At 71.7% G+C, this 230686-nt stretch carries 194 protein-coding genes, 4 pseudogenes and 1 riboswitch (1 of these 199 running past the window's edge); of the genes and pseudogenes, 122 read left to right on the top strand and 76 right to left on the bottom strand.

Annotated features, from left to right (window positions below; genetic code table 11):
* The first annotated feature begins 195 nt into the window (after positions 1–195).
* The 23 genes and pseudogenes from rho (at position 196) to R2D22_RS11810 (ending at position 22228) form a co-directional block, all read left to right on the top strand.
* The gene (rho, locus tag R2D22_RS11920; protein WP_318103072.1) at positions 196–2187 is read left to right on the top strand and encodes a transcription termination factor Rho; all 1992 of its coding nucleotides are present in this window, start codon (positions 196–198) and stop codon (positions 2185–2187) included.
* A gap of 279 nt (positions 2188–2466) precedes the next feature.
* Complete coding sequence (locus R2D22_RS11915) at positions 2467–4209, top strand: trypsin-like serine protease (RefSeq protein ID WP_318103071.1); 1743 nt, start codon at positions 2467–2469, stop codon at positions 4207–4209.
* A gap of 242 nt (positions 4210–4451) precedes the next feature.
* Entirely contained in the window at positions 4452–5543 is a 1092-nt protein-coding gene (locus tag R2D22_RS11910; protein WP_318103070.1) for an LCP family protein, read from the top strand.
* 141 nt (positions 5544–5684) lie between these two features.
* Complete coding sequence (gene rpmE / locus R2D22_RS11905) at positions 5685–5909, top strand: 50S ribosomal protein L31 (protein WP_318103069.1); 225 nt, start codon at positions 5685–5687, stop codon at positions 5907–5909.
* Positions 5910–6007: 98 nt separating this feature from the next.
* Positions 6008–7084 carry a peptide chain release factor 1 gene (gene prfA, locus R2D22_RS11900; protein WP_318103068.1) on the top strand — a complete coding sequence of 359 codons (1077 nt, stop codon included), beginning with the start codon at positions 6008–6010 and terminating at the stop codon, positions 7082–7084.
* A gap of 35 nt (positions 7085–7119) precedes the next feature.
* The gene (gene prmC / locus R2D22_RS11895; RefSeq protein ID WP_318103067.1) at positions 7120–8001 is read left to right on the top strand and encodes a peptide chain release factor N(5)-glutamine methyltransferase; all 882 of its coding nucleotides are present in this window, start codon (positions 7120–7122) and stop codon (positions 7999–8001) included.
* 31 nt (positions 8002–8032) lie between these two features.
* Positions 8033–8680: an L-threonylcarbamoyladenylate synthase gene (locus tag R2D22_RS11890; protein WP_318103066.1), complete on the top strand. Its 648-nt coding sequence runs from the start codon at positions 8033–8035 to the stop codon at positions 8678–8680.
* Entirely contained in the window at positions 8677–9321 is a 645-nt protein-coding gene (locus tag R2D22_RS11885) for an arsenate reductase/protein-tyrosine-phosphatase family protein (RefSeq protein WP_318103065.1), read from the top strand. Before R2D22_RS11890 ends, R2D22_RS11885 begins: the two co-directional genes overlap by 4 nt.
* 91 nt (positions 9322–9412) lie before the next feature.
* A pseudogene (locus R2D22_RS11880) lies at positions 9413–9520 on the top strand (protein-tyrosine-phosphatase); the annotation flags it as partial.
* A 91-nt stretch (positions 9521–9611) separates the two neighbouring features.
* A pseudogene (locus R2D22_RS11875) lies at positions 9612–9719 on the top strand (protein-tyrosine-phosphatase); the annotation flags it as partial.
* A gap of 260 nt (positions 9720–9979) precedes the next feature.
* Entirely contained in the window at positions 9980–11251 is a 1272-nt protein-coding gene (locus R2D22_RS11870; protein WP_318103064.1) for a serine hydroxymethyltransferase, read from the top strand.
* A 117-nt stretch (positions 11252–11368) separates the two neighbouring features.
* Entirely contained in the window at positions 11369–12709 is a 1341-nt protein-coding gene (locus tag R2D22_RS11865; RefSeq protein ID WP_318103063.1) for an MraY family glycosyltransferase, read from the top strand.
* A 261-nt stretch (positions 12710–12970) separates the two neighbouring features.
* Positions 12971–13384 carry a Cg1360 family ATP-synthase-associated protein gene (locus R2D22_RS11860; RefSeq protein WP_318103062.1) on the top strand — a complete coding sequence of 138 codons (414 nt, stop codon included), beginning with the start codon at positions 12971–12973 and terminating at the stop codon, positions 13382–13384.
* A 225-nt stretch (positions 13385–13609) separates the two neighbouring features.
* Positions 13610–14419 (top strand): F0F1 ATP synthase subunit A, encoded by an 810-nt coding sequence (atpB, locus tag R2D22_RS11855; RefSeq protein WP_318103061.1) that lies wholly within the window; start codon positions 13610–13612, stop codon positions 14417–14419.
* 93 nt (positions 14420–14512) lie between these two features.
* Entirely contained in the window at positions 14513–14779 is a 267-nt protein-coding gene (gene atpE, locus R2D22_RS11850) for an ATP synthase F0 subunit C (protein WP_024761915.1), read from the top strand.
* Between the two features lie 42 nt (positions 14780–14821).
* The gene (locus R2D22_RS11845) at positions 14822–15367 is read left to right on the top strand and encodes a F0F1 ATP synthase subunit B (protein WP_318103060.1); all 546 of its coding nucleotides are present in this window, start codon (positions 14822–14824) and stop codon (positions 15365–15367) included.
* Entirely contained in the window at positions 15364–16179 is an 816-nt protein-coding gene (locus tag R2D22_RS11840; protein ID WP_318103059.1) for a F0F1 ATP synthase subunit delta, read from the top strand. Before R2D22_RS11845 ends, R2D22_RS11840 begins: the two co-directional genes overlap by 4 nt.
* Before the next feature lie 134 nt (positions 16180–16313).
* Complete coding sequence (gene atpA, locus R2D22_RS11835) at positions 16314–17909, top strand: F0F1 ATP synthase subunit alpha (protein ID WP_318103058.1); 1596 nt, start codon at positions 16314–16316, stop codon at positions 17907–17909.
* Between the two features lie 20 nt (positions 17910–17929).
* Positions 17930–18847 (top strand): F0F1 ATP synthase subunit gamma, encoded by a 918-nt coding sequence (locus tag R2D22_RS11830; RefSeq protein ID WP_318103057.1) that lies wholly within the window; start codon positions 17930–17932, stop codon positions 18845–18847.
* Positions 18847–20289, top strand: coding sequence for a F0F1 ATP synthase subunit beta (gene atpD, locus R2D22_RS11825; protein WP_318103056.1), 1443 nt, complete (start codon positions 18847–18849; stop codon positions 20287–20289). Before R2D22_RS11830 ends, atpD begins: the two co-directional genes overlap by 1 nt.
* A 173-nt stretch (positions 20290–20462) precedes the next feature.
* The gene (locus tag R2D22_RS11820) at positions 20463–20837 is read left to right on the top strand and encodes a F0F1 ATP synthase subunit epsilon (RefSeq protein WP_318103055.1); all 375 of its coding nucleotides are present in this window, start codon (positions 20463–20465) and stop codon (positions 20835–20837) included.
* Between the two features lie 130 nt (positions 20838–20967).
* Positions 20968–21414, top strand: coding sequence for a DUF2550 domain-containing protein (locus R2D22_RS11815; protein WP_318103054.1), 447 nt, complete (start codon positions 20968–20970; stop codon positions 21412–21414).
* A 49-nt stretch (positions 21415–21463) separates the two neighbouring features.
* Positions 21464–22228: a 4'-phosphopantetheinyl transferase family protein gene (locus R2D22_RS11810; RefSeq protein ID WP_318103053.1), complete on the top strand. Its 765-nt coding sequence runs from the start codon at positions 21464–21466 to the stop codon at positions 22226–22228.
* Here the strand turns inward: R2D22_RS11810 and R2D22_RS11805 are convergent.
* The 3 genes from R2D22_RS11805 to R2D22_RS11795 form a co-directional block, all read right to left on the bottom strand.
* Entirely contained in the window at positions 22225–24075 is a 1851-nt protein-coding gene (locus R2D22_RS11805) for a glycoside hydrolase family 18 chitinase (RefSeq protein WP_411977009.1), read from the bottom strand. The two genes, R2D22_RS11810 and R2D22_RS11805, sit on opposite strands and share 4 nt — an antisense overlap.
* 132 nt (positions 24076–24207) lie before the next feature.
* Complete coding sequence (locus tag R2D22_RS11800) at positions 24208–24858, bottom strand: response regulator transcription factor (protein ID WP_318103052.1); 651 nt, start codon at positions 24856–24858, stop codon at positions 24208–24210.
* On the bottom strand, positions 24855–26051 hold the full coding sequence (locus R2D22_RS11795) for a sensor histidine kinase (RefSeq protein WP_318103051.1): 1197 nt from the start codon (positions 26049–26051) through the stop codon (positions 24855–24857). Before R2D22_RS11795 ends, R2D22_RS11800 begins: the two co-directional genes overlap by 4 nt.
* A 404-nt stretch (positions 26052–26455) precedes the next feature.
* Here R2D22_RS11795 and R2D22_RS11790 point away from each other — a divergent pair.
* Positions 26456–26998 (top strand): annotated as a pseudogene (locus tag R2D22_RS11790) (hypothetical protein); the annotation flags it as partial.
* An 84-nt stretch (positions 26999–27082) separates the two neighbouring features.
* Here R2D22_RS11790 and R2D22_RS11785 read toward each other — a convergent pair.
* From R2D22_RS11785 to R2D22_RS11775, 3 genes are read right to left on the bottom strand one after another with little or no spacing between them, the layout of a single operon-like run.
* Complete coding sequence (locus tag R2D22_RS11785) at positions 27083–27655, bottom strand: cob(I)yrinic acid a,c-diamide adenosyltransferase (protein ID WP_318103050.1); 573 nt, start codon at positions 27653–27655, stop codon at positions 27083–27085.
* A 19-nt stretch (positions 27656–27674) separates the two neighbouring features.
* Positions 27675–28418 carry an ABC transporter permease gene (locus tag R2D22_RS11780; RefSeq protein WP_318103049.1) on the bottom strand — a complete coding sequence of 248 codons (744 nt, stop codon included), beginning with the start codon at positions 28416–28418 and terminating at the stop codon, positions 27675–27677.
* 8 nt (positions 28419–28426) lie between these two features.
* Complete coding sequence (locus R2D22_RS11775) at positions 28427–29200, bottom strand: ATP-binding cassette domain-containing protein (protein WP_318103048.1); 774 nt, start codon at positions 29198–29200, stop codon at positions 28427–28429.
* 71 nt (positions 29201–29271) lie between these two features.
* On the opposite strand from R2D22_RS11775, the gene R2D22_RS11770 reads away from it, so the two are divergent.
* The 4 genes from R2D22_RS11770 (at position 29272) to R2D22_RS11755 (ending at position 34269) form a co-directional block, all read left to right on the top strand.
* Positions 29272–29907, top strand: a complete 636-nt coding sequence (locus R2D22_RS11770) for a TetR/AcrR family transcriptional regulator (RefSeq protein WP_318103047.1) — start codon at positions 29272–29274, stop codon at positions 29905–29907.
* A gap of 139 nt (positions 29908–30046) precedes the next feature.
* The gene (locus tag R2D22_RS11765; protein ID WP_318103046.1) at positions 30047–30895 is read left to right on the top strand and encodes a 3-hydroxyacyl-CoA dehydrogenase family protein; all 849 of its coding nucleotides are present in this window, start codon (positions 30047–30049) and stop codon (positions 30893–30895) included.
* 112 nt (positions 30896–31007) lie between these two features.
* Positions 31008–31331: an STAS domain-containing protein gene (locus R2D22_RS11760; protein WP_318103045.1), complete on the top strand. Its 324-nt coding sequence runs from the start codon at positions 31008–31010 to the stop codon at positions 31329–31331.
* A 253-nt stretch (positions 31332–31584) separates the two neighbouring features.
* Positions 31585–34269: an ATP-binding protein gene (locus tag R2D22_RS11755; protein ID WP_318103044.1), complete on the top strand. Its 2685-nt coding sequence runs from the start codon at positions 31585–31587 to the stop codon at positions 34267–34269.
* A gap of 124 nt (positions 34270–34393) precedes the next feature.
* Here R2D22_RS11755 and nucS read toward each other — a convergent pair whose 3' ends face one another.
* The gene (gene nucS / locus R2D22_RS11750; RefSeq protein WP_318103043.1) at positions 34394–35065 is read right to left on the bottom strand and encodes an endonuclease NucS; all 672 of its coding nucleotides are present in this window, start codon (positions 35063–35065) and stop codon (positions 34394–34396) included.
* A 219-nt stretch (positions 35066–35284) separates the two neighbouring features.
* Between nucS and R2D22_RS11745 the strand changes: the two genes are divergently transcribed.
* Positions 35285–35677 carry an SCO5389 family protein gene (locus R2D22_RS11745; protein WP_318103042.1) on the top strand — a complete coding sequence of 131 codons (393 nt, stop codon included), beginning with the start codon at positions 35285–35287 and terminating at the stop codon, positions 35675–35677.
* A gap of 173 nt (positions 35678–35850) precedes the next feature.
* Here R2D22_RS11745 and R2D22_RS11740 read toward each other — a convergent pair whose 3' ends face one another.
* Positions 35851–36885, bottom strand: a complete 1035-nt coding sequence (locus tag R2D22_RS11740; RefSeq protein ID WP_318103041.1) for an LLM class flavin-dependent oxidoreductase — start codon at positions 36883–36885, stop codon at positions 35851–35853.
* 199 nt (positions 36886–37084) lie between these two features.
* On the opposite strand from R2D22_RS11740, the gene R2D22_RS11735 reads away from it, so the two are divergent.
* Positions 37085–37414, top strand: coding sequence for an ATP/GTP-binding protein (locus tag R2D22_RS11735; RefSeq protein ID WP_318103040.1), 330 nt, complete (start codon positions 37085–37087; stop codon positions 37412–37414).
* Positions 37415–37465: 51 nt separating this feature from the next.
* Here R2D22_RS11735 and R2D22_RS11730 read toward each other — a convergent pair whose 3' ends face one another.
* From R2D22_RS11730 to R2D22_RS11720, 3 genes are all read right to left on the bottom strand, one after another.
* Entirely contained in the window at positions 37466–38293 is an 828-nt protein-coding gene (locus R2D22_RS11730; RefSeq protein WP_318103039.1) for an ABC transporter permease, read from the bottom strand.
* Positions 38290–39387 carry an ABC transporter ATP-binding protein gene (locus R2D22_RS11725; protein WP_318103038.1) on the bottom strand — a complete coding sequence of 366 codons (1098 nt, stop codon included), beginning with the start codon at positions 39385–39387 and terminating at the stop codon, positions 38290–38292. Before R2D22_RS11725 ends, R2D22_RS11730 begins: the two co-directional genes overlap by 4 nt.
* Before the next feature lie 89 nt (positions 39388–39476).
* Complete coding sequence (locus tag R2D22_RS11720; protein ID WP_318103037.1) at positions 39477–40376, bottom strand: hypothetical protein; 900 nt, start codon at positions 40374–40376, stop codon at positions 39477–39479.
* A 268-nt stretch (positions 40377–40644) separates the two neighbouring features.
* Between R2D22_RS11720 and R2D22_RS11715 the strand changes: the two genes are divergently transcribed.
* Entirely contained in the window at positions 40645–41529 is an 885-nt protein-coding gene (locus R2D22_RS11715) for a hypothetical protein (protein ID WP_318103036.1), read from the top strand.
* A gap of 63 nt (positions 41530–41592) precedes the next feature.
* Here the strand turns inward: R2D22_RS11715 and R2D22_RS11710 are convergent, their stop codons facing one another.
* The 5 genes from R2D22_RS11710 to mce form a co-directional block, all read right to left on the bottom strand.
* Entirely contained in the window at positions 41593–42372 is a 780-nt protein-coding gene (locus R2D22_RS11710; RefSeq protein ID WP_318103035.1) for an ABC transporter permease, read from the bottom strand.
* A 3-nt stretch (positions 42373–42375) separates the two neighbouring features.
* Positions 42376–43356: an ABC transporter ATP-binding protein gene (locus tag R2D22_RS11705; RefSeq protein WP_318103034.1), complete on the bottom strand. Its 981-nt coding sequence runs from the start codon at positions 43354–43356 to the stop codon at positions 42376–42378.
* A gap of 83 nt (positions 43357–43439) precedes the next feature.
* Positions 43440–44378 carry a coiled-coil domain-containing protein gene (locus R2D22_RS11700; RefSeq protein ID WP_158990544.1) on the bottom strand — a complete coding sequence of 313 codons (939 nt, stop codon included), beginning with the start codon at positions 44376–44378 and terminating at the stop codon, positions 43440–43442.
* Positions 44379–44492: 114 nt separating this feature from the next.
* Positions 44493–48581, bottom strand: a complete 4089-nt coding sequence (gene scy / locus R2D22_RS11695; protein WP_318103033.1) for a polarized growth protein Scy — start codon at positions 48579–48581, stop codon at positions 44493–44495.
* A gap of 208 nt (positions 48582–48789) precedes the next feature.
* On the bottom strand, positions 48790–49230 hold the full coding sequence (gene mce / locus R2D22_RS11690; protein ID WP_318103032.1) for a methylmalonyl-CoA epimerase: 441 nt from the start codon (positions 49228–49230) through the stop codon (positions 48790–48792).
* A 137-nt stretch (positions 49231–49367) separates the two neighbouring features.
* Between mce and R2D22_RS11685 the strand changes: the two genes are divergently transcribed.
* On the top strand, positions 49368–50570 hold the full coding sequence (locus R2D22_RS11685) for an acetyl-CoA C-acetyltransferase (RefSeq protein WP_318103031.1): 1203 nt from the start codon (positions 49368–49370) through the stop codon (positions 50568–50570).
* A gap of 48 nt (positions 50571–50618) precedes the next feature.
* On the top strand, positions 50619–51575 hold the full coding sequence (gene meaB, locus R2D22_RS11680) for a methylmalonyl Co-A mutase-associated GTPase MeaB (RefSeq protein ID WP_318103030.1): 957 nt from the start codon (positions 50619–50621) through the stop codon (positions 51573–51575).
* 184 nt (positions 51576–51759) lie between these two features.
* On the opposite strand, the gene R2D22_RS11675 is transcribed toward meaB, so the two are convergent.
* The 4 genes from R2D22_RS11675 to R2D22_RS11660 all read right to left on the bottom strand — a co-directional run bounded on the left by R2D22_RS11675 (position 51760) and on the right by R2D22_RS11660 (position 54418).
* The gene (locus R2D22_RS11675) at positions 51760–52236 is read right to left on the bottom strand and encodes a MarR family winged helix-turn-helix transcriptional regulator (RefSeq protein WP_318103029.1); all 477 of its coding nucleotides are present in this window, start codon (positions 52234–52236) and stop codon (positions 51760–51762) included.
* A 120-nt stretch (positions 52237–52356) separates the two neighbouring features.
* Positions 52357–53133 carry an AIM24 family protein gene (locus tag R2D22_RS11670; RefSeq protein WP_318103028.1) on the bottom strand — a complete coding sequence of 259 codons (777 nt, stop codon included), beginning with the start codon at positions 53131–53133 and terminating at the stop codon, positions 52357–52359.
* On the bottom strand, positions 53130–53780 hold the full coding sequence (locus R2D22_RS11665; protein ID WP_318103027.1) for an AIM24 family protein: 651 nt from the start codon (positions 53778–53780) through the stop codon (positions 53130–53132). Before R2D22_RS11665 ends, R2D22_RS11670 begins: the two co-directional genes overlap by 4 nt.
* Positions 53780–54418, bottom strand: coding sequence for an AIM24 family protein (locus R2D22_RS11660; protein ID WP_318103026.1), 639 nt, complete (start codon positions 54416–54418; stop codon positions 53780–53782). Before R2D22_RS11660 ends, R2D22_RS11665 begins: the two co-directional genes overlap by 1 nt.
* Positions 54419–54521: 103 nt before the next feature.
* Here R2D22_RS11660 and R2D22_RS11655 point away from each other — a divergent pair, with 103 nt between their 5' ends.
* The 7 genes from R2D22_RS11655 to glxA all read left to right on the top strand — a co-directional run bounded on the left by R2D22_RS11655 (position 54522) and on the right by glxA (position 61177).
* A complete protein-coding gene (locus R2D22_RS11655) occupies positions 54522–54866 on the top strand; it encodes a DUF3817 domain-containing protein (protein WP_318103025.1) in 345 nt (114 codons plus the stop codon).
* The gene (locus R2D22_RS11650) at positions 54863–55159 is read left to right on the top strand and encodes an MTH1187 family thiamine-binding protein (RefSeq protein ID WP_318103024.1); all 297 of its coding nucleotides are present in this window, start codon (positions 54863–54865) and stop codon (positions 55157–55159) included. Before R2D22_RS11655 ends, R2D22_RS11650 begins: the two co-directional genes overlap by 4 nt.
* 154 nt (positions 55160–55313) lie before the next feature.
* Positions 55314–56000: a hypothetical protein gene (locus tag R2D22_RS11645; protein ID WP_318103023.1), complete on the top strand. Its 687-nt coding sequence runs from the start codon at positions 55314–55316 to the stop codon at positions 55998–56000.
* The gene (locus R2D22_RS11640; protein ID WP_318103022.1) at positions 55997–56680 is read left to right on the top strand and encodes a DUF4166 domain-containing protein; all 684 of its coding nucleotides are present in this window, start codon (positions 55997–55999) and stop codon (positions 56678–56680) included. Before R2D22_RS11645 ends, R2D22_RS11640 begins: the two co-directional genes overlap by 4 nt.
* Positions 56677–57312: a TetR/AcrR family transcriptional regulator gene (locus tag R2D22_RS11635; protein ID WP_318103021.1), complete on the top strand. Its 636-nt coding sequence runs from the start codon at positions 56677–56679 to the stop codon at positions 57310–57312. The genes R2D22_RS11640 and R2D22_RS11635 overlap by 4 nt, the downstream gene beginning before the upstream one ends.
* 88 nt (positions 57313–57400) lie before the next feature.
* Positions 57401–59221: a glycosyltransferase family 2 protein gene (locus R2D22_RS11630; protein ID WP_411977008.1), complete on the top strand. Its 1821-nt coding sequence runs from the start codon at positions 57401–57403 to the stop codon at positions 59219–59221.
* 3 nt (positions 59222–59224) lie between these two features.
* Entirely contained in the window at positions 59225–61177 is a 1953-nt protein-coding gene (gene glxA, locus R2D22_RS11625; protein ID WP_318103020.1) for a radical copper oxidase GlxA, read from the top strand.
* A gap of 37 nt (positions 61178–61214) precedes the next feature.
* Here the strand turns inward: glxA and R2D22_RS11620 are convergent, their stop codons facing one another.
* Together R2D22_RS11620 and R2D22_RS11615 are read right to left on the bottom strand one after the other, a co-directional pair.
* Positions 61215–62240 (bottom strand): glycoside hydrolase family 6 protein, encoded by a 1026-nt coding sequence (locus tag R2D22_RS11620; protein WP_318103019.1) that lies wholly within the window; start codon positions 62238–62240, stop codon positions 61215–61217.
* An 81-nt stretch (positions 62241–62321) separates the two neighbouring features.
* Positions 62322–63326: an ArsR/SmtB family transcription factor gene (locus tag R2D22_RS11615; protein WP_318103018.1), complete on the bottom strand. Its 1005-nt coding sequence runs from the start codon at positions 63324–63326 to the stop codon at positions 62322–62324.
* Positions 63327–63408: 82 nt separating this feature from the next.
* On the opposite strand from R2D22_RS11615, the gene R2D22_RS11610 reads away from it, so the two are divergent.
* From R2D22_RS11610 to R2D22_RS11595, 4 genes are all read left to right on the top strand, one after another.
* On the top strand, positions 63409–64770 hold the full coding sequence (locus tag R2D22_RS11610; protein WP_318103017.1) for an MFS transporter: 1362 nt from the start codon (positions 63409–63411) through the stop codon (positions 64768–64770).
* A 9-nt stretch (positions 64771–64779) separates the two neighbouring features.
* Positions 64780–65289, top strand: a complete 510-nt coding sequence (locus R2D22_RS11605) for a MarR family winged helix-turn-helix transcriptional regulator (protein WP_318103016.1) — start codon at positions 64780–64782, stop codon at positions 65287–65289.
* A gap of 79 nt (positions 65290–65368) precedes the next feature.
* Positions 65369–65701 (top strand): DUF3817 domain-containing protein, encoded by a 333-nt coding sequence (locus R2D22_RS11600; RefSeq protein ID WP_318103015.1) that lies wholly within the window; start codon positions 65369–65371, stop codon positions 65699–65701.
* An 83-nt stretch (positions 65702–65784) separates the two neighbouring features.
* Positions 65785–67485: a coenzyme B12-dependent isobutyryl-CoA mutase large subunit gene (locus R2D22_RS11595; RefSeq protein ID WP_318103014.1), complete on the top strand. Its 1701-nt coding sequence runs from the start codon at positions 65785–65787 to the stop codon at positions 67483–67485.
* 79 nt (positions 67486–67564) lie between these two features.
* Here the strand turns inward: R2D22_RS11595 and R2D22_RS11590 are convergent, their stop codons facing one another.
* Positions 67565–68194, bottom strand: coding sequence for a TetR/AcrR family transcriptional regulator (locus R2D22_RS11590; RefSeq protein ID WP_318103013.1), 630 nt, complete (start codon positions 68192–68194; stop codon positions 67565–67567).
* A 294-nt stretch (positions 68195–68488) separates the two neighbouring features.
* On the opposite strand from R2D22_RS11590, the gene R2D22_RS11585 reads away from it, so the two are divergent.
* The 4 genes from R2D22_RS11585 to R2D22_RS11570 all read left to right on the top strand — a co-directional run bounded on the left by R2D22_RS11585 (position 68489) and on the right by R2D22_RS11570 (position 72670).
* Positions 68489–69454 (top strand): tetratricopeptide repeat protein, encoded by a 966-nt coding sequence (locus R2D22_RS11585; protein WP_318103012.1) that lies wholly within the window; start codon positions 68489–68491, stop codon positions 69452–69454.
* Between the two features lie 608 nt (positions 69455–70062).
* Entirely contained in the window at positions 70063–70701 is a 639-nt protein-coding gene (locus R2D22_RS11580; protein ID WP_318103011.1) for a DUF6230 family protein, read from the top strand.
* Positions 70702–70818: 117 nt separating this feature from the next.
* The gene (locus tag R2D22_RS11575; protein WP_318103010.1) at positions 70819–71412 is read left to right on the top strand and encodes a DUF6114 domain-containing protein; all 594 of its coding nucleotides are present in this window, start codon (positions 70819–70821) and stop codon (positions 71410–71412) included.
* Positions 71402–72670: a hypothetical protein gene (locus R2D22_RS11570; protein WP_318103009.1), complete on the top strand. Its 1269-nt coding sequence runs from the start codon at positions 71402–71404 to the stop codon at positions 72668–72670. Before R2D22_RS11575 ends, R2D22_RS11570 begins: the two co-directional genes overlap by 11 nt.
* Positions 72671–72775: 105 nt before the next feature.
* Here R2D22_RS11570 and pyk read toward each other — a convergent pair whose 3' ends face one another.
* The 3 genes from pyk to pta form a co-directional block, all read right to left on the bottom strand.
* Positions 72776–74206, bottom strand: a complete 1431-nt coding sequence (pyk, locus tag R2D22_RS11565; protein ID WP_318103008.1) for a pyruvate kinase — start codon at positions 74204–74206, stop codon at positions 72776–72778.
* A 74-nt stretch (positions 74207–74280) separates the two neighbouring features.
* On the bottom strand, positions 74281–75498 hold the full coding sequence (locus R2D22_RS11560; RefSeq protein WP_318103007.1) for an acetate kinase: 1218 nt from the start codon (positions 75496–75498) through the stop codon (positions 74281–74283).
* Complete coding sequence (pta, locus tag R2D22_RS11555; RefSeq protein WP_318103006.1) at positions 75495–77582, bottom strand: phosphate acetyltransferase; 2088 nt, start codon at positions 77580–77582, stop codon at positions 75495–75497. The genes R2D22_RS11560 and pta overlap by 4 nt, the downstream gene beginning before the upstream one ends.
* Positions 77583–77811: 229 nt before the next feature.
* Between pta and R2D22_RS11550 the strand changes: the two genes are divergently transcribed.
* Positions 77812–78837 (top strand): ATP-dependent 6-phosphofructokinase, encoded by a 1026-nt coding sequence (locus R2D22_RS11550; protein WP_318103005.1) that lies wholly within the window; start codon positions 77812–77814, stop codon positions 78835–78837.
* Positions 78838–79083: 246 nt separating this feature from the next.
* On the top strand, positions 79084–80148 hold the full coding sequence (locus R2D22_RS11545) for a helix-turn-helix transcriptional regulator (protein ID WP_318103004.1): 1065 nt from the start codon (positions 79084–79086) through the stop codon (positions 80146–80148).
* Positions 80149–80238: 90 nt separating this feature from the next.
* On the opposite strand, the gene R2D22_RS11540 is transcribed toward R2D22_RS11545, so the two are convergent.
* The 3 genes from R2D22_RS11540 to R2D22_RS11530 all read right to left on the bottom strand — a co-directional run bounded on the left by R2D22_RS11540 (position 80239) and on the right by R2D22_RS11530 (position 83528).
* On the bottom strand, positions 80239–80844 hold the full coding sequence (locus tag R2D22_RS11540) for a helix-turn-helix domain-containing protein (RefSeq protein ID WP_318109720.1): 606 nt from the start codon (positions 80842–80844) through the stop codon (positions 80239–80241).
* A 210-nt stretch (positions 80845–81054) separates the two neighbouring features.
* The gene (locus R2D22_RS11535; protein ID WP_318103003.1) at positions 81055–81747 is read right to left on the bottom strand and encodes a response regulator; all 693 of its coding nucleotides are present in this window, start codon (positions 81745–81747) and stop codon (positions 81055–81057) included.
* Positions 81744–83528 (bottom strand): sensor histidine kinase, encoded by a 1785-nt coding sequence (locus tag R2D22_RS11530; RefSeq protein ID WP_318103002.1) that lies wholly within the window; start codon positions 83526–83528, stop codon positions 81744–81746. The genes R2D22_RS11535 and R2D22_RS11530 overlap by 4 nt, the downstream gene beginning before the upstream one ends.
* 93 nt (positions 83529–83621) lie before the next feature.
* Between R2D22_RS11530 and R2D22_RS11525 the strand changes: the two genes are divergently transcribed.
* The gene (locus R2D22_RS11525) at positions 83622–85040 is read left to right on the top strand and encodes a cation:dicarboxylate symporter family transporter (protein ID WP_411977007.1); all 1419 of its coding nucleotides are present in this window, start codon (positions 83622–83624) and stop codon (positions 85038–85040) included.
* A gap of 164 nt (positions 85041–85204) precedes the next feature.
* On the opposite strand, the gene R2D22_RS11520 is transcribed toward R2D22_RS11525, so the two are convergent.
* The 3 genes from R2D22_RS11520 to R2D22_RS11510 all read right to left on the bottom strand — a co-directional run bounded on the left by R2D22_RS11520 (position 85205) and on the right by R2D22_RS11510 (position 88542).
* Entirely contained in the window at positions 85205–86671 is a 1467-nt protein-coding gene (locus R2D22_RS11520; protein ID WP_411977006.1) for a glycoside hydrolase family 16 protein, read from the bottom strand.
* Positions 86672–86776: 105 nt separating this feature from the next.
* Positions 86777–87658: an aldo/keto reductase gene (locus tag R2D22_RS11515; protein ID WP_318103000.1), complete on the bottom strand. Its 882-nt coding sequence runs from the start codon at positions 87656–87658 to the stop codon at positions 86777–86779.
* Entirely contained in the window at positions 87655–88542 is an 888-nt protein-coding gene (locus tag R2D22_RS11510; protein ID WP_318102999.1) for an NAD-dependent epimerase/dehydratase family protein, read from the bottom strand. The genes R2D22_RS11515 and R2D22_RS11510 overlap by 4 nt, the downstream gene beginning before the upstream one ends.
* 44 nt (positions 88543–88586) lie before the next feature.
* Here R2D22_RS11510 and R2D22_RS11505 point away from each other — a divergent pair, with 44 nt between their 5' ends.
* Positions 88587–89117, top strand: a complete 531-nt coding sequence (locus tag R2D22_RS11505) for an Lrp/AsnC family transcriptional regulator (protein ID WP_318102998.1) — start codon at positions 88587–88589, stop codon at positions 89115–89117.
* A gap of 11 nt (positions 89118–89128) precedes the next feature.
* Here the strand turns inward: R2D22_RS11505 and R2D22_RS11500 are convergent, their stop codons facing one another.
* Entirely contained in the window at positions 89129–89542 is a 414-nt protein-coding gene (locus tag R2D22_RS11500; protein WP_318102997.1) for a pyridoxamine 5'-phosphate oxidase family protein, read from the bottom strand.
* Between the two features lie 79 nt (positions 89543–89621).
* On the opposite strand from R2D22_RS11500, the gene R2D22_RS11495 reads away from it, so the two are divergent.
* Both R2D22_RS11495 and trxA read left to right on the top strand, forming a co-directional pair.
* Positions 89622–90014, top strand: coding sequence for a MerR family transcriptional regulator (locus R2D22_RS11495; protein WP_318102996.1), 393 nt, complete (start codon positions 89622–89624; stop codon positions 90012–90014).
* Positions 90015–90017: 3 nt separating this feature from the next.
* Positions 90018–90353 carry a thioredoxin gene (gene trxA, locus R2D22_RS11490; protein ID WP_318102995.1) on the top strand — a complete coding sequence of 112 codons (336 nt, stop codon included), beginning with the start codon at positions 90018–90020 and terminating at the stop codon, positions 90351–90353.
* Between the two features lie 16 nt (positions 90354–90369).
* Here the strand turns inward: trxA and R2D22_RS11485 are convergent, their stop codons facing one another.
* The gene (locus R2D22_RS11485) at positions 90370–92136 is read right to left on the bottom strand and encodes a serine/threonine-protein kinase (RefSeq protein WP_318102994.1); all 1767 of its coding nucleotides are present in this window, start codon (positions 92134–92136) and stop codon (positions 90370–90372) included.
* A gap of 303 nt (positions 92137–92439) precedes the next feature.
* Here R2D22_RS11485 and R2D22_RS11480 point away from each other — a divergent pair, with 303 nt between their 5' ends.
* Positions 92440–94671: a HelD family protein gene (locus R2D22_RS11480; protein ID WP_318102993.1), complete on the top strand. Its 2232-nt coding sequence runs from the start codon at positions 92440–92442 to the stop codon at positions 94669–94671.
* 22 nt (positions 94672–94693) lie between these two features.
* On the opposite strand, the gene glgB is transcribed toward R2D22_RS11480, so the two are convergent.
* From glgB to R2D22_RS11460, 4 genes are all read right to left on the bottom strand, one after another.
* Positions 94694–97003: a 1,4-alpha-glucan branching enzyme gene (gene glgB / locus R2D22_RS11475; RefSeq protein WP_318109718.1), complete on the bottom strand. Its 2310-nt coding sequence runs from the start codon at positions 97001–97003 to the stop codon at positions 94694–94696.
* A 118-nt stretch (positions 97004–97121) separates the two neighbouring features.
* The gene (locus R2D22_RS11470; protein ID WP_318102992.1) at positions 97122–98501 is read right to left on the bottom strand and encodes a maltokinase N-terminal cap-like domain-containing protein; all 1380 of its coding nucleotides are present in this window, start codon (positions 98499–98501) and stop codon (positions 97122–97124) included.
* Between the two features lie 237 nt (positions 98502–98738).
* The gene (gene treS / locus R2D22_RS11465) at positions 98739–100496 is read right to left on the bottom strand and encodes a maltose alpha-D-glucosyltransferase (RefSeq protein WP_318102991.1); all 1758 of its coding nucleotides are present in this window, start codon (positions 100494–100496) and stop codon (positions 98739–98741) included.
* The gene (locus tag R2D22_RS11460; protein ID WP_318109716.1) at positions 100493–102481 is read right to left on the bottom strand and encodes an alpha-1,4-glucan--maltose-1-phosphate maltosyltransferase; all 1989 of its coding nucleotides are present in this window, start codon (positions 102479–102481) and stop codon (positions 100493–100495) included. The genes treS and R2D22_RS11460 overlap by 4 nt, the downstream gene beginning before the upstream one ends.
* Positions 102482–102830: 349 nt before the next feature.
* On the opposite strand from R2D22_RS11460, the gene glgP reads away from it, so the two are divergent.
* Entirely contained in the window at positions 102831–105383 is a 2553-nt protein-coding gene (gene glgP, locus R2D22_RS11455) for an alpha-glucan family phosphorylase (RefSeq protein WP_318102990.1), read from the top strand.
* A gap of 51 nt (positions 105384–105434) precedes the next feature.
* Here the strand turns inward: glgP and R2D22_RS11450 are convergent, their stop codons facing one another.
* The 3 genes from R2D22_RS11450 to R2D22_RS11440 all read right to left on the bottom strand — a co-directional run bounded on the left by R2D22_RS11450 (position 105435) and on the right by R2D22_RS11440 (position 108814).
* On the bottom strand, positions 105435–105596 hold the full coding sequence (locus tag R2D22_RS11450; protein ID WP_318110189.1) for a hypothetical protein: 162 nt from the start codon (positions 105594–105596) through the stop codon (positions 105435–105437).
* A gap of 93 nt (positions 105597–105689) precedes the next feature.
* Positions 105690–107717: a M4 family metallopeptidase gene (locus tag R2D22_RS11445; RefSeq protein ID WP_318102989.1), complete on the bottom strand. Its 2028-nt coding sequence runs from the start codon at positions 107715–107717 to the stop codon at positions 105690–105692.
* Positions 107718–107905: 188 nt separating this feature from the next.
* Positions 107906–108814: a TetR/AcrR family transcriptional regulator C-terminal domain-containing protein gene (locus R2D22_RS11440; RefSeq protein ID WP_318102988.1), complete on the bottom strand. Its 909-nt coding sequence runs from the start codon at positions 108812–108814 to the stop codon at positions 107906–107908.
* Positions 108815–108939: 125 nt separating this feature from the next.
* Here R2D22_RS11440 and R2D22_RS11435 point away from each other — a divergent pair, with 125 nt between their 5' ends.
* Positions 108940–110505, top strand: coding sequence for an MFS transporter (locus R2D22_RS11435; protein WP_318102987.1), 1566 nt, complete (start codon positions 108940–108942; stop codon positions 110503–110505).
* A 45-nt stretch (positions 110506–110550) separates the two neighbouring features.
* Here the strand turns inward: R2D22_RS11435 and R2D22_RS11430 are convergent, their stop codons facing one another.
* On the bottom strand, positions 110551–112356 hold the full coding sequence (locus tag R2D22_RS11430; RefSeq protein WP_318102986.1) for an ABC transporter ATP-binding protein: 1806 nt from the start codon (positions 112354–112356) through the stop codon (positions 110551–110553).
* A complete protein-coding gene (locus R2D22_RS11425; RefSeq protein ID WP_318102985.1) occupies positions 112353–114143 on the bottom strand; it encodes an ABC transporter ATP-binding protein in 1791 nt (596 codons plus the stop codon). Before R2D22_RS11425 ends, R2D22_RS11430 begins: the two co-directional genes overlap by 4 nt.
* A 167-nt stretch (positions 114144–114310) precedes the next feature.
* Here R2D22_RS11425 and R2D22_RS11420 point away from each other — a divergent pair, with 167 nt between their 5' ends.
* From R2D22_RS11420 to R2D22_RS11405, 4 genes are read left to right on the top strand one after another with little or no spacing between them, the layout of a single operon-like run.
* Entirely contained in the window at positions 114311–115213 is a 903-nt protein-coding gene (locus tag R2D22_RS11420; RefSeq protein WP_318102984.1) for an ABC transporter ATP-binding protein, read from the top strand.
* On the top strand, positions 115210–115950 hold the full coding sequence (locus R2D22_RS11415; protein ID WP_318102983.1) for an ABC transporter permease: 741 nt from the start codon (positions 115210–115212) through the stop codon (positions 115948–115950). The genes R2D22_RS11420 and R2D22_RS11415 overlap by 4 nt, the downstream gene beginning before the upstream one ends.
* A 19-nt stretch (positions 115951–115969) precedes the next feature.
* Entirely contained in the window at positions 115970–117202 is a 1233-nt protein-coding gene (locus R2D22_RS11410; protein WP_318102982.1) for a sensor histidine kinase, read from the top strand.
* A complete protein-coding gene (locus R2D22_RS11405; RefSeq protein ID WP_318102981.1) occupies positions 117195–117857 on the top strand; it encodes a response regulator transcription factor in 663 nt (220 codons plus the stop codon). Before R2D22_RS11410 ends, R2D22_RS11405 begins: the two co-directional genes overlap by 8 nt.
* Here R2D22_RS11405 and glgX read toward each other — a convergent pair.
* On the bottom strand, positions 117854–120091 hold the full coding sequence (glgX, locus tag R2D22_RS11400) for a glycogen debranching protein GlgX (RefSeq protein ID WP_411977005.1): 2238 nt from the start codon (positions 120089–120091) through the stop codon (positions 117854–117856). The genes R2D22_RS11405 and glgX overlap by 4 nt on opposite strands.
* A 172-nt stretch (positions 120092–120263) precedes the next feature.
* Between glgX and R2D22_RS11395 the strand changes: the two genes are divergently transcribed.
* The 6 genes from R2D22_RS11395 (at position 120264) to R2D22_RS11370 (ending at position 126962) form a co-directional block, all read left to right on the top strand.
* Positions 120264–121505 (top strand): L,D-transpeptidase, encoded by a 1242-nt coding sequence (locus R2D22_RS11395; RefSeq protein ID WP_318102980.1) that lies wholly within the window; start codon positions 120264–120266, stop codon positions 121503–121505.
* A 199-nt stretch (positions 121506–121704) separates the two neighbouring features.
* The gene (locus tag R2D22_RS11390) at positions 121705–122955 is read left to right on the top strand and encodes a L,D-transpeptidase (RefSeq protein WP_318102979.1); all 1251 of its coding nucleotides are present in this window, start codon (positions 121705–121707) and stop codon (positions 122953–122955) included.
* Between the two features lie 113 nt (positions 122956–123068).
* Positions 123069–123836 carry an enoyl-CoA hydratase/isomerase family protein gene (locus R2D22_RS11385; protein ID WP_318102978.1) on the top strand — a complete coding sequence of 256 codons (768 nt, stop codon included), beginning with the start codon at positions 123069–123071 and terminating at the stop codon, positions 123834–123836.
* A 250-nt stretch (positions 123837–124086) separates the two neighbouring features.
* A complete protein-coding gene (locus R2D22_RS11380) occupies positions 124087–124593 on the top strand; it encodes an ATP-binding protein (RefSeq protein ID WP_318102977.1) in 507 nt (168 codons plus the stop codon).
* Positions 124594–124965: 372 nt separating this feature from the next.
* The gene (locus R2D22_RS11375; protein ID WP_318102976.1) at positions 124966–125730 is read left to right on the top strand and encodes a polysaccharide deacetylase family protein; all 765 of its coding nucleotides are present in this window, start codon (positions 124966–124968) and stop codon (positions 125728–125730) included.
* On the top strand, positions 125730–126962 hold the full coding sequence (locus R2D22_RS11370) for a YncE family protein (RefSeq protein ID WP_318102975.1): 1233 nt from the start codon (positions 125730–125732) through the stop codon (positions 126960–126962). Before R2D22_RS11375 ends, R2D22_RS11370 begins: the two co-directional genes overlap by 1 nt.
* 79 nt (positions 126963–127041) lie before the next feature.
* Here R2D22_RS11370 and R2D22_RS11365 read toward each other — a convergent pair whose 3' ends face one another.
* From R2D22_RS11365 to R2D22_RS11355, 3 genes are all read right to left on the bottom strand, one after another.
* Positions 127042–128232 (bottom strand): cytochrome P450, encoded by a 1191-nt coding sequence (locus R2D22_RS11365; RefSeq protein ID WP_318102974.1) that lies wholly within the window; start codon positions 128230–128232, stop codon positions 127042–127044.
* The gene (locus R2D22_RS11360; RefSeq protein WP_318102973.1) at positions 128213–128941 is read right to left on the bottom strand and encodes a tRNA-dependent cyclodipeptide synthase; all 729 of its coding nucleotides are present in this window, start codon (positions 128939–128941) and stop codon (positions 128213–128215) included. The genes R2D22_RS11365 and R2D22_RS11360 overlap by 20 nt, the downstream gene beginning before the upstream one ends.
* Positions 128942–129125: 184 nt before the next feature.
* The gene (locus R2D22_RS11355) at positions 129126–129764 is read right to left on the bottom strand and encodes a GNAT family N-acetyltransferase (protein ID WP_318102972.1); all 639 of its coding nucleotides are present in this window, start codon (positions 129762–129764) and stop codon (positions 129126–129128) included.
* 93 nt (positions 129765–129857) lie between these two features.
* Here R2D22_RS11355 and R2D22_RS11350 point away from each other — a divergent pair, with 93 nt between their 5' ends.
* Positions 129858–130073 (top strand): EF-hand domain-containing protein, encoded by a 216-nt coding sequence (locus R2D22_RS11350; RefSeq protein WP_318102971.1) that lies wholly within the window; start codon positions 129858–129860, stop codon positions 130071–130073.
* An 85-nt stretch (positions 130074–130158) separates the two neighbouring features.
* Here the strand turns inward: R2D22_RS11350 and R2D22_RS11345 are convergent, their stop codons facing one another.
* From R2D22_RS11345 to gcvT, 5 genes are all read right to left on the bottom strand, one after another.
* A complete protein-coding gene (locus tag R2D22_RS11345; protein ID WP_318102970.1) occupies positions 130159–130842 on the bottom strand; it encodes a hypothetical protein in 684 nt (227 codons plus the stop codon).
* Between the two features lie 142 nt (positions 130843–130984).
* A complete protein-coding gene (locus R2D22_RS11340; RefSeq protein WP_318102969.1) occupies positions 130985–132370 on the bottom strand; it encodes an L-serine ammonia-lyase in 1386 nt (461 codons plus the stop codon).
* A 181-nt stretch (positions 132371–132551) separates the two neighbouring features.
* On the bottom strand, positions 132552–133811 hold the full coding sequence (gene glyA, locus R2D22_RS11335) for a serine hydroxymethyltransferase (RefSeq protein WP_318102968.1): 1260 nt from the start codon (positions 133809–133811) through the stop codon (positions 132552–132554).
* Between the two features lie 12 nt (positions 133812–133823).
* Positions 133824–134210, bottom strand: a complete 387-nt coding sequence (gene gcvH / locus R2D22_RS11330) for a glycine cleavage system protein GcvH (RefSeq protein ID WP_318102967.1) — start codon at positions 134208–134210, stop codon at positions 133824–133826.
* Between the two features lie 73 nt (positions 134211–134283).
* Complete coding sequence (gcvT, locus tag R2D22_RS11325) at positions 134284–135408, bottom strand: glycine cleavage system aminomethyltransferase GcvT (protein WP_318102966.1); 1125 nt, start codon at positions 135406–135408, stop codon at positions 134284–134286.
* Between the two features lie 166 nt (positions 135409–135574).
* A riboswitch (glycine riboswitch) is annotated at positions 135575–135676 on the bottom strand.
* 140 nt (positions 135677–135816) lie between these two features.
* On the opposite strand from gcvT, the gene R2D22_RS11320 reads away from it, so the two are divergent.
* The 11 genes from R2D22_RS11320 (at position 135817) to R2D22_RS11270 (ending at position 147695) form a co-directional block, all read left to right on the top strand.
* Positions 135817–136482 carry an AAA family ATPase gene (locus R2D22_RS11320; RefSeq protein WP_318102965.1) on the top strand — a complete coding sequence of 222 codons (666 nt, stop codon included), beginning with the start codon at positions 135817–135819 and terminating at the stop codon, positions 136480–136482.
* A gap of 148 nt (positions 136483–136630) precedes the next feature.
* Complete coding sequence (locus tag R2D22_RS11315) at positions 136631–137371, top strand: enhanced serine sensitivity protein SseB (protein WP_318102964.1); 741 nt, start codon at positions 136631–136633, stop codon at positions 137369–137371.
* Between the two features lie 41 nt (positions 137372–137412).
* Complete coding sequence (locus R2D22_RS11310) at positions 137413–138204, top strand: enhanced serine sensitivity protein SseB C-terminal domain-containing protein (RefSeq protein WP_411977004.1); 792 nt, start codon at positions 137413–137415, stop codon at positions 138202–138204.
* Positions 138205–138521: 317 nt separating this feature from the next.
* Entirely contained in the window at positions 138522–139520 is a 999-nt protein-coding gene (locus tag R2D22_RS11305; protein WP_318102963.1) for an ABC transporter permease, read from the top strand.
* A 110-nt stretch (positions 139521–139630) separates the two neighbouring features.
* The gene (locus tag R2D22_RS11300; RefSeq protein WP_318102962.1) at positions 139631–141394 is read left to right on the top strand and encodes an ABC transporter substrate-binding protein; all 1764 of its coding nucleotides are present in this window, start codon (positions 139631–139633) and stop codon (positions 141392–141394) included.
* Positions 141395–141507: 113 nt separating this feature from the next.
* On the top strand, positions 141508–142506 hold the full coding sequence (locus tag R2D22_RS11295) for an ABC transporter permease (protein ID WP_318102961.1): 999 nt from the start codon (positions 141508–141510) through the stop codon (positions 142504–142506).
* On the top strand, positions 142503–143615 hold the full coding sequence (locus tag R2D22_RS11290; protein WP_318102960.1) for an ABC transporter ATP-binding protein: 1113 nt from the start codon (positions 142503–142505) through the stop codon (positions 143613–143615). Before R2D22_RS11295 ends, R2D22_RS11290 begins: the two co-directional genes overlap by 4 nt.
* Positions 143612–144775: an ABC transporter ATP-binding protein gene (locus tag R2D22_RS11285; RefSeq protein WP_411977003.1), complete on the top strand. Its 1164-nt coding sequence runs from the start codon at positions 143612–143614 to the stop codon at positions 144773–144775. The genes R2D22_RS11290 and R2D22_RS11285 overlap by 4 nt, the downstream gene beginning before the upstream one ends.
* A gap of 67 nt (positions 144776–144842) precedes the next feature.
* The gene (locus R2D22_RS11280) at positions 144843–145526 is read left to right on the top strand and encodes a trimeric intracellular cation channel family protein (RefSeq protein ID WP_318102958.1); all 684 of its coding nucleotides are present in this window, start codon (positions 144843–144845) and stop codon (positions 145524–145526) included.
* 23 nt (positions 145527–145549) lie between these two features.
* Complete coding sequence (locus tag R2D22_RS11275) at positions 145550–146401, top strand: thioesterase family protein (RefSeq protein ID WP_318102957.1); 852 nt, start codon at positions 145550–145552, stop codon at positions 146399–146401.
* A gap of 130 nt (positions 146402–146531) precedes the next feature.
* Positions 146532–147695, top strand: a complete 1164-nt coding sequence (locus R2D22_RS11270; protein ID WP_318102956.1) for a cysteine desulfurase family protein — start codon at positions 146532–146534, stop codon at positions 147693–147695.
* Here the strand turns inward: R2D22_RS11270 and R2D22_RS11265 are convergent.
* On the bottom strand, positions 147688–148347 hold the full coding sequence (locus tag R2D22_RS11265) for an N-acetylmuramoyl-L-alanine amidase (protein WP_318102955.1): 660 nt from the start codon (positions 148345–148347) through the stop codon (positions 147688–147690). The two genes, R2D22_RS11270 and R2D22_RS11265, sit on opposite strands and share 8 nt — an antisense overlap.
* Before the next feature lie 61 nt (positions 148348–148408).
* Here R2D22_RS11265 and mnmA point away from each other — a divergent pair, with 61 nt between their 5' ends.
* The gene (gene mnmA / locus R2D22_RS11260; RefSeq protein WP_318102954.1) at positions 148409–149554 is read left to right on the top strand and encodes a tRNA 2-thiouridine(34) synthase MnmA; all 1146 of its coding nucleotides are present in this window, start codon (positions 148409–148411) and stop codon (positions 149552–149554) included.
* Between the two features lie 30 nt (positions 149555–149584).
* Here the strand turns inward: mnmA and R2D22_RS11255 are convergent, their stop codons facing one another.
* Positions 149585–150394, bottom strand: a complete 810-nt coding sequence (locus R2D22_RS11255; RefSeq protein ID WP_318102953.1) for an alpha/beta fold hydrolase — start codon at positions 150392–150394, stop codon at positions 149585–149587.
* A 90-nt stretch (positions 150395–150484) separates the two neighbouring features.
* Between R2D22_RS11255 and R2D22_RS11250 the strand changes: the two genes are divergently transcribed.
* The 5 genes from R2D22_RS11250 to R2D22_RS11230 all read left to right on the top strand — a co-directional run bounded on the left by R2D22_RS11250 (position 150485) and on the right by R2D22_RS11230 (position 157314).
* Positions 150485–151024 (top strand): LOG family protein, encoded by a 540-nt coding sequence (locus R2D22_RS11250; RefSeq protein WP_318102952.1) that lies wholly within the window; start codon positions 150485–150487, stop codon positions 151022–151024.
* Positions 151025–151031: 7 nt separating this feature from the next.
* Positions 151032–151730: an SDR family oxidoreductase gene (locus R2D22_RS11245; RefSeq protein ID WP_318102951.1), complete on the top strand. Its 699-nt coding sequence runs from the start codon at positions 151032–151034 to the stop codon at positions 151728–151730.
* Between the two features lie 29 nt (positions 151731–151759).
* A complete protein-coding gene (locus tag R2D22_RS11240; protein WP_318102950.1) occupies positions 151760–152764 on the top strand; it encodes a methionine synthase in 1005 nt (334 codons plus the stop codon).
* A gap of 15 nt (positions 152765–152779) precedes the next feature.
* Entirely contained in the window at positions 152780–154966 is a 2187-nt protein-coding gene (gene ligA, locus R2D22_RS11235; RefSeq protein WP_318102949.1) for an NAD-dependent DNA ligase LigA, read from the top strand.
* A 233-nt stretch (positions 154967–155199) separates the two neighbouring features.
* Positions 155200–157314 (top strand): putative bifunctional diguanylate cyclase/phosphodiesterase, encoded by a 2115-nt coding sequence (locus R2D22_RS11230; RefSeq protein ID WP_318102948.1) that lies wholly within the window; start codon positions 155200–155202, stop codon positions 157312–157314.
* A gap of 36 nt (positions 157315–157350) precedes the next feature.
* Here the strand turns inward: R2D22_RS11230 and R2D22_RS11225 are convergent, their stop codons facing one another.
* Complete coding sequence (locus tag R2D22_RS11225) at positions 157351–157812, bottom strand: nuclear transport factor 2 family protein (protein ID WP_318102947.1); 462 nt, start codon at positions 157810–157812, stop codon at positions 157351–157353.
* 129 nt (positions 157813–157941) lie between these two features.
* Here R2D22_RS11225 and gatC point away from each other — a divergent pair, with 129 nt between their 5' ends.
* From gatC to R2D22_RS11175, 10 genes are all read left to right on the top strand, one after another.
* Positions 157942–158238, top strand: a complete 297-nt coding sequence (gene gatC / locus R2D22_RS11220; protein ID WP_318102946.1) for an Asp-tRNA(Asn)/Glu-tRNA(Gln) amidotransferase subunit GatC — start codon at positions 157942–157944, stop codon at positions 158236–158238.
* A 4-nt stretch (positions 158239–158242) separates the two neighbouring features.
* Complete coding sequence (gene gatA, locus R2D22_RS11215) at positions 158243–159736, top strand: Asp-tRNA(Asn)/Glu-tRNA(Gln) amidotransferase subunit GatA (RefSeq protein WP_318102945.1); 1494 nt, start codon at positions 158243–158245, stop codon at positions 159734–159736.
* Complete coding sequence (locus tag R2D22_RS11210) at positions 159733–159975, top strand: hypothetical protein (protein ID WP_318102944.1); 243 nt, start codon at positions 159733–159735, stop codon at positions 159973–159975. The genes gatA and R2D22_RS11210 overlap by 4 nt, the downstream gene beginning before the upstream one ends.
* A 16-nt stretch (positions 159976–159991) precedes the next feature.
* Positions 159992–161500 (top strand): Asp-tRNA(Asn)/Glu-tRNA(Gln) amidotransferase subunit GatB, encoded by a 1509-nt coding sequence (gatB, locus tag R2D22_RS11205; RefSeq protein WP_318102943.1) that lies wholly within the window; start codon positions 159992–159994, stop codon positions 161498–161500.
* A 150-nt stretch (positions 161501–161650) separates the two neighbouring features.
* Positions 161651–162124, top strand: coding sequence for a GNAT family N-acetyltransferase (locus R2D22_RS11200; RefSeq protein WP_318102942.1), 474 nt, complete (start codon positions 161651–161653; stop codon positions 162122–162124).
* 151 nt (positions 162125–162275) lie between these two features.
* A complete protein-coding gene (locus tag R2D22_RS11195; RefSeq protein ID WP_318102941.1) occupies positions 162276–164366 on the top strand; it encodes a phosphocholine-specific phospholipase C in 2091 nt (696 codons plus the stop codon).
* 132 nt (positions 164367–164498) lie between these two features.
* On the top strand, positions 164499–166781 hold the full coding sequence (locus R2D22_RS11190; RefSeq protein WP_318102940.1) for an MMPL family transporter: 2283 nt from the start codon (positions 164499–164501) through the stop codon (positions 166779–166781).
* Entirely contained in the window at positions 166759–167316 is a 558-nt protein-coding gene (locus R2D22_RS11185; RefSeq protein WP_318102939.1) for a GNAT family N-acetyltransferase, read from the top strand. The genes R2D22_RS11190 and R2D22_RS11185 overlap by 23 nt, the downstream gene beginning before the upstream one ends.
* A 150-nt stretch (positions 167317–167466) precedes the next feature.
* Positions 167467–167640 carry a hypothetical protein gene (locus R2D22_RS11180; RefSeq protein WP_318102938.1) on the top strand — a complete coding sequence of 58 codons (174 nt, stop codon included), beginning with the start codon at positions 167467–167469 and terminating at the stop codon, positions 167638–167640.
* 71 nt (positions 167641–167711) lie between these two features.
* Positions 167712–170717: a helix-turn-helix transcriptional regulator gene (locus tag R2D22_RS11175; RefSeq protein WP_318102937.1), complete on the top strand. Its 3006-nt coding sequence runs from the start codon at positions 167712–167714 to the stop codon at positions 170715–170717.
* Here R2D22_RS11175 and R2D22_RS11170 read toward each other — a convergent pair.
* The 3 genes from R2D22_RS11170 to R2D22_RS11160 form a co-directional block, all read right to left on the bottom strand.
* Positions 170714–170914 (bottom strand): DUF6191 domain-containing protein, encoded by a 201-nt coding sequence (locus R2D22_RS11170; protein ID WP_318102936.1) that lies wholly within the window; start codon positions 170912–170914, stop codon positions 170714–170716. The two genes, R2D22_RS11175 and R2D22_RS11170, sit on opposite strands and share 4 nt — an antisense overlap.
* Before the next feature lie 14 nt (positions 170915–170928).
* Positions 170929–172083, bottom strand: coding sequence for a PQQ-dependent sugar dehydrogenase (locus R2D22_RS11165; protein WP_318102935.1), 1155 nt, complete (start codon positions 172081–172083; stop codon positions 170929–170931).
* 123 nt (positions 172084–172206) lie between these two features.
* The gene (locus R2D22_RS11160) at positions 172207–173217 is read right to left on the bottom strand and encodes an aldo/keto reductase (protein WP_318102934.1); all 1011 of its coding nucleotides are present in this window, start codon (positions 173215–173217) and stop codon (positions 172207–172209) included.
* A 75-nt stretch (positions 173218–173292) separates the two neighbouring features.
* Between R2D22_RS11160 and R2D22_RS11155 the strand changes: the two genes are divergently transcribed.
* The 7 genes from R2D22_RS11155 (at position 173293) to R2D22_RS11125 (ending at position 183668) form a co-directional block, all read left to right on the top strand.
* A complete protein-coding gene (locus tag R2D22_RS11155) occupies positions 173293–174255 on the top strand; it encodes a 2-hydroxyacid dehydrogenase (protein WP_318102933.1) in 963 nt (320 codons plus the stop codon).
* A 300-nt stretch (positions 174256–174555) separates the two neighbouring features.
* Positions 174556–177438 carry a putative bifunctional diguanylate cyclase/phosphodiesterase gene (locus tag R2D22_RS11150; protein WP_318102932.1) on the top strand — a complete coding sequence of 961 codons (2883 nt, stop codon included), beginning with the start codon at positions 174556–174558 and terminating at the stop codon, positions 177436–177438.
* A 227-nt stretch (positions 177439–177665) separates the two neighbouring features.
* Positions 177666–179552: an acetolactate synthase large subunit gene (locus tag R2D22_RS11145; RefSeq protein WP_318102931.1), complete on the top strand. Its 1887-nt coding sequence runs from the start codon at positions 177666–177668 to the stop codon at positions 179550–179552.
* 17 nt (positions 179553–179569) lie between these two features.
* Positions 179570–180094, top strand: a complete 525-nt coding sequence (gene ilvN / locus R2D22_RS11140) for an acetolactate synthase small subunit (protein WP_019889675.1) — start codon at positions 179570–179572, stop codon at positions 180092–180094.
* Positions 180095–180181: 87 nt separating this feature from the next.
* The gene (gene ilvC, locus R2D22_RS11135) at positions 180182–181183 is read left to right on the top strand and encodes a ketol-acid reductoisomerase (protein WP_318102930.1); all 1002 of its coding nucleotides are present in this window, start codon (positions 180182–180184) and stop codon (positions 181181–181183) included.
* A gap of 235 nt (positions 181184–181418) precedes the next feature.
* Entirely contained in the window at positions 181419–183008 is a 1590-nt protein-coding gene (gene serA / locus R2D22_RS11130; protein ID WP_318102929.1) for a phosphoglycerate dehydrogenase, read from the top strand.
* Positions 183009–183092: 84 nt separating this feature from the next.
* Entirely contained in the window at positions 183093–183668 is a 576-nt protein-coding gene (locus R2D22_RS11125) for a TetR/AcrR family transcriptional regulator (RefSeq protein WP_318102928.1), read from the top strand.
* A 52-nt stretch (positions 183669–183720) separates the two neighbouring features.
* Here the strand turns inward: R2D22_RS11125 and R2D22_RS11120 are convergent, their stop codons facing one another.
* Genes R2D22_RS11120 through R2D22_RS11110 form a run of 3 tightly spaced genes read right to left on the bottom strand, consistent with a single transcriptional unit; the run spans position 183721 to position 187350 of the window.
* Positions 183721–184869: a DUF1266 domain-containing protein gene (locus R2D22_RS11120; RefSeq protein WP_318102927.1), complete on the bottom strand. Its 1149-nt coding sequence runs from the start codon at positions 184867–184869 to the stop codon at positions 183721–183723.
* Positions 184866–186014, bottom strand: coding sequence for a DUF1266 domain-containing protein (locus tag R2D22_RS11115; RefSeq protein ID WP_318102926.1), 1149 nt, complete (start codon positions 186012–186014; stop codon positions 184866–184868). The genes R2D22_RS11120 and R2D22_RS11115 overlap by 4 nt, the downstream gene beginning before the upstream one ends.
* A gap of 16 nt (positions 186015–186030) precedes the next feature.
* Positions 186031–187350 carry a helix-turn-helix domain-containing protein gene (locus tag R2D22_RS11110; RefSeq protein ID WP_318102925.1) on the bottom strand — a complete coding sequence of 440 codons (1320 nt, stop codon included), beginning with the start codon at positions 187348–187350 and terminating at the stop codon, positions 186031–186033.
* A gap of 196 nt (positions 187351–187546) precedes the next feature.
* Here R2D22_RS11110 and R2D22_RS11105 point away from each other — a divergent pair, with 196 nt between their 5' ends.
* The 4 genes from R2D22_RS11105 (at position 187547) to R2D22_RS11090 (ending at position 190633) form a co-directional block, all read left to right on the top strand.
* Positions 187547–188473: a proline dehydrogenase family protein gene (locus R2D22_RS11105; RefSeq protein ID WP_318102924.1), complete on the top strand. Its 927-nt coding sequence runs from the start codon at positions 187547–187549 to the stop codon at positions 188471–188473.
* Between the two features lie 3 nt (positions 188474–188476).
* The gene (locus tag R2D22_RS11100; protein ID WP_318102923.1) at positions 188477–188605 is read left to right on the top strand and encodes a hypothetical protein; all 129 of its coding nucleotides are present in this window, start codon (positions 188477–188479) and stop codon (positions 188603–188605) included.
* A gap of 31 nt (positions 188606–188636) precedes the next feature.
* Positions 188637–190268, top strand: coding sequence for an L-glutamate gamma-semialdehyde dehydrogenase (pruA, locus tag R2D22_RS11095; RefSeq protein ID WP_318102922.1), 1632 nt, complete (start codon positions 188637–188639; stop codon positions 190266–190268).
* Between the two features lie 128 nt (positions 190269–190396).
* Positions 190397–190633, top strand: coding sequence for a hypothetical protein (locus R2D22_RS11090; RefSeq protein ID WP_318102921.1), 237 nt, complete (start codon positions 190397–190399; stop codon positions 190631–190633).
* Between the two features lie 7 nt (positions 190634–190640).
* Here the strand turns inward: R2D22_RS11090 and R2D22_RS11085 are convergent, their stop codons facing one another.
* The 3 genes from R2D22_RS11085 to R2D22_RS11075 form a co-directional block, all read right to left on the bottom strand.
* Positions 190641–191528 (bottom strand): alpha/beta fold hydrolase, encoded by an 888-nt coding sequence (locus R2D22_RS11085; RefSeq protein ID WP_318102920.1) that lies wholly within the window; start codon positions 191526–191528, stop codon positions 190641–190643.
* A 127-nt stretch (positions 191529–191655) separates the two neighbouring features.
* Positions 191656–192372: a hypothetical protein gene (locus R2D22_RS11080; RefSeq protein WP_318102919.1), complete on the bottom strand. Its 717-nt coding sequence runs from the start codon at positions 192370–192372 to the stop codon at positions 191656–191658.
* The gene (locus tag R2D22_RS11075; RefSeq protein ID WP_318102918.1) at positions 192369–192710 is read right to left on the bottom strand and encodes a PadR family transcriptional regulator; all 342 of its coding nucleotides are present in this window, start codon (positions 192708–192710) and stop codon (positions 192369–192371) included. Before R2D22_RS11075 ends, R2D22_RS11080 begins: the two co-directional genes overlap by 4 nt.
* Before the next feature lie 281 nt (positions 192711–192991).
* Between R2D22_RS11075 and R2D22_RS11070 the strand changes: the two genes are divergently transcribed.
* The 3 genes from R2D22_RS11070 to R2D22_RS11060 all read left to right on the top strand — a co-directional run bounded on the left by R2D22_RS11070 (position 192992) and on the right by R2D22_RS11060 (position 195581).
* The gene (locus R2D22_RS11070; protein WP_318102917.1) at positions 192992–193123 is read left to right on the top strand and encodes a hypothetical protein; all 132 of its coding nucleotides are present in this window, start codon (positions 192992–192994) and stop codon (positions 193121–193123) included.
* 77 nt (positions 193124–193200) lie between these two features.
* Positions 193201–194241 (top strand): 3-isopropylmalate dehydrogenase, encoded by a 1041-nt coding sequence (locus R2D22_RS11065; protein ID WP_318102916.1) that lies wholly within the window; start codon positions 193201–193203, stop codon positions 194239–194241.
* Between the two features lie 233 nt (positions 194242–194474).
* The gene (locus R2D22_RS11060; protein WP_318102915.1) at positions 194475–195581 is read left to right on the top strand and encodes a branched-chain amino acid aminotransferase; all 1107 of its coding nucleotides are present in this window, start codon (positions 194475–194477) and stop codon (positions 195579–195581) included.
* 80 nt (positions 195582–195661) lie between these two features.
* Here the strand turns inward: R2D22_RS11060 and R2D22_RS11055 are convergent, their stop codons facing one another.
* Complete coding sequence (locus R2D22_RS11055; protein WP_318102914.1) at positions 195662–197098, bottom strand: cytosine permease; 1437 nt, start codon at positions 197096–197098, stop codon at positions 195662–195664.
* 206 nt (positions 197099–197304) lie between these two features.
* Between R2D22_RS11055 and ureA the strand changes: the two genes are divergently transcribed.
* Genes ureA through R2D22_RS11035 form a run of 4 tightly spaced genes read left to right on the top strand, consistent with a single transcriptional unit; the run spans position 197305 to position 201217 of the window.
* Positions 197305–198003, top strand: coding sequence for an urease subunit gamma (ureA, locus tag R2D22_RS11050; protein ID WP_318102913.1), 699 nt, complete (start codon positions 197305–197307; stop codon positions 198001–198003).
* A complete protein-coding gene (locus tag R2D22_RS11045) occupies positions 198003–199685 on the top strand; it encodes an urease subunit alpha (protein ID WP_318102912.1) in 1683 nt (560 codons plus the stop codon). The genes ureA and R2D22_RS11045 overlap by 1 nt, the downstream gene beginning before the upstream one ends.
* Before the next feature lie 18 nt (positions 199686–199703).
* Positions 199704–200735 carry an agmatine deiminase family protein gene (locus R2D22_RS11040; RefSeq protein ID WP_318102911.1) on the top strand — a complete coding sequence of 344 codons (1032 nt, stop codon included), beginning with the start codon at positions 199704–199706 and terminating at the stop codon, positions 200733–200735.
* 41 nt (positions 200736–200776) lie between these two features.
* Complete coding sequence (locus R2D22_RS11035; protein ID WP_318102910.1) at positions 200777–201217, top strand: hypothetical protein; 441 nt, start codon at positions 200777–200779, stop codon at positions 201215–201217.
* A 30-nt stretch (positions 201218–201247) separates the two neighbouring features.
* On the opposite strand, the gene R2D22_RS11030 is transcribed toward R2D22_RS11035, so the two are convergent.
* Positions 201248–202456, bottom strand: coding sequence for an RNA-guided endonuclease InsQ/TnpB family protein (locus tag R2D22_RS11030; RefSeq protein WP_318102909.1), 1209 nt, complete (start codon positions 202454–202456; stop codon positions 201248–201250).
* A gap of 178 nt (positions 202457–202634) precedes the next feature.
* Here R2D22_RS11030 and R2D22_RS11025 point away from each other — a divergent pair, with 178 nt between their 5' ends.
* The 5 genes and pseudogenes from R2D22_RS11025 (at position 202635) to R2D22_RS11005 (ending at position 210347) form a co-directional block, all read left to right on the top strand.
* Positions 202635–203180 carry a TetR/AcrR family transcriptional regulator gene (locus tag R2D22_RS11025; protein WP_318109711.1) on the top strand — a complete coding sequence of 182 codons (546 nt, stop codon included), beginning with the start codon at positions 202635–202637 and terminating at the stop codon, positions 203178–203180.
* A 75-nt stretch (positions 203181–203255) separates the two neighbouring features.
* Positions 203256–204581 (top strand): MFS transporter, encoded by a 1326-nt coding sequence (locus R2D22_RS11020; RefSeq protein ID WP_318102908.1) that lies wholly within the window; start codon positions 203256–203258, stop codon positions 204579–204581.
* Between the two features lie 338 nt (positions 204582–204919).
* Complete coding sequence (cimA, locus tag R2D22_RS11015; protein WP_318102907.1) at positions 204920–206536, top strand: citramalate synthase; 1617 nt, start codon at positions 204920–204922, stop codon at positions 206534–206536.
* A gap of 216 nt (positions 206537–206752) precedes the next feature.
* Positions 206753–208888 (top strand): annotated as a pseudogene (locus tag R2D22_RS11010) (glycoside hydrolase family 3 protein); the annotation flags it as partial.
* Positions 208889–208991: 103 nt separating this feature from the next.
* The gene (locus R2D22_RS11005; RefSeq protein WP_318102906.1) at positions 208992–210347 is read left to right on the top strand and encodes a hypothetical protein; all 1356 of its coding nucleotides are present in this window, start codon (positions 208992–208994) and stop codon (positions 210345–210347) included.
* 13 nt (positions 210348–210360) lie between these two features.
* Here the strand turns inward: R2D22_RS11005 and dnaN are convergent, their stop codons facing one another.
* A complete protein-coding gene (dnaN, locus tag R2D22_RS11000; RefSeq protein ID WP_318102905.1) occupies positions 210361–211461 on the bottom strand; it encodes a DNA polymerase III subunit beta in 1101 nt (366 codons plus the stop codon).
* 34 nt (positions 211462–211495) lie between these two features.
* Positions 211496–212107 (bottom strand): YceI family protein, encoded by a 612-nt coding sequence (locus R2D22_RS10995; RefSeq protein WP_318102904.1) that lies wholly within the window; start codon positions 212105–212107, stop codon positions 211496–211498.
* A gap of 280 nt (positions 212108–212387) precedes the next feature.
* On the opposite strand from R2D22_RS10995, the gene R2D22_RS10990 reads away from it, so the two are divergent.
* The 4 genes from R2D22_RS10990 to R2D22_RS10975 all read left to right on the top strand — a co-directional run bounded on the left by R2D22_RS10990 (position 212388) and on the right by R2D22_RS10975 (position 220604).
* Positions 212388–216221, top strand: a complete 3834-nt coding sequence (locus R2D22_RS10990) for an endo-alpha-N-acetylgalactosaminidase family protein (RefSeq protein ID WP_318102903.1) — start codon at positions 212388–212390, stop codon at positions 216219–216221.
* 103 nt (positions 216222–216324) lie between these two features.
* Entirely contained in the window at positions 216325–218652 is a 2328-nt protein-coding gene (locus R2D22_RS10985) for a polysaccharide lyase 8 family protein (protein WP_318109709.1), read from the top strand.
* Between the two features lie 152 nt (positions 218653–218804).
* Positions 218805–220388, top strand: a complete 1584-nt coding sequence (locus R2D22_RS10980; protein WP_318102902.1) for an acyl-CoA carboxylase subunit beta — start codon at positions 218805–218807, stop codon at positions 220386–220388.
* Between the two features lie 15 nt (positions 220389–220403).
* Entirely contained in the window at positions 220404–220604 is a 201-nt protein-coding gene (locus tag R2D22_RS10975) for an acyl-CoA carboxylase subunit epsilon (protein ID WP_318102901.1), read from the top strand.
* 121 nt (positions 220605–220725) lie between these two features.
* On the opposite strand, the gene R2D22_RS10970 is transcribed toward R2D22_RS10975, so the two are convergent.
* The 8 genes from R2D22_RS10970 to R2D22_RS10935 all read right to left on the bottom strand — a co-directional run.
* Complete coding sequence (locus tag R2D22_RS10970; protein WP_017235983.1) at positions 220726–221307, bottom strand: GTP-binding protein; 582 nt, start codon at positions 221305–221307, stop codon at positions 220726–220728.
* Positions 221288–221842 (bottom strand): DUF742 domain-containing protein, encoded by a 555-nt coding sequence (locus tag R2D22_RS10965; RefSeq protein ID WP_318102900.1) that lies wholly within the window; start codon positions 221840–221842, stop codon positions 221288–221290. Before R2D22_RS10965 ends, R2D22_RS10970 begins: the two co-directional genes overlap by 20 nt.
* Positions 221843–221952: 110 nt before the next feature.
* Positions 221953–222366 carry a roadblock/LC7 domain-containing protein gene (locus tag R2D22_RS10960; protein ID WP_026057603.1) on the bottom strand — a complete coding sequence of 138 codons (414 nt, stop codon included), beginning with the start codon at positions 222364–222366 and terminating at the stop codon, positions 221953–221955.
* A 10-nt stretch (positions 222367–222376) separates the two neighbouring features.
* On the bottom strand, positions 222377–225550 hold the full coding sequence (locus R2D22_RS10955; protein ID WP_318102899.1) for a sensor histidine kinase: 3174 nt from the start codon (positions 225548–225550) through the stop codon (positions 222377–222379).
* A 337-nt stretch (positions 225551–225887) separates the two neighbouring features.
* On the bottom strand, positions 225888–226478 hold the full coding sequence (locus R2D22_RS10950) for a GTP-binding protein (RefSeq protein WP_318102898.1): 591 nt from the start codon (positions 226476–226478) through the stop codon (positions 225888–225890).
* The gene (locus tag R2D22_RS10945; protein WP_318102897.1) at positions 226459–226866 is read right to left on the bottom strand and encodes a DUF742 domain-containing protein; all 408 of its coding nucleotides are present in this window, start codon (positions 226864–226866) and stop codon (positions 226459–226461) included. The genes R2D22_RS10950 and R2D22_RS10945 overlap by 20 nt, the downstream gene beginning before the upstream one ends.
* A 134-nt stretch (positions 226867–227000) precedes the next feature.
* Complete coding sequence (locus tag R2D22_RS10940; protein WP_046905435.1) at positions 227001–227414, bottom strand: roadblock/LC7 domain-containing protein; 414 nt, start codon at positions 227412–227414, stop codon at positions 227001–227003.
* Between the two features lie 5 nt (positions 227415–227419).
* Positions 227420–230686, bottom strand: partial view of a nitrate- and nitrite sensing domain-containing protein gene (locus R2D22_RS10935; RefSeq protein ID WP_318102896.1) — the 3' portion only. Its footprint extends 360 nt past the window's final position; the window shows 3267 of its 3627 coding nt (coding positions 361–3627); its start codon lies beyond the right edge, outside the window; the stop codon is at positions 227420–227422.

The following is a 230686-nucleotide window of genomic DNA, read 5'->3' as shown; positions in this document are numbered from 1 at the left end:
CCGGCACGACACCCCTCGCTCTTTCCGCGTGAGGGCCGAGCAGGGGGCTCGGGCCGGACCCCAGCACGTTTCTTCTTCCGCCGTACCCGGCGGGACCACCGCCCCGGACACGGTCCACAAGCCAGGACCGCTGCCGGACAGCACAACCGGTCGCCGAGCCAGATGGCCGACGTCCGCTCCAGGGAAGGACCCTTCGTGAGCGACACCACCGATCTGATGGGCGTGACTGCCGACAGCAGTGTCGACAACGCCGCGCCCGCCGCAGGTGCTGCCACTGGCACCACCGCACGGCGCCGCCGCTCCGGCACCGGCCTCGAGGGCATGGTCCTGGCCGAGCTGCAGCAGGTCGCGTCCGGCCTCGGCATCAGGGGCACCGCGCGGATGCGCAAGAGCCAGCTGATCGAGGTCATCAAGGAGGCGCAGGCCGGAGGCGGCCAGGCCCCCGCGAAGTCCGCCGACACCGCGGAGACCAAGCCGAAGCGCCGCGCCACCTCCAAGGCCCGTACGGGCGAGGACGCCGCCGAGTCGGCCGCGCCCAAGGCCGAGAAGGCCGCGCAGCAGCAGATCGACATCCCGGGCCAGCCGAAGCCCGCCGCCTCCGCCGAGGCCGCCGGTGACGAGCAGCCCGCGGGTGAGCGCCGTCGCCGCCGCGCCACCGCCCCGGCCGGCAGCCCCGAGGGCGACGTCAAGGCCGAGGTCAAGGCCGAGACCCGTACCGACGCGCAGCCGGAGGCGAAGGCCGAGGCCGCCGTCGAGGGCGCCGAGGGCCGTGGCCGCCGCGACCGCGGGGAGCGGGGCGAGCGCGGTGACCGCCGCGACCGTCAGCGCGACCGCCGCGACCGTGGCAAGGGCGACGACCAGCAGGGCGGTGGCCAGGGTGGCCAGCGCCAGCAGCGTCAGGGCCAGCAGGGCGGTCAGCAGAGCGGACCGCAGGACGACTTCGACGACGAGGGCGGCCGCCGTGGCCGTCGCGGCCGCTACCGCGACCGTCGTGGCCGTCGTGGCCGTGACGAGTTCGCCGCCGGCGAGCCGCAGGTCTCCGACGACGACGTCCTGATCCCCGTCGCGGGCATCCTGGACATCCTCGACAACTACGCGTTCATCCGGACCTCCGGCTACCTGCCCGGCCCGAACGACGTGTACGTCTCCCTCGCCCAGGTCCGCAAGAACGGCCTGCGCAAGGGTGACCACGTCACCGGCGCCGTGCGTCAGCCGAAGGAGGGCGAGCGCCGCGAGAAGTTCAACGCGCTGGTCCGCCTGGACTCCTCGAACGGCATGGCCGCCGATTCCGGCCGTGGCCGCCCGGAGTTCAACAAGCTGACCCCGCTCTACCCGCAGGACCGCCTCCGTCTGGAGACCGACCCGGGTGTGCTGACCACGCGGATCATCGACCTCGTGTCGCCGATCGGCAAGGGCCAGCGAGGCCTGATCGTGGCCCCGCCGAAGACCGGCAAGACCATGATCATGCAGGCGATCGCCAACGCGATCACCCACAACAACCCCGAGTGCCACCTGATGGTCGTCCTGGTCGACGAGCGTCCGGAAGAGGTCACCGACATGCAGCGGTCGGTCAAGGGCGAGGTCATCTCCTCGACCTTCGACCGTCCGGCCGAGGACCACACCACCGTCGCCGAGCTGGCCATCGAGCGCGCCAAGCGCCTCGTGGAGCTGGGTCACGACGTGGTCGTCCTGCTCGACTCGATCACCCGCCTGGGCCGCGCGTACAACCTCGCGGCGCCCGCCTCCGGCCGCATCCTGTCCGGTGGTGTCGACTCGACCGCGCTCTACCCGCCGAAGCGCTTCTTCGGTGCGGCGCGCAACATCGAGGACGGCGGCTCGCTGACCATCCTGGCCACCGCGCTGGTCGACACCGGCTCGCGCATGGACGAGGTGATCTTCGAGGAGTTCAAGGGCACCGGCAACATGGAGCTCAAGCTCGACCGGAAGCTCGCCGACAAGCGCATCTTCCCGGCCGTCGACGTCGACGCCTCGGGTACGCGCAAGGAGGAGATCCTGCTCGGCAGCGAGGAGCTCGCCATCGTCTGGAAGCTGCGCCGGGTGCTGCACGCGCTCGACCAGCAGCAGGCGATCGAGCTGCTGCTCGACAAGATGAAGCAGACGAAGTCGAACGCCGAGTTCCTGCTGCAGATCCAGAAGACGACCCCGTCGGCCGGCAACAACGACTGACGCGTCGCCCGACAGCGCCTCGGACGCCCTTTCGGGCCGTTCTGACGAGGTATGAGACCGCCCCCGTTACTCCGGTGACGGGGGCGGTCCAGCATTGTACGATCGGCGGGTCGCACGTGGGGGGGGAACACATTTCCGGATGTGCCCATTGAGGCATCACGCCGTCATGCCCTGACACCGTCATGCCCCGACGCAGTGGGGTCACTCGATTCTTCTCTCCTGACGTGTGCGACACATCGATAGGAGAACTGCGTGACTTCTGCTCACCGGAGGGCCCGCGTGGCCCTTCCAGCGGCCGCGGCCGCGCTCGCGCTGGGTGGCGCGGGCCTGACGGCCGTACCGGCCCAGGCGGACGAGGCGCCGCGGCACACCGGTGTCGAGCGCCCGGCCCAGGATTCGGCCGCCGAGCTGCAGGCCCGGGTCGACGGCGCGAAGGCCGTCCTCAAGGCCAAGGCCGAGAAGGAGGGCGCCGAGGCCGGCACCCAGGAGTCCCCGAAGGCGGCGGAGTCGTCCGCCCCGGGCTCGTCGACGATCGACCCGAAGATCATCGGGGGCGTCGACGCCACCATCACGGAGGCCCCGTGGATGGTGCAGCTGTACTACTTCGACGACCGTGGCACCGCGGACTCGGCCGATGACATCGGCTTCTTCTGCGGCGGCACGCTCGTCTCGCCGGCCAAGGTCCTGACCGCCGCGCACTGCGTGGACGGCCTCGACTGGAACAAGAACGGCACCGTCACCGGCGGCACCTCGAAGCTCTTCACCAGCGGTGAGGGCACGACCGTCGGCGTCTGGCGCCAGTGGCGCAACCCCGGGTACTCGGACACCACCCTCAAGGGCGATGTCGCGGTGCTCACCCTCGGGTCGCCGCTGCCGTACAAGCCGATCCAGCCGGCCCAGTACGGCGCCTCGTACGCGGCGGGCACGCCCGGCACCGTGTACGGCTGGGGCCGCACCACCTCGCTCAACGAGGACATCTCGCCGACGCTGAAGAAGGCGACCATCCCGGTCCAGTCGGACGCGACGTGCACCGGCGCGTACGGCTCCGAGTTCGTTCCGGGCGCGATGCTCTGCGCGGGCAACGCGGCCACCGGCCAGGACGCCGGCACGGTCTCGCCGTGCAACGGCGACTCGGGCGGCCCGCTCGTCGTCAACGGGCGCATCGCGGGTGTCGTGTCGTGGGGCGTGAAGGACTGCGTCGCCACCGGCGCGCGCAGCGTGTTCGCGAAGACGGCGACGTACGCCGGTCCGATCAACCACCGGATCGACGACGCCAACCTCAACTTCGACGACAAGGCGGACCTGTTCGCCCGCAACTCGCTGGGCGAAGGCTTCGGCTACCACTCGACCGGCACCTCGCTCACCAACCCCGCCTCGTGGGGCGACTGGCGGGACGCCAACCTGGTGCGCCAGTCGGACCTGAACCGGGACGACTTCCAGGACTTCCTCTACCGGAAGACCAACGGAGAGCTCTGGGTCTTCAGCTACGACGTCGCGACCGAGCAGTGGCTCGACCGCCGCGTCGGCACCGGCTGGTCCGGCTACCGCAACCTCGCGGTCGCCGGCGACCTGACCGCCGACGGTCACCCCGACCTGACGGCCAGCGACTCGGGCGGCACGCTCTACCTGTGGCCGGGCCGCGGCAACGGCACCTTCGGCACCAAGGTCAAGATCGGTGTCGGCTGGGGCAGCTACCAGGTCTACGGCAAGGGCGACTTCACCGGCGACGGCCGTCCGGACCTGCTGGCCCGCGACAGCTCGGCCCGGCTCTGGGTCTACAAGGGCACCGGCAACCCGAGCTGGCCGTTCTCGGCCCGCGTCCAGGTCGGCAGCGGCTGGAACTTCACCGCGTACGCCACCACCGGTGACATCACGGGTGACGGTCACGCCGACTTCCTCGTCCGCGACGCGAACGGTTACCTCTGGGCGTACAAGAGCTCCGGCTCGGCGACGACCCCGTTCGTGACGGCCAACCGGGTCCGTGTCGGCACCGGCTGGAAGTCGTACACCCTCTTCGGCTAGATCCGACAGATTCCGGAGATCTTGGTCACAACCGGACGATCACGGTCTTCAATCCCCGTGATCAGCCCGTGACCTGCGGAAAGACCACTGTGCCCACCGTGCATCGCACGGTGGGCACAGTGCGTCTCCGGCGCTTTCACATCGGTCGCTCACCGAAACCTCACAGGGACACATGCAACCCTTTTGGGTGCCTTGCCGTCACAGAAGGTGACGTGCAGGGCTCCATCGTCCCGAGGAAGACCATGACCGAGCAGAGCAAGAGCGGCCGAATATCCGGCTCCGGGCGCCGCCGCAGGCAGCCCACCAAGGGCCGCCGCGCGGTGACCGCCGTCGCCTGGGGCGCGGCCGCGCTCGTCGCGCTCGGCGGCACCGGACTCGGCTACGTCTACTTCAAGCTCAACGGCAACCTGCAGGGCGTCGACATCAACGCCCAGCTCGGCACCGACCGCCCCGAGAACGTCGACAACGGCTCCATGGACATCCTCGTCCTCGGCTCGGACTCCCGCTCCGGCGACAACGGCGACTACGGCCGCGACGAGGGCACCGCCCGCTCGGACACCGCGATGGTCGTCCACGTCTACGAGGGCCACAGGACCGCCTCCGTGGTCTCCGTCCCGCGCGACACCCTCGTCGAGCGCCCCGACTGCACCGACGCCAAAGGGAAGCGCGTGGCCGGTGAGGACCGGGCCATGTTCAACACCGCGTACGAGGTCGGCGGCCCGGCCTGCGCGGTGAAGACCGTCGAGTCGCTGTCCGGCATCCGCATGGACCACTACATCGAGGTCGACTTCACCGGCTTCAAGAAACTGATCGACGAGCTCGGCGGCGTGGAGATCACCACCACCAAGGCCATCAGGGACAGCAAGAGTCACCTCGACCTGGAGCCCGGCACGCACACCCTCGACGGCGAGCAGTCGCTCGGCCTGGTCCGCACCCGCAAGAGCGTCGGCGACGGCAGCGACCTGGGCCGGATCCAGCTCCAGCAGGCGTTCATCAAGGCCTTCATCGACCAGGTCAAGGACGTCGGCGTCCTCACCAACCCGAAGAAGCTCGTCGACCTCGCCGACACCGCCACCAAGGCGATCACGCCGGACTCCGAGCTGGACTCCGTGGACGAGCTCATGGGCTTCGCCAAGGGGCTGAGCAAGCTCGGTGCCGAGGACGTCCAGATGATCACGCTGCCGGTCGAGTACGACAGGACGGACCCGAACCGCGTCGTCCCGCTGGAACAGGCCGGACAGCAGGTCTGGACGGCCCTCAGGGCCGACCTTCCGATCCCCGCCTCCGCGACGAAGGACGCCGCGAAGGGGCAGGCCGACGGCGTGGTGCGGTAGCCGGGTCGGTACGGAATAGATTCGGCCACCCCCCGGTTTTGGGAGATGCGGCCGGTCCTGGCAGACTGGTACGTCGGCCCCGGTTCACGCATGCGCACCCCGCGCCTGCGACCCGGAGCCCTCCCGAAACTAGGAGACACCTTGAAGCGCGACATCCACCCCGAGTACGTCGAGACCCAGGTCAGCTGCACCTGCGGCGCGTCGTTCACCACCCGTAGCACCCTCACCGAGGGCACCATCCGTGCCGAGGTCTGCTCCGAGTGCCACCCGTTCTACACGGGCAAGCAGAAGATCCTCGACACCGGCGGCCGTGTGGCCCGCTTCGAGGCCCGCTTCGGCAAGGCTGCCGGCTCCGCCAAGAAGTAGCGAGCCACTGCGCCGGTCCTCGGCTGCCCCGGCGTGGGGCGGCCGGGACCGGCGCTTTGCCGTCCCCGTAGCAACTTACGAAAACCCAGGAGCCCCCGATGTTCGAGGCGGTCGAGGAACTGGTCGGCGAGCACGCCGACCTCGAGAAGAAGCTCGCCGACCCTTCGGTCCACGCAGATCAGGCCAACGCGCGCAAGCTGAACAAGCGCTACGCCGAGCTGACCCCGATCGTCGGCACCTACCGCTCCTGGAAGCAGACCGGTGACGACATCGAGACCGCCCGCGAGCTGGCGCACGACGACCCCGACTTCGCCGCCGAGGTGAAGGAGCTGGAGAAGCAGCGCGAGGAGCTGACCGACAAGCTGCGGCTGCTCCTGGTCCCGCGCGACCCCAGCGACGACAAGGACGTCATCCTGGAGATCAAGGCGGGCGCGGGCGGCGACGAGTCCGCTCTGTTCGCCGGCGACCTGCTGCGGATGTACCTGCGCTACGCCGAGCGGATCGGCTGGAAGACCGAGATCATCGACTCCACGGAGTCCGAGCTCGGCGGCTACAAGGACGTCCAGGTCGCCGTCAAGACCAAGGGCGGCAACGGCGCGACCGAGCCCGGCCAGGGCGTCTGGGCCCGGCTGAAGTACGAGGGCGGCGTGCACCGCGTGCAGCGCGTGCCGGCCACCGAGTCGCAGGGCCGCATCCACACCTCCGCCGCCGGTGTCCTCGTGACCCCGGAGGCCGAGGAGATCGACGTCGAGATCCACGCCAACGACCTGCGCATCGACGTGTACCGCTCGTCCGGTCCCGGCGGCCAGTCCGTCAACACCACCGACTCCGCGGTCCGCATCACGCACCTGCCGACCGGCATCGTCGCCTCCTGCCAGAACGAGAAGAGCCAGCTCCAGAACAAGGAGCAGGCCATGCGCATCCTCCGCTCCCGGCTGCTCGCCGCGGCGCAGGAGAAGGCCGAGGCCGAGGCCGCGGACGCGCGCCGCAGCCAGGTGCGCACCGTCGACCGCTCCGAGAAGATCCGGACGTACAACTTCCCGGAGAACCGCATCTCGGACCACCGCGTCGGCTTCAAGGCGTACAACTTGGACCAGGTGCTCGACGGAGAGCTGGACGCCGTCATCCAGGCCTGCGTCGACGCCGACTCGGCGGCCAAGCTGGCCGCGGCCTGAGCCCCGCTTCGTACCACCCAGCCCGGAGGACCAGCGTGCAGTCACCTTCTGGGGGGCGACCCCCAGGCCCCCGCAGTCTGCTGCTTGCCGAAGTGGCCCAGGCCACCCAGCGGCTGGCCGACGCCGGCGTCCCCTCGCCGCGTTTCGACGCGGAGGAACTCGCCGCGTTCGTGCACGGCGTCAAGCGGGGGGAGCTGCACACGGTCAAGGACGCCGACTTCGACGCCCGGTACTGGGAGGCGATCGCCCGCCGCGAGGCGCGCGAACCCCTCCAGCACATCACCGGGCGGGCCTTCTTCCGGTACCTGGAGCTCCAGGTCGGGCCCGGCGTCTTCGTGCCCCGTCCCGAGACCGAGTCGGTCGTCGGCTGGGCCATAGACGCCGTACGCGCCATGGACGTCGTCGAACCGCTGATCGTCGACCTGTGCACCGGTTCCGGCGCGATCGCGCTCGCGCTTGCGCAGGAGGTGCCGCGCTCGCGCGTGCACGCCGTGGAGCTGTCCGAGGACGCGCTGGCGTGGACCAGGAAGAACGTCGAGGGCTCCCGCGTCGAGCTGCACGAGGGCGACGCCCTGGCCGCGCTTCCGGAGCTCGACGGCCAGGTCGACCTGGTCGTCTCCAACCCGCCGTACATCCCGCTCACCGAGTGGGAGTACGTCGCGCCCGAGGCCCGCGACCACGACCCGGAGATGGCGCTCTTCTCCGGCGAGGACGGCCTCGACTTCATCCGCGGCCTGGAGCGCACCGCGCACCGGCTGCTGCGGCCCGGGGGACTGGTCGTCGTCGAGCACGCCGACACCCAGGGCGGCCAGGTGCCGTGGATCTTCAACGAGGAGGCCGGCTGGGTCGACGCCGCCGACCACCCCGACCTGAACAACCGGCCGCGCTTCGCGACCGCACGCAAGGCAATGCCATGACCAAGCACGTGTACGAAGGGGCCCACGACTGATGGCACGGCGATACGACTGCAACGAGGCGACCGACCGTGCGACCGGGCTGCGCGAGGCCGCGTCCGCCGTCCGCCGGGGCGAGCTGGTCGTGCTGCCTACCGACACCGTGTACGGCATCGGCGCGGACGCCTTCAGCTCGGAGGCGGTCGCCGACCTGCTCGCGGCGAAGGGGCGCGGCCGCAACATGCCCACGCCCGTGCTCATCGGCTCCCCGAACACGCTCCACGGCCTCGTCACGGACTTCTCCGAGCAGGCCTGGGAGCTCGTCGACGCGTTCTGGCCGGGTGCGCTGACGCTCGTCGCGCGGCACCAGCCGTCGCTCCAGTGGGACCTCGGCGACACCCGCGGCACCGTCGCGATCCGGATGCCGCTGCACCCGGTCGCGATCGAGCTGCTCACCGAGGTCGGCCCGATGGCGGTCTCCTCCGCGAACCTGACGGGGCACCCGTCGCCCGAGGACTGCGACGCGGCCCAGGAGATGCTCGGCGACTCCGTCTCCGTGTACCTGGACGGCGGTCCGACGCCCGGCATCGTGCCGTCGTCGATCGTCGACGTCACCGGCAACGTCCCGGTGCTGCTGCGGGCCGGCGCGCTCGACGCGGACGAGCTGCGCAAGGTCGTACCCGACCTCGAGGTGGCCAGTTGACCGCCCCTGAGGGGCGTGGCATAGCGGGACCCGAGAGCAGTTCCTTCCGCATCCTCCACGTCAGCACCGGCAACGTCTGCCGCTCGCCGATCACCGAGCGGCTGACCCGGCATGCCCTGTGCGACCGGCTCGGCGACCCGCGGGGCGGCGGCCTGATCGTGGAGAGCGCGGGTACCTGGGGCCACGAGGGCGCCCCGATGGAGGCCAACGCGGAGCTGGTCCTCGCCGACTTCGGCGCGGACGCGACGGGCTTCGTGGGCCGCGAGCTCCTCGACGAGCACGTCATCCGCGCGGACCTGGTCCTCACGGCCACCCGCGACCACCGCGCCCAGGTCATCTCCATGGGCCACTCGGCGGGCCTGCGCACCTTCACCCTGAAGGAGTTCACCCGCCTCGTCCGCGCCATAGACCCGGCAACGCTGCCGGACCCGCTGGGCGACGGCATGGTCGAACGCGCACGCGCCCTGGTCCGCGCCGCCGCCGCTCTACGCGGGTGGCTCCTGGCCCCCAACCCCGAGGCCGACGAGGTCAACGACCCGTACGGGGCCCCGATCACGTTCTTCCGCTCGGTGGGTGAGGAGATCAATGACGCTTTGGACCCGGTCGTGACGGCGCTGACGGGCGTTGCGGCGAAGCGCTGAGCCCGACTCGGCGGCCGGAGGCCGGCGCAGCGGCTCGAAGCCTGGGAGGCCCCTCGGGGCCGAGCGGTGCGAGGGGCGCGTCGGGGATCGGGACCCGTACGGGGCCCCGATCACGTTCTTCCGCTCGGTGGGCGAGGAGATCAATGACGCTTTGGACCCGGTCGTGACGGCGCTGACGGGCGTTGCGGCGAAGCGCTGAGCCCGGCTCGGCGGCCGGAGGCCGGCGCAGCGGCTCGAAGCCTGGGAGGCCCCTCGGGGCCGAGCGGTGCGAGGGGCGCGTCGGGGATCGGGACCCGTACGGGGCCCCGATCACGTTCTTCCGCTCGGTGGGCGAGGAGATCAATGACGCCTTGGACCCGGTCGTGACGGCGCTGACGGGCGTTGCGGCGAAGCGCTGAGCCCGGCTCGGCGGCCGGAGGCCGGCGCAGCGGCTCGAAGCCTGGGAGGCCCCTCGGGGCCGAGCGGTGCGAGGGGCGCGTCGGGGATCGGGACCCGGTGGTGACGGCGCTGACCGGGGTGTCCGCCAAGCGGTGAGCCGGGTGGCCCGTGTGGGTCAGGGTGGGCCACGGACGGCGGAGAAATCGGGGGGAACATCGGGCAAACACGTCCGTACGTGCCTACATTGGATCTGAAGCCCAGCCCACGCCTGGAGCCACAGATGCCGGTCACCGCCCTCCCCGCAGACGTGCCTGTTTCCTCGTACGGTCCGGATCTCGACGTCCTGCGCAGGCAGGACCCGGAGATCGCCGACGTGATGCTCGGGGAGGTCCGCCGGCAGCAGGACTCGCTGCAGCTGATCGCCGCCGAGAACTTCACCTCGCCCGCCGTCCTCGCCGCGCTCGGCTCCCCGCTGGCCAACAAGTACGCCGAGGGCTACCCCGGCGCCCGCCACCACGGCGGCTGCGAGTACGTCGACGCCGCCGAGCGGATCGCCGTGGACCGCGCCACCGCGCTCTTCGGCGCCGAGCACGCCAACGTGCAGCCGCACTCCGGCTCCTCCGCCGTGCTCGCCGCGTACGCTGCCCTGCTGCGCCCCGGCGACACCGTGCTCGCCATGGGGCTGCCGTACGGCGGCCACCTCACCCACGGCTCACCGGCGAACTTCTCCGGCCGCTGGTTCGACTTCGTGCCGTACGGCGTCGAACCCGACAGCGGGCTCATCGACTACGAGCAGGTCCGCGAGCTCGCCCGCGGCCGCCGCCCGAAGGCGATCGTCTGCGGCTCGATCTCCTACCCCCGGCACGTCGACTACGCGCTGTTCCGGGAGATCGCCGACGAGGTCGGGGCGTACCTCATCGCCGACGCGGCCCACCCCATGGGCCTGGTCGCCGGGGGCGCGGCGCCGAGCCCCGTGCCGTACGCCGACGTGGTCTGCGCCACCACGCACAAGGTGCTGCGCGGACCGCGCGGCGGGATGATCCTGTGCGGCTCCGAGCTCGCCGAGCGGATCGACCGGGCCGTCTTCCCGTTCACCCAGGGCGGCGCGCAGATGCACACGATCGCGGCCAAGGCCGTCGCCTTCGGGGAGGCGGCAACGCCGGCGTTCACCGCGTACGCCCATCAGGTGGTGGAACACGCCCAGGTGCTCGCCGCCGCGCTCGCCGCGGAGGGCTTCGCGGTCACCACGGGCGGCACCGACACCCACCTCATCACCGCCGACCCGGCGCCGCTGGGCGTCGACGGCCCCACCGCGCGGGCCCGTCTCGCCGCCGCCGGTCTGGTCCTGGACACCTGCGCCCTGCCGTACGGCGACGGCCGCGGCATCCGGCTCGGCACCGCCGCCGTCACCACCCAGGGCATGGGCCCGGCCGAGATGGCGCGGATCGCGATGTTGTTCACGCTCGCCCTCGACGAAGATCCGGAACGTACGGCTCGGGTACGTGCGGAAGTACGCGATCTGGCCGGTCGATTTCCCCCGTATGGCCGGTAGTCGGCCGTCTTCGGCACCCCCCGGGAACCGTTCGCGCGGACCGTATGTCCTCAACCACATGGGTGGCACGGCTAGGGTGTGGGGCTGAGATGGCCAGCGATTCCTGTGGGGCAGCCCGTGCGTGATTACCTGCTGACGCTCTGTGTCACGGCCGCGGTGACCTATCTGCTGACCGGTCCGGTGCGGAAGTTCGCCATCGCGACCGGGGCGATGCCGGAGATCCGCGCACGCGACGTACACCGAGAACCGACACCGCGGCTCGGTGGCATCGCCATGTTCTTCGGCCTGTGCGCGGGCCTGCTGGTCGCGAGCCACCTGGCGAACCTCAGCAGTGTCTTCGAGCTCTCCAACGAGCCCCGCGCGCTGCTCTCCGGCGCCGCCCTGATCTGGCTGATCGGCGTCCTGGACGACAAGTTCGAACTGGACGCGCTGATCAAGCTGGGCGCGCAGATGATCTCCGCCGGCGTGATGGTCATGCAGGGTCTGACGATCCTGTGGCTGCCCATCCCCGGCGTCGGCACGGTCGCCCTCACGCAGTGGCAGGGCACCCTGCTGACCGTCGCCCTGGTGGTGCTCACCATCAACGCGGTGAACTTCGTGGACGGCCTGGACGGCCTCGCCGCCGGCATGGTCTGCATCGCCGCCGCCGCGTTCTTCCTGTACGCGTACCGGATCTGGTACGGCTACACGATCGAGGCCGCCGCCCCCGCGACGCTGTTCGCCGCGATCCTCATGGGCATGTGCCTTGGCTTCCTGCCGCACAACATGCACCCGGCGCGGATCTTCATGGGCGACTCCGGCTCGATGCTGATCGGCCTGATCCTCGCCGCCTCCGCGATCTCCATCACCGGTCAGGTCGACCCGGACGCGCTGAAGATCTTCGAGGGTTCGACCCGGCAGGCCACCCACGCGGCGCTGCCCGTCTTCATCCCGCTGGTGCTGCCGCTGACCATCATCGCGATCCCGATGGCGGACCTGATCCTGGCGATCGTCCGCCGGACCTGGAACGGCCAGTCGCCGTTCGCGGCGGACCGCGGCCACCTGCACCACCGGCTCCTGGAGATCGGGCACTCGCACAGCCGGGCCGTCCTGATCATGTACTTCTGGTCCGGGCTGATCGCCTTCGGGACGCTCGCGTACTCGGTGCACTCGGCGTCGGGGTGGATCGTGATGGTCATCGTCGCGCTCAGCGCGATCGGTCTGGTGCTGCTCCTGCTGCCGCGGTTCACGCCGCGCGCCCCGCGGTGGGCGGAGTCGTTCGTGCCGCCGCGCTACCGCCGCCGCGGCCGTACGGAGGAGGCCGTTCCGGCCGTCGCCGGTGCCGCCGAGGTCCACCCGGTGGAAGCCGAGACTCCGGCGGAGGAGCGCGTTCCGGTGCCGGCCGGGGTCAACGGCGCTACCGCCATCGGCCACCGTTCGCGCTTCACGGATCGGCGTAAGGCCGGAACGCCGAGTTGACGAAAACCGCAGGCGGGGTCAATACCAGACAAAGGGCCCCGCTGTCGCGCACACACGCGCGCGGTCACTCTCATGTGTGACAGTCGGCACACGTGCGGGTAAAGACCTCATCAAATAGTTTGTGATACCGTTCACGAGACCCGGCGACAGTGCCGAAGGACCGTAGTGCGACGGTTCGTTGGCCCCGAGACCCACCTCGGACCGGGCTTACGCTCGTCCCTGACGACACCATCGCCCCCACCAGCAAGCGGAGACACCGCCATGCCGTCCAACGACGCACGCATCCTTCTGTCCGCCGCCATTCCCGCAGCGGCCGCCGGCGCCATCGCCACGGTCATCAGCGGAGTGGTCGCCGGCGGAGAGGGTGCGATCGGCGCCGTCCTGGGCACCGCGCTCGTCATCCTCTTCATGGGAATCGGGATGGTGGTGCTCCAGAAGACGGCCAAGTCGCTGCCGCACCTGTTCCAGGCCATGGGGCTGCTGCTCTACACGGCCCAGCTGCTGCTGCTCTTCGTGGTGATGGCGCTGCTCAAGAACACCACGTGGTTCGACTTCAAGGCTTTCGCCTTCACCCTGCTCGGCGTGACCATCATCTGGATCGCCGCGCAGGCCCGTGCCTACATGAAGGCCAAGATCCTTTACGTCGACCCCAAGAACTCGGGGTCGTCGTCGTGAGGAGTAGGGCCGGGATAAAGCCGTGTTCGGCTTCCTGCTATCGTCCGGTGCCAACTGCGGCACTGCGGGCGCGGGCATCCGAGCTGACGCCTGTCCCAGCGCGAGGCTCGAAGCCGAACCGCCGCCCCCTTATCCGTAAGACCAGTCCAGTGCCGACCCGCGGCTGCGTGCCGCGCCGACACAACGAGGTTGCCGTACCTATGCGCCACGCTGAAGGAGCCCGCGGTGAGTGCTGACCAGACGCTTGCCTTCGACCCGGATTGCCACATCTTCTCTGGATGTGGCTTCCCGGCGCCGGGCCTGCACACGTTCATGTACGAGCCCATCGGCACGGTGGCCGGCATCGAGATCACCAAGCCGATGCTGCTCGCCGTCCTCGGCTCCATCGTGGTCGTCGGGTTCTTCTGGGCCGCTTTCAACAAGCCCAAGCTGATCCCGGGCAAGATGCAGATGGTCGGCGAGGCCGGTTACGACTTCGTGCGCCGCGGCATCGTCTACGACATCATCGGCAAGAAGGACGGCGAGAAGTACGTCCCCTTCATGGTGTCGCTGTTCTTCTTCGTGTGGATCATGAACCTCTGGTCCATCATCCCGCTCGCCCAGTTCCCGGTCACCTCGCTGATCGCCTTCCCGGCCGGTCTCGCCCTGATCGTGTACATCCTCTGGGTCTCGCTCACCTTCCGGAAGCACGGCTTCGTGGGCGGCTGGAAGAACATCACCGGCTACGACAAGTCGCTCGGCCCGATCCTGCCGCTCATCGTGGTTCTCGAGTTCCTCTCGAACATGCTGATCCGGCCCTTCACGCACGCGGTCCGACTGTTCGCGAACATGTTCGCCGGTCACCTGCTCATCGTGATGTTCTCGCTCGCCACGTACTACCTGATGAACGGCCTCGGCTTCGTCTACGCCGGCGCCTCCTTCGCGATGGTCATCATCATGACCGCGTTCGAGCTCTTCATCCAGGCTGTCCAGGCGTACGTCTTCGTCCTCCTGTCCTGCAGCTACATCCAGGGCGCGCTCGCCGAGCACCACTGAGCCGGCCCCGGCCCAGCAGCTTCACCCCCGAAACCAGCAGTCGTCCGGTGGCCAACCCCCATCGGGTCATTGAACAGAGAAGGAAGTAACGGCATGTCCGCTGCTCTCGACATGATCAACCTCGCCGCCGAAGGTGGCAGCGCCAAGACCAACGTCGTCGGCAACGTCGCCTCGATCGGTTACGGCCTCGCCGCGATCGGCCCCGGCGTCGGCGTCGGCATCATCTTCGGTAACGGCACGCAGGCGCTCGCCCGCCAGCCCGAGGCCGCCGGTCTGATCCGCACCAACCAGATCATGGGCTTCGCCTTCTGTGAGGCGCTCGCCCTCATCGGCATCGTCATGGGCTTCGTCTACCAGTAAGCCCGGACCGACAGCCCGAACCTTTTTACGGAAGGCACTGATGTGAACGCCCTGCTTCTTGCGCAGGCGGAGGAGCCCCAGCCTCCTCTGATTCCGCATCTTGACGAGCTCGTCATCGGCCTGATCGCCTTCGTCATCGTCTTCGGCTTCCTCGCCAAGAAGCTCCTCCCGAACATCAACAAGGTTCTGGACGAGCGCCGCGAGGCCATCGAGGGTGGCATCGAGAAGGCCGAGTCGGCCCAGATCGAGGCCCAGAGCGTGCTGGAGCAGTACAAGGCCCAGCTCGCCGAGGCCCGCCACGAGGCTGCGCGTCTTCGCCAGGAGGCGACGGAGCAGGGCACCGCTCTCATCCAGGAGATGAAGGCGGAAGGCCAGCGGCAGCGCGAGGAGATCATCGCGGCCGGTCACGCCCAGATCGAGGCCGACCGCAAGGCGGCGTCCGCGGCGCTGCGTCAGGACGTGGGCAAGCTCGCCACCGACCTGGCCGGCAAGCTGGTCGGCGAGTCCCTCGAGGACACCGCCCGCCAGAGCCGCACGATCGACCGCTTCCTCGACGAGCTCGAGGAGAAGGTCGAGGCCGTCCGATGAATGGAGCGAGCCGCGAGGCACTGGCCGCCGCACGCGAGGCCCTCGACGCGCTGACGGACAACACGTCCGTGAACGCGACGACGCTCGCCGACGAGCTGGCCGCCGTCACCACGCTGCTCCACCGTGAGGTGTCGCTGCGTCGGGTCCTCACCGACCCGGCCCAGGCCGGCGAGGCGAAGGCCGAGCTCGCGCAGCGACTGCTCAACGGTCAGGTGGGCGGCACGACCGTCGACCTGGTGTCCGGCATGGTGCGTTCCCGCTGGTCCCAGTCCCGCGACCTGGTCGACGCCGTGGAGGAGCTGGCGAACATCGCCGACCTCACCGCGGCGCAGCAGGCCGGCGCGCTGGACGACGTCGAGGACGAGCTGTTCCGGTTCGGCCGGATCGTCACCTCCAGCCCCGAGCTCCGCTCGGCGCTGACGGACAAGGCGGCCACCGCCTCCGCCAAGGGCGAGCTGCTGCGCAGCCTGCTCGGCGGCAAGGCGAACGTCACCACCGAGCGACTGATCGTCCGACTCGTGACCCAGCCGCGTGGACGTAGCCTGGAACAGGGACTCGACTCCCTGTCCCACCTGGCCGCGGCGCGCCGGGACCGCATGGTCGCGGTCGTCACCTCCGCGGTGCCGCTGTCCGACCAGCAGAAGCAGCGCCTCGGCGCCGTACTCGCCAAGCTGTACGGCCGCCAGATGCACCTGAACCTGGACGTGGACCCGACGGTCCTCGGCGGGATCTCGGTGCGGGTGGGCGACGAGGTCATCGACGGCACGATCGCGGACCGCCTCGCCGAGGCGACCCGCCGACTGGCCGGCTGACGGCAGCAGCCACCCAACTCAACAAGCATCACCAGCGGCCCGGTTGGGCCGTGCACATTGCAGAAGATTCCTGGGGGTCGGCCCCCAGACCCCCAAGAAAACTTCGGGCCCAACAAGGAGAGCAGGGAACCCAGATGGCGGAGCTCACGATCCGGCCGGAGGAGATCCGGGACGCGCTGGAGAACTTCGTCCAGTCGTACCAGCCGGACGCGGCCTCGCGCGAGGAGGTCGGCACGGTCAGCCTGGCCGGCGACGGTATCGCGAAGATCGAGGGTCTTCCCTCGGCCATGGCGAACGAGCTGCTGAAGTTCGAGGACGGCACCCTCGGTCTCGCCCTCAACCTCGAGGAGCGCGAGATCGGTGCGATCGTCCTCGGCGAGTTCAGCGGCATCGAGGAGGGGCAGTCGGTGCAGCGCACCGGCGAGGTCCTCTCCGTCGGCGTCGGTGAGGGATACCTGGGTCGCGTCGTCGACCCGCTCGGCAACCCGATCGACGGTCTCGGCGAGATCGCGACCGAGGGCCGCCGCGCCCTCGAGCTGCAGGCGCCCGGCGTCATGCAGCGCAAGTCGGTCCACGAGCCGATGGAGACGGGCTACAAGGCCGTCGACGCCATGACCCCGGTCGGCCGTGGTCAGCGTCAGCTGATCATCGGTGACCGTCAGACCGGCAAGACCGCGCTGTGCATCGACACGATCATCAACCAGCGTGACAACTGGCGCTCGGGCGACCCGGAGAAGCAGGTCCGCTGCATCTACGTCGCCGTCGGCCAGAAGGGCTCCACCATCGCGTCCGTGCGCGGCGCCCTGGAGGAGGCCGGTGCGCTCGAGTACACGACGATCGTCGCCGCCCCGGCGTCCGACCCGGCCGGCTTCAAGTACCTGGCGCCGTACACCGGTTCCGCCATCGGTCAGCACTGGATGTACCAGGGCAAGCACGTCCTGATCGTCTTCGACGACCTGTCGAAGCAGGCCGACGCCTACCGCGCCGTGTCGCTGCTGCTGCGCCGCCCGCCGGGCCGTGAGGCCTACCCGGGTGACGTCTTCTACCTGCACTCGCGTCTCCTCGAGCGTTGCGCGAAGCTGTCGGACGACCTCGGTGCCGGCTCGATGACCGGTCTGCCGATCGTCGAGACCAAGGCCAACGACGTCTCGGCGTTCATCCCGACCAACGTCATCTCCATCACCGACGGCCAGTGCTTCCTGGAGTCCGACCTGTTCAACGCCGGCCAGCGCCCGGCCCTGAACGTCGGTATCTCCGTCTCCCGTGTCGGTGGCTCCGCCCAGCACAAGGCGATGAAGCAGATCTCCGGTCGCCTCCGTGTGGACCTCGCCCAGTTCCGTGAGCTGGAGGCCTTCGCCGCCTTCGGTTCCGACCTGGACGCGGCCTCGAAGGCGCAGCTGGAGCGCGGTCAGCGCATGGTCGAGCTGCTGAAGCAGGCTCAGTACCAGCCGATGCCGACCGAGAACCAGGTCGTCTCCATCTGGGCCGGCACCACCGGCAAGATGGACGACGTCCCGGTCGTCGACATCCGTCGCTTCGAGGCCGAGCTGCTGGCGTACCTCCGCCAGAACAACTCGGGTCTCATGACCTCCATCCGTGAGGGCGGCAAGATGTCGGACGACACGCTGCAGGCCGTCGGCGACGCCATCGCGGAGTTCAAGAAGCAGTTCGAGACGTCTGACGGCAAGCTGCTCGGCGAGGACGCTGCCGCCGTCAACGTCTCGAAGTGACGACGGAAGGGACCTGACTCATGGGAGCGCAGCTCCGGGTCTACAAGCGTCGCATCAAATCCGTCACCGCGACGAAGAAGATCACCAAGGCGATGGAGATGATCGCCGCCTCGCGTGTCGTCAAGGCGCAGCGCAAGGTACAGGCGTCGACTCCGTACGCGACCGAGCTCACCCGTGCGGTGACGGCGGTGGCCACGGGTGCGAGCGACAAGCACCCGCTGACCAACGAGGCTGAGAACCCGACCCGCGCCGCGGTCCTGCTCCTCTCGAGCGACCGCGGTCTGGCCGGCGCCTTCAACTCCAACGCCATCAAGGCGGCGGAGCAGCTGACGAGGAAGCTGGAGAGCGAGGGACGCGAGGTCGACATCTACGTCGTCGGCCGCCGCGGCATCGCGCACTACAACTTCCGTGAGCGCAAGCTCGCCGACTCGTGGACCGGTTTCACGGACCAGCCGGAGTACGCGGACGCCAAGAAGGTCGCGGCGCCGCTGATCGAGGCGATCGAGAAGGACTCGGCCGAGGGCGGCGTGGACGAACTCCACATCGTCTACACCGAGTTCGTCTCGATGATGACGCAGACGGCGGTCGAGGCCCGGCTGCTGCCCCTCAGCCTCGACGAGGTGGCGAAGGAGGCGGGCGACGCCGACGCGCTGCGTCCGCTGTACGACTTCGAGCCGTCGGCGGAGGACGTCCTCGACGCCCTTCTGCCGCGCTACGTCGAGAGCCGGATCTACAACGCGCTGCTCCAGTCGGCTGCTTCCAAGCACGCCGCCACGCGCCGCGCGATGAAGTCGGCCACCGACAACGCGGGAGAGCTCATCACGAACCTCTCCCGACTTGCCAACGCGGCCCGACAGGCCGAAATCACCCAGGAAATCAGCGAGATCGTCGGTGGCACCGCAGCCCTGGCCGACGCGACCGCGGGGAGTGACAAGTAATGACGACCACTGTTGAGACGGCCGCCGCCACGGGCCGCGTCGCCCGGGTCATCGGCCCGGTCGTCGACGTGGAGTTCCCCGTCGACGCGATGCCGGAGATCTACAACGCGCTGAACGTCGACGTGCCGGACCCGACCGAGGAGGGCGCGACGAAGACGCTGACCCTCGAGGTCGCGCAGCACCTCGGTGACGGCATCGTCCGCGCCATCTCGATGCAGCCCACCGACGGTCTGGTCCGCCAGGCCCCGGTGACCGACACGGGTTCCTCGATCTCGGTCCCGGTCGGCGACGTCACCAAGGGCAAGGTGTTCAACACCCTGGGCGAGGTCCTCAACGAGGACCCGGCCACGGTCGCGGACGCCGAGCGCTGGGGCATCCACCGCAAGGCCCCGGCCTTCGACCAGCTCGAGTCCAAGACCGAGATGTTCGAGACCGGCCTGAAGGTCGTCGACCTTCTCACCCCGTACGTCAAGGGTGGAAAGATCGGTCTGTTCGGTGGTGCCGGTGTCGGCAAGACCGTTCTGATCCAGGAAATGATCATGCGTGTGGCGAAGCTGCACGAGGGTGTGTCGGTCTTCGCGGGCGTCGGTGAGCGTACCCGTGAGGGCAACGACCTCATGGTCGAGATGGAGGAGGCCGGCGTTCTCGACAAGACCGCGCTGGTCTTCGGCCAGATGGACGAGCCCCCGGGCACCCGTCTGCGCGTCGCCCTGGCCGGTCTGACCATGGCGGAGTACTTCCGCGATGTGCAGAAGCAGGACGTGCTGTTCTTCATCGACAACATCTTCCGCTTCACCCAGGCCGGTTCCGAGGTCTCCACGCTGCTGGGCCGCATGCCCTCCGCCGTGGGTTACCAGCCGAACCTCGCGGACGAGATGGGCATCCTGCAGGAGCGCATCACCTCGACCCGTGGTCACTCGATCACCTCGATGCAGGCGATCTACGTCCCCGCCGACGACCTCACCGACCCGGCGCCGGCGACCACCTTCGCCCACCTCGACGCGACGACGGTTCTCTCCCGTCCGATCTCCGAGAAGGGCATCTACCCGGCCGTGGACCCGCTGGACTCCACGTCCCGGATCCTGGACCCGCGCTACATCGCGCAGGACCACTACGACGCCGCCATGCGCGTCAAGGGCATCCTGCAGAAGTACAAGGACCTCCAGGACATCATCGCGATCCTCGGTATCGACGAGCTCAGCGAGGAAGACAAGCTCGTCGTGCACCGCGCGCGTCGTGTCGAGCGCTTCCTGTCCCAGAACACCCACGCGGCGAAGCAGTTCACCGGTGTGGACGGTTCGGACGTTCCGCTGGACGAGTCGATCGCCGCGTTCAACGCGATCTGCGACGGCGAGTTCGACCACTTCCCGGAGCAGGCCTTCTTCATGTGTGGTGGTCTCGAGGACCTCAAGAAGAACGCCAAGGAGCTCGGCGTCTCCTGAGCCTCGTGCTCGTCCGAGGGGGCGGGTCCGCCCCGCCCCCTCGGAACGCCACCTGCGGTACCCCCGGGTTCACCCCCGGGGTTGCGGGCTCCCGCGCCTCGGCGCGGGACGCCCGACTAGACTTTGACCCAACACCCGGCGCCACAGCCGGGTGGTGACCCGAGGAGCCACCCTTGGCTGCTGAGCTGCACGTCGAGCTGGTCGCCGCGGACCGGAGTGTCTGGTCCGGCGAGGCCACCCTGGTCATCGCGCGTACCACCTCCGGCGACATCGGCGTCATGCCCGGCCACCAGCCGCTGCTCGGTGTGCTGGAGTCGGGCCCGGTGACCATCCGTACGAGCGAGGGCGCGACCGTCGTCGCGGCCGTGCACGGCGGATTCATCTCGTTCGCCGACGACAAGCTGTCTCTGCTCGCGGAGATCGCCGAGCTGGCGGACGAGATCGACGCCCAGCGCGCCGAGCGCGCGCTGGAGCGTGCCAAGTCGGACGAGGACGCGGCCGCCGAGCGTCGCGCCGACGTCCGGCTGCGCGCGGTGAGTGTCCGCTAGCGGACCGCACCGAGAGTTGTGCCCTCAGCCGCGGTACGCCTGGGAATGATCCGGGCCGTACCGCGGCTGAGGCGATGCAGATACAGGTTGTTGTATTCGCTTACGGGACGATGCGAGGAGGTCGGTGGAGATGTTCCTCGCTCTGCTTGTGGGCGGCCTGGTCGTCGCACTGGTGGTGATCGGGCTCTTTGTCTTCGGCTTGCGCCGGAGACTGATCCAGCGCTCGGGCGGCACCTTCGACTGTTCGCTGCGCTGGAACGTTCCCGAGGAGCCGGACCTGTCCGGCAAGGGCTGGGTGTACGGCGTCGCGCGTTACAGCGGTGACCGGATCGCCTGGTTCCGTGTCTTCTCGTACGCGCCCCGGCCGCGCCGGATCCTGGAGCGCTCGGCCATCGAGGTGCTGGCCCGCCGGATGCCGGAGGGCGAGGAGGAGCTGGCGCTGCTGTCCGACGCCGTCGTGCTCGGCTGTCTCCATCAGGGGACCCGCCTGGAGCTGGCGATGAGCGAGGACGCGCTGACCGGATTCCTGGCCTGGCTGGAGGCCGCGCCGCCCGGACAGCGAGTCAATGTCGCTTGAAAAGGGGGTCTCTCCCCCTGCACGAAGTCTGGGGGAGGGTGAACGTCGCGTGAGTGCAGCGTTAGCCGTCGTACGGCCCGGTGAGTGCCATGTGTGGACCGCCCGGGCCGTTTCCGTGCGCTCCGCCGCCGCGCCGGCGTTGCTGAAGCTGCTCGACGCGGGGGAGCGGGCCCGGTACGAGGCCTTCCTGCGGGACGACCCGCGGGCCCTCTACCTCACCGCGCACGCGCTGCTGCGCGAGCTGGTCGGTGCCGAGCTGGACCGCGACCCGGCGGAACTGGCCTTCACCGCCGTGTGCCGGCACTGCACCTCCGGCGGCCACGGCAAGCCCCGGCTGCCGGACTCCCCGCTCCATCTGTCGCTGTCGCACTCGGGGGACCGGGTGGCGGTGGCGTTGACGTACACGGGACCGGTCGGCGTGGACGTCGAGCAGCTCACCCGGCCCGGCGAGGCCCCGCTCATGGTGCTCTCGGCCGAGGAGCGGGCCGCGTACGACCTGCTGCCGGAGGGCGAGCGGACGCGCGGCTTCACCCGGTACTGGACGCGGAAGGAAGCGGTGCTCAAGGCGACCGGGGACGGACTGAGCGTCGACCCGGCCCTGCTCACGGTGAGCGCTCCGGACGCGCCCGCCGCGTTGCTCGGCTGGGCGGAACGCGAACAGCCGCACCCGCCGGTGCGGCTGTACGACGTCCCGGTGTCCGGGGACTGCCTGGTGTCCGTGGCCGTGCTCGGCGACGACTGCCGGGTGGTCATGCACGAGGTGGCGTACGACGGGGACGGCGTGCTGCGCCGCCCCCGCCGCACCGGGGCCTAGTTCAGGCCCGTGTTGATGGCGCCGACCAGCTCGCCGTTGGCGGTGTCGCCGCTGAACTCCCAGAAGAACGCGCCGCCCAGGCCCTGGTTCTTCGCCCAGCCCATCTTGGACGTGACGGTGGCCGGGGTGTCGTAGCTCCACCAGTTGCTGCCGCACTTCGCGTACGCGGTGCCCGCGACGGTGCCGGTGGCCGGGCAGGTGTTCTTGAGGACCTTGTAGTCCTCGATGCCCTGCTCGTACGTGCCGGCCGCCGGGCCGGTCGCCGTGCCGCCGGGCGCGGCCTGGGTGACGCCGGTCCAGCCGCGGCCGTAGAAGCCGATGCCGAGCAGCAGCTTGTTCGACGGGACGCCCTTCGCCTTGTACTTGGCGATCGCCTCGGCGGAGTTGAAGCCCGCCTGCGGGATGCCGGTGTACGAGGTCAGCGGGGAGTGCGGGGCCGTCGGGCCCTGCGCCGCCCAGGCGCCGAAGAAGTCGTACGTCATGACGTTGAACCAGTTCATGTACTGCGCGGCGCCTGCGTAGTCGGTGGCGTCGATCTTGCCGCCGGAGGAGGCGTCGGCGGTGACGGCCGCGGTGACCAGGGCGCTGCTGCCGAACTTGGCGCGCATCGCCGACATCATGTTCTTGAACGCGGCCGGGCCGCTGGTGTCGCAGGACAGACCGCAGGCGTTGGGGTACTCCCAGTCCAGGTCGATGCCGTCGAAGACGTCGGCCCAGCGCGGGTCCTCCACGAGGTCGTAGCAGGACTGCGCGAACGCGGCCGGGTTCGCCACGGCCTGGCCGAAGCCGCCGGACCAGGTCCAGCCGCCGAAGGACCAGATCACCTTGATGTTCGGGTACGCCTTCTTCAGCTTGCGCAGCTGGTTGAAGTTGCCGCGCAGCGGCTGGTCCCAGGTGTCGGCGACGCCGTCGACGGACTGGTCGGCGGTGTACGCCTTGTCGTAGTCGGCGTAGGAGTCGCCGATGGTGCACTTGCCGCCGGAGACGTTGCCGAAGGCGTAGTTGATGTGCGTGATCTTCGCGGCGGAACCGGAGGTGACCAGGTTCTTCACGTGGTAGTTGCGGCCGTAGACGCCCCAGTTGGTGAAGTAGCCCATCTTGACCGTGCCGCCGGGGTTCGGATTGCCCCCGCCGCCGCCGGTGGTGCGGACGGGGGTGGCGCCGCTGGCCGGGCCGGTCTGGTCGGCGGTGTCACGGGCGACGACCGTGTAGCTGTAGTCGGTGCCGGCGGTCAGTCCGGTGTTGGTGTACGTGAGTCCGGTGACCGTGGCGATCGTGGCGCCGTCCCGCTTGACGTCGTAGTTCTTGATGCCCTTGTCGTCGGTGGCGGCGGTCCAGGTCAGCTTGACCGAGGTGTCGGTGACATTGGAGGCGGCCGGGGCGCCGGGGGCCGACGGCGGGGCGTCGCCGGGCTGCGAACCGCCGTCGCAGGAGCCTCCGTTGACCTTGCAGCCGCTGGGGGCGCCGGAGCCGGTGCCGTTGAAGCCGAAGGAGACGGACGCGCCGGGGGCGAGGGTGCCGTTCCAGCCGACGTTCTTGGCGGTCCAGTGGGTGCCGGAGCTGGTGACGGTGGCGTCCCAGGCGGAGGTGACGGCGGTGCCGGAGGGGTAGTCCCACTCGACGGTCCAGGACGAGAGCGTGGTGGTGCCGGTGTTCTTCACCGTCCACTTGCCCTCGAAGCCGGTGCCCCAGTCGGAGACCTTGGTGTACGTGGCGGTGGCGGAGGTGGCCGCCTCGGCGGGGGAGGCGAGGCCGACCATGGCGGCCAGAGGCAGGATCAGGGCGGTCAGACCGGCGGCGGCACGGTGTCTGAACCCTGTTCTGCGCGGCGGTGCTTGAGTGCTCAACGGTGCTCCTCAAGTTGCGGACGGACAAGGTGGGGGTGGTCCGTAGAACTGCGCGCGCCGCGAGCGTAGGAAGGTCTGGACCAATCGTCAAGAGGTCCAGACCAACGTCGGAGTGGGAGATTCAGGATCCGGTCAGACTCCCAACTCCTGTGCGAGCACCGCCGCTTGGACCCGGCTGCGCAGCTCCAGCTTCCCCAGCACCTTGCTGACGTGCGTCTTCACCGTCGCCTCCGCCATCCGCAGGGACTCGGCGATCTGCGCGTTCGACAGCCCCTGGCCGAGGCAGGACAACACCTCACGCTCCCGCGGGGTCAGCACGTCGAGCACCGAAGGATCCGGCCCACCGGCCGCCCGTACGGGGGTCGGTGCGGCGAACTCCGCGATGAGCCGGCGGGTCACCGCCGGCGCGATCAGGCCCTCGCCGCGGGCCACCGTCCGTACCGCCTCGATCAGGTCCTTCGCGTCGGTGTTCTTCAGCAGGAAGCCCGCCGCGCCGGCCCGCAGCGCCCCGAAGACGTACTCGTCCAGGTCGAAGGTGGTCAGGACCAGGACGTCGGCGAGCCCCTCGGAGACCACGTGCCGGGTCGCCGTCACCCCGTCCATCCGCGGCATCTGGACGTCCATCAGGACCAGGTCCGGTCGCAGTTCACGGGCCAGCGCGACGGCCCGCTCGCCGTCCGCTGCCTCGCCGACCACCTCGATGTCCGGCGTGCTCCCCAGGATCAGTACCAGGCCCGCCCGTACCGCGCTCTGGTCCTCCGCGACCAGCACCCGGATCGTCATCCGTCCGACATCCTCTCCTCGGCGGGCAGCCCGGCCCGCACCTGCCAGATCTTCGTGCCGTCCGCCGCGGTGACCGGCCCGGCCTCGAACTCCCCGCCGAGCAGCGCGACCCGCTCCCGCATGCCGACCAGTCCGGCCCCCGAGCCGGGCGCGCGCGGGCCCGGCCGGTCCCCGAACGGGCTGGCGACCCGGACGGTCAGCGTGCGCGCGTCACGCGCCAGGAAGACCGTGACCGGGCCGGCCGGGGCGTGCTTGAGCGCGTTCGTCAGCGACTCCTGCACGATCCGGTACGCGGCGAGCTCGACCGGGGCCGGCAGCGGCTCGTCGTCCTCGCCCCGGGTGTCGTCGATCGTGAACGTCAGCCCGCTGGAGGCCCCGTTCGTCCTGGCCTGCTCGACCAGCGCGTCGAGGCCGGCCAGGGTGGGCGCCGCGGCGGGCTCGGCGTCGCCGCTGCTGTCCCGCAGCAGCCCGATCAGCCGGCGCATCTCCGCAAGACCCGCCACGCTGTTCTCCCGGATCACGGTCAGCGCCTGGTTCGTGGTGGCCGCGTCGTCCAGGGAGAGCGCGGCGGTGGAGTGGATGGCGATCGCGGACAGGTGGTTGGCGACCATGTCGTGCAGCTCCCGGGCCATCCGGGCCCGCTCGGCCACCACGGCCTGGCTGCGGTCCATCTCCGCGAGCAGCGCGGTCTGCTCGGCGCGCAGCCGGGCGGCCTCGGCGGCCTCCCGGTGGTTGCGCACGACTGCGCCGGTCATGGCGGGCAGGAACGCGACCATGCCCGTGACCACGCCGATCAGCAGGGCGACGGCGTTCTGCCACCAGACGAGAAGGCCGATCGTGACGCCGACGCTGATCAGGCCGGTCGAGTACGGGATGCGGCGGGCGGACGCGGGGGACCCGTACACCACGGCGGCGTAGACGACGTCCGTGAACATCAGGACGGTCGCGAGGGTGCCGTGGGTGAACTCGTTCGCCACGATGGCGAGGGTGCCGGCGACCAGGGCGGTCTGCGGCAGGACGCGACGCACCGTCTCCGCCGCGGTGATCACCAAGAGGGGGACCAGGGGCGCCCAGCGCGTCTCGATCAGCGCGTCGGTCCGGTTGACGATGCCGAAACCCCACAGCACCAACCCGCAGGCCAGGCCGCCGGCGGCGATGAGCAGGTCGACGCGGTGCGGTCGGGGGATTGTCACAGCCCCATCCAACACGCTGCGCCCCGCGCCGGCGTCCCCGTCAGGACCGATCCCCGCCGGTGCGCGCCTCCGTCGAAGGATGTAGCCGAGGTTCGTCACCGCCGACGACGAGACGGGCCCGATGGCACGGGAGGCTGAGAACTGTGCCTTCCCGGGGGACAACCCCCGGACCCCCGGCCGGGGCCTGACCCGCGTCGGGGTCGGCGCCCTCCACGGGGCGCGCGGGCACGGGGGAACCGAAAGGGGTGTACCGCCGTGATCTTCCGGCTGATCGTGATCTGCGAAGTGGACCGTGCCTTCCCGGGAGACAACCCCCGGACCGCCGGCCGGGGCGTGGCCGACGTCCGGGTCGGCGCCCTCCGCGGGGCGCGCGGGCCTTGGGGCAGTGAGAGGGGTGTTCGGCCGTGATCTTCTGGCTGATCGTGATCTGTGAGGTGGGGTTCTGGGTGCTGCTGGCCGCCGGGCTGGCGAGCCGCTACCTGTTGAAGATGCCGCGCCTCGGCATGGCCCTGCTGCTGTGCGAGCCGCTCCTGGAGGTCGTGCTGCTCGTGGTGACGGCCATCGACCTGAAGAACGGCGCGGCCCCGGACTGGAAGCACGGGCTCGCCGCGCTGTACATCGGCTACACCGTCGGCCACGGCCACCGCACCGTGAAGTGGCTCGACGGCCACGCCGCCCATCGCCTCGCGGGCGGCCCGCCGCCGCCGAAGCCCCCGAAGTACGGCATGGCCCGCGCCCGCCACGAGGGCCGGATCTGGCTGGGCACCCTGATCGGCGGCGCCGTCGCGACCGCGCTCCTGCTGTGCGCGATGTGGTACGTCGGGGACGACGGCGACACGTCCTCGCTGAAGATGTGGATGTACGGGGCCTGGCGGGCCGTCGGCATCCACGGCCTGATCGCCCTCAGCTACGCGCTCTGGCCCAAGAAGGCCCCGACGCCCGAGCAGCCGTCAGCGCTCCCCGCCCGGGACCCACAGGACGTCCCCGACCTCCTTGTTCGACCCCCGGCAGGGGCCTGTCCGGCCTCCGGTCTAGCGCTCCCCGCCCGGGACCCACAGGACGTCCCCGACCTCCTTGTTCGCCGTCCTGGCCAGGATGAAGAGAAGGTCTGAGAGGCGGTTCAGGTAGGTGGCGGTCAGGGTGTTCATGGTCTCGCCGTGCGCCTCGATCGCCGCCCACGTGGAGCGCTCCGCCCGGCGGACCACCGTGCAGGCCTGGTGCAGCAGGGCCGCGCCGGGGGTGCCGCCGGGGAGGATGAAGGAGCGGAGCTTGTCCAGCTGCTCCAGGAAGGCGTCGCAGTCCGCCTCCAGCTTGTCGATGTACGACTGCTCGACCCGCAGCGGCGGGTACTTCGGGTCTTCCACCACCGGGGTGCAGAGGTCCGCGCCCACGTCGAACAGGTCGTTCTGCACGCGGACGAGGACCTTCACGACCTCCTCGTCGAGCTGCCCGAGGGCGATGGCCGTACCGATGACGGCGTTGGCCTCGTTGGCGTCGGCGTAGGCCGAGATCCGCAGATCGGTCTTGGCGGTCCGGCTCATGTCCCCCAGGGCGGTGGTGCCCTGGTCGCCGGTGCGGGTGTAGATGCGCGTCAGATTGACCATGCGACCAGCGTAGTTACGGTCAGGCCTTCTGGAACGTCCGTGTGCCGATGGTCACCGACAGAGCCGTCAGGCCGACGGCGACCAGCACCCCGTACAGCATGCCGCTCGACGTGTACTGCCCGACGTACGCGTCCCGGACCGCGTCCACCAGGTAGCGGAACGGCATCAGGTGCGAGAGCACGTCCAGCCAGCCCGGCGCGAGCGCCATCGGCAGCATCAGCCCGGACAGCAGCATCGCGGGCATCGCCAGCGTGTTGATCGCCGGCCCGAACTCCTGCGGGGTGCGCAGCTTCAGCGCCAGCGCGTAGGAGAGCGAGGCCAGCGAGAAGGTGAGCAGCGCGACGAACGCGAAGCCGATCAGGATGCCGCCGAGCGGCGCCCGCAGGCCCATCGCGAGGGCCGCGAGGACCAGCAGGACGGCCTGGAAGACGAAGAGCGAGGCGTCGCGCAGGAGCCGGCCGAGCAGCAGGCCGAGCCGGCTGACCGGGGTGACCCGCATCCGCTCCAGGACGCCCCAGTTCTTCTCCATGATGATCGAGAAGCCGGCGAACGAGGCCCCGAAGAGGCCGAGTTGGAGCAGCAGCCCGGGCACGAGGATCTGCCAGGAGTCGCCGCTGCGGCCGAGCGGCAGCCCGGTGAGCAGCGGTCCGAAGAGGAACAGGTACAGCAGCGGCATCAGCGTGCCGAAGAAGATCTGGAACGGGGAGCGCAGGGTCTGGCGGGCATAGCGCCCGAAGACGATCGCGGTGTCGTGGAGAAGCACGGTGAGTCCTAAACGGCTACGGGGGTCGTGTCGACGGGGGCCGGGCCGCGCCCGGTGATGGTGAGGAAGGCGTCCTGGAGGGTGTCCGCCCCGTGCGCGGCCTTGAGGCCGGCCGGGGTGCCCTCCGCGACGACGACGCCCCGGTCCACGACCGCCAGCCGGTCGGAGAGCGCGTCGGCCTCGTCGAGGTAGTGGGTGGTGAGGAAGACGGTGGTGCCGTGCTCGTCGCGCAGCTGCCGCACCAGCGCCCACAGGTCGGCCCGGCTGCCGGGATCGAGTCCGGTCGTCGGCTCGTCGAGGAAGAGGATCTCCGGCCGGTGGACGAGTCCCAGCGCGAGGTCGAGCCGGCGCCGCTGGCCGCCGGAGAGCGCGGCGGTGCCGCGGTCGAGGAGGTCCGTGAGGTCGAGCTCGCGGGCGAGCTCCTCGGCGCGCGCCGCAGCCCCGGCCGCGGTCAGCCGGTAGAGCCGGCCCTGCAGGACGAGTTCGGAGCGCACCGTCTCCTGCGGGTCGACCCCGCCGGACTGGGCGACGTAGCCGATCCGCCGGCGCACTCCCGCCGGGTCGCGGACCAGGTCGTGCCCGGCGACGGTCGCGGCGCCGCCGGTGGGCGGCAGCAGCGTGGTCAGCATGCGCAGCGTGGTGGTCTTGCCCGCTCCGTTGGGGCCGAGGAAGCCGAGGATCTCGCCCGGCTGGACGGTCAGGTCGATGCCGCGAACGGCCTCCACCTCGCCGTTCTTCGTGCGGAAGGTCCGGGCGAGCCCGGCCGTGCTGATGATTGCCATGACGACCACAAAAACAGAGTCACTGAAATTTTGCAACGTCACCAAAATTTCAGGGGCTCTAGGATGAGGGCATGGCCGAGGGACTCAGGGAGCGCAAGAAGCGCGAGACGAAGCAGCGGATCTCCGACATCGCCACCGGGCTCTTCCTGGAGCGCGGCTTCGCGGCGGTGACCATCGCGGAGATCGCCGAGGCGGCGGACGTCTCCGTCAACACCGTCTACAACTACTTCCCGGCCAAGGAGGACCTCTTCCTCGACCGGATGGACGGCGTGACCCAGCGCCTCGCCCGGATGATCCGCGGCCGCGACAAGGGCGAGTCCGCGGCCGACGCGGTGCTGCGCGAACTGCGCCAGGACATCGGTGCCGTCTCGCCCGCGTACGGACTCATGGACGGCTTCGACGCCTTCATGCGGGTCATCGACGACGCGCCCACCCTCAAGGCCCGGCTCTTCCACGTCCAGCACCAGGTCCACGACGCCGTCGTCGCCGTCCTGCGCGAGGAGACCGGGGCGTCCGACGACGACCCGCTGCCGCTGCTCGTGGGCGGGCAGCTCGCCTGGATCGAGAACGCCGTCGTCGGCTACATCACCCGCGAGATGACCGCCGGGCGCAAGGCCACCACCGTCTCCCGCGAGGCGCTCGCGCTCCTCGACGAGATCGAGGAACTGCTCGGCGAGAAGGTCCTCGGCTACGCCGTGCGCGACTGACCGCCGCCCGTACGGGGTGTCGTCGGTGTGACGTCCGTCAAACCGGGCGTGACGCGCATTACTTCCGGGTCACATGGCGCTCCGCGACCGCTAATGTCCGCCGAGGAGTCATCGGTGAACAGTCGTTAAGGGGAAACACGTGGCCAGGAAGCTCGCCGTCATCGGGGCCGGACTCATGGGGTCCGGAATCGCGCAGGTCTCCGCCCAGGCGGGCTGGGACGTCGTGCTGCGTGACGTCACCGACGCGGCCCTGACCCGCGGCACCGACGGCATCAAGGCCTCGTACGACAAGTTCGTCGCCAAGGGGAAGCTCGACGCGGACGCCGCCGAGGCCGCGTTCGCCCGGATCACCCCGACGACGGACCTCGACGCGGTCGCCGACGCGGACATCGTGGTCGAGGCAGTCTTCGAGAAGCTCGAGGTCAAGCACGAGATCTTCCGCTCGCTCGACAAGATCGCCAAGGACGGCGCGGTCCTCGCCTCCAACACCTCCGCCATCCCGATCACCAAGATCGCCGCGGTCACGGAGCGCCCGGAGGCCGTCGTCGGCGTCCACTTCTTCTCGCCGGTCCCGATGATGCAGCTCGTCGAGCTGGTCCGCGGCTACAAGACCAGCGACGAAACCCTCGCCACCGCCCGCGAGTTCGCCGAGTCGGTCGGCAAGACCTGCATCGTCGTCAACCGCGACGTGGCCGGCTTCGTCACCACCCGCCTCATCTCGGCGCTCGTCGTCGAGGCCGCCAAGCTGTACGAGTCGGGCGTGGCCACCGCCGAGGACATCGACATCGCCTGCAAGCTCGGCTTCGGGCACGCGATGGGCCCCCTGGCCACCGCCGACCTGACGGGCGTCGACATCCTCGTCAACGCCACCGGCAACATCTACACCGAGTGCCAGGACGAGAAGTTCGCCCCGCCGGAGCTGATGCGCCGGATGGTGGACGCCGGTGACATCGGCCGCAAGAGCGGGCAGGGGTTCTACACGTACTGATCCGCCATCACCCCGACGGGTGAATTCGGTCTCGGTTCGCTTACAAGGCGCAACGCTTCTGCCCGTACGGCAGTCAGTTGTTGCATAGACGGAGCACTCTCGGGGAGCGCATATGCACATCAGGGGCGACCACGTCGAGCTGGTCGTCGGGGGCCGCCTCGACGTCCGCAGCGCGGCGGACGCCCGTACGGTCCTCCACTCGGCCGTCGACGACGGAGACGGGGATCTGGTCCTGGACCTGACCGGTCTCGACTCCTGGGACGCCACCGGGCTCGGAGTCATCATGGGCGCGCACCGGCGGGCCGGCCGCTGCGGCCGCCGGCTGGTGCTGCGCGGGGTGCCACCCCAGATGCAGCGCCTGCTGGTGGCGACGCGGCTGCACCGCATCCTCGCCATCGAGGGCGGGCTCGCGGCGGAGTCCCTGCCGCGCGTCTGAGACACCTCGGGTGCCGAGCACGCGTACGTGTGAAGCACCTGTGTGAACCAGGCGTCCCGCTCAATCCTCACCGGACCGTGACGTGACGGGCGGGGTGGTACCCCGGGCGTGCGTGGATACTGTCCCAAGGTCTAGGGTTCGGTCGCCTGCCGAATGACATACCCACCCGGCCGGCACCGGACCCGAAGCGACAGCGAGCGTGCAGATCGGCCGGGAGGGGCTCGGCGCGCACCGCTTTTTGGGGGCTTTCGACATGGACCCGATGAACCGGGGACCGGAGGAGTACGGCAAGGACGACGACCGCACCGGTGCGGGTACCGGCGGTCGGCGGGGCTCGCGCGAGCCCCTGACGTCCGATTTCGGGCAGTCCGCACCCGCGGTCTCCCGCACCGTCCGGCTCGTCGCCGGTGACCTCCTGCTGACCGTCAACCCGGTCGACGGCAGCGAGATCGTGGCCTGCCCGCCCGGAGAGATACCCGGGCGGCCCCGCCGCCGCACCGCCGACGAGCGCGCCGACCGCGCCCGCGCCGCCGCCCCGCCCGTACCGCCCGGCCCCGCCGTGCCGCGCATGCCGCTCCTGGAACGCCAGGAGGAGCGCGAACAGCTCGTCCAGCTGCTCTCCCGGGGCCGCTCCGTCCGCGTCACCGGCCCGTCCGGATCCGGCCGCACCCGGCTGCTCGACGAGGTCGCCGCGGACTGCGCCGACCTCGCCCCCGACGGAGTCGTCCGCCTCTCCGGCCACCACCGCACCGCCGCCGAGCTGCTGCACGAGCTCCATGCCACGGTGCTGCACGCCCCCGCGCACCGCCCCGACCGGGCCGACATGCTCGACCTCGTCCGCGACATCGGCGCGGTCGTGGTCGTCGACGACCTCGAACTCGGCGGCGCCGCGCTCGACGAGCTGCTCACCGCCACCCCCGAGTGCGCCTACCTGTTCGCCGCCGGTCCCGAAGTCGCCGCGCCCTCCGCCGAGTCCCACGTCGAGGAGGTCCTCCTCGCCGGCCTCGGCCGCGCCGCCGCGCTCGATCTGCTGGAGACCGCGGTCGGCCGCCCGCTCACCGACGAAGAGGCGAACTGGGCCGGCGACCTGTGGTTCGAGTCCGAGGGCCTGCCGCTGCGCTTCGTCCAGGCCGGCGCGCTGCTGCGGCAGCGCGACCGGCTGCGGGGCGGGACCGAGCAGGACGAGGCCTTCGACGAGTTCGACGCCTTCGGCGCGCTCGACGAGGCCTTCGGCGGGCCCGGCCAGGACGGCGGCCAGGACGCCGGCCAGGGCCGGGGCCCCGGCCACGGGAGCCGGATCCACGGCGGCATATCCGGCGCGGCCGACGCGCCCGATGTCCCGCTGCCGACCCTCGGCGAGGGCGCCGCGCCGGCCGCCCTGCTCGCCTCCCGGCTCAGCGAGTCCGCCCAGAACACCCTGCGGTTCGCGGTCTCCCTCGGCGGTGAGGTCCCGCACCCCGCCCACCTGCCCGCGCTCGTCGGCGACACGCACGCCGACGCCGCGCTCGGCGAGCTCACCGGCTGCGGTCTGCTCAGCCCCGTCGGCTCCCGGTACCGGCTCGCCACCGGCGTCCTCACGCAGCTCGTCGCCACCGGGTACGCCGAGGACACCGCGGCCCGCGCCCACACCGTCGCCCAGCACTACGCCTGGTGGGCCGGACACCCCTCCGTCACCCCCGAGCGCGCCGCCGCCGAGTCGGACGCGCTGATCGCCGCGCTGTCCGCGCTGGTCCCCAGCGAGGAGGCCGGGCACGCGAGCGCAGCCGTGCTGCTCGCCCGCAGCGCCGCGCCGGTGTTCGCCGCCGGCCTGCACTGGGCCGCCTGGGAGCGGGCCCTGCGGGCCGGCCAGGAGGCCGCCCGGATCGCGGGCGAGGTCGCGGAGGAGGCGTACTTCCACCACGAGCTGGGCGTGCTCGCGCTCTGCGCGGGCAACCCGGACCGTGCCCGCGCCGAGCTGGAGGCGTCCATCGCGCTGCGCGGCGCGCTCGCCGACAAGCGCGGCACCCTGGCCGGCCGTCGGGCGCTCGCCCTGGCCGCCGACCTCGCGGGCACCCCGCTGGAGGTCTCCGGCGCGCTCTTCGACGAACCGTTCACTCCCGCCGCCGGGACCCCGGGCGTCGGTGACGCCGCGCCGGCGTCCACGGCGAAGGAGCGCTCGCCGTTCCCGGCCGTCGCGCACTTCCCGGACGACGGCCCGACGATCATCACCCGCCCGGACGCCCTCGCCGGCGCCGCGAAGTCCGAGCCGTCCGACGGCTCCCGCCGCGGCGGCTTCCTGGGCACCCGCCGCAACCTGGTCGCCGCGGGCGCGGGCGCGCTGCTCGTGGCCGTCCTCGGCACGGTGGTCACTCTGGGCGCGACCTCCGGCAACGGCGACGAGAACCCCGGCTCGAACCAGGTCACCTCGGACCGGACGGCGAGCGAGGACGGCGACGGCGGCCTGAACGCGGACGAGCCGGACGCGACGGACGACCCGGAGAGCCCCGGCGCCTCCGGCGAGGCGACCCCGGGCGAGAGCGGCTCCCCGACGGGCGACGGCAAGACCGGCACCGCGACCGGCGGCTCCGCCTCGACGAAGCCGAGCAGCCCCTCGTCGACGGCCGGTACCTCGACCAAGCCCGGCTCCCCGACGACCGGTGGCTCCACCACGGGCGGTTCCACGACCGGTGGCTCGTCCACCGGGGGCACTGCGACGGGCAGCCCGTCCGGCGGCACACCGTCTGGCGGCGCCGACGGCGGTACGGCCGACGGTGGCACGGCGGACGGCGGCACCACGGACGGTGGTACGGCGGACGGTGGTACCGCCGACGGCGGTACGACGACGGACGGCGGTACGACGACGGACGGCGGCACCACGACGGACGGCGGTACGACCACCGACGGCGGCACCACGACCGGCAGCACCGATTCCACCGCTGGTGGCCCCACCGGCGTCTGACGACCCGGCCCGCCGCGGGGAGCCCGTTGCTCCGCCCACGGGCGGCGGGCACATGCCCGCGACGCACGACGGCCCCCGTCCGGCTCTCGCCGGACGGGGGCCGTCCCCGTTGTGGAACCGCGGCTCAGAACAGCCGCAGCTTGTCGTCCTCGATGCCGCGCAGGGCGTCGTAGTCCAGGACCACGCAGCCGATGCCGCGGTCCGTCGCCAGGACGCGGGCCTGGGGCTTGATCTCCTGGGCCGCGAAGATCCCCTTGACCGGCGCGAGGTGCGGATCGCGGTTGAGCAGCTCCAGGTACCGGGTCAGCTGCTCGACGCCGTCGATCTCGCCCCGTCGCTTGATCTCGACGGCGACCGTCGCCCCGTCCGCGTCCCGGCACAGGATGTCCACCGGGCCGATCGCCGTCGGATACTCGCGGCGGATCAGCGCGTAGCCCTCGCCGAGCGTCTCGATCCGGTCGGCGAGGAGCTCCTGGAGGTGCGCTTCCACGCCGTCCTTGATGAGGCCGGGATCGACCCCGAGCTCGTGGGAGGAGTCGTGCAGGATCTCCTCCATCGTGATGATCAGTTTCTCGCCTGCCTTGTTCACCACGGTCCAGACGCCCTCCTCGCCGTCGACGCCCTCCTTGAGGGTGCACGGCGGAGACATCCAGTTGAGCGGTTTGTACGCGCGGTCGTCCGCGTGGATGGAGACGCTGCCGTCGGCCTTGACCAGGATCAGGCGGGGGGCGGAGGGCAGATGGGCGGTGAGCCGGCCCGCGTAGTCCACGGAACAACGGGCAATGACGAGACGCATGGTGCGCAACGCTACAAGACAGCCGCTCTTCCGCGCGATTCGGCCCTAAACTCCCGTTCGTTATTGGCCGGTTGTGGTCCCAATCTCCTGGTGCGGTCAGGACACCACGCTTACCGTGGATGCAGGAGGTCGCCGCCCGTGCACTCTGCGTTGCGTACGGGGGTCCTCCGTCCCTGCCCGTAAGACCCCGCTCCGGGCGGGGTCGCGAGAGGAGAACCCATGTCGCTCGACGTCTCACCGGCGCTGTTGGAACAGGCCGAGCGAGGCGAGGTCGACGAAGCCGACTTCGTCGACTGCGTCCGGACCTCCCTGCCCTACGCGTGGGAGATGATCAGCTCTCTGGTGGCACAGCTGAAGGTCGACGGCGGAGAGTTCGCCGACAACCAGACGCCGCCGCCGAGCGAGCAGGCACGTGGCCAGCTGCTGCGTGCGCTGGCGAGTGACGCGATCCGTGGTGCGCTCCAGCGGCACTTCGGGGTGCGTCTCGCCTTCCAGAACTGCCACCGCGTGGCGGTCTTCCCGCTGGACGCCTCGGCGGACGAGCGGCTCGCCCGCTTCACTTCCGTACGGGGGCAGCTGCTCAACCAGTCGCCGGAACTGCGCGACTGCTGATGTCTTGTGCTGCCGCTCCCTCACCGGGGGAGGTCCCGACGGGGGAGATCCGTCCGGTGTCGGAGCGGCGGCATTCGTCTTCCCGCACGGGAGAGCGGTCCTCGGGTCGGCTGCGGCGCTCAGGTCGGCTGTGGTGCTCAGGCCGGCTGCGGTGCTCAGGCCGGCCGGGGCTCTCAGGTCAGCTGGGGCAGGACCTCCGCGCCCAGCCGCCGTACGTTCTCCTCCGTCGCCGCCAGGTCGCCGGAGCCCTCCGCGAGCAGCGCGAACCGGGTGATGCCGGTCCGCTCGGCGGTCGCCGCGAGACGGTCGGCCGCGAGGCGGGGCGTGCCCACCGGGTGCAGTCCGCACAGCAGCTCCGTGTACGCCACCGGGTCCCGCATCGACCGGTACCGGCCGTCCACGGTCACATGCGCGTCGAGCCCCTGCTTCAGCCAGCCGGGCATCGCCTTCAGCAGCGTCTCCGCGGCGTCAGCCGTGCGTTCCGCGAGCTGCACGACCCCGGCCGAGACATGGCCGCGCCCGATCCGTTCGACCTCCCCGGCACTGCGGCCGGCGTCCCGCGCGAAGCGGCGCCAAGCGGCGACCATCTCCGCCTTGTCCTCGTCCCCGCAGTGCATCCCGAGCAGCATCGGCAGCCCGCGCTCGGCGGCCAGCCGCACGCTGTTCGGCGAGGTGCAGGCGACGACGACCTCCGGCCCGTCCTCGCCGCCGACCGCCTCGTCCGCCCGCGGCACGACCGCCACCTCGCGGAACGCGTACCGCTCGCCGTCCGCCCCGACCCGGGGCTCGCTCAGCCAGCGGAGCAGCAGGTCCAGCGACTCCGGGAAGCCCCGGTCGTACGCCGCGAGCCCCGCGCCGAAGACCTCCAGGTCCACCCACGGCCCGCCCCGGCCCACGCCCAGCGTGAACCGGCCGCCGGAGGTGAGATGGAGCAGCGCCGCCTGCTCGCCGAGGGCCACAGGATGGGCCGTCGGCAGCACGCTCACCGCCGTGCCGACCCGGATCCGCCGGGTCCGCCCGAGCAGCAGCGCGGCAAGTGTGACGGCGGACGGGCACACGCCGTACGGGACGAAGTGGTGCTCGGCCAGCCAGACCGAGTCCAGCCCGGACTCCTCGGCCGTCTCGGCCGTGCGCACCGCCCGGTGCAACGCCTCCCCGGGACCCTGCCCCGGGAACTGGGCGGCCAGAACAAACGTACCCACGCGCATCGCCTTATGCCTCCTCGCGGCCGACGCGGTTCTCCCCCTCGTAACTGCATCAACGTCTGACACGTGCCAAAGGCAACGGCCGCGCGGGAAGTTGTTGCGATTTTCCGGTAACCCGGCCGTCCGGGTGGGCCGGAGCGGCCGGCGGCGGCCCGTACGCTGGAGGGAATCGTCCGCCGTCCCCTGCCCTGTGAGGTGTTCCGTGTCCCCGCGTCGCAACCGCTCCAAAGGCGGCGAGAATCCGGCAGCTCAGCAGGGCGAGGCGGGCGACCGGTACGGCGGTGCGCAGCGCACCGAGTCGTGGCAGGGCGAGGAGTGGAACGTCCGGCACGTGGCGGGCGCGAGTGCGCCGGGCAAGCGGTACCGCTGCCCCGGCTGCGACCAGGAGATCCCGCCCGGCGCGCCGCACGTGGTGGCGTGGCCGGAGTACGGGGGAGTGGACGACCGGCGGCACTGGCACAAGGCCTGCTGGAACGCGAAGGACCGCCGCACCACGAGGGTGCAGCGGTCCCGCAGCGCACCGCGCCACTGAGCCCGGGGGGCGTACGTCCCGGGTCAGACGCCCCGCGCCGGACGCGCCGGGTCAGACGTCCCGGCTCTGCAGCGCCGCGTACGCCCCGCCGAACGCGAGCGCCGTGACGGCGACGAGGATCCCGACCGGCTCCCAGCCCGCCGGGCCGTCGGTGCCGAGCGGCGGGACGTCGGCGTACAGCGCGAGCATCTGCGAGGGGATCGCGTAGGTGAAGAGCGCTTCCTGAACGTCCTTCAGGGGCTCCGAGAACATGAACAGCGCCGCCACCAGCGGGAGCAGCAGCAGTCCGATCATGATGGTGATGGCGCCGGCCGAGTGCCGGATCACCGCGCCCACCGCGAGCGCGAGCAGGCCCAGCGTGGCGACGTAGAAGCCGGCCCCGACGGTGGCGCGCAGCCACGCCGAGGCGCTCGGCTCGGGGCCGCCGATCATCGCGTACTGCGCCACGGCGACCAGGGTCGCGGTGACGGTGGTGATCGCGAAGACCAGCAGGAAGAAGACGATCGCCTTGGCGATCAGCACCCGGCCGCGGCTCGGGCAGGCGGTCAGCGTGGTGCGGATCATGCCGGTGCCGTACTCGGAGGCGATGGTCAGCACGCCGAGCGTGATCACGCAGATCGAACCGGGCAGCATGCCGAAGAAGCCGAGCCCGAGGGCGGGCTCGTTCTCCGGGTCGACGCCGGAGGCGGCGACGATCGCGCCGACGCCGAGGCCGATCGAGAGCATCAGCAGCACGAGCACGCCCAGCGTCCACAGGGTGGAGCGGACGGACCGGATCTTGGTCCACTCGGAGGCCAGCGCGTCGCCGAGGTGGGCCCGGCGGACCGGGATGGGGGAGACGTACGAGGCGCTGCCCTGCTGCGCGTACGGGGTGGTCATCGGGCGTCCTCGGGGTGGTCGTCGGTCCGCTTCGCGCTCGGGTCGGTCGCGTACGGGTTCTGTCCGGGCGGGGGCGGGGCGTACCAGCCCTGCTGCGGCACGTCGGGGACGACCGGGGCCGGCGGCGGGGTGTGCCCGTACGCGGGCTGCGGCGGCTGGAGGCCGGCCAGCTGGTCCTCGGTGGACCGGTAGTCGACGGCGCCCTGGGTCAGCCGCATGTACGCCTCCTCCAGGGACGCCTGGTGCGGCGAGAGCTCCCAGAGGCGTACGTCCGCGCCGTGCGCCAGGTCGCTGATCCGCGGCAGCGGCAGGCCGGTCACCCGCAGCGCGCCGTCCCGCTCGGACAGCACCTGCCCGCCGGCCTCGGTCAGCGCGGCGGTCAGCTTCTCGCGCTGCTCGGGGGCGTCCTGGGGGGTGCGCACCCGGGCGAAGTCCGCGGAGTTGGCCGAGATGAAGGCCGGGACGGTCATGTCCGCGAGGAGCTGGCCGCGGCCGATCACGATCAGATGGTCGGCGGTCAGCGCCATCTCGCTCATCAGGTGACTGGACACGAACACCGTCCGCCCCTCGGCGGCGAGCTTCTTCATGAGGTTGCGCACCCAGAGGATCCCCTCGGGGTCGAGCCCGTTGACCGGCTCGTCGAACAGCAGCACCTGCGGGTCCCCGAGCAGCGCGGCCGCGATGCCGAGCCGCTGCCCCATGCCGAGCGAGAACCCCTTGGACCGCCGCCGCGCCACGTCCTGCAGCCCGACGACCCCGAGCACCTCGTCCACCCGCTGCGCCGGGATACCGGCCAGCTGCGCGAGCGACAGCAGGTGATTGCGCGCACTCCGCCCGCCGTGCACGGCCTTCGCGTCGAGCAGCGCCCCGACCTGCCGCGGCGCGTTGGGCAGCTGCCGGTAGGGGTGCCCGCCGATGGTTACCGAGCCGGAGGTGGGGTTGTCGAGCCCGAGGATCATGCGCATCGTCGTCGACTTCCCGGACCCGTTGGGCCCCAGAAAGCCGGTGACGGCCCCCGGCCGCACCTGGAAGGAAAGGTTGTACACGGCCGTCTTGTCGCCGTAGCGCTTCGTCAGGCCGACTGCCTCGATCATTCTCCAGCCCCATCGACAGGTCAGGTCGGTATCGGGGCAGTGGCCCTCGGCCCAAGGCCCCCGTACGAGTGAGGAGCCTATCGGTGCCTTTACGGTTCCGCGGAAGCCCGAACCGGCAGGGATCCGGACAGCGGCGGCAGATCGTCGTACAGCCGGACCGTCGGCGAGCCGTCCACGTAGGGCAGGAAATCGGTCTGCGGCAGCACCCAGCCCTCCTTGCCGAAGATCCTGGTGCCCTGTTCCCGGACCTCCCGATCGGCGCCGGCGCGCGCGACCCAGGAGACGGGGTCCGGCCCCAGCAGCTCGCGCAGTCGCGCGGAGCCGGCGAGCAGCTCGGCGAGCAGCTCCGACTGGTCGCCCCCGCCGGGGTGGGGCCGCCCGTCGGGCCGGGCGAGCACACCGTGTGCGCTGAAGTAGATGTACGCGCCGCCCAGCCGCTCCCCGGAAGGCATGGTCATGTCGAACGCGTCGCCGGGCAGGATGGCCCGCTGGTAGTCGGGGAACTCGGTGTCGTCGACGGCCTTCAGCTGCTGTGCGTCCAGCCAGGCCACCACCAGCGTCGACTCGGCCTGCGGGTCGATGTACGGCGTGCCCGCGACGTAGCCCGCCGGGCTGATGTGGCCGGAGCAGCCGACTCCGATGCCGCGGACCCGTACCGGGACCATCGGCACGGTAGTCGGGAGGTTCATCCGGGACAGCTTGTGACTGACCTGGCCGGGGGAGGCGTTGGACCCGACCGCGATCACCGGGTGACGGCGGCCGGTGGGCGCCTGCCCCAGCCGCGACAGGGTCTCGTCGAGCCGGCGGCGCTCCCGCTCCTGGGCCTCCTCGACGTACCAGTCGCCCAGCCTCATCGGGCGCACGCCCAGCTGCAGCAGAACGTCCCCGTTGAGGAGAGAGGGCTCGGTGGCGGGTCGGCCGGGATAGGTGAGCGGCTGGACGGCCGGCACACCGTCCAGGCCGAGCGCTCGGAGACTGCGGTCCTTCACGATGGGCCCCTCGGGTTGGTCGTGCGGCGGCAGAACCTTCCCTGGCAGATCTACCCCCGTCGAGCCTACGGGACCCTCTCCCCGGTTCTGCCGTCACGCCGCGGAGTCGGGCAGAATACTGCTGAGTACGACTCAATTTCTTTGGGGGAGAAGAAAGTTGATGTGGGTGCCAGGGTGGTTCGGGAGAACTCGGCCGCACCCGAGATACCGGACCTCAGTTCGATGGTGGATCGCCGAGCGACCCGTTCACGTGCTGATGCTGATGGCCTTGGGCGCCCTGCTGACCCTGGCCCTGGTGATCACCGTCGTCTGGACGCTGACGGAGCGGTCCCCACGCAGTGTCAGGGACCGGTTCGCCGACGTCGAAGGCCTGCTCAACGGCACCCTCACGGCCCTGCGGGCCTGCGTCGGCACCGACAACCTCGCTCCGCACCCGGACAGCATCGTGCAGCAGCTGCTGGCCACGCTCGCCTCGGTAACCGGGGCGATGGTCCCCGCCGTGGTGCTCGGCATCGTCCTGATCAAGTTGTTCGCCCTTCGGCCGTTCATCTGGCGCAAGCGGGCCAGCATCTCGCACGCCTGGTCCGCCGACTTCCCCGGCTACGCACGCGAGCACGTCGACAGCGACGACGCGATCATCGCCGTGCGCTTCTACAACCACCTCGACAACCTCTCGGTCGTCGACCTGCGGGCCCGCGTCCATCTGCGCTACCTGGAGCTGTCGCCCCACGACGGCAGCCTGGTCGTCTACAAGAAGTGGCTGAAGGTCCTCGACGAGAAGGGCGAGCCGGCCGACGAGCGGTCCTGGCTGGCCGTGGAGCGCGGCGCCCCGTTCACCGTATGGATCCCGGTGGACGCCCCGGTGGCCGCCCTGCCGGTCAAGGAGATCCAGGGCAAGGACCTGAGCCGGTCGGTCGGCGCGAAGCTGCTCGTGCGGCTCACCGCCCGGACGGTGGGTCTGGGCACCGAGGTGGTCGACGAGCGCTGGTTCGACCTCGACGGGGACGACTTCGAGCGCGGTCGGTTCGTGCCGCTGGAGCCGGACATGAACACCGATGTCTGGGCCTGGCACGGCTGGGCGCGGTTCGACGAGCTCCTCGACGAGGGGGCGCCGCCGCTGCCGGCGCCCCGGACGTCCGAGCCCAGTCCGTAAGGGACGAACAGGCGTCGCGCCGCGTCGCTCGGGCGTCTTCGTTCCGCCCCCGGGCGGCTTCCCTCAGGCGTCGCGTTTCTTCATGACCAGGTAGCCGCCCAGGAGGGCCGCCGCGACCCAGAGGAGCATGATGCCGAGGCCGCCCCAGGGGCCGTAGGGGGCTTCCTCCTGGTTCATGGCGTCGGGGAGGACCTGCATGATCTTGGAGCCGGCCTGGTCGGGGAAGTACAGGGCCACCTCTTTGGCCTTCGGGACCGCGGAGAGGATCTGGGAGACCAGGAAGAAGAAGGGGACCAGGATCCCGAGGGAGAGCATCGAGGAGCGGAGCATCGTGGCCACGCCCATCGAGAACAGCGCGATCAGGCCCATGTAGAGGCCGCCGCCGACCACCGCGCGCAGCACGTTGTCCGCGCCGAGGGTCGTGCGGTGTTCGCCGAGAAGGGCCTGGCCGAGGAAGAAGGACAGGAAGCTGGTCAGCATGCCGACGACCAGCGCCAGCGTGCCCGCCACCGCGATCTTGCTGAACAGGAACGTGGCCCGTTGCGGAACCGCCGCGAGGGAGGTGCGGATCATGCCGGAGGAGTACTCCGTGCCGACCACCAGGACGCCGAAGACCACCATCGCCAGCTGCCCGAGCACCATCCCGGAGAAGCTGACGAAGGTCGGGTCGAAGGTGGCCCGTTCCGCCTCGGAGAGGTCGTCGAAGGTGGACCTCAGCAGCGCGCACAGCGCCGCGCTCATCGCCACCGTCACCAGCAGCGCGCTCGCCAGCGTCCAGGTCGTGGAGGAGACCGTACGGATCTTGGTCCACTCGGACTGCAGGACCGCGGGTACCGATGCCATCGTTCAGGCCCCCTTGCCCTGGTAGCTCTCGCCCCAGCGGGGACTCTGCCGCGCGCTGCCGGTGTCGCCGTGCACGTCCGTGCCGTGCGCGTGGTACTCCACCGCGCTCGCCGTCATCTGCATGAACGCCTCCTCCAGGGAGGCGCGCTGGGCGCTCAGTTCATGGAGGACCAGATGGTGCTGGGCGGCCAGCTCGCCCAGCTGCTCCGTGCTCGCGCCGTCCACCTCCAGGGTGCCGCTGCCGGCCTCGACCGGACGGAATCCGTTCTCGTGCAGCACATCCCGCAGACGTTCCCGTTGCGGGGAGCGCAAGCGCACATAACTTCGGGAATTCTGATGGATGAAATCGGCCATCGACGTGTCGGCGAGCAGCTTCCCCTGCCCGATCACGATCAAGTGATCCGCGGTCAGCGCCATTTCGCTCATCAGATGGCTGGATACGAAGATCGTCCGGCCTTCCGCGGCCAGCGCCTTCATCAGATTGCGGATCCAGTGAATTCCCTCGGGGTCCAGACCATTGACGGGTTCGTCGAACATCAGGATCTCGGGATCCCCGAGCAACGCCGACGCGATGCCGAGCCGCTGGCCCATACCGAGCGAGAACCCCTTCACCTTCTTTTTCGCCACCGCCGTCAGACCGACCAGATCCAGCACCTCGCCGACCCGGGCGGCCGGAATACGATTCGACTGGGCGAGGCAGAGAAGGTTGTTGTACGCGCTCCGGCCGCCGTGCATCGCCTTGGCGTCCAGCAGCGCACCGATGTACTTCAGGGGCTCCTCGAGCTCCCGGTAGTGCCGTCCGTCGATCCGGACCGTCCCGCTCGTCGGGTTGTCCAGATCGAGCATCATCCGCATCGTCGTCGACTTGCCCGCCCCGTTCGGCCCCAGGAAACCGGTGACCACACCGGGCCGCACCTGGAAGGAGAGCTGGTCGACCGCCGTCTTCGTCCCGAACCTCTTCGTCAGCCCCTCGAGCTCGATCATGCGTACCAAGCTAAGGGCGCGAAAAACCCCCCGCCACCGGAGTGACGGAGGGCTTTCGGCGCCGTACTTGCTACCGCGACAGGTCAGCGGGTCTGCTGTGCCGGGACGCCGCGGGTCGCCGGCTCGTCGTCGATCGGCGAACCCGCCGCGGCGACGGCCGCGCCGGTCAGCGTGGCCAGCATCTCGCGGACGTTCGTCAGCTGGGCGTTGATGGAGTCGCGGCGGTTCGTCAGCGCGGCGAGCTCGCGCTCCGATTCGCTGCGGATCCGGTCGGCCTTGGCGTTCGCGTCGGCCACGATGTCCTCGGCCTGGCGCTGCGCGGTCTCCACCGTCTGGCGGGCCCGGCGCTCCGCGTCCGTGCGCAGCTTCTCGGCCTCGAGGCGAAGCTGCTCGGCGCGGTGCTCGATCTCGGCGAGGCGCTTCTCGGCCTTGGCCTGACGGGAGGCCAGGTCGCGCTCCGACTGCTCGCGGCGCTTGGCCAGGTTCGTCTCGAAGTCCGCGGCCGCCTGGGCGGCCTTGGCGCGGGTCTCCTCGAAGAGGGCGTCCGCCTCCTCACGCTTCGACTGCGCGTCCTTCTGCGCCTCGGCACGCAGCGAGTTGGCCTCGCCCTGCGCCTTCTCGACGATCCGGACGCCCTCGTCCTCGGCCTTCGCCTTCCGCTCGGCGGCGAACGACTCGGCGTCGTTGCGCACCTGCTGGGCGGCCGACTCGGCCAGCTCGCGGTGCTGCTCGGCGGCGCGACGGGCCTCCTCGCGCAGGTCCTTCGCCTCCTCCTCGGCGAGACGGAGGATCTTCTCGACGCGGGCGCCGAGGCCGGCGTACGACGGCTCGGCGTCGGTCACCTGCGCCTGGGCGTTCTGCGTCTCGAGGTGCAGCTCCTCGATGCGCTTCTCGAGAGAGGTGATCCGGGCCAGAGCACTGTCACGGTCGGCGACGAGCTTGGTAATGCGGTCGTCCACCTGACCGCGGTCGTAACCACGCCGCACGAGCTCGAAGCCGAAGGGGGAGGATGTGTCGCTCATGGGGTTCCTGTCGAATGAGACCGGTGAGGTGTTAGGGGGAATCCTAGGGGTCCGAGCGGCGTGTCATCGAGCGTATGCCCGTTTGATCTGGAGAATGTCCAGCCTTTTGAGTGGCTAGCCCTCCGAGGACTTGCCACTCGAACGGGTGGCCCCTGCCGAAGCGGCCGCCTTGACGTCATCCTTCGCGCCGGCGTTCCTCGAGCCGCCCGCCGGAGCCTCGAAAGACTCCAACGCCTCCAGAACGTCCTGGACACGGGAGATCTCGGCATTGATGTCCTCGCGCCTGCGCACCAGCACATCCAGCTCACGCTGACCGTCGGAGATCATCTTCTCCGATTCGCGCTCCGCTTCCGCCTTGATCCTTTCCGCCTCGCCGACCAGCGAGGCCTTCTTCTGCTCGGCCTCCTTGAGCAGCGCCTCGGCCTTGCGCACCGCCGCGATGCGGACCTTGCTCGCCTCCGAACTCGCGTCGGACAGCAGCTCCTTGGCCTTCTCCTCGGCCTCGGCGCGCTGCTCGGTCGCGGCCTTCACCAGCTTGTCGACACGCTCGCCGGCCGTCTTCATCTGCTCGGCCGTCTCGCGCCGCGCCCGCTCGTGCAGCTCCTCGATCTCGCCCTCGACCCGGGCCCGCAGCTCCTCGCCGCGTTCCCTTATGGCCGTCGCGTCGCTGCGCGCCCCGACCAGCAGCTCGTCCGCGTCCGTACGGGCCTTCTCCACCAGCGAGTTGCCCTCGACGGTCGCCTCGGCGACGATCCGCTCGGCCTCCTTGCGGGCCGCCCCGACCATCGTGTCCGCCTGCGTCTCCGCCTCGGTGGTGGCGCGCAGCGCCTCCTCTTGGGCCTTGGCGATGAGCTGGTCGGCCTGCTCGGCCGCGTCCGAACGCTTCTTGGCGCCGGCCTCGCGGGCCTCGTCCAGCGTCCGGTCCGCCTCGGACCGCGCCTCCGAGCGCATCTGCTCGGCGGCCGCCTCCGCGTCCGCCTTGGCCCGCTCCGCCTCGGCGCGGATCCGCTCCGCCGCCTGCTGAGCCTGGCCCACCGTCTCGGCGGCCTCGGCCCGCAGCCGCTCCGCCTCGTCGGTCGCCTCGGTCGCGATCCGCTCGGCCTCCGCGGTCGCCTCGCCGATGAGCTGGTCGGCCTGCTCGGCGGCGTCCGCACGGCGCTTGTCCGCGGTCTGCCGGGCCTCGTCGAGGACCTGCTCGGCATCGGCCAGGGCCGCCGCCCGCAGCGCCTCGGCGTGCGCCTCGCCGTCCGCCCTGACCTGCTCCGCCTCGGCCCGCAGCCGCTGTGCGTCCTGCTCCGCCGCCGCCCGCAGCTCCGCCGCCTCGGCGGCGATCCGCTCGGCCTCGGCGGTCGCCTCGCCGATGAGCTGGTCTGCCTGCTCCGCCGCGTCCGAGCGGCGCTTGTCCGCCGCCTGGCGCGCCTCGTCGAGGGTCTGCTCGCCCTCCGCACGCGCCGCCGTCAGCAGCTCGCCCGCCTCGGAACGGATCCGGTTCGCGTCCTCCCGGGCCTCCGCCTTCGTGCGCGCCGCGTCCTGCTCGGCCTGCGCCAGCGACTCCGTCGCCTCGGTACGGATCCGCTGCGCGTACTCCGCGGTGTCCGACTTCAGCTTCTCCGACTCGGAGATCGCGTCCGCGACCGTCCGCTCGGCCAGCGACGCGGCGGCCTCCGCCTCCTCCGTCGCCCGGGCCCGGATCCGGTTCGCGTCCTCGGTGGCCCGCTCCCGCTCCTCGTACGCGTCGGCGCGGACCCGGTCCGCCTCCTCCTGCGCCTCGGTCCGGGTGCGCTCCGCCGCGTGCTCGGCCGCGCTGCGCAGCCCGGAGACCTCCTCCTCGGCCTGCTCCCGCAGCCCCGAGACGGAGTCCCGCACCTCCTGCGCGGTCTGCTCGGCGGCCGTGACCATGTCGGTCGCGCGCGCGTCGGCCTCCTCGACCAGCCGCTGCGCCTCGGCCTGCGCCTCCTCCACCCGCTTGCGGGCGGAGGCCAGCAGTTCCTCGCTCTGCTCACGGGCCTGCGCCCGCTCGCCGTCGGCCTCGGTACGGGCCGACGCCAGCGTCTCCTCGGCCTCCCGGCGCCGCCGGTTGGCCTCCTCCTGCGCCGCGGACAGCGCCTCGGCGGCCTCCGCCGCGACCCGCTCGGCCGCGGCCGCCGCCTCGGCCCGTACCCGGTCCGCGGTCTCCTGGGCCTCCGACTTCAGCCGCTCGGCCTCCGCGGACGCCTCGGTGCGCAGCCGTGCCGCCGCGTTCTCGGCCTCGGCGCGCGCCGTCGACGCGTCCGACGACGCCTCCGCGCGCAGCCGTTCGGCCTCCTGCTCCGCCTGCGCCTGGAGCGTACGGATCCGCTCCGCCGCCTCGGTGCGCAGCCGCTCCGTCTCCTCCGCGGCCTCGCGGCGGAGACGCTCGCCCTCCACACGGGCCTCGCCGAGCTCCCGCTCGGTGTTCTCCACCCGGGTCTCGGCCTCGGCGTGCAGCCGGGTCAGCTCCTCGGCCGCCTCGGCCCGCCGCGCTGCCGCCGCCCGCGCGGCCTCCTCGCGGGTCTCCGCCGCGTCCCGGTCGGCCGCCGCCTTGACCGACTCGGCCTGCTCCTCGGCCTCGGCACGCAGCCGCTCGGCCTCGGCACGGGTCCGCTCCAGCGTCTCCTCGGCCTGCGTGCGCAGCGTCTGGGCGCGCTCGACCGCCTCGGCCTTGACCCGCTCGCTCTCCGCGCTCGCCCCGGCCCGCAGCTCCGCCGCGTCGGCCTTCGTCTTGGTCAGCAGTTCCTCGGCGCTCTTCGCCGACTCCTCGATCTGCTGGACCGCCTCGCGCCGGGCCTCACCACGGATCTTCTCGCCCTCGGCGATCGCCTCGGCCCGCAGCTGCTCGGCCTCGCCGCGCAGCCGGCGCGCCTCCTCCTGCAGCTCGACCGTCTTGGCGCGGTACTCCTTGGTGTCGTCCTTCGCCGAACCGAGCAGCTCGTCCGCCTGCTCCTCGGCCTGCGAACGCAGCCTGTCCGCCTCGGTCTCGGCCTCGCGGCGGATCCGCTCGGCCTCCTCGGACGCCTTGCGGGTGGTCTCCCGGGCGTCGTCGGACGCCTTGGTCAGCACCTCCTCGGCGCTGCGCGCGGCCTTCGCCAGGGCCGCCGCGGAATCCTCGGCGGCGGTGCTCCGGGCCTTCTCCGAGGCCTCCGCGACCAGCTTCTCGGCCTCCGCGCGGGCCTCGCGGAGCTTGTCCTCGGCATCCGCCTTGAGAGTCTCCGCCTCCTTGGTCGCCTCGCCGACGAGCCGGGCCACCTGCTCCTTGGCCGTACGGGTGCGCTGCTCGTTGGCCGCCTCGGCCGACGACAGCTGCTTGGCCGCCGCCTCCTTGGCCTCGGCCAGGGCCTTCTCGGCCTCCACCCGCGCCTCGCGGAGCCTGAGGTCCGCCTCCTGCGCACGTGCCTCGGCGGCCCGGGACATCTCCGTGGCCTGCTGGCGGGCCTGCTCCGCCTCCGCGGCCGTCGACGAGCGCAGCTGCTCGGCGTGGCTGGTGGCCTCCTGGGCCTGCGTGGACGCCGCGTTGAGCAGCCGCTCCGCGTCCTTGCGGGCGCGCAGCAGCAGCGCCTCGGCCTCGGCGCGGGCGTTCTCCGCGTCGGCGGTGAGCCGCTGACGGGCCTCCTCGGCGAGCCGGGCGGCCTCCGCGCGGGCGGCGGCGAGCGACTGCTCGGCCTCCGCGCGGGACTCCTCCATCAGCCGGCGGGCCTGGGACTCCGTACGGGCACGCAGCTGCTCGGCCCAGGCGACGTTCTCGTTGACGTGCGACTCGACGGTCTGCCGGCGCTCGGCCAGCTCCTGGTCGAGCCGCTGCCGGCGCTGCACCGCCTCGGCGTGCAGCTCCGCCTGGAGCCGCGCCTGGTGCTCGGCGTGCTCCTGGAGGATCCGCTGCGTCTGGGCCCGGGCGTCACGCAGCTCGCGCTCCGCGTCCGAGCGCATCTGATCGGCCTGGATCTGCGCGTTCCGCAGCAGCTGCTCGGCCTGATAGCCGATGTCGGCGTTGTCGTACGCGGGCCGGGAGGCGATCGCGCGACGCGCCTCGTGCAGCTTGGCACGCAAGACCTCGACCTGGTAACCGAGGTCCTCGGCGTGCTGGACGGCCTTCTCCCGCTCGGTCTTCAGCCGCTCCATCTCGGCTTCGAACCGCGAGAGATGGTCGTCTTCAGCTCGGTGGCTCTCCTGGCGTTCGTAGCCCCGCACTGCGCGGTCCCATCCTTCCCCGAGCTCTTCGAGCAGGGGAGACCCCAACCCTGGTCGCGATATCACCTGCGTGAACCGTTCCCCGGCGAACGGCCCCCCGGGAAATGGTGGCAGATCGGATACCCCGACTTCGACGGCCGCGCAGGACGCGGCCCCCGACCGGCCCCGGCCCGGAGCCGCCCACTCTACCGGGCCAGGAATCCGGAGGTCAGTGCTCCGCTGAGGCGGGGTCAGCCGACGTGACCAGTTCCGTCAGCACACCGTGGCAGTCCTTCGGGTGCAGGAAGGTGATCCTGGACCCCATCGAGCCGATCCGGGGCTCGTCGTACAGAACCCGCACACCCTTTTCACGGATGGCCGCCGCGTCCCCGTCGACGTCCGCCGTGCCGAAGGCGATGTGGTGCACACCCTCGCCGTTCTTGGCCAGCCACTTGCCCACCGCGGAGTCCTCGCGGGTGGGCTCCAGGAGCTGGAGGTACGAGGCCCCGCCGTCAGAGGTGTCATTGATCTTGAGCATGGCCTCGCGGACGCCCTGCTCCTCGTTGACCTCGGAGTGGAAGACCTCGAAACCGTACGTGGCACGGTAGAACTCGACGGTCTTGTCGAGGTCGAAACAGGCGATCCCGATGTGGTCGATACGCGTCAGCATTCCTCCAGTGCAGCGCCTGCACCCTGGTTACGCAACGTGCGCGCCGTCACACCGGATGGCCGGTGACCTCGTGCACCGGCGCTCAGTACATTGGCGGTAAACCCTCGTTCACCTCTCATCCCAAGGGGCTGTGCCTCATGTCTGGAACGACCGGTACCACGTCAGTGATCGTCGCGGGCGCGCGTACGCCCATGGGACGGCTGCTCGGCTCTCTCAAGTCCTTCTCGGGCGCCGACCTCGGCGGCTTCGCCATCAAGGCCGCCCTGGACCGCGCCGGCATCGGCGGCGACCAGGTGCAGTACGTGATCATGGGCCAGGTGCTGCAGGCCGGCGCGGGCCAGATCCCGGCCCGCCAGGCCGCCGTCAAGGCGGGCATCCCCATGAACGTCCCGGCGCTCACCATCAACAAGGTGTGTCTCTCCGGCCTGGACGCCATCGCGCTGGCCGACCAGCTGATCCGCGCCGGCGAGTTCGACATCGTCGTGGCCGGCGGCCAGGAGTCCATGACCAACGCCCCGCACCTGCTGCCGAAGTCCCGCGAGGGCTTCAAGTACGGCGCGATCGAGATGCTCGACGCGATGGCGTACGACGGTCTCACCGACGCCTTCGAGAACGTCGCCATGGGCGAGTCCACGGAGAAGCACAACACCCGCCTCGGCATCCAGCGCCCGGAGCAGGACGAGATCGCCGCGCTGTCGCACCAGCGCGCCGCCGCCGCGCAGAAGAACGGCATCTTCGAGGCCGAGATCACCCCGATCGAGATCCCGCAGCGCAAGGGCGACCCGGTCGTCTTCGCGAAGGACGAGGGCGTCCGCGCCGAGACGACCGTCGAGTCCCTCGGCAAGCTCCGCCCGGCGTTCGCCAAGGACGGCACCATCACCGCCGGCACGTCCTCGCAGATCTCCGACGGCGCCGCCGCCGTCGTCGTGATGAGCAAGGCGAAGGCCGAGGAGCTCGGCCTGGAGTGGATCGCCGAGATCGGCGCCCACGGCAACGTCGCCGGCCCGGACAACTCGCTGCAGTCGCAGCCGTCCAACGCGATCCAGCACGCCCTCAAGAAGGAGGGCCTGGCCGTCGAGGACCTCGACCTCATCGAGATCAACGAGGCCTTCGCGGCCGTCGCCGTCCAGTCCATGAAGGACCTCGGCGTCACCCCGGAAAAGGTGAACGTCAACGGCGGCGCCATCGCGCTCGGCCACCCGATCGGCATGTCCGGCGCCCGCGTGGTGCTGCACCTGGCCCTCGAGCTCAAGCGGCGCGGCGGCGGCGTCGGCGCGGCCGCGCTGTGCGGCGGCGGCGGCCAGGGCGACGCGCTGATCGTCCGCGTCCCCGGCAAGTAAGTCCCGGCGAGAATTCGTCACGCGCGTCACGTAAGGAGCAGCGAGCACATGGTGGACGTCCCCGCACTGGTCGCCCAGGCACGGGAGGGCCGGCCGCGCGCCGTGGCCCGGCTGATCTCGCTCGTGGAGGGGGCGTCCCCGCAGCTGCGCGAGGTGATGGCCACGCTGGCCCCGCTCACGGGCAGGGCGTACGTGGTCGGCCTGACCGGCTCGCCCGGCGTCGGCAAGTCCACGTCGACCTCGGCGCTGGTCACCGCCTACCGCAAGGCCGGCAAGCGGGTCGGCGTCCTGGCCGTCGACCCGTCGTCGCCGTTCAGCGGCGGCGCGCTGCTCGGCGACCGGGTCCGGATGTCGGAGCACGCCTCCGACCCCGGCGTCTACATCCGCTCCATGGCCACCCGCGGCCACCTGGGCGGGCTCGCCTGGTCCGCGCCGCAGGCGATTCGCGTCCTCGACGCGGCCGGCTGCGACGTGATCCTGGTCGAGACCGTCGGCGTCGGACAGTCGGAGGTGGAGATCGCCTCCCAGGCCGACACCAGCGTGGTCCTGCTGGCCCCGGGCATGGGCGACGGCATCCAGGCCGCCAAGGCGGGCATCCTGGAGATCGGCGACGTGTACGTGGTCAACAAGGCGGACCGGGACGGCGCGGACGCGACGGCCCGCGAGCTCAACCACATGCTCGGCCTGGGCGAGTCCCGCGGCCCGGGCGACTGGCGGCCGCCGATCGTGAAGACGGTCGCGGCGCGCGCCGAGGGCGTGGACGAGCTGGTCGAGGCGCTGGAGAAGCACCGCGCCTGGATGGAGGAGCACGGCGTGCTCGCCGAGCGGCGCGCCCGGCGGGCGGCGAACGAGGTCGAGACGATCGCGGTGACCCGGCTGCGGGAGCGGATCGGCGACCTGCACGGCGACCGCCGTCTCGACACGCTCGCGCAGCGCATCGTCGCGGGCGAGCTGGACCCGTACGCGGCGGCCGACGAGCTCGTGGCGGGCCTGACGGGCAACTGAAGCCCGATACGGACGCCCACGGGACCGCCTACGGACGCCCACGGGACCGCCTACGGACGCCCACGGGGACCCGCCTACGGACGCCCACAGCTCCCGTAGACCCCCAAGGCGCCCACGGACGCGGAAGGCCCCTGTGCACCGCACAGGGGCCCTTCCGCACGTACGACGTGCTCGCGACAGTCCGCTACGGCTTGCCGCGTACTCCGCGCAGCTGCTCGGCCACCGGCTTCAGGGACTCGTGCAGGTCCGTGAGCGCCTCGCCGGTCAGCAGGTCGACGAAGTGCTTGCGCACCGATTCCACGTGGTGCGGCGCGACCTTGCGCATGGTGTCCATGCCGTGGTCGGTCAGCACCGCGTACAGCCCGCGCCGGTCCGACTCGCAGTTCTCCCGGCGCACCAGCCCGGCGTTCTCCATGCGGGTGATCTGGTGCGAGAGCCTGCTCTTGGACTGCAGGGTCGCGGCGGCGAGATCGCTCATGCGCAGGCGCTGGTCGGGCGCCTCGGAGAGATTGACGAGGATCTCGTAGTCGTTCATCGTCAGCCCGAAGGGCTGCAGATCCCTCTCCATCTGGTACGTCAGCATTCTGTTGACGTCCAGGTACGTGCGCCAGGCGCACTGTTCGGCGTCGGTGAGCCAGCGGGTGGCCGTCTCGGTCTCCATATGTGGATTCTACCTAAGAAGTTGAATACTGGACGAACTGTGGGAGTGTGACGCCGCGCACCCGGCCCCCCGGCCTTCGGGCGCAGACGTTCGAGAGCGTCACACTCCGCAGACTACCGCTCACAGGCCGAAGCGACGCTGGAGGTCCCCCAGCTGTCCGGGAAGGCGCGGTACGCCCGCGGCCGGGCCCTGGCCGGAACCGTGCCCCCCGGGGACGCCGGCCTGGTGCGGGACCTCGCCCGTCGCCCGCTCCGGCATCAGCATCTCGGTCGACTGGAGCAGGACCGTGCCCGCGCCCACGAACTCGAACTGGTGCTCCTCGCCGGAGGCGCCGCCGAGGCCCGTCAGGGCCCGTACGCCGCCCATCACCCCGGTCATGTAGCCGTGGTCGTAGTGGTGGCAGGGGGACGGGCAGTCCGCCCAGCCGACCAGGGCCTGCGGGTCCACCCGCAGCGGCGGCTCCATGAAGACCACCGGGCCGTTGGAGGCCGCGACGAACTTGCCGGTGCCGATCAGCGTGACGAAGCCCGGCACGATCGACTGCTTCATTGCCAGCGACGGCTGGAACGCGAGCAGGTTGCCCGAACGGATCGTCAGGTTGCCGTTGTCCAGGTCGAACGAGTTGACGTCGAAGGCGCGGTCCGCGAGCAGCATCTTGCCGCTGCCCTCCGCGACCACCCAGTCGCTGGCGTGCAGGGGCGAGTGGAAGGACGTACGGACCAGCCGGTCCAGCCGGCCGTGCCCGATGCCGTTGAAGTCCATCCGCCCGTAGTAGGCGATCATCTTGCCCTTCTGCAGGAACCACTGGGAGCCCTTGAGCTCCACGCAGAAGGTGTACGGGTTGACGTTGTCGTCCGACGGCAGGGTCGCCGGGTCGAAGACCACAGGGCCGGTCACAGCTTCTCCTCCGAGGCCTGGACGTACACCGCTCCGGTGCCGGTCAGCTCCAGTTGGAAGGCCTCGCCGGAGCCGCGGCCCACCATGTCGCGCCAGCCGAGGGCGGTGGACAGCTTGTTCCGTACGTCGCCGTGGTGGGCGACGTACGCCTGAGGGTCCACGTGGACCGGGCGGCCGGGGCTGATCGGCAGTTCGATCACGCCACCGTGGGCCATCACGGCGACCTCGCCGCGGCCCTTCAGGGTCGTGGTGAACAGGCCCTGGCCGGTGACCTGGCCGCGGACCATGCCCATGACCCCGCCCTGCGAGCCCATGAACATCGTGCCCTGCTCCAGGGAGCCGTCGAAGGCGAGCAGGCGGTCGGCCTCGACGTACAGGGTGTCGCCGGTCAGCCGGATCACCTGGATGTGGTGGCCGCCGTGCCCGAACATCACGGTGCCGCTGCCCTCCACGGTCATCAGCGGCGTCGCCTCGTTCGCCACCCGGCGGCCGATCATCGACATCACGCCGCCCTGGCCGCCGACGATGTTCGGCGTGAAAGCGACCTCGCCGCGGTAGGCCAGCATCGCTCCGCGCTGGCTGAACATGCGCTGTCCGGGGACCACCTGGGCCTCGACCATCTTCGAGTTGACCTCACGGAACGGCATTACACGTCACCCCCGATCGTGTTCCGCTCGCTCGGCTGGACGTACACCAGGCCGTCGCCCTCGAAGCGGATCTGGAACGCCTCGCCGCCTCCCTCGCCCAGGAAGGTGCGGAAGGTCACCCCGGACTGGAAGCTCTGCTGGAGGTTGCCCTGGTGAGCGACGTACGCGCCCGGGTCGACCGACAGCGGGTAGTCGCGGCTCACGCGGAGCACCACCGCCGGCCCGTCGGACATGATCGCGGCCTGGCCGGTGCCCTCCACCGTGGTGGTGAAGAGTCCGTTGCCGGTCGCGCCGCCGCGCAGGCCGGTGAAGGAGGTGCCGGTGCGCAGCCCGGCGTCGGTGCAGAGCAGGTTGCTCGCCTCGACCCAGAGCTTGTCGCCGTGCAGGTTCACCAGGTTGATCTCGGAGGCCCGGTCGGCGAACCAGCAGGTGCCCTGCCCGCGCACCTCCATGACCTCCATCTGCTCGCCGGTGAGTCGGCGGGTCACCATGCCGCGCAGGCCCTCACCGCCGCCGGACATCTTCTTGAACGCCATCTGGCCGTCGTAGGCGACCATCGAGCCGTTCTTCGCCTTGACGGCGTCGCCGGACATGTCGACGGCGAGCACCTTGCTGCCTTGGAGTCGGAACGTAGCCACCCCGAGAAGGTACTGGGCCCCCGGACAAAGAGACAGCAAAGTCGGCTGTCACAATGGACACGCCCTTGTGCATCCATTCACAAGATCAAACGAAGGTGCCCCCGTGGACATCAAGACCGCCGCCTCCCTCCACCGTCTCCGACTCGTCTCCGCGCCGGAGGCCGTCTCGTTCCTCCTGCTGCTGGTCTGCTCGGTGCTCAAGCGCACCACGGACTTCAACGCGGTGCCGGTGATGGGTGCGATCCACGGCATCCTCTTCGTTCTCTACGTGCTGTTCTGGCTGGACGCCTGGAACCGCACCAAGTGGAGCTTCAAGACCGCCGCCGTCTACTTCGTCCTCTCGGTGCTGCCGTTCGGTGGCTTCTTCGCCGAGCGCAAGCTCAAGCGCGAGGCCGAGGACGCCGTGATCGCCACCCGCGCCCGCAAGGAGGGCGTGGTCAACGCATGATCGTCGCCTTCTCCGTGACCCCGCTCGGCGTGGGCGAGGAGGTCGGCGAGTACGTCGCCGACGCCGTGCGCGTCGTCCGGGAGTCGGGGCTGCCGAACCGCACCGATGCGATGTTCACCTCGATCGAGGGGGAGTGGGACGAGGTGATGGACGTCGTGAAGCGCGCCGTCGCCGCCGTCGAGGCGCGCGCGCCGCGGGTCTCCGTCGTCCTCAAGGCCGACATCCGGCCCGGCGTCACGGGCGGTCTCACCTCCAAGGTGGCGACGATGGAGCGGCATCTCGCCGACGGCTGAGCACCGGAGCGCCGAAGCACCGAAGCACGTACGAGCCCCCGGTCCTGATGGGCCGGGGGCTTTGTCGTGCCCGCTGGTTGAGCGACTGCTCAAAATCCGCTACCTTCCCGTTGAGCGGTCGCTCAAAAGGGGCGCCGAGCTGGGGGGACAGGGCATGGGCCTCTACATAGAGACGCACGTCCGCGCGGACCTGGAGACGCTCTGGGAGCGCACCCAGGAACCGGCGGAGCATCAGCGGTGGGACCTTCGGTTCACCGAGATCGACTATCTGCCGCGCACCGAGGGCGAACCCCAGCGGTTCCGGTACGCCACCCGCGTGCTGCCCTTCCTGACCGTCGCCGGCACCGGTGTCTCCGCGGGGGAGCGCCACCGGGCCGGCGGCGACCGGGTCTCCGCACTGCGGTTCGCCTCGCCGCATCCGCTGTCGCTGCTCGCGGAGGGCAGCGGGTACTGGCGTTACGTCCCCGGCCCCGAGGGCGTGCGGTTCCTCACCGGGTACGACTACCGGCCGCGCTGGGGCCGCCTCGGCCGCGCCGCCGACCGGCTCGTCTTCCGCCCCCTGATGGGCTGGGCGACGGCCTGGTCCTTCGACCGGCTGCGCCTGTGGTGCGAGCACGGCATCACCCCGGAACGCTCCCGCACCCACTGGCAGCTCGAACTCGCCGCCCGCGCCCTGCTCGTGGCCGCCGCGGCGGTCTGGGGCCCGGTGGCGCTGATCGTCGTGGCCGCCGCCCTCCTCGTACCGCCCTCGTCCCGGACGCCCGCCGCGCGGCGCTGTCTGCGGACCCCGCCCGCCCGTACCGCCGCGCCGCGGCTTCTCGCCACCCTGGAGCAGGCATGACCTCGATCTTCCGTGCCGCCATGGGGGACGCCGCGTTCGGGCGGCTGCACCCGCAGCTCCAGCGGCGGTTCACCGTCGGGCTCGACAGTGGCGAGGCCTGCACCGGGCGGGGCGTCATGGACCGGATCTGGCACGGACCGGCGTTCGTGAAGCCGTTCCTGGCGCTCGGCGGGCTGCGGCACATCCTCGTGCCGCGCACCGGTCGCGACGTGCCCTTCACCATCGAGAACGTGCCGTACACCGACTCGTACGGCCGCGAGACCGTCACCTTCGTACGGACCTTCGCGCTGCCCGGCGGCCCGCGCCGCTTCGACGCCACCATGGTGTTCAGCCCGGAGCGCGACTGCGTCCTCGACTACCTCGGGACCCACCAGCACCTCGCCACCGATCTGCACATGTCCGCGGAGCCGGACGGCTCGCTGCTGATCCGGTCCGGCGAACACCGTTTCCGTGAGGGCCGGCTGGACGCCCGGGTGCCCGAACTCCTCGGCGGCGAGGCGGAGGTGAGGGAGTCGTACGACGAGGCCGCCGGCCGCTTCCGGATCCGGGTCCGGGTCGTGAACCGGTACGTCGGGCCGCTGTTCGGCTACGAGGGCTCGTTCACCGCCGAGTACCACGACGTACGCTCCCACGGGGTGCGCGCCGGGCTGCGCCCCGTGCGCGAGGAGGTGCGGGCGTGAGCCAGGAGACCAAGGACAAGCTGCTCGAAGGGGCCCTGCGGACCCTGACCGAGCAGGGCATCGCCAAGACGTCCGCGCGGTCCGTCGCCGCGGCCGCCGGCGTCAACCAGGCCTTGGTCTTCTACCACTTCGGCTCCGTCGACGAGCTGCTCGCCGCGGCCTGCCGGTACGGCTCCGAGCAGCGGGTCGCCCTGTACCGCGACCGGCTCCGCAGCGTCGACAGCCTCACCGGGCTGCTCGCCGTCGGCCGCGAGATCCACGCCGAGGAGCGTGCCGCCGGCCATGTCGCGGTGCTCGGCCAGCTGCTCGCCGGGGCGCAGACCCAGCCGCGGCTCGCCCCGGCCACCGCCGCCGGGCTCGACCTGTGGATCGCCGAGATCGAGCAGGTCCTCAGGCGGGTGCTCGACGCCAGCCCGGTCGGCGAGTTCGCCGACCCCGCCGGGCTGGCCCGCGCCGTCGCCGCGTCCTTCGTCGGCATGGAGCTGTACGAGGGGGTGGACCCGGCCGGCGCGGAGGCGGCCCTCGTCGCGCTCGAACAGCTCGGTGCGCTGATGGCGGCGGTCGACGAGCTGGGGCCCGTCGCCCAGAAGGCGGTCCGCTACACCTTGCGCCGGCGAAACCCCGTGGGCTGAAAACCCCTCACTCGGACGCCTCCAGTCGACACATTGCCGAAACTCCCTTTCTGTGGGGATATCGACACGTTCGACCGCTGGAGGCACCGTGCGGCCGCAAGGCTACGACTACGACACCTACAGCCGGCTGGCCGGGCCGCTCACCCAGCCCGCGACGACGCCCTACACGGTGCAGTACCGAAGCTTGCTGTCGAAGGAGTCCCACCGAATACGAGCCGTCCTCCTCATGAGCCTCGCGCCGGTCCTCTCGGCGCTCCTGCTGGTCTACCTCGTCTGGCCCAGCCACTGGACCGTCCGGGAGGGCGGCGCCCGGTGGCTCGTCCGGTTCGACGCGGTGATGCTCGTGTCGATCGGCGTGATCTGCCTGTTCATGCTGGTCAACGTCACCTCGATCGCGCACGCCACGATGGTCGCCCGCGACCCCGTGCCCGTGTACCCGAAGAAGGGCACCCGGGTCGCCTTCCTCACCACCTACGTGCCCGGCAAGGAACCCCTCGCCATGGCCCGCGCGACCCTGGAGGGCGCCGTCCGGCTCCGGCACGACGGCGTCCTGGACGTCTGGCTGCTCGACGAGGGCGACGACGAGCAGGCCAGGGCGCTCTGCGCGGAGCTCGGGGTACGGCACTTCACCCGGGCCGGCGTCCCCGAGTGGAACCGGAAGAAGGGCGTTCACAAGGCCCGCACCAAGCACGGCAACTACAACGCCTGGCTGGCCATGCACGGGGACGCGTACGAATTCTTCGCCTCCGTCGACACCGACCACGTCCCGCTGCCGAACTTCCTGGAGCGGATGCTCGGTTTCTTCCGCGACCCCGACGTCGCCTTCGTCGTCGGCCCCCAGGTGTACGGCAACTACACCTCGCCCGTCACCAAGGCCGCCGAGTCGCAGCAGTTCCTCTTCCACGCGCTGATCCAGCGGGCCGGCAACCGCTACCACGCGCCCATGTTCGTCGGCACCAACAACATCGTCCGGGTCGCCGCCCTCAAGCAGATCGGCGGGCTGTACGACTCGATCACCGAGGACATGGCCACCGGCTTCGAACTGCACCGCCGCAAGAACCCGCTGACCGGGCACTTCTGGCGCTCGGTCTACACCCCGGACGTGCTCGCCGTCGGCGAGGGCCCGGCGTCCTGGACCGACTTCTTCACCCAACAGCTGCGCTGGTCCCGGGGCACCTACGAGACCCTCTTCAAGCAGTACTGGAAGGCGCCCTTCCGGGTTCCGCCGGGCCGGCTGCTCAACTACACGCTGATGCTCGTCTACTACCCGATGACGGCCGTCAACTGGTTCCTCGGCATCCTCAGCTGCGTCCTGTTCCTGTGGCTCGGCGCGTCCGGGACGCAGGTCTCCTCGTCGGTCTGGCTGATGATCTACAGCGACGCGCTCGCCCTGCAGATCGGGCTCTACCTGTGGAACCGGCGGCACAACGTCTCACCGCACGAACCCGAGGGCTCCGGCGGCCTGGCCGGCATGGTGATGTCCGCGCTGTCCGCGCCGATCTACCTCAAGTCGCTCTGCTCCGCGGTGCTGCGCACCCGGGGCCGCTTCGTCGTCACCCCCAAGGGGGGCGAGGCCAGCCCGGACCGGCTGCTCACCTTCCGGATCCACCTCTACTGGGCCGCCGTCCTGATCGCCTCGCTGGTCGCCTCGGTGCACTTCGGCCACACCCACGCGGCCATGCGCACCTGGGCCGTACTCGCGCTGGTCATCGCGCTCGCCCCGGTCGCGGTCTGGCTCTGGACCGAGGTGCGCCGGCGGCGCACGCAGCGGCTGCGCGCCGAGGCCCGGGTCCGTACCCGTACCCGCGCCCGCGCCCGTGCCGACGCCCGCGACGGCCTCGGGGCGCGGCCCGCCGCCGGCCCGCCCGCGTCCCCGGCACCCGCCCCCACGACGACCGGAGGGAACTGAGACATGGCCTACCGGCCGTCGAACAAGTTCAGGAAACAGCTTCTGGCCGGCGGGGCGGTGCTGCTGCTCGCCGGGCTCAACGCCCCCGCCGCGGTCACCTTCGCCACCGAGAAGTACCACGCCTACAAGATCGCCCAGCCCGGCTACAAGGCCCGGTACGGCTCCTGGCAGGAGCTCGACGTCCCGGCCGAGTTCCGGATCAACGCCATCCACGCCGCCCTGCTGCACACCGGCAAGGTGCTGCTCATCGCCGGATCCGGCAACGATCAGAAGAAGTTCGACTCCGGCACCTTCGAGACCGTCCTCTGGGACCCGCGGAACGACACCTTCAAGAAGATCCCCACCCCCGAGGACTTCTTCTGCGCCGGACACTCCCAACTCCCCGACGGAAAGCTGCTGGTCGCCGGAGGCACCGCCCGCTACGAGGTGCTCGACGGCGAGGTCGAGAAGGCCGGCGGCGGCATGCGGGTCAAGAACGAGAGCCCCGACCGGGCGATCACCCTGAAGAAGGGCACCGTCTTCCGCTCGCCCTCGGGCGTCGAGTACGTCTCCCGGTTCGACGTCACCGTGCCCAAGGCCAAGCGCGCGTTCGAGGTCTCGTACTTCAAGAGCGGCCAGATGAAGCCCTGGAAGACGAAGATCACCGCCGCCGAGTCCCGGGTCTTCGTCGAGGCGCGCAAGGCCGGGCCGCAGGCCCTGACCACCGAGGCCGCGCAGTACGAGGTCGTCGGCCTCAAGGGCAAGGACGCCGACAACGTCTACGGCATCGCCCAGAAGATCACCACCGAGAAGCAGGACTTCCAGGGCATCAAGGCCGCCTACGAGTTCGACCCCAAGGCCGAACGCTACGTACCGGTCGCCCCGATGAAGGACGCGCGCTGGTACCCCACCCTGGTCACCCTGCAGGACGGCAAGGTGCTCGCCGTCTCCGGACTCAACGACGTCGGCGACGTCGTCCCCGGCGACAACGAGATCTACGACCCGGCGACGAAGAAGTGGACCAAGGGCCCCTTCCGCTACTTCCCGACCTACCCGGCGCTCTTCCTCACCCAGGGCGGCAAGCTGCTCTACACCGGCTCCAACGCCGGGTACGGGCCGGCCGGCAAGGGCCGGGAGCCCGGGCTGTGGGACCTGAAGAAGAACGTCTTCACCAAGCTCGGCGGACTCTCCGACACCGACCAGCTGGAGACCTCCGCCTCCCTGATGCTGCCGCCCGTGCAGGACCAGAAGGTGATGGTGCTCGGCGGCGGCGGGGTCGGCGAGTCCCAGAAGTCCACCGCCCGCACCTCGATCGTCGACCTGTCGAAGGACGAGCCGAGCTTCACCGACGGGCCGAAGCTGCCCCAGGGCACCCGCTACCTCAGCGGTGTCCTGATGCCCGACGACACCGTGTTCACCACCGGCGGGTCCGAGCAGTACCGCGGCCGCAGCGGCAGCGACATCCTCAAGGCGCAGTTCTACGACCCGAGGACCAACGCCTTCACCGCCGCCGCGGACCCGACGGTCGGCCGCAACTACCACTCGGAGGCGCTGCTGCTGCCCGACGGACGAGTCGCCACCTTCGGCTCCGACCCGCTCTTCGACGACGCCGACAACACCAAGCTCGGCACCTTCGAGCAGCGCGTCGAGATCTTCACCCCGCCGTACATGCAGGCCGGCGCCGACCGGCCGGTCCTGGGGGAGGGGCCGCAGGAACTCGACCAGAACGCGCGCGCCACCTTCCGCAGCGCGGACGCGGCCCGGATCACCACGGCGCGGCTGATGCGCCCCAGCGCCGTCACGCACACCACGGACGTGGAACAGCGGTCGGTGGCCCTCGGCCTGACGAAGACCCGGGACACCGTCACCGTGGAGGCGCCGCTGGACCGCACCCTCGTGCCGCCCGGCTGGTACATGCTCTTCGTGACCGACGACAAGGGGACGCCTTCGGAGGCGAGGTGGGTGCAGGTGGAGTGAGGCGGCGGGTCTCGGCTCCCGGGCGCGGCCGAGAGCCTCAGCCCTTCGCGCGGCGCGCCAGGCCGAGGGCGTAGTCCGGCCACCACGTCCCGGCGGCCGGGCCGCCCCGGCAGGTGCCGTCCGACTCCCCGGGGCGCTTGATCCACAGGTACGCGTCGACGAGCGGATCGCCGGTCCGGGTCGTCGGCGGTGTGCCGAGCGCCCGCCCCGGCGGGTTGCACCACGCCTGGTCCCGGTTCCCGGGCAGCGGGCCGTCGCCGTTGCGGCTGGTGTCCACGGTGTAGTGCGCGCCGCCGAGGAGCCCGGAGAGCTTGGCGCCGAAGTCCTTGACGGCGTTGTTCGTCTGGAAGTTGGAGACGTTGAGCGCGAAGCCGTCGGCGTGGGCGATGCCCGCCCGGCGCAGCGGCTCGACCAGCTTGGCCGGGTCCTCGATCCACGCCGGGTTGCCCGCGTCCAGGTAGACCCGGGTGTGCGGCTGCCGCTTCAGCCGGTCGATCGCCCCGGAGAGCAGCTGGTAGCGCTCGTCCTGGTGCTGGGCGGGGGTGCAGCCGTCGACGAGGTGCGGCACCGCGTCCGGTTCGAGGACGACGACCGCGGGCGCGTCGCCGATCGCGCCGGCGAACGCGTCGATCCAGTTCCGGTAGGCACCGGCGTCGGGCGCGCCGCCCGCGGAGTACAGGCCGCAGTCGCGGTGCGGGATGTTGTACGCGACGAGGACCGCGGTCCGGCCGGCCGCCCCAGCGCCCTTCACGACCTTCGCGATGTCCGGCACCGGGTCCTCGTGGGCCGGCCAGTCGGCGACGGGGCGCTCCGAGATCCGCCGCAGCACCTTCGCGTCCTCGGTACGGCCCTGCGCCTCGTACCGCTTCACCTCGCGCGCCGCGTCGCTGTCCGGGTCGACCCAGAACGCTGAACCGGCGGTGGGCGCCACTGAACCCGTCTCGCCGACCGGGGGCCCGACGGGCGTCCGTCCCGCCGGCTCGTCCGGTCCGCCGCAGCCGGTGAGGGCGAGCAGTACCACGCCCGCCAGGGACAGAGAGGTGACGGCGGAACGGCGGGACATCCGGCCCCCAGAGTCGAGGCGAGGGGAGGCGAATCGAGACGATTCAAGATCGGGACAAGCCGGGCCATCCTCGCACAGCGGTCATTCGGCGGCCGGGTGCGACACCGGCGCCGCGAGGGCGATCCCCAGCGGCGTCCGCTCGTACAGCACCTGGTGGCCGTAGCGGCGCGAGGTGAGCAGCCCGGCCTCGCGCAGCACCGCCAGATGCGCGGAGACGGACGACGGCGCCAGGCCGAGGCGGTGCGCGAGCGCGCTGGTCCCGGCCGGCTCGTCGAGCGCGCACAGCACGTCCGCCCGGTGCCGGCCGAGCAGCCGGGCGAGCGCGTCGGGGGTCCGGTCGCGCGGCGCCGTCCACAGCCCGCCGATGCCGCGCACGGGATAGACCACCGTCGGCTGCCACGGCGGGTCGAAGCCGCTGACCACGTGCGGCCAGGTGAACACCGACGGCATGAGGACGAGGCCCTGCCCGTCCAGCGTCCGGACGTGCTCGCCGCGGTAGTCGACGACGAGCGTGGCGGTCTCGGCGACCCAGGCGAACGCCGGATGCAGCTCCGTCAGCAGCCGCTCCGTCCCGCCCTCGGCGAGCCGCCGCGAGTGGTACGCGACGTCCGCCTCAAGGAGCGCGCGCAGCCGTGGCCAGTCCGGGGCGACGAGCACCTCCCAGGCGGCCTCCAGCAGGTCGGCGAGCCGTGCGATCGACGCGGCGGGATCGGCCAGCAGTCGGCGCCCCTCCTCGGACCGGGCCGCCCCCGGCGTCCCGGCCAGCGCCCGCGCGACGTCCTCGCGCACGAGCTCCGGGTCGGTCCGGCGCACCGCCGCGATCTCCTCCTCGAACGTGGCGGCCGGGCCGAGCGGCGGCGGATAGAGGAAGTCCGGACTGTGCCCACGCCACGGCATCAGCAGATGCAGCGGCCCCAGATCCAGCCCGCCCGCCGAACGTCTGATCCGCCGCAGCCACGGCAGGTGGTAGCCCTGCTGCTCCGGCCGGGCGAGCACCCGCACCGCGGAGTGCGTCTCCCAGAGCGGCGACACCGCGAACCGGATCCGCAGCGGGTCGGCCTCCCCGAAGTGGAGGTGATACGGCATGGGAGGCCTCGTGGTGGGGGCGAAGATTCGTCTGGAGCCGAAAGACTACGGCCGCGGCTCGGCCTCCGCCAGGCTCCCGGTCATGCCGAACAACGCCCTGCCGCCGCAGGGGTCCCCACCGCTGCCCGCGCCGCCCTCAGCCGCGGCGCCGACGCCCGCCGGCCCGCAGCCCCCGGCGCCGCAGGACGTGGCCGCTGCCCCCGCCCCGGCCCCCGCCGCGCCGACCCCCGGCCCCGCCGGATACGCCGCCGTCTTCCGGGTGCGGGAGTTCCGGTTCGTCTTCGTGGCACACCTGTTCTCGCTGCTCGGTGTCGTCGTCAGCGAGCTGGCGCTCACCGTGCTCGTGTACCAGACGACCCGCTCGCCGCTGCTGTCAGCGCTCACCTTCGCGCTCGGCTTCCTGCCCTACCTCGTCGGCGGCACCCTGCTCGCCGGACTCGCCGACCGGATCCCGCCCCGCCGGATCCTCGTCGTCTGCGACCTGGTCTGCGCAGGCTGCGTCGCGCTCATGGTCGTGCCCGCCACCCCCGTCGCCGTCCTCCTCGCGCTGCGCTGCGCGATCGCCGTCGTCTCGCCCGTCTTCAACGGCACCCGCATGGCGACCCTCGCCGACATCCTCGGCGACGGCGACCTCTTCGTCCTCGGCCGCTCGCTCCTGCGGATCGTCTCGCAGAGCGCCCTGCTCGCCGGCTTCGCCGTCGGCGGCGTCCTGCTCACCGTCGTACCCCCGCGCGGCGCCCTCGTCATCACCACCGCCACCTTCCTCGTGTCGGCCCTCCTGCTCCGCCTTGGCACCGCCCGCCGCCCCGCCCGCGCCGCGGACGGCCCGCGCGAAGGGATTCGCGCCACCTGGGGGATCCTGCGCGACCGCCGCGTCCGCGCCCTCATGCTCGCCTTCTGGGTGCCGCCCCTGTTCGCCGTCGTCCCCGAGGCCCTCGCCGCCCCGTACGCCGACCACATCGACGTCTCCACCGCCGCCCTCGGCCTGCTGATGTGCGCGCTGCCGGTCGGCACGATCGCCGCCGAACTCCTCGCCGGCTCCGTCCTCGGCACCGCCGCCCGCGCCCGGATCGTGCTCCCGCTCGTCGCCGCCGGCGTGCTGCCGTACCTCCTGTACGCGCTCACCCCCGGCGTCGCGCTCGCCGCTCTCGCGCTCTTCCTGGCCGGCGCGACCGGCGCGTACACCCTCGGCCTCGACGCCTGGTTCGTCGCCGCCGTCCCCGAGGAGCAGCGCGGTCGGGCGATGACCCTGATGACCGCGGGCATGATGACCGTCCAGGGCGTCGGCATGGCCGCCGCCGGCGTCGCCGCCGAGTTCGTCCCGGTGCCCGCCGTCGTCGCCGGCACCGGCGTCCTCGGCACCCTGTGCCTGGTCGCGCTCGCCCTGGAGCTCCGGGCGACCGAAGGACGAGACAGGGCTGACCACCATATGACCAGTAGGTAAGGTCGTGCCGTGCCGAAGCCGCTCAGTCTCCCGTTCGACCCCATCGCCCGCGCCGACGAGCTCTGGCAGAACCGCTGGGGACCGGTCCCCTCGATGGCCGCGATCACCTCGATCATGCGGGCCCACCAGATCCTCCTCGCCGAGGTCGACGCGGTGGTGAAGCCGTACGGGCTGACCTTCGCCCGGTACGAGGCGCTGGTGCTGCTCACCTTCTCCAAGGCCGGTGAGCTGCCGATGTCCAAGATCGGCGAGCGACTGATGGTCCACCCGACGTCCGTGACGAACACGGTGGACCGCCTGGTGAGGTCCGGCCTGGTCGACAAGCGGCCCAACCCCAACGACGGCCGCGGCACCCTCGCCTCCATCACGGAGAAGGGCCGCGAGGTCGTCGAGGCGGCCACCCGGGACCTGATGGGGATGGAATTCGGCCTGGGCGCGTACGACGCCGAGGAGTGCGCCGAGATCTTCGCGCTGCTGCGCCCCCTGCGGGTGGCGGCGCACGACTTCGACGAGGGCTGATCCGGAAGCGGGCGGGGGCCCGGAAGCGGGCAGGGACCCGGCGGAAGATCGCCCGGAACGTGCCGTTACGCTCGACGGCATGAAATCCAGCGTGCTGACCCGCTACCGCGTCATGGCGTACGTGACCGCCGTCATGCTGCTCGTGCTGTGCACCTGCATGGTCTTCAAGTACGGGTTCGACATGGGCGAGGACGTGACCTTCGCGGTCTCCCAGGCCCACGGCGTCCTCTACATCATCTACCTGATCTTCGCGTTCGACCTGGGCTCCAAGGCGAAGTGGCCGTTCGGCAAGCTCCTGTGGGTGCTGCTGTCCGGGACGATTCCCTTCGCCGCCTTCTTCGTCGAGCGCAAGGTCGTCCGCGAGACGCTTCCGCTGGTCAGCGGCGCGGAGCCGATTCCGGCCAAGGTCTGACGCAGGCCCTCACCCTCACCCCCGCACAAACGTGCGGGGGTTTGCCGTCGACATTTACTAGGACGTCCTAGTAAATTTGAAGCATGGACGCTGACGCGATCGAGGAAGGCCGCCGTCGCTGGCAGGCCCGCTACGACAAGGCCCGCAAGCGCGACGCCGACTTCACGACGCTCTCCGGTGACCCGGTCGAGCCCGTCTACGGGCCGCGGCCCGGGGACACCTACGAGGGCTTCGAGCGCATCGGGTGGCCGGGCGAGTACCCGTTCACCCGTGGCCTGCACCCCACCGGCTACCGCGGCCGGACGTGGACCATCCGCCAGTTCGCGGGCTTCGGCAACGCCGAGCAGACGAACGAGCGCTACAAGATGATCCTGGCCGCCGGCGGCGGCGGGCTCTCCGTCGCGTTCGACATGCCCACGCTCATGGGCCGCGACTCCGACGACCCGCGCTCGCTCGGCGAGGTCGGCCACTGCGGTGTGGCCATCGACTCCGCCGCCGACATGGAGGTCCTGTTCAAGGACATCCCGCTCGGCGACGTCACCACCTCCATGACGATCAGCGGCCCCGCCGTTCCCGTCTTCTGCATGTACCTGGTCGCCGCCGAGCGCCAGGGCGTCGACCCGGCGGTGCTCAACGGCACGCTGCAGACGGACATCTTCAAGGAGTACATCGCGCAGAAGGAGTGGCTCTTCCAGCCCGAGCCGCACCTGCGCCTGATCGGCGACCTGATGGAGCACTGCGCGCAGGGCATCCCCGCGTACAAGCCGCTCTCGGTCTCCGGCTACCACATCCGCGAGGCCGGGGCGACGGCCGCGCAGGAGCTGGCGTACACCCTCGCCGACGGCTTCGGCTACGTCGAGCTCGGCCTCTCCCGCGGCCTTGACGTGGACGTCTTCGCGCCCGGCCTGTCCTTCTTCTTCGACGCGCACCTCGACTTCTTCGAGGAGATCGCCAAGTTCCGCGCCGCCCGCCGGATCTGGGCCCGCTGGATGAAGGAGGTCTACGGCGCCAAGACCGACAAGGCGCAGTGGCTCCGCTTCCACACCCAGACCGCCGGTGTCTCGCTCACCGCCCAGCAGCCGTACAACAACGTCGTGCGCACCGCGGTCGAGGCCCTGTCGGCGGTCCTCGGCGGCACCAACTCGCTGCACACCAACGCCCTCGACGAGACCCTCGCGCTCCCCAGCGAGCAGGCCGCCGAGATCGCCCTGCGCACCCAGCAGGTGCTGATGGAGGAGACCGGCGTCGCCAACGTCGCGGACCCGCTGGGCGGTTCCTGGTACGTGGAGCAGCTCACCGACCGCATCGAGGCGGACGCCGAGAAGATCTTCGACCAGATCAAGGAGCGGGGCCGCCGGGCGCACCCGGACGGTCAGCACCCGATCGGTCCGATCACCTCCGGCATCCTGCGCGGCATCGAGGACGGCTGGTTCACCGGCGAGATCGCCGAGTCCGCCTTCCGCTACCAGCAGTCCCTGGAGAAGGGCGACAAGCGCGTGGTCGGCGTCAACGTCCACCACGGCTCGGTCACCGGTGACCTGGAGATCCTGCGGGTCAGCCACGAGGTCGAGTGGGAGCAGGTCCGGGTGCTCGGCGAGCGCAAGGGCCGGCGGGACGACGCGAAGGTGCGCGCCTCGCTCGACGCCATGCTGGCGGCCGCGCGGGACGGCTCCAACATGATCGTGCCGATGCTGGAGGCGGTCCGCGCCGAGGCCACGCTCGGCGAGATCTGCGGCGTGCTGCGCGACGAGTGGGGCGTCTACACGGAGCCCCCGGGCTTCTAGCGGCCGGGGCCGAAGGCCCGGGTACGGCGGCGGGGGCGGTACGGGACATCCCGTACCGCCCCCGCCCGTGTCCGAACCGTCAGCCGCGGTCAGCCGCCGCGCCGAGGCCGCCGACGAGGAGCGCGGAGAGCCGTTCCGCCCACCGCCGGTCGACGGGTTCGGCGCTGACCAGGGCGCGGTGCACGACCGCCCCGGCGATGACGTCGAAGATCAGGTCGTCGACGGCCGCCACGGTCTCCGGGTCGCGGTCCGTGGCGAGTTCGCCGCGCTCCTGCGCGCGCCGCCGGCCGTCCAGGACGAGGCGCTTCTGACGCTCGACGATCGAGGTGCGGATGCGCTCGCGCAGCGGCTCGTCACGGGTCGACTCGGCGACCACGGCCATCAGGGCCGTCTTGGTCTCCGGGCGTTCCAGGAGGGCGGCGAACTGGAGCACCACGTGCTCGACATCGGCCTGCAGGGAACCCAGGTCGGGCAGTTCGAGTTCGTCGAAGAGGACGGCGACGGCGTCGACGACGAGTTCGTTCTTGTTGCCCCAGCGCCGGTACAGGGTGGTCTTGGCGACCCCGGCCCGGGTCGCCACGTCGCCCATCGTCAGCTTGGACCAGCCGAGGTCGACCAGGGCCGCCCGCGTCGCGTCCAGGATGGCGGTGTCGGCCTCGGCGGACCGGGGACGTCCGGTACGGCCGCTGCGGGTGGTGCGAGAACACATGCAGGCGACCATACCCGTCGGTAAGTAACGCGCCAGAGGCTCGTCCTGTGAGGCAGTTCACGCGGAAGTTCCACCCCCGCCCCGCCCGATCCAGTTACGCTACGACCCGTAGCGAAAGGGTCTGAGCGGCCCCCGCGACAACCACAGGCACCGGGTGGGGACCCGGTGCGCCACAGCAGAACAGCACACCGAACCGGGCACGTCCGTACGCCCCGCAACCGGCGGGGGGCCTACGGGCGGCACGGTTCGGCCATGGCTTTCCGGTTACGCGCGCGGAAGGGGGAGGATGTACCCATGCAGCCTAGGAACATGTCCATGAGCGGCGTCGTCGACCTCGCCGCGGTGAAGGCGGCCGGAGAGGCCAAGGCCAAGGCCGAGCAGGCCCGCGCCGAGGCGGCCCGCACCGGCGGCGGCGCGGCCGTCGCCCCGTCCGCCCTGGTGATCGACGTCGACGAGGCGGGCTTCGAGCGCGATGTCCTGCAGCGGTCCGCCGAGGTCCCGGTCGTCATCGACTTCTGGGCCGAGTGGTGCGAGCCGTGCAAGCAGCTCGGCCCCCTCCTCGAGCGCCTCGCGGTCGAGTACAACGGGCGCTTCGTCCTCGCCAAGGTCGACGTCGACGCCAACCAGATGCTGATGCAGCAGTTCGGGATCCAGGGAATTCCGGCCGTTTTCGCGGTGGTCGCCGGTCAGGCGCTGCCGCTCTTCCAGGGCGCGGCCCCGGAGGCACAGATCCGGGCCACCCTCGACCAGCTGATCCAGGTCGGCGAGGAGCGCTTCGGGCTCACCGGCATCGTCGTGGACCAGGACGCCGAGTCCGGTGTCCCGGCCGCCGCCCCCGCCGGCCCGTACGACGCGCTGCTCTCGGCCGCCGTCGACGCGCTGGACGCGGGCGACCTGGGCGGTGCGGTCCAGGCGTACAAGAATGTGCTGGCCGACGACCCGGGCAACACCGAGGCCAAGCTGGGCCTGGCCCAGGCCGAACTCCTGGCCCGCGTACAGGGCGTGGACCCGCAGCGGGTGCGCAAGGAGGCCGCGGACAACCCGAAGGACGTCGCCGCCCAGATCGCCGCAGCGGACCTCGATCTGGTGGGCGGTCATGTGCAGGACGCCTTCGGCCGGCTCGTGGACACCGTGCGCGTCACCTTCGGCGAGGACCGCGACGCGGCCCGGCTCCGGCTGCTCGAACTCTTCGAGGTCATCGGCGCGGAGGACCCGCGGGTGACGGCCGCGCGCCAGGCGCTCGCCCGGGTGCTGTTCTGACCCTCCGCTTTTGACGCGTCCGCGCCGCACGTCAGCCCGTGCGGCGCCCGGCGATTTGGCGACACAGTGACAAAACACGGCCGCGCTTTACCAAAACTTGGTAATCGCGGCCGCTGTTACTCGTAGTAAATCGAACCCCGATTTCTGTCCGAGTTGATCCGTTCATCATCCTTTTTGTCGCGTCACTTGACGACACCCTGTGTACCCGTCCGACGGCGCCCTGTCGCGCCGTGGTTATCCACCCGTTACTAGCCAGTAACGAACCCCCTTGTGCCCCGGCCCGTAATGGACCACGATCGGCCACGCTCGGTCCTCTCCACACCAGCCCCGGCACCCGGCCGGGAAGTCGGCGAGGGTCCCCACCGAGCGGGCCGGTGGCAGTGCCGCCGGTCGTGGACAGGGGGGTTCCTGCTCTTGTCGGCAGGGCCTGTCCAGCAGGTTGCGCGCAAGGCGTGGCCAGTGGTTGTCGCTCGGGGGTGATCGCCGGTGATTCGGACGCGCGTCGCGCCTGAAGACGGCGCTCTCCTTCCCGAGGACGTAGCACTTCTCCCATCCCAGGACGGGCCTTGGCCCATCCGGAGATGTACGTCCGAGAAGGAGGAATTCTCATGAAGTCCCAGGTTCGTGGCGGGACCAGATGGAAGCGGTTCGCCGTCGTCATGGTGCCGAGCGTGGCCGCGACGGCCGCGATCGGTGTCGGCCTGGCTCAGGGCGCGCTCGCCGCGTCCTTCAGCATCTCCGGCCAGGAGTTCAAGGTGAAGGCCGACAGCCTTGTCGGCAAGGACTTCGTCCAGTACGGCAGCGTGGCGAGCGGCAAGGACCTCAAGGGTCAGCCGTTCGCTGAGCCGGTCGGTGTCTCGGGCTTCTCCGAGGCCTGGATCTCCAACATGTGCCAGTCCGTGGTGACCCCGGACGTTCCGTTCATCGGCAACGTCTCGCTGGAGCTGCGCGCCGGTACGGACCCGGCCAAGCCGGTCTACGCGAAGGACATCTACCTGGATGTCTCCTCGCTGAAGGCGGACGCCGAGTTCGGCAACATCGACATCGGTGTGGCCGCGGGCTCCCTGAAGGACCCGGGCATTCAGCCGGGCACCCAGGCCAACCCGTACGGCTTCTCGCAGCGCGCCAAGACGGCGAAGCTGACGAACGTGGAGCAGAAGGCGTGGGCGACCACCGCCGGAACGTTCAAGCTCAGCAACCTGAGCCTGAAGCTGCACAAGGGCACCAAGGAGTGCTTCACCGAGTAGTCACTCGGCCGGCGGGCGGGGACGTGGCCACACGACCCCGCCCGTTTCGGGCAGCCGCCCCCGGGCGGCGCCGATCTCCATCTCTTCTCAGCAACACCGCTTCCAGGGAGCTTTTCCATGAGCGCCGAGACCATTGGTTCCCGCGGATTCACCTACTGGCGACTGCGTTTCAAGGCCTGGCGGGGCAACCGGCCGTTCTGGGCCGGGCTGCTCACCATGATCGGCGGCCTGCCGATCGCCTACCTGCCGTACGCCGACCTGCGGCTCGGCAACATGACGATCGCCATGGCCACCACGGCCGGCGCCGGCTCGCTGATCATCGGCGTGCTGCTGGTCACCCTCGGCCTGACGATGTGGTTCCAGTCCGCGGTCCGGGTGTTCGCGGGTATCGCGGCGATCATCCTGGCGCTCGTGTCCATCCCGGTCGCCAACCTCGGCGGCTTCGGCATCGGCCTGATCTGCGCCCTGATCGGCGGCGGTCTCTCCGTCGCGTGGGTCCCCGGCGTCCCGGCGGACGAGACCGAGGCCTCCCAGGCGGCTCCGGCCGCGCAGCCGGCTCCGGTGGCGGAGGCCGCCCCGGCGGCCGCGGTCACCATGATCAAGCCCCTCGCGGTGCCCGAGCAGCGCGCAACCGACGAGTCGGCGGCCCCGAACGAGCACGCGACCGAAACCACGATCGACGCCAACGGCGGGAGGAACAGTGCGGGGTGACGAAACACAGTCGGCGACGGCTGGAGAGGACGCCACTCTGGCGAGAAAGGGTCCGCGTCACGCGGCCCCCCGCAAGTCGCTGCTGAACAAGCTCCAGGTGCCCGCCGGCAAGGCGATGGCCCTGGCCGCCATGCCGACCGCGGTCCTCGTGGGCATGGGCCTGACGCCCAAGCTCGCGCTCGCCGACGAGAAGGACATCCCCTTCGCGCCGGGCCCCTGTGTGACCCGCTCCGACGAGCCGGTCGAGGAGTCGAAGAGCCCCGAGCCCACCAAGACTCCCGAGCCGAGCGCGTCGAGCAGCGAGACGGGCAAGGACGATTCGGCCGACAAGACGCCGGAGCCGACCGCCAGCCCGTCCGCGAGCGCCACCACCGACAAGGCCACCACGGAGGAGCGGACCACGAGCGGCGCCACCGCGCCGTCCGCCTCGCCGTCCCCGACCCCGACGAAGTCCGTCAATCCGCTGGACCCGCTGGGCGTCGGCGACAAGATCAAGGACCTCTTCGACGGACCGGACGAGCCGACGGCCACCCCGACGCCGACCGCGTCCACCGAGCCGACGGCCGAGCCCACGCCCACCGCGAAGCCGACCGACGAGCCGACGTCCGGCGCCTCCAAGCCGGCCCTCGACGACGCGAGCGACCGCACCAAGGACGCGATCAAGGACGCCGCCGACAAGGCCGGCGCCACCGTCAAGGAGCTCGGGGACGACGCCAAGGGCCTGGACGTCAAGAAGGACACGGACATACCGGAGGAGGGCAAGCCCCGCTTCCCCTGTCCGACGCCCGACCCGCAGGCGCTCGCCGCGGCGGACCTGGAGGAGGGCGCGGCCCTCGTCCCGGACGAGCCGTGGATCCTCGACAGCACGCTGCTCACGCTCAAGGGCCTCAAGTACCACGGCATCGTCGAGGTCAAGACCGGCAGCGGCAAGATCAAGAAGGTCCTGAAGTTCACCGCAAGCAACGGCGTGGACATCAAGGACCTGCACCAGAAGACCGTCCACTCGGACGGCTACACCGGCCACGTCCGCTCGGACCGGGGCTCCACGTCGACGATGCGCGACGGCACGGTGACCATGTACACGGAGCAGCTGAAGGGCAACCTCTTCGGCCTGATCCCGGTCACCTTCAACCCGGAGACCCCGCCGCCGCTCGACGTCCCGTTCGCGTTCTTCACGAACGTGGAGGTCATCCAGGCCGGCCAGTTCGGCGGCACGCTCAGGGTTCCCGGCCTGCGCAACACGATCGAACCGAACTGACCCTTCCACGGGCAGCGAAAGACCCCCCCCCCGGGAGCCGCGGTACGACGAGGGCCCCCGTCCGATCGGGCGGGGGCCCTCGTCGTGTTCCGGTGCCGCGGCGCGTCAGGCGCGCTGCGCGCCGCCCAGGTGGTGCACCCGGACCATGTTGGTGGTGCCGGGGACGCCGGGGGGCGAGCCGGCGGTGATGACCATGGTGTCGCCCTCGTTGTACCGCTGGAGCTTCAGCAGCTCCGCGTCGACGATGTCGACCATGGCGTCGGTGGTCTCCACGAACGGGGCGAGGAAGGACTCCACGCCCCAGCTCAGGGTGAGCTGGTTGCGGGTCGACTCGTCCGTGGTGAAGGCCAGGATCGGCTGGACGGTGCGATAGCGGGACAGCCGGCGGGCGGTGTCGCCGGACTTGGTGAAGGCGATCAGCGCCTTGCCGTCGAGGAAGTCCGCGATCTCGCAGGCCGCGCGGGCGACGGAGCCGCCCTGGGTACGCGGCTTCTTGCCCGGGACCAGCGGCTGCAGGCCCTTGGAGAGCAGCTCCTCCTCGGCCGCGGCGACGATCTTCGACATCGTCTTCACGGTCTCGATCGGGTAGGCGCCCACCGAGGACTCGGCGGAGAGCATGACCGCGTCCGCGCCGTCCAGGATCGCGTTGGCGACGTCGCTCGCCTCGGCGCGGGTCGGGCGGGAGTTGGTGATCATCGACTCCATCATCTGGGTGGCGACGATGACCGGCTTGGCGTTGCGGCGGCACATCTCCACGAGGCGCTTCTGCACCATCGGGACCTTCTCCAGCGGGTACTCCACCGCGAGGTCGCCACGGGCGACCATGACGGCGTCGAAGGCCGCGACGACCTCGGCCATGTTCTCGACGGCCTGCGGCTTCTCCACCTTGGCGATGACCGGGACCCGGCGGCCCTCCTCGTCCATCACCTTGTGGACGTCCTTGACGTCGGCGGCGTCCCGGACGAAGGAGAGCGCGACCATGTCGCAGCCCATGCGGAGCGCGAAGCGGAGGTCCTCGACGTCCTTCTCGGACAGGGCCGGGACGTTCACCGCCGCGCCGGGCAGGTTGATGCCCTTGTGGTCGGAGATCACTCCGCCCTCGACGACGATGGTCTTCACCCGGGGGCCCTCGACCTCGACGACCCGCAGCTCGACGTTGCCGTCGTTGATAAGGACCTGGTCGCCCTTGGAGACGTCGCCCGGCAGCCCCTTGTAGGTGGTGCCGCAGATGGACTTGTCGCCCGGGACGTCCTCGGTGGTGATGGTGAACTCGTCACCGCGAACCAGCTCGACCGGTCCCTCGGCGAAGGTCTCCAGACGGATCTTCGGGCCCTGAAGGTCGGCGAGCACGCCCACGGCGTGACCGGTGTCCTCCACCGCCCTGCGGAGACGGTCGTACCGCTCCTGGTGCTCTGCCTGGGTCCCGTGGCTCATGTTGAAACGGGCCACGTTCATGCCGGCCTCGATCAGCGCTTTCAGCTGCTCGTAGGAGTCGACGGCGGGGCCCAGCGTACAGACGATTTTGGAACGGCGCATGAGGCGCATCCTATCGGTTTGTTTCATCGCGGAATATTCCGTCTGGTGGAATATACAAATGGGCGGAGGGCCGCTCAGTCGCGTACCAGTGCGTAGGTCTGTCGTGCGATCTCCAGCTCCTCGTCCGTCGGCACCACGGCGACCGCCACCCGCGCGTAGTTCGGCGAGATCAGCCGCGGTTCGCCGGAGCGCACCGCGTTGAGGTCGGCGTCCACCACCAGGCCCAGCTCCTCCAGACCCGCGATCGCAGCTTCCCGCACCGGAGCCGCGTTCTCACCCACTCCGGCCGTGAACACCACCGCGTCCACCCGGCCGAGTACCGCGTAGTACGCCCCGATGTACTTCTTCAGCCGGTGGATGTAGATCTCGAAGGCCAGCAGCGCCCGCTCGTCGCCCTCGTCGATCCGCCGCCGGATCTCCCGCATGTCGTTGTCGCCGCAGAGCCCGACCAGACCGCTCCTCTTGTTGAGCAGCGTGTCGATCTCGTCCGTCGACATCCCCGCCACCCGCTCCAGATGGAAGGTCACCGCCGGGTCGACGTCGCCCGACCGGGTGCCCATGACCAGGCCCTCCAGCGGGGTCAGCCCCATCGAGGTGTCCACGCACCGCCCGCCCGCCACCGCCGAGGCGGACGCGCCGTTGCCCAGGTGCAGCACGATGACGTTGACCTCCTCGGGCGCCTTCCCGAGCAGCTGCGCCGCCGCCCGCGAGACGTACGCGTGCGAGGTGCCGTGGAAGCCGTACCGGCGGATCCGGTGCGCGTCCGCCGTCTCCACGTCGATCGCGTACCGGGCCGCGGACTCCGGCATCGTGGTGTGGAACGCCGTGTCGAAGACCGCCACCTGCGGCAGGTCGGGACGCAACGTCATCGCCGTACGGATGCCCAGCAGGTTGGCCGGGTTGTGCAGCGGCGCCACCGGCACCAGACGCTCGATCTCGGCGAGCACCTCGTCGTCGATCACCGTCGGCGCGGTGAACCGCAGCCCGCCGTGCACCACCCGGTGGCCGATCGCGGCCAGTTCGGGGGAGTCCAGGCCGAGCCCGTCCGCGGCCAGCTCCTCGGCGACCGCCTTGAGTGCGGCGGCGTGGTCGGCGATCGGGCCGGTCTTCTCGCGCGCCGCACCCTCACCGTCCCGCAGCGGGGTGTGCACCAGGCGCGAGGTCTCCTCGCCGATCCGCTCCACCAGGCCGACCGCGAGCCGCTCGCCCTCGCTCATGTCGAGCAGCTGGTACTTCACCGACGACGAGCCGGAGTTGAGGACGAGGACGCGGGTGGCATCGGTGCCGGTCATGCGGGGAGCTCCTGACCCTGGGACTGGATCGCGGTGATCGCGACCGTGTTGACGATGTCGCTGACGAGCGCGCCGCGTGACAGGTCGTTGACCGGCTTGCGCAGGCCCTGCAGGACCGGGCCGACGGCCACGGCGCCGGCCGAGCGCTGCACGGCCTTGTACGTGTTGTTGCCGGTGTTGAGGTCCGGGAAGATCAGCACGGTCGCCTGGCCGGCAACCTCCGACCCGGGCAGCTTCGTGGCGGCGACGGACGGCTCGACGGCCGCGTCGTACTGGATCGGGCCCTCGATCCGCAGCTCCGCATGGGATTCCCGGACCAGCTTGGTCGCCTCGCGCACCTTGTCGACGTCCGCGCCGGAGCCGGAGGTGCCCGTCGAGTAAGAGAGCATCGCGATCCGCGGCTCGACACCGAACCGGGCCGCGGTGGCCGCCGACTGCACGGCGATGTCCGCCAGTTGCTCCGCGTTCGGGTCGGGGTTCACCGCGCAGTCGCCGTACACCAGCACCTTGTCGGCCAGGCACATGAAGAAGACGGACGAGACGATCGACGCGTCCGGCTTCGTCTTGATGATCTCGAAGGCCGGGCGGATCGTCGCGGCCGTGGAGTGCACGGAACCGGACACCATGCCGTCGGCCAGGCCCTCCTGCACCATCAGCGTGCCGAAGTAGTTCACGTCCGACACCACGTCGTACGCCAGCTCCACCGTCACGCCCTTGTGGGCGCGCAGCTTCGCGTACTTCTCCGCGAACGCGTCGCGCAGCTCGGAGGTCTGCGGGTCGATCAGCTGCGTGGACGGCGCGGACAGGTCGACGCCGAGGTCCACGGCCTTCTTCCGGATGACTTCGACGTCCCCGAGCAGTGTCAGGTCGCACACGTTCCGGCGCAGCAGCAGGTCCGCGGCGCGCAGCACCCGCTCCTCCGTGCCCTCCGGCAGCACCACCCGTCGGCGGTCGGCGCGCGCCTGCTCAAGGAGGTCGTGCTCGAACATCATCGGCGTGACCCGGCCGCTGCGGGCCACCGAGATCCGCTTCAGCAGGTCGGCGGTGGCCACGTACCGCTCGAACAGGCCGAGCGCGGTCTCCGCCTTGCGGGGCGTGGCGGCGCTCAACTTGCCTTCGAGGGCCAGCAGTTCGGCGGCGGTCGGGTAGCTCTTGCCGGCCACCGAGAGGACCGGGGTGCCGGGCGCGAGCCGGGCCGCCAGGGTCAGGATCGTGTCGCTGGGCCGCTCGCCCAGGGTCAGCAGTACACCCGCGATCGGCGGGGTGCCGGCCGCGTGCGCGGCCAGCGCGCCGACCACCAGGTCGGCCCGGTCCCCGGGGGTGACGACCAGCGAGCCCGGGGTGAGCGCGGGCAGGAAGTTCGGCAGCATGGCGCCGCCGAACACGAAGTCCAGGGCGTCCCGCGCGAGGCCCGCGTCGTCGCCGAGGACCAGCTCCGCGCCGAGCGCGTGCTTGATCTGGGCCAGCGTCGGGGCGGCCAGCGCGGGCTCGTCGGGCAGCACGTAACAGGGGACGGGCAGCCGGGCGGACAGTCGCTCGGCGATCGGCTCCCGGTCCTCGGCGGCGACCCGGTTCACCACCATCGCGAGCACGTCGCAGCCCAGCCCGTCGTACGCGCGGAACGCGTTGCGCGCCTCGGCCCGCACCGACTCGGCGGCCTGCCCCTTGCCGCCGACGACCGGTATCACGGAGGCGCCGAACTCGTTGGCCAGCCGGGCGTTCAGCGCCAGCTCGTCGGGCAGCTGGGTGGCGGCGAAGTCGGTGCCGAGGACGAGGACCACCTCGTACTCCCGGGCCACCGCGTGGAACCGCTCCACCAGCTGGGACACCAGCTCGTCGGTGCCCCGCTCGGCCTGGAGCGCGGACGCCTCGTGGTAGTCCATGCCGTACACCGACGCCGGGTCCTGCTCGAGCCGGTAGCGGGCCCGCAGCAGATCGAAGAGTCGGTCGGGACGGTGGTGCACCAGCGGCCGGAACACCCCCACCCGGTCGACCTGCCGGGTCAGGAGATCCATGACCCCCAGCTCGACGACCTGGCGGCCGTCCCCGCGATCGATTCCGGTCACGTACACGCTGCGCGTCACGCCGTCGTCTCCCGTCCGCACCCGTCCGCTTTCGGCCAGGCGATTCCATCAACCGATTCCGTCAAGCGCCCGCGCCGAGAAAACCCCCGCACGGGTGGCCATACCCCCTTGACAATACCTCCGTCCGTGGATAAGAGCGCGGAGTAGTCGAAGGCGCGGTCGGCGGTCCGACCGTGTGAGAATCGGAACCGGCGCAACCGCAACGACAGCGATCAGGAGACGACGCACGATGCGTATCGGAGTTCTCACCGCAGGCGGCGACTGCCCCGGCCTGAACGCAGTGATCCGGTCGGTCGTGCACCGGGCGCTCACCGGTTACGGCGACGAAGTCATCGGTTTCGAGGACGGGTTCAAAGGTCTCCTGGACGGCCACTACCGACCGCTCGACCTCAACGCGGTCAGCGGCATCCTCGCCCGCGGCGGCACCATCCTCGGCTCCGCCCGCATGGAGCGCGCCCGGCTCAGCGAAGCGGCCGAGAACTGCGTCGAGTTGCAGAAGGAGTACGGCCTCGACGCGCTCATCCCGATCGGCGGCGAGGGCACCCTGACGGCGGCGCGGATGCTCGCGGACGCGGGTATGCCCGTCGTCGGCGTCCCGAAGACCATCGACAACGACATCTCGTCCACCGACCGCACCTTCGGCTTCGACACCGCCGTCACGGTCGCCACCGAGGCCATGGACCGGCTGAAGACCACGGCGGAGTCCCACCAGCGGGTCATGGTCGTCGAGGTGATGGGCCGCCACGCCGGCTGGATCGCGCTGGAGTCCGGCATGGCGGGCGGCGCGCACGGCATCTGCCTGCCCGAGCGGCCCTTCGACCCGGCGGACCTGGTCAAGATGGTCGAGGAACGCTTCGCGCGCGGCAAGAAGTTCGCCGTCGTCTGCGTCGCCGAGGGCGCGCACCCGGCCGACGGGACGATGGACTACCAGAAGGGCGAGATCGACCAGTACGGCCACGAGCGCTTCCAGGGCATCGGCAACCGGCTCGCCGTCGAGCTGGAGAAGCGCCTCGGCAAGGAGGCCCGCCCGGTCATCCTCGGTCACGTCCAGCGCGGCGGCACGCCGACCGCGTACGACAGGGTGCTCGCGACCCGCTTCGGCTGGCACGCGGTGGAGGCCGTGCACCGCGGCGAGTACGGGCGGATGACGGCATTGCGCGGCACGGACGTCCGTATGGTGCCGCTGGCCGAGGCGGTCACCCAGCTCAAGACGGTCCCGCTGGACCGCATGGCGGAGGCCGAGTCCGTCTTCTGACCCCGGTGTCCCCGGTGCCCCGATACCCGGGCCTCCCGGGGCCGTACCTCGCGCTGCCGAGCGGCCCCGCCCGTCTCCCCCGTGGGCGGGCAGGGGCCGCTCGTCGTGCCGGCAGTCCGGCCCCCCGACCGGAAATGCCGTGTTCCACTCTTGAGTCGAACAGCTCGATCAACAAGGCTTACGCCTGTCCGGGACATGTCCCAACCCGGCGGTAACCTGCGACGGGTCGACGAGGGGGAGGGGCGGATGAACGCGGGGGAGAGAGCTCCCGATCCGCAGGGGGCACGGACCCCTGCCGAGTTCCTGGCCCGGCTCCAGGAGCTGAAGGACTGGTCGGGGCTGACCTACCGTGAACTGTCCGCCCGCGCGGAGGCGGTCGGCGACGTCCTGCCCCGCTCGACGGTCGCGAACATGCTGACCCGCGCCGGCCTCCCTCGCGAGGAACTCCTCGCCGCCTTCGTCCGCGCCTGCGGGACGCCCCCGGGGGAGCGCGAGACCTGGCTGGTCGTCCGCAAGGAACTGGCGACGGGTGGCGTGCGGACCGTGCCGGGGAGCATGGCGGCGGCTGCCGCCGACCGCACCGCGGAGGGCGCCGCGGGCACGACCGCCGAGCCGGCCGTGTCCCGGAGCGGTGCCGGGCCGATGCCGGACCTCGATGCCGACGTCCCGGCCGGGGCGGCCGCCGCGCCCGCGGCGCGGTGGGCCCCCGGCGGCTCCGCGCACCGGGGGCGGATACCCCGGGTGCTGGTGGCGGTCGTCGCCGTCGCCGGGCTGGGGCTCGCCGTGTCCAGCGTGGTCGCCCTCGTACGGGACGGGGTCGAGCGGGTGTCCGGGCCGCCGGTCACGCCCGCCGCCGGGCCGGTGCTGATCCGCACGCTCGACGCGGGGCTCTGCCTGGGCGAGAAACCGTCGGACCGGAGCGGGCAGGTGTATCAGCGTGAGTGCGCGGGCGCCGACGTCCCCCGGTACGAGCTGATGCCGCTGACCGGCCGGGACAGCGGGCACTGGCGGCTGGTCACGCACCACCCCGAGTTCGGCGTCGGCTGCACCGGGGTCCCGGGCGCCGCCGCCAAGGCGGCGGCCCCGCTGCACGACTCGGAGTGCGGCGAGCAGGGGCGGACCGAATCCTTCCGCCTGGAGCCCTTCGGCACCCCGGTCGAGGGCTACCGGATCAGGCCGGGCGACTCCGCCCAATGCATCACGGTGACCGGGGACCCGCGCGCCCCCTGGGCGCGGCTGGAGACGGCGGCCTGCGCGGACGACGCGCGGGGGCGGCGCGGCCAGCTGTTCAGCTTCGACCGGCGGGACTGACCGGTGGGCCGGTCGGCCGGCCCCGTGAGCCGATCGCGTCAGCGGACCACGTCGGCCGATCGCGTCAGCGGACCACGTCGGCCGTTCGCGTCAGCCGATCGCGTTCCAGAAGTGATCGACGATCTCCTCCAGGTACGCCCGGCCCTCGTCGCCACTGCCGCCCGACGCGCCCCAGCTGCTGGTGGCCGCCATCTTCGCGTGGTACTCGCCGTGCAGCCGCTGCAGCGCGCCCTCCAGGGTGGGGCGCGGCAGCGGCAGCATCTTCGCGGCCGGCCGCACGTACGCCTGCCAGCGCGTCGTCGCCGCGTCCCGCAGCACCGCCGCCAGCTCCTCGTCGCGACCGGTCGCGGTGAGCAGCGCGCGCGGGCCGAGGCCCAGCGTCTCGGCGAGGGCCGCGGTCTGCCGGTCGTTGCCGCGCCAGCGGCCGGAGTCCTCCATCCGCTGGTACACGTGCGCCTCCATGCCGACCCGGCGCGCCAGGTCCTCCGGCGCGAGGCCGCGGGCCATCCGGTGCTCGCGAAGCGTCGTCGCGGCGGCCAGCAGCTCGGACGGCGCGCACCACAGCACGCCGGCGAGCGCGGTCAGCTCCCGCGAGGTGGGGGCTAGCTGACCCCGCTCCCAGGCGACGACGGTGTCGGGCGTGACGGCCATGCCGTACTGCGCCCGCAGGCCGTACGCGACGTGGCCCGGCGCCATGCCCAGGCCTTCGCGCAGTCGGCGCGCGGCGAGGGCGTTGAAGGGCGGGGACGGAACAGAGGGGTGCACACAAGCCACCGTAGGTGCGGAAAGTGACTCGTGACTACGGTCGGTTCCCCCAACGCCACATGCTGTAGGAATGTGCGAACCAATCGGTAACCGCACGAACACTGCAGGTCAGCAGCGGTCCGGCCGGTGGCGCGGCGCCGGTCAGGGCCGCGCGGGCAGCCAGCGGTACTGAAGCTCGGGGCGCCCGATCTGGCCATACTGTGGCGCCCGGGCCGCCCGGCCTTCGGTCACCAGGTGCTCCAGGTAGCGCCGCGCCGTGATCCGCGAGATGCCGACCGCCGCACCCGCCTCGGCCGCGGTCAGCCCGCCCGGCGCGGCCCGCAGGCTCCGGGTGACGGCCTCCAGCGTCGGCGCGCTCAGACCCTTGGGGAGCGCGGCGGGCTGCGGGGTGCGCAGGGTGGCCAGCGCCCGGTCGACCTCGTCCTGCCCGGACGCCTCGCCGGCGGACGCGCGGAACTCGGCGTACCGGGTGAGCCGGTCGCGCAGGGTGGCGAAGGTGAAGGGCTTCAGCACGTACTGGACGACGCCGAGGGACACCCCCTCGCGGACGATCGCCAGGTCCCGGGCGGAGGTGACGGCGATGACGTCGGCGGAGTGCCCGGCGGCGCGCAGGGAGCGCAGCAGCTGGAGGCCGTGCCCGTCGGGGAGATAGAGGTCGAGGAGGATCAGGTCGACCGGCGTCCGCTCCAGGGTCCGTACCGCCGCGGCCCGCGAGTGGGCCACGCCGACCACGGTGAACCCGGCGACCCGCCCGGCGTAGAGCGCGTGCGCGTCGGCGGCGACGGGGTCGTCCTCGACGACCAGGACGCGTATCCCGTCGGCAGGGGCCGTCATACCGAGCCCTCCGCTCCGGCCGGACGCACGGGAAGCTCGGCCTCGGGCCCGGCGGGCCCGGCTGCCCCGACGGGCCCGGGCCCGCCGAGGTCGGCTGCGGACCCGGCCTGCGGCCGCTCGGCCTGCGGTCCCGATGCCGGGAGGCTCGCCCCGGCCCCGGGCCCGGCCCCGGGCCCGCCCTGCGGCCCGGGCAGCGGCAGGCGGACCGTGAAGGACGCGCCGCCCTCCGGGGCGCGGCCCAGGGCGACCGTGCCCCGGTTGCGCCGGGCGGCCTGGCGGACCAGGGCCAGGCCGAGGCCGCGGCCCGCTCCGCGGGTCGACCAGCCGCGCTCGAAGACGGCCTCCCCGTCGTCGTCGGGCACCCCGGGTCCGGAGTCGGCGACCCGGACCAGCAGCTCGTCGCCCCGCGCCGCCGCGGTGACCGTGACCCGGGCCCGCCCCGCGGCCGGCGCCTCCGCGCTCGCCGCCTCGACCGCGTTGTCGATCAGGTTGCCGAGGATCGTCACCAGGTCCCGGGCCGGCAGCGTGCCGGCCAGCAGTCCGTCGTCGATCCGGCTCTCCGGGGTCAGCACCAGCTCCACACCGCGCTCGTTCGCCTGCGCGGCCTTGCCGAGCAGCAGCGCCGCGAGCACCGGCTCGGCGACCGCGTCGACGACCCGGTCGGTGAGCGCCTGCGCCAGCTCCAGCTCGGCCGTCGCGAACTCCACCGCCTCGTCCGCGCGGCCCAGCTCGATCAGCGAGACGACCGTGTGCAGCCGGTTCGCCGCCTCGTGGGCCTGCGAGCGCAGCGCCTGAGTGAAGCCCCGCTCGGAATCCAACTCACCTGCCAGCGACTGGAGTTCCGTGCGGTCCCGGAGCGTCGCCACGGTGCCACGGCGCTCCCCGCCCACCACCGGCCGGGTGTTGACCACGAGCACCCGCTCGGCGGTCAGATGCACCTCGTCCACCCGCGGCCCGGACGACAGCAGTGCCCCGGTCAGTGCCGGCGGCAGCCCGAGCTCGGCCGCCGACGAGCCGACCACGTCGGCGTCCCCGGTGCCGAGCAGCTCCCGGGCGCCGTCGTTGATCAGGGCGATCCTGCGCTGTCCGTCCAGCATCACCAGGCCCTCGCTCACCGCGTGCAGCGCGGCCTCGTGGTAGTCGTGCATCCGGCTCAGCTCGGTCGCGTTCATGCCGTGCGTGTGCCGCCGCAGCCGGGCGTTGATCACGTACGTGCCCGCCCCGCCGAGGACCAGCGCCGCCCCGGCCATCACGAGCAGGGCCGTCACCTGCTCCCGTACCTGCTCGCTGATCTTCTCGATGGTGATGCCCGCGCTCACCAGCGCGACCACCCGGCCGCCGTCGTACACCGGTGCGACGGTACGGACCGAGGGGCCGAGCACGCCGAGGTGCGTCTCGGAGAACATCCGGCCGTGCACGGCGTCGTCGATGTGGCCGAGGTACGTGCGTCCGATCTGGGACGGCTCCGGGTGCGTCCAGCGCGTCCCGTCCGGCGCCATGATCACCACGAAGGTGACCCCGGCGTCCTTCCGCAGCGCCTCCGTGTACGGCTGGAGCTGCGCGGTCGGGTCGGCCGAGCGGGCCGCCGCGGCCACGGCCGGCGACTTCGCGACCGCCGACGCGGTGGCCGTCGACTGCCGCCTCGCCGTCTCCTCGGCCTGCGCGCGGTCGGTCACGTACGCGAAGGCCGCGCAGCCCGCGACGACCACGGCGACCAGCACGACCTGCATCGCGAAGAGCTGGCCGGCCAGGCTCCGGGGCCGGGGGAGGGGTATGCGCATGCGGTCAGTGTGCCTGGCCGAAAAGGGACCGCGAAACGCGTCGGCGAATTGCGTGAACGAAAGGAACGCAACGGTGACCTGGGTCACAGGGTGATGGATAGTCGCGGGGATCCACCGGGACGTGGACGCTTCACCATCGAGGAGGACCCCGTGGCCGCACGACGGGACCGTACCCATTACCTGTATCTGGCCGTCATCGGCGCCGTGCTGCTCGGCATCGCGGTCGGCTTCCTGGCGCCGGGGGTCGCCGTCGAGCTCAAACCGCTGGGCACCGGCTTCGTGAACCTGATCAAGATGATGATCTCGCCGATCATCTTCTGCACGATCGTGCTCGGCGTCGGGTCCGTCCGCAAGGCCGCGAAGGTCGGCGCCGTCGGCGGTCTCGCCCTCGGCTACTTCCTGGTGATGTCCACCGTCGCCCTGGCCATCGGCCTCGTCGTCGGCAACATCCTCGAGCCGGGCTCCGGGCTGCACCTCACCAAGGAGGTCGCCGAGGCGGGCTCGCAGCAGGCCGCCGGCGCGAGCGAATCCACCGCGGACTTCCTGCTCGGGATCATCCCGACCACCATCGTCTCCGCCTTCACCGAGGGCGAGGTGCTGCAGACCCTGCTCGTCGCCCTGCTCGCCGGCTTCGCGCTCCAGGCCATGGGCAGCACCGGTGAGCCGGTGCTGCGCGGCATCGGGCACATCCAGCGGCTGGTCTTCCGGATCCTGGCGATGATCATGTGGGCGGCCCCGGTCGGCGCGTTCGGCGCCATCGCCGCGGTGGTCGGCGCGACCGGGATCGACGCGCTCAAGTCGCTCGCCGTCATCATGATCGGCTTCTACCTGACCTGTGCCGTCTTCGTCTTCCTCGTGCTCGGCACGCTGCTGCGGCTGGTCGCCGGGGTCAACATCCTCAGCCTGCTGAGGTACCTGGGCCGCGAGTTCCTGCTGATCCTCTCCACCTCCTCGTCCGAGTCGGCGCTGCCGCGCCTCATCGCGAAGATGGAGCACCTGGGCGTCAGCAAGCCCGTCGTCGGCATCACCGTGCCGACCGGCTACTCGTTCAACCTGGACGGCACCGCGATCTACCTGACGATGGCCTCCCTCTTCGTCGCCGAGGCGATGGGCGACCCGCTGTCGGTCGGCGAGCAGATCTCGCTCCTCGTCTTCATGATCATCGCCTCCAAGGGTGCGGCGGGCGTCACCGGAGCGGGCCTGGCCACGCTCGCCGGCGGCCTCCAGTCGCACCGCCCCGAACTGGTCGACGGCGTCGGCCTGATCGTCGGCATCGACCGCTTCATGAGCGAGGCGCGGGCGCTGACCAACTTCGCGGGCAACGCCGTCGCCACGGTCCTGGTCGGCACCTGGACGAAGGAGATCGACAAGGCGCGGGTGACCGAGGTCCTCGCGGGCAGGGTTCCCTTCGACGAGACGACCCTCGTCGACGACCACGCCTCCGCGGACGCCGGACTTCCGGACCAGCGGAGCGACGACGGCGGGGAGAAGGCCCCGGCCGCCGTCGGATGATCCCGGGACCCGGGCCTTGAGCCGGATCCGGGCACCGGGTACGGGACGGCCCCGACCGCCTTCACGGCGGCCGGGGCCGTCCCCCGCGCGTCCGCGTACGGGATGCGGAACCGCACGCGGACGTCGGAGTGCCGGGCGGCCCCGCGCGTACGGGACGCGGAGCCCTAGGCGTACGGGATCCGGACCACCGACTGGTTGCCGATCCCGAGCGTGCTCGGCCCGTTCCCGATCGCGCTCCACACCTCGACCCGCACCCGGCCGTTCACCAGGTCGCCGTGGCTCCCGGTCGCCGACCTCAGGCCGCGCGCCTCGGTGTAGTGCTCGTAGCCCGGCACCGGATCGGTCGCGAAGTACTGGTACGTCTCCACCCGTTCCCAGGTCCCGTCGCCGGTCCGGTCGTAACTCACCCGCACCTGCTGGCCGTTCGCCACCGTCGTGCCCGCGTCGGCGAACAGGTCGAAGCGTGTCGCCCCGCCGTCGTACGCCCGGGTGATCGGGCCCGAGGTGAAGACCTGCGGCTGGTACGGCGTCCCGTCGTGGTTGGCGCCGCCCGCCGACGGCAGCGTGGCCGTCGCCGCCGACGCCTGCGCGTCGCCCGCACCCGACCCGGTCCGCAGGTACAGCTGCGCGGAGCCGGACGGCGGCGGAGTGGTGGGCGGGGGCGTGGTCGGCGGGGTCGTCGTACCGCCCCCGCGCGTCCACACCGCGACGTAGTCGACGAGCATCGGCCGCCCGGGGACGGTCGCGCCGGTCGGGGTCCGGACGCCGGACACCCCGTCCGGGAACGCCCCGCCCATGGCGAGGTTGAGGAGCAGGAAGTACCCGGCGTGGCCGGTCATGTCCGCCCACGCGGCGGCGCCCACCCGGGCTTCGTCCACGCGGTGGAACAGCTGGTCGTCCACGTACCAGCGCAGCTCGTTCGGCGAGACCGAGCGGTCCCACTCGAAGCGGTACGTGTGGAACCCCGACTGGCAGCTGCTGCCGGGGCAGGCGCGGCTGCCGCCGATGCCGTTGGTCTCGTTGCACGGGCCGCCCGGGTTCACGCCGCAGTGCAGCACGCCCCAGACGGAGTCGAGCCCGTTGACGTTCTCCATGATGTCGAACTCGCCGATGGCCGGCCAGTTCCAGTAGTTGCCCCGGTACGGGCTGCCGAGCGCCCAGAACGCCGGCCAGTAGCCGAGGGCCGCCTCGCCGGTCACGTTCGGCATCTGAACGCGGCCCTCGATGCGCAGGGTGCCGCCGGCCGGTGCCTTGAAGTCGCCCCGTTTCGTTTCGATCCGGGCCGAGGTCCAGGTGCCCGCGGCGTCCCGGAGCGGGGTGATGCGCAGGTTGCCGGCGCCGTCCAGGCGCACGTTGTCGGGGCTGGCGGTGTACTCCTGGATCTCGCCGGTGCCCCAGTTCCCGGGGCCTCCGGGGTAGCCGTGGCCGGTGTCGATCTGCCAGTCGGCGGAGTTGGGCAGCGAGCGGTCGGGGCCGGTGAAATCGTCGCTCCACTGCAGCGACCAGCCGGGCGCGGGCGGGGGCACCGCGGCCCCGGCCGGGCCGGCCGTGGTCGCGCCCAGCAGGGCGCCGGCGGCGAGCACGGCGGCGAGGAGCGAGGCGAGCAGGGGGGTTCGTCGGACGCGGCTCACGAGGGAACACCTCCGGTGAGGACGGTGTGCGGGGGGTTGAGAGCGCTCTCAGAAAGCTTTTGTAGTTGGAGACACCGGACCCGTCAATGGGTCCGGCGCCTTCGGTCAGTGAACGTTCAGTGCCGCCAACTCCGCATCCTCCAGAATGAGTTCGGCTGCTGCGGCCGAATCCCGCGCCGTCTCCGGGCGGCTCGCGCCGGGGATCGGGACCACCGTCCCCGAACGCGCGAGCAGCCACGCGAGCGCCACCTGCTGCGGGCTCGCCCCGCGCTCCCGCGCCACCCGGTGGAAAGCCCCGAAGCGCGGGTCCTCCTCCTGCGCCGAGCCGCCGTCCAGCGAACTCCGCGAGATCCCGCCCAGCGGGCTCCACGGCAGGAACGCCAGCCCCAGCTCCGCGCAGAGCCGCAGTTCCCCTTCCCCGTCGCGCACCTCGGGCGAGTACCGGTTCTGCACCGAGACCAGCCGCTCGCCCAGGATCTCCCGGGCGAGCCGGATCCGCCCCGCGTCCACATTGGAGATCCCGGCCAGCCGGATCGTGCCCGCGTCCAGCAACTCCCGTATCGCGCCCAGGGATTCGGCGTACGGCACGGCCGGGTCCGGCTTGTGCAGCTGGTACAGCCCGATCGCCTCCGTGCCCAGCCGGCGCAGCGAGCCCTCCGCCGCCCGCCGCAGATGCTCGGGCCGGCCGTCCACCGTCCAGCCGCCGTCGTCCGTGCGGCCCCGGCCGCCCTTCGTCGCCACCAACACCTCGTCCGTGCCGCCGCCGTACGCCTTGAGGGCCCGGGCCACCAGCAGCTCGCCCGCGCCCGGCTCGCCGCCCGGCGGGTGGTACGAGTCGGCCGTGTCCAGCAGGGTGACGCCCGCGTCGAGCGCGGCGTGGACGGTCGCCAGGGCGCGCCGCTCGTCCGGCCGGCCCTCGATCGACAGCGGCATCGTGCCGAGCCCGATCGCGCTGACCCGCAGCGGGCCCAGGGTGCGGTATCTCATCGCAGCGTCTCCTCGATCGCGGTGCCGAGCCATTCGGTGGTGTGGCCGAAGCGATAACCGAGCTTCTCGGCCCGGGAGTTGTCCATCCCGTAGGAGCGGGCGAAGGAGAGCGGCGACACCTCGCCGACCTCCACCTCCTGGAAGACCGTCCGGCCGCCCGTCCGGCGCTCGATCTCCGCGCAGATCTCGGCGGTGGTCAGCGGGCCGTGGGAATGCGCGTTGACCGGCCCGGTGAATTCCTGGAACACCGCCCATTCGAGGAATGCGGCGATCTCCTCCACGTACACATAGGTCGCCGGCCGGTTCACCGCCGGCACCGGGATCGGCTCCCCGGTCCGGATCCGGTCCGCGTAGTAGGCGACGCGCCCGGTGAAGTCGTCCGCCCCGCCCAGTACATGGGCCACCCGCACGGCCGTGTACGGGAAGTCCGGTGCGGTCGCGAACACCGCCTCGGCCTGCCGCTTCCCCTCCCCGTAGTGCGCGTCGAGGAACTCCGGGTCGTCCCACGGCAGGCTCGTGTCGACGTGCACGGTGCCCAGGTCGAGCGCGTCCTCGGCGAGCGGCACGGGGGAGTCCTCGTACGCGTACACCTCGACGGTCGAGGTCATCACGTACCGCCGTGTGCGCGGTCCCAGCACGCGCAGGGCGACGGCCGCCTGGCGCGGGGTGTAGCAGACCTGGTCGATCACCACGTCGAAGGTCCGCGCGCCCAGGGCCGCTTCCAGCGCCCGCTCGTCGTCCCGGTCGGCGACGAGATGCGCGGCCCCTTCGGGCGGGGTCGAGGAACCCCGGTTCAATACGGTCACGGAATGCCCGGAAAGCAGCAGACGGTCCGTCAGCCGCTTTCCGAAATAGCGGTTTCCCCCGATGATCAGAATCTCCATGCCTCAAGTGTTACGTTGTGCCGCCGCAGCCTGAAGGGGGAAACATGGGAGTCCAGGCCGCCGAACCGAAAGAACCACGGCATCTGCGTTCCGCCGCCGTCGAAACCTCAGCAGCCGCCGGAAGGACCGGTTACGACGCGGTCGACCGGCAGATCCTGGAGCTCCTCCAGACCGACGGCCGGATCAAGCTCAGCGAGCTCGGCCGGCGGGTCCGGCTCAGCCCGGCGGCCGTCACCGAGCGGGTCCGACGCCTGGAGGCGAGCGGCGCGATCACCGGGTACGGCGCGCACGTCGCCCCCGCCCGGCTGGGCTACGGCATCCAGGCGTTCGTCCGGGTCGACCCGCACGGCGGGTACACCCTCCGGCATCCGCGCACCCTGGAGCTGACCGCCCGGCCCGAGATCCTGGAGGCGCACCACGTGGTCGGCGAGGACTGCTGGTTCCTCAAGGTCGCCGTCACCGACACGATCCATCTGGAGGAGGTCCTGGAGCAGATCTCCGCCCTGGGCCGGACGACCACCTCGATCGTCCTGTCCTCCCCGGTGGAGCGGAAGCCGCTGCTGCCGCCGGGCTGATCGGAGCGGGTCTACAGCTCGAGCTCCTCGATCGCCGGCGGCTCCTGGGTGAAGTCGCTGAACCGCACCCAGCGCGGCCGGACCCGCGCGTAGGTGATCCCGGGCCAGGCCAGGCGGTCGCGCCCGTCCGGGTACGTGCCGAAGTACACCTCCTGCAGGCGCGCCAGGTCGGGGCCGAGCGGGAAGTCCGCCAGGCCCTCGATCTGCAGGGTGCGTTCTCCCCAGCCGACGACCAGCGCGATCCGGGGGTCGGTACTCAGGTTGTGGTACTTCCGCGTCGTCTCCAGCGTGTCGAACACGATCTCCAGGTCGTCGCTGACCGCGTACCCGACGACGGCCGCCTGGGGCGCGCCGTTCGGGGCCACGGACGCCTCGACGGCGAGCCGGTGGTCGCGCAGGAACCGGAGCAGTTCGTCGTGCCTCATGGCCTCTGCCTACCACGGCGGGGCCCGCGCGGACGGTCCGCTTGCCTTGACGTCGGCGTCAAGGCATACGTTCGTACGCATGCGCATCGGCGAGCTGGCCGAGCGGGCCGGAACCACCACGCGGACTCTGCGGTACTACGAGTCCCGGGGACTCCTGCCCGCCCGGCGCACGGAGAACGGGCACCGCACGTACGACGAGGACGACCTGCGGCTGCTCCAGCAGATCCGGACCCTGCAGGACTTCGGGTTCGAGCTGGAGGAGACCCGGCCGTTCGTCGAGTGCCTGCGGGCGGGCCACCCGGCGGGCGACGCCTGCCCTGCCTCGCTCGCCGTCTACCGGCGCAAGCTCACCGAGCTGGACGGCCTGATCGACCAGCTCCAGGCGGTGCGGGCGCAGGTCGCCGCGCAACTGCTGCGGGCCGAGGCGGAACAGCCCGGCGGTCCGGAACCCACGTGCGAACTAGGAGGCTGACAGATGACGCGGACGACGAACGTCGCCGAGGTGACGACGACGGACTTCGACACGGAGGTGCTGGGCGCGGACCGCCCGGTCCTGGTGAAGTTCACCGCGACGTGGTGCGGACCGTGCCGCCAGCTCACCCCCGTCCTGGCCGCGGTCGCGGAGGAGGAGGCGGACCGGCTGAAGATCGTCGAGATCGACGTGGACCGGAACCCCGACATCCCGGTCCGGTACGGCATCCTGGCCACCCCGACGCTGATGGTCTTCGACTCAGGCGAACCGGTGAAGTCCCTGGTCGGCGCCCGCCCCAAGCGCCGGCTCCTCGAGGAACTGGCGGACGTCCTGGGGTAGTCGACCCCCTCCGGCGCTAGCAGTGGGGCAGCGAGACCGTCCCGTTGCTGAGCTTGGTGGCGGAGGCCCAGCCCTCGGTGCTCGACCCCGCGACCCGGGCGTAGATCCACTTGTTGCCGTACGCGTTGGTGATGTAGCAGTGGTAGTACACCTTCACGCCCTTGTCGACCGGACTCACGGTCGAGCATTCCGCGTACGGCCCCGTGTAGAGGTGGGAGTTCGCGGACAGGGAGCCGGTGGCGTCGCTGCGGTTCGAGTGGGCCCAGCCGGTGCAGGCCGTCGACGTCGGGGTGGGCTCCTTCGTCGTCGGGGCGGGCTTGGTGGTCCGCGTGGCGGACGGGGTCGCGGCCGGCTTGTCGGCCCCGGCGTCGGGCTTCTCCGTGGTGCCCGGCTCGTCAGTGCCGTCGTCCTTGCCCTTGTCGTCGCCCGTCTTCTCCGGGGGAGCCGGCTGCAGGGACGCGCCGGGAGACCCGGAGGCCGTCGGGGTGCCGTCCCCGGTCGGCTCCTGGCTGCCCGCCGGGGAGCTCACGCCGGGCGGCGTCGCCTGCGCGCCGTCCGTGGGCGTGCTGCCCTTCTGGGTCAGGGCGTAGGTGATACCGCCGCCCACGGCGAGGATCGCGACGGCGGCCGATGCCGCGACGAGGGTGCGGTTGCCGCTGCGGCGCCGTGCGCGCCGGGCCGCGGTGCGGCTCGTCTCGGCGGCGGGGGCGACGGTGGGCGCGGGCGCGGGGAACCCGGCGGGGCCCGCGGCGGGCGCGCCGTGCTGCGGGTAGCCGGCGTGCGGTGGCACCGGGTGCCGCTGGTGCTGCTGGGCGTCCCGGGGGAACAGCGGGGGCCCGAACCCGGGGCCGGCGGGCGCGGGCGCCGGAGCGGCAGCCGGGCCGCCCGCGGAAGCCGCGTGCGCTCCGGACGCGAGATGGACCGTCCCTCCCGAGGCGACGCGCTCCAGCAGGCCGCGCGCCTCCTCCGCGGAGGGCCGGGCCTCCGGGTCCTTCGCCATCAGCGCCTGGAGCACCGGCGTGAGCGGTCCCGCCCGGTGGGGATCCGGCAGCGGCTCGGTGACGATCGCCGACAGGGTGGACCACGCGGAATTGCGGCGGAACGGCGAGGTGCCCTCGACGGCCGCGTACAGCGTCATGCCGAGCGACCAGATGTCCGAGGCGGGGCCGGGCTCCCGGCCCTGCGCGCGCTCCGGCGGCAGATAGTCGACCGAGCCGATGATGTCGCCGCTGCGGGTCAGCTTGGCCATGGCGTCGTCGCCGGACGTCTCCATGGTGGCGATGCCGAAGTCGGTGAGGACGACCCGGCCGCCGTTCTCGATCAGCACGTTCGCGGGCTTGACGTCCCGGTGCAGCACGCCGACCCGGTGCGCGGCGTCGAGCGCGTCCATCAACTTGGCGCCGATCGCGGCGGCTTCGTGCGGCTCCAGGGTGCCGCGCTCCATCAGCACGTCGTCGAGCGAGGCCCCTTCGACGAGTTCCATGACGATGACCGGCAGGCCCTGCTCCTCGGTCACGTCGTGCACGGTGACCACGCCGCTGTGCCGGATGCGGGCGGCGGCCTGCGCCTCCCGCTGCATCCGGGTCCGCAGGTCGGCCAGTTCGGCCGCGGAGGCGTCGGTGAAGGCGCGCAGGACCTTGACGGCGACCTCGCGGTTCAGCGCCTCGTCGACAGCTCGGGCGACCACTCCCATGCCACCGCGTCCGATCACCGAGGTCACCCGGTATCGCCCGCCGAGCACCCTGCCGACCAACTCTGCGCCCTGTGCTTCCCCCGCGGTCACCGCACGCTCCGTTCCACAGTTGTTCGTGATCCCTCAACTCGAAGCCTCAAGCCTAGAGGCAGAAACGTGAGGGGATTGCGACGGCCGTGCGGAGGTATGTGGGTGCCGTGTGTGGCCCGCTACCTGCGGGGGCAGGGCGCGCCGGCGTCGGCGGCCGCATCGCGTCCCATGGCGCACAAAAATACCCCGACCTAGAATTGACAGTCGAGGTTATTCGGCGGGTATATTGTTTGGCTCCGTATGTGCGCAGTGGAAAGCGCGCATGCCATTCAATAAACGCACTGTATCGCGGCGGGAGTCGAATTGTCAACCGAGGAATTCCGGAACGAACAGCAATTCATCACCGGTCTCTACGCACGCCTCGACGACCTGCGCGATCAGGCCGAGCGGGCGGTGGCCGCCGCACTGAAGGACCCCGGCAGCACCATGCAGGCGCGGCGCGACCGGGACGTGATGGTCGCCGAGCAGTCCGGGCTGCTCGCCGCGTACAACGCCGGGGAGACCGGGCTCTGTTTCGGGCGGCTCGTGTTCAAGGACGGGGCCGACCACCACATCGGCCGGCTGGGCATGCGTGAGGACGACGAGCAGCGCACCCCGCTCGTCCTCGACTGGCGCGCCGACGTCGCCCGGCCGTTCTATCTCGCGACCGGCTACGAGCCCATGGGGCTGAGCCGGCGCCGGCACATCACCACCAAGGGCCGCGAGGTCGTCTCGCTGCACGACGAGGTCCTCGACCTCGCCGACCGCACCCGCACCGGGCACGAGAGCCGGGACGCCGACGAGGTGCTGCTCGCCGCCCTGGACGCGGCCCGCACCGGCCGGATGCACGACATCGTGCAGACCATCCAGGCCGAGCAGGACCACATCATCCGCTCCCCGCACCGCGGCGTCCTCGTCGTCGAGGGCGGACCCGGCACCGGCAAGACCGCGGTCGCGCTGCACCGCGCCGCGTACCTCCTCTACGCGCACCGCGAGCAGCTCGCCCGCCGCGCCGTCCTCATCGTCGGGCCGAACCCGGCCTTCCTCGGCTACATCGGCAACGTCCTGCCGTCCCTGGGCGAGACGGGCGTGCTGCTCGCCACCCCCGGCGAGCTGTTCCCCGGCGTCCACGCCACCGGCACCGACACCCCCCGCGCCGCCGCCGTCAAGGGCTCCGCCGCCATGGCGGGCGCGCTCGCCGAGGCCGTGCGCGACCGGCAGCAGGTTCCGGAGCGCGGCGAGCCCCTGATCGTCCCGCACGAGGACGGCGACCTGATCATCGACTGGGACATGGCCCTGGAGGCCCGGCACAAGGCCCGCGAGACCCTCCTCCCGCACAACCTCGCCCGCCCCTACTTCGTGTTCCGGATCCTCGACGCGCTCGCCGAGCAGCTCGCCGACCGGATCGGCGCCGACCCCTACGGCGGCCCCAACTTCCTCGGCCCGGACGACATCGCCCTGCTCGCCAAGGGCATCGCCGCCAATCCGGACGTGCACGCCACGATCGACACCCTCTGGCCGCCGCTCACCCCGCAGCAGTTCCTCGCCGGCTACCTCGCCGAGCCGACGCACCTCGAAGACGAGGACGCCGCCGCGATCCGCCGTGAGTCGGGCCCCTGGACCCCCGGCGACGTGCCCCTCCTCGACGAGGCCGCCGAACTCCTCGGCGAGGACGACTCCGCCGCCCGTCGCGCCGAGGAGGCCGAGCGGCTGCGGGCGATCCAGTACGCGCAGGGCGTCCTCGACGTCTCGTACGCCTCCCGGACCTACGAGTTCGAGGACAAGGAGGAGCTCGACAAGGACGCCTCCGAGGTGCTGTCCGCGCACGACATCATCGACGCGGAGCGCTTCGCCGAGCGGCACGAGGAGGCCGATCACCGCAGCGCGGCCGAGCGCGCCGCCGCCGACCGGACCTGGGCCTTCGGCCACATCATCGTCGACGAGGCGCAGGAGCTGTCCGCCATGATGTGGCGGCTCCTGATGCGCCGCAGCCCCACCCGTTCGATGACCCTGGTCGGCGACCCGGCCCAGACCGGCGACCCGGCGGGCGTCGGCTCCTGGCAGGAGATCCTCGCCCCGTACGTGGAGGACCGCTGGGACCTGGTCCGGCTCGGCGTCAACTACCGCACCCCGGCCGAGATCATGGCGGTCGCCGCCGAGGTCCGGCGCGAGGCGGACCCGGCCTTCGAGCCGCCGCGCTCGGTCCGTTCCACCGGCGTGGAGCCGTGGGAGCGGACCGTCGACGACCCGGTCAAGGAGGCCGCCGACGCGGTCGCCGTCGAGCTGCGCACCGAGGGCCGGCTCGCCGTGATCGCCCCGCCGGAACTGCACCCCGAGCTGATCGCCGCCCTGCCGGACGCCGCCCACGGGCCCGTCCCCGACCTGACCCGGCCCGTCGTCCTGCTCGACCCGCGCCAGGCCAAGGGCCTGGAGTTCGACACGGTCCTCGTCGTCGACCCGGACGCCGTCCGGGCCGGCGCCACGCACGGCACCAACGACCTGTACGTGGCGCTGACCCGGGCCACTCAGCGGCTCGGCGTCGTCAGGCGGGCCTGAGCCGTCCGGCGGGCCTGTGCCGTCAGGCCGGCCGCAGCCACACCGTCGCCAGCGGCGGCAGCGTCAGCCGGACGCTCGCCGGGCGGCCGTTCCAGGGCACGGACTCGGTCTTCACCGGGTCCGTGCCCACCACGTCCCCGCCGCCGTACCGCGCCGCGTCCGTGTTCAGCACCTCCGCCCAGGCCGCCGTCTGGTCCGGCACTCCGAGCCGGTAGTCGTGCCGGACGACCGGCGAGAAGTTGCAGACCGCGAGCAGCGGCGAGCCCTCCGCGTCGTACCGCAGGAACGCGAAGACGTTGTCCTCCGCCGCGTCCCCGGCCACCCAGGAGAAGCCCTCAGGGGCCGTGTCCCGCTCCCAGAGCGCGGGTGTGGCGGCGTACACCTTGTTCAGGTCGCGTACCAGGTCGCGCACGCCCCGGTGGTCACCGGCCGAGTGGTAGTCGTCGTTCAACAGCCACCACTCGGGGCCGTGTTCGTGCGACCACTCGGCGCCCTGCGCGAACTCCTGGCCCATGAAGAGGAGTTGTTTTCCCGGATGGGCCCACATGAAGCCCAGGTAGGCGCGGTGGTTCGCCCGCCGCTGCCACCAGTCGCCGGGCATCTTCGACACCAGGGCCTGCTTGCCGTGCACGACTTCGTCGTGGGAGATCGGCAGGATGTAGTTCTCGCTGTACGCGTACACCATCGAGAAGGTCATCTCGTGGTGGTGGTACTTGCGGTGCACGGGTTCCTTGGCCACGTAGCCGAGCGAGTCGTGCATCCAGCCCATGTTCCACTTCATGCCGAAGCCGAGCCCGCCGAAGCCGCCGGGGCCGACCTGGTCCGTCGCCCGGGTCACGCCGTCCCAGGCGGTCGACTCCTCGGCGAAGGTGATGACGCCTGGGCAGCGGCGGTAGACGGTGGCGTTCATCTCCTGGAGGAAGCGGACCGCGTCCAGGTTCTCCCGGCCGCCGTGCTCGTTCGGCAGCCATTCGCCGTGCTCGCGCGAGTAGTCGAGGTACAGCATCGAGGCGACCGCGTCGACCCGGAGCCCGTCGAGGTGGAACTCCTGGCACCAGTAGACCGCGTTGGCGACGAGGAAGTTCCGCACCTCCTTGCGGCCGTAGTCGAACTCCAGCGTCCCCCAGTCCGGGTGCGCGGAGCGGCGCGGGTCCTCGTGCTCGTACAGCGGGCGTCCGTCGAACTCGGCCAGGGCCCAGTCGTCGCGCGGGAAGTGCGCCGGCACCCAGTCCATCAGGACACCGATGCCCGCCCCGTGCAGTGCGTCGATCAGGTTCTTGAAGTCGTCCGGGGTGCCCATCCGCGAGGTCGGCGCGTAGAAGCCGGTGACCTGGTAGCCCCACGAGCCGCTGAAGGGGTGCTCGGCGACGGCCATGAACTCCACGTGTGTGAAACCGAGATCGCGCACGTAGTCCGGCAACTGCTCGGCCAGCTGCCGGTAGGTCAATCCGGGCCGCCAGGAGGGCAGATGGACCTCGTAGACGGAGAGCGGGGCCTCGTGGTGCGGCCGGGCGCCGCGCCGGGCCATCCACTCCTGGTCGGTCCACTCGTGGTGCGAGGCGGTCACCACCGAGGCGGTGTTCGGGGGGCACTCGGTACGCCGGGCCATCGGGTCGGCGCGCAGCGTGTGGCTGCCGTCGGGCCGGGTGATGTCGTACTTGTAGAGCGTGCCCTCGCCGATCCCGGGGACGAACAGCTCCCACACGCCGGTCGAACCGAGCGAGCGCATCGGGAGCCCGGCGCCGTCCCAGTACGTGAAGTCGGTGGCGAGCCGCACGCCGCGCGCGTTCGGCGCCCAGACCGTGAACCGCGTCCCGGCCACGCCCTCGTGGGTCATCGTGCGGGCACCGAGCGCCGTCCACAACTGCTCGTGCCGGCCCTCGCCGATCAGGTGCAGGTCGAACTCGCCGAGCGCGGGCAGGAAGCGGTACGGGTCGTCGAAGACGATCTCGTCCCCGTCGTAGCGGACCCGCAGTTCGTACTCGGGGACCTTGCGCAGCAGCGGCAGCACGCCGGAGAAGAGCCCGTCGCCCTCGTCGTGCAGCACCACCCGGCGACCCTTGGCGACGAGCACGACCTCGCGCGCGTACGGCCGCAGCACCCGGAACAGCACGCCGCCGCGCACCGGGCGGGCGCCGAGCAGCGCGTGCGGGTCGTGGTGCTCGCCGGCCAGCAGTCGGGCCCGCTCGCCCGGGTCGAGCGCCGGGGCGGGCCGCAGGTTCCGCGCGCCGCCCTCGGTCCGTGGCGCGGGCGGCTTGGCGGCGGCCCGCTTCGCGGCCGGCTCCTTCCCGGCCGCCTTCCCGGCGGGCTTCCTCACGGTCACGGTCGGCATCTCCTCGTCGGTCGTGTTCCGGGCCGTCTTGCGCGCGGGCGGTCGGGCGGTCACGTCGTGGCCTCCTGGGAGCGGATGGGGGTGGGCGGAACGGAGAACGCGGGCGCGGGCGACGGCGTCACGGACCCGCCGCCAAACGGTGGATCGCCGCCATCGGCACCGGGAGCCAGTCCGGGCGGTGCCGGGCCTCGTAGACGACCTCGTAGACCGCCTTGTCCGTCTCGTAGGCGCGCAGCAGCGCCGGGTCCGCGCGCGGGTCGGCGCCCGAGGCCTCGGCGTAGCCCGCGCAGTAGGCGGCACGGCAGCGGGCGGCCCAGCCGTCGTTCCAGGGACGGTGGGTGCGGGCGGCGTAGTCGAAGGAGCGCAGCATCCCGGCGATGTCCCGGACCGGCGGCTGCGGGCTGCGCCGTTCGGCCAGCGGCTTGGCGGGCTCGCCCTCGAAGTCGATGACCGACCAGGTGCCGTCGGCGGACCGCAGGGTCTGTCCGAGGTGCAGGTCGCCGTGGACCCGCTGGGCGAGCCGTGCCGTGCCGTGCCCGTGGGCGGGGGCGTGCCGGCCGTACTCGGCGAAGACCTCCCGCAGCCCCTTCACGTACGGCAGCAGGCCGGGCACCGCCTGCACGGCGGCGTCCAGCCGGGTGGCCATCGCCTCGGCGAGCCGCTCGGTCTGGGCGCGGTGCAGCGGCTCGGTGGGCAGCGCCGCCGCGAGGGCGGTGTGCACCTCGGCGGTGGCCCGGCCCAGGGCGTGCGCCTCGTCCGTGAACTCCCGGCCGTCGGCCAGGGAGTCCAGGGCGAGCCGCCAGCCGTCCCGGGAGTCGCGCAGGTACGGCTGGAGCACGCCGAGCGTGCTGGACCCGGCGGCGGACCCGGTCTCGAACCAGGCCACCGGCGCCGGGACCCGGGCGCAGCCCGCGCCGGCCAGCGCGAGCGGCAGCTCCAGGTCGGGGTTGGCGCCCGCGCTCACCCGCCGGAAGATCTTCAGGATGTACGAGTCGCCGAACACCAGCGAGGAGTTGGACTGCTCGGCATCCAGCATCCGGGGCGCGAGCGCGGGCGGCAGCGGCGCGGTCCGGGCGAACCGCAGCGGCCCCAGCGTGCCGGGGGTGCGCAGCCGTTCGTACAGCAGCCCGGCCAGCCGCGGGTCGCGCAGCCCCTCGTAGACCGCGCGGCCGGCCAGCGGGCCCTGGCGGACCCGGCCGATCATCGTGGGCGCGAGGCGCGGCGGCACGGTGGTGCGCACGCCCAGCAGCAACTGGTAGCAGTCCGCGGGCGTTCCGGCGGGTTGGCCGGGCTGTTCGACGCGGATCAGCAGGTGCAGCAGCCCCGGTCCCGGGCCGTCCAGCGGCAGCAGTTCGGTCGCCGCGTCCAGGGCGAAACCGTTCACCGTGCGTCCCTTGCCCGCGAACCAGCGCTGCCGGGGCAGCCATTCATGGAGCAGCGGGGCGAGTGACGGGAGGAGGGCGGCCGGGGCCCGGGTGGTGGAGGCGGTCTCCGGCATTGCGTCGCGTCCTTTCCCCGGGGGGCGCAGCTCGTGTTGGGAACGCGCAGATTGTCCCGGATTGCGGCTACGGCTGTCCGGATGTGCGGGACGTGTCGGATGGGGAAGATCCGTATGGGCCCGGCAAGAAGGCCCTTATGGACCTGATTCGGTGTATGAGGGTCAGAGTGCCCAGGGCGGCGCGGGGGAAACCGCCCCGCCCCGGGTCGTCTCTGACGTTTCGTCAGTTCGGCTTGTTCAGCACTGCTGGTTGCGCTTCGCCGAGACCGGAGCCGGTACCGCCGACCCCGCCCGCACCGAACCGTCCTTGCGGAGCCGGAACCAGTAGAAGCCGTGGCCCGCCAGGGTCAGCAGGTACGGCCACTCGCCGATCGCCGGGAAGGTCACCCCGCCGATCAGCTCCACCGGGCGCCGCCCGTTGAACCGCCTCAGATCCAGCTCCGTCGGCTGCGCGAACCGCGAGAAGTTGTTCACGCACATCACCAGGTCGTCGCCGTACTCCCGCAGGAACGCGAGCACCGCCGGGTTCGACGAGGGCAGCTCCGTGTACGAGCCCAGGCCGAACGCCGGGTTCTGCTTGCGGATCTCGATCATCCGCCGCGTCCAGTGCAGCAGCGAGGACGGCGAGGCCATCGACGCCTCGACGTTGGTGACCTGGTAGCCGTAGACCGGGTCCATGATGGTCGGCAGGTACAGCCGGCCCGGGTCGCAGGACGAGAAACCGGCGTTGCGGTCCGGCGTCCACTGCATCGGGGTGCGCACCCCGTCCCGGTCGCCCAGCCAGATGTTGTCGCCCATGCCGATCTCGTCGCCGTAGTACAGCACCGGCGAACCCGGCAGCGCGAACAGCAGCGCGGTGAACAGCTCCATCTGCTTGCGGTCGTTGTCCAGGAGCGGCGCGAGCCGGCGGCGGATACCGATGTTGGCCCGCATCCGCGGGTCCTTGGCGTACTCCGCGTACATGTAGTCGCGCTCTTCGTCGGTGACCATCTCGAGGGTCAGCTCGTCGTGGTTCCGCAGGAAGACGCCCCATTGACAGCCCCCCGGGATCTCCGGGGTCTTGGCCAGGATCTCCGAGACCGGATGGCGCGATTCCCGCCGTACGGCCATGAAGATGCGCGGCATCACGGGGAAGTGGAACGCCATGTGGCACTCGTCCCCGCCCGAGCGGAAGTCGCCGAAGTAGTCGACCACGTCCTCCGGCCACTGGTTCGCCTCGGCGAGCAGCACCGTGTCCGGGTAGTGCGCGTCGATCTCCTTGCGGACCCGCTTGAGGAAGGCGTGGGTGGCGGGCAGGTTCTCGCAGTTGGTGCCCTCCTCCTGGTACAGGTACGGCACCGCGTCCAGCCGGAAGCCGTCGATGCCCAGGTCCAGCCAGAAGCGGAGGGCCGAGATGATCTCCTCCTGCACCGCCGGGTTCTCGTAGTTGAGGTCCGGCTGGTGCGAGAAGAAGCGGTGCCAGTAGTACTGCTTGCGGACCGGGTCGAAGGTCCAGTTGGACGTCTCGGTGTCGACGAAGATGATCCGGGCGTCCTGGTACTGCTTGTCGTCGTCGGCCCAGACGTAGTAGTCGCCGTACGGGCCGTCCGGATCGGAACGCGACTCCTGGAACCACGGATGCTGGTCGCTGGTGTGGTTCATGACGAAGTCGATGATCACGCGCATCCCGCGCTGGTGGGCGGCGTCGACGAACTCCACGAAGTCGGCGAGGTCGCCGAACTCCGGCAGCACGGACGTGTAGTCCGCGACGTCGTATCCGCCGTCCCGGAGCGGGGACTTGAAGAAGGGCGGCAGCCAGAGGCAGTCGATGCCCAGCCACTGCAGATAGTCGAGCTTGGCGGTGATGCCCTTGAGGTCGCCGACGCCGTCGCCGTTGCTGTCCTGGAAGGACCTGACCAGCACCTCGTAGAACACCGCCCGCTTGAACCAGTCGGGATCGCGGTCCTTGGCGGGGGTGTCCTCGAAGGTGTCGGGGACGGGTTCGTTGATCATCATGATGTGGGTGACCCTCCGGTCTGCGGGGACGGTCGCAGGGTGAGCACATGCGCGGGCGTGACGCCCGGCTCGAGGCGCACGTAGTTGGCCCTGCCCCAGTGATAGGTCTCGCCGGTGAGCTCGTCGCGCACCGGAACGGTCTCGTGCCAGTCCAGGCCGAGTTCCGGCATGTTCAACGAGACCGTGGCCTCCTGGGTGTGGTGGGGGTCGAGGTTCGCGACCACCACAACCGTGTTCGAACCGGCGTGCCGGCTGTACGCCAGCACCGCGTCGTTGTCGGTGTCGTGGAACCGCAGCCCGCGCAGCCGCCGCAGGGCGGGCTGCCGGCGCCGGATCCGGTTGAGCGTGGTGATGAGCGGCGCGATCGACGCGCCCGAGCGCTCAGCCGACTCCCAGTCTCGGGGCCGCAGTTCGTACTTCTCCGAGTCAAGATACTCCTCACTGCCGTCCCGCAGCGGGGCGTTCTCGCACAATTCGTACCCGGCGTAGACGCCCCAGGTCGGCGACAGCGTGGCGGCCAGCACCGCCCGCACCTCGAACGCCGGCCGGCCGCCCTTCTGGAGGTACGCGTGCAGGATGTCCGGGGTGTTCACGAAGAGGTTCGGCCGCATGAAGTCGGCCGACTCGCCCGACAGCTCGGTGAGGTACTCGGTCAATTCACTCTTGGTGTTGCGCCAGGTGAAGTACGTGTACGACTGCTGGAACCCGACCGCGCCCAGGGTCTTCATCATCGCGGGCCGGGTGAACGCCTCCGCCAGGAAGATCACGTCCGGGTCGGCGACGTTGATCTCGGCGATGACCCGCTCCCAGAACACCACCGGCTTGGTGTGCGGGTTGTCCACCCGGAAGATCCGTACGCCGTGGTCCATCCAGTGCCGCAGCACCCGCACCGTCTCCTCGACGATGCCGTCCATGTCCCGGTCGAACGCAATCGGATAGATGTCCTGGTACTTCTTCGGCGGGTTCTCCGCGTACGCGATCGAGCCGTCCGCGCGGCGGTGGAACCAGTCCGGGTGCTTGTCCACCCACGGGTGGTCCGGCGAGCACTGCAGGGCGAAGTCCAGCGCGATCTCCAGGCGCAGTTCGCGGGCGCGCGCCACGAACGCGTCGAAGTCCTCCAGGGTCCCCAGGTCCGGGTGGACGGCGTCGTGGCCGCCCTCGTGGGAGCCGATCGCCCACGGCACGCCGACGTCCCTCGGGCCCGCGGAGAGCGTGTTGTTGGGGCCCTTGCGGTGCGTCACGCCGATCGGGTGGATCGGCGGCAGGTAGACCACGTCGAAGCCCATCGCGGCCACCGCGGGCAGCCGCTCGGCCGCGGTGCGGAAGGTGCCGGAGACCAGCTTGCCGCGGACCCGGCGGGCACCCTCGGAGCGCGGGAAGAACTCGTACCACGAGCCGTACAGCGCCCGCTCGCGCTCCACGAGCAGTGGCAACGCGGGGGAGCTGCTCACCAGTTCGCGCAGCGGGTGGCGGTCGAGGGCCTCGGTCACCTGCGGTGCGAGGGCGGCCGCGAGGCGGGCCGCCGCGGGCCGCTTCTCGTCGCGCAGCGCGTCCGCGGCGGCCAGCACCGCCTCGCGGCCGCCGCCCTTCTTCGGGACGCCCTTCGCGGCGCGCTCGTGCAGCTCGGCGCCCTCGGCCAGGACCAGTTCGGTGTCGATACCGGCCGGGATCTTGATCCGGGCGGTGTGCCGCCAGGTGGCGACCGGGTCGCTCCAGGCCTCGACCGCGTACGACCAGCGGCCCTCGGCGTCCGGAGTGATCTCGGCGCCCCAGCGGTCCGTTCCGGGGGCGAGTTCGCGCATCGGGGTCCAGGGGCCCGGCCGGCCGGACGGGTCCCGGAGCGCCACGTTGGCGGCGACGGCGTCATGGCCCTCGCGGAAGACGGTTGCGGTCACTTCGAGCGTCTCGCCGGCCACCGCCTTCGCGGGACGGCGTCCGCAGTCGACCAGCGGTCGGACGTCGAGGACGGGAATACGACCAATCAGCGAGTTCACAGCATCACCTGGGGGTCGGTCACGGGGGTGCGGGTGGTGCGCTCTTTGTAGCTCCGTCGACGGCAGAGGAGTTGCGGGCATGGCCGCTCCTGTCCGCGTTCACTCGGATGGCTTACGTGGCTTGCTCGGGGGGCTTTCACGTGCGTACTCGGGTGAGCCTTCCCACCCGATTCGGGAGGGCAATCCGGACGCTTTGTTAACTACTCGGACGCGGCCGGTCCGACAACCCCCCACCCCGGCCACAAAGTCCGCCCGGGAGAGGGCCCGCCGGGGTGCGCTGCGGGTGAGCGCAGCGTGGCGTGCCGGTTTCGGTGGGTGTCCGGCTGTGAAGGTGGAACACGTGAAGGCAATCCGTCGCTTTACCGTGCGCCCCGTCCTCCCCGACACCCTTCGACCCCTCGCCGGGCTCGCGCGCAATCTGCGCTGGTCCTGGCACGAACCCACGCGTGCGCTCTTCGACTCCCTCGCCCCCGAGGGCCTTTCGGGCGCCGATCCGGTCCGTGTGCTCGGTGCCCTGGAGGCGCCGCGGCTGGCCGCGCTCGCCGCCGACCGGGAGTTCCTGGACCGGCTCGGCGTCGCGGCCGAGGAGCTCGACACGTATCTGAGCGGGCCCCGCTGGTACCAGGAGCAGTCCGGCGGCCGCGGTCCGGCCGCGGTCGCCTACTTCTCGCCCGAGTTCGGCGTGGCCGCCGCCCTGCCGCAGTACTCGGGCGGCCTCGGCATCCTCGCCGGGGACCACCTCAAGTCCGCCAGCGACCTCGGTGTCCCGCTCATCGGCGTCGGGCTGCTCTACCGGCACGGCTACTTCCGGCAGTCCCTCGGCCGCGACGGCTGGCAGCAGGAGCAGTACCCCGTCCTGGATCCCGGCGAGCTGCCGGTCGCCCTGCTCCGCGAGGCCGACGGCACCCCCGCCCGGATCGCGCTCGCGCTGCCCGGCGGGCGGAGCCTGCACGCCCACATCTGGGTCGCCCAGGTCGGCCGCGTCCCGCTGCTCATGCTCGACTCCGACGTCGAGGAGAACGCGGCCGGCGAACGGAGCGTCACCGACCGGCTGTACGGGGGCGGCAGCGAGCACCGGCTCCTCCAGGAGATGCTCCTCGGCATCGGCGGCGTCCGCGCCGTCCGCACGTACACCCGGCTCACCGGCCACCCCGCGCCCGAGGTCTTCCACACCAACGAGGGCCACGCCGGCTTCCTCGGACTCGAACGCGTCCGCGAACTCCAGGGCGAGGGGCTGGACTTCGACAGCGCCCTGGAGACCGTCCGGGCCGGGACCGTCTTCACCACCCACACCCCCGTCCCGGCCGGCATCGACCGCTTCGACCGGGGCCTGGTCGCCCGCCACTTCGGCGAGGACGGCGCGCTGCCCGGCGTCGACACCGCCCGGATCCTCGCCCTCGGTGACGAGACCCCGCTCGGCGGCGAACCCGGCGTCTTCAACATGGCCGCCATGGGCCTGCGGCTGGCGCAGCGCGCCAACGGCGTCTCCACCCTCCACGGCGCGGTCAGCCGGGAGATGTTCGCCGGACTCTGGCCGGGCTTCGACGCCGACGAGGTGCCGATCACCTCCATCACCAACGGCGTCCACGCCCCCACCTGGGTCGCCCCCGAGACCGGCCGGCTCGGCACCGACGCGGGCGACCGGGAGCTGTGGGAGCTCCGCCGCACCCTGCGCGAACGACTCGTCGGCGACGTACGGGACCGGCTGCGGGCCTCCTGGCGGCAACGCGGCGCCGCCGACGCCGAGCTGGGCTGGACCGACTCCGCCCTCGACCCCGACGTGCTCACCATCGGCTTCGCCCGCCGCGTCCCCTCGTACAAGCGGCTCACCCTCATGCTCCGCGACAAGGACCGGCTGCGGTCGCTCCTGCTCCACCCCGAGCGGCCGGTGCAGCTCGTGGTGGCCGGCAAGGCGCACCCCGCCGACGACGGCGGGAAGCGGCTCGTGCAGGAGCTGGTCCGCTTCGCCGACGACCCCCGGGTCCGGCACCGGATCGTCTTCCTGCCCGACTACGGCATGGAGATGGCCCGCGGGCTCTACCCCGGCTGCGACGTGTGGCTCAACAACCCGCTGCGCCCGCTGGAGGCCTGCGGCACCAGCGGAATGAAGGCCGCCCTCAACGGCTGCCTCAACCTCTCCGTCCTCGACGGCTGGTGGGACGAGTGGTACGAGCCCGACTTCGGCTGGGCCATCCCCACCGCCGACGGCGCCGCCGCCGACGACGAGGACCGCCGCGACGACCTGGAGGCCGCCGCGCTCTACGAGCTGATCGAGCGCCGGGTCGCCCCCCGCTTCTACGACCGGGGCGCCGACGGGGTGCCGGCCGGCTGGATCACGATGGTCCGCCGTACCCTCTCCGACCTGGGCCCGAAGGTGCTCGCCGACCGGATGGTCCGCGACTACGTGGAGCGGCTCTACGTCCCCGCCGCCGAGGCCCGCCGGGCCCTCGGCCCGGCCCGGGCGCGGGAGCTGGCCGCCTGGAAGGCGAAGGTCCGCGCGACCTGGCCCGGGGTGGCCGTGGACCACGTGGAGACCGGCGACGACCTCGCCGAGTGCGACGCCGAACTCGGCGCCACGCCCGTCGTCCGGGTCCAGGTCTCCCTCGGCGGGCTGAGCCCCGACGACGTCGAGGTGCAGGCCGTCACGGGCCGGGTCGACGCCGACGACGTGCTCTCCCACACCCGCACGGTCACCCTGAAGCCGGCCGGCGGGCCGGACCTGGAGGGCCGGCAGCCCTACGCCGGCACCCTGGAGCTGGACCGCACCGGCCCCTTCGGCTGCACGGTCCGCGTCCTGCCCGCCCACGCCCTGCTCGCCCACCCTGCCGAACTCGGCCTCGTCGCCCTCCCGGCGGAGACGACCGCCGAGGGCGCGGGCGTGCTGCTGCGCTAGCCGGGCCGCCGCCGGCCGGCGCGGGAGGCCGGCCGGCGGCGCACCGGGCCCTCAGAGGTACTCGACGTGGACGTGCGGCGCGCAGCGGCCGATCGCTAGCCGGCCGCCGGGCGAGCGGCCCTGGTAGACCCGGCCCATCCCGCCCTCGCCCAGTCTGCCGGTGATCTCGTAGTCCCCGACGGTGCGAGGGTCCTCGGGTCCCAGCTCCTCCACGTCAGTCCCCCCGGAAATGCGGATGTCGGTCCCCGGGGCGAACGCGCCCCGGGAACCGACATTCTGATGCACAGTCAGTGGATCTGTGCGGGCTTACGGGAAGGTCAGCTTGAAGCTGTTGATGTAGCCGGTGTCGATCCCGGCCTTGTCCTGGACCCGCAGCTTCCAGACGCCGTTGGCGACCTCGGAGGAGGCGTTCACGGTGTAGGTCTGGTTGATGTTGTCGGCACTGCCGCCGGAGCGGTTGTGCAGGTTGTAGACCGAGCCGTCGGGGGCGATCAGGTCGACGACGAGGTCACCGATGTAGGTGTGGACGATGTCCACACCGACGGAGAGGTTGCTCGGGGCGTTGCCCGTGACGCCGGAGACGGTCACGGACGAGGTCACCGCGGCACCGGGGGAGTCCGGGATGGCCACGTCGGCGGTGTTCTCGAAGACCTTGCCACCGGGGTTGCCGCCGCCCGGACGGGAGCCCACGTTGATGCCGGCCCAGGCGTTCTCCACCGCGGTCACCTCGGCGCTGCCCGCGCCGTACAGCTCGGTGGCCGCCGCGACGGTGCCCGTGCGGGCGCCGGCGTAGTTGGTGTTCGAGTTGAACTTCGTGGTGAGCGCCTTGAACCAGATCAGCGAGGCCTTGTCCCGGCCGATGCCGGTGACGGGCAGCCCGTCGGAGGTCGGCGAGTCGTAGTTCACGCCGTTGACGGTCTTCGCGCCGCTGCCCTCGGAGAGCAGGTAGTACCAGTGGTTCGCCGGGCCCGAGGAGTAGTGGACGTCGATGCTGCCGATGCCCGAGTACCACGAGTCCTTGGACGAGCCGTCCTTGCTCGGCTTGTCCATGTAGCGCAGCGGCGTGCCGTTGCCCCGGATGTCGATCTTCTCGCCGACCAGGTAGTCGCCCTTGTCCTGCGCGTTGTTGGCGTAGAACTCGACGGCCGCCGCGAAGATGTCGGAGGTCGCCTCGTTCAGGCCGCCGGACTCGCCGCTGTAGACCAGGCCGGCCGTGTTGGAGGTGACGCCGTGCGTCATCTCGTGCGCGGCGACGTCGATCGACGTCAGCGGCTTGCTGTTGCCGGAGCCGTCGCCGTACGTCATGCAGAAGCAGGAGTCCGACCAGAAGGCGTTGACGTACGCGTTGCCGTAGTGGACCCGGGAGTACGCGCCGACACCGTCACCGCGGATACCGGTGCGGCCGTGCACGTTCTTGTAGTAGTCCCAGGTGAGCGCCGCACCGTAGTGGGCGTCCGCGCCGGCCGTCTCCTTGTTGGAGGGCAGGCCGTTGCCCCACACGTCGGTGGTGTTGGAGAACAGCGTGCCGGTGCCGCTCGTGCCGCCGTTGAGGTTGTACGTCTTGTGGTTGCCGCGGCCGGTGTCGGTCAGCGTGTACGACGGCGCGGTGCCCAGCGTCACCTGGCCGCTGTACATCGTGTTGCCGGTACCGGTCTCGATGGCCTGCCACTCGTACAGCTTCGCGCCGGTGGACGCGTCGGTGACGACGTGCAGCTCGTTCGGGGTGCCGTCGTGCTGGAGGCCGCCCACGACGGTCTCGTACGCGAGGACGGGCGAACCCTGGGCCATCCAGACGACCTTGCGCGGGGCGCGCTGGGCGGCGGTCGACTTCGAGCCCTCGCTCTTCGCCGCGGAGAGCGCCTGCTTCTCGGCCGCCGCCGGGGCGACGTCCGCGCTCATGTCGACGTTCTTCAGCTCCGCGCGGGAGGCCTTGCGGACGGACTGGGTGGCCCCGGCCTTGCTCTCGGCGACGATCAGGTCGCCGCCGAGGACGGGGAGTCCGGCGAAGGTGCGCTCGTAGCGCGTGTGGGTGGTGCCGTCGCGGTCCTTGACGACGTCACGGACGACCAGCTTCTCCTGGGCGCCGAGGCCGAGGGCCTTGGCGGTGTTCGCCTTGTCCGCGTCGGCCGCCTTGATCAGGGCGGTGCGCTCGGCGGGGGAGAGGTCGGCGGGCAGCTTGCCGGGGTTGGCCTTCCCGGCGGCCTGCGCCTTCGGCGCCGCGGAGAAACCGGCGGTGTCGGCGGAGGCGGAACCCTGGAAGCCGGCGGCGATCATGGCCGCGGCGGCGATCAGAGCGCCCGTCGCGGTGGCGCGACGGCTGGGCGTGGATCTCACGCGAACTCCTTTTGCGAGGGGGGTACCGGACGGCTGGGTGGGGCCGGCCGGGCGGAGCAAACAGAGCTGTGGTGCGCGAACTGTGGTGCGAAGAGCCGGGGGAGAGAGTGGCACCTGTGACGGGTACCTGTCATGACTGTGGCGTCAAGTTGGCCAAAAATCGTCCGGAGCCCGAAGACCCGTGTTCGTTAAGCGGACGTTTCGTCGATCAACGCGGCGATGCCGTCCAGCGTTCGCCGGAGCCCGAACGCGAAGAGGGAGTCCAGGTCGAGCTCGAAGTCCCCCTCCGCCGCGAGGGTGTGCAGCAGCGGAAGGTCGCCCGGCCCCGCGATCGCGTCGAAGCGAGACTCGTTCTGCGACATCCACTCGTCGTCGGAGATACCGCTGTCCTGTTTCGCCTGCTCCTCCAGGTCCGCCGCCATGGCGATGCCCTGGACGAAGGCGAAGATCATCAGGTGCACGTGGAGCTTGTCGCCGGGGCCGAGCCGGGTGCCCCGGAGCACCTTCAGCACCCACTCCGTGTACGCCATCGCGTTCGGCGAGGCGATCGGCCGGGTGAACGAGGCCATCGCCTGCGCCATCCAGCGGTGCCGCGTGTACACGTCCCGCAGCCAGTGCGCGGCCCGTTCGAGTCCGGTCCGCCAGTCCGCCGGCACCGGCCCCAACGGCACCTCGCCGCAGGCCACGTCCGTCATCAGCCGGACCAGCTCGCCCTTGCCCGGAACATGCCGGTACAGCGCCATCGTCGACGTCGACAGGGCCGTCGCCACCCGGCGCATCGTCAGCCCCGGCAGCCCCTCCGCGATCGCGATGTCCAGCGCCGCCCGCACGATCCGCTCCCGGCTCAGCGCCGACGCGGCCGGCCCGGACCCGTGCGCGGACTGCCGTACGACCACCGTCCCGACGCCCGGCTCCGGCCGCACCAGACCCTCCTGACGGAGCGTCGCCAGCGCCTTCGTGGCGGTCGCCATCGCCACCCCCCACTCCCGGGTGAGCGCGCGGGTGGACGGCACCCGGTCGCCCGGCGCGAGTTCGCCGGACGCGATCCGGGCGCGGATCGCCGAGGCGATGACGAGGTAGGGCGGTCGATCGGCCACGGCGGGGAGTGTACTAGTGCACCTGGACGCCGTACACGGCTTCCACCAGCCATGTTCGGGTCCGGTGCGGCAGTGCACTAGGGCGAGCGGAGACGTGTACACCCCGCCGGTGCTTCGCTCCCGCCATGACCTCTTCGATGTCGCCCGACGCACTCGCCGGACGCCGCGCCTGGACGGCGCTCGGCGTCCTGATGCTGCCCCTGCTCCTCGTCTCGATGGACGTGTCCATCCTCTACTTCGCCATCCCGTCCATCAGCGCGGACCTGCGCCCCGGCGCCACCGCCCAGCTGTGGATCCTCGACATGTACGGCTTCGTCCTGGCCGGACTCCTCATCACCATGGGCGCGCTCGGCGACCGCATCGGCCGCCGCCGGCTGCTGCTGTTCGGCGCGGCGCTCTTCGGCGCGGCCTCGCCGGCCGCCGCTTACGCGACCAGCCCAGGCACCCTCATCGCGGCCCGCGCGCTGCTCGGCGTGGCCGGCGCCTGCCTGATGCCGTCGACGCTGGCGCTCATCCGGGTCCTGTTCGCGGACCCCGCGCAGCGGGCCAAGGCGGTCACCGTCTGGACGGCAGTCATGGCCAGCGGCATCTCGCTCGGCCCGGTCCTCAGCGGCGCGCTGCTCGAACACTTCTGGTGGGGCTCGGTCTTCCTCGTCAACCTGCCCGCGATGGCGCTGCTGCTGCTCCTCGGGCCGATCCTGCTGCCCGAGTCCAAGGTCCCCGTGCGCGGCCCGTTCGACTTCGTCAGCAGCCTGCTCTCGCTCGCCGCGCTGCTTCCCGTCATCCACGGGATCAAGGAACTCGCCCAGGACGGCTGGGCGCCGGCGCCCGCGCTCGGCATCGTGGCCGGACTGCTGATCGGCGGCCTGTTCGTGCACCGCCAGACCCGCCTCGCGCACCCGATGGTCGACCTGGCGCTCGTCCGGCAGCGCACGTACGGCGGCGCGGTGCTGGTGAACCTGATGGCGATGGCCGCCACCGTCGGCTTCGCCGTGTTCATCACCCAGTACCTGCAGTCCGTGCTCGGCAAGAGCCCCTTCGAGTCCGCGCTGTGGAGCCTCGTGCCGTCCGGTGGCGTCATGGTCGCCGCGCCCGTCTGTGCGGCGCTCGCGCAGCGGATCGACCGGGCGTACGTGATGGGCGGCGGCTGCCTGGTGTCCGCGGCCGGCTTCGGCTGGCTCGCCCTCACCGACACCTCGACGCCCTTCTGGGCGGTGCTCACCGCGAGCGCGGTGTACGCGGGCGGCCTGGTCGGCGCGATGACCCTGGCCAACGAGCTCGCCCTCGGCGCGGCCCCGCCGGAGCGGGCCGGCTCGGCGGCGGCGGTGCTCGAATCCGGCCAGGAGCTGGGCGGCGCGCTCGGCATGGCGATCCTCGGCTCCCTCGGCACCGCCGTCTACGCCGCCGCGATGCCCGACGCCGCCCCCGCCGCGGCCCGCGACACCCTCGGTGGCGCGGTCGCCACGGCCGCGCGGCTACCGGCGGACGCGGCGGCGGCCCTGATGCGGGAGGCCCGCGAGGCCTTCGTCTCGGGCCTCGGCGCGGCCGGCGCGGGCGCCGCGGCCACGATGCTCCTGGCCGCCGGCCTCGCCCTGTGGCTCCTCCGCGGCGCCCCGCGCGACCAGGCGGCCGAGGCCGCGCCGGCCGCGCCCCGCGCGTCCCAGGACGCGTCCGTCCTGGCGCGGTTCTGAGGACACGCCCGCCCCCACAACGGGCGGACGGGGCCGTTGCCCCCGTCAGACCAGGCTCTCCCGCCAGGCCCGGTGCAGGCCCGCGAACCGGCCCGCGCCGGCGGTCAGTTCGGCGGGCGGGCCGTCCTCCACGATGCGGCCGGACTCCATCACCAGGACGCGGTCCGCGATCTCGACCGTCGACAGGCGGTGGGCGATGACCACCGCCGTACGGCCCGCCAGGACCGTGTCCATCGCCCGCTGCACCGCCCGCTCGCCCGGTACGTCCAGCGAACTCGTCGCCTCGTCCAGGATCAGCACGGCCGGGTCCGCCAGCAGCGCCCGGGCGAAGGCGACCAGCTGGCGCTGGCCCGCCGAGATCCGGCCGCCCCGCTTGCGCACGTCCGTGTCGTAGCCGTCCGGGAGCCCCGCGATGAAGTCGTGCGCGCCGATCGCCTTCGCCGCGTGCTCGATCTCCTCGCGGGTCGCGTCCGGCCGGCCGATCGCGATGTTCTCCGCGACCGTGCCGGAGAACAGGAACGCCTCCTGCGTCACCATCACCACCCCACGCCGGAGTTCCGGCGTCGCCAGCTCGCGCACGTCGACCCCGTCGAGCAGCACCCGCCCCTCCGTGGGGTCGTAGAACCGGGCCAGCAGCTTCGCCAGCGTCGACTTGCCCGCGCCCGTCGAGCCGACCACCGCGACGGTCTGCCCGGCCGGGATCGTCAGAGCGAACCGCGGCAGCACCTCGCCGCCGGTCCGGTACGCGAACCGGACGTCCTCGAAGACCACCTCGCGGCCCGGCCGCCCGTCCGTCCGGACCGGCAGCTCGCGCGGCGCGACCGGCTCCGGCACCGTCGGCGCCTGCGCGAGCAGCCCGGCGATCTTCTGCAGCGACGCGGCGGCCGACTGGTACGAGTTCAGGAACATGCCGAGCCGGTCGATCGGGTCGTACAGCCGCCGCATGTACAGCACCGCCGCCGCCAGTACGCCCAGCGCGAGCGTCCCGCCCGCCACCCGGTACGCACCCCACAGCACCATCCCCGCGACCGCCGTGTTGGCGACCAGCCGCGAGCCGACCACGTACCGCGCCATCTCCAGGATCGCGTCGCCGTTGGCCCGCTCGTGGCGGTGGTTGAGCGTGTGGAACTCGGCGTCGTTGACCGCCTCGCGGCGGAACGCCCGCACCGGCCGGATCCCGTTCATCGTCTCCGCGAACTTCACGATCACCGAGGCGATCGCCGTCGACCGCGCGGCGAAGGCCACCGCGGCGCGCCGCTGGTAGAGCCGTACCAGCAGATACAGCGGGACGAACGAGGCGACCGCCACGGCCCCGATGCCCAGATCCAGCCAGAGCAGCATCGCCGAGATGTACACGAAGGCGAGGACGACGCCGATCAGCTCCTGCAGGCCCTCCGCGAGGAGTTCGCGCAGCGACTCGACGTCGGCGGTCGCGCGGGAGATCAGCCGGCCCGAGGTGTACCGCTCGTGGAAGTCCAGGCTCAGCGCCTGCGCGTGCCGGAAGATGCGCTCCCGAAGTTCCAGCAGCACGTCCTGGTTGACGTGCGCCGAGACCCGGATGAAGGAGTACTGGAACAGGCCCGCCGCGGCCGCGCAGCCGAGGTAGCCCACGGCCACCGCGATCAGCGGGCCGTGATCGCCGGCGCGCAGCGCGGGCACGCCGCGGTCGATGGCGTACGCGACGAGCAGCGGGCCGGCCTGCACGGCGGCCTGCTGGAGCAGCAGCAGTACGGCGGAGAGCACCACGCGGGCGCGGTACGGGGCGAGCAGGGACCGCAGCAGCGTGCCGGTCGCGCGGGGCGGGGTGGGCAGGTCGTCCTGGTCGAACGGGTCGGGAGAGGTCGTGGTCATCGCGGGTCGGTCCCCCGGTCCTCGGCGTCGCCGGACATCAGCCAGGCGTACTCGGGATGGTCGCGGAGCAGTTCGTGGTGGGTGCCGACGGCCGTGATCCGGCCCTCGGACAGCAGCGCCACCCGGTCGGCGAGCAGCACGGTGGACGGGCGGTGCGCGACGACGAGCGCGGTGGTGCCGCGCAGCACCTCGCGCAGCGCCGCCTCCACCAGGGCCTCGGTGTGCACGTCCAGCGCGGACAGCGGGTCGTCGAGGACGAGGAACCGCGGCCGGCCGACGACCGCGCGGGCCAGCGCGAGGCGCTGGCGCTGGCCGCCGGACAGGCTCAGGCCCTGCTCGCCGACCTGGGTCGCGGTGCCGCCGGGCAGCGCGGCGACGAACTGCTCGGCCTGCGCGACGGCCAGGGCGCGGGTCATGGCGTCGGCGTCGCCGCCGCCCATGAGGACGTTCTCGCCGACGCTCGCCGAGAACAGCGTCGGCTCCTCGAAGGCGACCGAGACCAGTTCGCGCAGCCGCTCGCGCGGCATGTGCGTGATGTCCTCGCCGTCGAGCAGGATCCGGCCGCCGGTCGCCTCGTGCAGCCGGGGTACGAGGGCGGTGAGCGTGGTCTTGCCTGAGCCGGTCGCACCCACCAGGGCGAGCGTCTCGCCGGCCCGCACGTGCAGGTCGATCCCGTCGAGCACGGGCGGACTCCCGTCGGGGGCGTCCGGGTAGCGGAACGACACCCCTTCGAACCGCACCCCGTCGGCCCGCGGCGTTGCCTCGGCGGCGGCGGTCCCGGCCGGGCCGATGTCCTCCTCCGGCTCGTCCATCACCTCGAAGAACCGCTCCGTCGCCGTCGCCGCCTCCTGGCTCATCGCGAGCAGGAAGCCGATCGACTCCACCGGCCAGCGCAGCGCCAGCGTCGTCGACAGGAAGGCGACCAGCGTGCCCGCCGACAGGTCGCCGTCGGCGACCTGCACCGTGCCGACCACCAGCGCCGCGCCGACGGCGACCTCCGGCAGGATCGTGATGAGCGCCCAGATCCCGGCGAGCAGCCGGGCCTTGTCCAGTTCCGTGCCGCGCAGCAGCCCGGCCAGCGCGCGGAAGGCGGTCGCCTGGCTGCGGTGTCGGCCGAAGCCCTTGACGATCCGGATGCCGAGGACGCTCTCCTCCACCACCGTGGTCAGGTCGCCGACCTGGTCCTGGGCGCGCCGCGCGACGACCGCGTACCGCTTCTCGAAGAACGTGCAGAGCACCACGAGCGGGGCGACCGGCGCGAGCAGCACCAGGCCGAGCGTCCACTGCTGGTCGAGCAGCACCACGTAACCGACCAGGATCGTCACGCCGTTGACGAACAGGAAGGTCAGCGGGAAGACCAGGAACATCCGCAGCAGGCTCAGGTCCGTCGTCCCACGGGACAGCAACTGCCCCGAGGCCCACCGGTCGTGGAAGGAGATCGGCAGCCGCTGCAGATGCCGGTACAGATCCGCCCGCATCGCCGCCTCGACGCTCGCCAGCGGCCGGCCCACCAGCCAGCGCCGGAACCCGAACAGCAGCGCCTCGGCGATCCCGAGCAGCAGCACGTACAGCGCCCCGAGCCACACCCCGCCCGGGTCCCGCGCCGCCACCGGACCGTCCACGATCCACTTCAGCACCAGCGGTATCACCAGCCCGAGGCACGAGGCGACGACGGCCACCAGGGCCGCCGTCCCCCAGCGCAGCCGGACGGGCCGGAGATAGGGCCACAACCGCAGCAGCGAACGAACGGTGGATCGGTCTTCGGCGGAGTCACGTTTCTCGGGCATCAGGCCCGATCGTAGGGTTGGCCCCTGACACGTCTCACCCGCTTTTTCGGCCGCGTGGCACCCCGGTCCGAACGGGGGGTCGTACGCCCCGTCAACCGATCGGTCGATGCCGAGGACGAGCGGTTCGGCCGATGTGGCGGCCCCCGCCCGGTCGGCAGCCTTGGGGCATGGCAATGATCGAGGTACGGGAACTGCACAAGTCGTACGGCGCCCGGAAGGTCGTCGACGGGGTGTCGTTCGAGGTCGCCGAGGGGGAGATCTTCGGGATCCTCGGGCCCAACGGGGCCGGGAAGACCACCACCGTCGAGTGCGTGGAGGGGCTGCGGACGCCCGACTCCGGAACGGTACGGGTGGCGGGGTACGACCCGGTCGCCGACCGCGATCGGGTCACCCTGCTGCTCGGCGCGCAGCTCCAGGAGAGCGAGCTGCAGGCCAAGCTGACGGTCCGCGAGGCGCTGGAGCTGTACGCGGCCTGCTACCCGAGCCCGGCCGACCGGCGGGAACTCGCCGAACGGCTCGGCCTGACGGCGCGGCTCGACGCCCGGTTCGGGAAGCTGTCCGGCGGCCAGAAGCAGCGGCTGTTCATCGCCCTCGCCCTGATCGGCAACCCGAAGGTCGTCGTCCTGGACGAGCTGACCACCGGCCTCGACCCGCGGGCCCGCCGCGACACCTGGCAGCTCGTCGAGGAGGTCCGCGACAGCGGCGTCACCGTCCTGCTGGTCACCCACTTCATGGAGGAGGCCCAGCGCCTCTGCGACCGGATCGCCGTCGTCGACCGCGGCCGGATCACCGCCCTCGACACCCCCGGCGGGCTGATCGAACGGGCCTCCGCCAACACGGTGGTCTCCTTCCAGCCCTCCGCCCCGCTCGACGTCCGCGCCCTGGGCGTCCTGCCCGGAGTCATGTCCGTCGACGAGGCGCGGGACGGCCGGATCACCGTCCACGGCGACGACACCGCCGGCGCCGTGCTCTCCCACCTCGCGCAGCAGGGCGTCACCGCCCACCACCTCCGCGTCTCCGACGCCACCCTCGACGACGCCTTCCTCGACCTGACGGGAACCGACAAGTGAGCACCGGCACCGCCGTACTGAAGGCCGAGGCCCGCCTCTTCACCCGCGAGCCCGGCGCCCTGTTCTGGATCCTCGCCTTCCCGACCCTGCTCCTCGTCGTGATCGGCTGCATCCCCGCGTTCCGCGAGCCCTCCGCCGACCTCGGCGGCCTGCGGACGGTCGACCTGTACGTGCCGATCGCGATCCTGCTCGCGATGATCACCTCGGCGATCCAGTCGATGCCACCGGTCCTCACCGGCTACCGCGAGCGCGGCATCCTGCGCCGCATGGCGACCACCCCGATGAAGCCCGGGGCGCTGATCAACGCCCAGATCGCGCTGCACGGCGCGGCGGTCGTCGGCTCCACGCTGATCGCCCTGGCCGTCGGCCGTCTCGCCTTCGGCGTCGCGCTGCCCCGCCAGCTCGCCGGCTACCTGGTCGCCCTGGTGCTCGCCGCACTGTCCGCCCTCGCGATCGGCGCGGCGGTCTCCGCGGTCAGCCGCACCACCAAGATCACTCAGGCGGTCGGTTCGGCGGTATTCTTCCCGGCGATGTTCACCTCCGGCGTCTGGCTGCCGGTCGGTGCCATGCCCGAGCTGCTGCAGGACATCGTCGGCCTCACCCCGCTGGGCGCGTCCGCCCAGGCCCTCGACCAGGCCGCGGCCGGCCAGTGGCCGAGCTGGACGCACCTCGCGGTGACCGCGGTCTGGACCGTGGCCTTGGTCGCCGTCGCCCGGCGCCGGTTCACCTGGGAATGAGCGGGAGAGGCGGGGGCGGATGACGACGACCACCACCACGGCCGAGCAGCGCTGGGCCCAGTTCTTCCGCTACGGCCCGTACGCCCTGCTCGCCGTCTCGGCGGTCGTCGGCGCGGCCGCCGCCGACGAGGTCATGAGCCCCGGCACGCCGTACGCGGCCGGGGCGCTCGCCCTCGCGGCGCTGGTCCTCCAGGTGTGGTGGCAGCTGACCGCCGCGCCGGGCCTCGCCACCCCCTCCCCGCGCGGCGAGCTGTACTACGGACTGCGCACCGTCCTTGCCTTCGCGCTCACCTGGCTCAACCCGCTCTTCGCGATCTACGCCTCGATCGGCTACTTCGACGTGGCCAACGTGGTCCGGGCCCGGCTGGTCCGGCCCGCCCTGATCGCCGTGGCCGTCACCATGGCGGGCTCCCAGTCCGGCGGGCTGCCACCCGGCTCTGCGGTCCAATGGCTGCTCTTCGGCGGCCTGTTCGTGGTCAACGCCGGACTCTCCACCGTGTTCAGCCAGATCAGCAACAAAGAGGCCGAGCACGCCCGGGAGAAGGCCGCCACCATCACCGCCCTGGAGCGCGCCCTGGAGGAGAACTCCGCGCTGCACGCCCAGCTCGTGGTCCAGGCCCGCGAGGCCGGAGTCGCCGACGAACGCCGCCGCCTGGCCGCCGAGATCCACGACACCATCGCCCAGGGCCTGGCCGGCATCATCGCCCAGCTCCAGGCCGTCTCCGCCGCCGGCGACCCGGCCTCCGCCCGCGTCCACCTCGACCGCGCACAGGCCCTGGCCCGGCACTCCCTCGGCGAGGCCCGCCGCTCGGTGCAGAACCTCGCCCCGGCCGCCCTGGAGCACGACACCCTCCCGGAGGCCCTGGCGAAGACCGTCGCCGCCTGGGCCGAACGCACCGGCGTCCACGCCCGGTTCACCGTCACCGGCACCGAGGAGCCGCTGCACGACGAACTCGCCGCCACCCTGCTGCGGATCGCAGAGGAGGCCCTCGCCAACACGGACCGGCACGCGGCGGCCGGCCGGGCCGGCGTCACCCTCTCCTACATGGGCGACGAGGTCACCCTCGACGTCCGCGACGACGGCAAGGGCTTCGATCCCTCGGACGTCCAGGAGCGCACCGTCGAGGGCGGGTTCGGCCTCGACGGGATGCGGGCCCGCGCAGCCCGGGTGGCCGGCGAGGTCACGGTGGAGAGCGAGGCCGGGGCCGGGACCGCCGTCAGCGCCCGCGTACCTTTGGTCCGCCATGACTGAGCAACGGACCACCACCCTGCTGATCGTCGACGACCACCCGGTCGTACGCGACGGGCTGCGCGGCATGTTCGCCGCCGAGCCCGCCTTCACCGTCCTCGGCGAGGCGCCGGACGGCGTCCGGGGCGTCGAACTCGCCCTGAGCCTGGACCCCGACGTGATCCTGATGGACCTGCGGATGCCCGGCGGCGGGGGAGTGGACGCGATCGCCGAGCTGACCCGTCGCGGCGCCCGCGCCCGGGTCCTCGTCCTCACGACGTACGACACGGACTCCGACACCCTCCCCGCGATCGAGGCGGGCGCCACCGGGTACCTCCTCAAGGACGCCCCCCGCGACGAGCTGTTCGCCGCCGTCCGGGCCGCCGCCGACGGTCGTACGGTCCTCTCCCCGGCCGTCGCCTCCCGCCTCGTCACCCGCGTCCGCACACCGGCCGCCCCGCCACGCGACGACACCCTCTCGGCCCGCGAGTCGGAGGTCCTCGCCCTCGTCGCGAAGGGCACCTCCAACAAGGCCATCGCCGCCGAACTGTTCATCAGCGAGGCGACGGTGAAGACGCACCTGACCCACATCTTCGCCAAACTGGACGTGAAGGACCGCGCCGCCGCCGTGGCCACCGGTTACGAACGCGGCATCCTCGGCCGCGCCACCCCCGGCTAGCCCACCACCCGCAGCAGCACCACCGACCGTTCCGCCACCGTGAACCGCTCGCCGCCCCGGTGCACCGTCCCCGGGGCGCGCGACTGGTCCTCGCGCGAGGTGTCCACGACCAGCTCGTACGACTCCGCCCACGGCGGCCCGGGCAGCATGAACTCCACCGGCTCGGGCGCGGCGTGCAGCACGGCCAGGAAGCTGTCGTCGGTGACCTGGGCGCCGCGTGCGTCCCGGCCCGGTATGTCGCGGCCCGACAGGTACAGGCCGATCGTCGCCGCCGGCGCGTACCAGTCCGGCTCGGTCATCTCCGCGCCCTCCGGCGTGAACCAGGCCAGGTCCCGCAGCCCGTCCGCGCCCTGCGGGCGGCCGTCGAAGAACGCCCGGCGGCGCAGCACCGGGTGACGGTGACGCAGGTCGAGCAGCCGGGTGGTCAGTTCGAGCAGGCCGCGCGGGCCGTCGCCGTCCGGCAGCGACCAGTCCACCCAGCCCAGCTCGTTGTCCTGGCAGTACGCGTTGTTGTTGCCGCCCTGCGTGCGACCCATCTCGTCGCCCGCGACCAGCATCGGCACGCCGGTCGACAGCAGCAGCGTGGTGAGCAGGTTGCGGATCTGGCGGCGGCGCAGCGCGTTGACCGCCGGATCGTCGGTCTCGCCCTCCACCCCGCAGTTCCACGCCCGGTTGTCGTCCGTGCCGTCCCGGTTGCCCTCCCCGTTCGCCTCGTTGTGCTTGCGCTCGTAGGTCACCAGGTCCCGCAGCGTGAACCCGTCGTGCGCGGTGACGAAGTTGACCGAGGCGTACGGCCGCCGGCCGCCCCACGCGTACAGGTCGCTGGAGCCGGACAGCCGGTAGCCCAGGTCCCGTACGTCGGGCAGCGCGCCGCGCCAGAAGTCCCGCACCGCGTCCCGGTAGCGGTCGTTCCACTCGGTCCACAGCGGCGGGAACGCACCCACCTGGTAGCCGCCGTTGCCGACGTCCCACGGCTCGGCGATCAGCTTGACCCGGCGCAGCACGGGGTCCTGCGCGATCACCGCGAGGAACGGCGACAGCATGTCGACGTCGTGCATGGAGCGGGCCAGCGCCGCCGCCAGGTCGAAGCGGAAGCCGTCCACGCCCATCTCGGTGACCCAGTACCGCAGCGAGTCGGTGATCAGCCGCAGCACCTGCGGCTGCACCACGTGCAGGGTGTTGCCGCAGCCGGTGTAGTCGGCGTACCGGCGGGCGTCCGACTGGAGCCGGTAGTAGCCCCGGTTGTCGATGCCCTTCAGGGAGAGCGTCGGCCCCAGCTCGCCCGCCTCCGCGGTGTGGTTGTAGACCACGTCGAGGATGACCTCGATGCCCGCCGCGTGCAGCGCCCGCACCATCCGCTTGAACTCGCCGACCTGCTGACCCGTCGTTCCCGACGCGCTGTATCCGGCGTGCGGGGCGAAGTAGCCGATCGAGTTGTAGCCCCAGTGGTTGCGCAGCCCGCGTCGCAGCAGATGGTCCTCGTGCGCGAACTGGTGCACCGGCAGCAGCTCGACCGCCGTCACCCCGAGCCGGACCAGGTGCTCGATCGCCGCCGGGTGCGCGAGCCCCGCGTATGTGCCCCGCAGCTCCTCCGGGATCCCCGGGTGCCGCTGCGTGAAGCCCTTCACGTGCAGCTCGTAGATGACGGAGTCGGGCCACGGTGTCTTCGGCCGGCGGTCGTCCGCCCAGTCGTCGTCGTCCTGGACGACCACGCCCTTGGGCACGAACGGCGCCGAGTCCCGCTCGTCGCGCACGGTGTCCGCCACATGCTGCTGCGGCCAGTCCCGGACGTGCCCGTACACCTCCGCGGGCAGGGCGAAGTCGCCGTCCACCGCCCGTGCGTACGGGTCCAGCAGCAGCTTGGCCGGATTCCAGCGGGCCCCCGTCCACGGGTCCCAGCGGCCGTGCACCCGGTAGCCGTACCGCTGCCCCGCCGCCACCCCCGGCACGAAGCCGTGCCAGATCTCGTGGGTCAGCTCGGTCAGCGGCAGCCGCTTCTCCGTCCCGTCCGGTGTGAACAGGCACAGCTCCACCGCCTCCGCCCCGCCCGCCCACAGCGCGAAGTTCGTGCCCGCGACCCCGTCCGGCCCGACCCGGCAGCGGGCCCCCAGCGGCGTCGGCGCGCCCGGCCACACCACCGGCCCGGGACCCGGGCCCCGCTCCCGCACCTGCTCCACGGCAGGGGAGAGCGCCGCTCCCTCCCGCACCGCCTCCTGTTCGGCTGCGCTCGACACCTGCCGGCCTCCCGCGGCTCGTCGGGCCCCGTGCTCCGACTCCGGGGAGCCCCGGCGTCCCGGCCGGCGCTCCCCGCACGTGGTCCTCCCACCTGTTCTGCCCGGACGACCGTGCTCCCAACATGACCCGCACGCACGTTTCCCCTGGAGGGGGGCAGTCGTTGGGCCGGGCGTGAAACATGTACTGAAGCGGGCGAGGACCTGCCTGGGCCTCGGGCTGGCGGCGGCCGGCCTGCTGGCCGCGACGACGGGCTGCACCGGCGACGGCGGATCCGACGGCGGGAAGGGCGGCGGTCTCTCCCTCCCGCTGCCCGGCAAGAAGGCCCCGGGGGACGTCATCCGGATCACCCCCGAGGACGGCACGCGCGCCGTCCCGGCGGACGGGCCGGTCGAGATCGAGATCGACGGCGGACGGCTCGAGAGAGTCTCCGTCGTCCAGGTCGAGGACGCCCAGCCCGCCCGCCTGGAGGGGACCATCAGCGAGGACGGCCTGCACTGGCGTCCGGCCGCGGGCGCCCGGCTCGCACTGGCCGCCAGGTACAGCGTGGACGTGGTCGCGCTGGACGAGCACGGCCGCCGGTCCGCCCGGCACACCACCTTCGCCACCGTCGTCCCCGAGAAGCGCTTCATCGGCTACTTCAAGCCGGAGAACCGCTCCACCGTGGGCACCGGCATGATCGTCTCGTTCGGCTTCAACCGGCCCATCGAGAACCGCGCGGCCGTCGAGCGGGCCATCCGGATCACCTCCGACCCGCCGGTCGAGGTCGCCGGCCACTGGTTCGGCAAGGAGCGGCTCGACTTCCGGCCGAAGGAGTACTGGAAGCCCGGCACCGAGGTCACCGTCGAGCTGAACCTGCGGGACGTCGAAGGGGCGCCCGGCGTGTACGGGATCCAGCGCAAGACCGTCGGGTTCACCGTCGGCCGCTCCCAGGTCTCCCTGGTGGACGCCGAGGAACACACCATGGAGGTACGCCGGGACGGTCAGGTCCTGGCGACCCTGCCGATCACCGCCGGGGCCCCGAAGACCACCACGTACAACGGCAAGATGGTGGTCACGGAGCTGTTCGACGTGACCCGGATGGACGGCCGGACGGTCGGCTTCGGCGGCGAGTACGACATCAAGGACGTGCCGCACGCCATCCGGCTGACCAACTCCGGGACCTTCCTGCACGGCAACTACTGGGCGTCCGAGGACACCTTCGGCTCGGCGAACGTCAGTCACGGCTGTGTCGGCCTGCAGGACGAGAAGGGCGGCAGCTCGTCCAGCCCGGCCGGCTGGTTCTTCGACCGGACCCTCGTCGGTGACGTCGTGGAAGTGGTCAACTCCCGTGACCGAAAGGTCGCTCCCGACAACGGCCTGGGAGGGTGGAACATGGACTGGATCCGGTGGAAGGCCGGCTCCGCCCTGCGCTGACCCCGCGCCCGCTTCCCGCACCCCCGCCCCGACCTGCGGGCCTGCGCCGCCGTCCCGGGACGAGTTGGGACTGAACGGTGACATTCGCAGTGAACTTTCCGTGGCTGCGGTGTGATTATCTAGCGCCGTGCGCGCCAGTCGAGCGCGCGGGGGTAGCAGGCCGTGGCGGGACCAGGCCGTGCGAGGGGAGTGGACCAGAGTGAACGGGCAGCCGATATCGGGTGCATCGGCCGGGGCGGGTCGCGGACGCGTGCGCGGGGGCGTACGCCTGCGGGCACTGGCGGCGGGGGCGATGCTCCTTCTTGTGACGGCCTGTGGCGGCGGGGACGGCGACGACGCCGGGAAGTCGGGGCAGGGCAAGGGCGGCGGCCAGGTCGAGAACTCGGCCTCGCAGGCCGTCGTGACCGTCCTGCCGAAGGACGGCGCGAACGACGTCGCCACCAGCGGTGCGCTGAAGGTCACCGCCGAGAAGGGCAAGCTGACCACCGTCGAGGTGGCCGACTCCAAGGGCACCCCGGTCGAGGGCAAGCTGGCCGCGGACGGCTCCAGCTGGGAGCCCGCGCGGCACCTGGCCGCCGCCACCCAGTACAAGGTCCACGCGATCGCGAAGGACGCCGAGGGCCGTGAGTCGGCGAAGGACACCACCTTCACCACCCTGGTCCCGAAGAACACCTTCGTCGGCCACTACACGCCGGAGGACGGCTCGACCGTCGGCGTCGGCATGCCGGTCTCGATCAACTTCACCCGCGGCATCACCAACCCGGACGCCGTCGAGAACGCCATCAAGGTGACCGCGGAGCCGAACGTCGAGGTCCAGGGCCACTGGTTCGGCAACGACCGGCTCGACTTCCGTCCGAAGGACTACTGGGCCGCCGGCACCAAGGTGACGGTGGAGCTCAACCTGGACGGCGTCGAGGGCCGCCCGGGCGTCTACGGCAAGCAGAAGAAGACGGTGAAGTTCACCATCGGCCGCGCCCAGGTCGCCACCGTGGACGCGAGCTCCAAGACGATGAAGGTCCGCCGCGACGGCAAGGTCATCCGGACCATCCCGATCACCGCGGGCGCGCCGTCCACGACCACGTACAACGGTCAGATGGTCATCAGCGAGAAGTACAAGGTGACCCGCATGAACGGGGCCACGGTCGGCTTCGGCGGCGAGTACGACATCAAGGACGTCCCGCACGCCATGCGCCTGTCCACCTCGGGCACCTTCGTGCACGGCAACTACTGGGCCTCCGCCGGCACCTTCGGCTCGTCGAACGTCAGCCACGGCTGCGTCGGCCTGCGGGACGCCCGCGGCGCCGGTGACGGCTCCACGCCGGCCGCCTGGTTCTACAACAACTCGATCATCGGCGACGTCGTGGTCGTGAAGAACTCCAAGGACAAGCAGATCCAGCCGGACAACGGTCTGAACGGCTGGAACATGTCCTGGGAGGAGTGGACCAAGTAGGTCCTCCCCCGATCGAAGGCGGGCCCGGTGCTGTGAGCAACAGCACCGGGCCCGCCGTCGTGCTGCGTCCATCTGGGGGAGACCCCCAGACCCCCCAGGGCTAACCTGCCTCCATGACTGTGAACCTCGAAGTCGCCGAAGGCGTCGGCACGATCCGCCTCGACCGCCCCCCGATGAACGCGCTGGACATCGCCACCCAGGACCGGCTGCGCGAGCTGGCCCAGGAGGCGACCGACCGCGACGACGTGCGCGCGGTGATCCTGTACGGCGGGGAGAAGGTGTTCGCGGCCGGCGCGGACATCAAGGAGATGCAGGTCATGGACCACGCGGCCATGGTCAAGCGGTCCCGCGGCCTCCAGGACGCGTTCACCGCGATCGCCCGCATCCCCAAGCCCGTGGTCGCCGCGGTCACCGGGTACGCCCTGGGCGGCGGCTGTGAGCTGGCGCTCTGCGCCGACTACCGGATCGCCGCGGACAACGCCAAGCTCGGCCAGCCGGAGATCCTGCTCGGCCTGATCCCCGGCGCCGGCGGCACCCAGCGGCTGTCCCGCCTCATCGGCCCCTCCAAGGCCAAGGACCTCATCTTCACCGGCCGCATGGTCAAGGCCGACGAGGCGCTGACCCTCGGCCTGGTCGACCGCGTCGTCCCGGCCGCCGAGGTGTACGAGCAGGCGCACGCCTGGGCCGCGAAGCTCGCCCAGGGCCCGGCGCTGGCGCTGCGCGCCGCGAAGGAGTCGATCGACGCGGGCCTGGAGGCCGACATCGACACCGGACTGGCGATCGAACGGAACTGGTTCGCCGGGCTGTTCGCGACCGAGGACCGCGAGCGTGGCATGCGCAGCTTCGTCGAGGAGGGCCCGGGCAAGGCCAAGTTCCTCTGACCGGCATGAAGTTGGCGGCGTCAACCATGTGAGTGGTTCGACGCCGCCACGGGGGACGGCTGGTTCCGGCCGGTTTTCGACGGTTCCGTGATCATGTGAATACGGTGCGTCGTCGCAGGTCAAGGCCGGTTTTCCGGGGCGATTTCTGCCCCTGGCATATGACTGACGGGTTCCGCGCGGCCGCCGGAACCGGGGGAGCGATTCCTCCGGAACGGCCCCGCGGACGCTCCCGGGCGGCCATGATGGGGGCATGGCGGGCCTGGAGGGTGTGGAGCAACCACGGCAGCGCGGCGGCTCTGCCGCTGCCCGGTGGGTACCGGGCGCCGAGGACGAACAGGCCCTCAAGGCGCTGGAGTTGTTCGGCAATCCGGTGGAGGGCGAAGTCCGTCTGCCGTCCCTGCCGGAGTCGGCCGCGACGGCCCGCCGGCTCACCCAGTGCGTCGTGCTGCGCCACTGGATGCTCTCCCCGCAGATCGCCGAGCACGCCGTCCTGCTCGTCTCCGAGCTGGTCGGCAACGCCGTCCGGCACACCGGGGCCCGGGTCTTCGGACTGCGGATGCTGCGCCGCCGCGGCTGGATCAGGATCGAGGTGCGCGACCCGTCCCGCGGGCTGCCCTGCCTGATGCCCGTCCACGAGCTCGACATCAGCGGGCGCGGCCTCTTCCTCGTCGACAAGCTCTCGGACCGCTGGGGCGTCGACCTGCTGCCGCGCGGCAAGACCACCTGGTTCGAGATGCGGGTCGCCGACCGTCCCTGAACGCACCGAAGCCCCCGTTCGCCGTGGTGGGGCGCCATGGGGGCTTCGTGTGGAGCGCCGCGGACGAAGGGGGTGTGTCCACGGCGCCGAGTCGACCTGGCCCGGGTCAATGGGGGTCGTGTCCTCGACTATGGCAGACCAGGGGCCTTGCGGCAAAAGTCCCTAGCGGGGCAGATCAGGTCAAATCCGGACAGTTGACCAGTGAATCATTGGTGACATAGAGCACCTGCCTTGTAAACGATGAATAAGTATGGCGTTCATTGATTGTTTCGACGAAGCCGCCCTTTGGTGCCCCGGGAGGGTCGGCGACGGCAAACGTCCTGAATTGGCTCAATCATTACCTTTCGGGCATACCAGCCTTTTAATGAGCGGGTGACTCCGACCGACCGCCGTGGCGCCCTGCGGGCGGGTGCGGCCGCCGCCCTCGCGGGAGCCGTCACCGCCGCCTGCGGTACGGACCGACGCCCCGCGGACCCCCCGTCCGCGGCCGCGCCCGCCGAGCCCGCCGCCGCGCCGCTCCCGCGCCGGTTCCCCGGCCGTCCCACCGAGATCGACCACGGCCCCCGCGACCGGGCGCGGGTCGCCCTCACCTTCCACGGCCAGGGCGACCCCGCCGTCGCCCGCGCCCTGCTCACCGCGGCCGAGCGGGCCGGCGCCCGGCTCACCGTCCTCGCCGTCGGCGACTGGCTCGACCGGTATCCCGACCTGGCCCGGCGGATCCTCGACGGCGGCCACGACCTCGGCAACCACACCCAGCGCCACGTCGACATCAACGCCATGACCGAAGCGCAGGCGTACGCCGAGATCAACGCCTGCGCGCAGCGGCTGCGCCGGCTCACCGGCTCCATCGGCACCTGGTTCCGCCCCTCCCGCGCCCCGCACGCGCTCCCGCACGTCCAGCGGGCCGCCGCGCGGGCCGGCTACCCGCACGTCCTCGGTTACGAGGTCGACTCCCTCGACTTCACCTCGCCCGGCGCACCGGCCGTCGTCCGCAACGTCACCGGGCCGATCCGCAACGGATCCGTGGTGAGCCTGCACCTCGGCTACGCGGACACGGTCGCCGCGCTGCCCGCCCTCCTCGCCGACCTCGACCGCCGCGGACTGCGCGCGGTGACCACCACGGAGCTGCTGACCTGATGCCTCCTCACACCACGTCCCGCCCCCTGCCCACCACCCCTCGTCCCGCGCTGGCCCGGTTCACCCGGCGCGCCTCCGCGCTGCTCGCCGCCGGCCTGCTCACCGCCCTCGCGGGCTGCGGCAGCGACGACGGCCGGGGCCCGAGCGGCCGCGGCAAGGCCGCCCCGCCGCCCGCGGTGCCGAAGCCCGCGACCGCCCCGGCCGGGCTGGCGGGCATGCCGCCGGTCCTCGACCCGAAGGACGTCTACGCGGCCGACCGGCCGAACCAGCTCTCCCCGGTGGTCAAGGGCTTCCCGTCCCGGGTCTACGTGCCCAACACCAACTCCAACACGGTCTCGGTCATCGACCCGGCGACGTACAAGGTCATCGAGACGATCCCGGTCGGCGTCCAGCCCCAGCACGTCGTGCCGTCCTGGGACATGAAGACCCTGTGGGTCAACAACAACCGCGGCCACACGCTCACCCCGATCGACCCGGCCACCGGCGTCGCGGGCAAGGCCGTCGAGGTGCACGACCCGTACAACCTCTACTTCACGCCGAACGGCAAGTACGCCATCGTCATGGCCTCCATGGACCGTGAGCTGGTCTTCCGCGATCCGCACACCATGGAGCGGAAGAAGACCGTCCCGGTCTCCTGCTACGGCGTCAACCACGCCGACTTCTCCGCCGACGGCCGGTACTTCGTCGTGTCCTGCGAGTTCTCCGGCGAACTGCTGAAGGTCGACACCGAGAAGATGGAGGTGATCGGCCAGCAGAAGCTGCCCTTCCAGGGCGCGATGCCGCAGGACGTGAAGATCTCCCCGGACGGCAAGACCTTCTACATCGCCGACATGATGGCCCACGGCATGTGGGTGCTCGACGGCGAGAAGTTCACCACGCCGACCCTGCTGCCCACGGGCAAGGGCGCGCACGGCCTCTACGTCTCCCGCGACTCGAAGGAGATGTACATCCCCAACCGGGGCGAGGGCAGCATCTCGGTCTTCGACTTCGCCCAGAACAAGCTCACCAAGAAGTGGCACCTGCCGAACGGCGGCTCCCCGGACATGGGCGGTGTCTCGGCCGACGGCAAGGTGCTCTGGCTGTCCGGGCGGTACGACTCCGAGGTGTACGCCATCGACACCGCCACCGGGAAGCAGCTCGCCCGGATCCCGGTCGGCGGCGGCCCGCACGGCCTCGCGGTCTACCCGCAGCCGGGCCGGTACTCGCTGGGCCACACCGGCGTCTTCCGCTGACGCCGGCGGGGCGGCCCCGGCCCTCCGGCCGGGGCCGCCCCGCGTGCGTCAGCGCCTCGCCGCGGCCTTCATCGCGGCCTCACCACAGCACCGGCAGCCGTTCCGGCAGCCGCTTGATGAACCCTGTGCGCCACACCAGCTGCTCCGCCGGCACCGCGAGCCGCAGCTCCGGCAGCCGCTCCACCAGCGCCGCGAGGGCCGTCGCCGCGTGCGCCCGGCCGAGCGCGGTGGCCGGGCAGAAGTGCCGCCCCGCGCCGAAGGACAGGTGTGGATTGTGCTCCCGGTCCAGGTCCAGCCGCTCGGGGTCGGTGAACACCTCCGGGTCGAAGTTGGCCGCCTCCACCAGGACGAGCACCAACTCGCCCTTGCGGACCACCACCTCGCCCAGCTCGACGTCGTCCAGCGCGAGCCGGGGCAGCCCGTCGCCGATCGACAGGTTCCAGCGCAGCAGCTCGTCCACCGCCCGGTCCATCCGGTCCGGGTGCTCCCGCAGATACCCGATCAGCTCCGGGTGCTGGAGCAGTGCGAGGACCGCGAGCACCAGGAAGGAGGACGTGGACACCGCCCCGGCGCCGAAGAGCGAGACGGCGACGGTCGCCAGCATCTCGTCCGTCAGATGCGTGGAGTCCGGGTCCTCCTCGCGCAGCGCGGCGAGCCGGCCGAGGAGGCCGGCGTTCTCCTCGGCCGGGGCGTTGAGGTGGCGGACCATCAGGTCGAGGTCCTTGTACCAGTTGAGCCGGGCCCCCTCGAAGGGCTCCGCGCTCGTCATGAACGCGATGTCGAGGCCCGACATCAGCCGCCGCCACTCCGCGAACGGCACCCCGATCACCCGGCAGTGCAGCGCCGCCGAGAACGGGTCGGCGAAGCCCGCCCGGAAGTCCGCCGGCGGCCCCTGCGCCAGCAGGTCGTCGATCAGGTCGTCGGCGGTGGCCCTCAGGAAGTCCGTGAGGCCGTCGGCGCGCGGATTGAGCGATTTCATCACCGCGCCGCGCAGACCGGCGCTGTTGATGCTCCCCATGTTGTCGACGACCTCCGGCGGGATCGTCAGCGCGTACTGCCGGGGCGCGCCGGGCGAGGCCGTGTGCGGGAGGCTGAAGCGATCGTCCTCCAGGACCTGGCGGGCCAGCCGGTGGCTGCTCACCAGCCAGGCCTCGTCGCCTGTCAGCGTCCGTACCCGGGCCACCGGCGTCTTCTCGCGCAGCGCGGCGCACTCCGGGGGCAGCACGTCGCCGCGCCGGGACAGCGGGAACTCAAGCGGCTCGGCGGTCATGCTCGTACCCTCCTTCCGCGTCGGCAGGGTGGACGACGGCGTAGCCCTGGTTGCGCGCGGCGCGCAGACCGCCGCCCTTGGCGTACAGCAGCTCGGTCAGCGGGATCAGCTGGTGGTAGCAGGACACCGAGGAGGGCACCCCGAGGATGCCGGGGGTGTCCAGGAAGAACGGCAGCTCTGCGGCGATGTAGTCGAGGCATGCCGTCCGCTGGGAGGCGGTGATCCCGCCGGCCGGGTCGGCCTTGCCGGACAGGAACGCCTCCACCATCGCGTCGCAGCCCTTGCGGAACTCCGCGTCGGTGGCGAGGAAGTGCCGTACCCGCCGGTGCAGCAGGGCGTACGCGGGGTCGTCGGCGAACTCCGACAGGGCCCGCACCCTGATGCGTGCCCCGCCCGGGGGGCCGGCGGCCTCGACACCGGCGAGGACCCGGCGGCGCACCGCCTTCAGTTCCTTCGCGGCGCGCCGGGCCGCGTGCTCCGGGGCGTGGCCGAGCGCCGCGAACAGCTCCGCGACGTGCAGGTCCGCGTAGACGAAGTCGACGGCGGTGAAGCGGCGGGTGGCCCAGCGGGTCAGTTCGGCGACGCGGCCGGCGTTGAAGTAGCTGTTGCCGGGGGAGACGCCGATGAGTACGTGATCGCCCTCGTCCCAGAGGAGTCGGCAGAGGGAGGTCAAGGGCCGGACCGTGAACGTGTCTTCGATGAGAGTCACTTGATGTGTCGCCCTCGCGTCGCTTGTCCCTGGGAGCCCAGTGCTCCCGGTGTGGCGACGACGGCATGCAAATTAGCCCGCGACGCCGGAGAGTGACGAGTGGATCGCGCTCTGTTTGGCGAGAACTCGTCAGCCTGAGGCGTGAAAGTGTCTTTCCGGGTTACGGAAAGATGAACGGGGCCGGTCAGGCCTCGACGAACAGGGCCTCGGAGGCCACCGGGCGGTAGCCCGCGGCCTGGAAGGTCCGGACACTGCGCGCGTTGCCCGGGGACTGCTGGGCCCACACCACCGGGCCCGGCGTGAGGTGCCGCGCGGCCCGCGCGAGCGCGCGGCCGAGCCCCTGGTGCCGGGCGTGCTCGTCCACCTCGATCGCGGCCTCCCAGCGGCCCGCGACACCCCGGCCGAGGATCAGCACCCCGCCGTCGGCCGTCCAGACCCGGACGTCGTCCCGGTACTTCAGGGCCCGCACCACCCGCGGATGCGACAGGTCCTCGATCTCGCGCAGCTCCACGCCGGGCTCGCCCGGCAGCGCGTCGGCGACGGTCAGCAGGTCGATGGTGTTCATGCGGCGGCCGGTCTTCGCCAGCAGGGCGGTCAGGAAGACCGGGTTCATCGACGCGGCGAGCGGATCTGCCGCCGTCGCGGCGAGCGCCGCGTGCACCCACTCGGGGTCCTCGTCCGTGAAGATCACCGAGTGGGCGGTGAAGGCCAGGACGCCGGCGTCCCGCTGGTTCGGCTGCGGGACGACCACCGCCGAACCGTCCGGGGGCGGGAAGTCCCCGCTCGCCGCCGCCGCCAGGATCCGTGCCACGTCGTCGCTCATGTCTCCATGATCGTCCAAGGCCCGGCGGCCGGACACCGGATATCGCCCGATAACCTGACCCCCGTCAGAAGACGCACCAAGAAGGGGTGGACAGTGGCGGACATCGAGTCGGCACGCAAGGCATTCGACCGGTACGACGTGGACGGTGACGGCTTCATCACCGCCGCCGAGTACAAGAGCGTCATGGCGCAGCTCGGCGACTTCAACGTCACCGAGACCGTCGCCGAGGCCCTGATCCGGCCGCAGGACGGCAACGGCGACGGCAAGCTCTCCTGGGACGAGTTCTGGGCGAACCTCAACAAGGCCTGATGCCGGGCCACCGGGACGCCCGCGCACTCCGAGTCGCCGGGCGTCCTACGCCCGGTGACGATCGCCTGCCGACGCTCCCCGGCCCTCAGGAGGCGTACGCGCCGCGAACCTCTGAGAGCACCACCGTGCAGGATTCGATGTACTGGATCGCCGCCGCCCGGGTGACCCCGGTGTTCTCGTAGCGCACCTGGTCGCCGAGGTCGGCCAGCCGTTGCGCCAGCGAAAGCGTCCGCGCCGACACTCCCAGGTGCCCCAGGGCGCCCACCAAGGACGTCTCGACGGGGGACGCGTCGCCGTTCCGGTTCCGCAGGAACATGTAGACCAGGGATTCCATCCGCGCGTGCGCCGTGACGATCGCGGTGGCCGGCAGGCTCTCCACCATCCGGAACGCATCGTCGAGCAGCGGATCGATCCTGCGGTCCCCGGCCAGGTCCTCGGGCGAGATCCGCTCGGGCACGAGCCGGTGCAGCATCTCCTCGTCCGGGGCGGGCTCGTCGCTCCGTGCCGGAGGGACGGCGGCGGGCCGGACGTGGGGACGCTGCCGGCCGGGGGCGACGCCGTACGGGTGCCTCTCCTGCACCTCCTCGGCGAACTCCGCCACCTCTCGGATCCGCGCCTCGAACTCCGCCGACCCGCCGAGCGTCTCGATCCTGCGCATCCGGGAGAAGAGCTCACGCAATTGGCTCCGGAAGGTGAGCACGAACGTCAGCACCACCCCCGGCCACACGAAGGTCTCCACGTAGGTGTGCACCATCTTGGCGATCTCCATCCCCGCATGATGCACGCACGGTCACGCCTTGGGTAGGGCCACCCTGAGCCACTTCCCTTGCCTGCCAAGGGAGTTGGTCGTCGAGGCCCTCATCCGGCGGGGGATGAGGGCCTCGACGTACGCGTGACGCCCGGTCCGGGCCTCAGCACTCGATGATGTTCACCGCGAGCCCGCCGCGGGCCGTCTCCTTGTACTTGACCGACATGTCGGCGCCCGTCTCCTTCATGGTCTTGATGACCTTGTCGAGGGAGACCAGGTGGCTGCCGTCGCCGCGCATGGACATCTTCGCCGCCGTGACGGCCTTCACCGAGGCCATGCCGTTGCGCTCGATGCAGGGGATCTGGACCAGGCCGCCGACCGGGTCGCAGGTCAGGCCCAGGTTGTGCTCCATGCCGATCTCGGCGGCGTTCTCCACCTGCTCCGGGGTGCCGCCGAGGACCTCGGCCAGCGCGCCGGCGGCCATCGAGCAGGCCGAGCCGACCTCGCCCTGGCAGCCGACCTCGGCGCCGGAGATCGAGGCGTTCTCCTTGAAGAGCATGCCGACCGCGCCGGCCGCGAGCAGGAAGCGGACCACGCCGTCCTCGTCCGCGCCGGGCACGAAGTTCATGTAGTAGTGCAGGACCGCCGGGATGATGCCGGCCGCGCCGTTCGTCGGGGCGGTGACCACGCGGCCGCCGGCCGCGTTCTCCTCGTTCACGGCCATCGCGTAGAGGGTGATCCACTCCATCGCGTGCGCCTTCGGGTCGCCCTCGGAGCGCAGCTTGCGGGCCAGCGCCGAGGCGCGGCGGCGGACCTTCAGGCCGCCCGGCAGGATGCCCTCGCGGGACATGCCGCGCGAGACGCAGGCCTGCATGACCCGCCAGATCTCCAGCAGGCCGGCCCGGATCTCGTCCTCCGTGCGCCAGGCCTTCTCGTTCTCCAGCATCATCGCGGAGATCGACAGGCCGGTCTCCTTCGCCATGCGGAGGAGCTCGTCGCCGGTGCGGAACGGGTACTTCAGGACCGTGTCGTCCGGGATGATCGGGCTCTGGCCGTCGACCCCCTCGTTGGAAAGTGCAGTCTCGTCGACGACGAAGCCGCCGCCCACCGAGTAGTACGTCTTCTCCAGGAGCAGCGCGCCGTCCGCGTCGTACGCGAAGACCGTCATGCCGTTGGCGTGGTACGGCAGCGCCTTGCGGCGGTGCAGGATCAGGTCCGCGTCGAAGTCGAACGGGATCTCGTGCGCGCCCAGCACGTTGATATGGCCGCTGCTCTTGATCCGCTCCACCTGCTCGTCCGCCGTCTCGACGTCGACCGTGCGCGGAGAGTTGCCCTCCAGGCCCAGCAGGACCGCCTTCGGGGTGCCGTGGCCGTGGCCGGTCGCGCCCAGCGAGCCGTACAGCTCCGCGCGTATGGAAGCGGTCGGGGCCAGCAGCCCCTCGTTCTTCAGCCGGCGCGCGAACATCCGGGCCGCCCGCATCGGGCCCACCGTGTGGGAGCTGGACGGGCCGATGCCGATCGAGAACAGGTCGAAGACCGAGATGGCCACGGGGGACTCCTTGTGGGGCTGGTAGACGCCGTTGTCTGCCGGGGTGGTGCAGAGATACGGGGAGGGGAGGGGGAGATCGTTTTCGTTGTCCACACGGGGCGGGGCACCGTGCTCACTGTCCAGTGTGCGCGGTGCCCCGCAGGTTCCGTACATACGAACCCAGTAACAAAAGGGTACGAAACTACTTCAGGCCGGGGTACAGAGGGTGCTTGTCCGCCAGCGCGGTGACCCGGGCCTTCAGCGCCTCGGCGTCGAAGCCGGGCTTGAGGGTCTCGGCGATCACGTCGGCGACCTCGGCGAAGTCCTCGGCCTGGAAGCCGCGGGTGGCCAGGGCCGGGGTGCCGATCCGCAGGCCGGAGGTGACCATCGGCGGGCGCGGGTCGTTCGGGATCGCGTTCCGGTTGACCGTGATGCCGACCTCGTGGAGACGGTCCTCGGCCTGCTGGCCGTCCAGCTCGCTGTTGCGCAGGTCGACCAGGACGAGGTGGACGTCCGTGCCGCCGGACAGGACCGACACGCCGTGCTCGGTCACGTCCGCCTGCGTCAGGCGCTCCGCGAGGATGCGGGCGCCGTCCAGCGTCCGCTGCTGGCGCTCCTTGAACTCCTCCGAGGCGGCGACCTTGAAGGAGACCGCCTTGGCGGCGATCACGTGCTCCAGCGGGCCGCCCTGGAAGCCCGGGAAGACCGAGGAGTTCAGCTTCTTCGCGAACTCCTTCTTCGCCAGGATGATGCCGCCGCGCGGGCCGCCCAGGGTCTTGTGGGTCGTGGAGGTGACCACGTCCGCGTACTCGACCGGGTTCGGGTGCAGACCCGCGGCGACCAGACCGGCGAAGTGGGCCATGTCGACCCACAGGTACGCCTCGACCTCGTCCGCGATCCGGCGGAACTCGGCGAAGTCCAGCTGGCGCGGGTACGCGGACCAGCCGGCGATGATGACCTTGGGGCGGTGCTCCTTGGCCAGGCGCTCGACCTCGGCCATGTCGACCAGACCGGCCTCGTCGACGTGGTACGCGACCACGTCGAACTGCTTGCCGGAGAAGTTCAGGCGCATGCCGTGGGTCAGGTGACCGCCGTGCGCCAGGTCCAGGCCCAGGATCGTGTCGCCCGGCTGGGCGATCGCGAACAGCGCGGCCTGGTTCGCCGAGGCACCGGAGTGCGGCTGGACGTTGGCGTACTCGGCGCCGAACAGGTCCTTGATCCGGTCGATGGCGATCTGCTCGGCCACGTCGACGTGCTCGCAGCCGCCGTAGTACCGGCGGCCGGGGTAGCCCTCGGCGTACTTGTTGGTGAGGACCGAGCCCTGCGCCTCCATGACGGCGACCGGAGCGAAGTTCTCCGAGGCGATCATCTCGAGGGTGGACTGCTGGCGGTGGAGCTCGGCGTCGACGGCGGCGGCGACGTCCGGGTCCAGCTCGTGGAGAGGGGTGTTCAGAAGCGACATCGGGAGGGGTCCTTAGCTGCCGGAGAACGCGGTGTACTCGTCGGCGGAGAGCAGGTCCTTCGGCTCCTCCGCGACGCGCACCTTGAAGAGCCAGCCACCCTCGAAGGGAGCCGTGTTCACCAGCGACGGGTCGTCCACGACGTCCTGGTTCGCGGCGACGACCTCGCCGGTCACCGGGGAGTACAGGTCGCTGACCGACTTGGTGGACTCCAGCTCGCCACAGGTCTCGCCCGCGGTCACCGTGTCGCCGACCTCGGGGAGCTGGACGTACACGACGTCGCCGAGGGCGTTCGCCGCGTGCTCGGTGATACCGATCGTGGCGACGTCGTCCTCGGCGGGCGACAGCCACTCGTGCTCCTTGCTGTAGCGCAGGTGCGTGGGGTTGCTGGCGTTGCTCATGACCTGAATTCTCCTGTACGCGGGGGAGTGCTGATGAACGGGGAGGGGACTGCGGGACGAGACGTGCTCAGTGTCACTTCTGGCGCTTGTAGAACGGCAGCGCCACGACCTCGTAGGGCTCGTGGGTGCCGCGGATGTCCACGCCGACGCCCGCCGTGCCCGGCTCGGCGTGGGCGGCGTCGACGTACGCCATGGCGATCGGCTTGCCCAGCGTCGGGGACGGGGCGCCGGAGGTGATCTCGCCGACGACCTGGCCGTCCACGACGACCTGCATACCGGCGCGGGGCACCCGGCGGCCCTCGGCGATCAGGCCGACGAGCTTGCGCGGCGGGGCGGTCTCGGCGCGCTCGGCGGCCTTCTCCAGCGCCTCGCGGCCGACGAAGCGGCCCTCGTTCGTCGTCTTCTCGAACTTCACGACCCGGCCCAGACCCGCGTCGAACGGGGTGAGGGACGTGGTCAGCTCGTGGCCGTACAGCGGCATGCCCGCCTCCAGGCGGAGCGTGTCGCGGCAGGACAGGCCGCACGGCACCAGGCCGACCGGCGCGCCGGCCTCGGTCAGCGCCTTCCAGACGCCCTCGGCGTGCTCGGGCTTCAGGAACAGCTCGAAGCCGTCCTCGCCGGTGTAGCCGGTACGGGCGATCAGCGCGGGGACCCCGGCGACCGTGCCCGGCAGGCCGGCGTAGTACTTCAGTCCGTCCAGGTCGGCGTCGGTCAGCGACTTCAGGATGCCGGGGGACTCCGGGCCCTGGACGGCGATCAGCGCGTACGCGTCGCGGTCGTCACGCACCTCGGCGTCGAAGCCGGCCGCCCGCTCGGTCACCGCGTCCAGCACGACCTGCGCGTTGGAGGCGTTGGCGACGATCATGTACTCCTGCTCCTGGAGCCGGTACACGATCAGGTCGTCGAGGATGCCGCCGTCCTCCTGGCAGATCATCGTGTAGCGCGCGCGGCCGACACCGACCGTGGAGATGTTGCCGACCAGGGCGAAGTCGAGCAGCTCGACGGCCTGCGGGCCCGTGACGGTGATCTCGCCCATGTGCGAGAGGTCGAAGAGACCGGCCTTGGTGCGGACGGCGTTGTGCTCGTCCCGCTCGCTGCCGTACCGCAGCGGCATGTCCCAGCCGGCGAAGTCGGTCATGGTCGCGCCCAGCGAACGATGCAGGGCATCGAGGGCGGTCAGACGGGGGGCAGTGCTCATCGGGTGGCTCCCGGGTCCCAGGGGCGTGGCGTGCAGGGCACGACATACATGACGGGTGAGGACGGATCCTCCCCATCTGTCATGGAACCTGAGAGGTTCACCGGGGGCATCCCCGGCTTGCACCTTGGGTGGGGCCGCGACGACGCGGCCCGCTTTTCAGATCTGCCTCGTCCACGCGGTATCGGGGCCTGAGAGATTCAAGGGAGGGTCTTGCTCCTTCGGCGCCCGGCCGGATAGTTCCGGCCCGGGACTCTCCCGCGCGGCTTCGAGCGGCCAGTATGTGATTGTGTGCGCTTGGCGCGCACATCATTGCATGCGGGATCCGAACGGCAAATCGCTTGTGCCTCATTACCGTCTCTTTACACTTCATGGGCAAGGGTCCCGAAAGACCCGGCAGGGGGAGAAGCGATGACGTGGCAGCGAACCGGCGCGATGGCGACGAACACCGGCCTACCGGCCCAGCGTGTGCGGCGCGCCGCACGGCGCGGGGCCACGCCCGTGCTGCGCGATCTGCGCGAGCGGGAGGGCCGCGGCCCTCGTGTGCTCGCCTTCCGGGAGGGCGACGTGGTGGTGGTCTCCGGGCTGCCCGGCAGCGGGAAGTCGACGCTGATCCGGCGTGCTGCGCAGGACCGCACCATCGACTCGCAGGACGTCCGTGAGCGCTGGGAGGCGAAGATGCCGCGCTTCCTGCCGTACGCCGTCTACCGCCCGCTGGTCCGGATCGCGCACTACGCCGGGCTGCGCAGCGCCCTGCGCTCCGGCGAGAGCCTCATCGTGCACGACTGCGGCACCCAGGGCTGGGTCCGCGGCTGGCTGGCCCGCGCGGCGCGCCGCCGCGGCCGCGCCATGCACCTGATCCTGCTCGACGTCACCCCCGAGACCGCCCGCGAGGGCCAGCGGGACCGGGGCCGCGGTGTCTCCGGGTACGCGTTCAGCCGGCACCGCCACGCGGTCGGCCGGCTGCTCGCCGCCGCGCAGTCGCCGCACCCGCCGGCCGGCTGCGCCACCACCACCCTGCTGGACCGCCCTGCGGCGACCGCCCTGCGCCGGATCGCCTTCCGCCGCGAGCCCTGACCGGTGCTCCGACCGGCGGCGCGGCGGAAGGGCTCCCTCCGCCGCGCCGGTGGCCTACGTCACCCCGTCCGAATCGGGGGCACCGTGCCCGCGGTGACGGTCCGCGACGTTAAGGTGCCCCGAGGACGCTCCGCCGAAGGGGAAGAACGTGGACATCGCATGGCCGGGCAACGAGCTGGAAGAGACGCTCGCCGCCTCGCTCGGCACCCCCTCCGCCGGAGCCCGTCTCGTCGAGGTCCTCGGGCGCAGCCAGGTATGGGTGCCCCTGCCGCAGGGCGGCGGCCCCGACAGCACCGTCCTCGACCTGCCCACCGTGGAGATCGACGGCGCGGCCTACGTCCCCGTCTTCAGCTCCGAGCAGCAGTTCCACGCCTGCGTCGGCGCCCCCATGGCGTACACCGTCGCCCCCGCCCGTGACTTCGCCCGCGGACTGCCGCCGCAGCTCGGCATCGCCGTGAACCCCGGCGGCACCGTCGGCGTCCCGCTGCCCCCGCCCGCCGTCGCCGAGCTGTGCCGCACCGGCCGCACCCCGCTGGACGGCCCCGCGAGCGGCGGCCGGGTCCGGCTCTTCGAACCCGACTGGCAGGACGACCCGGTCGACTTCCTCTCCGCCGCGGCCGCCGAGTTCGACGCCCTCGGCGTCGTCACCACCGCCCGCCGCGTGCTCGCCAGCGTCGAGGGCGGCGAGCCGGCGCTCTTCGTCGGCGTCCAGCTCTCCGTCTACGACGGCGTCGACCGCGACGCGCCGTTGGACGCGCTCGGCCGCGCGCTGGGGCGGGTCCAGGTCCGCTGGCCGGTGAACATCGTCCTGCTCGACGTGGCCCAGGACCCGGTGGCCGACTGGATGCTGGCCAAGGTGCGCCCCTTCTACCAGCGCGTGTACGCATAATCGGAACCGAACGGCAGACGGAAGAGGGGGCGGAACCCAGGGTGAGTGCGTCGCGCGACGCTGCGGCCGGCCGGACCGGACAGGCCGGCGGCCAGGTCGAGCACCTGATGCGCCAGGTCGCTCCCGGCCGCTTCGACGCCTACGAGGCGCTGCTCGGCGCGCTGGCCGCGGAACCGGTCTGGATGCTGCTCTGGCACGGGCAGCCCGGCTCCTCCGACGCCCAGTACGGGAACATGCAGGTCGACGGCCTCGGCTACGCGCCCTGCGTCACCTCCGCCCAGGAGCTGGCCGCCTCCGGCTGGAACCGCGCCCACGAGGTCGTCACCGGCCAGGACATCGCCCGCGCCCTCTACCCCGACCGCTGGGGCATCTGGCTCAACCCGCACGCTCCCGGCGGCGGCGTCGGCATCCCGTGGGCCGACCTGCGGCGCATCGCCACCGGTCTGGACCGGATGCCCGCCGGACCGCTGAGGCTGTCCGAGCCGGCCATCGAGATCCCGCAGTTCTACGCCCTGCTCACGCAGAACGCGCACCGCACCCCCGCCGTCCGCTCGTTGCGCCGCGCCTGGGTGCAGCCGGTGCTCGGCTCCCCGTACCTCGCCATCGGTCTCGACCTGTACGACACCTCGCCGGCCTCCGTCGAGTCCGTGCGGGCGATGATGCGGCAGTCCGTGGCCGCCGTGCCCGACGGGCTGCCGGTGTCCACGGTCGCGATGTCGGACGACCACGACCCCGTGACGATGTGGCTGCGGGCCACCGCGCGCCCGTTCTACGACCGCGAGGCGCACGCCGCGCCGTCCCGCGGGTCCGCCGGTTACGGCTATCCCCAGTGACCCTTCGGGTCGCTCGCTTCACCCCAATCACCCGTCTCACCAGGACGGTTGAGCTTTTGTCCGTTCTGGCCGAATAGCGGCCGAGTTGGTCCGCTGAGCCGATCTCCCCGTCCGCATAACGGAAGTGGGCGGACCGCATCACAGTTGCGCAAACATTCACCTTGAGGTCTGGCGGCTGATCGCAAGCCCGTTGAAGACTCCCCGGAACGCCGGGCGTTCGACCGCGTGATCGAGCGTCCAACCAGCAGTTCCACTACGCCGCCACCCGCGGCGAGGCAAGGGCCGTCCACCCGCGGCCGAGAGGGGTCCTCACCACGATGACGGCACCACTGCACGACACGAGTGCGGCCGAGACCGCCGCTGTCGACGTCGCGGCCGCAGCCCCCGCCAAAGCGATCGAAGGCCGCTCCCCGTGGCAGATCGCCTGGACTCGCCTCAAGAGGGACAAGCTGGCCCTCGCCGGCGGCGCCGTCGTGTTCTTCCTGATCCTGGTCGCGATCTTCGCGCCGCTCATCGTCGGCCTGCTCGGCCACCCGCCGAACGAGTTCCACGAGGACCAGATCGATGCGCTGTTCGGCACGCCGATCGAGCCGTACGGCGGCATCAACTCCGACTTCCTACTGGGCGTCGAGCCGGTCAACGGCCGCGACGTGTTCAGCCGGATCGTCTACGGCGCCCGGATCTCGCTCCTCGTCGCCTTCCTGGCGGCACTCTTCGCGGTCCTGCTCGGCACGGTCCTCGGCATCATCGCCGGCTACTTCGGCGGCTGGATCGACGCCGCGCTGAGCCGCGTCATGGACGTCATGCTCGCCTTCCCGCAGCTGCTCTTCACGATCGCCCTGGTCTCCGTGCTCCCCAACGACCTGCTGGGCTTCGGTGGTTCGAGCATCCGGATCGGCGCCCTGGTCGTCGTCATCGGCTTCTTCGGCTGGCCGTACGTCGGACGCATCGTCCGCGGCCAGACCCTGTCGCTGCGCAACCGCGAGTACGTCGAGGCGGCCCAGAGCCTCGGCGCCGGCCGCCTCTACATCCTGCGCCGGGAGCTGCTGCCCAACCTGGTGGCCCCGATCACCGTCTACGCGACGCTGATGATCCCCACGAACATCCTGACCGAGGCGGCCCTCAGCTTCCTCGGCGCGGGAGTCAAGCCGCCCACGGCCTCGTGGGGGCAGATGCTGTCGAAGGCCGTCAACACCTATGAATCGGACCCCCTGTTCATGGTGATCCCCGGCCTCGCGATCTTCATCACCGTGTTGGCGTTCAACCTCTTCGGCGACGGCGTGCGCGACGCGCTGGACCCGAAGGGCGCCCGCTGACCGTACGCCGGTACCGCAAGACCAGCCCCTGCCGCTGTCGACAGGAGGCACATCCCCAAACCGGCGGACCGTTTCCGACGGCCGCCATACTTCCGGAGGTTGCGAGACCCATGACACTCAACAGCCCGGCGCGGCGCCGACTCGCCGCGGGCGCACTGCTCGCCGCGGCGACCATGCTGGTCACCACCGCGTGCGGCGGCGGCGACGCCGGCGGCGACAAGGGCAACAAGGGCGCCGCGGGCTTCAACGCCGCGGTGAACAAGGTCGCCAACGCCTCCGACAAGAAGGGCGGCGAGCTGAAGTTCATCGCCTCGCAGGAGGCCGACTCGTGGGACCCGCAGCGCGGTTACTACGGCTTCGTGTGGGACTTCGCCCGCTACTACACGCGTCAGCTGGTCACCTTCAAGGCCGAGCCGGGCGCCGCCTCCACCGAGCTGGTCCCCGACCTCGCCGCCGAGGCCCCCCAGATCTCCGCCGACGGCCTGACCTACACCTTCAAGCTGCGGGACGGGATCGCCTGGGAGGACGGCAAGGCCATCACCTCCAAGGACATCAAGTACGGCATCGAGCGCATCTGGGCCCAGGACGTCATCTCCGGCGGCCCGATCTACCTGCAGCAGGTCCTCGACCCGAAGAAGACCTACACCGGTCCGTACAAGGACACCTCCGCCGACAAGCTCGGTCTGAAGGCGATCGAGACGCCGGACGACAAGACCATCATCTTCAAGCTGCCGGTCGCCAACAGCGACTTCCTGCAGATGCTGGCCATGCCCGCCGCCTCCCCGGTCCGCCAGGACAAGGACACCAAGGCCCAGTACGGTCTGAAGCCGTTCTCCTCCGGCCCGTACAAGTTCGAGTCCTACACGCCGAACAAGGCCATGAAGCTTGTCCGCAACGACAAGTGGGACCAGAAGTCGGACACCATCCGCAAGGCCCTGCCGGACAAGATCAGCGTCACGTTCACCACGAACGCCGACGACATGGACAACCGCCTGATCGAGGGCGAGTACGACGTCGACCTCAACGCCACCGGTGTCGGCCAGGCCGCCCGCGCCAAGGTGCTGCAGCAGCACAAGGAGAACGCGGACAACCCGCAGACCGGCTTCATCCGTTACGCGGTGTTCCCGCAGACGGTGATCCCGAACATCGAGTGCCGCAAGGCGATCATCTACGCCGCCGACTCCAAGTCCCTGCAGACCGCGCGTGGTGGCCCGCAGGCCGGTGGCGACATCGCCACCAACATGCTGCCCGCCGGCGTCAAGGGCTCGGACATCAAGGCCGACCCGTATGGCAAGCTCGGCGGCAAGCCGGACCTCGCCAAGGCCAAGGAGGCCCTGACGAAGTGCGGTCAGCCGAACGGCTTCAAGACCACCATCGCGGTCCGCAACAACAAGCCGATCGAGATCGCCACCGCCGAGTCCCTGCAGCAGTCGCTGAAGGCCGTCGGCATCGACGCCCAGATCGACCAGTTCGACGGTGCCCAGACCAACGGCATCATCGGCTCGCCGACCGTGGTCAAGCAGAAGAACTACGGCATCATCATCATGGGCTGGGGCGCCGACTTCCCGTCGGGCCAGGGCTTCCTGCAGCCGCTCGTCGACGGCCGCTTCATCCTGCCGAGCGGTAACAACAACTTCTCGGAGCTGAACGACCCGGCCATCAACGGCCTGTTCGACCAGGCGCTGAAGGAGACCGACCCGAACAAGGCCGGCGAGCTCTACAAGCAGATCAACACGAAGGTCTCGGAGCACGCCGTCTACCTGCCCTTCACCCACGAGAAGAACATCATCTGGCGCAGCTCGCGACTGACCAACGTCTACACGGCCGACGCGTACAACGGCCGCTACGACTACGCGTCGCTCGGCGTCAAGTAAACCCACCCGCTCCAACGGCGCACCACCCGCCGCCAGGTCCGAAGGGCAGGTGATGGCCGGGCCGGTGGCCGGGGAATCCGATCGGGTTCCCCGGCCGCCGGCCGGCCGACCGCATGCTTGCATACATAGTCCGACGGCTCTTCGCCGTCGTCGTGATGCTGCTCGTCGTCACGTTCGTGACGCTCGGCATCTTCTTCCTGATCCCCAAGCTGACCGGCAGCGACCCTGCCGCGATGTTCGTCGGCAAGCAGGCGGATCCGGCCTCCATCGAGGGCGTCCGGCAGAAGCTGGGCCTGGACGACCCGATCCTGGTGCAGTTCTGGCACTTCGTCTCGGGCATCTTCGTCGGCCGTGACTACGTCGGCGGCGGCGACACGATCCACTGCGCGGCGCCGTGCTTCGGCTACTCGTTCAAGACCGAGCAGGACGTCTGGCTCATGCTGGTCGACCGCATCCCCGTCACCGTCTCCATGGTCCTCGGCGCGGCCGTGCTGTGGCTGGTCATGGGCGTCAGCACCGGCGTGGTCTCCGCGCTCCGGCGCGGCACCATGATCGACCGGGCGGCGATGGTCACGGCGCTCGCCGGCGTCTCGCTCCCCATCTACTTCACCGCCATGCTGGCGCTGCTCGTCTTCCGCATCCAGCTCGGCTGGCTGGACGCCAAGTGGGTCCCGTTCACCGAGTCGCCCGGATCGTGGTTCATGGGCCTGCTCCTGCCGTGGGTCACCCTCGCCTTCCTGTACGCGGCGATGTACGCCCGGCTCACCCGCGCCACCATGCTGGAGGTGCTCGGCGAGGACTACATCCGCACCGCCCGCGCGAAGGGCCTCACGGAGCCGGTGGTGCTCGGCAAGCACGCCATGCGCTCCACGATGACCCCCATCCTGACCATCTTCGGCATGGACCTCGGCGCTCTCATCGGCGGCGCGATCCTGACCGAGACCGCGTTCAACCTGCCCGGCCTCGGCAGCGCGGCCTTCAAGGCGGTCGGCGACCGCGACCTGCCGCTGATCCTGGCGGTCACCCTGATCACCGCGGCCGCCGTGGTCGTCATGAACCTCGTCGTGGACCTCATGTACGCCGTGATCGACCCCCGAGTGAGGCTCGCATGACCGAGATGTCGAAGACCGGAACCGCGACGGCGGCAGAGCCCGTTCGTTCCGCGCCGTCCGACGCGTTCCTGGACGTACGCGACCTGAAGATCCACTTCCCGACCGACGACGGCCTGGTCAAGTCGGTCGACGGCCTCACCTTCCAGCTGGAGAAGGGCAAGACCCTCGGCATCGTGGGCGAGTCCGGTTCCGGCAAGTCGGTGACCTCGCTCGGCATCATGGGCCTGCACACCGTCGGCCAGTACGGCCGGCAGAAGGCGCAGATCTCCGGCGAGATCTGGCTGAACGGGCAGGAGCTGCTCTCCGCCGACCCGGACACCGTGCGCCGCCTCCGCGGCCGCGAGATGGCGATGATCTTCCAGGACCCGCTGTCCGCGATGCACCCGTACTACACGGTGGGCAACCAGATCGTGGAGGCGTACCGGGTCCACCACGACGTCGACAAGAAGACCGCCAAGCGGCGTGCGATCGAACTGCTCGACCGGGTCGGCATCCCCGAGCCGGCCAAGCGCTTCTCCAACTACCCGCACGAGTTCTCCGGCGGTATGCGCCAGCGCGCGATGATCGCGATGGCGTTGGTCAACAACCCCGAGCTGCTGATCGCCGACGAGCCGACGACGGCCCTGGACGTGACCGTCCAGGCGCAGATCCTCGACCTGATCCGGGACCTGCAGAAGGAGTTCGGCTCCGCGGTCGTCATCATCACGCACGACCTCGGCGTGGTCGCCGAGATCGCCGACGACATCCTCGTGATGTACGGCGGCCGGTGCGTGGAGCGCGGCTCGGCGGAGTCCGTCTTCTACGAGCCGCAGCACCCCTACACCTGGGGCCTGCTCGGTTCCATGCCGCGGATCGACCGGGAGCAGACCGACCGGCTCATCCCGGTCAAGGGCAACCCGCCCAGCCTCATCAACGTCCCGAGCGGCTGCGCCTTCAACCCGCGCTGCCCGTACGCGGACGTGCCGAAGGGCGGCATCACCCGGACGGAGCGCCCCGAGCTGAAGCTCGCGACGGGCGGCGAGTCCGGCGGCCGGCACTACTCCGCCTGCCACATGTCGCAGGAGGAGCGGACCCGGATCTGGACCGAAGAGATTGCGCCGAAGCTGTGACCGACAAAAGTGACGTGACGATCCCGGCGCAGGCGACCTCCTCGCCGGAGGCGCCCGAGGCACTGCTCCGGGTCGAGGGCCTGACGAAGCACTTCCCCATCAAGAAGGGCCTGCTGCAGCGGCAGGTCGGCGCCGTGAAGGCGGTCGACGGGATCTCCTTCGACGTGCGACCGGGGGAGACCCTGGGCGTCGTCGGCGAGTCCGGCTGCGGCAAGTCGACGATGGGCCGGCTGATCACCCGGCTCCTCGAACCGACCGGCGGCAAGGTCGAGTTCCAGGGGACGGACATCTCGCACCTGGGCGTGGCGAAGATGCGCCCGCTGCGGCGGGACATCCAGATGATCTTCCAGGACCCGTACGGCTCACTGAACCCCCGGCACACCGTCGGCTCGATCGTCTCCGCGCCGTTCGTGCTGCAGGGCGTCCAGCCGGAGGGCGGCGTGAAGAAGGAGGTCCAGCGGCTGCTCGGCCTGGTGGGCCTCAACCCGGAGCACTACAACCGCTACCCGCACGAGTTCTCCGGCGGTCAGCGGCAGCGCATCGGCATCGCGCGGGCGCTGGCGCTCAAGCCGAAGCTGGTGGTCGCGGACGAGCCGGTCTCCGCGCTCGACGTGTCGATCCAGGCGCAGGTGGTGAACCTCCTGGACGACCTCCAGGAGGAGCTGGGCCTGACCTACGTGATCATCGCGCACGACCTGTCGGTCATCCGGCACGTGTCGGACCGGATCGCGGTCATGTACCTCGGCAAGATCGTGGAGCTGGCGGACCGCAAGTCGCTGTACGAGTCGCCGATGCACCCGTACACCAAGGCCCTGATGTCCGCGGTCCCGATCCCGGACCCGCGGCGACGGGGCGCGAAGACCGACCGGATCCTGCTGAAGGGCGACGTCCCGTCGCCCATCAAGCCGCCGGCCGGCTGCCGCTTCCACACCCGCTGCTGGAAGGCCACGGAGATCTGCAAGACCCAGGAGCCCCCGCTCCTGGAGCTGCGCCCCGGCCAGCAGGTCGCCTGCCATCACCCGGAGGGTGTGGCGGCGGCGCCTGAGGTCATCGAGGTGACGGTCGCGAAGCCGGCGGAGGAGCCCGCGGCGGAGTCCGCGGCGGAGTCCGCCCCGGAGGCGGAGGCGCCCTCGAAGGACGACGAGGCCCCGGAGAAGTAGCCCGGGTGGCAACGGTGCGGCGGGGCCGGGGAATCCGGCCCGGCCCCGCGCACCGCACAATGGGCGCGTGCTCCACGAACTGTTCACCCCGTCCGTCCAACACGCGCTCGACCTCGTCGGGATCTTCGTCTTCGCGATCTCCGGCGCCCTGCTCGCCGTCCGGAAGAACTTCGACGTCTTCGGCATCGCCGTCCTCGCCGAGGTGACCGCGCTCGGCGGCGGTCTCTTCCGCGATCTGGTCATCGGCGCCGTGCCGCCGGCCGCGTTCTCCGACCTCGGGTACTTCCTCACCCCGCTCGTCGCCACGGTCCTCGTCTTCTTCCTCCATCCCGAGGTGGAGCGCACCCAGACGGCCGTCAACGTCTTCGACGCCGCGGGACTCGGACTGTTCTGTGTGACCGGCACGACCAAGGCGTACGACTACGGGCTCGGCCTGACCTCCTCCGCCGCGCTCGGTCTCGCCACCGCCGTCGGCGGCGGTGTGCTGCGGGACGTCCTGGCCAACGAGGTGCCCTCGCTGCTCCGCTGGGACCGCGACCTGTACGCCGTGCCCGCGATCGTCGGCGCGACGATGGTCGTGCTCTGCATCCGTTTCGACTCGCTCAACGCCCTCACCAGCGGCCTCGCCGTGCTCGTGGCGTTCGCGCTGCGGCTGCTCGCCATGCGCTACCACTGGCGCGCCCCGCGCGCCTGGAACCGGCGGTCCAACGCCCGCGAGGAGCCCGAGACCGAGAAAGCTACCGCTCAGTAGTTACTTGTTGTACCGTGCATCGCATGGCACAGGCAGCTCAGGCACTCATCGGCGACAGCGAGTTCGACCGCGACACCGCCGTCACCCTTCGCGAGCCCGGCGTCTACGACGCCGACCTCTCCGCCGGCTGGACGATCATCCAGGCCGTCAACGGCGGCTACCTCCTCGCCCTGCTCGGCCGTGCCCTGGGCGAGGCCCTGCCGCACCCGGACCCGTTCTCGGTCTCCGCGCACTACCTGACCCCGTCCGTGCCCGGCCCCGCGGTGATCCGGACCGAGGTCGTCCGCACCGGCCGCACGCTCTCCACCGGCCAGGCGTCCCTCTTCCAGTTCGCCGAGGACGGCACCGAGGTCGAGCGCATCCGCGTGCTCGCCTCGTACGGAGACCTCGACGCGCTGCCCGACGACGTCCGCACCACCGCCACGCCCCCGGCGATCCCGCCGCGCGAGCACTGCTTCGGCCCCGCCGACGGCCCGGCCCGGCCCGCGATCCCCGGCTCCTCCGCCATCACCGACCGTCTCGACATCAAGCTCGACCCGGCCTGCGTGGGCTGGGCGGTCGGCGCGCCGTCCGGCAAGGGCGAGATGCGGGCCTGGTTCGGGCTCGCGGACGGCCGCGACGCCGACCCGTACTCCCTGCTGCTCACCGTCGACGCGCTGCCGCCCACCTCCTTCGAGCTGGGCCTCAAGGGCTGGACCCCGACCGTCGAGCTCACCACCCACATCCGCTGCCGCCCGGCCCCCGGCCCGCTGCGCGTCTCCATCACCACCCGCAACCTGGCCGGCGGCTTCCTGGAGGAGGACGCCGAGGTCTGGGACAGCGCCGATCGCCTCGTCGCCCAGTCCCGCCAACTCGCCCGCGCCCCGCGCGACTGAAGGCCCTGGAGTCCGGTCGGTGAAGTCCGACCGGCTCGCGACCGCCGCGGCCGAGGCGGTGGCGCTGTACGGCGCGAACCGGCCAGGGGGAGCCGAGGGGCCCGCGGCGGGCTCGTAGAATCGACGCACCATGGCTTACCTCGACCACGCCGCGACCACTCCGATGCTGCCGGAGGCGGTCGAGGCGATGACCGCCCAGCTCGTCGTGACCGGCAACGCCTCCTCGCTGCACGCCGCCGGCCGCCGTGCCCGGCGCGCCGTCGAGGAGGGCCGCGAGGCCCTGGCCGCCTCGCTCGGCGCACGGCCCAGCGAGGTCGTGTTCACCTCCGGCGGCACCGAGGCCGACAACCTCGCCGTCAAGGGCCTGTACTGGGCCCGCCGGGACGCCGACCCGCGCCGCACCCGCGTCCTCGCCAGCCCCGTCGAGCACCACGCCGTGCTCGACGCCGTCGACTGGCTCGGTCAGCACGAAGGCGCGACCGTCGAGTACCTGCCCGTCGACCGGTACGGGCGGGTCCACCCCGACGCGCTGCGCGAGGCGATCGCCCGGGACCCCGAGTCCGTCGCGCTGGCCACCGTGATGTGGGCCAACAACGAGATCGGCACGATCATGCCGGTCCGTGAACTCGCCGACGTCGCCGCCGAGTTCGGCGTCCCGCTGCACGCGGACGCGGTCCAGGCCTTCGGCCAGGTTCCGGTCGACTTCGCCGCGTCGGGCCTCGCCGCGCTGACCGTCTCCGGTCACAAGATCGGCGGTCCGTACGGCATCGGCGCGCTGCTCCTCGGCCGGGAGTACAGCCCCGTGCCCGTGCTGCACGGCGGTGGCCAGGAGCGACACGTCCGCTCCGGCACCCTCGACGTGCCCGCCGTCGCCGCGTTCGCCGTCGCCGGGCGGCTGGCCGCCGAGCTGCGCGAGGAGTACGCCCGCGAGGTCGGCGCGCTCCGCGACGAGCTGGTCGCGGCCGTCCGCGCCACCGTCCCGGACGCGATCCTCGGCGGCGACCCGGTCGACCGGCTGCCCGCCAACGCCCACTTCACCTTCCCCGGCTGCGAGGGCGACTCGCTCCTGCTGCTCCTCGACGCGGCGGGCATCGAGTGCTCCACCGGCTCCGCCTGCACCGCCGGCGTCGCCCAGCCCAGCCACGTCCTGCTCGCCACCGGCACCGACCCGGACCTGGCCCGGGGCACCCTGCGCTTCACCCTCGGCCACACCTCCACCAAGGAGGACGTGGCGGCGGTGGCCGAGGCGATCGGCCCGGCGGTCGAACGGGCGCGGACGGCCGGACTCAGCTGAGCTTCGCCCGCGCCGCCCGGACCAGGGGGAGGTAGCGGTCCCAGTCCCAGTGCGGGCCCGGGTCCGTGTGGTCCGTGCCCTCGACCTCCACGTGCCCGATGATGTGCTTCCGGTCGACGGGTATGCCGTACCGCGCGCATATCCCGGCCGTCAGCGCCGCCGACGCCGCGTACATCGCCGGCGTGAAGTCCTGCGGCCGGTCCACGAAGCCCTCGTGCTCGATGCCGACGCTCCGCTCGTTCATCGACCGGTCCCCGGCGTGGAAGGCCACGTCGAGCTCTCGGATCATCTGGGCGACCCGGCCGTCCTTCCCGACCACGTAGTGCGCCGCCGCCCCGTGGCCCGGGTTCTTGAACACCTTCAGGGCCGTCGCATAGCTGCCCTGCACCACGTGGATCACCACCCGGTCGATGACGTAGTCGTCCGGCCGGTCCGCCCGCCGCCAGTTCGCCCGGGCCGCCGCCGTCCACACCGCGCCCTTGTGGTCCAGCTCGCCTTGGACCCGCTTCCTCTCCGTCCCCGGCAGCCGCCACCAGGCACGCCGCAGCTCGTCCCGTGCCAGCACAGCCGTGCCCACCAGCGCGGCCCCGCCGCCCAACAGCACGGTGCGTCGCCCCACCCCGCCCCGCCCGCCGGTCTTTTCGCTCCCCATGTGATCCAGAACGCTTACCGCCACGACCACGGTTCCCGCGGACCCGTACCCTGGGAGGGCTATGACTGAGACTCGCCAGCCGACTTCCCCGCGCCCCCGCCCCCTCCGCGTCCTGGCCGCCATGTCCGGCGGCGTGGACTCCGCCGTCGCCGCCGCCCGGGCCGCCGAAGCCGGGCACGACGTCACCGGCGTGCACCTGGCGCTGTCGGCGAACCCGCAGTCCTTCCGCACCGGTGCACGCGGCTGCTGCACCATCGAGGACTCGCGCGACGCCCGCCGCGCCGCCGACGTCATCGGCATCCCGTTCTACGTCTGGGACCTCGCCGAGCGTTTCCGCGAGGACGTCGTCGACGACTTCGTCGCCGAGTACGAGGCGGGCCGCACCCCCAACCCGTGCCTGCGCTGCAACGAGAAGATCAAGTTCGCGGCGCTGCTCGACAAGGCGCTCGCGCTCGGCTTCGACGCCGTCTGCACCGGCCACTACGCCACCGTCGTGCTGAACGAGGACGGCTCGCGCGAGCTGCACCGCGCCGCCGACATGGCCAAGGACCAGTCGTACGTGCTCGGCGTCCTGGACGAGAAGCAGCTCGCGCACGCGATGTTCCCGCTCGGCGACACCCTCACCACCAAGGACGAGATCCGGGCGGAGGCGGAGCGGCGCGGGCTCGCGGTCGCCAAGAAGCCGGACAGCCACGACATCTGCTTCATCGCCGACGGCGACACCCAGGGCTTCCTCGCCGCCCGCCTGGGCAAGGCCGAGGGCGACATCGTCGACGAGTCCGGCACGAAGGTCGGCAGCCACGAGGGCGCGTACGGCTTCACCATCGGCCAGCGCAAGGGCCTGCGGATCGGCCATCCCGCCGCGGACGGCAAGCCGCGCTACGTCCTCGACATCTCGCCGGTGAACAACACGGTCACGGTCGGCCCGGCCGAGGCGCTCGACGTCACCGCGCTGACCGCGATCAAGCCCCGCTGGTGCGGCCGGGCCCCGGAGGGCTCCGGCACGTACACGGCCCAGCTGCGCGCGCACGGCGGCGAGACCGAGGTGACGGCCGAGCTGGTGGACGGCGAGCTGCGGGTCGCCTTCGCCGAGCCGGTCCGCGGCGTGGCCCCCGGCCAGGCGATCGTGCTGTACGACGGCACCCGCGTGGTCGGCTCCGCCACGATCGCGACGACCGTCCGCCGTACGGCGCCGACACCGGCGTAGCCCGCCCGGGCGGGGCCGGGCCGGCCCCGGTCAGTCCTCCGCGTAGAACTCCGCGAGCACCGGCGCCAGGACGTGCGGCGCCACCATGTGGGTCTGGCCCGTCAGCGTGCGGTGCCGGCCCCGGGGAAGCGCGGTGGCCACGGCGCCGGCCGCCTCGCGCATCCACAGCGGGCTCGCGCCGCCGTCCACCACCAGGGTGCGGGTGTGCACCCCGGCCAGCCGTTCCGTCGGCACCAGGCCGTCGCCCAGCACCGCGTGGTCGTACGCGAGGGTGTGCGCGACCTCGCGCAGCCCGGGCCAGGCCGGGGAGCCACGCATCCCGGCGAGCGCCTCCGGCGGCATCGCCCCGGACAGGAACAGCTCCAGGGCCGCGTCCCGCGCGCCCTTGTCCAGCAGCTCCGTCAGCCGCGCCGTGTGCGCCGCGAAGACCGCCCCGGCCGCCGGATCGGCTGAGTACGGCGGCTCGAACACCGAGAGCCGGGCGATCGGCAGGCCCGCGGCCGCCGCGGCCAGGGCGAGCGCGCCGCCCGACGACGTCCCGTGCACCGCCGCGCCGTCGCCCGCCTCGCCGAGTACCGCCGCCAGGTCCTCGATCTCCCGCTCCACCGAGTACGCCGGGCCGTCGCCGCTGGCGCCGCGGCCCCGCCGGTCGTACGCGACCACCGTGTGCCGCGGTGCGAGCAGCCCGGCCAGCGGGAGTTCCGCCCCTGCCGTGCACAGCGCCCCGCTCACCAGGACGAGCGGCGGCCCGTCGCCGTACCGCTCGTACGCGATCCGTGTCCCGTCCGGCGCCGTGACCTGCCCCCGGGACCTGCTCAGCGTGGAGTTCACCTCGTCCATGCCAGGGCAGACCGCGGGCGTCGCCGGAACTCATCGGTCCCGGGCGGCATTTCTCGCGGGAGTGTCGGCGGCAGGCCCTACGGTGGGGGGATGAACATCTGCGTCTTCCTCTCCGCCGCCGACCTCGACGAGCGCTACACCCGCCCTGCCCGTGAGTTCGCCGAACTGCTCGGCAAGGGTGGCCACACCCTGGTCTGGGGCGGTTCGGACGTCGGCCTGATGAAGGTCGTGGCGGACGGCGTGCAGGAGAACGGCGGCCGGCTCGTCGGCATCTCGGTGGAGTTCCTGGCGTACAAGGCCCGTGAGCAGGCCGACGAGATGATCACCGCCAAGGACCTCGCCGAGCGCAAGGCGCTGCTCCTGGAGAAGTCGGACGCGATCGTGGTCATGGTCGGCGGCACCGGCACGCTCGACGAGGCCACCGACGTGCTGGAGCTGAAGAAGCACGGCAAGCACGCCAAGCCGGTGGTGGTCCTGAACACGGAGGGGTTCTACGACGGGCTCAAGGACCAGTTCCGGCGGATGGACGAGGAGGGCTTCCTGCCGCTCCCGCTGACCGACCTGGTCTTCTTCGCCGAGGACGGCGTCTCGGCGCTCGCCTACCTGGAGGAGAGCGTGGGCATCCAGTAGTGCGAGCATGGCCGCTATGGCTACTCATGTGATCACCGGAGCCGGCTCCGGCATCGGGGCTGCGGTCGCCCGCCGCCTGCACGCGCGCGGCGACGAGCTGGTGCTGCACGCCCGCGACGCGGGCCGCGCCAAGGAACTCGCCGCCGCGTTCCCGGGCTCCCGCACCCTCGTCGGCGACCTCGCCGACCCGGACCGGCTGTCCTGGGCCTTCTCGCACCAGACCATGCCCGAGCGGGTCGACACCCTGCTGCACATCGCGGGCGTCGTGGAGCTCGGCCCGGTCGGCGACCTCACCCCGAAGACCTGGCACCACCAGCTGAACGTCAACCTGATCGCCCCGGCCGAGCTGACCCGGCACCTGCTGCCCCAGCTGCGGGTCTCACAGGGCCACGTGGTGTTCGTGAACTCCGGTGCCGGGCTCGCCGCGCACGCCGACTGGAGCGCGTACGCGGCCTCCAAGCACGGCCTGAAGGCGCTCGCCGACTCGCTGCGCCAGGAGGAGCACGCCAATGGCGTCCGGGTCACCTCCGTCTACCCGGGCCGGACCGCCAGCCCGATGCAGGCGAAGGTGCACCGCCAGGAGGGCAAGGAGTACGACGCGTCCCGCTGGATCGACCCCGAGTCGGTCGCCACGACGATCGTCACCGCGATCGACCTGCCGCGCGACGCCGAGATCAACGACCTGACGGTCCGTCCGGGGCGGTAGTGGCGGGACCGCCCGCGTAGGCTTCCCGGGTGAGCGAGAAGAGCGACTTCACCTGGGGGCCCGCGACCGGCGTCGGGTCCATGCCCGGCGGCGACGCGCGCGAGGCCGCCAAGACCGTCACCGGGTCCTTCGAGGACTTCCCGTACCTCGCGGAGCTGCCCGCCCGCGGGCCCGGCGCGGACATGATCGGGCGGACGATCGGGCTGCTCGTCGAGATGTACGCCCATGTCGAGCCGAGCGGCTGGCGGGTCAGCGACCGGCCCGGCCGCGACACCCGGCGCGCCCGCTCCTGGCTCGGCGAGGACCTCGACGCGCTGGAGGAGTTCACCCAGGGCTACGAGGGCCCGCTGAAGGTCCAGGCCGTCGGGCCGTGGACGCTCGCCGCCGCCCTGGAGCTGCGCGGCGGCGAGGCCGCGCTCGGCGACGCAGGTGCCTGCCGGGACCTCGCGGGCTCGCTCGCCGAAGGACTCCGCGGTCACCTCGCCGAACTGCGCAAGCGGGTGCCGGGGGCCGACCTGGTGCTCCAGCTCGACGAGCCCTCCCTCACCGCCGTGCTGCGCGGACAGGTCCGCACCGCCAGCGGCTACCGCACGTACCGGGCCGTGGACCGGCAGGTCGTGGAGAGCGCGCTGCGGGACGTGATCGCCGTTCACGACGGCCCGGTCGTGGTCCACTCGTGCGCCCCGGACGTGCCGTTCGCCCTGCTTCGCAGGGCCGGCGTGGCGGGTGTCTCGTTCGATTTCGGGCTCCTCACCGAACGTGACGAGGAGCCGATCGGCGAGGCCGTGGAAGCCGGCACGAAGCTCTTCGCAGGCGTGGTGCCGTCCACCGACGCCGCATTGTCCGACCCGGGCGGTAGCGTCATGGGTGTCAGGACGCTGTGGCGCAGGCTGGGGCTGAATCCGGGGACTCTGGCGGAGTCCGTCGTGGTCACCCCCTCGTGCGGGCTCGCGGGCGCTTCGCCCGCTTATGCCCGGGCGGCGCTCGCCCACTGCGTCCGTGCGGCGAGATCGCTCGCGGACAACCCTGAGTGACGGGAGGACGAAACGGTGGCTGTCGAACAGGGGGCCCTGCCCGCCGACGTGCGGGAGCAGCACGCACAGCTGGCCGAGCAGGTCGAGGAGCACCGCTTCCGGTACTACGTGAAGGACCAGCCGGTCGTCAGTGACGCGGAGTTCGACAGGCTCCTGCGCGCCCTCGAGGCGCTGGAGGACGAGTACCCGGCGCTGCGCACGCCCGACTCGCCGACCCAGAAGGTCTCCGGGGACTACGAGACGGGCCTCGCGAAGGTCGACCACCGGGAGCGGATGCTCTCGCTCGACAACGCCTTCGACGACGCGGAGCTCGCCGCCTGGGCGGAGCGCGTCGCGCGGGACGTCGGCGCGTCCGGGTACCACTTCCTGTGCGAGCTGAAGGTCGACGGCCTGGCGGTCAACCTCACGTACGAGAAGGGCCGGCTGACCCGGGCCGCCACCCGGGGCAACGGCACCACGGGCGAGGACATCACGCCCAACGCCCGGACGATCCAGGGCATTCCGGACCGACTCAAGGGCGACCGGATCCCGGACCTCGTGGAGATCCGCGGCGAGGTCTACTTCCCGATGGAGAAGTTCGAGGAGCTGAACGCCCGCCGGATCGCCGCCGGCGAGCAGCCGTACGCCAACCCGCGCAACTCCGCCTCGGGTTCGCTGCGCCAGAAGGACCCCCGGGTCACCGCCACGCTGCCGCTGCGCATGGTCGTGCACGGCCTCGGTGCCCGCGACGGCCTGGACATCGCCCGGCTCTCCGAGGCGTACGAGCTGCTCCACGAGTGGGGCCTGCCGACCGCCCGGCACAACCGGGTGGTCGACTCGCTGGCGGGCGTGCGCGAGTTCATCGCGTACTTCGGCGAGAACCGGCACTCCGTCGAGCACGAGATCGACGGCGTGGTCGTGAAGCTGGACGAGATCCCGCTCCAGGGTCGGCTGGGCTCGACGGCGCGCGCGCCGCGCTGGGCGATCGCCTGGAAGTACCCGCCGGAGGAGGTCAACACCAAGCTGGTCGACATCAAGGTCGGCGTCGGCCGGACCGGCCGGGTCACGCCGTACGCGCAGGTCGAGCCGGTCACGGTGGCCGGGTCCGAGGTCGAGTTCGCCACCCTGCACAACCAGGACGTGGTGAAGCTCAAGGGCGTGCTGATCGGCGACACGGTGGTGCTGCGCAAGGCGGGCGACGTGATCCCGGAGATCCTCGGCCCGGTCGTCGACCTGCGGGACGGCACGGAGCGCGAGTTCGTCATGCCGGCCGAGTGTCCCGAGTGCGGTACGCCGCTGCGGGCCATGAAGGAGGGCGACATCGACCTGCGCTGCCCGAACGCCCGGACCTGCCCGGCCCAGCTTCGGGAGCGCGTCTCCTACCTCGCCGGCCGCGAGTGCCTGGACATCGAGAACTTCGGCGAGGTGGCGGCGGCGGCGCTGACCCGCCCGCTGGAGCCGGCCGAGCCGGCGCTGCGCGACGAGGGCGACCTGTTCGACCTGACGATCGAGCAGCTGCTGCCGATCAAGGCGTACGTGCGCGACCAGGACAGCGGGCTGCCCAAGCGGGACCCGAAGACCGGCGAGGCGAAGGTCGTCACGGTCTTCGCCAACCAGAAGGGCGAGCCGAAGAAGAACGCGCTGGCGATGCTGGCGAACATCGAGGCCGCCAAGCAGCGTCCGCTCGCCCGCTTCCTCAACGGCCTGTCGATCCGGCACGTGGGTCCGGTCGCGGCCCAGGCGCTGGCCCGCGAGTTCCGCTCCATCGACCGCATCGACGCGGCCACCGAGCAGGAGCTGGCGGCCACCGAGGGCGTCGGCCCGATCATCGCGGCCGCGGTGAAGCAGTGGTTCGCCGAGGACTGGCACCGCGAGATCCTGCGCAAGTGGCGGGAGGCCGGGGCCCGGACGGAGGACGAGGGGGCCGGCGAGGACGAGGGCCCGCGTCCGCTGGAGGGGCTGACGGTCGTCGTCACCGGCACCCTGGAGAACCACACCAGGGATGGCGCAAAAGAGGCGTTGCAGAGCCGCGGAGCGAAGGTGACCGGTTCCGTTTCGAAGAAGACCGACTTTGTCGTTGTGGGTGACAACCCGGGGTCCAAATACGACAAGGCGATGCAGCTGAAGGTTCCGGTTCTGAACGAGGAAGGCTTCGCGGTGCTGCTGGAACAGGGTCCGGAGGCCGCCCGGGAGGCCGCGGTCCCGGTGCCCGAGGCCGGCTGAGCGGGCGCCCGGGCCGGCCCGGAGCTCACCCGTTCAGCGCATACCAGATCGTTACGGGTGGCCGGGTCGCATTCGGGCAAGACCTGTAGAGCGCTGCCCGCAGGGGGCTCCCGCGTCCTACTGTTGAGACGTGCGCCTCGTCGTGCACGGCTGCGTGGTGGGATGTCAGCCGTGATGGCATGACAACGGGCCATCGCGATGCATCGGCACCGCCGGCTGTGAGAGGGACGGGAATGAAACCGACCGAGAGTGCCGCCCCGGTCCCGCGGTCGCACGCCCGCGCGGGATACGCGGGCTTCGGTTCCGCGGCGGCCGCCGCGCTGGCGGGGCTCGCCGCCGTCGTGTTCGTCGCCGGCATCTTCGCGGTGATCGGCACCGGCCACGGGCTCTTCCCCGGTGGCGCCGCCGGATGGTCCTTCGCCGTGCTCACCGCACTCGTCGTGGGCCATCTGGTCGCCCTCGGCCGGGAACGCTGGTGGGGCGGCACGGGCTCCGGCGCCGCCCTCACCCTCGCCGTCCTGCTCCTGTACGGCTGGGTGCCGGCCGGTCTGGTGTCCCTGGCGGTCGTCCTGCTGGTCTCCGCGGCCCGGCGGCACCGCTGGCGACAGGGCCTGCTGCACGGCGCCGCGGACGTCCTCGGCATCGGCGCCGCCGCCCTCGTCCTGCTCGCCTTCGGGGACGTCCCGACCGTCGACGCGCCCTGGCAGCCGCTCGACTGGGGGATCGCGGCCCTGCCGGAAGTGGCGCTGGCCGCGGGCGCCTATCTCGCGGTCACCCGGGTGCTGCTGTGGTACGCGCTCGCGCCGCAGGGCGGCGGGCTGCCCACGGTCGCCCGGACGGCCCTGATGCGCCAGGGCCTGGTGGCCGTGGCGCTGCTCGGCATCGCCCCGCTGATCTGCGTGGTCGCCGCCTCCCTGCCCGTCCTGCTGCCGCTGTTCGCCGTACCGCTGATCGCCCTCGACTCCACCCTCTGGATCGCCCGGGCCCGCGCCGAGGAGCAGCTGAAGGACCCGCTGACCGGGCTGCCCAACCGCCAGTGGCTCCTGGAGCGGACCTGGACGGCGCTGGAGCAGGCCGAGGCCGAGGGGGCCCGCTCCGCCCTCGTCCTGATCGACCTCGACCGCTTCCGATCGGTCAACGACACGCTCGGCCACCTCGCGGGCGACCGGCTGCTGCTGCAGATAGCGGACCGGCTGCGACTCGCGCTGCCGCGCGGCGCCGAGGCGGCCCGGCTCGGCGGCGACGAGTTCGCCGTCCTGCTGCCCGCCGCCGACTCCACCACCAGCGCCCAGCGGGTCGCCCGGCACCTCGTCGCCGAACTGTCCTCGCCGCTCGACCTGGACGGGCTCACCCTCGTCCTGGAGGCCAGCGCGGGCGTCGCGGTCTTCCCCGACCACGCGCTCGACGCGGAGGGCCTGCTGCGCCGCGCCGACGTGGCGATGTACCAGGCCAAGCGGGACCGCACCGGCGTCGAGGTGTACGAGTCCAAGCGCGACTCCAACACCCCCGACCGGCTCGGTCTGCTCGGCGACCTGCGCCGCGCGCTGGACGCCGGCGAGGTCGAGCTGCACTACCAGCCCAAGGTCCGCTTCGACGGACAGGTGGCCGGCCTGGAGGCGCTGGTGCGCTGGGTGCACCCCGAACGGGGCAAGGTCCCGCCGGACGAGTTCATCGCCATCGCCGAGTCCTCCGGCCTGATGCCGCACCTCACCGAGTACGTCCTGGAGACCGCCCTGGCCCAGGTCGCCCGGTGGCGCGCGCAGGGCCTGAAGGTCCCGGTCGCGGTCAACGTCTCCCCCCGCGACGTGCACACGCCCGGCTTCGCCGGCGCCGTCGCGGCCCGGCTCGCCCGGCACGGCGTGCCGGCCGGCGCCCTCCAGCTGGAGATAACGGAACACGTGCTCCTGGAGGACCCGCAGCGGGCCGCCGACACCCTGGCCGGGCTCACCGGCCACGGCGTGAAGATGTCGCTCGACGACTTCGGCACCGGCTACTCCTCCCTGGTGCACCTGCGCCGGCTGCCGGTCAGCGAACTGAAGATCGACCGCTCCTTCGTGGCCCGGCTCGCCGTGGACACCGAGGACGCCGAGATCGTCCGCTGCACCGTCGACCTCGCGCACTCCCTCGGCCTGCTGGTCGTCGCCGAGGGCGTCGAGGACGACGAGACCTGGGAGCGCCTGCGGGACCTGGGCTGCGACGCCGTCCAGGGCTGGCTGGTCGCCGCCGCGATGCCGCCGAGCGAGACCACGGCCTGGCTGCGCGCCCGCGGCGAGCACGGCTGGCACCGGCCGAGCGAGCTGCAGGCCGCGGCCGAGGCGGACCACCCCTCGGGGCAGGCCGTGAAGTAACGTCCCGCCCCGTTCGGGCCCCGTCGTCCGGGCCGGTCAGGCCAGCCGGGTCGGCAGCGGGGCCAGGGTGAAGTTCGCCCAGACGTAGTTGTCCATCTGGTGCTGGTCGCCGCTCAGGTTGACGACCCGGTCGATCTTCCCGTCCGCGTCGAAGTGCCAGACCAGCGCCCAGATCGTGTCGACCTGCCCGACACCCTCGGTGGACCAGCCGCGGTGCACGTCCACCACGTACTCCTCGTTCGCGCCGAAGAAGATCGGCTCGGCCTTGAAGCCCGCCGTGCCCAGCTGGTCGAAGAAGCTGCGCACCTCCGCGAGGCCGTGCTTGGTCCCCGACAGCGGATGACGGCCCGGGATCGTCCAGGCGATGTCCTCCGCCAGCGTGCCGCTCATCCCCTCCACGTCGCCCGCCGCGTAGGCGGCGAAGAACCGCTCGATCGTCGCGACCTTGGCGTCCTTGCCGTCCTTGCCGTCCCGCTCCGCGCCGTTCTGCTCCGTCATGGATCCCCCTCGGATCGGTGTCGCACAGGTGCCGGTGACGGTCAGGACTGTAATGCGTTTCGTGCCGGGAACCGTCCGCCCCCTAGGATTGGGTCCAAACGACACACACTCACCCCTGAGGATCGCTGCATGCCTGGCATCACGCGCGAGGAGGTCGCCCACCTCGCCCGGCTGGCGCGTCTGGAACTGAAGGGCGAAGAGCTCGATCACTTCGCCGGTCAGCTCGACGACATCATCGGCGCGGTCGCCCGCGTCGCCGAGGTCGCCGACCAAGACGTCCCGCCGACCTCCCACCCGCTGCCGCTGACCAATGTCATGCGCGCGGACGAGGTCCGTCCGTCGCTCACCCCCGAGCAGGCGCTCTCCGGCGCCCCGGCCCAGGAGCAGCAGCGTTTCAAGGTGCCGCAGATCCTGGGGGAGGACTAATCACATGACGGACATCATCAAGCTCACCGCCGCCGAGATCGCGTCGAAGATCGCCTCCGGCGAGCTCACGGCCGTCGAGGTCACCGAGGCCCACCTGGCCCGGATCGACGCGGTCGACGAGAAGGTGCACGCCTTCCTGCACGTCGACCGCGAGGGCGCGCTCGCGCAGGCCCGCGCCGTGGACGCCAAGCGCGCGGCCGGCGAGAAGCTCGGCCCGCTGGCCGGCGTCCCGCTGGCGCTCAAGGACATCTTCACCACCGTGGGCGTACCCACGACCGTGGGTTCGAAGATCCTCGAGGGCTGGATCCCGCCGTACGACGCCACCCTGACGCGCAAGCTGAAGGAGGCCGACGTCGTCATCCTCGGCAAGACCAACATGGACGAGTTCGCCATGGGGTCCTCCACCGAGAACAGCGCGTACGGCCCGACCGGAAACCCCTGGGACCTGACCCGGATCCCCGGCGGCTCCGGCGGCGGTTCGTCCGCCGCGCTCGCCTCGTACGAGGCCCCGCTCGCCATCGGCACGGACACCGGCGGCTCGATCCGCCAGCCCGCCGCCGTCACCGGCACCGTCGGCGTCAAGCCGACCTACGGCGGCGTCTCCCGGTACGGCATGGTGGCCTTCTCGTCCTCCCTCGACCAGGGCGGCCCGTGCGCCCGTACGGTCCTGGACGCGGCGCTGCTGCACGAGGTCATCGCCGGCCACGACCCGCTCGACTCGACGTCCATCGACGCGCCGGTCCCGCCGGTCGTCGAGGCCGCCCGCAACGGCTCGGTGGCCGGCATGCGCGTCGGCGTCGTCAAGCAGTTCCGCGGCGAGGGCTACCAGGCCGGCGTCGTGCAGCGCTTCGACGAGTCGGTGGAGCTCCTCAAGGAGCTGGGCGCCGAGATCGTCGAGCTGGACTGCCCGACCTTCGACCTCGCGCTCTCGGCGTACTACCTGATCGCGCCGTCGGAGTGCTCCTCCAACCTGGCCCGCTTCGACGCCATGCGCTACGGCCTGCGCGTCGGCGACGACGGCACCCGCTCGGCCGAGGACGTCACCGCCCTCACCCGTGAGGCCGGCTTCGGCGACGAGGTCAAGCGCCGCATCATCCTCGGTACCTACGCGCTCAGCTCCGGCTACTACGACGCGTACTACGGCTCGGCCCAGAAGGTCCGCACGCTGATCACCCGGGAGTTCGAGAAGGCATTCGAGCAGGTGGACGTGATCGTCTCCCCGACGACGCCCACCACCGCCTTCCCGATCGGCGAGCGCGCCGACGACCCGATGGCGATGTACCTCGCGGACCTGTGCACCATCCCGACCAACCTGGCCGGCAACGCGGCCATGTCCCTGCCCTGCGGCCTCGCGCCGGAGGACGGGCTGCCGGTCGGTCTGCAGATCATCGCCCCGGCGATGAAGGACGACCGCCTGTACAAGGTGGGTGCCGCAGTCGAGGCCGCCTTCGTCGAGCGCTGGGGTCACCCGCTGCTTGAGGAGGCACCGTCGCTGTGAGCACCACACTCGCCAAGGCCAAGGGCTTCAAGAAGTCCAAGGCCGGTACGTACCTGTCCATCGGCACCACCGCCTTCGGCGCCGTCACCGTGTACAAGCAGGCCAAGAAGGCCCGCAACGAGCACGACATGCTGAAGCTCGCCGACGCCGTCGTGTCCGCCGCCGCCATCGTCACCGGCCTCGCGATCCTCTACCGCGAGCTGAAGCGCATGGGCGACGACGACGTCCTGCTGGGCTGAGAGGGAAAGTCTCACCGTGACCACTGAACTGCTGTCGTACGAGGCGGCCCTCGCCGAGTACGACCCCGTCATGGGCCTCGAGGTCCATGTCGAACTCGGTACCAAGACCAAGATGTTCTGCGGCTGCTCGACCGAGCTGGGCGCCGAGGCCAACTCGCAGACCTGCCCGACCTGTCTCGGTCTGCCCGGCTCGCTCCCGGTCGTCAACGCGATCGGCGTCGAGTCGGCGGTCAAGATCGGCCTCGCGCTCAACTGCGAGATCGCCGAGTGGTGCCGCTTCGCCCGGAAGAACTACTTCTATCCGGACATGCCGAAGAACTTCCAGACCTCGCAGTACGACGAGCCGATCGCCTTCAACGGCTACCTGGACGTCCAGCTGGAGGACGGCGAGATCTTCCGCGTGGAGATCGAGCGCGCCCACATGGAGGAGGACACCGGCAAGTCGACGCACATCGGCGGCGCGACCGGCCGCATCCACGGCGCCTCGCACTCGCTGCTCGACTACAACCGGGCCGGCATCCCGCTGATCGAGATCGTCACCAAGCCGATCGAGGGTGCCGGCGAGCGGGCCCCCGAGGTCGCCAAGGCGTACGTCGCCGAGCTGCGCGAGCTGATCCGCGCGCTGGGCGTCTCCGAGGCGCGGATGGACAAGGGCCAGATGCGCTGCGACGTGAACCTGTCGCTGCGCCCCAACGGCACCACGACCTTCGGCACCCGCTCGGAGACGAAGAACGTCAACTCGCTCCGTTCGGTGGAGCGGGCGGCGCGCTACGAGATCCAGCGCCACGCGGCCGTGCTCGCCTCCGGCGGCACGATCGTGCAGGAGACCCGTCACTTCCACGAGGACGACGGCTCCACCACCTCCGGCCGCATCAAGGACAACGCCGAGGACTACCGCTACTTCCCGGAGCCGGACCTGGTGCCGGTGGCCCCCTCCCGCGAGTGGGTCGAGGGGCTGCGGAAGAGCCTGCCCGAGCTGCCGCGCGTGCGCCGCAACCGGCTCCGCGAGGAGTGGGGCGTCAGCGAGCACGACATGCAGTCGATCCTCAACGCGGGCGCGGTCGACCTGATCGTCGCGACCACGGACGCGGGTGCTCCCGCGGACCAGGCCCGCAAGTGGTGGATGGGCGAACTGGCCCGTTCCGCCAACGAGTCGGGCAAGGCCCTGGACGAGCTGGCGATCACCCCGGCGCAGGTCGCCCGGGTGACGGAGCTGGTGGCCTCCGGCGACCTCACCGACAAGCTGGCCCGTCAGGTCATCGAGGGCGTGCTCGCGGGTGAGGGCGACCCGGACGCGGTCGTCGAGAAGCGCGGTCTGAAGGTCGTCTCCGACGAGGGCGCGCTCGGCGCGGCCGTCGACGAGGCGATCGCGGGCAACGCGGCCATCGCGGACAAGATCCGCGGCGGCAAGGTCGCCGCGGTCGGCGCCCTGGTCGGCGCGGTCATGAAGGCCACCCGTGGCCAGGCCGACGCGGCTCGCGTGAAGGACCTGATCCTGGAGAAGCTGGGCGTCAGCGAGGGCTGACCCGGGCTCCGGGACCGAGGGGCGGTACGGCTGTCGACGAGACGGCCGTACCGCCCCTCGGGCCTTTCTCGGAGCGGCGATCAGCGGCCCGTCGACGCCCGCGCGGACGAAGCATTGCGGTAATGGCTGCATGGCGCATAGGGTCATTACATGTCACGTGTGCGCAAGGCATCGCAGGGCGACGTCGCCGAGCTCGTACGGCTTCGGGCGCTGTTGTTCGAGGATCTGGGCGGCGAGTTCTTCGCGCCGGCGGAGGGGGACGACGACTGGCGGCGCGAACTCGCCGCCGTCCTGAAGGAGCAGATGGCGTCGGACGCCGTGCGCATCCTCGTGGTGGACGGCGACGGCGGCGGGCTCGCCGCCTGCGGCATCGGCACCGTCGAGCAGCGGCTGCCCGGCCCGCACCTGCGCAACGGACTCATCGGCCACGTGATCGGCGTGGTCACCGACCCGGCGTTCCGCCGCCGCGGCCACAGCCGGGCGATCATGCACGGCCTGCTCGACTGGTTCCGCGAGCGTGGCGTCGCGCGGGCGGATCTGTACGCGTCCGAGGAGGGCGAACCCCTCTACCGTGCCCTCGGCTTCACGCCCCACCCCGACCCGGCCCTCTACTGGCGCCCCTGATTCCGCTCGGACTCCCGGGGCGACCCGTCGGACGTTCACTGCCAGGACGTCGTCGGGTCGACTTTCGGTCATCCGGTCTCACTACCGTCCCGGCCGTACCGCACCCAATGGCTCGAAGGCGATCCATTGGCCGTCGACTGGGAGGTCGGGCTTGTCCCCGGAGATTTCGCGCAGAAGGCTGCTCGCGCTGGGCGGAGGCGCGCTCGGCGCCGCCGCGGCGGGATCGATGCTGCCGCCGTCGCTGCAGGCCGCGATGGCCGCCGAGCCGCCGGCCGGCGGGCTGTCCGCGGTCAGGCACGTGGTGATCCTCATGCAGGAGAACCGCTCCTTCGACCACTACTTCGGCACCCTCCGCGGCGTTCGGGGGTTCTCCGACCGCAACGCGATCGAGCTCCCCTCCGGCAAGCCCGTCTTCGAGCAGCCCGCCGCGCTCGGCCGGACCGTGCTGCCGTTCCCGGTCCGCGGCGCCGCCGAGACGCAGGCGAAGGACCTCCAGTACATCGGCGACCTCGACCACTCCTGGGGCGGCGGCGCCAAGGCCTGGCACGGCGGCTGGATGGACGGCTGGGTCACCGCCAAGACCGCCGCGACCATGGCGTACTACGACCGCCAGGACATCCCGCTGCACCACGAGCTGGCCGACACCTTCACGGTCTGCGACGCCTACCACTCCTCCATCCACACCTCCACCAGCCCCAACCGGAACCATCTGTGGTCCGGCTGGACCGGCTTCGAGGCCGACGGCAGCCGCGCCGTCACCAACGCCGCCTACGCCGAGGGCACCCACCCCGGCTACGCCTGGCCCACCTACGCCGAGCGCCTGGAGGCCGCGGGGCGGAGCTGGAAGACGTACACGGAGTGGGAGAACTTCACCGACAACAACATCGAGTTCTTCACCAGCTTCAAGAAGATCGCCCGCAAGGCGCTCGCCCACACCGGCGGCCACACCTTCATGGAGTCCTTCTACGCCGCCGTCCGCGACACCGCGGACGCCGCCGAGCGGACCCGGCTCCTGGACGCCCTGGAGCAGGGCGTCGCCGGGCTGACGGACGCCGAGCGCTCGCTCTTCGAGCGCGGGCTGCGCCGCGTCGAGACCGGCACCCTCGCCGACGCCTTCCGTGCCGACGTCGCCGCCGGCACGCTGCCCGAGGTCTCGTACCTGGTGCCCTCCGCGATCGACTCCGAGCACCCCGGCTCGTCCTCGCCGATCGCCTCGGCGAGCCTCGTCTACAAGGTGCTCGACGCCCTCGGCTCGCACCCGGACGTCTGGCGGCACACCGTCCTGCTGATCAACTACGACGAGAACGACGGCTTCTTCGACCACGTCCCGCCGCCGGTCCCGCCCGCCGACGACAAGGACGAGCGGTACAAGGGCCTGCCCACCGGCCTCGGCATCCGTGTCCCGCTGCTCGTCGTCTCCCCGTGGTCCGTCGGCGGCTACGTCTGCTCGGAGGTCTTCGACCACACCTCCGTCGTCCGCTTCCTGGAGACCTGGACGGGCGTCCGGGAGCCCAACATCACCCCGTGGCGCCGCCGCGTCACCGGCGACCTGACGTCCGCCTTCGACTTCCGCCGCGGCCATCGGCAGCCCGAGGTCGAGCAGCCCGGCCCGATCCCGCCGTTCACCGGCCGCTGGCGGCCCCAGCCGCCCCTGGTGCAGAAGATGCCGGTGCAGGAGCCGGGAACCCGGCCGGCCCGCCCGCTGCCGTACCAGCCGGACGCGTACGGCGCGATCGCCGACGGCACCATGACCGTCGAGCTCCGCAACAGCGGCCGGGCGAGCGCGCCCCTCGCGCTCTACCCGTACGCGGGCGAGTTCGACGTCCCCCAGCACCGCGACGTCAGGGGCACGGCGCAATGGGCCGTCCCCCTGACGCGTGAGCGGTACCGCTTCACGATCACCGGGCCCAACGGCTTCCGCCGCGAGTTCGAGGGGCCCGCCGCGGGCGGGGCCGAGGTCACCACCCGCCTCGACCACGAGGACCGTGACGTGCACATCACCGTGCGCAACACCTCCGCCGTCCCGGTCTCCTTCACCGTCCGGCCGCTCGGCTACGTCGACGAGGCCGACCTCGCGGACTGGACCCGCACGGTCACGGTCAAGCCCGGCAAGAGCCGTACGGTCGTCCACTCCGCCGCCGACGCGCACGGCTGGTACGACGTCGAGGTCACCGCGGCCGACGGCTTCCGCCGCCGTCTGATGGGCCACATCGAGAACGGACGCGCCAGCGTCTCGGGCTGACCCGGCCCGGCGCGGGGGTATGGGGCGATTCCGTACCCTCGCGCCCATTGTGAGGATCGACACGAAACGGGCAAAGGATCACTTTCGGCTGCGACAGTGGGCTCATCCACGAACCCCGAGGGAGCTCGTCCTTTGGCCGCCATCGCCCGGTGGTGCATCAAGCACCGTCTCGTCGCCGTTCTGCTCTGGCTCGTCGCCCTCGGCGGCGCCACCGCCGCCGCAGCCGTCGCCGGCAACGCGTACTCGAACGACTACGAGGTCCCGGGCACCGAGTCCGGCCGTGCCACCGCCCTGCTCGAACGGGGCTTCCCCGGCACCGGCGGCGACAGCGACACCATCGTCTGGCACACCGACAAGGGCTCGGTCCGCGCCACCGCCGTCGAGCAGCGGGTCACCACGATGCTCGACGAGGTCGCCGAGTTGCCCGGCATCTCCTCCGTCACCGGCCCGTACGACGGCCCCGCGGGCCAGGCGCAGATCAGCGAGGACGGCCGCACCGCGTACGCCACGGTGACCTTCGGCGCGCAGGTCGACGACATCCCCGAGGCGCAGGCCCAGGCCCTCGTCGACACCGCCGAGAAGGCCGAGGGCGACGGCGTGCAGGTCGAGCTCGGCGGCACCGCCGTCGCGCTCACCGAGGCGAAGGGCGGCCACATCGCCGAGGCCGTGGGCGTCGCCGTCGCCGGCGTCGTGCTCTTCCTCGCCTTCGGCTCGCTCGCCGCCAGCGTGCTGCCCATCGCGACCGCCCTGGTCAGCGTCGGCACCGCGTACGCCGGGATCGCCCTGCTCGGCCATGTCATGACCGTCGCCGACTTCGCACCGATGCTCGGCATGCTCATCGGCCTCGGCGTCGGCATCGACTACGCGCTGTTCATCGTGACCCGGCACCGCAAGGGCCTCAAACGCGGCCTGAGCGTCCCCGAAGCCGCGCAGAACGCCGTCGCGACCACCGGCAGGGCCGTCGTCTTCGCCGGCGCGACCGTGTGCATCGCCCTGCTCGGCATGCTCATCCTGCGGCTCAACTTCCTCAACGGCGTCGCCATCGCCGCCTCCCTGACCGTCGTCCTCACCGTCGCCGCGTCCGTGACCCTGCTGCCCGCGCTGCTGTCCTTCATCGGAATGCGGGCGCTCAGCCGCCGCGAGCGCCGCCGGCTCGCCGAGCACGGCCCCGAGCCGGAGCTGCCCACCGGCTTCGCCGCCCGCTGGTCCGCCTTCGTCGAGCGCCACCCCAAGCTGCTCGGCGCGGTCGCCGCCGTCGTCATGGCCGTGCTGACCCTGCCGACGCTCTCGCTCCACCTCGGCACCTCGGACCAGGGCAACAACCCGGCCACCGCCACCACCCGGCAGGCGTACGACCTGCTCGCCGACGGCTTCGGCCCCGGCGTCAACGGGCCGCTGACCCTCGTCGCGGACATCGACGGCGCCGACGACCGGCTCGCCCTCGGCGAGCTGCCCGCGAAGCTGGCGAACACCAAGGGCGTCGAGTCCGTCTCGCCGGTGACGTACAACAGCACCGGCGACACCGCCGTGCTCACCGTCGTACCGGACTCCTCCCCGCAGTCCAAGGCCACCAGCGAGCTCGTCGACCGGCTCCGCGGCGACGTGATCCCCGCAGCCGCCGACGGCACCTCGCTGGACGTGCACGTGGGCGGCGTCACCGCCTCCTACGACGACTTCGCCGAGATCATCGTCGGCAAGCTGCCGCTCTTCGTCGGCGTCGTGGTGGCGCTCGGCTGCCTGCTGCTCCTGCTGGCCTTCCGCTCGATCGGCATCCCGGTGAAGGCCGCCCTGATGAACGTGATGGCCGTCGCCGCCGCCTTCGGCGTCGTCGTGGCGATCTTCCAGTGGGGCTGGGGCACCGAGCTGCTCGGCCTCGGCAGCGGTGGGCCGATCGAACCGTTCCTGCCCGTGATCATGGTCTCGGTGCTGTTCGGCCTCTCCATGGACTACCAGGTCTTCCTGGTCAGCCGGATGTACGAGGAGTGGCTGGAGACCGGCGACAACCGGCGTGCGGTACGCGTCGGCCTCGCCGAGACCAGCCGGGTGATCAACTCGGCGGCGGTCATCATGATCTCCGTCTTCCTGGCCTTCGTCCTCTCCGGTGACCGGGTCGTCGCGATGTTCGGCATCGCGCTCGCCGCCGCCGTCGCACTGGACGCCTTCGTCCTGCGGACCCTCCTCGTCCCCGCCCTCATGCACATGCTCGGCGGCGCGAACTGGTGGCTGCCGAAGTGGCTCGACCGGCTGCTGCCGCGGATCAGCATCGAACCCCCGGACTCCCGCGCGATCGCGGACGCCAGGGACGCCGACGCCCGCGACGCGGCCGAGGAGCGTGCGAAGATCCCCTCGCAGCGTGTGACGGTTTCCGCCCCGACCGAGGAGAAGAACGAGGATGTTCGCGATATCGCTGGGTGACGACGCCGAACTGCGGCCGCTGGAGCCCTGGCAGGCCGGGGAACTGCTGGCCGCCATGGACCGCGGACGCGAGTACGTCGGACGGTTCATCGCCCTGCCGGACTTCGTGACCGACCTGGACTCCGCCCGGACCTACCTCCGCACCTACGCCGACAAGGCCGCGAACGACACCGGCCGGCTCTGGGGCATCTGGGCGGACGGCACCCTCGTCGGCGGCGTCCTGTTCCGCACCTTCGACGTGCAGTTCGGCACCGCCGAGGCGGGCTGCTGGCTGGAGCCCGCCGCCGTGGGCAAGGGCCTGGTCACCCGGGCCACCCGCGCGATCATCGACTGGGCGGTCGAGGAGCGCGGCATCCACCGCGTCGAATGGCTCGTCGCCTCGGAGAACGAGGCCAGCATCAACGTCGCCCGCCGGCTCGGCATGACCAAGGACGGCGTGCTGCGCGAGAGCTACCCGTACCGCGGGAAGCGGCACGACATGGAGGTCTGGTCGGTCCTCGCCCCGGAGTGGCGGGCCGCCCGTAAGGAGTCCTAAGGCACCCGGGAGGGGCGCCTAAGGCCCCCCGCCGCCGAACATGCGGAACTCGCCCGATGTGGCACCCCCCTCTGGCCCGAGAGAGTAGGGACATCGCAAGGAGCGATCACCCGGACCGAACGGACCGGGAGCCCACCAGGGGAGCACACGATGTTCGAGTACGAACTCCACCGCATGAACCACGCCGAGCTCGTCCGCCAGGCCGCCGCCCACCGGCTGTCCCGTGAGGCCGTCAAGGCCCGCCGCGCGGGCCGCCGGTCCGGACGCAACGAGTCCGAACGGCAGGTGAGTCACGAGCGCGACAGCTTCGCCCGCGCCGCGTGATGGCCGAGCAAACCTCCACGAAATCGATCACCGGAGCGATCCGGGGTGCCGCACCGCCGGGGGGCTGTGCGATGCTCGCGGACGTGGAGACCAGGTCAGTCAGTCCGGTGTTCGTCGGCAGGGCCGGCGAACTGACCGCCCTCACCGAGGCGCTCGCCGCCGCGACGGCGGGTGAACCGCAGGCCCTGCTCGTCGGCGGCGAGGCGGGCGTCGGCAAGACGCGGCTCGTCGAGGAGTTCGTCGGCGCGGCTCGCGCCTCGGGCGCGGTCGTCGCCGTCGGCGGCTGCGTGGAGATCGGCGCGGACGGCCTGCCCTTCGCCCCGTTCTCCACCGCGCTGCGCGCCCTGCGCCGCACGCTCCCGGACGAACTCGCCGCCGCGGCCGCCGGCCAGGAGCACGAACTCGCCCGGCTGCTGCCCGAACTCGGCGACGTCGGCCAGCACGAGGCGTCCCAGGAGGACAGCACCGCGCGGCTCTTCGAGCTGACCGTACGGCTCCTGGAACGGCTCACCGCCGAACGGACCGTCGTGCTCGTCCTGGAGGACCTGCACTGGGCCGACGCCTCCACCCGGCACCTGATGTCCTACCTCTTCCGCACCCTGCACCGCGGCCGGATCGTCGTCGTCGCCACCTACCGCGCGGACGACATCCACCGCCGCCACCCGCTGCGCCCGCTGCTCGCCGAACTCGACCGGCTGCGCACCGTCCGCCGCCTCGAACTCGCCCGGTTCACCCGCACCGAGGTGCACCGCCAGCTCACCGGCATCCTGGCCGCCGAACCCGACCCGGCCACCGTCGAGGCCATCTGGACCCGCTCCGACGGCAACGCGTTCTTCGTCGAGGAACTCATCACCACCCACGCCTGCGGCTGCGAGCTGAGCGAATCCCTGCGCGAGGTCCTCCTCGTCCGGGTCGAGACGCTGCCCGAGACCGCCCAGCGGGTCGCCCGGATCGTCGCCGAGGGCGGCTCCACCGTCGAGTACGCGCTGCTCGCCGCCGTCGCCCGGCTCCCCGAGGACGACCTCATCGACGCGCTGCGGGCCGCCGTCGGCGCCAACATCCTGCTCGCCGCCCCGGAGGGCGACGGCTACCGCTTCCGCCACTCCCTGGTCCGCGAGGCCGTCAGCGACGACCTGCTGCCCGGCGAGCGCTCCCGGCTCAACCGCCGCTACGCCGAGGCCCTGGAGGCCGACCCCTCGCTCGTCCGCGCCGACGAGCGCGCCACCCGGCTCGCCACGTACTGGTACCACGCCCACGACGCCGTCAAGGCGCTGCCCGCCGTGCTCCGCGCCTCCGTCGAGACCCGCAAGCGCTACGCGTACGCCGAACAGCTCCAGCTCCTCGAACGCGCCATGGAACTCTGGGACGAGGTCCCCGACGAGGTCCGCGCCACGCTCCGGCCCGCCGACTACGCCGAGGCGTACCCCACCTGCGGCTGCGACCCCGAGACCACCCCGCTGCGCCACCTCGACCTGCTCGCCGAGGCCGCCGTCGCCGCGCGGCTCGGCGGCGAACGCGAACGCGCCCTGAAGATCGGCAAGATGGCGCTGCGGATCCTGGAGGAGGAGAACGACCCGCTCCGGTCCGCCTGGTTCTGGACCGAGCGCTCCCGGCTGCTCTCCGGTCTCGCCCGCGGCGACGGCTGGGCCGAGATCGCCACCGCGCAGGACCTCGTCCGCGGCCTGCCGCCGTCCGCCGTGCACGCCTTCGTGCTGGCCATCGCCGCAGGCTGGGGGATGGTCCGCACACCGGGACCCGACAGCCTGGCCGCCGCCGAACGCGCCGTCGAGTACGCCCGGCTGGTCGGCGACAAGCCGATCGAGCTCAACGCCCAGCTCACCCGCGGCTCCCTGCTGGTCGCCGCCGGCGACGTGGAGTCCGGCCTCGCCGAGATGCGCGAGGTCCTCGACCGGACCGTCGCCGCAGGCCAGATGACCGAGGCCATGCGGGCCTACGTCAACCTCTCCTCCTGCCTGGAGGGCGTCGGCCGGTCACGCGAGTCCGTCGAGCTCTGCGAGGCCGGGATCGCCCTGGCCGGCGTGCACGGTCTGCGCGACAGCGAGGGCTGGATCCGGGCCAATCTCGCCGAGTCGCACGCGGTCCTGGGCGAGTGGGACGCGGCGCGGGAGAACGCCGAGTGGGTCCTGCGCGCCTCCTACAGCAACAAGCCGCGCGGCGCCGCCGCCCTGCGGCTCGCCCAACTGGCCGTCCTCCGCGGTGATGTGGCCGCCGCCCGCGAACAGCTCGCGCTGGCACGCGAGTTGTTCGGCCGGAAGGACCCGATGGTGCAGTACACGCTGCCGGTGGCCGAGACGGAGCTCCTGCTGACCGCGGCGGAGGGCCGGATCGACGAGGCGCGCGCCGTCCTTGCCGATGCCGAGGGCGACACCGTGCACACCGGGATGCACCGCTACGTCTGGCCCCTGCTGCTCGGCGCGGCCACCGTGGAGGCCGACGCGCTCGGCCTTCCGGCCGCCGCCGGGGGACGCGCCGCGGCGCTGGACCGGATCACCGCCCTGGTCCGCCGGGTCGCCGCGCCGTCGCCGATCTGGCAGGCGTACTCGCTGCACGTCTCCGCCGAGCTGGCCCGCGCCGAGAAGCGCGACGACATCGCGCGCTGGACGGAGGTGGTCGCCGCGTACGAGCCGCTGGACGTCCCGTACCCGGCCGCCCGCGCCCGGTACCGCCTCGCCGACGCGCTGCTCGCCGAGGGCGGCCGCCGTGACGAGGCGGCGGCGCTGCTCCGTGAGGCGCACGACGCCGCGGTACGTCTCGGGGCGCGCCCGCTGCGCGAGGAACTGGAACTCCTCGCCGGCCGGGCCCGGTTGTCGCTCACCGATCCGGTCCCAGCGGGCCCGGAACCGGACGACGACGCCTTCGGCCTCACCCCGCGCGAGCAGGACGTCCTCACCCTCGTCGCGGCCGGCCGCACCAACCGGCAGATAGCGGAGGAGCTGTTCATCTCGCCGAAGACGGCGAGTGTCCACGTCTCCAACATCCTGGCCAAGCTGGGCGTCTCCGGCCGTGGCGAGGCGGCGGCGATGGCCCACCGCCTCCGCCTTCTGGAGTCGGCCTAACCGGCGTCGTCCTCGTCGTCCTCCCCGCCGCCGGACGCTGCGGGAAGGCGGATCGTGACGCGGCCCGAGGTCAGGTCTATCGGGCCGCGGGAGGGGTCGTTGTCGCCGGTGTCCTCACGGGTCAGGGCGAGGCGACGGCGCTCCTCCTCGGCATGCCTGCGGCCGGGGGCGAAGAACTCGTCCAAAGAGCCGAACACGGTCGTCCGCCCCCTTACCGGACCTCCAGCCGGAGGATCCTGTCGTCGCCGGGCCCGGGCGTGCCCCGCGTGTCGGTCTCGCTGGTCACCAGCCACAGCCCGCCCCCGCCCGTTGCCAGGACAGTGCGCAGCCGGCCGTACTTCCCCTCGAGGAACGCCTGGGGCGCCGCGGAGGGTTCCGCGCCCGCGAGCGGGATGCGCCACAGCCGCTCGCCGCGCAGCCCGGCCATCCAGATCGAGCCCTGGGCGTACGCGATGCCGCTCGGCGATGCCTCGTCCGTACGCCACTGGGCCACCGGGTCCACGAACCCGGCCTTGCCGCCCCGGCCCTCGACGTCGGGCCAGCCGTAGTTCTTGCCGGCCTCGACGAGGTTCAGCTCGTCCCACGTGTTCTGGCCGAACTCCGCCGCCCACAGCCGCTTCGCCCCGTCCCAGGCCAGCCCCTGCACATTGCGGTGGCCGTAGGAGTACACCACCGAGTCCGGCGCGGGGTTGCCGGGCGCCGGGCGCCCGTCGGGCGTCATCCGCAGGATCTTCCCGCCGAGCGACTTCCTGTCCTGCGCTAGGCCGGTGTTCCCCGTCTCGCCGGTGCCCGCGTACAGCATCCCGTCCGGGCCGAAGGCGATCCGGCCGCCGTTGTGCACGATGCCCTTCGGGATGCCCCGCAGCACCGTGTCGGGCGCGCCGAGCTGCTGCCCGGCCGGCTTTCTCTCGTCGTACCTCAGCCGGGCGATCCGGTTGTCGGACTCGGTGGTGAAGTACGCGTACACCTGCCGGTCCGTGGCGAAGTCCTTGGAGAGCGCGAGGCCCAGCAGACCGCCCTCGCCGCCCGGCGCGACCCCCGGCACGGCGCCCAGCACGGTCTTGCGCCCCGTCTCCGCGTCGACCCGGGTGATCGTGCCCTCGTCGCGCGAGGAGACCAGCAGGTCACCGTCCGGCAGCGCCGCCAGACCCCACGGCGACTTCAGGTCCTCGGTGAGCGTGGCCGCCACCCGTACCGAGCCCTTCGCGGGCGGCGCGGAGACGGAAGGCCCGGGGGCCGTCCCGGACGCCGAACGCGACGGACTCCGGGTCCCCGCAGGGTCCGCCCCGTCCCCGCCGGACGAGCACCCGGCCACGAGCAGGAGGAGGACCGTGGCCCCGAGGGTGGTCCCGGTACGTCGTCGCATGGTCCGACCCCTTCGTCGACTCCCTGGCAAACACCGCTACCCGGGGAAACACCGCGCGCCCCCGCCCGGGTTCCCGTCGCACGCGATTTCCCTCGCACGGGTTGCGGAAGGCGGGCCACCGGTTCAGTCCCACGACCCCCGCGCGGCCGGCAGCCGCCCGATCTCCGCCAGGTCCGCGGCCGTCAGCGCCAGCTCCGCCGCGCGGGCGTTCTCCACCGCCCACCGCTCCTGCTTCGTGCCCGGCACCGGCACCACGTGCCGTCCCAGGGCCAGCGCCCAGGCCAGGGCCACCTGTGCCGGGGTGACGTCCTCGCCGTGCCGGGCCGCGACCCGGCGCAGCCCGGCCACCACCGGCTGGTTCGCCGCCATCATCTCCGCCGTGAACCGGGGGTGCCGGGCCCGCAGGTCGTCGGGCTCGAACCCGCCGCCGGGCGTCAGGGTCCCCGTCAGGAACCCGTTCCCCAGCGGCATCCCCGCCAGGAACCCCACCCCGCGCGCCTCGCACCAGGGCAGCAGCCGGACCAGCGCCTCCGGCGACCACACCGACAGCTCCGCCTGCACCGCGCTCACCGGGAACACCTGTTGCACGCGTTCGAGTTGACGGATCGTTCCGTCGTACAGATCGCGCGCCGCGCCGCCGCTGCCGCGCCGTGCCGCCCGCACCCCCATCGCGCAGATCCCGAGCGCCCGCACCTTCCCCGCGGCCACCAGACCGGCCATCGCGCCCCAGGTCTCCTCCACCGGCACCTCGGGGTCGGGCCGGTGCAGCAGGTACAGGTCGATCACGTCGGTCTGGAGCCGCCGCAGCGAGGCGTCACAGGCCCTGCGCACGTACCCGGGACGGCCGTTGGCCACCACGTGCCCGTCCCCGACGAGCAGGCCGACCTTCGTCGAGACGAACGCGTCCGCCCGACGCTCCTTCAGCACCCGCCCGAGCAGCAGCTCGTTGGTGAACGGCCCGTACATGTCCGCCGTGTCGAGCAGGTTCACCCCCGCGTCCAGCGCCGCGTGCACCGTGCGCATCGAGCGGTCGCCGCGCTGCTGGGAGCCGCTGTAGGCCCAGCTCATCGGCATACAGCCCAGGCCGATCGCACCCACTTCGAGCGCCGCCGCCCCGATTGTCCTGCGCTCCACGTGCCGGTACCCCTCCCTGTGCCGCTCCCCAAAGTAACCAATGACCTCCCGGATTCTTCGCATAGCCTCCCGGGCATGAGAGTTGAGGACACAACCGCTGACGTGTGGCTTCCGATCCCGGCGGCGGAGATCGAAGGACTTCCCGACCCGGGCGCGTCGGGTCTGCGCTATCTGCACTGGGACGGCGGCCCGGATTTTCCCGGCGATCCGGCGGACTGCGTCTACTACGTCGTGCCGTACATGAAGGGCACCGAGATCGCCGTGCGCCCGCTCGCCGCGATGACGTCGGTCCGGGCCGTGCAGACCCTGTCCGCCGGCATCGACCACGTCACACCGGGCCTCGGCGACCTCCGCCCCGGCGTGCGCCTGTGCAACGCCAAGGGCGTGCACGAGGCGAGCACCGCCGAGCTGACCCTGACGCTGATCCTGGCCTCGCTGCGCGGTGTGCCCGGCTTCGTGCGCGGCCAGGACGCCGAGGAGTGGCGGGCCGGTTTCTACCCGGCGCTCGCCGACAAGTCCGTCCTGATCGTCGGGTACGGGTCGATCGGCGCGGCCATCGAGGACCGGCTCGCGCCGTTCGAGTGCGCGCGGGTGGCGCGCGTCGCGCGCTCCGCACGCGCCACGGAGCGCGGCCCCGTGCACGCCCTCGCCGATCTGCCCGCCCTTCTGCCGCAGGCGGACGTGGTCGTGCTGTCCACTCCGCTCACCGCGCAGACCAGGCATCTCGTCGACGCGGACTTCCTCGCCCGGATGAAGGACGGGGCCCTTCTCGTGAACGTCGCGCGGGGGCCGGTGGTGGACACCAAGGCGCTGCTCGTCGAGCTGGAGAGCGGCCGGATCACCGCGGCACTGGATGTCACCGATCCGGAACCGCTGCCGTCCGGGCATCCCCTGTGGCACGCTCCCGGTGTCCTGGTCACCCCGCACGTGGGGGGTTCCACTTCGGCGTTCATGCCGCGTGCCAAGCGGCTGATCGCCGACCAGCTGAGCCGGTTCGCGGCCGGCGAGGAGCTCCGCAACGTCGTGCTGACCACCTGAGCCGCCCCCCGGGGACCGCGCCGTACGCCCCCATGTCCGTGATCGTCACGGAGAGTACAGCACCCCTGTCCCTGAGTGACGATCCTGGTGTATCGTCCCGAGCGGGGGACTGCGTCGAGTACAGATATGGCGCCGGGGAGTGACGTGACGGGACATCAGATTCCGAGGGGGGCGACGGGTGATGTACGGCCGAAGGACCGACGATCCGACGCGGCGGGGCCGCCGGCGGCGTTCCTCCCGCGCCCCACGGCGGCGCACGAATCCGCCGGATCGTCCGCTGCCGCCCCCCCGGGGCCCCCGGTGAGCGCCCCAGGGGCGCTCATCGGCCGCAGGCCCGTCCAGGGCGGCGGGCCGGCGTGCGGCCGCGAGGGAGGCGGCCCCGCGGCGCGTGGGCCCGACGCCGCGCGGGGCGACCGCGGCGCCGTCCTCGCCCAGCTCGCCCTCGCCCTGGTCTGTGCCGGGTACGCGACGGGCGCCGCGGCCGGTTGGGGATCCCCGCGCATCGCCCTGATCATGGGCGACTTCGGGCTCAGCGCCGCCGCGTTCGCGGCCGCCGTCTCCTGCTTCCTCTACGGGCGGATGCGGGACATCCGGTTCCGGCCGGCCTGGCTGCTCTTCGCCTTCTCCTCCCTGATGGCCGCCTGCGGCAACGCGGTCTGGGGGTGGTACGAAGTCGTCCTCGGCCGTGACGTGCCGAACCGGTCCCTGGCCGATCTCTTCTTCCTGCTCTTCGCGCCCCCCGCCATCGTCGGGCTGCTCGTCCTCGCGAAGAAGCCCGTCACCAGGGCGGGCTGGGTCTGCCTCGTGCTCGACGCCTGGCTCATCGGCGGCTCGCTGCTGACCCTCTCCTGGAGTCTCGCCCTCGCGCACACCGCGCACTTCGAGGGCGAGAGCGTCGCGCAGGCCGCCCTCTCGCTCGCCTACCCGCTGCTGGACATCGTCCTCGTCAGCATGGTCCTCGCCCTGCACTTCCGCCGGTCCCACACGAACCGCTCGGCGACCAACACCGCGATCGCGGCCCTGGCCCTCACCGTGCTGTGCGACGCGCTGTTCACCTCCCCGCTGCTCCGCGAGCACTACCGCTCCGGCCAGTTGCTCGACGCCGGCTGGTTCGCCGGCTCGCTCCTCCTCGCGTACGCGCCCTGGGGGGTGCGCCGGGTCGCCGAGAGCACCGCGGCCCGGCCGCCGCGCGACCGGAGCCGCCCGGTCGCCGGCTCGCTCGCCGCCCTCACGCCCTATCTGGCGGCGGCCGTGTGCACCCTGGGCATCCTGTACAACGTCGTCGAGGGACGCAGAGTGGACCGCGTGGTCGTCTTCACCGGCTGCACCGTCGTGCTCGCCCTCGTCGTCCGGCAGGGCATCATGCTCCTGGACAACATCGCGCTCACCCACGAACTGGCCCAGAAGGAGAACCACTTCAGGTCGCTCGTGCAGGGCTCCAGCGACGTGATCATGATCGCCGCGCCCACCGGCATACTCCGGTACGTGAGCCCCGCCGCCTCCGGGGTGTACGGACGCGAGGCCGAGGAGCTGATCGGCTCCGAACTGGCCTCGCTGATCCACCCCGAGGACCTCGGCGGTGTGGTCCACGAGGTACGCCGCTTCCTGGCCGCCCCGCCCTCCGAGGAGCCCACCACCCGCATCGAGTGCCGGTTCCGGTCCGGCCGCGGGGACTGGCTCAACGTCGAGTCCACCGTCAACCGCCACCAGGGCGGCCTGATCTTCAACAGCCGGGACGTCACCGAACGGGTACGCCTCCAGGCCCAGTTGCTGCACAACGCGGAGCACGACCCGCTCACCGACCTGCCCAACCGGGCCCTGTTCACCGAACGGGTCCGCAAGGCGCTCAGCGGCCGCCGGGCGGGCGACTCCGGCACCGCCGTGCTCTTCATCGACCTGGACGGCTTCAAGGGCGTCAACGACCGCCTCGGCCACCAGGCCGGCGACGAACTGCTGATCCAGGCCGCCCGCCGCCTCCACGACTCCGTACGGGCCGGGGACACCGCCGCCCGGCTCGGCGGCGACGAGTTCGCCGCGCTCATCCTGGGCGACGGCGGCCGGGACCAGTCCGCCCGCGAGTGCCAGGTCCACGACATCGCCGACCGACTGCGCCTCATGCTCTCCCAGCCGTACCGCGTCGAGGGCACCGAGGTGCGCGTCGCCGCCTCCATCGGCGTCGCCTTCGCCGAGCCCGGCATCAGCGCCGGCGACCTGCTGCGCAACGCGGACCTGGCCATGTACCGCGCCAAGGCCGGCGGAAAGGACCGGGTGGAGCTCTACGCCCCGCAGATGCAGGCCGAAGTGGTCCGGCGCACCGAACTGGCCGCCCGGCTGCGCACCGCCCTGCTCGACGGCGAGTTCGCCCTGCTGCACCAGCCCGTGGTGGATCTCACCACCGGAACGATCGCCGCCGTCGCCGCCCAGGCCCGCTGGCGCTCCGCCCAGGGCATCCTGTTCACCCCGGCCGAATTCCTGCGGGTCGCCGAGGACGGCGACCGCACCGCCGAGCTGGGCCGCTGGCTCCTGGAGGAGGCCGTCGGGCAGGCCGCGGAGCGCGCCCGGCTCGGCCACCGCCCCCCCGTCTCGATCCGGCTGCCCGCCCGCCGGCTGCTCGACAAGTCGCTCCCGCTCGGCTCCATCGAAGCGCTGCTGACCAGGCACGAACTGCCCTCCGGTGCGCTGATCATCGAGCTCGCCGACAGCGATCCGCGGATCTCCTTCGACGAGCTGGAGCAGCGTCTGCTCGCCCTGCGCCGGCTCGGGGTGCGGATCTCCCTGGACGGCTTCGGCAGCGGCTACGCGGCCATCAACGCGCTGCGCCGGCTCCCCGTCGACGTACTGAAACTGGACAGGGGCCTGGTCGAGGGCGTCGTCGAGTCGCCCCGGCTGCACAAGATCACCGCCGGGCTGCTCCGGATCGCCTGCGACCTCGGCATGCAGTCCGTCGCCGACGGCGTGGACGTCCCCGAGCAGGTGCTCGCCCTGCGGGCGATGGGCTGCACCCACGGCCAGGGCATGGCCTTCTCCGGCCCCCTGGACGAATACCGGTTGCGCCGGGCTCTCGTCCGGGACGACTATCCGGTCCCCGGCGGGGTCGCCCTGCCAGTGCTCAGCGGCCGTCGGCGTCCATCGGGGCGTCCCCCGTTCCGCTCAAATAGTGAGACGCCCGTCCCACCCACTTGACAGTGACGGCGCGTCGGGGGGAGGGTCAGTGCCATGCGCACCCGAATTCTCGTACTTGGAAAGCGCGTCGGCTGAAGCAGGGCCACGACGGCCCGGCTCGTAACCCGCCCGACGCGCTCCCCTCGCTTGCCTCCCGGCACGAGGGGTTTTTTGTTGCACTGGCACTCGTCAAAACCAGCTAAAACCTCGCGAAACACCCAGCGAAAACCCTCAGCTTCGAGAAGAGAATGCCGATGACCGAGCAGGCCACCGGGGCCCACCATCCGCAGCCGCGGGCCCGTAACGGCGGACAGCCCTCCGCCACCGTTGAGCACGTCACGGGCGCGCAGTCCCTCATCCGCTCTCTCGAGGAAGTGGGGGCCGACACCGTCTTCGGCATCCCCGGCGGCGCCATCCTCCCCGCGTACGACCCGATGATGGACTCCAAGAAGGTCCGTCACATCCTCGTCCGGCACGAGCAGGGCGCCGGCCACGCCGCGACCGGTTACGCGCAGGCCACCGGCAAGGTCGGTGTCTGCATCGCGACCTCCGGCCCGGGCGCGACCAACCTGGTCACCCCGATCGCCGACGCGCACATGGACTCCGTCCCGATGGTCGCCATCACCGGCCAGGTGTCCTCCAAGGCGATCGGCACCGACGCCTTCCAGGAGGCGGACATCTGCGGCATCACGATGCCGATCACCAAGCACAACTTCCTGGTCACCAAGGCCGAGGACATCCCGCGGACGATCGCCGAGGCGTTCCACATCGCCTCCACCGGCCGCCCCGGCCCGGTCCTGGTCGACATCGCCAAGGACGCCCTGCAGGCGAAGACCACCTTCACCTGGCCGCCGCAGACCGACCTGCCCGGCTACCGCCCGGTGACCAAGCCGCACGCCAAGCAGATCCGCGAGGCCGCGAAGCTGATCACCGGCGCCAAGCGCCCCGTCCTGTACGTCGGCGGCGGCGTCCTGAAGTCCGGCGCCACCACCGAGCTGAAGGTCCTGGCCGAGCTGACCGGGGCCCCGGTCACCACCACCCTGATGGCCCTCGGTGCCTTCCCGGACAGCCACCCGCAGCACGTGGGCATGCCGGGCATGCACGGCGCGGTCACCGCCGTCACCGCGCTGCAGAAGGCCGACCTGATCGTCGCCCTCGGCGCCCGCTTCGACGACCGCGTCACCGGCAAGCTCGACAGCTTCGCCCCGTTCGCCAAGATCGTCCACGCGGACATCGACCCGGCCGAGATCGGCAAGAACCGCGCCGCCGACGTCCCGATCGTCGGTGACGCCCGCGAGGTCATCGCCGACCTGGTCCAGGCCGTCCAGGCCGAGCACAGCGAGGGCAACACGGGCGACTACACCGCCTGGTGGAGCGACCTGAACCGCTGGCGCGAGACCTACCCGCTCGGCTACGACCTGCCGGAGGACGGCAGCCTCTCGCCGCAGCAGGTCATCCAGCGCATCGGCCAGCTCGCCCCGGCCGACACCATCTACGCGGCCGGCGTCGGCCAGCACCAGATGTGGGCCGCCCACTTCATCGACTACGAGAAGCCGGCCACCTGGCTGAACTCCGGCGGCGCCGGAACGATGGGCTACGCGGTCCCGGCCGCCATGGGCGCCAAGGCCGGCATGCCGGACCGCCCGGTCTGGGCGATCGACGGCGACGGCTGCTTCCAGATGACGAACCAGGAGCTCGTCACCTGCGCGCTGAACAACATCCCGATCAAGGTCGCCATCATCAACAACGGCGCCCTCGGCATGGTCCGCCAGTGGCAGACCCTGTTCTACAACCAGCGTTACTCCAGCACCGTGCTGCACGCCGACGAGACCGGCCACGACGCGACCGGCTCCCAGGTCGGCGCGAGCACGGCGCCCCGCAAGGGCACCCGCATCCCGGACTTCGTCAAGCTGTCCGAGGCCATGGGCTGTGTCGCCCTGCGCTGCGAGGACCCGGCCGACCTCGACAAGGTCATCGAGCAGGCCAACGCGATCAACGACCGCCCGGTCGTCATCGACTTCATCGTCCACGAGGACGCCCAGGTGTGGCCCATGGTCGCCGCCGGCACCTCCAACGACGAGGTCATGGCCGCCCGCGGGGTCCGTCCCGACTTCGGCGACAACGAAGACGACTGAGAGAGAAGCAGGAAGACATGTCCAAGCACACGCTCTCGGTCCTGGTCGAGAACACCCCCGGTATCCTGGCCCGCATCGCCGCGCTGTTCTCCCGCCGCGGCTTCAACATCGACTCGCTCGCGGTCGGTGTCACCGAGCACCCCGACATCTCCCGCATCACCATCGTGGTCAATGTCGAGGACCTGCCCCTGGAACAGGTGACCAAGCAGCTCAACAAGCTGGTCAACGTTCTGAAGATCGTCGAACTCGAGCCCAGCGCCGCGATCCAGCGCGAGCTCGTCCTGGTGAAGGTCCGCGCCGACAACGAGACCCGGTCCCAGATCGTCGAGATCGTCCAGCTGTTCCGTGCCAAGACCGTGGACGTCTCGCCCGAGGCGGTCACCATCGAGGCCACCGGTTCGAGTGACAAGCTCGACGCCATGCTGAAGATGCTGGAGCAGTTCGGCATCAAGGAGCTCGTCCAGTCCGGCACGATCGCCATAGGGCGTGGCGCCCGGTCCATCACGGACCGGTCCCTGCGGGCCCTCGACCGCAGCGCCTGACCGTTCCGCCTGACGAGACCCGAAGACTTCCCTTCCCCCTCCCGCCGTACGGTGGGAAGCAACACCAGCACTCCAAGGAGAATCCCAGTGGCCGAGCTGTTCTACGACGACGACGCCGACCTGTCCATCATCCAGGGCCGCAAGGTCGCGGTGATCGGCTACGGCAGCCAGGGCCACGCCCACGCGTTGTCGCTCCGTGACTCCGGTGTCGACGTCCGCGTCGGCCTGCACGAGGGCTCCAAGTCCAAGGCCAAGGCCGAGGAGCAGGGCCTGCGCGTGGTCACCCCCGCCGAGGCGGCGGCCGAGGCCGACCTCATCATGATCCTGATCCCGGACCCGATCCAGGCCAAGGTCTACGAGGAGTCCATCGCCCCGAACCTGAAGGACGGCGACGCGCTGTTCTTCGCCCACGGCTTCAACGTCCGCTTCGGCTTCATCAAGCCCCCGGCCGGCGTCGACGTCGCCCTGGTCGCCCCGAAGGGCCCGGGCCACCTGGTCCGCCGCCAGTACGAGGAAGGCCGCGGCGTCCCCGCGATCGCCGCCGTCGAGCAGGACGCGACCGGCAACGCCTTCGCGCTCGCCCTGTCCTACGCCAAGGCGATCGGCGGCACCCGCGCCGGCGTCATCAAGACCACCTTCACCGAGGAGACCGAGACCGACCTGTTCGGTGAGCAGGCCGTCCTCTGCGGTGGCGCCTCCGCCCTGGTCAAGGCCGGTTTCGAGACCCTGGTCGAGGCCGGCTACCAGCCGGAGATCGCGTACTTCGAGTGCCTCCACGAGCTGAAGCTGATCGTGGACCTCATGTACGAGGGCGGCCTGGAGAAGATGCGCTGGTCCGTTTCCGAGACCGCCGAGTGGGGCGACTACATCACCGGCCCGCGCGTCATCACCGCCGACACCAAGGCGGAGATGAAGAAGGTCCTCACCGAGATCCAGGACGGCACCTTCGCCAAGAACTGGATGGACGAGTACCACGGCGGTCTGAAGAAGTACAACGAGTACAAGACCCAGGACGAGAAGCACCTCCTGGAGACCACCGGCAAGGAGCTGCGCAAGCTCATGAGCTGGGTGAACGACGAGGAGGCGTAAGCCTTCGGGCGGCGGGCCGGACACTGTGTCCGGCCCGCCGCGCTTCATTGGACAGTCAGTCCAACCACGGATGGGTGATCCTTCCGCCGCGGCGGAATACCAGCCCCGTTCCGCCACTACACTCTTGAACAACATCGCGTCAGGCCCACAGCGTCGTGCGTCTTCCACGCGGCTAGCCCCTCCACCGCCTGCGGCCGTCGGGACGGCCGTCCGCACTGCACCTGTGAGGACTCACGTGAGCTCGAAACCTGTCGTACTCATCGCTGAAGAGCTGTCGCCCGCCACCGTCGACGCGCTCGGCCCCGATTTCGAGATCCGGCACTGCAACGGCGCGGACCGCGCCGAGCTGCTCCCGGCCATCGCCGACGTGGACGCGATCCTGATCCGCTCCGCCACCAAGGTGGACGCCGAGGCCATCGCCGCCGCCAAGAAGCTGCGCGTCGTCGCCCGGGCAGGCGTGGGCCTGGACAACGTGGACGTCTCGTCCGCCACCAAGGCCGGCGTGATGGTCGTGAACGCCCCGACCTCCAACATCGTCACCGCCGCCGAGCTCGCCTGCGGCCTCCTGGTCGCCACCGCGCGCAACATCCCGCAGGCCAACACCGCCCTCAAGAACGGCGAGTGGAAGCGCTCGAAGTACACCGGCGTCGAGCTCAGCGAGAAGGTCCTCGGCGTCGTCGGCCTCGGCCGCATCGGCGTCCTGGTCGCCCAGCGCATGTCCGCGTTCGGCATGAAGATCGTCGCGTACGACCCCTACGTGCAGCCGGCCCGCGCCGCCCAGATGGGCGTGAAGCTGCTCTCCCTGGACGAGCTGCTCGAGGTCGCCGACTTCATCACCGTCCACCTGCCGAAGACCCCCGAGACCCTCGGTCTCATCGGCGACGAGGCGCTGCACAAGGTCAAGCCGAGCGTCCGGATCGTCAACGCCGCGCGCGGCGGGATCGTCGACGAGGCGGCGCTGTTCACCGCCCTCAAGGAGGGCCGGGTCGCCGGCGCCGGTCTCGACGTGTACGCGAAGGAGCCCTGCACGGACTCCCCGCTCTTCGAGCTCGACCAGGTCGTCTGCACGCCGCACCTCGGCGCGTCCACGGACGAGGCGCAGGAGAAGGCCGGTATCGCGGTCGCCAGGTCGGTACGTCTGGCGCTCGCCGGCGAGCTGGTCCCGGACGCGGTCAACGTCCAGGGCGGCGTCATCGCCGAGGACGTGAAGCCGGGCCTGCCGCTCGCCGAGAAGCTCGGCCGGATCTTCACCGCCCTCGCGGGCGAGGTCGCGGCGCGGCTCGACGTCGAGGTGTACGGCGAGATCACCCAGCACGACGTGAAGGTGCTCGAACTCTCCGCGCTGAAGGGCGTGTTCGAGGACGTGGTCGACGAGACCGTGTCGTACGTCAACGCGCCGCTGTTCGCGCAGGAGCGCGGTGTCGAGGTGCGCCTCACCACCAGCAGCGAGTCCCCGGACCACCGCAACGTGGTCACCGTGCGCGGCACGCTGGCGAGCGGCGAGGCGGTCGCGGTCTCCGGCACGCTGGCCGGCCCGAAGCACCTCCAGAAGATCGTCGGCATCGGCGAGTACGACGTGGACCTGGCGCTCGCCGACCACATGGTGGTGCTGCGCTACGAGGACCGTCCGGGTGTCGTCGGCACCGTCGGCCGCATCCTCGGCGAGGGCGGCCTGAACATCGCGGGCATGCAGGTGGCCCGTGCCGAGGAGGGCGGCGAGGCTCTGGCCGTGCTGACCGTGGACGACACCGTCCCGGCGAACGTGCTCACGGAGCTCGCGGCGGCGATCGGCGCGACCTCGGCCCGCTCGGTCAACCTGGTCTGATCAGGGCCTGATCCGCACGACCCCGTACCCGGGATTCAGACGTACGTCTTACACATACGTCTGAATCCCGGGTACAGTGCTGTCATGGGACACAAGGAAGACCTGCTCGACGGCGCCAAGCGCTGCCTCCTGGAGAAGGGCTACGCCCGCACCACGGCCCGCGACATCGTCGCCGCATCCGGCACCAACCTCGCCTCCATCGGCTACCACTACGGCTCCAAGGACGCCCTGCTCCAGCAGGCCTTCCTCGCGCTGACGGAGGAGTGGGGCAACAGCGTCGGCGCGGACGAGGGCGCCGCGGCGGACCGGCCGGCCGACCCGTACCAGCGTTTCCACGACCTGTGGGCGGCACTCATCGCCGGCGCCGAGGCGGCCCGCCCGGTCTGGAAGCTCCAGACCGAGGTGGTCACCCGCCTCGACGACGACGAGAAGCTGCGCGAGGCGATCAAGGAGCCGCAGCGCGAGGGCCGGCTGGGCATGGCGGAGGGCTTCCTCGGCATCGACGCGGCGGCCGAACCGGAGAAGGCCCGGGTTGCCGGACTGCTCGTCCAGGCGCTGGCCACCGGCGTGATGATCCAGTGGATGGTCGACCCGGACACCGCGCCGACCGCCGACGACCTGACCGAGGGCCTCAAGGTGCTGATGGGGGAGCGGGACTGACGGGGGAGCGGCCCCGACGGGCAGCGGCCCCGACGCGCGGAGCGGGACCGGCTCAGCGCCAGGGGATGTTCCGCCACGGGCTGCCCGGGTGCTCCGTGAGCGCGCGGTGGGCGGCCACGTTCCCCTCGTGGTACGGCCCGTACTCCTCCCCGTCGAAGCGCAGCACCCGGCCCAGCGAGTAGCCCGCCGAGTACTCCTGCCACGACGTGTACGCGGACCTGCTCAGCGCCCCCGCGTGCACGATCGCCTGCTCGGCCTCCGGCGGCGTGCAGAACCGGGCCGAGAGACCCCAGCGGGCCATGTTCACCGCGCGGCTGTAGTCGTACGCGACCGTCGTCCGCACCCTTCCGTCCGGCGGCAGCAGCCCGTCCGCCCGGAACCGGGCCTCGTACCGCAGGATGCGGCGCACCAGCTCCTCGATGTGCCGGACCGCCCCGGGGGCCGCCCCCAGGTCCTGCGCGTGCCCGGCGGCCGTCTCGCGCCACAGGTCCGGCGACGGCGGCTCGCCGCCGCGGATCCGCAACTCCTCCCGGACGCGCAGCGCGAAGTCCGGCTCCGGCGGGCTGTTGCGCGCGTCGAGCAGCGCGGCCAGCTCCTCCTGCCAGCCCGCGCGGTCGGTCACGTCCCACGCGTCGCGGAGCGTCTCCAGCTCGTTCGTGTACCCGTGATAGACGGAGCCGACGTCGTTCCACGGCACGCCGTTCCCGAACGCCAGATGCGCCCCGCAGGCCAGCCCGTAGGCGAGCGGACCGTGCAGCACACCGTGCCGCAGGGCGACGAAGCGGTCCCCCGAGGTGTGCTCCCGCTCGGCGTAGTACCGCAGCCACAGCGCCCGGTGCTCGGGCTGGGCGGGCAGCAGCAGTTGCCCCGGAGTGCCCCCGTTCACAGCGAGCAGCATCCGCGGGTTCCGCCACTGGAACTCGGCGCAGTACCGCAGCGTGACCTTGTGGAACACCCAGTCCGGATGCCACGGCGGCAGCATTCCGCGGGTGAGCACCGGCCGGACGACGACCCCGTTGCCGATCTCCTGGGCGCGCCAGTAGACCGCGTCCGGCTCCGCGTCGACCTCGGCCTTCGGAGCGCCGATGAACAGCTCCGCCCCGGCCAGCGCGCGGAGTTGGGCGTCGCCGTCACCGCTCGTCCCGGCGTCGTGCAGCAGCTGTTCGACCTCGGTCGGCGGGGTCCAGAGATGGGGGGTCATGACCATGGGATGTTCCGGTAGGGGCTCGCGGGGTCCTGGGTGAGCGTGCGGTGCAGGGCCAGGCATTCCTGGTACATCGGCTCGGCGTCGCCCTCGTCGAAGTGGATCAGCCGGGCGAGCAGGTAGCCGAGCGAGAAGTCCGCCCAGGAGCCGTACACCTGCCGGGCCGGTTCGACGACCCGCAGCACCGACTGCTCGGCCTCCTGCGGATCGCAGTACCGCGCGCCGAGCGCCAGCCGTACGACGTTCACGGCCCGGCCGAGGTCGAAGGCGGCGATGGTGTCGACCCGGCCGTCGGGCGCGAGGACGCCGTCGGCGCGGAACCGGTCCTCGTAGTGCGCGATCCGGCGCTGGACGTCGGCCGCCTCGGCCCGGGTCCCGGGCTGGGTGCCGTCCGGGTCGAGGGCGGCGGCGACCGCCGTCGACCACTCGTCGGACGTGGGCGTCACGCCCAGCCGTACGGCCGTCCGGCGACGGACCGCCAGCACGGACTCCGGCACCCGGCCGGCCAGCCGGGTGGCGAGCAGGGCCTCCAGCGTCTCGCGGAAGCCCGCCCGGTGGTACACGCCCCAGGGCCGGCGCAGCCGGGAGACGTCGGTGGCGTAGTCCTCGTACTGGGCCCCGAGCTGGTTCCACACCAGCCCGTTGAGCACGGAGAGATGGGCGCCTAGCGCCAGGCCCTGCGCGACCGGCCCGTGCAGGTGCCCGCCGGCGTGGGTGAGCAGCCGCAGCCGCGCGGGCCCGCCGCCCCGGACCGCGGCCTCCGCCCAGGCCCGCCGGTCGGCGCTCCGGGCCGGCAGCGCGGCCGCGTACGGGGTGTCCGGATTGACGGCGAGCCACCACTTGTCGTGCGGCCAGCCCTTGGCCAGTTCGTCGAGCGTGATCTGCTGGAACACCCAGTCCGGATGCCAGGGCGGCAGCATCCCCTCGGTCAGGACGGGAACGACGGTGCGCCGCGCGGTCTCGTCGCGCTGCGTGGGGAGCGGGGCGACGAACCCGGGGGCGTCGGCGTGGAGTCGGGCCGTGAGCACGTAGAGCCGGGTCCGCCCGAGCGCCTCCAGTACACCGGCCGTGTCCCCGCGCGCCCCCGCCTCGTACAGCTGCCGCTCGGCGTGCGTCGGCGCCGCCCAACTCCCCGTTGTCATACGCCGATCCTAGACTTCAGAGCTTCGCGGCCTTCAGCGCCATGTGGAGCAGCAGGCGGTGCTCGCCGTCGTCGAGGTCGAGCCCGGTGAGGGCCTCGACGCGGGAGAGGCGGTAGTACAGCGTCTGGCGGTGGATGCCGAGGGCGGCCGCGGTGCGGCCCGCCTGCCCCGCATGGTCGAGGAACACCTCGGCGGTACGGGCGAGTTCGCCGTGCGCGGGCTGGAGGAGCGGGGCGACGACCGGGTCGGGCGGGGCCGCGGGAAGCGCGGTGAGCAGGCGGTACGGGCCGATCGCCGACCACCGGGCGAGCGGGCCGAGCCTGGGCTCGGCGAGCGCCGCCCGGGTGGCCGCGGTGGCCTCCCACCAGGCGGCGTCCAGCTCGGCGAGGCCGCGCCGCGGCGCCGCGAGCCCGGCGACCGCGCCGGCCCCGGCCGTACCCCGGACCCGGTCGGCCGCGGCGAGCGCGGGGTCGAGCACGTCGGCCGCGCGGAGCCGGACCAGCACGGCGAGCGCCCGCCCGCCGCCCGGGCCCTCCGCGGACCCGGCCGGCCCGAGCGGGTACGTGTCCCCGCGGGCGCCGGGCGCCTCCGCCCGGCCGTGCGCGCCGCCCGGCCGGCCGTCGCCGCGGCTCCCGCCGGTACCGCGCGCCGCGCCCGGCCGGCCGTCGGTCCGCGGACCGTCCGCCGCCGGACCCGCCGCCTCGCCCCACCGCCAGGGCAGCGTGCACACCGCCGAGGCGCCGGGGACCGTACGGGCCGAGGGGGCGTCCTCCGTCGGCCAGGGGGCCACGCACACCAGCGCGTGCAGGCCGTCCGCGTCCGGGCCCAGCGCCGAGCGCAGCGCCGCCAGGGCCATGTCGTACTGCCAGCCGCGCTCCGCGGTCAGGGCTGCCCGCAGCTCCCGGGACAGGTCGGCGCCCGCCCGCTCCTCGTCCGAGAGCAGCGCGCCGATCCGGCCCGCCACCTCCATCGCGGCCGCGAGCTGCTCGTGCGTGGGGCCCGGCTCGGCGTCGAGCAGCCACACGTAGCCGAGGACGACTCCCCGATGGCGTACGGGAAGGCAGATCCGGTCACGGAAGACCCCCGCGTCCGGGGCGGCCGGAATGCGGACCGGGCCGGTGGCCCGGGTGATGCCGAAGCCCTCGAACCAGGCCCGTACCGCCGGGGTGGACTTGCGGGTGAGGATCGAGCGAGTGCGGACCGGGTCCATCGCGCTGTCGTCGTCGCTGTCATGGGCCCCGAAGGCGATCAGGCCGAAATCCCGGTTCTCCAGCGTCGCGGGCTCCCCGAGCAGCTCGGAGATCTCGTCGACCAGCTCCTGGTAATCGCCCTTCACGCGGCCATTCTCGCACCGTCCGACCGGACCTTCAGACAGATGTCTGAGATACCGGGCACGGATGCGTGACAGCTGTAGATGGCTGAGGATCGGAGCGATCCTTAGGTTTCACGGTGGTTCTTCGCGCTGTTCCCGATTCGTTCCGTACGTTCGGTAATGGCACCCGTTTCTCTGCCTTGCCCTTTGGAGGTGCCCCGTGCTGGGTCCCGTGATCCTCGCCGCGTCGCGCAGCGACAAGATGCGCCGCTTCGTGTCGGCCGCCCCGGGCACCAAGCAGGTCGTCGCCCGGTTCATCGCCGGTGAGACCGTCGACCAGGTCGTTCCGATCGTCCAGGACCTCGCCGACAAGGGGCTGGAGCTGACCCTCGACGTGGTGGGCGAGGACATCACCACCGTCGAGCAGTCGTACGCCGCCCGCGACGCGTACCTGGAGCTCATCGAGCGCCTCAAGGACCTCGGGCTCGGCACCCGCGCCGAGATGTCGGTGAAGCTGTCGATGTTCGGCCAGTCGCTGGAGAACGGCCACGAGCTGGCCCTCGCGAACGTCCGCCCGGTTGTCGAGGCCGCCGCCGCGATCGGCACCACGGTCACCCTGGACGCCGAGGACCACACCACCCTCGACTCGATGTTCGCCATCCACGAGGAGCTGCGGAAGGACTTCCCGCAGACCGGCTGCGTCATCCAGGCGTACCTCTTCCGCACCGAGGACGACGCCCGCCGGCTCGCCGCCAACGGCTCCCGGGTCCGCATCGTGAAGGGCGCCTACAAGGAGCCCGCCGAGGTCGCGATCCAGGACAAGGCCGAGATCGACAAGGCGTACGTCCGCATCCTGAAGATCCTGATGGAGGGCGAGGGCTACCCGATGATCGGGTCCCACGACCCGCGCCTGATCTCCATCGGCCAGGAGCTCGCCCGCCGCGCCGGGCGCAAGCTGGACGAGTACGAGTTCCAGATGCTGTACGGCATCCGCAGCGAGGAGCACATCCGCCTCGCCGCCGAGGGCCACCGCATGCGCGTCTACACCGCCTACGGCACCGACTGGTACGGCTACTTCATGCGCCGTCTCGCGGAGAAGCCGGCCAACCTGCTGTTCTTCGCCCGCTCGATCCTCACCAAGGGCTGAGCGATGACGGCCACCGACGGTTTCTGCCGGGGGTCCGGGGGTCGTCCCCCGGGTAGGCGCAGCATGCGCCGTCTCGCGGAGAAGCCGGCCAACCTGCTGTTCTTCGCCCGCTCGATCCTCACCAAGGGCTGAGCCCCACCCCTCAGAAGGAGTTCAGAGACTCATGGACGCTGTGACCCAGGTCCCCGCTCCGGTCAACGAGCCGGTGCACGGCTACGCCCCCGGTTCCGCCGAGCGCGCCCGTCTGGAGGCCAAGCTCAAGGAGCTGGCCGACAACCCGCGCGAGCTGCCGATGACCATCGGCGGCGTGAAGCGCATGGGCGGCGGCGAGCGTGTCGACGTCGTGCAGCCGCACAACCACAAGGCCGTCATCGGCACCTTCGCCGGCGCCACCCAGCAGGACGCCCAGGACGCCATCGACGCCGCCCTGGCCGCCGCCCCCGCCTGGCGTGCGATGTCCTTCGACGACCGCGCCGCCATCATCCTGCGCGCCGCCGAGCTGCTGGCCGGCCCGTGGCGCGAGACGCTGGCCGCCTCCACCATGCTCGGCCAGTCGAAGACCGCCCAGCAGGCCGAGATCGACACCCCCTGCGAGCTCGTCGACTTCTGGCGCTTCAACGTGGCGTACGCCCGCCAGATCCTCGCCGAGCAGCCGCCGGCGAACTCCCCGGGCGTGTGGAACCGTCTGGACCACCGCCCGCTGGAGGGCTTCGTCTACGCGATCACGCCGTTCAACTTCACGGCCATCGCGGGCAACCTGCCCACCGCCCCCGCCCTCATGGGCAACGTGGTGGTCTGGAAGCCGTCCCCGACCCAGACCCACTCCGCCGTGCTCCTCATGGAGCTCCTGGAGGAGGCCGGTCTGCCGAAGGGCGTCATCAACCTGGTGACCGGCGACGGCATCGCCGTCTCGGACGTGGCCCTGAACCACCCCGACCTCGCCGGCATCCACTTCACCGGCTCGACCAAGACCTTCCAGCACCTGTGGAAGACGGTCGGCACCAACATCGAGAAGTACCGCTCCTACCCGCGGATCGTCGGCGAGACCGGCGGCAAGGACTTCGTCGTCGCGCACCCGAGCGCCGACCGCGCCGTCCTGAAGACCGCGCTGACCCGCGGCTCCTTCGAGTTCCAGGGCCAGAAGTGCTCCGCGTCCTCGCGTGCGTACGTCCCGGCCTCCATCTGGAACGACGGCTTCGCGGAGGAGTTCGCGGCCGAGGTCGACGGCATCAAGATGGGTGACGTCACCGACCTGACGAACTTCATCGGCGCCGTCATCGACGAGCGTTCCTTCGCCAAGAACAAGGCCGCGATCGACCGCGCGAAGGCCGACCCGACCTGCACGATCGTCGCCGGCGGCACGTACGACGACTCGGAGGGCTACTTCGTCCGCCCGACCGTCATCGTGTGCACCGACCCGGAGAACGAGGTATTCACGACCGAGTACTTCGGCCCGATCCTCGCGATCCACGTCTACGAGGACGCCGCGTACGACGCGATGCTGACCCAGATGGAGTCGGTCTCGGACTACGCCCTGACCGGTTCGGTCATCTCCGGTGACCGCGCCGCCGCCGCGTACACGATGGAGAAGCTCCGCTTCGCCGCGGGCAACTTCTACATCAACGACAAGTCGACCGGCGCCGTCGTCGGCCAGCAGCCCTTCGGGGGCGGCCGCGCCTCCGGCACCAACGACAAGGCCGGCGCCCCGCAGAACCTGATGCGCTGGACGCTGACCCGCGCCATCAAGGAGACGCTGGTCCCGCCGACCGAGTACGGCTACCCCCACATGGGCTGACGCTCCCGCCTCGCCGAGGCCCCCGATCACCGCCCCCCTCCTAGGTCCCCCAACCGAGGACGGGGGCGGTTCTCATGCCGCGGGCTTACGCTGCTGGGAGGGGGAGCGGCTCGACGAGGAGGTACGACATGCCTGGTTCGACGACGCTCAAGGCCGGGCACGGGGTCGACTCGATCGACCATCTCGACGCGCAGCGGATGACGTCCGTGATGACGGAGCTGCACCGGCTGCTGACCGTGCAGGGCACGGACAGGATGACGGACGCGCAGGTCGCGGCCCTGTGCGGGGGCGATCCGCACCACCGCGAGGAGTTCACCGACTGGGTCCGGCGGGTGGCCGAGCAGCTGGAGAAGGCCACGGCCTGACCGCGGGCTACGGCCTGACGCCCACGCGCCGCGTGAGGAAGTCGCCGATCAGCTCGGCGATCGCCGGCGCGTGGGTCTCCAGGGCGAAGTGGCCGGTGGGGAGGAGGTGGATCTCCGCGTCGGGGAGGTCGCGGCGGAAGGCCTCCGCGCCGGCCGGCACGAACACCTCGTCGCCCTCGCCCCACACCGCCAGCAGCGGGACCCGGCTGGTGCGGAAGTACTCCTGGAAGGCCGGGTAGAGCGCGAAGTTGTCGCCGTAGTCCGCGATCAGGCCGAGCTGGATGTCGTCCTGGCCCTCGCGGGCCATCAGCGCGGCGTCGTGGTGCCAGGCGTCGGGGTTCAGCAGGGAGCGGTACTCGGCGGGGACGCCGGTCTCGTACTGCCAGCGGATCCCGTCCAGGGAGCGGATGGCGCGGACCTGGGCCTCGGTCTTCGGGTTCCGGTCCGCGATCAGCGCGAGCACCGGCGCCCAGGCCTCGGCGCCGAGGCCCTCCTCGTACGCGTTGCCGTTCTGGGTGACGATGGCGGTGATCCGCTCCGGGTGGGCCAGGGCGAGGCGCAGGCCGATCGGGGCGCCGTAGTCCTGGATGTAGAGCGCGAACCGGTCGAGGCCGATCTCCTCGGTGAACTCGGACGTCAGGGCGGCGAGTTCGGCGAAGGTGTAGTCGAACTCCTGCGCCGAGGGGGCCGCCGAGTGGCCGAAGCCGAGGTGGTCGGGGGCGATCACCCGGAAGGACCCGGCCAGCCGCGGGATCAGGTCGCGGAACATGTACGAACTGGTCGGGAAGCCGTGCAGGAGGAGCAGGGCGGGCGCGTCGGCCGGGCCGGCCTCCCGGTAGAAGATCTCGTGGCCTCGGACGGTCACGGTGCGGTGGTGGATCTGCTGCTCGGCCATGTCCCTAACCCCTCATGTGTCATTCAGTGGTGACGAGAGGAGACAATCATGCGTCCACATAACCTGTCAATGAAGTGAGAGAGGTTAGGTGGACGCTCTGGTCGGTCGGCTCGGTGGGGCGGGCGGGTCAGCGCTTGAGCGCGGCCTTCTCCCGCTCCAGCTTCGCGGTGTACGCCCCCGAGGCCGCGGTCCCCGCGAGCAGGAACGACACCCAGTACGTCGGGATCTCGGCCCCCGACACCCACGAGCCGACCGTGCCCACGGTCAGGGCGACCAGCAGGCCGATCATGAGCATCCCGCGGCGGCTGAGGAACAGCCGTCGCCGCGGCGCCTCGGGCAGGGTGTGCAGCGCCGCCTCCGGTCCCTCGCCCGCCGCCTTGGGGCGCTTGAAGTATCCGTAGCCCATCCACTCGCCGCAGGACTCCCAGCCCTCCGGGCCCAGTTCCGCCAGGATCCTCGCCCGGCGCGCGCCGGTGAGCGTCTCCCTGCGGTACTCCCAGCGCAGTGCCTCGCCCGGCACGCGGCGGCAGACGAACCGTCCGAGGTGGTCCAGGCCCTCGACCTCCCAGCCCTGGTCGCCGTGGACAGCGAGCATCCGGCGGTCGTTGAAGATGTCCGCGGTCCAGGTCCAGCTCTCCGCCTGCTTCTCCGGCTCCTCGGGCTCCGGCGCCCCGCCGAGCCGGGCCGCGAAGGCCGCGGCGGGGCCGAACTCCTCCTCGGGCGCCGTGCCGGTCTCCGCGAGGTGGCCGGCCAGGTCGGCGACGGTGGCGGCGACCTCGTCCTCGGGGACTCCTGCGGTGCGCAGTGCGGCGGCGAGTTCGTCGAAGTAGGTGTCCGTGGTCATGATGTCGTTCCCCCTGGATGCAGCATGTCTCTGACGGCCGTGTGGAAGTCCAGCCAGGCCCCGCTCTCGGAGGCGAGGTGGTCGCGGCCCTGCTCGGTGAGCCGGTAGTAGCGGCGGCCCGGGCCGCGTTCGGCGGCCCGGAACTCGGCCTCCACCAGGCCGGCTTCCTCCAGCCGGTTCAGGACGGGGTACAGCGTCCCGCCCTTGATCTCCCCGAGGCCCGCCGCGGCGAGTGCCTTGGCGATCTCGTACCCGTAACTCTCCCCGCTGGTCAGGCAGGAGAGGACGAGGAGGTCGAGGACGCCCTTGAGCCAGCTTGGTCTGCGGTCTGCGGCCATGGCTGTATTCCACCACCATCTAGGTAGGAATGCAATCTAGGTGGGGTGTCTGGGTGTGCGGGGCCGGTGTGACGCGATCGCCGTCTCAGATAGTAGGAAGTCCGAGTAACTGTGGAGACAGACAGCCCGAGCTGTCCTAGCTTTGTAGGAGCCGAACGTCTCGCTCCATCGAGCGAATGGCGGTCGAGAGCGCTGTGCCCCTGCGCAGGCAACCCCTGCGGGCCCGCTCCCCGCCCCCTCCGGCGCCTTCGATCACGCTGATCTCAAGGAGTCGATCCCTCATGGCCGCTCAGACCGCCCGTCGCGTCCGCCAGTCCGCCACTCGTCCCGGCGACGACGCCCGCAAGAACGCCGCCGCCGCCCTCCAGCGCGCCCTCGACCGCCGCGACAACGGCGGCGAGACCGGCCACTGAGCCCACGCGTCCGACACGAACGTCCGCATCGTGGACGTCAGAGTGTCAGACGATGGGACGAAGAGTAGGGTGCCGATATGTCTCACAGCATCAATCTCGCAGTCATTCCCGGGGACGGCATCGGCCAGGAGGTCGTGAGCCAGGGCCTCAAGGTGCTCTCGGCCGTCCTCCCGCAGGATGTGAAGCTGGAGACCAAGGAGTTCGACTTCGGCGCCAAGCGCTACCACGCCACCGGTGAGACCCTCACCGACGCCGACCTCGACGCCCTGAAGCAGCACGACGCCATCCTGCTCGGCGCCATCGGCGACCCCTCGGTCCCGTCCGGCGTGCTGGAGCGCGGCTTCCTGCTCAAGCTCCGCTTCGCCTTCGACCACCACGTCAACCTGCGGCCGTCCCGGCTGCTCCCGGGTGTCGCCACCCCGCTCGCGGGCCAGCCCGTGATCGACTTCGTGGTCGTCCGCGAAGGCACCGAGGGCCCGTACACCGGCAACGGCGGCACGATCCGCAAGGGCACCGAGCACGAGGTCGCCACCGAGGTCTCCGTCAACACGGCCTTCGGTGTCGAGCGCGTGGTCCGGGACGCCTTCGCCCGTGCCCAGGCCCGCCCGCGCAAGAAGCTCACGCTCGTGCACAAGAACAACGTGCTGACCTTCGCCGGCCACCTCTGGACGAACATCTTCGACAAGGTGGCCCAGGAGTACCCCGAGGTCACCACCGACTACCTGCACGTGGACGCGGCGACGATCTTCCTCGTCACCGACCCGGCGCGGTTCGACGTGATCGTCACCGACAACCTCTTCGGCGACATCATCACCGACCTCGCCGCGGCCGTCTCCGGCGGCATCGGCGTCGCCGCCTCCGGCAACATCAACCCGAGCGGCGACTTCCCGTCCATGTTCGAGCCGGTCCACGGCTCCGCGCCCGACATCGCGGGCCAGGGCAAGGCCGACCCCACGGCCACCGTCCTGTCCGTCGCGCTGCTCCTGCGCCACCTCGGCCACGAGTCCGAGGCCGTCCGGATCGAGGAGGCCGTCGCGGCCGACCTCGCCGAGCGCGGCACCACCCCCCGTACGACGGAAGAGATCGGCGACGCGCTCGCGGTACGCGTAGCGAGCTGACCCGCCGACTGGAAGAAGCCGCCGGGTCGCACACCGCGCCCGGCGGCTTCTCCTGTGCGGCCACCGGGTGCCACCATCGAACCCTGGGCCGCGCTCACACCCGTTTCGTCGACCGGCCCCCACGAGCGATAATCGAACGTGGGGCCGCGGCATGCGGAGAAGCTCGGACGTCCTAGCAGCAGCGACGACGTGAGCGCGGTCCGACACACACAACCGGTGAAGGACAAGCACTCATGACGACGCCCACGATCGAGCTCAAGCCCTCCTCCAACCCGCTGTCCGCCGCGGAGCGCGAGGCGATCCTGGCCAACCCCGGATTCGGCCGCCACTTCACCGACCACATGGTGACCATCCGGTGGACCGAGGGCCGCGGCTGGCACGACGGCCAGCTCGTGCCGTACGGTCCGCTCTCGCTCGACCCGGCCACGAACGTCCTGCACTACGCGCAGGAGATCTTCGAGGGCCTGAAGGCGTACCGCCGGCCCGACGGTTCCGTCGCCAGCTTCCGTCCGGACGCCAACGCCCGCCGCTTCCAGTCCTCCGCGCGCCGGCTCGGCATGCCCGAGCTGCCGGTGGAGACCTTCGTCGAGGCCTGTGACGTCCTCGTCCGGCAGGACGAGGCGTGGGTGCCGGCGCACGGCGGCGAGGAGTCGCTGTACCTGCGTCCGTTCATGATCGCCACCGAGGTCGGCCTGGGCGTCCGCCCGGCCAACGAGTACCTCTTCGTCGTCATCGCCTCGCCGGCCGGCCCGTACTTCCCGGGCGGCGTGAAGCCGGTCTCCATCTGGGCCTCCGAGGACCGCGTCCGCGCCGTCCCCGGCGGCGTGGGCGACGCCAAGACCGGCGGCAACTACGCGGCCTCCCTGCTGGCGCAGGCCGAGGCGGCGGCCAAGGGCTGCGACCAGGTCTGCTACCTCGACGCGGTCGAGCACAAGTGGGTCGAGGAACTCGGCGGCATGAACCTGTACTTCGTGTACGGGGCCGCGTCCAACGAGAAGCCGAAGATCGTCACCCCCACCCTCACCGGTTCACTGCTCGCCGGCATCACCCGCGACTCGCTGCTCAAGGTCGCCGGTGACCTCGGCTACGAGTCCGAGGAGGCCCGCGTCTCCATCGACCAGTGGCAGGCCGACACCGAGAACGGCACCCTCACCGAGGTCTTCGCCTGCGGCACCGCCGCGGTCATCACCCCGGTCGGCACGGTCAAGTCCGCCCGGGGCGAGTGGCAGCACTCGGGCGGCGAGCCCGGCGAGGTCACCATGAAGCTGCGCGAGGCGCTGCTCGCGATCCAGACCGGCAAGGCCGAGGACGTCCACGGCTGGATGCACCAGCTGGGCTGATCCGCCCCGACGCGTGCACATGGGCCCGCCCCCGGTCGGAGGACCGGGGGCGGGCCCGTGTCACGACCGGGTGAGGGCCGTCAGGCGGCCGACTCCGCAGGCTCGGCGACCGGCTCGGCGACGGCGGCCGGGACCTTGCCGGACGAGCGCGCCGTCAGCAGCAGGTAGGCGAGGCCGCCGACCAGGCCGGAGAGGACGAAGCTGCAGTCCACGCCGCCGGTCAGGGCGAGCAGCGGGCCCTCGTAGACCGAGGTGGAGACCGCCAGCAGGCCGACGCCCGCGCCGATCGCCCAGGCCACGGTGGCGGGGATGTTCCAGCCGTTGGTGTACCAGTACGCGCCGCCCACCGAGCGGCGGTTGAAGACCTGGAGGGCGTCCGCGTCGTACACGCCGCGGCAGCGCCGGTAGCCGATGAGGGTGATGACGGCCCAGGGCGTGCCGATCGCGGTGAGCAGCAGGACGAAGGACGTCATCGCGGACTGCACGTCCCAGGTGTACGCGCCGAGGAAGACGAACACCGTGGCGACGACGGCGACGACCAGGGTGGCCTTCGCGCGGGTGGCCTTCGGCAGGATCGCGTCCAGGTCGAGGCCCATCGAGTACAGCATCAGGCCGGCGTTGCCGACGGAGCCCGCCGAGGCGGCCAGCAGCAGCGGCGCCAGGTACCAGACCGGCGAGGCCTCGACGAGCGGGCCCGCGTAGTCGAGCCCGGCGCGGGCGGCGAGCGCGGTGTACGTGCCGAACAGCTGCGGCACCAGCAGGCCGAGCAGCAGGCCCAGACAGGTGGCCCAGAAGACCTTGCGGGAGCTGTGGCGGCGCGGCGAGATGTAGCGGGTGTAGTCGCCGAGCAGGGTGATGAAGGCGACCGGGCCGCTCAGTCCGGCGGCGACGGCTGCCAGCACCCAGGTCGGCCAGAACGAGCCGAGCAGGTACGGGGTGTCCGGGGGAGCGGCGGTGGTGAAGTCGCCGGCGTAGGCCAGGAAGCCGAGCGCCAGCAGCAGGGTCATGCCGACGGACAGCACCTTGCTCATGCGCAGCAGCAGCCGGTACCCGAAGACGGCGCCGACCACCGTGCAGGCGGCGAGGATGCCGTACATCAGGCCGCGGGTGAGCCCGCTGTCGGGCAGGCCCACCAGGCGGGACAGGGTGCCCACCATCACGTCGCCGCCGATCCACAGGGTCAGCGCGGTGTAGCCGAGGGCGAGCAGCAGCCCGACGATCGAGCCGACGAGCCGGCCGCGTACGCCGAACTGGGCGCCGCTCGACGTGGAGAGGTTGGTCGCGGTGCGCAGCGACACCAGCGCGAGCGGTGCGGTGACCGCGATGCCGACGACGGTGCCGGCGACCACCGCCGTGACGGAGGGCCACAGGCCCAGACCGAACGAGGGCGGCAGCCAGCCGAAGACGATCACGCCCAGGCAGAGGTTGGACCCCAGCAGGAGCGAGACGAGGTCACGCGGTCCGCTGGTGCGTTCCTCGTCGGGGATGGTGTCGACTCCGCGCTGTTCTATCGCCATGGGCGTTTCTCCCTGCTTGCGGGGGACCGGGGGACGCTGCCGGACCTGTGGACTTCGGGGAGCGGCCGTCTGTCGGATCCGGGGTTTAGAGCGTCACTCAAAAAATCGAGCGACGTTCAATGTGGCCCGAGAGACCCGCATCCGTCAATGCTTTGCCTGCAGGGAATCTCCGGTTAGAGTGACGTTCAAACAGGAGGTGTGGTGACGTGCGACTGACTCCCACTGAGCGCGACAGGCTGCTGCTCTTCGGCGCCGCCGAGCTGGCCAGGGCCCGCCGGGCCAGGGGCCTGCGGCTCAATGTCCCCGAGGCGACCGCGCTCATCGCGGACACGGTCTGCGAGGCCGCCCGCGACGGCAAGCGACTCGCCGAGGCCATCGAGGCGGCCCGGTCCGTGCTCGGCCCCGACGACGTGCTGCCCGGCGTCGCCGACGTGGTGACCGAGGTGCACGTCGAGGCCGTGTTCGACGACGGCTCCCGGCTCGCCGTGGTCTCCGCCCCGATCGGCGGCGGCAACCTCGGCGACGCGGCCCCCGGCGCGCTGCTCCCGGCCCCGGCACACGCCGAGCCGCAGCCCGCCGTGCGGATCCGGGTGCACAACACCGCGGCCGTCCCGGTCAGCGTCACCTCCCACTTCCACTTCTTCGAGGCCAACCCGCGCCTCGACTTCGACCGGGCCGCCGCGTACGGCATGCGGCTGTGCGTGCCCGCCGGCTCCTCGTTCCGCTTCGACCCGGGCGGCGAGGCCGAGGTCGGCCTGCTGCCGATCGGCGGCGACCGGATCGCGATCGGCTTCGCCGGCCTGGTCGACGGGCCGCTCGACGCGCCCGGCGCGAAGGACGAGGCCCTGCGGCGCGCCGCGGCCTGCGGCTACCTGGGCGCGGACGCCCCGAAGGAGGACAGCTGATGGACCCGTACGAGTACGCGTCGGTGCACGGACCCCGCGAGGGTGACCGGGTCGTCCTGGGCGACTCCGGCCTCGTCGTCCGGGTCGAGTCGGACTCGCAGAAGCCCGGGGACGAGTTCCTCGCCGGCTTCGGCAAGACCGCCCGCGACGGACTGCACCTGAAGGCCGCGGCCGTCCGTGAGACCTGCGACGTCGTGATCAGCAACGTCCTGCTGATCGACGCCGTCCAGGGCATCCGCAAGGTGTCCATCGGCATCCGTGAGGGCCGGATCCACGCCATCGGCCGGGCCGGCAACCCGGACACCCTGGACGGCGTCGACGTGGTCGTCGGCACCGGCACGTCGATCGTCTCCGGCGAGGGCCTGATCGCCACCGCCGGCGCCATCGACACCCACGTCCACCTGCTCTCCCCGCGGATCATGGAGGCCTCGCTCGCCAGCGGCGTCACCACCGTCATCGGCCAGGAGTTCGGCCCCGTCTGGGGCGTCGGCGTCAACTCGCCGTGGGCGCTCCGGCACGCGTTCAGCGCGTTCGACGCCTGGCCCGTCAACATCGGCTTCCTGGCCCGTGGCTCCTCCTCGGACGCGGCTCCGCTGGTCGAGGCGCTCGCCGAGGGCGGTGCGTCCGGGTTCAAGGTGCACGAGGACATGGGTGCGCACACCCGCGCCCTGGACACCGCGCTGCGGGTGGCCGAGGAGCACGACGTCCAGGTCGCGCTGCACAGCGACGGCCTGAACGAATGCCTGTCCGTCGAGGACACCCTGAGCGTCCTGGACGGCCGGACCATCCACGCCTTCCACATCGAGGGCTGCGGCGGCGGACACGTACCGAACGTCCTGAAGATGGCGGGCGTGCCGAACGTCATCGGCTCGTCCACCAACCCCACACTGCCGTTCGGCCGCGACGCCGTCGCCGAGCACTACGGGATGATCGTCTCCGTCCACGACCTGAAGACCGACCTGCCGGGCGACGCCGCGATGGCGCGCGACCGGATCCGGGCCGGGACGATGGGCGCGGAGGACGTCCTGCACGACCTCGGCGCGATCGGCATCACCTCGTCCGACGCGCAGGGCATGGGAAGGGCCGGCGAGACCGTACGCCGGACCTTCGCCATGGCCGGCAAGATGAAGGCCGAACTGGGCCCGATGGAAGGCGACGGCGCGCACGACGACAACGCGCGCGTGCTGCGCTACATGGCCAAGCTGACCATCAACCCGGCGATCGCCCACGGCCTCGCCCACGAGGTCGGCTCCGTCGAGGTCGGCAAGATGGCCGACATCGTCCTGTGGCGGCCGGAGTACTTCGGCGCGAAGCCCCAGCTCGTGCTGAAGTCCGGCTTTCCGGCCTGGGGCGTCACCGGCGACCCGAACGCGGCCACCGACACCTGCCAGCCGCTCGTCCTCGGGCCGCTGTTCGGCGGGCACGGCGCGGCCCCGGCGGAGATCTCCGTGGCCTTCGTGGCGCAGGCCGCCGTCGACCTCGGCTCCGACCGGATGCCGACCCGGCGCCGGCGCGTGGCGGTCCGCGGCACCCGCGGCATCGGCCCGGCCGACCTGCTCCTGAACTCCCGCCTGGGGGCCGTCGCGGTGGACGGCCGGACCGGTCTGGTGTCGCTGGACGGCGACCCGATCCGCTCCGAGCCGGCCGAGTCGATCTCCCTCAACCGCCTGTACTTCCTCTGACACCCCTAGGACCTCTCCATGACCTTCCGCATGCCCCCCGAGTGGGCCCCGCACGAGCGCACCTGGATGGCCTGGCCCGGCCCCAACCCGACCTTCACCAACGACGAGGAGCTGGCCGAGGCCCGCGTCGCCTGGGCGTCCGTCGCCCGCGCCGTACGCCGCTTCGAGCCGGTGACCGTCGTGCACGGCCCCGGCCAGGGCGAGGGCGCCCGCGAGCTGCTCGGCCCGGACGTCGATCTGGTCGAGCGCGAGCTGGACGACGCGTGGATGCGCGACATCGGCCCCACGTTCGTCACGGACGAGGACGGCCGCCTGGCCGCCGTGGACTGGGTGTTCAACGGCTGGGGCGCCCAGGACTGGGCCCGCTGGGAGCACGACTCCAAGATCGCCCGCCATGTCGCGGATCTCGCGGAGGTCCCCGTCCTGAACAGCCCGCTGGTCAACGAGGGCGGCGCGATCCACGTCGACGGCGAGGGCACGGTCCTGCTGACCGACACCGTCCAGCTCGGCCCGGGCCGCAACCCCGACTGGACCCGCGAGCAGGTCGAGGCCGAGATCCACGCCAAGCTCGGCACCACCAAGGCGATCTGGCTGCCGCACGGCCTGGCCGGCGACTACGGCATGTACGGCACCCAGGGCCACGTCGACATCGTCGCGGCCTTCGCCAAGCCGGGCACCGTCGTCGTGCACAGCCAGCAGGACCCGGCCCACCCGGACTTCGTCCGCTCGCAGACGTACGTGGAGATCCTCCGCGGCCAGACCGACGCGCAGGGCCGCCCCCTGGAGGTCGTCGAGATCCCGGCCCCCACCGTCCTGAGGGACGAGGAGGGCGACTGGGTCGACTACTCGTACATCAACCACTACCTGTGCAACGGCGCCGTGATCCTGTGCGGCTTCGGCGACCCGAACGACGAGATCGCGGCCAACGTCTTCCGCGACCTCTTCCCGGAGCGCGAGGTCGTCCTGGTCGACGCCCGCACGATCTTCGCGGGCGGCGGCGGCATCCACTGCATCACCCAGCAGCAGCCGGCGGTCCGAGGAACGCGATAACCCCTTGGTCATGGCCGCGGGCCGTGTGACAGCCTGCGGCCATGCCGCTTCACGAACATCCGAGCCGGGCCTACGAGCTGCAGCTCATGTACTCCGTGCCGGACGACGCCTGGTACCTGGAACTGGACCACATCGCCGACCAGCGGACGGTCATGACCGCGATCGTGCCGGACGAGGACCCGGAGCGGCAGCCGACCGTGTGCGTCGACCCGGTCTCGGGACACCACGCCATCCCGTACGACGTCGTCCGCTGGTTCATGGGGCACGTGGAGTTCGAGATCGAGCGTTCCCGCGGCTGGATGGAGCTCCGCCCCGATCTCGTCGAGGTGATCCGCGCCCTGCGCGAGGAGCACCTGGGCGTCATCGACGACGAAGACTTCACCGCCGTCCTCGCCGAACTGCGTGCAACGGTTGCCGAGGTCGACCTGCCCGCCGTCCTCGACGCCGCCTTCGGCCGGAACACCGACGGAACCATGAGGTAGAACGTACGATTGACTGATCCCCGCTCGACGTTACTGCCGAGCCTCGCCGAGACGGTCCGGATCACTCCGGAGGGCTTCCTGCTTCGTCGCCGACTGCGGAAGGGAAGATCCCCGCCGTCTGACATCAGCTCCACAGGCTGACACGGCTAGACCAGCCGCCAGGATGTTCTTCGCCGCGTTGATGTCCCGGTCGTGCCGGGTACGGCAGGAGGGGCACGTCCAGTGCCGTGCACTCAGTTTCAGATCAGCGAGCAGGTGGCCGCATGTCGAGCAGGTCTTGGACGATGGGTACCAGCGGTCGATCACGACCAACTCGCGGCCGGCGCGTTCACACTTGTAGGCAAGCTGTCGCCTGAACTCACCCCAGCCACAGTCCGAAATGGCCCGGGACAGGCTGCGGTTCCTCACCATGTTCCTGACGGCCAGGTCTTCGATCACGATCGTGTCAGCCTTGCGCACCAGGTTCGTCGTGGCACGGTGCAGGAAGTCCTGTCGGGCATTGCGGACCTTGCGGTGGGCCCTGGCAGTCCTTGCCTTCGCCTTGCCCCGGTTCGCGGAGCCGTTCTGACAGCGGGACATGCGGCGCTGATACCGGGCCAGGTTCTTCGCCTTGCGTTCGAGATGCCGGGGATTGGCGATGCGCACTCCATCGCTGGTCACGGCGAAGTCCTTGACCCCGGGATCCACACCGATGGAGTGTTCGACCGTGTCGAGCGGAGCGGGAGTATCGGTGTCGATCGCGAGCGTCACGTACCAGCGGCCGTCGGGCTCCCGCGAGACGATGACCATCGTCGGACTGAGCGTCGCCAGGTCCACATCTTCGAATGACCACACGAAGGGCAACGGCCCGGTCGTCTTCGCCAGCACCAACTGGCCGTCGCGCATGCGGAACGCGGATCGCGTGTAGTGCGCGGACTGTCGGGCCGTCCGGGACTTGAAGCGAGGGTATTTCGCCCGACCGGCAAAGAAGTTCGCGAAGGCAGCGTGCTGATGACGCAATGTCTGTTGGAGAGGAACGCTGGAGACGTCTGAGAGAAAGGCCAGTTCCTCAGTCTTCTTCCAGTCCGTCAAAGCGGCGTCGGCCTCCTTGTAGGAGATCCGCTTTCCCTCGGTGTAGTACGCGCGGTGGCGATCGGCGAGGGCCCTGTTCCATACCAGGCGCACACATCCGAACGTGCGGGCAAGGATGCCCGCCTGCTCGGAGTCCGGGTAGGCCCGGCACTTGTATGCTGTGCGCACAAAGGGAGCTTACATAGGCCCTTGCATCGTGTAAAAGCCGTCGAATTCGCCTTCGAGCGCGCATCGACAATCCTCGGAGGAGAAGGTGGCCCGTACCAACGCGTCCGGCGGGTCCGCACCGCAAACCCGGCGGCGTCATCAGGCCGCGCCGCCCCGTGAGGACGTGCTCGCCGCCGCCATGGACACCATCGCCGAGCGCGGGCTCGAAGGGCTGACCATGGCCGGGCTCGGGCGCGAGGTCGGGATGAGCAGCGGGCACCTGCTCTACTACTTCCGCACCAAGGACGAGCTGCTCCTGCAGACCCTGGAGTGGAGCGAGGGCCGCCTCGGGGCCGAGCGGAGCGCGCTGCTCTCCCGGCCCGGCACGGCGCGCGAGCGGCTCGACGGGTACGTCGACGTGTACGTGCCCGTGGGCCCCCGCGACCCGCACTGGACGCTCTGGCTGGAGGTCTGGAACCGGTCGCAGAACGCCGACGACGACGCCCGCGCCCGGCAGGCCGCCATCGAGGGCGCCTGGCACCGCGACCTCGTCGCGCTGCTCGCCGAGGGCGTCTCGCGCGGTGAGTTCCGGCCGGTCGACCCTGACCGGTTCGCCACCCGGATGCGCGCCCTGCTGGACGGCTTCAGCGTGCACGTCGCGGTCGGCATCCCCGGTACCGGTCGGGAGCAAGTGCTCGACCACGTAGGGGAGTTCATCGAGAACGACCTGCTGCTGCGACCGTAACGCACGCAAGTACTCCCGATCGTTGCGCGCTACGCTCTTGTTGCGCCCGTCTCACCTCCGGCACGGTTCCGGTCCATGGGACGAGATCACTGGAAGAAGATCTGGGTCGGGTCGGCCGGCAACATGGTCGAGTGGTTCGACTGGTTCGTGTACGCGAGTTTCGCCACCTACTTCGCGGGGGCCTTCTTCCCCGAGGGCAACGACACCGCCAAGCTGATGAACACCGCCGGCATCTTCGCCGTCGGCTTCTTCATGCGGCCGGTCGGCGGCTGGCTGCTCGGCCGGGTCGGTGACCGCAAGGGCCGCAAGGCGGCCCTCACCCTCACCGTCACGCTGATGTCCGCCTCCGCCGTGCTGATCGCGATCGCGCCCACCTACGCCGTCGCCGGCTACGGCGGCGCGGCCGTGCTGCTGATCGCCCGCCTGTTGCAGGGCCTGTCCGTCGGCGGCGAGTACGCCGCCAGCGCCACGTACCTCACCGAGGCCTCCGCGCCGCAGCACCGCGGCTTCGCCTCCAGCTTCCAGTACGTCTCGATGACGGCCGGTCAGATCGTCGGCCTCGGTCTGCAGATCGTGCTCCAGCGCACCATGTCCGCGGAGGCGCTGCACAGTTGGGGCTGGCGCATCCCGTTCATCGTCGGCGCGCTCGGCGCGGCCGTCGTGTTCTACCTGCGCCGCAACATGCTGGAGACCGAGGTCTACGAGGAGACCGCGGACGACGGCGTCGGGGCGGGCGAGAAGGGCACCGTCAAGGCCCTGTGGGCGCACCGGCGGGAGGCGTTCCTGGTCATCGCCCTCACCATGGGCGGCACCGTCGCGTACTACACGTACACCACCTACCTGACGAAGTACCTGTCGAACTCCGCCGGGCTGCCCAAGCAGACCGCGACCCTGGTCTCCTTCTGTGCGCTGATCGTCTTCGCCTGCCTCCAGCCGCTCGCCGGGAAGCTGTCCGACCGGATCGGCCGCCGCCCGCTGCTGATCACCTTCGCGCTCGGCTCCACCTTCCTGACCGTGCCGATCATGACGATGCTCAAGCACGCGGGCTCGTTCTGGCCGGCTCTCGGTCTCTCCCTCCTCGCCCTGGTGGTCGTCACCGGCTACACCTCGATCAACGCCTGCGTGAAGGCGGAGCTGTTCCCGACCGGGGTGCGCGCGCTGGGCGTCGCCCTGCCGTACGCCATCGCCAACGCGCTCTTCGGCGGCACCGCCGAGTACGTGGCGCTGTGGTTCAAGGACTCCGGTGCCGAGTCCGGCTACTACTGGTACGTGGCGGGCTGCGCGGCCGTCTCGCTGGTGGTCTACCTGACGATGCGGGAGACCCGCGACATCGATCTGGCCCGGGTCGGCACGGCCGACCGGGCCCCGGCATCCGAGCCCGCGGCCGTCAGGGCGGGCTGACACCCCCGTACGCGGGCGGCGCGCCCGGCCCCCGGGCGCGCCGCCCGCATCGTGAGACCGCGGTCCACGGCCGCCGCCGGGTGTGGCAGACTGCCGCCGTGCTTGCTACCACCATGATTATGGGCAGCAGCGCGCCGGTCCGCAGTGGCCACTGAGTCGCGACTTCACCCCCGCGGCAAGTGGACACCGTGCCCCAGACCCGCGCGCAGACCTCTCGCACCCGCGAGGGGTTTTTTCGTTTTCCGGCCCCACCATCGCCGGAAACGGACGACGCGTGAGAATGGGGGCAAGTGGATCCAGACATTCCGGAGCCACATCCGACAGGAGCCAACACAGTCATGAGCACGGAGACCGACGAGACCTCGCGCGTCGACGACAGCTTCCACGTCTTCGACACCACGCTGCGCGACGGCGCGCAGCGCGAAGGCATCAACCTGACCGTCGCCGACAAGCTGACCATCGCCCGGCACCTGGACGACTTCGGCGTTGGCTTCATCGAGGGCGGCTGGCCCGGCGCCAACCCGCGGGACACCGAGTTCTTCGCCCGCGCCCAGCAGGAGATCCGCTTCAAGCACGCCCAGCTGGTCGCCTTCGGCGCCACCCGCAGGGCCGGCGGCGACGCCGCCGAGGACCCGCAGGTCCGGGCGCTGCTCGAATCCGGCGCGCCGGTCATCACGCTGGTCGCCAAGTCGCACGACAAGCACGTCGAGCTGGCGCTGCGCACCACGCTGGACGAGAACCTGGAGATGGTCCGCGACACCGTCTCGTACCTGCGCTCCCAGGGGCGCCGGGTCTTCGTCGACTGCGAGCACTTCTTCGACGGCTACAAGGCCAACCCGCAGTACGCGAAGGACGTCGTCCGCACCGCGTACGAGGCCGGCGCCGACGTCGTCATCCTCTGCGACACCAACGGCGGCATGCTGCCCGCCCAGGTCCAGGCCGTCGTCGCCACCGTCATCGCCGACACCGGAGCCCGGCTCGGCATCCACACGCAGGACGACACCGGCTGCGCCGTCGCCAACACCCTCGCCGCGGTCGACGCCGGCGCGACGCACGTCCAGTGCACCGCCAACGGCTACGGCGAGCGGGTCGGCAACGCGAACCTCTTCCCGGTGGTCGCCGCGCTGGAGCTCAAGTACGGCAAGAAGGTGCTGCCCGAGGGCGCGCTCGCCGAGATGACCCGGATCTCGCACGCCATCGCCGAGGTCGTCAACCTGACGCCGTCCACGCACCAGCCGTACGTCGGTGTCTCCGCGTTCGCGCACAAGGCCGGGCTGCACGCCTCCGCGATCAAGGTCGACCCGGACCTGTACCAGCACATCGACCCCGAACTGGTCGGCAACACCATGCGGATGCTCGTCTCCGACATGGCCGGCCGGGCCTCCATCGAGCTCAAGGGCAAGGAGCTCGGCGTCGACCTCGGCGGCGACCGCGAGCTGGTCGGCCGGGTCGTCGAGCGGGTCAAGGAGCGCGAGCTCAAGGGCTACACGTACGAGGCCGCCGACGCCTCCTTCGAGCTGCTGCTGCGCGCGGAGGTGGAGGGCAGGTCCCGCCGCTACTTCCGTACCGAGTCCTGGCGCGCGATCGTCGAGGACCGGCCCGACGGCACGCACGCCAACGAGGCCACCGTGAAGCTGTGGGCCAAGGGTGAGCGGATCATCGCCACCGCCGAGGGCAACGGCCCGGTCAACGCCCTGGACCGGGCGATGCGGGTGGCGCTCGAGCGGATCTACCCGCCGCTGGCCAAGTTCGGCCTGATCGACTACAAGGTCCGCATCCTGGAGGGCCGGCACGGCACCGAGTCGACCACCCGGGTGCTCGTCACCACGAGCGACGGCAACGCCGAGTGGTCCACGGTCGGCGTCGGCGAGAACGTGATCGCCGCGTCCTGGCAGGCGCTCGAGGACGCGTTCACGTACGGGCTCCTGCGGGCGGGGATCGACCCGGCCGAGTAGCGCGCAGCGCGTCGTACCGGCTCTCCGGGGCCGGTACGCCCCAGCATGTGCGTCATGGGTAGGAGTCATACGTTCCGCACGGCCGTGCCCCGCACGGCGCGGGCGAGGTCGGCGGCGGCCGGTGCGACCGTCGCCGCCGTCCTCACCGGTTGCCTCGCCGCGAGCACCACGACGCCCGCACAGTCGGCCGCGCAGTCGGCCACCGGCCCGGTACGGGTCACCGCGCCCCCGGTCACGATCGTGGCCGAGGGCGGCACCGCGCGGGTCCGTCTCGCGCTGGCGGCCGACGGCCCGCTGCGGCGGCCGGTGACCGTGCGCTGGCGCACGGACGCCCCGGCCGGCCGGGCCGGACCGGCCGCCGCGGTCGCCGGCCGGGACTACCGGACCGGCTCCGGCAACGTCACCTTCCCCGCGGGCAGCGCCCCGGGGACGGTGCGGACCGCGTCCGTCCGCACCGTCCGGGACGGCGCCGCGGAGACCGCCGAGGCGCTCCGTGTCGGCCTCGACGTGACCGGGGCCGCCGGTCCTGCCGCCGACCCGGTCGTGGTCCTGGACGCCCACGGGCTCCCGTACCTCGACCGGGGTCTGCCCGTCCGGCAGCGGGTCGCCGACCTGCTCGGGCGGATGACCCTCGCCGAGAAGACCGGGCAGATGACCCAGGCGGGCCGCAACACCCTGGCCGCGTACGAGGACGTCACCTCGTACGCGATCGGCTCGGTCATCTACGAGGCGGAGACCGACGGCAAGCCGGCCCAGAACGCCGCGGCCTGGCGCAGGACCACCGACACGTACCAGTGGTACGCCCGCGCCACCCGACTGCAGATCCCGCTGCTGCTGGCCACCGACGCCGTGCACGGTCACGCCTTCGTCAAGGGCGCCACCGTCATGCCGCACAACATCGGGCTCGGCGCCACCCGCGACCCGGCCCTGGTCGAACGGCTCGCCGCGATCACCGCGAAGGAGGCCCGGGCCACCGGTATCGCCTGGAACTTCGCGCCCTGCGTGTGCGTGGTGCGGGACGTGCGCTGGGGCCGCACCTACGAGTCCTTCGGCGAGAGCCCCGACCTGGTGTCCGAGATGGCGGTCGCCGTCCGCGGCCTCCAGGGCGCCCCGGACGGCCGGGACCTGGCCCGCAACGACAAGGTCCTCGCCACCGCCAAGCACTTCGTCGGCGACGGCGGCACCGCCTACGGCTCCGGCCGGCCCCCGTACACCATCGACCAGGGCGTCACCCGGATCGACCGGGGCGAGCTGGAGACCCTGCACGTCGCACCGTTCCGCGCGGCGATCGGGCTCGGCGCGGGCGCGGTCATGCCGTCGTTCTCCGCGCTCGAACTCGCCGGCGAGCGGAGCGGGCCGGTGAAGATGCACTCCCACCAGGAGATGATCGACGGGCTGCTCAAGGGGGACCTCGGCTTCCGGGGGATCGTGGTCAGCGACTGGGAGGCCGTCGATCAGATGGACGGCGACGCGGTCAGCGACGTACGGAACGCGGTCAACGCCGGCATCGACATGAACATGGCCCCGCTGACGTACAAGGACTTCGGCCGGATCGTCCGGGACGAGGTCGCCGCGGGCCGGATCCCGCTCTCCCGGATCGACGACGCGGTCGGCCGGATCCTGGAGCAGAAGTTCCGCCTCGGCCTCTTCGAGAAGCCGTACGCCGACACCGCGCACCTGTCCGAGGTCGGCTCGGCCGGACACCGGGCCGTCGCCCGCGAGGCCGTCGCCCGCTCCCAGGTGCTGCTCAAGAACAGCGGGCGGGTGCTGCCGCTGCGCACCGGGCAGCGGGTGTACGTGGCCGGGTCCAACGCCGACGACCTGGCCGGCCAGACCGGCGGCTGGACCGTCGGCTGGCAGGGCACCGGGGGCAGGGCGATCCCCGGCACCACGATCCTCCAGGGCATCCGCAAGGCCGCCGGGAGCGCCAAGGTGACCTACTCCGAGAAGGCCGCCGCGCCGACCGCGGGCCACGACGTGGGCGTGGTCGTCGTCGGCGAGACCCCCTACGCGGAGGGCAGGGGCGACGTCGGCGTCGAGGGGCACGACCTGGAGCTGTCCGCGGCGGACCGGAAGGCCGTGGACCGGGTCTGCAAGGCCATGAAGTGCGCCGTCCTCGTCGTCTCCGGCCGCCCGCAGCTCATCGGCGACCGGCTCGGCGAGATGGACGCCCTGGTCGCCTCCTGGCTGCCGGGCAGCGAGGGCGACGGGGTCGCCGACGTGCTCTACGGCCGGCGGGGCTTCACCGGCCGGCTCCCGCTGAGCTGGCCGAAGTCGTCCGGCCAGCTCCCGCTGACCGCCGACCGGTACCCGTACGACCCGCAGTTCCCGTACGGCTGGGGGCTGACGACCCGGGCGGTCGCCGGCTGACCGGGACCGGCAGACAGGAGTCGCCTCTCCACTCCCGGATCCGCCTCGAAGGTCTGAAATGCGGCATTTCGGGTAACTCGGGGGTATGAGGACGAGGCGGATACCTGTGCTGTCGGCCCTGGCGGGGCTGGCGCTGCTGCTGCTCATGGTCCTGGCGCCCGTCGCGGGCGCCAGGGCCACGGGCATCCAGGACGCGGCCGCGGCCCTGAAGCAGGGCCCGGTCTACGTCCACCCGGACGCGGCCGACCAGCTCTCCACGGCTCAGGCCGACGCCCTCGCCCGGAAGATCGAGAACGCCGACAAACCGGTCTTCGTGGCGGTGCTCCCGGACACCTCCGAGTTCCCCGAGCAGAACCTCCTGCGCAACCTGCGCACCCAGACCGGGGTGACCGGCCTCTACGCGATCCGGCTCGGTGACAAGTTCGACGCCGGCGCGGACCGTTCCGTGATGTCGCGCGACGCCGTTCGCAACCTGGTCACGTCGGTCCGGCAGCCCGGTGTGGACGCCAACACCGAGCTGAACAACTTCGTCGACCAGGCCCTGCCGGTCGTCGGCGGCTCAGCCCCCGCGTCCTGGAGCGGCGGCTCGGCCGCCTCGGACGATGTCCCCGTGGGCGGCCTGATCACGCTCGGCGCGGTCGTCGTGGCCGGTGGCGCCGGCGCGTACGCGGTCGTCCGCCGCAACCGGCGCCGCAAGGAGGAGGAGGAGCGTGAGGCGCTCGAGAAGCTTCGGGTCGTCGTCGACGAGGACATCACCGCCTTCGGCGAGGAACTCGAACGGCTCGACTTCCATCCGGCGGAGAAGGGCGCCGACGACGCGATGCGCGGCGACTACGAACGCTCCCTCGACGCGTACGACCGGGCCAAGTCGCTCATGGGCTCCGCCCGGCACCCGCACGACGTGCGGGCCGTGACCGAACAGGTGGAGGACGGCCGCTTCTCGCTGGCCGTGCTCGCGGCCCGGCGCGAGCACCGGCCGCTGCCGGAGCGCCGCCCGCCCTGCTTCTTCGACCCGCGCCACGGCCCCTCCATCGAGGACCGCACCTGGACCCCGGCCGGCGGCTACGCCCGCGAGGTCCCGGTCTGCGCCGCCGACGCGGCCCGCCTCGACGACGGCCAGGACCCGATGGCCCGCACCGTCGAAACCGCCGGCGGGCCCCGCCCGTACTGGGAGGCCGGCCCGGCCTACGGCCCCTGGGCCGGCGGCTACTTCGGCGGCGGCCTGCTCCCGGGCCTGCTGCTCGGCACCATGCTCGGCTCGGCCCTGTCCACCCCGGCGTACGCCGCCGAATACGGCGGCGGCGACTTCGGGGGCGGCGACTACTCCGGCGCCGACTTCAACTCCGGCGACTTCGGTGGCGGTGACGGCGGCGGATTCGGGGGCTTCGGCGGCGGGGACTTCGGCGGAGGCGGCGGCTTCGACGGCGGCGGCGGGTTCTAGCCCGAAGGGCTGCCTAGACCAGGGGCGGCTTCACCGACATCAGCAGGTGCCGGTGAGCCGTCCCCTCGGTGCCCGAGAGCAGGGCGCGCTGACCGGGGCCCAGGAGGTGGAAGCGGATCCGCGGGCTCTCGAAGGACCCCAGCGCGTCGAGCAGGTACCCCGGGTTGAAGGCGACGGTCATCGCCTCGCCGCCGTTGAGCGCGCCGGGCAGCCGCTGGGAGGCGACGTCGTCCTCGTAGCCGGCCCGCAGATGGACGGCGTCCGCGGAGAACTCCAGCTGGAGCGGGCTGTCCCCGTCGGCGACCACGGCGACCCGCTTCACGGCCTCCAGGAGCGGGGCCCGGTCCGTCACGGCGGTCACTGGGTCGCCGAGCGCGAACAGCTTGTCGTGGCGGGGGAGGCGTCCGTCGAGCAGCCGGGTCGTGGTGCGCATGCCGCCGGACTCGAAGCCGGCCGAACCGCCGTCGAGGAAGAGCCGGACCGGGCCCGCGCCGGTCAGCGAACGGGCGATCTCGGTCAGCCGGCGCGCGGGCACCACCACGTCCGCCGGCTCGGCCTCGGCCTCCGGCTTCCACTCCAGGCTCCGTATCGCGTACCGGTAGCGGTCCGTCGCCGCCAGCGTCATCGTCCCGCCGTCGAGCGCGAGCCGTATCCCGGTCAGCACGGGCAGCGACTCGTCCCGCCCGGCGGCCACCGCGACCTGCGCCACGGCCGCCGCGAACGCGTCCGCGTCCACGACCCCGCGATGCTCGGGCAGTGCGGGCTGGGCCGGGTAGTCGTCGAGCGGCAGCAGGGACAGCCCGAACCGGGCGTCCCCGCCGGTCACGGCCAGCCGGGAGCCTTCCACGGCGAGCTCCACCGGGCCTCGGGGCAGCACCTTGCAGATGTCGAGGAGTCGCCGCCCGAGGACCAGGGTCCGCCCCGGCTCGGCGACGTCGGCGGCGGCCTCGATCCGTGCGGAGGCCTCGTGGTCGAGACCGGAGACGTGCAGAACGCCGTCGGCGGCCTCCAGGAGGAGGCCGCCGAGGACGGGCACGGGAGAGCGGACGGGCAGCACGCGGGCCGCCCAGGCCACTGCGTCGGTCAACACGACGCTGTCGATACGGAGTTCCATGCTCCGATGCTGACAGCGGGCACTGACAACGCGGTTATGCGGCGTTCTTGATCGCGGAGATGTCGAAGTTCAGCTTGACCTTGTCGCTGACCATCACGCCGCCGGTCTCGAGGGCCGCGTTCCAGGTCAGGCCCCACTCGGAGCGCAGGATCTCGGCCGAGCCCTCGAAGCCGACGCGCTCGTTGCCGTACACGTCCGTCGCGGTGCCGTTGAACTCCAGGTCGATGGAGAGCGGCTTGGTGACGTCCTTGATGGTGAGGTCGCCGGTGACGCGGTACTTGTCGCCGCCGAGCTGCGCGGCCTCCGTGGAGCGGAAGGTCATCAGCGGGAACTGCTCGGCGTCGAAGAAGTCGCCGCTGCGCAGGTGACCGTCGCGGTCGCCGATGCCGGTGTCGATCGAGGCGATCTTCACGTCGATGGCGGCGGAGGAGTCGGCCGGGTCGGAGCCGTTCAGCTTCAGCGAGCCCTCGTGTTCGGCGAAGGTGCCGCGGACGTTGGTGACCATCGCGTGGCGGACGGTGAAGCCGATGCTGCTGTGCGCCGGGTCGATCGTGTAGTCGCCGGTCAGGGCGGCCAGGGCCGGGTCGACGGGGAGGGTGGCGGTGGCGACGGCGGCTTCGTTGCTCTTGCGGTTGAACAGACCCATGACGTGCTCCTTGGGGACGGGTGCGCGGGGGGCGGCACATTGTTCCGGTTCGGTTGAACCTTCAACGACATCGACTGTAGACCTATTCCGTTCAACTTTCAACATCTATCGGAAAGGATCATCCCGACGGCGCCGACGGGGCATCCCTCGGGCCCGGCGACCCCCGGGCGAGCCCGCTTCTGCCGTCACTTGGACTAACCGAAGAGGGTTCTTGGACTGGCGGGGTCCGTCCGTCGCGATCTCGTTGACGGTGCTCGGTCAGGCGGGCCAACTAGTCCCCATGCCCCTCCCCAAGTCGCGAAGACTCCGTACGGCCTGCGCGCTCGCCGCCGCCTCCGCCGCCGTGTTCGCCCTGGCCGGACCGGCCCTCGCCCAGGACGACCCGGGCGCGGACGGCGCCGCCGCCATAGCCTCCGACCAGCTCACGGTCTCCGTCGCCGAGGACTTCCCCCGGGTCCTCTCGTACACCGACCGCGCCACCGGCGCCCGGCTGCTCGGCAGCACCGGCCCGGTCACCCGGGTCGTCCTGAACGGCACGGCGTACGCGGTGCAGACCAAGGGCGCGCCCGTCCTGACCGCCGGCTCCGCCGCCTACACCCTCGCCTTCCCCGACCTGCCCGGCGTCGAGATCGACGCCGGCCTGAGCGTCAGCGGCCGGGCCACGACCTTCAAGGTCACCGCCGTCCGCGACACCGACGCCTTCAGGGTCGGCACCCTCGACATCCCCGGCCACGACCTGGTCTCCGTCGGCTCCGCCGACACCGGCGCCGAGACCGCCTTCACCCGGCTCGACCCCGACTCCACCCGGACCGCCGACGTCTTCGCGAAGATCACCGACGCCACCGCCGCCGAGGCCGCCCCCGTCGGCGCCGGCTACGCGATCGTCAACACGGGTTCCCTCGCCGCCGCCGTCGAGTCGAACTCCAGCTACGACAAGCCCTCCGGCGCGAGCGCCCGCGACGGCGCCCGCTTCTGGCACCAGGCCCGCAGGACCGCGACCGAGACCCGCGTCGGCGTCTGGTCCGGCCAGTGGACCTACCGGGGCGCCGGCGCCGACAAGCCCGAGACCGGCGACAACCTGCCCTGGGCCAAGGTCGTCGTCACCCCCGACGCCAACGCCGACGGGAAGGTCGACTGGCAGGACGGCGCGCTCGCCTTCCCCGCGATCGGCGTCAAGGCCCCCGGCAGCGAGCAGACCCCGGACCGGGTGATCGCGCACATCCCGTTCAACTTCGCCTCCAACGCCACCCACCCCTTCCTGCGCACCCTCGACGACGTCAAGCGCATCTCCCTCGCCACCGACGGACTCGGCCAGTTCGCCCTGCTCAAGGGGTACGGCTCCGAGGGCCACGACTCCGCGCACCCCGACTACGGCGGCAACTACAACAAGCGGGCCGGCGGCCTCGCCGACCTCAACACCCTCCTGAAGGAGGGCAAGAAGTGGGGCGCCGGCTTCGGCGTCCACGTCAACGCCACCGAGTCGTACCCGGAGGCCAAGAACTTCAGCGAGACCCTGGTCGACAGATCGAAGCCCGGCTGGAACTGGCTCAACCAGAGCTACTACATCGACCAGCGCCGCGACATCAACAGCGGCGACCTCGCCCGCCGCTTCCGGCAGCTGCGCGACGAGACCGACCCGAACCTGTCGATGCTCTACATCGACGTCTACTACACGCACGGCTGGATCGCCGACAAGACCATGCAGGCAGTCCAGGCCCAGGGCTGGAACGTCGCCACCGAGTGGTCCGACAAGTTCGAGCGCGCCTCCCTGTGGTCGCACTGGGCCAACGACCTGGACTACGGCGGCGCGACCAACAAGGGCCTCAACTCGCAGATCGTCCGCTTCATCCGCAACGGCGAGAAGGACGTCTGGAACAACCACCCGGTCCTCGGCCAGACCGCCCTGGAGGACTTCGAGGGCTGGACCGGCGAGACCGACTGGAACCGCTTCTACGCCAACATCTGGCAGAAGAACCTGCCCGCCAAGTACCTCCAGCAGCAGAAGATCACCCGCTGGAACGGCAACGACCTCACCTTCACCGGCGGCGTCCGCGGCACCGTCGAGAACGGCCGCCGGGCCTTCTACGAGAACGGCCGCAAGGTCCTCGACGGCGAGAACTACCTGCTCCCGTGGGACGGTGGCACCAAGCTGTACCACTACAACAAGGCCGGCGGGAAGACGAGTTGGGACGTCCCCGGCACCGGCACGTACACCGTGTACAAGCTCACCGACAACGGCCGGGTCAAGACCGGGACGGTCCGGCCCAGCCGCGGCAAGGTCACGCTGACCGCCGCCGCCGGACAGCCGTACGTCCTCTACCCCGCCGCCGCCCCCGAGCCCCGCGACCCGCGCTGGGGTCAGGGCACCCCGGTCCGGGACCCCGGCTTCAACGACGCGGCCCTCGCCGCCTGGTCGAAGACCGGAACCGTCGCCCGTGACACCGATGACCAGGGCCGCAACAGCGCGCGGCTCACCGGCTCTTCCGTCGCCTCGGTCCGCCAGCAGATCACCGGCCTGACCCCCGGCGCCCGGTACACCGCCTCCGCCCTGATCGAGGTCGAGCCCGGCAAGACCCGCCCGACCACGCTCTCGATCGGCGGGAAGTCGGTCACCGTACGGCGCTCCGCCCTGGAGGACCGGGTCGCCGCCTCCGACTGGAACGGCACCCACCTGCAGCGCGCCAAGGTCACCTTCACCGCGCCGGCCAACGGGACCACCGCGCTCGGGATCGAGGCGTCCGCGGGCAGCACCGCGGCCGTCCGCCTCGACGACGTCCGCATCGTCACCAACGACCCGGCGACCAAGGCCGGGGCGGCCGGGTACGAGGACTTCGAGGCCGTCGACCAGGGCTGGGGCCCCTTCCTCAAGGGCGACTCCGGCGGCACCACCGACCCGCGCACCCACATCGCCCAGCTCCACGCCCCGTACACCCAGGCCGGCTGGAACGGAAAGCTGATCGACGACGTGATCGGCGGCGCCGAGTCCCTCAAGTCGCACGACGAGAACAGCGGCCTGGTCTACCGGACGGCGCCCTGGACCGTCCCCATGGAGGACGGGCACCGCTACCGCGTCGAGTACGACTACCAGTCCAGCCACGCGGGCGCCTACGAGTGGATCACCGGCTACGACCGCGCCAACGGCAACGGCTCGGTGGAGACCCGTCGCACCCCGATCGGGCAGCAGCGGACCACCGGGCACTTCGCCGAGACGGTGACCGCCGGCTGCGGCGACACCTGGACGGGTCTGCGCAAGCGCGGCGACGCCCCCGACGGCGCGGACTTCGTCCTCGACGCCTTCACCGTCACCGACCTGGGCCCGGCCGCCGAGAAGGCCGCCTGCGGCACCCTCGGCATCACCGCCCCGGAGACCCTGGAGCCGGGCCGGGCCAACCAGGTGAGCGCGGTCTTCGCCAACGACGAGGCGGGCGCCGTCTCCGCGGCGACCGCCACCCTCACCCTCCCCGACGGCTGGACCGCCGAACCGGCCGGCCCGGTCGCCCTCGGCTCCGTCGCCGCCGGCGAGAAGGCCACCGCCACCTGGAAGGTCACGCCGCCCGCGGACGCGCCCTATCGCGCGTATCCGCTCGGCGCGACGGTCACGTACACCGTCGGGGGCGAGGAGCGGAAGCTCGCCTCCGCCGCCTCGGTCCGCACGCTGCCGCCGCCGCCCACCGCGGACGCCTGGGCGAGCGACCTGGAGTGGACCTCGGCGGAGAACGGCTGGGGGCCGGTCGAGCGGGACCTCTCCAACGGCGAGACGGGCACCGGCGACGGCGGCCCGCTGAGGATCGGGGGAGCGACGTACGCCAAGGGCCTGGGCACCCACGCCCCGGCGAAGGTCCGCTACTACCTGGGCGGGAAGTGCACCTCCGTCACCGCCGAGGTCGGCGTGGACGACGTCCAGACCAGCCGCGGCACCGTCCAGTTCAGCGTGCTCGCCGACGGGACGGAGAAGGTGAAGTCCCCGGTGCTCAAGGCAGCCGACCCGGCCTGGTCGCTGACCGCCGACGTCACGGGCGCCTCGTACGTGGATCTGGTCGTCGGCGACGGCGGCGACGGGAACGGCAACGACCACGCCGATTGGGGGAACGCCCGCTTCCACTGCGTGCCCTGACGCAGAAAGCGCTTGCCGTGCTCATTGATTGCGTCGGAAGGAGCGCGCTAGAACCGGGCGCCGACGGTCTCCACCCCTTCCCCTCCAGGAGGCTCCCGTGCCCATGTGGTCCCGCCGCACCTTCCTGACCGCCACCGCCACCGCCGCCGCCGCGACCGTGCTCGCTCTCTCTCCTCAGGCCCACGCGGCCGAGGGCGAGTTCGACGCGCTGCGGCGGCGCTGGCTGGACATCCAGCTCGGCGCCGGCTTCGACGCCGGCGCCGAGCCGTACGCCTCCCGGCTCCGGGAGACCGGCGATCTCGCCCGGACCTTCCGCGCCACCATGGCCCCCGCCGACACCTCCCTCTGGCCGGGCCTCGCCTTCGACCCGCCCTCCGGCATCACCGCGAGCTACAGCCGCCTGTGGACCATGACCCAGGCGTACGTCCAGCCCGGCACCGGACTCACCGGCGACGCCGGCCTCCTCGCCGACGTCCTGCGCGGCCTCGACCACCTCTCCGCGCGGATCTACAACCCCGCCACCACCCGCTACGGCAACTGGTGGGAGTGGCAGATCGGCAGCCCGCGGCTGCTCATGGACATCACCGCCGCCCTGTACGAGCACCTCGGCGCCGACCGGATCGCCGCTGCCTGCGCCGCCGTCGACCACTTCATCCCCGACGCGATGCTCACGAACTACAGCGGCACCTCCACCGGCGCCAACCGCGTCGACCTCTGCCGCTCGGTCGTGCTGCGCGGCATCCTCGGCGGGAACCCGGCGAAGACCGCCCTCGCCCGGGACGCGCTCAGCCCGGTCTTCCCGTACGTCACCAAGGGCGACGGTCTCTACGCCGACGGCTCGTTCGTGCAGCACACCTGGGTCGCCTACTCGGGCACGTACGGCCAGGTCATGCTGGACGGCCTCGGCCGGCTCTTCGCCCTCCTCGCCGGATCGTCCTACGACGTCACCGACCCGAACCGGCAGATCATCCTCGACAGCGTCGAGCACGCCTACGCCCCGCTGATCCACAACGGCCTGATGATGGACAGCGTCAACGGCCGCGCCATCAGCCGCGGCATGCCCCGCAACGACCCCCGCAACGTGATGCGCTCCGACCACTTCCACGGCCAGGGCATCATCGCCGCCATCGCGCTGCTCGCCGGCGGCGCGAGCCCCGCCGAGCGCGAGCGCTGGCACGCCCGTGTGAAGGGCTGGATCCAACGGGACACCGTCGCCCCGATCCTCGGCGCTCCGCAGTTCGGCGTCGCCGACCTGGCCCGGCTGCACGCCGTCGCCGCGGACCCCGTCCCCGCGGCGCCGGAGCCGGTCGGCCACCGCCTCTTCACGTCCATGGACCGGGCCGTCCACCGCCGTCCCGGCTGGGCCGCCAACATCTCCATGGCCTCCGAGCGGATATCGCACTACGAGTGCGGCAACGGCGAGAACCCGCGGGGCTGGCACACCGGCGCCGGAATGCTCTCCTGGTGGGCCCCCGGCGGCGGGGCGGCCGACGCCCAGTACACCGACTGGTTCTGGCCCACCGTCGACTTCTACCGGCTGCCCGGCACCACCGTCTCCACCAAGCGGCTGGCCGACCGGGCGGGCGGCGAGTGGGGCGCGCCCAAGCCGGCCGTGCAGTGGGTCGGCGGGGCCACCGACGGCGAGTTCGCCGCGGTCGGCCAGCACCTCAAGGGCCTCGGCTCCACCCTGGAGGCCCGCAAGTCCTGGTTCTGCGTCGCCGACGCGATCGTCTGCCTCGGCGCGGGCATCACCGCGACCGACGGGGTGCCGGTCGAGACGGTCGTCGACAACCGCTGCCTCGGCGAGAACGGCGCCCAGAGGTTCACCACGGGCGACCGCTGGGCCCACCTAGAGGGCCACGGCGGCTGGATCCTGCCCGGCGGCACGGCGTCGCTGCGCACTCTGCGCGAGGACCGCACCGGCGCCTGGAGCGACATCAACACCACCAGTTCCACCGAGCGCCGCACCCGTCGCTACCAGACCCTGTGGCTCGACCACGGCACCGACCCCACCCGGGCGGAGTACACCTATCTGGTGATGCCGGGAGCCTCCGCGCGCACGCTCGCGGCCCGCGCCGCCGAGACGGACTGGCTGGAGATCCTCGACAACACCGCCGACCGGCAGGCGATCGCCGTCGGCTCCCTGGGACTGACCGCCGCGAACTTCTGGCGGGCCGGTACGGTGGGACGCCTCACCGTGACCGCCCCGGCGAGCGTCCTGCTCCGCAGGAGCGGCGCGACGGCCGTCCTGGAGATCGCCGAGCCGCCCCGCACGGGGCAGCCGCTGGAGCTGGTCTGGGACCGCAAGGTGGCCCGGGTCGTCTCCCACGACCCCTCGGTGGAGGTGCTCGGCACGGGCCGCTCGCTGCGGCTGCGGATCACTCCGGGTACCGCGGGCGTCACGCACGGATGCCGGGTGGCCCTGAGCTGACATCTGGAGGAACCCCACAAGGCCGGGGGGTACCCGACTGTCGTATCGGACCCCTCGGCCGATGGTTCTGTCCAGCTCCACCAGGATTCGGCGCGCGAGACTGTACGGAGTCGACGGCGGGATTTTCTTGGAGCTGTTCGTAGGGTCGGTACATGACCGTTGTGGACCAGATCCCGAGCGAGCCGACCGACGCCCGAGGCCGAGTGGCCGAACTGCACGCCCTGCGCGAGCAGGCGCGGCGCGGTCCGAGCGACCGCGCGACCGAGGCGCAGCACGCCAAGGGCAAGCTGACCGCGCGGGAGCGGATCGAGCTGCTGCTCGACGCGGGTTCGTTCAACGAGGTCGAGCAGCTGCGCCGGCACCGCGCGCAGGGCTTCGGCCTGGAGGCCAGGAAGCCGTACACCGACGGTGTCATCACCGGCTGGGGCACGGTCGAGGGCCGGACGGTCTTCGTGTACGCGCACGACTTCCGGATCTTCGGCGGTGCGCTGGGCGAGGCCCACGCCACGAAGATCCACAAGATCATGGACATGGCCATCGCGGCGGGTGCGCCGCTGGTCTCCCTGAACGACGGCGCCGGCGCCCGTATCCAGGAGGGCGTCTCGGCGCTCGCCGGCTACGGCGGCATCTTCCAGCGCAACACCCGGGCCTCGGGCGTCATCCCGCAGATCTCGGTGATGCTCGGCCCGTGCGCCGGCGGCGCGGCGTACTCGCCCGCGCTGACGGACTTCGTGTTCATGGTCCGCGAGACCTCGCAGATGTTCATCACCGGCCCGGACGTCGTCAAGGCCGTCACCGGTGAGGAGATCACCCAGAACGGCCTGGGCGGCGCCGACGTGCACGCCGAGACCTCGGGTGTGGCGCACTTCGCGTACGACGACGAGGAGACCTGCATCGCGGAGGTCCGCTACCTCCTGTCGATGCTGCCGCAGAACAACCGCGAGAACCCGCCGACCGTCGCGTCGGAGGACCCCGCGGACCGCCGCTCGGACGTGCTGCTCGACCTGGTGCCCGCGGACGGCAACCGCCCGTACGACATGCACAAGGTCATCGAGGAGCTCGTCGACGACGGCGACTACCTGGAGATCCACGAGCGCTGGGCGCGCAACATCATCTGCGCCCTGGCCCGGCTCGACGGCCAGGTCGTCGGCATCGTCGCCAACCAGCCGCAGTCGCTGGCCGGCGTGCTCGACATCGAGGCGTCCGAGAAGGCCGCCCGCTTCGTACAGATGTGCGACGCGTTCAACATCCCGATCGTCACTCTTCTGGACGTACCCGGCTTCCTGCCCGGCGTCGACCAGGAGCACGGTGGAATCATCCGGCACGGCGCGAAGCTGCTCTACGCGTACTGCAACGCGACCGTGCCCCGGATCTCGCTGATCCTGCGCAAGGCCTACGGCGGCGCCTACATCGTGATGGACAGCCAGTCCATCGGCGCCGACCTGACGTACGCGTGGCCGACCAACGAGATCGCGGTGATGGGTGCCGAGGGCGCCGCCAACGTGATCTTCCGCAAGCAGATCGCGGAGGCCGAGGACCCGGAGGCCATGCGGACGCGCATGGTCAAGGAGTACAAGGCCGAGCTCATGCACCCGTACTACGCGGCGGAGCGCGGCCTCGTCGACGACGTGATCGACCCGGCCGAGACGCGCGAGGTCCTCATCAGGTCCCTCGCCATGCTCCGCACCAAGCACGCCGACCTGCCGTCCCGCAAGCACGGCAACCCGCCTCAGTAAGAGGAGACGTCAGAAGTGACCACGCCCCTAACGGACAACCTTCTCCGGGTGGAGAAGGGCCACGCCGACCCGGAGGAGCTCGCCGCCATCACCGCGGTCCTGCTCGCCCGCGCCGCGGCCCAGCCGACCGAGACCGCGCACCGCGGCCGCTCCACGGCCGGCTGGCGCCGCCTGGAACGAGAGAACGGCTTCCGCGCCCCGCACAGCTGGCGCTGATCCGACACCCCGAAGGGCCCCGCTCCGATTCCGGAGCGGGGCCCTTCGCTGCCAGCGCGGTACGAACGCAGAAGGCCCCGCACCGGAAACGGTGCGGGGCCTTCTGCGTAACCCGGTGGGACTACCGCAGGCGGGCCATGAGGGCGTGCTCGACGAGGGTGATGAGCGCGCTCTTGGCGTCCGCGCGGTGGCGGGCGTCGGTGGTGATGATGGGGGTGTCGGGGCCGATCTGGAGGGCCTCGCGGACCTCCTCCGGCTGGTAGGGCTGGTGGCCGTCGAAGCCGTTGAGGGCGATGACGAACGGCAGGCCGCTGTTCTCGAAGTAGTCGACGGCGGGGAAGCAGTCGGCGAGACGGCGGGTGTCCACGAGCACGACGGCACCGATGGCGCCGCGGACCAGGTCGTCCCACATGAACCAGAAGCGGTCCTGACCGGGCGTACCGAAGAGGTACAGGATCAGGTCCTGGTCCAGGGTGATGCGGCCGAAGTCCATGGCGACAGTCGTCGTCGTCTTGTCGCCGGTGTGCGTGAGGTCGTCGATGCCCGCGGACGCAGACGTCATGACGGCCTCGGTGCGCAGCGGGTTGATCTCGGAGACGGCGCCGACGAACGTGGTCTTGCCCACGCCGAAGCCGCCCGCCACCACGATCTTCGCGCTGGTGGTTGAACGGGCCGCGCCGCCGCTAGAGCTTGCGAAGTCCACTGAGCACCCTTTCGAGCAGTGTCACGTCTGGCTGGCCGCCGGCGGCCTCGTCGCCGCCGGGCTGATGGATGGCGACGAGTCCGGCCTCCGCCAGGTCGGCGACGAGGATCCGGGCAACGCCAAGAGGAATGGAGAGAAGTGCCGAGATCTCCGCAACGGACTTGATCTCGAAGCACAGTCGGCAGATCCGCTGGTGCTCGGGCAACTGCCCCTGCAGCCGGGACGGATCGGCCGTGGTGGACACCAGCGCCTCGATGGCGAGCTGGTAGCGCGGCCGGGTCCGGCCGCCGGTCATCGCGTACGGACGCACCAGCGGGTTGTTGTTGGCGGACGCGCTCCGCGGGGGCGCGGACGGCTCCGCCCGACGCGGTGGTACGGACTGGGCGTAAGGCCCGGCCTGCGGCGGCTGGTAGGGCTGCTGTGCGCCCTGTCTGCTCGGCGAGGAGGGAAAGTTGAACCGGTTCTGTGCGGGGTCTCCCAACGGCTGATGCGCATCAAAACCGTCATAGGGGCGTCCGCCCGGGGGTGTTCCCACGTCTCCTCCTCCGACTGCCGTCGCGGTCCATGTCCCTGTGGAACCGCGCCACCGCACCTTATGGTGCGGTGGCGCAAAACGCACAGTCTGTCTGCTGGTTGAGAACAGTTCTAATTGAGCAGGCTGCCCTGGAGCTCCGCACGGAGGTCCGGGGTGAGGACGGTGCCGGCCCGGTCGACCAGCAGCGCCATCTCGTAGCCCACCAGGCCGATGTCGGCCTCCGGGTGCGCGAGCACGGCCAGCGAGGAGCCGTCCGAGATCGACATGATGAAGAGGAAGCCGCGCTCCATCTCGACCACGGTCTGGTTGACCGCGCCGCCCTCGAAGATGCGGGACGCGCCCGCGGTCAGCGAGGTCAGTCCGGAGGCGACGGCGGCAAGCTGGTCGGCGCGGTCCCGGGGGAAGCCCTCGGACATCGCCAGCAGGAGTCCGTCGGCGGAGACCACCACCGTGTGGGACACCCCGGGGGTGTTGTCCACGAAGTTGGTGATCAACCAGTTCAGATTCTGCGCCGCCTGGCTCATCGGGCTCACACTAACGCTCCTGGTTGTAGGTATTACCCGGGCCGAGGCCCGATCCGTTCGTGTCCGTACCCGCGTTGCGCCCCTGCTGGACACCGCGGCGCAGGTTGCTCAACCTGCCCCGCACGTCCTCCGGTGCGCGGGAGACCTGAGGGCCGCCCTGCGGGGTCTGCTCCGCGGTCCCCTCGACCAGATTGGCCTTGGGAACCCGCCGCGGAAGACCGGAGGAGGTGACCCCGCCCGCCTTCGGGTCGCGGAGCTTCTCGGCCCGCTGCCAGCGCTCGTCGTTGGTCGAGCGCCAGCCGTCGGGACCGTCGGCTTCGTTCTGCTGCTGCACCGGCTGCGGCTGGTGCACCTGCGGGGCCTGCGGCTGCTGGGACTGCTGCTGCGGGGCCTGCGGTGCGCTGCTACCGCGGCGCGGCAGACCGGCGTCGGTCAGCGCGTGACCGGTGTTCGGGGTGGGGCCCGGACGGTCGAAGCCTACGCGTTCGTCGGCCTGTTCGGGAGCGCCCTGAGCAGATTCCGATTCCGCTCCGTACCCCGGCTCGTAGCCGCCCTGGTAGGTACCCTGGTCGACCCACTCGCCCTGGTGGGGCTGGGGAGCGAACGGGTTGTCGTACTGCGCCTGAGCCTGGTCACGACCGTCGTACCCGGATTCCGCATAGCCCGACTCCGGGTAACCCGCCTGCGGCTGGTCGTAGCTCTCGTACCCCTGCTGCTGGTACGCGTAGTCGTCCTGCTGCGGGGCCTGCTGCCCGTACCCGCCGCCATAGCCCTGGTCCTGCTCGTGCGGCGCGTAGCCCTGGTGCGAGGGCTCCACCTCGTCACGGAACAGCGGACGGTCGCCCTCGGGGAGGGGGCCGCCGTGCGCCTGCGCCTCCAGGGCGGCACGCCGCTCCTCGCGCATCAGCGAGCGGTTGACCGGGTCCAGCTGGCGCTCGTCGACCTGCTCGTAGCGCGAGTCGTCGAAGCCGAGCTCGGCCGCGGTCCGCATCGGGGCGGCCTCGAAGGAGGACTGCTGCGGGATGATCTGGGAGACCGTGAAGTCGCCCTGGGGCAGATCGGCGCCACCGCCACCGTGGGTGATGGCGTCCGGGAGCATGACCAGCGACGTGGTGCCCGCCTGCTCGCCCGAGGGGCGCAGCTGGACACGGACGCCGTGCCGGTCGGCGAGCCGGCCGACCACGAACAGGCCCATGCGCTGCGAGACGGCGGCGTCCACGGTCGGCGGGTTGGCCAGCTTGTGGTTGATGTCCGCGAAGTCCTCGGCGGTGAGGCCGATGCCCTTGTCGTGGATCTCGACCATGACGCGGCCGTCGGGCAGACGGGTCGCGGTGACGCGGACCTTGGTCTGAGGGGAGGAGAACGTGGTGGCGTTCTCCAGGAGCTCGGCGAGCAGGTGCACGAGGTCGGTCACGGCCTGGCCGTGGATCTCGGCGTCCGGGACACCCGCCAGCTCGATGCGCTCGTACTGCTCCACCTCGGAGGAGGCGGCGCGCATGACGTCGACCAGCGGCACCGGCTGGTCCCAGCGGCGGCCCGGCTCCTCGCCGGCGAGAACGAGGAGGTTCTCGCCGTTGCGGCGCATACGGGTCGCCAGGTGGTCCAGGCGGAAGAGGTTCTCCAGCTGGTCCGGGTCGGCCTCGTTGTTCTCCAGGTCGGTGATCAGGGTCAGCTGGCCCTCGATCAGCGACTGGTTGCGGCGCGACAGGTTGGTGAAGATCGCGTTGACGTTGCCCCGGAGCATGGCCTGCTCGGCGGCGAGCCGGACGGCCTCGCGGTGGACCTGGTCGAAGGCCCGGGCGACCTCGCCGATCTCGTCCTGCGTGTCGATCGGGATCGGCTGGACCCGGGTGTCGACCCGGCCCGGCTCGGTGCGGGACAGCTGGTCGACCAGCATCGGCAGACGCTGCTCGGCGATGCCGAAGGCGGCGGTGCGCAGCTCGCGCATCGAGCGGCTCATCTGGCGGGCCATGAGACCGGCGATGATGAAGGCGGCCAGCAGGGCGACGACGGTGATGCCACCGGTGAGGTACGCGTCGGTCGCGGCGTCGTCGGAGATGTTCGCGGCCTCGGACACGGCCTTCTCGACGAGCTCGTCCTCGACCGTCTTGTAGCCCTCGAACTTCGCGGTCGCGGCGCCCATCCAGGTCTGGACGGTGATGTCCTTCTTGCTCAGGGCCCGGATCGCCGACGGGCTGGACGCCTTGCCGATCTCGCCGGCCATGCCGGTGAAGACGGAGCCGTCCTTCTCGCCCTTCGGCGGCTGCAGGCCGGCGGCGTCGAGCTTCTTGCCACCCTCGACGGACTTCGCCGTCATGACCTCCGTGAGGCGCGCGACATCGGCCTCGGAACCGCCCGAGAGGTACTCGCCGAGGGCGATCTGCTCCAGGTAGTTGTACGACTGGAAGGCGACCGACTGCTGCGCGAAGACGCTCTTGTCCTTGCTGGGCCGGACCAGGAGCTGGGTGCCGATGGAACGCTGCAGCGACGCGGCGCCCTTGGCGAGCTGGACGGCGTAGACGGTACGGCCGTAGCTGGTGATGTTGCCGGTGCCCAGGCCGAGCTCGTTGGAGAACTCCATGAGGTAGTGCTGCACGCCGGTGTACCCGAGCTGGGTGTTCACCGGGTCGAGGCCCGGGGTGTACGCGGCCTCGCGCAGCTTGGCGAGCTTGGGCTCCTCGCGCTGGAACAGGTCCAGGCGGCGCTCCAGGCCCTGGCCCGAGGGGAGGTCCTTGATGGCCTCGTCGAACTTGACCTTGGCGGCGTCGGTCGCCGCGTAGACGTCCTTGACCTCCTTGGCCTCGCGCGCCTCGGGAGTGGTGGCGGTGAGCAGCGGAACGGCGGTCAGGTCACGCTCGTTGAGCAGGGCGTTGCCGTAGTCCGCGGCGGCGCGCACGATGAGCGCCGTCTTCTCGGCGTCCTGCGCCTCCTGCCAGGTGTCTATCGACCCCTTGACCTGGAATCCGCCCATGACGAGGCCGACCAGCACGGGTATGAGGAGGATCGCGTTCAGGCGGGTGGGCACCCGCCAGTTCCGCGGGGACAGCTTGCTGGAACTGCCCGCCTTGGGGGCGGGCTGGTGGGGGGTTCCGGGCTCGTCCGCAGGCGATGCCGCTGTGCGCGGCGGCGGGGTGAAGTTGCCCCGCGCCTGCTGCTCCGCGGAGCTTTCCTTGCTTCGCCTCACTCGACCAACAACCTCTCGGCGTCGGCACCTACGTTGTGCCGTGTTTCGTTCAGGGCCGTACTACTCGGGAGTTCATGAATTGCAGCACGTGAAGGGTGTCCCTTCCAAACAGCCTGAACGGTCGGTTTTCAGTGGTCCAGGCCGCAGATAAATCGGGCATAAAGAGCGAGCCCCGTCAAATGGCGGGGCTCATGTGAGCGCAGTGGTACCGGTCGGATGCGTCGGGTGTCCGAAGGGACCCAATTCTCTGTCGAAACGTTATGAACACGGGGGCGGACCGTGTCAAAGGACACAGGCCGCCCCCAAGATCTCTACGACAACTGCCGTATGCGCTCTTCTACTTGAGACGTGCCATCAATGCGTGCTCGACGAGGGTGATGAGCGCGCTCTTGGCGTCCGCGCGGTGGCGGGCGTCGGTGGTGATGATGGGAGTGTCCGGGCCGATCTGGAGGGCCTCGCGGACCTCCTCCGGCTGGTAGGGCTGGTGGCCCTCGAAGCCGTTGAGGGCGATGACGAACGGCAGGCCGCTGTTCTCGAAGTAGTCGACGGCGGGGAAGCAGTCGGCGAGACGGCGGGTGTCGACGAGGACGATGGCGCCGATGGCGCCGCGGACCAGGTCGTCCCACATGAACCAGAAGCGGTCCTGACCGGGCGTACCGAAGAGGTACAGGATCAGGTCCTGGTCCAGGGTGATGCGGCCGAAGTCCATGGCCACGGTGGTGGTGGTCTTGTCCCCGGTGTGGGTCAGGTCGTCGATGCCCGCGGAGGCGGACGTCATGACGGCCTCGGTGCGCAGCGGGTTGATCTCGGAGACGGCGCCGACGAACGTGGTCTTGCCCACGCCGAAGCCGCCCGCCACCACGATCTTCGCGCTGGTGGTCGAGCGTCCGGCCGTCCCGGTCCCGCCGTCAGAGCTTCCGAAGTCCACTGAGCACCCTTTCGAGCAGAGTCACGTCCGGCGTGCCGCCGGCCTCGCCGTTGCCCGGCTGGTGGATGGCCACCATGCCGGCCTCGGCCAGGTCGGCCACGAGGATCCGGGCCACGCCCAGCGGCATCGACAGCAGGGCCGAGACCTCCGCCACCGACTTCACCTCACGGCACAGGTGGCAGATCCGCTGGTGCTCCGGGAGCAGACTGGCGAGGTGCGCCGGGTCCGCCGTGGTGCTGACCAGCGCCTCGATGGCGAGCTGGTAGCGCGGCCGGGTCCGGCCGCCGGTCATCGCGTACGGACGCACCAGCGGCTGGTCGCCTTCATGTCCGTACGGCTCGTCTAGGGAGGCGCCGTACGGATCGTGAGAGGCGGTGGGCGGGGTCATGAATCCTCCGGGCGTGACAGCAAAGGTTCTACTGCCGTCTATTGGGGCCGGTGGGGGGGCCTTGGGGCGGCCGGACGGTGAGTGGTGCCGCAGAGCGGTGCGGAGGGGCGCACCGCTCTGGTGTGCGTGGCGTACTAGTGGAGCAGGCTGCCCTGGAGCTCCGCACGGAGATCCGGGGTGAGAACGGTGCCGGCCCGGTCGACCAGCAGCGCCATCTCGTAGCCCACGAGGCCGATGTCGCATTCGGGGTGTGCGAGCACGGCCAGCGAGGAGCCGTCCGAGACCGACATCAGGAAGAGGAAGCCGCGCTCCATCTCCACGACGGTCTGGGCGACGGGACCGCCCTCGAAGATCCGCGAGGCTCCCGCGGTCAGCGAGGTCAGTCCGGACGCGACCGCCGCCAGCTGATCGGCGCGGTCACGCGGAAATCCTTCGGACATGGCCAGCAGGAGTCCGTCGGCGGAGACCACCACGGTGTGGGACACCCCGGGGGTGTTGTCCACGAAATTGGTGATCAGCCAGTTGAGATTCTGTGCAGCCTGGCTCATCGCGCTCAAAACTCACGCTCCTGCTGGTGAGTGGGGCCTATGTTGAAGCTACCCGTGGTCGAGTTGCCCGCCTGTCGGCCCTGCTGGATGCCGCGGCGCAGATTGGTGAGGCGGCCGCGGACGTCGTCGGGTGCGCGCGAGACCTGAGGGCCGGCCGTGTGGGCCTGCTCCTGCGCGGTCCCGGGCACGAGGTTGGCGCGCGGCACGCGCCGCGGCAGCCCCGAGGTGGTGACGCCGCCGGCCGCGGGCTTACGGACCCGCTCGGCCTGGCGCACCAGCTCGTCGTTCGGGGAGGTGCGCCACGTGGCGTTCTGCTGGGTGTCGTTCGCCTGCGGAGCGGGCGCCTGCGGCGATGCGGACTGCGGCGACGCGGCCGGACGGCGCGGGGCCGACGGAGCCGGGCGCTGCGGCTGCTGCTGCTGGGGCTGCTGCGGCACCACCGGCGTCTGCATCGTCTGCTCGACGTCGGCGGGACGCCCCGCGTCGCCGGGCTGACCGTGGAACCAGTTGGTCTCCAGCGTGTCGTACAGCGGCGTACGGCCGTCACCGGCGCCGGGCGCCGGAGGCAGTGCCTCGGGCTGCGGCGCGGCGGGCAGGCCGGCGGCAGGACGCGGTGCGAAGCCGGAGTCCTCGCGGCCGCGCTGACGCGGGGCCGGAGGCTGCTGCTGGGGCTGGTTGAAGTCGGGCCGTGCGAACGGCGCGGTGGCCGACGGGTCCTGCGCACCACCCTGGTACTGCTGCTGGGGCGGCTGCTGCTGGTTGAAGTCCGGGCGGGCGAACTGGCCGGTGGAGCCGGGGCCCTGGGGCGCCGCGGAACGGGTGTACGGCCCGGTCGCCTCCGGCTCCTCGTGTCCGCGCGGCGCGTCCAGCGGGGACTGCTGCCGACGCGGCGCGGACGCCTGGTCGTTGCCCCAGCTCGGGGTCTGCGGGCGCTGCGCCTGCGGGGCAGCGCCCGGCAGCTCGGCACGCGGGCCGCCCACCGGCGGGAGACCGGGACGGCGGCCGGTCCCGGCCGCGTCGCCCTGGCCCTGCTGCGGGCGGGCCTGCTCGGCGTTGCCGGCCGCGGGCGGCTGGAAGGCGTTGCGGGCCGGCTGCGGGGCCTGGGGAGCCTGCGGGGCCTGGGCGTTCTGGCCGGAGCCGGAGCTCTGCCAGACGTCCGTACGCGACGGGATGGCGCTCTGCGCACCGCCGCCGAAGCCGGACGCGCCGGCGCCCTGACGCTGCGGGTTCTGCGGCGCCTGCTGACCCGTGCCCTGGCTCTGCGGGTTCTGACCGGGGTTCTGCGGGTTCTGACCGTTCGGGCGCGCCGCGCCGTCGCGGCCGGGCAGTGCGGCACGCGGGCCGGGGGCCGCGCCGAGCCGGCCGCCGCCCCCGCCGAGGCCGCCGGCCGAGCCGGGACCGCCGGTGAGCCGGCCGCCCGGGGCGGACGGAGCCTGCGGCATCTGGCCCTGGCCGCCGGCGCCCGCCTTGGGCACGGGCTTCTTGCCGCCCTGGGCGACGTCCACGGGGAGCATGACGAGCGCGGTGGTGCCGCCCGAGTCGGACGGGCGCAGCTGGATGCGGATGCCGTGTCGCAGGGACAGGCGGCCGACCACGAACAGACCCATGCGGCGCGAGACCGAGACGTCCACGGTGGGCGGCGACGCGAGCCGCTCGTTGATCGCGGCGAGGTCCTCGGGGGAGAGGCCGATGCCGGTGTCGTGGATCTCGACCAGGACGCGGCCGTCCGGCAGCGCGTGGCCGGTGACGCGGACCTTGGTCTGCGGCGAGGAGAACGAGGTGGCGTTCTCGAGCAGCTCGGCGAGCAGGTGCACGAGGTCGTTGACGACCCGGCCGGCGACTTCGGTCGCCGGGACCGCCGCCAGCTCGATGCGCTCGTACTGCTCCACCTCGGACGCGGCGGCGCGCAGGACGTCGACCAGCGGGACCGGGCGGGTCCAGCGGCGGCCGGGCTCCTCGCCCGCGAGGACGAGGAGGTTCTCGCCGTTACGGCGCATGCGGGTCGCGAGGTGGTCGAGCTTGAACAGCGAGGACAGCTGGTCCGGGTCGGCCTCGCGGGACTCCAGCTCGGAGATGAGCGAGAGCTGACGCTGGATGAGGCCCTGGGAACGGCGCGAGAGGTTGGTGAACATCGCGTTGACGTTGCCCCGGAGGAGGGCCTGCTCGGCGGCGAGGCGGACCGCCTCGCGGTGCACGTCGTCGAAGGCCGTGGCCACCTTGCCGATCTCGTCCCGGGAGTGCACACCGACGGACTCGACGGAGGTGTCGACGTCCTGCGGGTCGGTCTCGGAGAGCTGCTTGACGAGCTCGGGCAGACGTTCCTGGGCGACCTTGGTGGCGGTGTCCTGGAGCCGGCGCAGCGACCGGATCATGGACCGGGCCACGACGAAGGCGCCGACGAGGGAGACACCGAGGACGAGCAGGATCAGCGCACCGTTGATGATGGCGTCGCGCTGCGACTCCTGCTTCAGCTCGCGGGCCTTGGCCTCCATCTGGTCCAGCAGGGCGGCCTCGAGCTGGCTCATGGCCCGGATCTTGGTGCCGTACTCGTCGGTGAAGTCGAGGTAGCCGCGACGGTTCGCCGTGTCCAGACCGGTGTCGGAGGTCAGCACGCGGGTGGCGTACGTCTCCGCGGACTCGACCGACGGGTTGCCGCTGTCCAGGGAAGAGGTGAACTCGACGGCGTTGCCGCCGATGGACTCGTAGATCGCCGCGAAGCGGGTGCGGGCGTTGGACTCGGACCTCCGTGCCGCCTCGGCGTACAGGCGGTCCTGCCGCTCCAGGCGGCCGGCCTTCTGGTCGGTCGGCGGCAGCGCGGCGGCGATGATCGCCTGCTGGATGGAGGCGTACTCCTTGGCCTGCGAGAACGCGGCCAGGGCCCGGGTCCGCTTGATCATCTCCGGGTTGCTGGTCGCCTGCGCCATGTCCTGCGAGAGGCTGAGCAGCGAGTCGATGATCTGGCTGTAGCCCTCGACCGTCTGCGAGATCGACTCGCCCTTCTTGTACGCCGTCTGCCGCAGCGTATCGAGGCCGATGACCTGCTGGGCGATCTGGTTGGCGTTGGAGCGGATGCTCTCGAGCGCGTCGTCGCCCTGGGTGTCGCCGATGTCGCCGGTCGCGTCGAGGAAGGCCTGCCGGGCGCGGTCGGTCTTCTTGCGCGGGTCCGCGACCTTGAACTCGTCGGGGGAGGAGCCGTTGGAGAGCGGACCGGCGGACAGGTCGCGCTCGGCCTGGAGGGCCTCGGCGAGGTCCGTGGCCTCCTTGGTCATCTT

Source organism: Streptomyces sp. HUAS YS2, assembly GCF_033343995.1.
GTDB classification, from domain to species: Bacteria; Actinomycetota; Actinomycetes; order Streptomycetales; family Streptomycetaceae; genus Streptomyces; species Streptomyces solicathayae.
The sequence above is the reverse complement of the archived record's forward strand: the minus strand, read 5'-3'. Positions and strand labels throughout refer to the sequence as shown.

Coding starts and splice junctions, on each gene's coding strand:
- R2D22_RS11580 (WP_318103011.1), top strand. CDS start 70,063: ATGAAGTCCCAGGTTCGTGGCGGGACCAGATGGAAGCGGTTCGCCGTC.
- dnaN (WP_318102905.1), bottom strand. CDS start 211,461: ATGGAACTCCGTATCGACAGCGTCGTGTTGACCGACGCAGTGGCCTGG.
- gatC (WP_318102946.1), top strand. CDS start 157,942: ATGCCTGGCATCACGCGCGAGGAGGTCGCCCACCTCGCCCGGCTGGCG.
- R2D22_RS11385 (WP_318102978.1), top strand. CDS start 123,069: ATGACTGTGAACCTCGAAGTCGCCGAAGGCGTCGGCACGATCCGCCTC.
- pruA (WP_318102922.1), top strand. CDS start 188,637: ATGGACGCTGTGACCCAGGTCCCCGCTCCGGTCAACGAGCCGGTGCAC.
- R2D22_RS11585 (WP_318103012.1), top strand. CDS start 68,489: ATGCAGCCTAGGAACATGTCCATGAGCGGCGTCGTCGACCTCGCCGCG.
- R2D22_RS11540 (WP_318109720.1), bottom strand. CDS start 80,844: ATGGCGCCGGGCCACGTCGCGTACGGCCTGCGGGCGCAGTACGGCATG.
- R2D22_RS11500 (WP_318102997.1), bottom strand. CDS start 89,542: ATGAGGCACGACGAACTGCTCCGGTTCCTGCGCGACCACCGGCTCGCC.
- R2D22_RS11785 (WP_318103050.1), bottom strand. CDS start 27,655: ATGGTCAATCTGACGCGCATCTACACCCGCACCGGCGACCAGGGCACC.
- R2D22_RS10960 (WP_026057603.1), bottom strand. CDS start 222,366: ATGAGCCAGGCGGCGCAGAATCTGAACTGGTTGATCACCAACTTCGTG.
- R2D22_RS11650 (WP_318103024.1), top strand. CDS start 54,863: ATGATCGTCGCCTTCTCCGTGACCCCGCTCGGCGTGGGCGAGGAGGTC.
- R2D22_RS11730 (WP_318103039.1), bottom strand. CDS start 38,293: ATGACCACCCCGTACGCGCAGCAGGGCAGCGCCTCGTACGTCTCCCCC.
- R2D22_RS11535 (WP_318103003.1), bottom strand. CDS start 81,747: ATGACGGCCCCTGCCGACGGGATACGCGTCCTGGTCGTCGAGGACGAC.
- R2D22_RS11840 (WP_318103059.1), top strand. CDS start 15,364: ATGAATGGAGCGAGCCGCGAGGCACTGGCCGCCGCACGCGAGGCCCTC.
- R2D22_RS11740 (WP_318103041.1), bottom strand. CDS start 36,885: ATGCGCGTGGGTACGTTTGTTCTGGCCGCCCAGTTCCCGGGGCAGGGT.
- R2D22_RS10985 (WP_318109709.1), top strand. CDS start 216,325: ATGTGGTCCCGCCGCACCTTCCTGACCGCCACCGCCACCGCCGCCGCC.
- R2D22_RS11075 (WP_318102918.1), bottom strand. CDS start 192,710: ATGGCCGCAGACCGCAGACCAAGCTGGCTCAAGGGCGTCCTCGACCTC.
- R2D22_RS11495 (WP_318102996.1), top strand. CDS start 89,622: ATGCGCATCGGCGAGCTGGCCGAGCGGGCCGGAACCACCACGCGGACT.
- R2D22_RS10990 (WP_318102903.1), top strand. CDS start 212,388: ATGCCCCTCCCCAAGTCGCGAAGACTCCGTACGGCCTGCGCGCTCGCC.
- R2D22_RS11020 (WP_318102908.1), top strand. CDS start 203,256: ATGGGACGAGATCACTGGAAGAAGATCTGGGTCGGGTCGGCCGGCAAC.
- R2D22_RS11035 (WP_318102910.1), top strand. CDS start 200,777: ATGCCGCTTCACGAACATCCGAGCCGGGCCTACGAGCTGCAGCTCATG.
- R2D22_RS11365 (WP_318102974.1), bottom strand. CDS start 128,232: ATGACCGCCGAGCCGCTTGAGTTCCCGCTGTCCCGGCGCGGCGACGTG.
- R2D22_RS11070 (WP_318102917.1), top strand. CDS start 192,992: ATGGCCGCTCAGACCGCCCGTCGCGTCCGCCAGTCCGCCACTCGTCCC.
- R2D22_RS11005 (WP_318102906.1), top strand. CDS start 208,992: ATGAGGACGAGGCGGATACCTGTGCTGTCGGCCCTGGCGGGGCTGGCG.
- R2D22_RS11165 (WP_318102935.1), bottom strand. CDS start 172,083: ATGCGACGACGTACCGGGACCACCCTCGGGGCCACGGTCCTCCTCCTG.
- nucS (WP_318103043.1), bottom strand. CDS start 35,065: ATGCGTCTCGTCATTGCCCGTTGTTCCGTGGACTACGCGGGCCGGCTC.
- R2D22_RS11200 (WP_318102942.1), top strand. CDS start 161,651: ATGTCACGTGTGCGCAAGGCATCGCAGGGCGACGTCGCCGAGCTCGTA.
- R2D22_RS11420 (WP_318102984.1), top strand. CDS start 114,311: ATGGCAATGATCGAGGTACGGGAACTGCACAAGTCGTACGGCGCCCGG.
- R2D22_RS11345 (WP_318102970.1), bottom strand. CDS start 130,842: ATGGAGATCGCCAAGATGGTGCACACCTACGTGGAGACCTTCGTGTGG.
- R2D22_RS11265 (WP_318102955.1), bottom strand. CDS start 148,347: ATGGGGAGCGAAAAGACCGGCGGGCGGGGCGGGGTGGGGCGACGCACC.
- R2D22_RS11815 (WP_318103054.1), top strand. CDS start 20,968: ATGTTCCTCGCTCTGCTTGTGGGCGGCCTGGTCGTCGCACTGGTGGTG.
- ilvN (WP_019889675.1), top strand. CDS start 179,570: ATGTCCAAGCACACGCTCTCGGTCCTGGTCGAGAACACCCCCGGTATC.
- R2D22_RS11800 (WP_318103052.1), bottom strand. CDS start 24,858: ATGACGATCCGGGTGCTGGTCGCGGAGGACCAGAGCGCGGTACGGGCG.
- atpA (WP_318103058.1), top strand. CDS start 16,314: ATGGCGGAGCTCACGATCCGGCCGGAGGAGATCCGGGACGCGCTGGAG.
- R2D22_RS11870 (WP_318103064.1), top strand. CDS start 9,980: ATGCCGGTCACCGCCCTCCCCGCAGACGTGCCTGTTTCCTCGTACGGT.
- R2D22_RS11705 (WP_318103034.1), bottom strand. CDS start 43,356: ATGATCGAGCTCGAGGGGCTGACGAAGAGGTTCGGGACGAAGACGGCG.
- R2D22_RS11595 (WP_318103014.1), top strand. CDS start 65,785: ATGGACGCTGACGCGATCGAGGAAGGCCGCCGTCGCTGGCAGGCCCGC.
- R2D22_RS11320 (WP_318102965.1), top strand. CDS start 135,817: ATGACGTGGCAGCGAACCGGCGCGATGGCGACGAACACCGGCCTACCG.
- R2D22_RS11230 (WP_318102948.1), top strand. CDS start 155,200: ATGAAACCGACCGAGAGTGCCGCCCCGGTCCCGCGGTCGCACGCCCGC.
- R2D22_RS11830 (WP_318103057.1), top strand. CDS start 17,930: ATGGGAGCGCAGCTCCGGGTCTACAAGCGTCGCATCAAATCCGTCACC.
- gcvH (WP_318102967.1), bottom strand. CDS start 134,210: ATGAGCAACGCCAGCAACCCCACGCACCTGCGCTACAGCAAGGAGCAC.
- R2D22_RS10995 (WP_318102904.1), bottom strand. CDS start 212,107: ATGGGTCTGTTCAACCGCAAGAGCAACGAAGCCGCCGTCGCCACCGCC.
- R2D22_RS11550 (WP_318103005.1), top strand. CDS start 77,812: ATGCGTATCGGAGTTCTCACCGCAGGCGGCGACTGCCCCGGCCTGAAC.
- R2D22_RS11120 (WP_318102927.1), bottom strand. CDS start 184,869: ATGACCCCCCATCTCTGGACCCCGCCGACCGAGGTCGAACAGCTGCTG.
- glxA (WP_318103020.1), top strand. CDS start 59,225: ATGGCCTACCGGCCGTCGAACAAGTTCAGGAAACAGCTTCTGGCCGGC.
- R2D22_RS11305 (WP_318102963.1), top strand. CDS start 138,522: ATGACGGCACCACTGCACGACACGAGTGCGGCCGAGACCGCCGCTGTC.
- R2D22_RS11775 (WP_318103048.1), bottom strand. CDS start 29,200: ATGGCAATCATCAGCACGGCCGGGCTCGCCCGGACCTTCCGCACGAAG.
- R2D22_RS11470 (WP_318102992.1), bottom strand. CDS start 98,501: ATGCCGGAGACCGCCTCCACCACCCGGGCCCCGGCCGCCCTCCTCCCG.
- atpD (WP_318103056.1), top strand. CDS start 18,847: ATGACGACCACTGTTGAGACGGCCGCCGCCACGGGCCGCGTCGCCCGG.
- R2D22_RS11125 (WP_318102928.1), top strand. CDS start 183,093: ATGGGACACAAGGAAGACCTGCTCGACGGCGCCAAGCGCTGCCTCCTG.
- meaB (WP_318103030.1), top strand. CDS start 50,619: ATGGTGGACGTCCCCGCACTGGTCGCCCAGGCACGGGAGGGCCGGCCG.
- trxA (WP_318102995.1), top strand. CDS start 90,018: ATGACGCGGACGACGAACGTCGCCGAGGTGACGACGACGGACTTCGAC.
- R2D22_RS11685 (WP_318103031.1), top strand. CDS start 49,368: ATGTCTGGAACGACCGGTACCACGTCAGTGATCGTCGCGGGCGCGCGT.
- R2D22_RS11435 (WP_318102987.1), top strand. CDS start 108,940: ATGACCTCTTCGATGTCGCCCGACGCACTCGCCGGACGCCGCGCCTGG.
- R2D22_RS11245 (WP_318102951.1), top strand. CDS start 151,032: ATGGCCGCTATGGCTACTCATGTGATCACCGGAGCCGGCTCCGGCATC.
- treS (WP_318102991.1), bottom strand. CDS start 100,496: ATGATGATCAACGAACCCGTCCCCGACACCTTCGAGGACACCCCCGCC.
- R2D22_RS11615 (WP_318103018.1), bottom strand. CDS start 63,326: ATGCCGTATCACCTCCACTTCGGGGAGGCCGACCCGCTGCGGATCCGG.
- R2D22_RS11185 (WP_318102939.1), top strand. CDS start 166,759: ATGTTCGCGATATCGCTGGGTGACGACGCCGAACTGCGGCCGCTGGAG.
- R2D22_RS11700 (WP_158990544.1), bottom strand. CDS start 44,378: ATGAGCGACACATCCTCCCCCTTCGGCTTCGAGCTCGTGCGGCGTGGT.
- R2D22_RS11155 (WP_318102933.1), top strand. CDS start 173,293: ATGAGAGTTGAGGACACAACCGCTGACGTGTGGCTTCCGATCCCGGCG.
- R2D22_RS11860 (WP_318103062.1), top strand. CDS start 12,971: ATGCCGTCCAACGACGCACGCATCCTTCTGTCCGCCGCCATTCCCGCA.
- R2D22_RS11355 (WP_318102972.1), bottom strand. CDS start 129,764: ATGAGCGACGACGTGGCACGGATCCTGGCGGCGGCGGCGAGCGGGGAC.
- R2D22_RS11145 (WP_318102931.1), top strand. CDS start 177,666: ATGCCGATGACCGAGCAGGCCACCGGGGCCCACCATCCGCAGCCGCGG.
- glgB (WP_318109718.1), bottom strand. CDS start 97,003: ATGCCGACCGTGACCGTGAGGAAGCCCGCCGGGAAGGCGGCCGGGAAG.
- R2D22_RS11665 (WP_318103027.1), bottom strand. CDS start 53,780: ATGCCGTTCCGTGAGGTCAACTCGAAGATGGTCGAGGCCCAGGTGGTC.
- R2D22_RS11725 (WP_318103038.1), bottom strand. CDS start 39,387: ATGATCGAGGCAGTCGGCCTGACGAAGCGCTACGGCGACAAGACGGCC.
- R2D22_RS11180 (WP_318102938.1), top strand. CDS start 167,467: ATGTTCGAGTACGAACTCCACCGCATGAACCACGCCGAGCTCGTCCGC.
- R2D22_RS11675 (WP_318103029.1), bottom strand. CDS start 52,236: ATGGAGACCGAGACGGCCACCCGCTGGCTCACCGACGCCGAACAGTGC.
- R2D22_RS11175 (WP_318102937.1), top strand. CDS start 167,712: ATGCTCGCGGACGTGGAGACCAGGTCAGTCAGTCCGGTGTTCGTCGGC.
- atpE (WP_024761915.1), top strand. CDS start 14,513: ATGTCCGCTGCTCTCGACATGATCAACCTCGCCGCCGAAGGTGGCAGC.
- R2D22_RS11405 (WP_318102981.1), top strand. CDS start 117,195: ATGACTGAGCAACGGACCACCACCCTGCTGATCGTCGACGACCACCCG.
- R2D22_RS11590 (WP_318103013.1), bottom strand. CDS start 68,194: ATGTGTTCTCGCACCACCCGCAGCGGCCGTACCGGACGTCCCCGGTCC.
- R2D22_RS11610 (WP_318103017.1), top strand. CDS start 63,409: ATGCCGAACAACGCCCTGCCGCCGCAGGGGTCCCCACCGCTGCCCGCG.
- mce (WP_318103032.1), bottom strand. CDS start 49,230: ATGCTGACGCGTATCGACCACATCGGGATCGCCTGTTTCGACCTCGAC.
- R2D22_RS11250 (WP_318102952.1), top strand. CDS start 150,485: ATGAACATCTGCGTCTTCCTCTCCGCCGCCGACCTCGACGAGCGCTAC.
- R2D22_RS11225 (WP_318102947.1), bottom strand. CDS start 157,812: ATGACGGAGCAGAACGGCGCGGAGCGGGACGGCAAGGACGGCAAGGAC.
- R2D22_RS11530 (WP_318103002.1), bottom strand. CDS start 83,528: ATGCGCATACCCCTCCCCCGGCCCCGGAGCCTGGCCGGCCAGCTCTTC.
- R2D22_RS11890 (WP_318103066.1), top strand. CDS start 8,033: ATGGCACGGCGATACGACTGCAACGAGGCGACCGACCGTGCGACCGGG.
- pyk (WP_318103008.1), bottom strand. CDS start 74,206: ATGCGCCGTTCCAAAATCGTCTGTACGCTGGGCCCCGCCGTCGACTCC.
- R2D22_RS11065 (WP_318102916.1), top strand. CDS start 193,201: ATGTCTCACAGCATCAATCTCGCAGTCATTCCCGGGGACGGCATCGGC.
- R2D22_RS10940 (WP_046905435.1), bottom strand. CDS start 227,414: ATGAGCCAGGCTGCACAGAATCTCAACTGGCTGATCACCAATTTCGTG.
- R2D22_RS11560 (WP_318103007.1), bottom strand. CDS start 75,498: ATGACCGGCACCGATGCCACCCGCGTCCTCGTCCTCAACTCCGGCTCG.
- R2D22_RS11045 (WP_318102912.1), top strand. CDS start 198,003: ATGGACCCGTACGAGTACGCGTCGGTGCACGGACCCCGCGAGGGTGAC.
- R2D22_RS11425 (WP_318102985.1), bottom strand. CDS start 114,143: ATGCCCGAGAAACGTGACTCCGCCGAAGACCGATCCACCGTTCGTTCG.
- R2D22_RS11255 (WP_318102953.1), bottom strand. CDS start 150,394: ATGGACGAGGTGAACTCCACGCTGAGCAGGTCCCGGGGGCAGGTCACG.
- R2D22_RS11060 (WP_318102915.1), top strand. CDS start 194,475: ATGACGACGCCCACGATCGAGCTCAAGCCCTCCTCCAACCCGCTGTCC.
- R2D22_RS11100 (WP_318102923.1), top strand. CDS start 188,477: ATGACGGCCACCGACGGTTTCTGCCGGGGGTCCGGGGGTCGTCCCCCG.
- R2D22_RS11645 (WP_318103023.1), top strand. CDS start 55,314: ATGGGCCTCTACATAGAGACGCACGTCCGCGCGGACCTGGAGACGCTC.
- R2D22_RS11115 (WP_318102926.1), bottom strand. CDS start 186,014: ATGACAACGGGGAGTTGGGCGGCGCCGACGCACGCCGAGCGGCAGCTG.
- R2D22_RS11515 (WP_318103000.1), bottom strand. CDS start 87,658: ATGAGATACCGCACCCTGGGCCCGCTGCGGGTCAGCGCGATCGGGCTC.
- R2D22_RS10945 (WP_318102897.1), bottom strand. CDS start 226,866: ATGACCCCGCCCACCGCCTCTCACGATCCGTACGGCGCCTCCCTAGAC.
- R2D22_RS11300 (WP_318102962.1), top strand. CDS start 139,631: ATGACACTCAACAGCCCGGCGCGGCGCCGACTCGCCGCGGGCGCACTG.
- R2D22_RS11505 (WP_318102998.1), top strand. CDS start 88,587: ATGGGAGTCCAGGCCGCCGAACCGAAAGAACCACGGCATCTGCGTTCC.
- R2D22_RS11525 (WP_411977007.1), top strand. CDS start 83,622: ATGGATAGTCGCGGGGATCCACCGGGACGTGGACGCTTCACCATCGAG.
- gatA (WP_318102945.1), top strand. CDS start 158,243: ATGACGGACATCATCAAGCTCACCGCCGCCGAGATCGCGTCGAAGATC.
- R2D22_RS11295 (WP_318102961.1), top strand. CDS start 141,508: ATGCTTGCATACATAGTCCGACGGCTCTTCGCCGTCGTCGTGATGCTG.
- R2D22_RS11640 (WP_318103022.1), top strand. CDS start 55,997: ATGACCTCGATCTTCCGTGCCGCCATGGGGGACGCCGCGTTCGGGCGG.
- R2D22_RS11055 (WP_318102914.1), bottom strand. CDS start 197,098: ATGGCGATAGAACAGCGCGGAGTCGACACCATCCCCGACGAGGAACGC.
- R2D22_RS11380 (WP_318102977.1), top strand. CDS start 124,087: ATGGCGGGCCTGGAGGGTGTGGAGCAACCACGGCAGCGCGGCGGCTCT.
- R2D22_RS11620 (WP_318103019.1), bottom strand. CDS start 62,240: ATGTCCCGCCGTTCCGCCGTCACCTCTCTGTCCCTGGCGGGCGTGGTA.
- R2D22_RS11080 (WP_318102919.1), bottom strand. CDS start 192,372: ATGACCACGGACACCTACTTCGACGAACTCGCCGCCGCACTGCGCACC.
- cimA (WP_318102907.1), top strand. CDS start 204,920: ATGAGCACGGAGACCGACGAGACCTCGCGCGTCGACGACAGCTTCCAC.
- R2D22_RS11770 (WP_318103047.1), top strand. CDS start 29,272: ATGGCCGAGGGACTCAGGGAGCGCAAGAAGCGCGAGACGAAGCAGCGG.
- R2D22_RS11575 (WP_318103010.1), top strand. CDS start 70,819: ATGAGCGCCGAGACCATTGGTTCCCGCGGATTCACCTACTGGCGACTG.
- R2D22_RS11710 (WP_318103035.1), bottom strand. CDS start 42,372: ATGGCATCGGTACCCGCGGTCCTGCAGTCCGAGTGGACCAAGATCCGT.
- R2D22_RS11910 (WP_318103070.1), top strand. CDS start 4,452: ATGACCGAGCAGAGCAAGAGCGGCCGAATATCCGGCTCCGGGCGCCGC.
- R2D22_RS11510 (WP_318102999.1), bottom strand. CDS start 88,542: ATGGAGATTCTGATCATCGGGGGAAACCGCTATTTCGGAAAGCGGCTG.
- R2D22_RS11040 (WP_318102911.1), top strand. CDS start 199,704: ATGACCTTCCGCATGCCCCCCGAGTGGGCCCCGCACGAGCGCACCTGG.
- R2D22_RS11745 (WP_318103042.1), top strand. CDS start 35,285: ATGTCGCTCGACGTCTCACCGGCGCTGTTGGAACAGGCCGAGCGAGGC.
- R2D22_RS11370 (WP_318102975.1), top strand. CDS start 125,730: ATGCCTCCTCACACCACGTCCCGCCCCCTGCCCACCACCCCTCGTCCC.
- prfA (WP_318103068.1), top strand. CDS start 6,008: ATGTTCGAGGCGGTCGAGGAACTGGTCGGCGAGCACGCCGACCTCGAG.
- R2D22_RS11025 (WP_318109711.1), top strand. CDS start 202,635: ATGGACACCATCGCCGAGCGCGGGCTCGAAGGGCTGACCATGGCCGGG.
- R2D22_RS11755 (WP_318103044.1), top strand. CDS start 31,585: ATGGACCCGATGAACCGGGGACCGGAGGAGTACGGCAAGGACGACGAC.
- glyA (WP_318102968.1), bottom strand. CDS start 133,811: ATGTCGCTTCTGAACACCCCTCTCCACGAGCTGGACCCGGACGTCGCC.
- R2D22_RS11410 (WP_318102982.1), top strand. CDS start 115,970: ATGACGACGACCACCACCACGGCCGAGCAGCGCTGGGCCCAGTTCTTC.
- R2D22_RS11290 (WP_318102960.1), top strand. CDS start 142,503: ATGACCGAGATGTCGAAGACCGGAACCGCGACGGCGGCAGAGCCCGTT.
- R2D22_RS11545 (WP_318103004.1), top strand. CDS start 79,084: ATGAACGCGGGGGAGAGAGCTCCCGATCCGCAGGGGGCACGGACCCCT.
- R2D22_RS10980 (WP_318102902.1), top strand. CDS start 218,805: ATGACCGTTGTGGACCAGATCCCGAGCGAGCCGACCGACGCCCGAGGC.
- R2D22_RS11270 (WP_318102956.1), top strand. CDS start 146,532: ATGGCTTACCTCGACCACGCCGCGACCACTCCGATGCTGCCGGAGGCG.
- R2D22_RS11760 (WP_318103045.1), top strand. CDS start 31,008: ATGCACATCAGGGGCGACCACGTCGAGCTGGTCGTCGGGGGCCGCCTC.
- gcvT (WP_318102966.1), bottom strand. CDS start 135,408: ATGAGCACTGCCCCCCGTCTGACCGCCCTCGATGCCCTGCATCGTTCG.
- R2D22_RS11430 (WP_318102986.1), bottom strand. CDS start 112,356: ATGACCACGACCTCTCCCGACCCGTTCGACCAGGACGACCTGCCCACC.
- R2D22_RS11275 (WP_318102957.1), top strand. CDS start 145,550: ATGGCACAGGCAGCTCAGGCACTCATCGGCGACAGCGAGTTCGACCGC.
- R2D22_RS11085 (WP_318102920.1), bottom strand. CDS start 191,528: ATGGCCGAGCAGCAGATCCACCACCGCACCGTGACCGTCCGAGGCCAC.
- R2D22_RS11090 (WP_318102921.1), top strand. CDS start 190,397: ATGCCTGGTTCGACGACGCTCAAGGCCGGGCACGGGGTCGACTCGATC.
- R2D22_RS11600 (WP_318103015.1), top strand. CDS start 65,369: ATGAAATCCAGCGTGCTGACCCGCTACCGCGTCATGGCGTACGTGACC.
- mnmA (WP_318102954.1), top strand. CDS start 148,409: ATGACTGAGACTCGCCAGCCGACTTCCCCGCGCCCCCGCCCCCTCCGC.